Genomic DNA, 230,686 nt, shown 5'->3' with positions numbered 1-230,686 from the left:
GGGCTGCCCCTGCTCGGCGAGGCGGGGATCTTCCTGACCGGCCTCTCCCGGGTGCGGGATCACTACCTGATCCGCCGCAATCGCCCCGAGTTTCACATTCTGATGGTGAGTCACGATGAGGGGGGCGCGCTGCTCACCGACGAGGGGGAGCAAGCCATTCCGGCCGGGTCACTGATTTTCCTGCCGGCCGCCGTGCCCGGTGGTCTCAAGCTGATTGGCGAAAGCTGGCAGATCAGCTGGATTTTGCTCGATGACGTGCCGCGCTGGCAGCATCTGCACCGCCTTGGCCACCGTATCTGGCAAGGGGATGGCGGCGATCAGCTCTATCATCTGCTCAGCCTGATGCAGGGGGAAGGGGTTCGCTCTTCGCTGCAACCTCAACTGCTCAGCCTGTTGCTGGCGCTGCTGGAGCGGACCCTGCAAGGGGAGGTGCGCGGCACCCCTGAACTTAGATTGCAGGCACTGTTTCGCCGGGTGGAGGCGCGCCTGGACGAACCCTGGAGTGTCGCCCTGCTGGCCCGACAGATGGCCTGCTCGGTGCCCCATCTGCACCGGCTCTGTCAGCAAGCGTTCGGTATGGGGCCGATGGCGAGAGTGACCGAGCTCAGAATGAACAAGGCGCGCCAGCTGCTGCTCTATACCAACTGGCCACTTGGCGAGCTGGCGGCCCGGGTCGGTTACAGCGATGGGGCCAACTTTGCCAACCGCTTTCGTCGTCTGACTGGTCAGACCCCCGGCGCCTTTCGTCGACTGGGTCGCAAACCTTTTGCAACGGATGTGCAAACTCTTTGAAATTAATGAGACAAGCCCCTAGGATCGGCGGGTCCCTGCGTCTAGCTAACCGTTTAGGTACCAAGATCCATGTTTGAAGATAATAACCAGAAACGTCCTCTCTACATTCCCTACGCCGGTCCCGCCCTGCTGGAGACCCCTTTGCTCAACAAGGGCAGCGCCTTCACCAGCGAAGAGCGCAGCAACTTCAACCTCGAAGGTCTGTTGCCCCAGAATATCGAGACCATCGAAGAGCAGGCCGAGCGCGCCTATCGCCAGTTCATGGCGTTTGGCAACGACATGGACAAGCACATCTATCTGCGCAACATCCAGGATACCAACGAGACGCTCTTCTACCGTCTGCTGCACAACCATCTGACCGAGATGCTGCCTATCATCTACACCCCGACGGTCGGCAAGGCGTGCGAAGAGTTCTCTAACATCTATCGCCGCGCCCGTGGCCTGTTTATCTCCTATCCGGACAAGGACAGGATCGATGACATGCTGCAAAACGCCACCAAGCAGAACGTTAAGGTGATCGTGGTGACCGATGGCGAGCGGATCCTGGGTCTGGGTGACCAGGGGATCGGCGGCATGGGCATTCCCATCGGCAAGCTCTCCCTCTACACCGCCTGTGGTGGCATCTCGCCCGCCTACTGCCTGCCGGTGGTGCTGGATGTCGGCACCAACAACCAGCAACTGCTCAATGACCCCTTCTATATGGGGTGGCGCAATCCGCGTATCTCGGGGGATGAGTATGCCGAGTTCGTCGATGCCTTCATTCAGGCGGTCAAGCGCCGTTGGCCCGACATCCTGCTGCAGTTCGAGGACTTCGCCCAGAACAACGCCATGCCGCTGCTCAACCGCTACAAGAACGAGCTCTGCTGCTTCAACGACGATATTCAGGGTACTGCTGCCGTGACCCTGGGCAGCCTCATCGCCGCCTGCAAGGCCTCCGGCGCCAAGCTCTCCGAGAAGCGGGTTGCCTTCCTCGGTGCGGGCAGCGCCGGTTGCGGTATCGCCGAGCAGATCGTGGCACAGATGAAGGCCGAAGGGCTGACCGATGCCCAGGCCCGCAGCCGGGTCTTTATGGTGGACCGCTTTGGTCTTATCACCGACAAGATCCCCAACCAGCTCGACTTCCAGCGCCGTCTCTCCCAACCGGTGGAGCGCATCGCCGACTGGCCGGTGGGTGACAACATCTCCCTGCTGGAGGTGATGGAGCACGGTCGCCCGGACATCCTGATCGGGGTATCCGGTCAGCCGGGGCTGTTCACCGAAGAGGTGGTCAAGACCATGCACAAGCACTGTGCCCGTCCCATCATCTTCCCGCTCTCCAACCCTACCTCACGGGTCGAGGCGACGCCTGCAGACCTTATCCGCTGGACCGACGGTCAGGCGCTGGTGGCCACCGGCAGTCCGTTTGCACCGGTGGAGCACAAGGGTAAGCGCTACGTCATCGCCCAGTGCAACAACTCCTTCATCTTCCCGGGGATCGGCCTTGGCGTCATCGCCTCCGGCGCCACCCGGGTGACCGACGCCATGCTGATGTCGGCCAGCCGCGCGCTGGCGGAGTGTTCGCCGCTGGTGAAAGGGGAGGAGGGCTCCCTGCTGCCGGATCTGGCGGATATCCATCAGGTCTCCCGCTACATCGCCAAGATGGTGGCCAAGACCGCCATGCTGCAGGGCAAAGCGGTGCAGACCCCGGACGAGGTGATCGATCAGGCCATCGACGCCAACTTCTGGCATCCGGAATATCGCCGCTACCGTCGCACCTCGTTCTGATTTCTGCGAGAAGTGGCAAAGCAAAAGGGATGCCTCGGCATCCCTTTTTACTGCACGTCTGACATGGTTATTGCCTCAAGATCAACTACTCGCTGCCGCCCTGTACGCCGGTGACGCGCACCTCGACCCGGCGATCCGGCCCAAGGCAGTCGATGAGCGCCGCCTTCGCCTTGATGGCATCACACTGGTTGCCGGTGACCGGATTACTCGCGCCATTGCCCTGGATGCTCACCTTGTCGGCAGGCAATCCCTTGCTGATCAGAAAGTCGGCAACGGTTTGGGCCCGAGCTTCTGACAACCTCTGATTGTTGGCATCCGAGCCGATGCGGTCGGTATACCCCATCACCACCGCACTGCCATCCTTGGGCTGCACGTCGACGATCTGCTGGTAGAGATTGTCCAGCGCACTCATCCCCTCCTGTTTGAGGTCCGCTTTGCCAAAGGCGAACAACACATCGGAACTGAGGTTAAAGGTCTGATCCACCACCTCCGGTTCGGCCGGTGGCGGGGGAACCACGACCGGGGCGGGCGTGGGGGCTGCTTCTTTGGGTTGGCTGCGGTTCGGGTGGATCACCAGCTCCAGCGTGGCGGTGCTGATGTCGCTGACCCAGCGCTGGGTACCGCTGTTGGCTTTGCCGTTATCCGGATCATCGCCAACGCGCACTATGTAGCGGTAGCGTGCCTGCAGATCGACCCAGTCATGGAGCCGGGCTGTCACTCCCAGACCCGCCAGCGGCGCCAGGTTGTCGTCCCCGCCATTGACCGACTCGACGTGATAGATATAGCCACCGCCCTCGGCAAAGAGCGAGAACATCTCGCTGAGCGGCAGGCGGCCAATGACTGACAGCGTGGCTCCCTTGCTGTTGAAGTCATGGCCGCTGATATCCCAGTCACCGGTGGAGAGATAGCCAATCTCGGCCCCCAGATTTTCCGTGAAGTTGTAGCCGCCAAACAGGGAGAGCGCAGTCGCATCCTTGCCGACATCCTGACTGAAATCATTCAGATTGTGGGCAATGGCCCAGCCACCGCCAACCCCGGCATACCAGTCGTGAACCGGTTCCGCTTGTGCGCCTGTGCTCGCCAATGCCAGTGCAATCCACACAGGTTTTACTCTTATGTTCATCGCGTATCCTCGTCGATGTTTGGTGTAGTGAGGTTGCCTGCTGGTCAAACCCCACACTTATGTATAGGTGACGGGTTGTTTTTAACCACCAAAGAGGTATGGGGGACGACACGCCGTGAACTAGGGCGCGAGACGGGAAGAGGAAGGGGGCAAAAGAGGGTTACAAGGTGGGTGAAATAAGCGGCAAGAAAAAGGAGGCCAGGTGGCCTCCTTGTTATGTCGGACTGCAGGGTTACTGTTGTACTTGCTGCACGCCGGTGACGCGTACTTCTACACGGCGATCCGGCGCCAGGCAGGAGATCAGCTGAGCCTTGCCCTTGACGCTGTTGCACTGGGTACCGGTGACCGGATTGGCTTCACCGCGACCTTCGATGGCAACTTTGCCAGCCGGCAGACCTTTGCCAACCAGGAAGTCGGCTACGGTACGGGCACGCGCTTCGGAGAGTTTCAGGTTGTAGGCGTCAGAGCCGATACGGTCGGTGTAACCGACGACCACGGCGCTGCCATCTTTCGGCTGAACATCAACGATCTGCTGATACAGCGTATTCAGCGCTGCGACACCTTCTGGCTTGAGGGTGGATTTGCCAAAGGCAAACAGCACGTCAGAGCTCAGGGCGAAGTTCTTGTCGACCAGTACCGGCTCGGGAACCGGCTCAGGCGCAGGGGCGGCCACCGGGGCAACATAAGAGGTGCGGTTCGGGTGCATCACCAGCTCCAGGGTCGCGACGCTCATGTCGCTCTCCCAGGTTTTCTGCTCGTCACCCAGATTCCACAGATAGCGGTAGCGTGCTTGCACATCGATAAGGTCGGAGAGCTTGGCAGTCAGACCCAGGCCCGCCAGCGGTGCAGTGCCGTTGTCACTGTTGCCATTGCCGTTGACGTGATTGAAGTAGGCTCCGCCTTCAGCAAACACCGAGAAGATGTCGCCCAGCGGCAGGCGGGCGATACCGGAGAGGGTTGCACCCTGGGTTTTGAAATCGGCACCGTCAACGCCCGCTTTACCGGCGTAGAGGTAGCCCAGTTCAGCTGCGTAGTAGTCGTTGAAGTTGTAACCGCCGAACAGGCTCAGTGCAGTGGCGTCTTTGTCAGTGTCTTTGCCAAAATCATCCAGACCGTGGGCATATGCCCAACCTGCACCAACACCGGTGTACCAGTCATCGGCAGCCTGAGCTGTGGTGCCTGCGGCGGCGAGCGCCAGTGCAATCAGGGTAGGAGCCATTTTGAGTTTCATCGGTTTATCCTCGTTGTGTTAGCCCATGTCGGGCAATGCACTTGTTTTTATTGCTGCGAAAAATCGCCAGCAAAGTGGATAGCGAAGGCTTTGGACTCTCATGATGCATTGGCGTCATGGACAACAGACCGGACAAGAAGCGCTTTTTAGTGCTTATCCAATACCTTACAGGCGCAACTACTTTATGCTTTCGAGACGAGGCAGGCAAGGGCAGGGAGGCGGGAGTGAGGGATGCAAGCGAGAACGAGACAAACAAAAAGGGATGCCGCAGCATCCCTTTTTTTCGCACTATCTGAACGAGGTCAGATTATTGCTGAACTTCTTGTACGCCAGATACGCGAACTTCTACGCGACGATCCGGAGCCAGGCAGGAGATCAGTTGAGCTTTAGCAGTTACGCCGTTGCACTTGGTGCCGGTAACCGGGTTGGCTTCGCCACGACCTTCAATGGCAACTTTGCTGGCAGCCATACCTTTGCTTACCAGGAAGTTGGCAACGGTGCGGGCACGGGCTTCAGACAGCTTCTGGTTGTAAGCGTCGGAACCGATACGGTCGGTGTAACCAACAACAACAGCGTTGCCATCTTTCGGCTGGAACTCAACGATTTGCTGATACAGACCGTTCAGGGCTGCAACGCCTTCCGGCTTCAGGGTGTCTTTGCCGAAGGCAAACAGCACGTCTGAGTTCAGGGCGAAGTTCTTCTCTACAACTTGCGGAGCAGGAGCCGGAGCTTCTTCAACTACCGGAGCAGCTACCGGAGCTACGTAGGAAGTACGGAACGGGTGGTATACCGCTTCCAGAGTAGCGATGCTCTGGTTGGCTTTGTAACGCTCACCGTTGGCGTGCAGGTCAGCCACGTCCCACATGTAGCGGTAGCGAGCTTGCAGATCCAGCGCGTCATTTACCTTGTAAGTCACACCAGCACCGGCCAGCGGGGAAACTTTAGTGTCGCTGGTGCCCAGACCATCGGTGTGACCCCAGTAGGCGCCGCCTTCAGCGAACAGGGAGAAGTCGTTGCCAACCGGCATACGGGCGATACCGGACAGGGTGGCACCCTGGCTCTCGTAACGGTTGCCGTCGGTGTTGCCACGACCGGTGTACTGGTAGCCCAGTTCGGTACCGAAGTTCTCGGTGAAGTTGTAACCCATGAAAGCGTTGGCAGCAGCCGCGTCTTCCTGGCCTACATTGGTGCTTTCCAGCTTGTTCAGGCCGTTGAAGTGAGTAGCACCGACACCGGCACCGAAGTAGATGTCGTCAGCGGCGTGAGCAGCGGTAGCACCCAGAGCAGCCATGGCGATGGCGATCATGGAAGGAGCCATTTTCATCATAAAAAAATCCTCGTTGAGATCGCACGTTATTCACGTGCTTCACACTTTGTAATTTATGTAAGCTGCAGGCTCCGCCGTACGGCTGGCGTCGAGTCTGGCAGATGACCCGGTATAACCGGGTTGCACACTCTCCTGGTGTGTCGAGTGCGCTGGCATGGCACGCAATGCGTGAGAAACCACTGCCAGGCAACTGATGTCATTCCGATGACGAGGCGCACTCTATGCCGATTTTAAAACATGATCAAGCTCACAAATGAGCCTTGTGGCAAATTGTGTCGTGCCCTTAACTGGCTGTTTATTTTGATTAATTAGTGATCCAGATAGGCCCTGTGCAGTTTCTTCTCCAGCTTCATATAAGCCTGAACCCAGTCGCTATGCGGGCTGGCAGGATTCGCTCTGGCGGCAAAGACCGCAAGGTAATCTGCTTGGGTTGCGCTCTGCAGCAGGGGGGTAAATGTCATCAAAAAATGTCGGGCCAGATAGGGGTCAAGGGGCCAGATGTTGAGGATGGCGCGAGCCACAGGCTGAACCGCAGCTGAACAGATGAAGTGGCGGTGTCCCGCCTCCAGCCAGTCGGCCATCTCGCACATGCCCGATTCGGGCACCAGACCACCATCACCCGGGGTGGTTGCCAGCGCAATAGACTGGCCATTTACCGTGATGAGCTGCTCATTGTTATGCAGGGTGCCGTCGTGGCTGCGCAAGGTCAGGTCCGGGCATGCCTGTTCAAGAAACAGGCTGCAGCTCTCCGGCAGGGCGGCCAGCAGTTCGCTGGCATGGCTGGACATCAAGGCCGGAAGCCAGAATGCTTCGGCGCGATATTGTTCACCTTGCAGGCGCTGTTGTGCCAGTTCTTCTGTGCTGGATACGGGGTGCAGGCGAGAGATAATGCCGGGAAACGCCATACTTATTCCTCTTAATGGGTATCCGGCGGATTATACGAGTTATTGGGGGGGCCACAATAAAGGTTTCTTTTCGAGACTGTTTACCTGAGGCGGCTGAGCGATTACCATCCCCCCTTGAAGGCAAGGGTTGTCGCCGAAAGGCGCTCATAAGATAGAGGCTCGACCATAACGAGTCCGAACAAAACTGATACACTTGACTACGAGTCGTCGCGAAAAATAAAAGGCGGAGTAAATCCGCCAAACGGAGTATGGAACATTATGAATTCAAATATCGTCACTGTTGGCAAGAAGATCCGTCAGATCCGTGAAGCGGTCGGTTTGAGCCGTCCGAAGTTTGCAGATTTGCTGGGTGTTCCTCCCACCACGCTGAAAAACTACGAGCTGGGTTACCGTGAAGTTGGGGGCGCCTTCCTGGTTGCCCTGGCGCACCACCCGGATCTGCACAAGTTCACCCTCTGGCTGCTGGCAGACAAGAAAGTCGCCGAAATCGGCCAGATTGGCCCGGATGACCTCGCCAAGGCGTGATCATCGATGTGAATAGAAATGCCGCCTTCGGGCGGTATTTTTTTTGGGTTGCCGATCGATATTTTGATCTAACACGCTTTGAATTATCCATGCAGGCCAACGAGAATAAGCGGCCCCGAAAAGTGGGCCCTGGTGGTATCTGGCCACCTGAACACTATTACATTCAGGATGATATGAGCAATCGTATGGAGTATGGGTATGAGCAGTAATGAGTTGGATAAACGTTATGGCCTGATGACTGCCATTGCGATGGTGGTCGGCGTGGTGATCGGCTCCGGTGTCTTCTTCAAGGCCGATGATGTACTGCGTCTGACTGGCGGTAATCTGGCCATTGCACTGCTGGCATGGGCGCTGGGGGCATTTTCGATGATCTTCGGCGCGCTGGTGTTTGCCGAGTTTGCCCAGCGGATCGAAAAGTCCAACGGTATCGTCGATTATGCCGAAGCGGCATACGGCAAAATGTTTGGTTATCTGGTGGGGTGGTTCAAAGGCGTACTCTATTACGCCCCTCTTTCCGCCATCCTTGCCTGGGTCGCCGCCCTGTACACCATGATCTTGCTCGGTAGTGATAATCCGACCAACTCTGGTGCGACCTGGATACTGGCGGCTGTCTATATGACGGTCACCTATCTGATCAACTTCTATACCCCGGTCCTGGCGGGCAAGCTGCAAGTGGGTTCTACCCTGATCAAGTTGATCCCGCTGATCCTGGTTGCGATTGTGGGCACCATTTCAGGTTTGCTCAATGGTGTCACCGTGACCAACTTTGTGCAGGCAATGGATGGGATAGGAAGCACCGGAGGCACTCTGGCCACGGCCGTGGTTGCCACCGCCTTCGCTTATGAGGGGTGGATCGCCGCCGTGACCATCAACAGCGAAATTCGCGATTCCAAGAAGAATCTGCCCAGAGCGCTGGTGATTGGCACCCTGATAGTCTTTGTGGTCTATGTCACCTATTTTCTGGGGATCGCCAGCGTCTTGCCGACGGACGAGATAGTGGCGCAAGGGGATAACGCGGTAAATCTCGCGACAACCAGCCTGTTTGGCGGGACTGCCTCGACCATTTTGACCGTGTTTGTGATTATCTCCTGCCTCGGAACCCTCAATGGTCTGGTGTTGGCGACCATGCGCATTCCCTACTCGCTGGCGATCCGCAATCAGGGGCCAGCCCCCAAGTGGATGAGCCGTATCGAATCGCATCACCACATGCCAATTAACTCGGCCCTCGCGGCAGCACTGTTGTCGGTGATCTACTCAGTGCTGTGGTACTGCAGCATCAACGAGACATTCGGTCGTTACATCGCCCTGGACGAGATGCCGATCGTGCTGATTTATGGCCTCTATCTGTTCCTCTATGTCTGGTACATGCGCACCTTTACCGAGTTGGGCTGGATAAAGCGGTTTGTGATCCCGACCTGCGCCACTCTGGGCGCGCTCATCATTCTGTATGGCGGTATCACCAATCCCAGTCTGGGGCTCTATCTGCTGGTCTCTGTGGGGGTGATTCTGCTCGGGTTGCTCTTCTACCGTAAGGAGTAACCGGGTAAGTAAGTTGAAAAAAAAAGCGCCGAATGGCGCTTTTTTCATGTGTAAACCGCAGCATGTCGACAACTAACTGCCCAGTAACCCGAGGCGGCCCAGTTCATCCTTGAGCTGATCGAGGTTACGCTCGACACAGGCTTCCCCCTCGTTGATGGCATCGCTGGCGCGATGAAAGTCCATGATGGAGAAGCTGCCAAGGCGCGGGCAGAGCTGGATCTCCGGCGGGTCACCGGCCATCCGGGCGCGGGTAATACGCTCCTGCATGATGTTGATGGAGCCACTCATCACGCTCCACAGACCCGGAGTGGCTGGCGCGGTTTCACCGCGATTGAGCCACTGGCTGAGCAGGCCGCCGCTGCCGGGTTGATCCGGCTCGTCGGTCCAGGGTTGGTGCATATCGGTGTTGAGGTTGACCGCAATCACCACCTCGGCCCCCATGGCTCGGGCCAGCGAGATGGGCACCGGATTGACCACGGCGCCATCGACCAGCCAGCGGTCGTTTATCCGGGTCGGGGTGAGGATCCCCGGCATGCCGCAGGAGGCGCGCACCGACTGGCGTAGCGGGCCCTGTTGCAGCCAGATCTCGCGGCCGGTATCGAGTTCGGTGGCGATGCAGGCGAAGGGGATGGGCAGATTCTCGAGATCGGGATCCCCCAGATGGCTTGCGGCAAGACCAAACACCTTTTCGCCGCGAAACAGACCGCCGGAGAGGGCCGGGTCGAGCAGGCTGACCACCTGCAGGCGGGTAAAGCCGCGCACCCAGGTTTCCAGCCGATCCAGTTCTCCGGCGGCATAGGCGGCACCGACAAAGCTGCCGATGGAGCAGCCAGCGATCAAATCCGGTTTGATGCCGAGACGTTCAAGGGCGCGGATGACGCCGATATGGGCCCATCCTCTGGCGGCGCCGCTTCCGAGAGCGAGCCCTACGCGGGGTTTACGTGGCACGACAGTCCTCCAAAAAAGGGGTTGAGGGGTCAGCTTACTCCGAGAGTCAGGAGGCGTCACCCTGCCATCTTTCGCTGCGGTTGCGACCGTTGGCCTTGGCCTGATAGAGCGCCACATCGGCGCGGCGCACCGCTTCGTGCAGGGGAAGGTTCTCCTGGTGGGGCAGATAGCCGAGGCTGATGGTGACCTCCAGCCCGGGTTCGATGGCGGCCCAGTCGTGATCCGCCACCGCCTTTCTCAGCAGCTCCGCCAGCTGGCCGAGCTGCGTTGCATCAGCGCGGCCAATCAGCAGCAGAAACTCTTCGCCCCCCCAGCGGATCAGGCGATCAGTGGGCCTAAGCTGCTGCTGGCAGATCTGCACCAGCCGGATCAGCACGATATCGCCGACGGCATGGCCGAAGTTGTCATTGACCCGTTTGAAGTGATCCGCATCGAACATCAGGATCCCCGCTTGCAGCCGGGCCAGATCGCCCGCCTGCTCCAGCAGCACCAGATAGTGGCGGTTGAAGGCGCCGGTGAGGGCATCGTGGCAGGAGAGGTAATTGAGCCGCTGGTTGAGGCGATGGGATCTCAGGTTGGAGAGGGCGGCCAGCAGCATAAAGAGAATGGCGAGCAGGGTCGGCGTGGACTGGCAGAGCATGGCCCACACCAGCGGCAGCAGGGTGACGTTGTGCACCAGTCGCAACGGGGTATCTGGGATTGCCATGGTCAGCTGCAATGCCCCTTGTTGCCACTGGTATTCGTCGGTCGGCTCGGGGTCTTGCGGCACCACGGGCTGGAGTGCGCTGCTGGCCAGCACCTGATGGTACTGATTGAGCAGCAGATACTCACCCAGCGCCGGTGCCAGTTGATTGAGCTGCGATTGCAAGCGTGAGAGCAGGATGTCCATGCTGATCATCCCTACCAGCGAGCCGTCCTTGTAGAGAGGCTGGGACATGGTGACCATGGTGCCCAGTCCGGCAAAATCTTCGTAGGGACGGGAGAGAATGGTGTCCCGGCTGGGGTTGGGTGACATCAGCGCATCCTGCCAGTAGTGCTTGTCATAGATGCTGCGGGCAAAACGAAACTGGCTGGAGGGGATCCAGGGATAGAGGTAGATAAAGTTGTCCACGCCGGTGAAGTAGGCCCAGGCGATCTCGCTGCCAAGGCGCTGGCTGGCAGTGGCCAGCAAGGGCGAGAGGCTCAGGGCCAAATGAAGTTGCGCCTCCCGCGCACTGCCGGAGGGCGGCAGCGGGCCGTCACCGGTGAGGTTGCCCGCCAGTCCGGCTGGTAAATCACCGGGGAGCTTGTCGAGGGCCAGCCCCTCTGGCAGCGCCTCGATATGGCGATAGAGCTGGCGGGTGAGCACCGACTGGGGGTCGCTGCGCAGTCGCTCTTCGGCCTGACCGCGCATCGCCTCCAGAAATACTTCGGTCTGTTTGAAACGATCTCGCAGGTAGATGGCGCTGTTGAGGGTATCGCTCTGGTAGAGGCGTTCTATCTGTTTCAGGCTTTGCCGCAAGGTCAGACCAATCAGCAGGATGACCACGGCGAACAGGAGCCAGGTCAGGCGTGTGAGAAAGCGGTGGTCAGACATTTTGGGCATAGGCAGTCAGTCGGGTTGCGAAGGAAATTGTCGTTAGTGTATGCGATGTGGCGTGAAAACAAACGGCGCGACCTGAAACAGAGTGAGCTTATCCCGCTCTTGTTACGTTTTGTCACATTTATACATAGTCACGGCATAGTCTGGGGCTAAAATGGCCCCAATCTGGATTTACCCTCTCACTCTTCATGGACTGTTCGATGAAAATGCGTATCTGGCTCGGCTTGGGCCTTCTTCTAATCGCGGTTGCCGGCGTCTGGGCGCTGCGTCACAGCGAACCCGCCGCCAAAGCACCGACCAGACAGGTCAATATCCGCACTCAAACCGTCAAGCAGAGTCTGGCCGAGCCGACCCTCAAGCTGGTGGGCAAGCTGGCAGCCAATCGCTCCGTCATCATCAGCCCCGAAGTGACCGGTCGCATCGTCAAAATTGCGGTGCAATCTGGTCAGAGCGTGGCGAAGGGGGAGACCCTGATCGCGCTCGATGCGGGCAAGCAGCAGGCGGAGCTGGCCGAGCAGAGCGCCAGTCTGCGCGACGAGAACCGCAAGCTGGGGGATATGCGCAAGCTGGTGGCCCGTGGCGCCGTGACCCAATCCGAGCTGGAGGGGCAGGAGGCCACCGTGGCTCAGGTGCAGGCTCGCCTCGATGCCGCCCGCTACGAGCTCTCCCTGCGTACCTTGCAGGCGCCCTTTGCCGGTACCGTGAGCCTGATTGACTTGAGCGAAGGGGCGCTGGTCAACAGCGGCGACACCCTGCTGCATCTCGATGAACTCGACAAACTGCGCCTCGATCTGGCGGTGCCGGAGCGTTACCTCTCCCTGCTGCGACCGGGCATGGCGGTCACCGCCACCAGTACCGCCTGGCCGGATCAGCAATTCAACGGCACCCTGACCACTCTCGATAGCCGCATTTCCAACGATACCCAGAACATCAAGGCGCGGGTGATGATCCCCAATGGCAACGGCCAGTTGCGCCCGGGCATGCTGCTCAATGTGGAGCTGGCGCTGCCTGCCCAGCAGCTCACCCTGATCCCCGCCCAGTCGGTGGAGTACGCCGGTGAGCAGCGCTTTGTTTACCGTCTCGAGGCCGATGGCCGGGTCAAGCGGGTGCCTGTGGTACTTGGCGAAACCGAAGGGGAGACCGTCTGGGTCACCGAGGGGCTCAAGGTCGGCGATCGCATCGTGGTCGAGGGGCTGGTCAATCTGCGTGATGGGGTGCAGGTGCGTGATCTGGCCGAGGTGAACGGCTGATGTGGCTCTCCGATATCTCAGTACGCCGCCCGCTGGTGGCGGTGGTGCTCAGCGCCCTGCTCACCGTGTTTGGTCTGGTCGCCTTCAGCAAATTGACGGTGCGGGAGATGCCGGACGTGCAGATCCCCTCGGTCTCCATCACCACCACCTATGAAGGGGCTGCCCCCTCGGTGATGGAGAGTCAGGTCACCAAGCCCATCGAGGATCAACTTTCCGGCATCAGCGGCATCAAGAACATCAACTCCATGACCCGCAAGGGGCGCTCGATGATCACGGTCGAGTTCAAGCTCGGCTGGAACATGGTGGAGGGGATCTCCGATGTGCGCGATGCTCTCTCCCGCGCGCGGCCACGGCTGCCCGATGATGTGGACGAGCCGCTGGTGACCAAGGACAGCGGCAACGGCGATGTGGCGATCTGGCTCAACTTCAGCAGCAGCCAGATGGATCGCACCGCCATGACCGACTACGCCAACCGGGTGCTGGTCGACCCCCTGAGTCTGGTGGACGGGGTGAGCGAAGTGGCGCTCTCCGGCGATCTCACCCAGGTGATGTATGTGCGGCTGCGCCCGGCCGACATGGCCGCCCGTGGTATCACGGTGAGCGATGTGGAAGATGCCCTCAAGCGGGAGAATATCGAGCTGCCGGGGGGGGAGATCCGCAACAACTCCATGACCATGGCGGTGCAGATCGCCCGTCTCTATCACACAGCGGAAGATTTTCAGCAACTGCAAGTCACCACAGCTGCCAACGGCCAGAGCGTCTATCTGGCCGATATCGCCGATGTGGAGGTGGGGGCCAAGAACGAAGACAGCGCCTATCAGCGCAACGGTAAAGAGAGTCTGGGTATCGGCATCGTCGCCCAGTCCACCGCCAACCCGCTGGCGGTGGCGCAGGGGATCGAGAAGAAGCTTGGCGAGATGCAGCGCTTCCTGCCGGAGGGGGCCAAGCTCGAGGTGGATTACGACTCCACCATCTTTATCAAGCAGGCCATCGACGAGGTGTACGAGACCCTGGCCATCTGCGCCGTGCTGGTGGTGGCGGTGCTCTATCTGTTCCTCGGGCAGGGGCGCACCACGCTTATTCCTGCCATTACGGTGCCGGTATCGCTGATATCAGCCTTTATCGGCGCCTGGTATTTCGGCTTTTCCATCAACCTCATCACCCTGCTGGCGCTGATCCTCGCCATCGGTCTGGTGGTGGATGACGCCATCGTGGTGGTGGAGAACATCCACCACCATCTGCAGCGGGGGGAACCGCCGCTGCTGGCCGCCTGGCACGGCACCCGCGAGGTGGGCTTTGCGGTCATCGCCACCACCGCCGTGCTGGTGATGGTGTTCGTCCCCATCGCCTTTATGGATGGCATGGTGGGGCGGCTCTTTACCGAGTTTGCGATATTGCTCTCATTGGCGGTGCTCTGCTCCTCGCTGGTGGCGCTGACCCTGACTCCGGCCATGGGCTCCTGGCTGATGCGCCCGCTGGATAAACCGAACCGGCTCACCGCCGGGCTCGATCGCGGGCTGGGCTGGCTGGAGGGGCACTATCGCCACCTGCTGGCATGGGTGCTGCGTCGCTCCCGCTGGACGCCGCTGGTGTTGCTGCTCTGTCTGGGCGGTATCGGTGCCCTCTTTACCCAGCTGCCGACCAGCCTTACCCCGACCGAAGATCGCGGCGTCATCTATGTCTTCGTCAAGGGGGCAGAGGGGACCAGTATCGAGCGGATGAAGCGCAACATGCAGCAGGTGGAGTCCGCCATCATGCCGATGCTGGGCAAAGGGGTGGTGCAGGCGCTGAGCTTCAGCACCCCCGCCTTTGGCCGTGGCGGCGATCAGACCGGTATGGTGATCATCCAGCTCACCGACTGGGCCGAGCGCGACGTCACCGCCACCGAGTTCTCCCGCTCGCTGGGTGCCAAGCTCTCCGGCATTCCCGATGTGATGATCCGCACCTTCCAGCCCGGTTTCCGCGGAGGCTCAACCGCACCGGTGCAGTTCGTGCTGCAGGGCAACGACTATGCCGAGCTCTACCAGCAAGGGTTGGCGCTGCAACAGGCAGCGCAGGGCAGCGGCCTGATGCTGAGCCCGGATCTCGACTATGCCGAGAAGACTCCTGAGCTGCAGGTGACCATCAATCGCGACAGCGCCAGCCAGCTCGGCATTCCGGTCTCCACCGTGGCCAACAGCTTGCAGACCCTACTGGGCGGGGCGAGCAAGACCACCTATGTGGACAGGGGCGAGGAGTATGACGTCTACCTGCGCGGCAACCAGACCGAGTTCAACGGCATCTCGGATCTCGGTCGCATCTATCTAAAAGCCGCCAACGGCGAGATGGTCAGTCTCTCGACTCTGGCGACCGTCAAGCAGGTGGCGACCGCCAACCGCCTCAACCACTACCAGCGGCAAAAGGCGATCACCCTGACCGCCGATGTGCACCCTGACCACACCCTGGGTGAGGCCCTCGATTTCCTCGATGGCTGGGCCAACGCCAACCTGCCCACCGGTATGACGGTGGATTACGCCGGTGATTCCAAGGATTACCGCGACAATCAGGGGGAGATGGTGCTGGTCTTTGGCCTCGCCCTGCTGGTGGTCTATCTGGTGCTGGTGGCCCAGTTCGAGAGCACCCTGACCCCGGCGGTGGTGATGGTGACGGTGCCGCTCGGCATCTTCGGCGGCCTGCTCGGCCTCTGGCTGACGGGGCAGGAGATGAGCATCTACAGCCAGATCGGCATGATCATGCTGATTGGCATGGTGACCAAGAACGGCATCCTCATCGTCGAGTTCATCAACCAGCTGCGCCAGCGCGGCGAAGGGTTCGAGGAGGCGATAATCAAAGGCTCGGTGCGCCGTCTGCGCCCCATCCTGATGACTTCGCTCACCGCCATTATCGGCGCGGTGCCGCTGATGCTCTCCATGGGGGCAGGCTACGAGAGCCGGATGGCGGTGGGGACTGTGGTCTTCTTCGGACTGTCGCTGGCCACCCTGGTCACTCTGCTGGTGGTGCCCGCCATCTACCATCTGATCGCCCGCCACGCCGGTATGACAGGGGCGCGGGATCAGCAGGTAGACGAAGCGCTGGCCGCCAAAGGGGCAGGGGAGTCGCACCCTCCGGCGCCCTGATCAGCGCCTTGACCGACATCCTGGCCTGAACCCTGACCTGCGCGCTCAAGCGGGGCCAGTAAATCAGCCTCCATCATCACAAGGGCGCCTGCGGGCGCCCTTGCTATTGCGGACGGCGGCCTATTCCGCGGGATCTATAGGGACAAAAAGCCATCGCTCCCCTTGGCCGCAACCGGTATAATGCGCGACCCGAATTTTTCCAGGTGTTCAAAATGCAGCCGGTACCCAACCTTTTCTCCTATCCCCGCTATTGGGCCGAGTGCTACGGCACGGCGCCCTTCCTGCCCATGTCCCGCAAAGAGATGGACAAGCTCGGTTGGGACAGCTGCGACGTCATTCTGGTGACGGGGGATGCCTACGTGGATCACCCGAGCTTCGGCATGGCGGTCATCGGCCGCATGCTGGAGGCGCAGGGCTTTCGGGTCGGCATCATCGCCCAGCCGGACTGGTCATCGAAGGATGACTTTATGCGTCTGGGCAAACCGAATCTCTTCTTCGGGGTGACCGCGGGCAATATGGACTCCATGATCAACCGCTACACCTCCGACAAAAAGCTGCGCCACGACGACGCCTACACCCCAGGGGATGTGGGCGGCAAGCGGCCGGATCGCGCCACCCTGGTCTATACCCAGCGCTGCAAGGAGGCCTTCAAGGAGGTGCCGGTGGTTATCGGCGGCATCGAGGCATCCCTGCGCCGCATCGCCCACTATGACTACTGGTCCGAGACCATCCGCCGCTCCATCCTGCTCGATGCCAAGGCCGATATCCTGATTTACGGCAACGCCGAGCGGCCGCTGGTGGAAGTGGCCCACCGCATCGCAGCGGGGGAGAGCATCGACACCATGCAGGATATTCGCGGCACCGCCGTCATCCGCAAGGAGCCGCTGCCGGGCTGGAAAGGGGTGGATTCGAGCAAGCTCGACCAGATTGGCCGCATCGATCCCATCATGAACCCCTATATGGAAGGGGCTCCCTGCTCGGATGATGCCACCGACGCGGCACCCGCCGCGCAGGAGGCCAAACCCGTGCTGGTGCAGCCGGCCAAGCCCAAGCCGTGGGAAAAAACCTATGTGAAGCTGCCAGCGTTCGAGCGGGTGAAAGAGGACAAGGTGCTCTACGCCCACGCCTCGCGCATTCTGCACCACGAGACCAACCCCGGCTGTGCGCGCGCCCTGTCGCAAGCTCACGGCGATCGCATCGTCTGGGTCAACCCGCCCGCCTTCCCGCTCGAAACCGAGGAGATGGACGGCGTATTCGGCCTGCCCTACCAGCGGGTGCCGCACCCGGCCTATGGCAACGAGAAGATCCCCGCCTTCGAGATGATCAAGACCTCGGTCAACATCATGCGCGGCTGCTTTGGCGGCTGCTCCTTCTGCTCCATCACCGAGCACGAAGGGCGCATCATCCAGAGCCGCTCGGAAGAGTCGATCTTGAAAGAAATTGAAGATATCCGCGACAAGGTGCCGGGCTTTACCGGCGTCATCTCGGATCTCGGCGGCCCTACCGCCAACATGTACAAGCTGCGCTGCAAGAGCCCCAAGGCCGAGCAGACCTGCCGTCGCGCCTCCTGTGTCTGGCCCACCATCTGCCCGCACATGGACACCGACCACAGCCCGACCATCAACCTCTATCGCAAGGCGCGCGACCTCAAGGGGATCAAGAAGATCCTCATCGCCTCGGGCGTGCGTTACGACATCGCGGTCGAAGATCCCCGCTATATCAAGGAGCTGGCCAAGTACCACGTCGGCGGCTACCTGAAGATCGCGCCGGAACACACCGAGGAGGGGCCGCTCTCCAAGATGATGAAGCCGGGCATGGGCAGCTACTACCAGTTCAAGGAACTGTTCGACAAATACTCCAAAGAGGCGGGCAAGCAGCAATACCTGATCCCCTACTTTATCTCCGCCCACCCGGGCACCACGGATGAAGACATGATCAATCTGGCGCTCTGGGTCAAAGAGAACCGCTTCAAGCTCGATCAGGTGCAGAACTTCTACCCGTCGCCGCTCGCCAACGCCACCACCATGTATTACACGGAGAAAAACCCGTTAAACAAGGTGAGCCGCACCGGTGGCGATGTGTTTGTTGCCAAGGGTGAGCGCCGTCGCCGCCTGCACAAGGCGCTGCTGCGCTACCATGACCCGGCTGGCTGGCCGATGATCCGCGAAGCCCTGCTCGCCATGGGCAAAGGCCACCTGATTGGCAACGGCCCCGGCTGTCTGGTGCCTGCAGAAAGTAGGAATGAGCGGCGCAACGAGCGTGCCGCCACTGGCAAGGGGATGAAACCGGCCCTGACTCGCCACAGTAACATTGCCCATCAGCGCGGCAATGGCACAGGCAACAAGCCGACGGGCGGCAAGCCGGTGGGTTCCCAGCTGCACAAAGGCGCGGCTAACGGCAAACCGGCCGCACAGGGCGAAGGCAAGAATGCTGGCCAGAATGCGGGTAAGAGCAAACCTGCCGGAAAACCTGCCCATAAGGGCAAAGCCCCGACCCGCGCTGGCTCTGCCAAGCCGGGAGCCAAACCCGCCGCTCAAGGCGGCAAGCCTGCGGCTAAAGGCAATGGTGCCAAGCGACCGGCAAGGTGATATTCGCTGATTAGCAAAGCGATAGAAATAAAAAAGGCGACCGGTTGGTCGCCTTTTTATACCCACTAACTTTGAATTTTAAATACCTAGTTAATTACCATCTTTAATAAAAACAATTCTGTATAGACACATTGACTTTTGATACTGAAATTTTTCAATAGTTTAATTTATGCAATGGCATCATAAATTATGAATTTGCAATTTTCTTCATCAAATGTTTGAATTGCATTTAGTTTTTTTTGATACACTTCCCATTTCATAGAACAGAGTTCAAAGCATTGTTCCAAAGTTTTTATTCGGTAGTTTTCACAACTTAATTCTATATAACTGTAAAGCACTTGATCTAGATAGTCATGAGCATTTTCAATCAGTGAGTGTATAAATTTTGGGGGTTTTCCAGAATGTACGATAATATTTCTTGTTCTATATATTCTTCTTATTTGCCAAGCCACTTTTTGTTTGTGTATATCTAAGCGTTTTTTCCAGTTTTTAGGAGTTTTAAAATCTCGATGCAGACTAAATATTCTATATCTTAAAAGAGGGAACGAAGATAGCTCTGTATAAAGTTCAGTTAATAAAGGCTCTGAGCTTTCATTTGTTAGCAATATGAGAACTTTATCGCTAAGTTTAGTGCCTTTACTTAAGTTTAATTTTGCTAAAATCCCTCTAACTTTTCTTCTATCCCACCTAATTAAGTCAAAGGCAAGTCTGTTGATTATTCTTTTGGAGTAGCCAAGCATGAAGATTGGTATGAGTAGATCTATCATTTCATTAATCTTTGTATTCCCAACATGAGTAGGTGTAATTGTTTCTAGACTAATCCAAGTATTAAGAAGCTGATTTTCAGGAATGTTATTTATAATTGACATGCCATGTAAATCGACTACACGGTCGAATCTTTCAAAGCTATCTCGCTGTACCGAAAATCGTTTAATCATTCTATTGAGGCGCTCTGAAGCTACATCAGGTCTAAGGTCAATACCTTTCTCCATAGTATTCTGAGGCCTGCCAACCAGCTTTATTCCTTCAGTACAGCATTGTTTTACTAAAATAGAGTCTTGCCAAGAAATACGAGCTTTATGTGCAAAAATCATGAATAAATCACTGAGGCTATCTAGTTTTCTTTCGGCAATTTCTCTAGCTGAATAAACATCTTGGGCTCTAAATTTATCGGTAATGACATAAACTTGCCCTTGATTCTTTTTATAATCTATTTCATTTGCGTATGCTAAAAAATCCTCTGGAATTTCTTCAGATATTTTAATGCCAAATTTTCTCACAGATTCTCCAACTTTCAAGATGATAGAGTCGACTGCGAATAGCATTTCAAAATTATGGCTGTACGGGTAAACGAACTCAAAAAACTCTCTTATTTTTTCTAATTTGTCTATATTTCCAGCTATTCCTTTAAAGAAAAAGTCTTCAACTTTCTCAAATATTAATTTTTTACTTAAACCACCATTTATTAAACGAGAAACATAAAGTCGGATAAGTGTTTCTATGTCATTTTTACGGTTTTCGATTACTGCTGTTTCCAGCAGCTCTTGGCATTTATGCAAGTATCTTTCTGAATTTAATGTTTGAGCCAATACTTCAAGTCGTAACTGTCTTGAACTGAGAGATTTATTGTCCTCTATCGAAAAATATTGATTGCAATCAGTATCCATCAATGATTTCGCTACAAGGTCGTTTTTTAAGCACCACTCAAGTTCTTCTAAAACATGTTTTAAATTGGCACTGTCAATCTTCTTGTTCTCAATGTCTGATATTAATGATATTGCTTCAATGCAAATATATGGGGAACATAATACAGGTGGTTTGTATGTGTCCAGAGTATAGTCAAATAGCATTTCATCGAGACGTTGAGCAAAAAACAACAATCCGTCTAGATTCTCTATATTAACCCAATGCTCTAATGTTCTAAATTTCATACAAATCTCTAGTTGTTTAAATGTAATTTAAAAATGTTAGTTAGAAGTGGGTCTGGAAATTTTATCGTTATGAACAAGGAATTCTGGGACACCCACCTTTCTGAGCAAGGCATAACGCCTCTGACTTCCACGCTACCGCCCGTGGATTACAGCTTCCAATATGCTCCCCTGACCCACGCTGGCAGCAACCCATCGCAGCTCAACAGGTTCTGGATGGCTATGGTAAGCCAAACGAAACTGCCTGGGCGAGCCTTAAAGTGACTTAACTATCAGAAATTAATCGTTTTTTGAACTGGATCGGCAAATGGAACCGGAAGGCGGCTTTATAGCCATATCCCGTTTTGGCAAGCAGGGAAGGGAAGGGGAGTGGATTGGGGCGACCTGCAGGTCGCCCCTTGTGATTGCCATATCCGGCTCGCGAAGGGTTAGCCGTTATAGCCGTAGCAGCGCTTGAGCTCCTCGAAGTCGTAGTAGTGGCTGCCACTTTGGTAGGGCTGGCAGCCGGTTTTAAAGGCGATCTCCTTTTCGTTGTAGAGCATCTTGACCAGCACCTGCCGCTGCCCGTTCTGGTAGATATCCCACTGAATATTGGCGGTATAGGGGGAGACCCAGCCGCCGCGCCACTCGTTGTTCTGCTGGCTGAACAGCTGATCCGGGCTGGCCCCCTGACGGCTCCCTTCCAGCTTCATCAGGGCGGCGAGGGGGATAATGGCTTCGGCGTGGGCAAAACGCAGGGTGGCCCGTCGGCTCTGCTCGCCTTCCACCACCTGACGCTGCACCTCGCTAAACAGGCCGTCGAGCAGCGGCTGGGCAATGGCGTAGGGGGCGCTCTGGTTGGCAAAGCTCGGCCCCTTCTCGTAGAAATCTTCCGCATCGGAGAGGTAGGAGAACCAGGCAGACTCCTCCGGAGTGAGGAACTGCTCCAGCGCCCAGGGCTCGCTGCCCTGTGCCTGCGCTTCGCGGATCATGCCGGGGCCGATGATAAAGAGGTTGTAGAGCATCAGGGCGGCATCCACTTCGTCGCGCACATAGGTCATGCCGCCATCTTCCGGATTGACGGCGACAAACTCGACGCCGCCCGCCAGATAGTCGACAAAGCCCTTGCTGTAGATACGCTCCAGCATGCTGCGGGCCATCTCTTTGGTCTTGCTCAGGTTTTTAAGCTGATCCAGCGCCCTGGCCAGCTCGGGGGCCGGGGCGATTCCGGCATCTTCGTCGCCGATAAAGCGCTGGTAGCTCTCATAGGCGGGCAGGTAGCGGGCGTAATCCCCCTCGGGCGTGGTCTTGTGGAAGTAGAGCTCGAACTTGTTGACCAGCTTTTTGTCGATCTTCGAGGGGTCATCCTGCGTGAGGTAGCACTGCGCCGAGTCGCTGACATAGCTCACGTTGTGTTTGAGGCTCTTCATAAAGTAGAAGGCGCTTTCGTTGGCCCTGTCCTTGCCCGAGGTGACCACCTTGATGCAGTGGGGCTCGCTGCTGTTGAGCAGGGTCGGCAGCCGTGCCGCCAGCCGGGTGGCGAGATTGGCGTGCTCCTCCTTGCCCAGCGCCGAGAGCAGGCCATAGCCCAGTTTCTGGTTAGCGGCCGTCACCAGATCGACCTTGCCTCCCAGCCCCTGCCCGAGAGTGGTGAGCGCCCCCTGACGCTGCGCCTCTTCCCAGACCAGCTTGGTCAGCACGTCATATTTCGGGCTGGAGAGGGAGCGCGAGCCGTGGCGCGCCACCATCTCGGTAAAGACCGGGCTGAACCCCTGAGGCGCTGGCTCGTAGCTCTCCGCCTGCTGCTGCGGGCTGTAGACCGCTTTGGTGCTGTATTGATAGGCCGTTTTGCCCTGGCTGTCGGCAGACGATTCGTTCTCTGACTGGCAGCCGCCAAGCAAGACCAGCGAGACGGCCACAGCCACATAAGAAGAGCGCGGGAAAGTCATGATGTTCCTTATCTATCCATATGAAAAATAAGTGAAAAACTCTATGACTTGAAAATGACCGCGGGATGTCAGCCAGATGACAGGCTGATGACTTCTGATAAAGCAGTAAGCAAGGGGAGGGGCAGAGGATGGCTACAGGGAGGGCAATAGAGGCTCAACCAACCACTGCGCCGGTCAGGGCTGAGTGGTCAGTGAGCGCGTTTGGGATGGGGGCTTATTGTCTTACCTCCTGCCCCGTCATCTTGATCCAAAGGGGGGCAATTAAAGGTTGCCAATTAAGGGTTGCTCAATACCACGCCAATAAGGCATCGAACATGCGGGTATGGGTCACTTGCAGGTTTGCCGCCTTGGTAGAAATGGCTGCGCTATAGAGCTGGACGCCGGTTTCGTTATGGCTCTGCACCAGATAGTTTTTATGGCGACAGGTTCCATAGAGAGAGAGGCTTTTTCTCGCGCAGTGGCCGAGAAACAGCACCCCACCAAGGCCGATCATCAGGCCACATATATCCAGCTGATTGATATCCATCAGATTGACGGCGTACAGGGCAAATTGTGCCTCGGCTTGCTGCGCGAATTCATACAGTGACACGGCAAACATGGCGCCACAGAGCAGCAGTTTGAGGCGGGCGAGGCTGGTGAGTTTGGTCTGCATTATTTCCGGCGAGATAAAATAGAGATTCTCCAGATGTCGCCTCTGCTCTTTGATAAGGATCCCGCGCACATTGACATCAACCTCGACCTGGGTTGATTCGCGATAGACCAGCCCCTGTTTTTCCCACTCGTCCGCCAGCATGGCAACCAGCACCGGATAGACGACAATGGCCAGGCCGCAATAGATCGGCAGCGCATGATATCCGCTGGATATCAGCCCAACTGACAATATTGCGAATATATAGGGCGACAAGGCTTTGAGTGCAATTGATGATTTCATCGTTATACATCCATAAATAACGCGTTTTATAAGTGCCGATAGCGCACAGGCACTAGTGGCCGCGCCAATAAGCTGCGGCCAAACAGGGCGTTGGTCAGCTGTAATCCATTCCGGCAAATAGCCTGAAATAGTTCCTTTGCTCGGTAACAGGGAGAAGAGCGCCATAGTAAGCCAAACGAGGCCACTCTGACAGTGACCCGGATGACATAAATCTGTGTGCCGCCGTCGAAATGAAATCATATTTTGTCGCTACTCCGGTTCCTCTATGCAAAAAGCCCCGAGAGCTGGCGCTTTCGGGGAAGAGGAAAAACATCGACAAGGAATTACAAAGGCATTGGGGTCACACCTGAACCGGATCAGGCATCGACATAGAGCACCTGGCCGCTAATAAAGCCATCGACGGAGCGCTCAAACGCCTTGCCGACCAAAGCGCCCGGCACCGGCTGGAAGCCCGGCATCATCTCGCCATATACGTCCCACGCCTCTTCCAGTACGGTCGGGTTGACCACATTGATGCGAATGCCACGGGGCAGCTCGTGGGCCACGCACTGGACAAAGGTATCGATGGCGCCGCTGGTGGTGGCATCGGCAATGGCCAGGGGGATCGGCTTGATATTGAGGATGCCGGAGATCAGGGTGAAGGAGCCCCCCTGATTGATGTAGTTGAGGCCGATATTGACCAGATTGATCTGCCCCATCAGCTTGCTCTGGATGGTGGTTTGCCACTGCTCGTCGCTCATCTCGCCAAAGGGGGCGTATTCGCAATAGCCGGCGGTATTGACCACCGCATCGAAGGAACCCACGTTTTGGTAGAGCCGCTCGATGGATTCTCTGCTGGTGATATCCACCTGAAAATCACACCCCTCGCCGGAGCGGCTGGCGGTAATGACCTTGTGCTTGCCCAGACCACTGAGGGCGGCTTGCCCCATTTTCCCCTGAGCACCAATCAGAATGACTGTTTTCATCGTTAACCTCGCTTTGCTGGAAGAGCTGCAAGGTTAGAGAACCACTGATACAATGTAAATCATGGGTAATTTGTATGTGATACAACTGAAATTGGTGAGGTAAGGGTGGAGAGGATCGATATCAGGCAGATGCGGGTGCTGGTGCTGCTGGTGAGATACAAGAGTGTGTCGCGGGTGGCTGAGTTGCTGGAGATCTCCCAACAGGGGGTGAGCAGCCATCTGAAAAAGCTGCGCGATATCTTTCCCGCCGAGCTCTTTATCCGCCAGAGCGCCGGATTGCAGCCGACCGACTACGCCTGCGAGCTGGCCGCCAGGTTTGAGCAGATCCTGGCCGATATCGACGGTGTCTTTGTGGCTGCGCCCTTCGACCCCGCCAGCAGCCAGCGCACTTTCAGGGTGATGGCCAACGAATATGCCCAGCTCGCCATTATCCCAAGGTTGGCGAGCGCCCTGCGCACTCAGGCGCCCTCGATCCGGCTCGATGTGGTGGACTTTCAGGCCGAAGCGCATCTGGAGGCGCTGGCCAGCGGCGAGGTCGATCTGGTGATTGGTTTTGATGCCTATCTCGACCCGGGGTTGCTGCGCGCCACCCTGCGCCGGGATCACTACTGCTGCGTGCTGCGCCGCGACTCCCGATATCTTCCGGACAAGGCCCCGCAGGATCTGGCGGCCATCCCCTTTGTGCAGTTCGCCAACAGCGTCGGCAATTTCGAAGGGCAGATGAGCCCGCAGCAGGTTGCCAGCGCGGCGGTGGCGATGCTCCCCTGTTATACCTCGCTGCAAGCCTTTATGTCGGTCAATGACGTGGCGGCCTGCATTCCGTCGGCCATCGCCGCCCTCGGGGATTTTCGTGTGCTGGAGCTGGCCGGGGCGCCCCAGCCGTTCGAGGTGGTGGTCGGCAGACACCGCAAAAGCCAGGGCAATCTCGCCATCGAGTGGCTGGCCGAGGTGATCAAGTCGGTTTGCGATCTTGCCATGCCTGGATAACATCGCCGTTTGCACAGGGCTGCGTACGCCAGCCAGTGCGCTAACGGCAGGCTGGATCTGCGGGACAAATCCTGCGATGGTGCGGGCAGTTATCCGCTTGTCCCGTTATCGAGTGAAAAGGAGTTGAGATGCGCATTGCCATGATTGGTCTGGGGGATATCGCCCAAAAAGCCTATCTGCCGCTGCTGGCGAGCGATGAGCGGGTTACCCCGCTGCTCTGCACCCGCAATCCGGCGGTGCTGGAAAAGCTGGCCCGCCAGTATCGGATCGCCGAGTGTTTTACCGATGTGGCGGCCATGCTGGCCAGCCGCCCTGACGCCGTGATGATCCACGCCGCCACCGCCGTTCACCGCGAGCTGGCCGAGCAGTGCCTGCGCGCAGGGATCCCCACCTTTGTCGACAAGCCCCTGTGCGACAATCTGGCCGAGGCAGAAGCGCTGGCCAACCTCGCCATCGCGCAGGATTGCGCCCTCTTTACCGGCTTTAACCGCCGCTATCTGCCCGCCATGGCCGAGGCGCGGGCCCAGCCGCTCACCGAGCTTAACTGGCAGAAACACCGCTTCGCCCTGCCGGGCAAGGCGCGGGATTTTATGTTCGACGACTTTATCCATGTGCTCGACAGCCTCTGCTTCTATGGCGGCGTGCCGGACGGCGACTTTCATGCGGTATTGCGACCGGATATGAAGGACAACAGCCTGTTGGCCGGGGTAAGCGTCAGCTGGCAGAGCGGCGATCGCGCCATCAGCGGCAGCATGAACCGCAGCGCGGGGATCACCGAGGAGCGCATCGATGCCTACGGCGACAATCTCTCCCTGCACCTTGAGAACTGTACCCGCGGCAGCATCGCCCGCGACAAACAGGCGCAGATGCTTAGCCCCAACGACTGGCAGCCGATGCTGGCCCAGCGCGGCTTTGCCGCCATGCTGGCGCACTGGTATCAGCAGATTGAATCGGGCAAGGCCGATAGCGAGCTGATCGCCTCCTACCTGCACGGCCACCGGTTGGCGGAGCAGCTGGTGGCGCTGGCTGACAAGCGGAGTTAAGGCTGGCTGCAAGCCTGAGAGATATGAAGACGAGGTGCATGAAGATAGCGCACCAAAAACAAAGGGGGCCGCAGTTGCGGCCCCCTTTGTTATGGGATGAGATGCATGGGATCAGATGCACTTCACCGGCTTGGGCAGGCCGCCAATCTTGGTCGCCTGTTTGGCGGGCCCTTCCGGGAACAGCTTGTAGAGGTAGCGGCTGTTGCCCTTCTCGGGGCCGTACTGTTTTTCCATCGCCTTGACCAGCGCGCGGATGGCGGGGGAGGTGTTGAACTCCAGATAGAAGGCGCGCACAAAGCGCACCACTTCCCAGTGCGGCTCCTCAAGCGTGATCCCCTCCTGCGCGGCCAGCACCAGCGCCAGCTCCTCGCTCCAGTCGTTGCTGTTGAGCAGGTAGCCCTTGGCATCGGTCTCGATGAGTTGGCCGTTGAATTCCAGCTGATGTTTTTCGGACGCAGACATGAGGGCTCCTCGCTAATGGGGCTATCAGGATTGGGCGGGCATGGTAGCGCCTTGATCCCCGGTGAGCAACCGGCTCTCGTTGGCCAGATGCAGCAGCTGATCCGCCAGCTCGCTGATCAGGTTGAGCTGCTGGGTCAGCATCAGCTGCTCCTCGCTGCTGTCCGGGCTGCTGTCCGTGCAAAGAATGGGGCACTGACCACCGATGGAGCTGGAGGGGTTGCCCGCCAGATGACCGGCGGCCTGCTCCAGGGTGTGGCAGATGTGGTGGCGCACCTCATCCAGCCCGCTGATGGCCTCCAGCTTGTCGCGATGGGCCCCCAGCGCCGAGATGTAGGAGAGCAGGGCGTGGTTGCGCCAGGTGAGGGTAAAGCAGAGATCGAGGAAGCGGCGGCGCTTTTGCGGTTCCACCAGCATGCTCTGCCAGGCGGTGGCCAGCTCGCTGTCCGCCAGATGGGCGCTCTTGCGCGCCACCCGATAGTCGATGGACTCGTCCCGCTGCTGCTTGAGGCTCGCCAGCACTGCCGAGAGGTAGCGGGCGTTGGCCGAGAGCGAGTTGGCGATAAGCGTCGGCAGCCGCTTGTACTGCCAGTCCGGCCAGAGCCAGGCCACCAGTCCGTAGGAGATCAGGCAGCCGAGCAGGGTATCGAGCAGCCGCGGCCCCAGAATGGCAAAGCCGATGCCATCGAGCAGGTTGAACGCCATCAGCACGTAGAGGGTGATAAAGCAGACCGCGGCGCTGTAGTTGTTGCGCACCTGGGTGAAAAACAGGAAGGCGGCCAGCCCCATCACTACCAGCTGAACGTGCAGCTCGGGGAAGAGCCAGAGCACCGGAATGCCCACCAGAATACCCGCGAAGGTGCCGAGCATCCGCTGCACCAGTCGGCGGCGGGTGGCGCTGTAGCTGGGCTGGCAGACAAACAGCACGGTCAGCAAAATCCAGTAGCCCTTTTCCAGATCAAAGGCTTGCAGTATGCCGTAGCCAATCACCAGCCCCAAGGATAGGCGCAGCGCGTGGCGAAACACCATGGAGTGCAAGGTGAGGTGCTGCTTGAGCTGGGTCAGCAGCGGCAGGCGGGGCGGGCGCGCCAATGCGGGCAGCTCCTGCTCCGGTTGCTCGGGGTTTTGCAGCACTTCGGCGCTGCCGAGCAGCTGGTTGATGCTGGCCAGATTGCGGCGCAGGAACTTCATCGGCGTCAGCAGGGTTTTCGGGTAGTGCTGCTTGAGATTGGTGAACTCCAGCTGATCGCCAAGGGCCTCCAGCGTCCAGTGGATGCGCTTGTTATGGGCATAGGGCTTGTGGACCAGAATGGCGTAACCGAGCCGCTGGCACGCCTCGGAGAGTTGCAGGAATACCTCCTGAAATCCTTCCAGCACTATGCCCTGCTTGAGCTCCGCTTCCAGCCGGCTGTAGGGATAGTGGCTGGAGGTGGCGCGCTCGTGTATTTCCAGCGCCAGCAGGTAGAGGCGCAGCAGGCTGGCAAGCTCGGGGCTGGCCGGATGACGGCGGCTCAGGCGGGCGTTGAGGGCCGACTTGGTGAGGGTCAGCGCGCTCACCAGATTGATGTTGAGCTGGGCCAGATTGTGGCGAATGGCCTGGGCGCCGTGCTCGTCCGCCGGGAAGAAGCGGGACTTTTCCAGCAGGTAGCGACCAAGGGCGAAGTAGCTCTGGGCCAGCTGCTCGTGCAGGGTCTTGTAGGGCAGCAGCCAGAGCCAGATAAACGAGACCAGCCCGTACCAGAGGGCGCCAGCGCCGAGGGCCAGCGGCTGGTAGAAGAGATCCGGTGCCTTGGCGGCCCCCAGCATGGTGTAGATGGCGATCAGCAGCGAGCCGAAGCTGATGGTGGCATAGCGGGCACCGAGCGCCCCCACCATCACGAAGATAAAGGTGGAGCTGGCCAGCCCGATGGCAAACAGCCAGGGGGTGGGGTAGAGATACTGCACACACAGGGACGCGAACATGAAGCAAATCAGCGTCATGGCGAGGTTTTTGAGCCGTCCCCACAGGCTGTCGTCGGTTTCGGCGATGGCGCCCGCCACAACCCCGAGGGAGAGCAGCACGGTGAGCTGGATATTGCCGGTGGCCAGGGTGAAGGCGAGCAGACCGAGAATGGCCAGCAGCACCTTGAGAGCGAAGTAGATGTGACTATCGGTCAGCAGTCGGCGCAGCAGGCCAGAGAGATCCATCGGCATGAGACAGGTGCAACCCTTGATCGAAACGAGAGCGAGATAGTAACCCGCCAAGCGCGAAGTGGCCCTGATCCAAATCAGGGCCACTTCGCTTCATATCCTTGATTTACAACTTATCCTGACAAAAATCGGCGCCAATAAAAACCCCGCCGAAGCGGGGTTTTTGATTAGTTGCGGTTGCCGCCAAGCAGGCTCAGCAAGCTCAGGAAGATGTTGTAGATGGAGACATACAGGGTGACGGTGGCGGAGATGTAGTTGGTCTCGCCGCCGCGCACGATCTGCTGGGTAGTCAGCAGGATGGCACCGGAGGAGAAGAGCATGAACATGGCGGACAGGGCCAGGCTCAGGGCGCTCATCTGCAGGAAGATGTTGGCAATCATGGCCACCAGCAGTACCCAGAAACCGACGAACAGCATGCCGCCGATGAAAGAGAGGTCACGCTTGGTGGTAAGGGCGTAGGCCGACAGACCAAAGAAGGTGAGCGCGGTGCCACCGAGGGCCGTCATCACGATCTCGCCACCACCATTGTTCATGTACATGTTGATGATGGGGCCCAGGCTATAGCCCAGCAGACCGGTCAGGGCGAAGGTGAAGACCAGACCCATGCCGTTGTTGCGATTCTTCTCGGTCAGGAACATCAGACCGTAGACGCCGATCAGGAACACGGCCCAGTGCAGCGGCGGCATGTTCATCACGGTAGCGACCCCCGCCACCACGGCAGAGAAGCCCAGAGTGAGGGAGAGCAGCATATAGGTGTTACGCAGCACCTTGTTGGTATCGCGTACGGCACTTTGGGTGCCAGTGTAGATAGAACGGGTATCCATCTTGGGTGTCCTCTTGATGTCCGGGTGAGACGGCGAGCAGCCGCCTCGTGATCGCTGTTTGTTACTGCATGTTTACGCATTGTATGTAGAACAAATAGGGATGACGAGGAACAATTTCAAGCCACCTGCCATTTTGCTCCCGCACACTATCCCACAGGAAATATGTATTGCATATGAACAAGGGCTTAGCGTAGTATGCACGCCGTTCGGAGGGGTGGCAGAGCGGCTGAATGCACCGGTCTTGAAAACCGGCGATGGGCGACCATCCGTGGGTTCAAATCCCACCTCCTCCGCCATATATATAGCCCAACTGATTGATTCAGTTGGGCTTTTTTGTATATGCGATTTTCGGTATGCCAGTGAGTATGCCATTCAGAGTTGGCTGCCCTTCTCCTCTATCGCATTTCTTTGGACCATCTTTGGTCAGTCGATAATGTATTATGGCGGGCTGTATACTCCTTATCGTCTATGCGACCATGCTACCTTACCAACCCGGGAGGATCAGTGATTGGAGTTAGATCCGTCTTGTCGGGATTTAATATGGCACACCACTACTGTGTCGTGTCTAGGAAGGTTTGAAGCAGAATAAGAACAGAGATCACTCATGCTTACCCTGTCAAAATTATCCAATCTCAGGAGCCAGCTATCTCCCAGCGAGCTCAAAATTGCCGACTATATCCTCTCCTACCCAGAGCAGGTAACGGGTTTTTCTTCCCAAGAGCTGGCCATGCAAGCCGAGGTTAGCCAGTCGAGTATCGTTAAGTTCACCCAGAAGATCGGGTTCAAGGGCTTCACCGCCTTCAAGCTGGCGGTCAGCGAGGATCTGGGGCGCAAGCATGCCATCAAGACCGACACTGTCGGTGATCTCTACAATGGCATCGGGCGAGACGATGATCTGGAGACCATGGCCAAGAAGCTGGCGCAAGAGAAGATAAATTCTATTATCGAGACCACTCAGGCTCTCGACAGTGATCTGCTGAAGCAGGTACTCGACACCATAGATGGCGCCGGGCGAGTACAGCTGGTGGGGATTGGCGGTTCGGCACTGACCGCCAAGGATCTCTGGTACAAGTTGCTCAAGATCGGCGTAACTACCCTGTTTGCCCAGGATAGCCATGTGCAGATCTCCATCGCCCAGACCCTGGGGCCGGGTGATGTGCAGCTGGTCATCTCCTATTCTGGCGCCAGCCGTGATGTGCTGGCGGCGGCCGAGCTGGCCAAGCGCAATGGTGCCACCCTGATTGCCGTGACTTCGTTCCGGCAAACCCAGTTGCGCCAGATGGCCGACATGGTGCTGGATACGGTGGCGGAGGAGAACGAACTGCGTATCTCTTCCATCTCCTCCCGTACCGCCCAGAACACCATTACCGACATCCTGTTCCTCGGCCTGGTGCAGCGCAGAGACGAGCGAGCCTGGGCCCTGATTGACGGTACCCGGGATGCCATCGACCGACTCAACAAGGAGTGATGCCTGCTCTCCCGCAGCATCATCCGTACAACAAAAAACCACCTGAACAGGTGGTTTTTTGTTGTCTGCTAGAGGTCAAGGGCCAGCGGATAAAGGCTTTACGCCGCTTGGCATCGGCCGCCAGATAGAGTTCCCGCAGGGTGGCATCCGCCTGCTCCAGCGTAAGTGCCGAAGCTGTATGAGCGGTAGTTGCGGCTTGTGTTGCGAAAATGGGGGCCGGACTCACTGTTGGCGTATGGCTTGCCAGCAGGGCCTGGTAATCGGTGCCCAGACTATCCTGGTTGCGTGGCAGGGCTTGTAGTGCCAGCGGTTGTGAGGTGCCCTTGTCGTCACTCAGCAGCAGGGCCGGGCTGGCGGCAAACTGGCGGATAGCCGAGGAGCTGGTCAGCACCGGGGTGGTCAGTTGCAGCGTCCCTTGTGATGGTGCTGTAAGGGTGAGCAGCAGAGGAGCCGAGGTCACGCGTCCCTGGCTCTCGTTGGTGGAGCGAGGGTCACTTGGGCTGTCAAAGCGGACCAGCAGTCGGGACTCTCCCGCCGGGAGCTCAATGATCCGGGTGAAGGCCGAGGGTTTGCCCTGTGGCGAGGCGAGTAGGGTGAGGGTATCGGCCAGCTCCAGTCGGGCGGCCGTGGCCGGTACGCTGAGCAGCAGGGCAAACAGGGGGGATAATAGTAGGGGAGAGAGCAGGGAGGATCGTGCCATCATAAGACTCCATGAAGGAGCCGGCCCGCAGGCCGGCAACCAGATCAGAATTCGTAGCGCAGGCCGAGGTGGTAGAAGCTCTCGCTGTTGCTGCTGCCACCAAAACTGGTGATGGTGCTACCAGCCAGACCATCTTCACCATTGCGGATCACATAGGCGCTGTAGAGGGAAGATCGCGGGGTGAGCTTGTATTGCAGTTCCAGCGTAGTATCGCGCAGTGCCATCTGGTCGCCCCCCTCGTTGACGAGGTGACGATAGCCTGCGCGGGCCGCCCACTTCTGGTTGATGTCATACACCGCGGTCAGTTCCCACACCTTGTCTTCACTGTCGGCACGGCCATCGCGATAGGTCACCTGATCCTTGCTATAGAGGGCGCCCAACATCAGAGGGCCGAGATAGTAGCGGGTACCGATCCCGGCGAAGCGATACTCATCGGCATTGGGATCGACCTTGCTGCCACTGCTCTGGGCGGCTTTGGTCTGCTGATACGCCACGACTGGAGCCAGTTTGCCTGCATTGCCCAGATCGAAGGTGTAGCGCAGGGCGCCGTTGTAGCCGTAATCAAGATCCGAGGTACCGTTACCAAGGATGTAGGCGAGCGAGAGATCCAGATTGCCGAGGGTGTTCTGGTACTGCAGGGTGCCATCCTGACGGAACACCTGCACGGCGGTGGAGTCCACCTTGCTGGCCTGACGAGCCATGGAGACATCAGAGGCGGCAAACACATCGCCAATATCGGTGAACATGATGAGGCCGGAAGAGACGCGCCCGCCGGTCACCTTGCCCCACTGGCCACCGTCGATCCCGGCCCAGACGTAACGGGCAGTGAGGTCGCTGCTGTTCTTCTGCACGTTGTTGGCGTATTCGGCTGCATTGACCTGATATTGCGCCATGCCGATCACTGCGACATCGTCATTGACGGTCTGGCGGGCGGTAAAGCCGATACGGCCATCGAAGTCACCCTGATCATTGCCGCTCTTCTTGTCGGAAATATTGAAGCCAAGACGGCCGTAGAGGTCGACGTTGGAGCCATCGTCAGCCTGATAGATGACGGCCGCATGAGCGGAACCTGTGCCGAGTAGCGCGGGAAGAATCAGAGCAAGCATGGATTTTTTCATTTTTTATCGTTCCTGTACGGGCTCTGTGCCAGAGCCGGGATGAGTTTGGCCATGACCCCGATTGCTCGGGGCCAGACCTTGGCTAGAAATCCGGAGGAGGGATTAACTCAGATCGACGTTCTTGCAGCCGAACATCAGGGTGAAGAGGTAGCCGCCGAGGTAGGCGACGGCGAGGCCGACGGCATAGACCATCATGCCGGGGAAGATCCCCTGGGCGGAGGTCATCAGCGGCAGGGCGACGATGCCGGAGGGGCCAAAGACGGTGTTAAGACCAACCGGCAGACCCATCCAGGAGATGAGGCCCACCACGAAGCCGCCCAGCGAACCACCGCAGCAGGCGGTGATGAAGGGTTTGACTCGTGGCAGGGTGACGCCGTAGATGAGCGGCTCACCGACCCCCAGAATGCCCGGGATGATGGTGCCCTTCACCTGAGTGCGCAGCAGTGAATCCTTGCCTGCCCGGCTGTAGAGCGCCAGTGCTGCACCTACCTGTCCAGCACCGGCCAGCGCCAGGATGGGGAACAGGGAGTTGAAGCCCTGGGCATCCATCAGCGCAAAGTAGACGGGAACGAACCCCTGATGGATACCGAACATCACCGAGATGAGGAACAGGCCGGCCAGAATAGCGGTACCAAACGGGTTGCCATTGAGGTTGATGAAGAGCCAGGACATTCCGTTATAGAGCTGCACGCCGAGGGGCATGATCAGGATAAAGGTGACGGCCCCCATGATCAGCAGGGTGATGCAGGAAGTGAGGATCATATCCAGACTGTCCGGCATGAAACGGCGAACCTGGCGCTCAACCGAGGCGCCTATGATGCATGCGATCAGCACGCCGATGATGTTGCCGCGGGGATCGATCTGATGGCCGAAGAAGTCGGTGATACCGGAGTAGATGCCGCTGCTGGCCTGGGGGTCATAACCCATGACAAACAGAGAGGCGATGATGGCGCCGTTGACTCCGGACCCGCCAAAGGCCTTCTGGGCGTTGTAGCCAATCAGTATGCTGAGGAAGCTGAACAATCCCTTGCTGAAGAGCTTCATGTAGCCGACAAATTCGGCCAGCATGCCCCCTGTCTGCTGTCCTTCCAGCAGCAGGGTTTGCTCGATCAGTGTGGCGCAGCCGAGCAGCAGACCCGCAGCGATAAAACCGGGGATCAGCGGTGTGAAAATGGTGGCAAACTTGGCCAGGAAGCGGTGTGTCGCACTGCTCTGTTTCTGCTTCAGCGCCTGTTTGTTGGCGGCGGCGATGTCGCCAAGATCCGATGATTGCGGGCGGGGGGTGGTGAGGATGCCCGCGTCCGCACTCAGCATGCCGTTCATCATTTCGCAGGCGGTCTGGGCTTTGCCCGGACCAAGCACTATCTGGAACTGGTTGTCGCTTTCAATCACCCCCATCACCCCGGCGATCCGTTTGATAGTATCGCGGTCGGCATGCAGGCTGTCCGCCAGGCTCAGCCGCAAGCGGGTCATGCAGTGGCCACAGTTGGTGATGTTATCCCGGCCGCCGATGGCCTGGATGATCTGGCCAATCATGGTGTCAGTTATTTTTGCCATAAAGAACCCAGTCAGTCTGATGTGAGGGGGCGGATGCCCCGCTTATGTTGTTATCGAGTTGTTATTGCTGGCTCGGCCAATGTGCGGTAGGCCGATCAATCTGTACATTTGCTGATAAAACCTCCACTGCTCTGCAGTCGCTCGCGTGCTTCGATGGCGGAGATATTGGCCAGGATCATCACAATGGCGGTCTTGCAATGGTTATCTGTGGCGGCAAGAGCCTGCTCGGCCGTGTCACGATCACATTCGGTTGCTTCCATGACGATGCGCTTCTGGCGCTCCACCAGCTTGGCGTTGGTCGCCTCCACATCCACCATCAGATTGCCGTAGACCTTGCCGGTGCGGATCATGGCACCGGTCGAGAGCATATTGAGGATCAGTTTTTGGGCTGTGCCTGCTTTCATGCGGGAGGAGCCGGTCACTATCTCGGGTCCGACCACGGCGACCATGCTGATGTCGGCCGCTTTCGCGAGCGGGCTGCCCGGATTGCAGCTGATACTGCACACGGTCGCACCCTGGCTCTTGGCGTACTGCATTGCACCCAGCACATAGGGGGTTCGCCCGCTGGCTGCGATACCCACCAGCACGTCGTTGGCACTGAAGTGGATGTTTTTAAGATCGTTGGCACCGAGCTCTGCATCGTCTTCGGCATTCTCTACTGCCTGCAAGATGGCCTTGTGGCCCCCGGCAATCAGACCGATGACCAGTTCTGCAGAGACACCGTAGGTGGGTGGACATTCGCTGGCGTCCAGAATGCCGAGACGTCCGGAGGTGCCTGCCCCGATGTAAATCAGGCGGCCGCCTTTGCCAAACGCAGCAGCGATCGCATCTACCGCCTTGGCGATCTCGGGAAGCTGTTGGCTTACAGCGACTGCAACGTGTTGATCTTCTTGATTGATGATCCGCAGCATATCCAGTGTCGGTAGCTGATCGATCTCGATGCTGGCTGGATTGCGGGTTTCAGTAATCATGCTTGATAGGTCAATGGTCATCGTTTCCTCTACTTCAGGTCGTCGCCATTCCCGGCGTAAATCATCCTTCTCGATGCGGGCCATCATGCTCGATTTTTGATTTTTATTATGAGATCAGTATCGCATAATTAATTATTCCATTAAATTTCCTTTTTAGAGCTTTAAAATTCCCTTCTGTTTCAGCATTTAAGAGTCACGTGGACCCAAAGGGAATGTGACAGCTAGTCGGAGTGCAGGGTGGTCGGTCAGGCTTGCCAACTATTCCCGATAGCGCAGGGAGAGATTGATGCAGTCGGGGTGGCTCACGGTGATGGTCACCTGATGCCCTGGTTACCAGCGGCCAAACAGGCGTACTTTGGCTTCCCTGATGGTGGTGATGCCGGGAGCGGGTAACGTCTGGCGGTTGCGCAGATGCAGTTTGTTTAGCTCGGGAGCATAGCGATGCTCCTCGAGCCCAGTGATAAGACGGGTCATGTTCGGTGACTCCAATGATGCCAAGGGCCAGCCTGTTAGGGCTGGCCCTTTATGCTGTGTGTGGATGAGCGGGGCTGGCTTGCTGTGGTTGTTGACCGCTACCAGGTCGCGGTGGCTAGCCATTGTAAAACAGGATGTAGTTCACTCCGGCCTGTTCAGCGGCAGTGAGCAAGGGTTGCAGCGATGGCGGGATCGCATCGAGATCTATGGCCAGGTTCAGGGTGTACTCGTAGGCGGAGTCATCCTTCACGCCGACATGTTCATGGGAGGCCATTCGCTTGACCCATTGCCATTCAGGTACCAGGTCTGCGTCATCGTAATCGCCGATGAAGGAACTCATGGCGACATCCAGCATCTGCATCACCGAATGGCCTGCCAGTGGGTTAGGTGTTGCATCGGTACTAACAGTAGGGGGTTGGTCATTGCATCGTTCCTTGTTGTCTGGGTCGTGTTGTGCGTTACATCTGATTGATAACCGGCTTGCAATTGAGACGGTCCAGCAGGTGTAGCGAGCCGTATTGGGCTACCAGTCGGTCTATGGCCATCTGGGCGCAGGCCGCTCTGCTGGGCTTATTCTCAGGAATTGCGTAACGCGCAGTGAGCCAGCCGCCGAGCAGTGCAATCCGGTAGCCACTCGGGATGTGGGTGAGCGAGGTGCCGATGCCCCTCCCGTGAATGAGGAAGGACACGGCTTGGCCGCCGATGTCGATATCCATGCGTTGGCCCTTGAGCTCGAAGGTGGTGAGCTCGCCGGTTTGCGGATGTTTGCCGGGTACCTTGATAGTGATGTTTTTCGCCATGTCACACCTCCGGTTTGGCTTCAACATGGTGGGTCACAACGCCAGCCTCTGGGTCGATGCTGATAAACGCCGGGGCTTGCGGGTGGTACTGGTAGAGCCGCGCCAATTCAGCGCGAAACGCCTCAACGTTCGGTGCAATTACATGGCTGGTATCCCCCTCGGCGTAGGTAAAGGTCTCGAGCGTCCGTGTGTTAATCCAGATGCCAAAGTACCAGGCATCCTCCTCGGTGTCGTACTGCTGCCAACCTTCAGCCAGCAGCGTCCGGTCGTAGTAGTAACGGTCAGCCTGATGGCTGCCACGGTCGATGCGGCAACCGGTCACAGTGAGCTCAAGCGGGATTCGCCCTACCTTCAGAGCCTTCTTGACCCGGCGCAATGTGTGCCGTGCCTTAGCCTTCTCTTTGCGCGGGTCGTAGGGGTTCAGCTTGCTGCCCACGTAGTTGAGGATCCCCTCGGCATTGGCGGCTGTATTGTGCGTCAGCGTGTGCAGCAGGGCGGTGATTTCACGGCGGGCCAGTGTGCCCACGTGATAGAACTTGTTCATGATATTTCTCCTTGAAACAAACACCCCGCTAACTAGCGGGGTGGTAGATGTCGAGGTAGAGGTAGCCGTAGCTGCGCCTCGGACTGGCTTCACACACCCAGCCCTTGTGTTCAAGGCGAAACACCTCGTCCATGTCGGTGCATATCTGGTATGCCTTGGCCATCTTGGTTAACTCACGCAGGAAGTGCGGCAGCACCGTGTCGCACTCGGCCCGCCACGCCTCGTCTGGCTCGCCGTACATACCGGCACGGTCGCCCAGGAAATCAATATAACCACGTTGCAAAATGGCTCGAGCACCCAGCTTGGGCAGGTTCGGGGTGCCCAGTCCCCATGTCATGTGCTCGAAGATGCTCATGTGTGGCTGCTCCAGTTTGGGTTGTCGTTGGTGCCGTGGTTGACGTAGGCACCCACAATGGTGCGTCGCCACTCCCCAATGGGATAGCCGAGGTCGTTGCACTCACGCTCCCACCACGCAAAGTTAATCTCGCGGGGCTGGTTGTTCACCATGTCCAGTGGACTTACGAACAGCGAGGTCTTGTGCATCGTGGGCACGGGCTTGATCTTGTCGGGGCCAGTGCGCTTGCCGGTCTCGTCATAGTCGTGTGTCCACTTCGGGAAGGTGAGCTGATAGGTAATGAGCCTATGCAAATCGCCATGTGCGCTCATTGCCTGAGCGACTGCGACCTGAGTGAAGCTATCGTTGAATTCGATCATGGGTGTTTCTCTCTTTCTGCAGGTGAACGGTAAGCCGCTGCCAGCAGCGCAAACTGTTCGACCAGGTAACTGATGCTGATGCCCAGTTCATCGCTGACCCCATCCCCGAGACGGTGATGCAGGTGTGCCATGTCATCGGCGATACGCTGGGCTATCTGGGCGGTTGAGCTCGGTGACGAGCTTGTCACAGTCAGAGTGATGGAAAGGTTCATCACATTTCTCCCCAGGGGGCTTGCTCCCACAGTGACAGCCGGGTCAGCACGTCTTGTGCGAGAGCCTGTTGCAACTGCTGTAGTACCTGCACAAGCCGGGGAGCCTGCTCAGGGCTCCCGCTCCATTCGCTCGATTGGTACAGGGCGCAGCAGGTGAATTTGTAGAGGGCTACCAGTTCGGCATCGGTAAGTGGTGCCTGGTGGTAACGGTGGGCCGGTTTAAACGGGCTCAGCTTGATCGAGCCACGCTGGTGTGGTTCCTTGTGCTCTTGCTGACGCCCCAGCTGATAGCGATGCCAGACTGCCCGCCGGTTGGCGAGCATCATCAACCTAACCAGCCGGTCTACCCGCCACGTCCAGGTACTGGTGACATCCATAGGTGAGTTCCACCAGAGGGATAGCAGCAGCTCAAGGGTGTAGTGCGGTGGCATCGGAGCATTGCAAAAGCGGTGTAACTGAACGGCAAAGGCTAGGTAATCCTTGCGATCGATCATGAAGGCAGACATGGGGTGACTCCTTGAAATGAACAAGGCCACCTTCGGTGAGGTGGCCTTATGGGTTGTGTCGGAATATCCGGATCATGATGTTGGCAGTGATGATCCGGGTTTGGGATGCTGGCGTTATTCGTGCGCCTGCTCGGCTTCTGGGTGAGCTAGAGCGAACAGGATGGCGTAGAGCCCACAATCAATGCTGTTGACGGCATCGTGGTGTGGGTAATAGGGCGGCACGTCTCTGGATCGCTCAAAGTAGTCGCCAAAGCAACTGAGGCACTCGCGGATCTCGATGGTGGATCCTTGCAGCAAGGTCTCTTCAAACAGCTTGGCATAGGCCTTGTCATCATGGGCCTTGGTGACGGCCTTCTCCAGCAACGTCAGCGCATCTTCGTTGCTGACGGCTGTCAGGCTATGGCGCAGCTTCTCGAGGGTTTCCTCCAGGGAATAAGGATTAGGTAATCGCATGGCGTTTGCTCCTTCTTGGCGCGACTAATGGCGTAGCTGGTGGAGCAGTGCATCAATGGCCTCGATGCAATCGCTCTGGGTGAGTTGATAGCCGTTAGGCAGGTGAGCCACGATAGCGGGCTCTGCCTGCATTTCGACGTTGTCTGCAAGCCAGCAGCGCAGCTCGAGGAGGATATCGAGGGCGGTGAGGTGTGACTTACCTGGGGGCTGGTTCATAGCAGACCTCTTTCGGCCAGCGAGACGACGCCCTCAGCACCGACCACCAGATGGTCGAGCAACCGGATATCGACCAGGGCCAAGGCCTCTTTGAGGGCTTGGGTAAAGACCCGGTCAGATTGGCTGGGCTCCGGGTCACCGCTGGGGTGATTGTGCACCACGATGATGGCCCCGGAATTGAGTAACAAGGCCCTTTTGACCACCTCCCGTGGGTAGATGCTGGCGCTGTCGAGGGTGCCGCGAAACAGCTCCTCAAAAGCCAGCACGCGATGCTGGGAGTCAAGGAACAGTGCGCCAAACACTTCATGCTCCCGCTCTTGCAGCAGGGTTTGCAGCCGCTCGGCAGCCTCGGTGGTGCTGGTAATGGCGGTGCCTTTAGCCAAGCGCTTGCGGGCAATTTGGTTGGCAATACGCAGCAGGTCTTGTTCGGTCACAGGTTCGGTGACGACATAAGTGCCGGGGCATTCCCCGGCTTTCAGCTTGTGGTAACGCATAGTGGAATTCTCCAAATAAACAAAACCCCGGCACGCAGGAAGCATGTCGGGGTCAAAGGTAGAGAGGTTGTTGGCTCTCTTTCAGGGTAGTTCAGCTGCCCGTTGTGATGGAGCCTGCCGTGGCGACGGGTTCACGCTTCACCGACATCAGGTTTTCCGGTACCAACACGTTCAGCGGGATAGCAAGCGCAACGCTCAGCCGTTCAGCCGTTCAGCCAGTTCATAGGCTGGGCCGATGGTGTCGTAGTCCGCTACCCAGGTAGCAAGCGCCAGTCCACTGGTTTCTATCGCTCGCAGGTAAACGCTGTAGCTGTGTACGGTCAAGCCACTGTCATGAACCACCTGCGTCTCTCCCTCTCGATTGATGGCCTCCAGCTCAACGGCTATCGGTTGTTTGGGCATCTGGTGCCTCCTCTTGGGGTAAGGGGTCACTCTCCACACGATAGCCGTGATGGATGCAGGTGCGCTGCAGGTCGCTCAGAAAGCTCCCCAGTACACGGGGCTGGTCAGAGAGTGGGACGGGGCCAGCCTGACAGCGCCAGAAACAGCGACGCTTGGGGTCCACGCGGATTTCATCCACGGGTTGGCTCATGGTGTGCCAGTCCTCGGCATTGGTGAGGGAGAGCAGTTGCCACTGCACCTCAGACCGGCGTAGATGCAGCGTGACGGTGCGGGCATGTGGGCTACCCGGAGTCAGGTGCAGCAACCAGCGCTCGCCTTGGCGAGTCGGCTGCAGTTTGGCCTTGGCCGCAACCATCCCCAGCCACTGACGTGAGGTGTGGGAGAGTGGCAGTTCGTTAGTCATCACACACCTCCTACTCCCCACTGACCTCAACGGCGAAGTACGCCATCCGGCAGTAGGCAACAAAGTTCGTCTGCCACAGGGTGAATAACTCGTGGGCCTCGGCGCGTTGCATCGGACCCCATCCTTGCAAATAGTGCTCGTCATCCAAGAAATTGAAATCGAGCTCCTTACAGAGCTCGGCATCCTGACCCACTCCCTGATAGCTGAAGTCGGTGACGTAATCGAACAGCCAGCCATCAAGGCCGCGTATCAGACGGATCTCGACGGGGTGAGCCCCTCCTTGTTCGGGGCTATAGGTGGGGCTGCGAAAGTTGAAAGTGAGTTGGGTCAGGCGCTCGAGGTTGAGGCCGATGGTGGCGACTTCCTGATTGAGTAATGCGATCAGCGCTGGGGCCACGGGCAGGGCAAAGCCGTTCCGGTGAAAAGGAATTGTCATGATGTGTCCTCGGTGAGTGGAGAAGAGGGGCCTTCATGTGGGGTCAGTCTTTGAGCCAATCCCACAGTTTGCTGACGCCATAGGCCGCAACGGCGCCTACTGCAAGAGGAGCTAACAGCGGGGCTGAAGCAATGCCGGTGATCGACACTACCGTCGCTGCGGCCCCACTACCGCCAGCAGTCGTGGCCAGAGTACTGGCAGCAAGCCCTGCGGTTGCACTGGTGGCCGCCTTGCCCAGCGTATGACGAGCCACCTCAGCTGCCACCACCGTTGCTACAGCGGTTTGCAGCAGCTTTGGGGGATGCTGAACCCCTTCAATGCACCAGATAACAAATTGCTCGCTAGTGGCAAATGGCTGACCTTGTTCACCTTCGCTGAGTCGTGCGTAGGCTCGCGTCAGGCTTTCCTCTCGACTGAACAGGCGTTGGGCATGGGGCTGGATCCCAATGGCGCAGTGCTGACTAAATTCAGCCAGCGAGGTCAGCGCCAGTTGGCCTGAGTGCTCTCCAGAAGGGGATGGTCGACAGTGAATGACTTGGTCATGGCCAACAAAGAGTCCGTGATGATGGCCTTCAGGCTGTGATGTAACCAAGTGATCGCCGATAATGAAGTGTCGTGACATGGGGTGATGATCCTCATCAAGGGTTGGAAATGAAAAAGGGCGTCACCGTGATGGTGACGCCCTTTGGCTTTGTTTTTCCTGAGCGGACTACTTGCCGCCCACGGTGATCTTCAGTGGTTGATGAAACTCGGGTGTGAAAGTGGAGATGGGGAGCCGGGTAACTTGGTTATGAGCAAAGACTTCGGTCGCCTGAATAATGGCGATAGACTTGGCTTGCTCAACCTGTCCGCAATCCACTTCAGTAAAACCACCGCCATAGCGTGTGGCTGAGCTCCCGCCGAAAGGTTCCACTTCTAGTGTTGATTCGGCCAATGCTTTGCCCTTCTTGTCATTGAATTGCAGCGTGATATACAAATGACCAAACTCGTCTGCCCCGCCACTATCTAAAGAGAAGTGATACGCACAGACGCCTTGGTTTGCGTAAACGGTGTCAGTGTGCTGGATAGCGAGGTAGCGTTGTTCTTGCGCATTGCAGGCCAGGGCCGAAAATATCAGAGTCGAGGCCAATAAATACCGATGTATGTCTTTCATAAAAATCCTCGTAGCATTTACTCATATCTTAAAAGCATCTGGTTATTTACGCCCCAGATATCTGAATATTTCTTTGCCATTGTAAAAACCAACTAGGTCTTCCTCATTTTTATACTTCTTGTTTGGTTGGAATTTGACAACAGTGCCAGGTCGACACATATCTTTCAGTGAAATATTGAATTTTTCATCGGGTGTAATTGTGTAGCCTATGGCAATTTTCTGTGGGGAGCCTGCTGTGGCGATCCACCCCCACATACCAGCTTCACAGTCACCGAATGGTTGACTGCGCACAATGACCATAGAAAGATTACTTATTTCAGTTGCGATGCATTTTCTGTTTAAATTTAAATGTGCGTTGCACCAAAATGGTTTTCCTGTTTTGTCCTGCACTAGTGCAGGCAGAAAGCCTGTGAATGGCTCCGCCGCCTGTATTGATTGACTTCCAGACATAAGAGTTAGTAGTAAGCAGAATGTCAGCTTTTTCATTTTTTATCTCACTGAATAACTATGATCAAATAGATGTGTATGGCTATCGTCAGAAACGGTAAACCACACTATTTTTCAGTTGCTCTGAGATCTGAGAATGCGTTGCACACTGGAGATACTTATCCCCGTGCGTTTGGCAATTTCAGTTCTGGGTAATCCTTTGGCGACCAGTGCCAGAACTTCATTGCCTTTTGCCATTGCGGTAGGCTTTCGGCCTTTATAAACACCTCGTCGCTTGGCTAACTCAATACCTTCAGCTTGCCGCTCCAACATCAACTCTCGTTCGAATGTTGCGATAGCACCGATCATGGTTAGCATTAACTTGCCAGTAGGCGTTGAGGTGTCGATCCCCAGATTCAATATCCGTAATGCAACTTGCTTATGTTGTAGAAATTCTGATATCTCCAATAGGTGACGAGTATTACGAGCCAGACGATCCAGCCTGGTAACCATCACCACGTCTCCTTCCTTCACATAATCCAAGAGGAGAGTAAGCTGTGGCCTATCATCACTGGCACCGCTAACCTTCTCCTGGAAAACTTTATTGCATTCAGCCAGTGCTCGAAGCTGGACTTCAAGGCTCTGACCTCCCGTACTAACACGTGCGTAACCTACCAGTGCCATGGTCTCCTCCCGGTCAATAGGGCAAGGTACACTGACCCCCATGGTCAAAAGTCTCTTAGAGACCTTAATGACCAGAAAATGGAGGGAAATTGATGAAATGAGTGCCGATTTCGTGAGTGTCACTAGGGCTTGATCTATTGAATCAAACCAGTGGTTTAAAGACGTAATGTGTCTTCTTGTGTCAGTGGTAGCGATGGATTATGACAATCATGAACACCTGACGTAGTGAGAACGATAAGCTATATGGATTCGTATTATTTAACAGAAGGGTCCTTATTTTGTATAGGTTTGGCTCCGATAAGATATCTAGCTGGTCTTTGCAATATATACATCGTATCGCTCATTATATTTAACATGATGATATCTCCATGAAATATTTTTGGGAGGTTCATGGAGATGATATATACCAGTATTTTTTTTCAATGTGTTTGATAAGAATTGGTACTGATCTTAGATCAAGAAAGAACCACTTGGGGTGTTAAATAACTGCAAGTTTAATAGAAGCATGTTGTTGTCAATGGGTAATTATGATTTTTACAAAAAAACAATCTGCTACTCTTGCTACTAATAGCAAGAGTAGCAGGAAAAGCATCACCATGTGATTACATAACTTCCATTCTTCAAGGGTTTTACAGAGGCCTGGCGACCATTCTTTAAATGAGTTTCAAGCTCATCCTTCGCTTTCACCTTATCGTCAGGGTGTAATTTATCTAAGCTAATTTCCAACTCAGCACGCAGTTTATCTCTTTGTGAACTGTTAAGTTTTTTCCCAAATTGAACTCTTCCTTGTTGAAAAAAATCTAAATGTTTTTTTATCAGTTTATTCAGTTCTTTATAACCTCTTTCAATCATCCCTGCACTGAAGCCTGAAAAATCAGATGTATAATTGCTATCAGTTTTGTTGCTGTTAAATGTTTTATCTCCATACTTATCTCGTAAGGCAGTAGCCAATAAATCCATACTGTTTTTTAAATTGGAGTTTTTTTCATCTTTCTTCCAAAGTATTTTTACTTTATCATTCTTGTTTGTATATTTTACAAAGTGCTCAGCTATTAAAATTAGGGCGCATAGATAGTTCTTTGCATGACTTTCATTTATACTTTTTAGTGTATCTGCCCTGTGTAGATAATTCACTGTTGGGTAATCATCCGTATGCAATCTTGGGATATTGTATTTCTCAACAAGTTCATCTTCAGTTTTAGCTAAACACATGTGAGAAATTTTATTCTTTGTCTGTATCACGCTAATATCAGAACGTAAATAGGACATAATTCTATCAAGTTCATTATTTGATAGCATGTTTGAGATATCAATCTGCACAGTCAGTTTAGTTGCTATATCAACATATTCTTGGTTGCGATACTCATGCAGCATCATATAGCTGTCACATAAATTTTCTATGTCATCATTAATTATTATATCTCCATCTATTCTTGATAGTGCGCTTGTTGGTACTTCCACTTGTTGATATGCACATTCAATACTGTACAAAGGTCGTTCTCCAATGGGGTTAAATAGTTTATAACGACGAACAGATAAAGTGGGCGCGAAATTTTTTCTAATAGGGAGGTATTCTTTTTTATAAATGTATCGCAACGTGTCGTGATAATAATTTAGTAAGTATGTGCTATCAAACTCAGTTGCAAACATTGCAACTGAGTATCTGTGAGCAATATTGCATTTGAAATTTTGGTTACTCTTACATAACTCTATAACAGTTTTCTTTAAATTGTCCAGTAACTCGTTTTTGTCGTTATTTATGATGTCATCATTGTCGTCCTCCGATTCAATCCCCCACCACCTATTAATTAGGTATCTAATTTCATTTTTAAACTCATCAAAGGGTGGTTTTGTTACAATGTAACATACAACACATAAAATAATGCTCTCAATAGCATAGTCTATGTTTGTGTTCTTTTTAAATAGCTTTAGGATTTCATATCTGACAGATTTACTTAAATTATAAATGCGAGAAACATCTTCGGGATACTGTTTTATAACAGCTAGCCTGTAGGCCTCTTGCGAAATAAAGTGTGCGATATCCATCATTTCATTTTGTTGTAACTTATTAATTAGGGACATAAAACCCTCGAGCTCCTATAAATTAAAAATCGCTTAGTTTATATCATGCTCAACTCAAATAACAGGTCATTCAAGAGGTGGCATAGGTGACCCATTATTGGCAAAAAACTAGGGTAATCTCAATCTCGCTCTCTAGTGAAGTCAGAAGATGCATCACGATTTTGCAACATCGACGGCACCTAGATTAGTGCAATCCATACTCAGACATTTTGTAACCACGATAGATGAGGAGTGCTTATGACTACATCAGTGATAAAACCGGACCGCATACTGCGCATGCATGAAATGAAGCTGCGAGTGGGGATGAGTCGGTCTTGGATCTACGATCGCATAAACCCAAAAAGTCCTAGGTTTGACCCTGGTTTCCCGAGGCCAGTCAGGGTGGGAACTTCGGCGATTGGATGGCGTGAGTCATCGGTAGATATCTGGATCCAGTCCCTGAAAAACTAAACTGAGATCCGTCATGATGAACAATCAAAATCAAGTGGGTGAGTTTCCAGTACAAGTGTTGCCTGAACTATTGCGAAGGCTAATACAGCACATTTATGACGATACACAGGCGCCTATTGGGGTTATTGTCTCAGCTGTTCTAGCAGTCATGTCATTAGCATGTCAAGACTCATTTGATGTGCAACCCAAGGAAAACCTGAGATTTGCTGCATCGTTGTATTTAATCGTGTTGGCTGAATCAGGTGAGCGCAAGTCAGCCGTGGTTCAATTGGTAATGAAAGCTATCTATAAACTTCAGAATGAACTGGATCTGGAATTTATCAAGTCACAAGAGGTCTATCTCAGAGAGTTGGCTTTGTGGCAGATCAAGGAGAAGGCGTTAGGAAAGGCAATTTCTAAAGACGCGGAGAAAGGGCTAGGAACTAAAGAGTTGGAGGAGGCATGGTATCAATGCCAAGAACAAAAACCGATTGCCCCAACTCAAAAGAGGTTAGTGTTATCTGATGTAACCAGTGCCGCCATCAAGCAAGTTCTAGGCAAGGATAGCCCATCGTTAATGCTAGCCTCCGATGAGGCGGGAAGCTTGTTGTCGGGGGAGCTGTTTAGAGACACCGCTATTAACTCAATGTGGAGTGGACATTCTATCTCAATCGAGCGGGTGGCCAGTACCAGACCTAAATTAGTTGATTACCGTTTGGGTTTGATGCTTATGGTTCAGCCTGGGTTATTTAACAGCAGTCTGGAACGCCAAGGGGAGCGTGCTCGTGCTTCCGGTTTTTTGGCTCGGTGTTTGATCTGTGAGCCTCAGTCTACTCAAGGTCAACGATTCCACCTCGACAAATTGCGGTTTCGAGCCCCGGATGCAGTAGATCATTTTCATCAACGTGTTGAGGGTCTTCTGAAGGGAGGATTTAGACGTAGGGAGCGTGGGATCGAGCGTAAATGCTTAAAGCTGACGCCAGAAGCCGCTAGCAGGTGGAATCAACAATATGTGGCTATTGAGCTCAGTATTGGTCCTTTAGGGAAATTGAATCAGTACCGCGACTATGCTTCAAAATTTATGGAGCATGTATCCAGGATTGCTGCGGTTCTGGAGGGGTTTTGCACACCTAACGCCGAGTTTATCTCAGATCAGACAATGTATGCTGCGATTACTATTGCACATTGGTTTTTTGAGCATTTTATTCAACAAATGAAGAAGCTCGATAAAACTGATGAACCATCTAATGCAGATATTCTGCGTTCTTGGTTAGCTAGAAATGTGGGGGCAAATGGAGGAGCCATTTTCAAAAAGAATGATATTCGTAAGTTTTGTCCGAATAAATTAAGAAGTAAGCAGGCTCTTGATGCTGCATTGAGTGATTTAATCCTGAGAGGATGTGTCAGCATTTATAAACAAAATAGAACGACGCTGGTGCGTTACCATATGGGAATATTAACTTCACCGATAAACACTACATTAGATGATTTTACTTTTTAATAACTTAAGAGTGATTTTTAAAGATAATTCAATCCTTTTTTTAATATATGTCGTGGCCTGTAAGGCCTTAGAGTATTTGTTGTGCAACAAAACAATTCGGTATATGTAATATAGCACACAAAAGATACCTAATATAACCACTATGAAGTACTCGTAATACAGCCTATAACAGGATCTATATCATCGCCTAGATATCCCCTCTCTCTTGAGAGGGGAGGATTAAATTTTATTTAAAACACTGACTCACGTTATTGTGTTAGGCACAACATTTTATCAAACACTTAGCATTTAGGAGTGCTCATTATGTATGGCAGAATATTATTAACCAATATGGAATTTGAAGCGCTGTTGCAAGAATGCACATCTGGATATGGGCCAATGAACCAGGTTTATCTGGGGCGCAGTGTAGAGTTTACAGCTCAAGTATTAGTAGAGACTCCTCGAGTCTTTGCTATTCGATGCGATTTAAGGTTCGCAGTGGATACCACTGAATGCGACCTGGATCAACTTATCTTCATGCAGCGCACTGACCCAGCGGTTATCACACGCTTCATGGAATCCCTTAAAAGCCAGATCAAAGCAAACCATAAACGTAACAACCGACGAGGGGAGCCGCGTCTACCTGCTTACATCTGGTGCAGGGAAAAGGACTCATCAGCACACCACCATTACCACGTCATGCTATTCTTCCACAGAGACGATTACGCCTATCTGGGTAACTATTTAGAAAGTGATGGTGATAACATGGGGGTGAGGATACAGAAAGCGTGGTGTAGTGCACTAAGCTTACCGTATCCAGAGCATGCTCACTTGGTTCATTTTCCTCCCAAAGGGACTTATTGGCTATTTCGTAATGCGGCAATTAATCGAGATAAAATCTATCACGACTTTCTGTTTCGTCTGGCTTACCTAAGTAAACAGAGTACGAAGGTTATGGATGGGCAACGCAACTTCGGTTGCAGTCAAATACGATAAGGCGCTTGAGCACGTCAGTGCTCATTAGTATGCTATAGAACAATCCCTGCGTATTTAATTAAAGGATATCTATGAGTGAATTTCTGAAAGTGCTGTTGAACATCCGTAGTCTGCGGGCAGCACTGCGTGAGTTGTCTCTGGATCAGCTCAAAGAAGCCCACGAGAAAATCGAAATGATTTATCTGGAGCGGTTGGAGGTCGCGGAGAAAGAACAAGCAGCCAATGCTGAGCGTTTGCAAAAGCTGGCTGAGTTCCAAGCGATGTTGGCTCAAGCTGGTATCGACCCCACTGAGTTGGTAGGCAGTGCCCCAGCAGCGACTGCGGCTAAAGCTAAAAGAGCACCGCGTCCCCCAAAATACAGCTACGTTGAAAATGGCGTAGAGAAAACCTGGACCGGCCAGGGGCGTACACCCAAGTTCCTGGCTGAGCAGCTCGAGCAAGGTCGTCAGCTGGATGACTTCCTCATCTAAATAAACAAGGCCATGCCCTCACGGTGTGGCCTTTCTGTTTACACGCTCCGTGGCTAATTAGTGCCAGCTCTCGTCGTTACGAACCAGGAATCTTCGGTAATGATCTGTCGCAGGACAGAGGTCAGCCCTAATGACATTACTCAAAGCATCCTTTAGCATACGCATGATGCTGGCTTAGCTCAGTAGGTAGAGCAACTGACTTGTAATCAGTAGGTCACCAGTTCGATTCCGGTAGCCAGCACCACAATTATCACCGAATTCCTCATAGCCGCTCCCGATGCCAACCATAAAGACATAGACGCAGTGCGTGCCGATCTGGATGCGCGATTACGTGAAGCCATTGATAGCTGGGACCCTCGTCGCCCCAGGCGCTGGTTAACAAAATATGGCGGTTGGCGAGTTGAAAAGCGCTCCCTCCTCACGCAGCGATATTGTGTGATATGCGACGAAGCGCAAGCTTTGCTAACAAATACATCAAAATAATGCGCACTATGATGCGTCCACTTTTGGCACAGTTGCATTGTCATTTACCACCCCTCTATCCCAATAATCCCCTTAAGCTAACTCATGTCACGAAATGACATTACGCAACCCTAATATCATGTCTATCAATTACCAATGCGCCTCCATTGCGCTAATAACTTATTTATTGATAATCATCTCTTATATTGACAGCTCTGTCAGATTCATCTGAATTTTCCACGTTTGTGAACCTCGCTAGTTTTTTAGGTTGTTTTTTGAGTTCAAGGTGTATTTAATCGCCAAATAATAAACGTTCAGGTTAGCTGGGTTGCTGCTTCATGACTATGGGATACGGCGTGTCGCGTGTAGCTAACCAGTAAAACATCAAAAATAATAATATCGGTGGGTTGTTAATATAAATGCGTCCTCTATCCTCTTTGCGCCCGGCGTTGGTTTGGCGCACCGTTTTGCTATTTGCACTGCTCACACTGCAAAGTTCGTTCGCCTTTGCGGCGTCCCCTGCCGAGCAGCAGGAGATTGAACAGCGCCAGCGCGCCTTGTTGGAAGAGGCGGCTCGCCAACGCGAGGAGGTCGCCCGACCGCTGTCACTGCCAGGTGAACTTTCCGAACAAGTGCCACAAGCCCAAGGCCCCTGCTTCCAAGTGAGCAACATTCACTTTGAGGGAGCGTCGCAGCTGTCTGCCAGCCAACAAACCCGACTGGCGTCACCTTACCTCAATAGCTGCATGGGGCTCATCCACATCAATGCCCTTATTCGCGATGTCAGTCAGTGGTATCTGGCGGCCGGCTTCGTCACCAGCCGAGCCTTTCTGCCAGAGCAGGATTTAGCTAAAGGAACGCTTACCATTGCAGTGCTTGAAGGGCGCATCGAAGCCATTGTGCTTAATGGCGAGCCGGACCCTATCACTCGTACCCTCTTCCCGGGCCTGGTCGGGCAGGTGCTCAATCTGCGTGATCTGGAGCAGGGTGTAGACCACCTATCTCGCCTGCGTTCGCTCTCTTATCAGCTTGATATCCAGCCAGGTCGAGCGCCTGGTCAATCCATCGTCAATTTGAAGGGCACCAAGGGTGTACCGCTACAAGGTGCGTTGGAGTTCGACAACAGTGGTCAGCAGAGTACAGGGGAGGAGCAGGGGAGAATTTCGTTGACTGCCGACAACCTGTTATCACTGGCCGAGCAATGGACTTTGGTGGCTGGCAGTAGCACTGATGGGCGAGCGAGCCACAACGCCACCAACTGGCAGGCCGGTTTCAGTTTGCCCTATGGCTACTTGTTGTTTGATGTCGGTTATCAATTTAGCGATTACCGCAACGATATCGACTCTCGCGGCTATGTCTATGAAAGTCGTGGTGATACCCGTACCACGACAGGCACTGCCACAGGAACCCTCTATCGCGATGGGCAGAGCAAGATATCCGGTGTGCTGGGCGTGACTCATCGTCAGAGCCGCAACTTCATCATGGACCAGTTGCTGGAAACCAGCAGCTACCAGCTCTCCTCTTTGCGGCTTGGCCTTAATCTGGCGACGCGAGTAGACCGTCATTTTTTCACCTTAAACCCCGCCTTGACGCTCGGCACCGACTGGTTCGGAGCAGACAGCGACCGTGGCCGCTCGGCTTTGTGGCCGCAGGCCCAGTTTGAGAAATGGGGGCTGTTTGGCAGCTACAGCACGGCGGGTGGTCAGTGGGGATGGCTCTCGACCTTCAATGTCCAATGGACGCCTGACCGGCTCTATAGCGTGGAGCGTTTGTCGCTGGGCGGCGAGGCATCGGTGCGCGGGTTCAAAGAGCAGAGTATCAGCGGGGATGTGGGTGGATACCTTCGAAACGAGCTCAGTTGGCAAGGAACTACCCCGACCTGGCTCGGTCAATGGCGTACCTGGCTGGCGCTGGATATGGGGCAAGTGGACATGGGTAATCAGGGGGAAGAGTGGCGTGGCATGGTGGGCACCGCCATGGGTTGGGAGCAACGCTATCGCCACTTTACCGGCAACGTCAGCGTGGGCTTTCCGTTAAGCGCCCCCGCTTGGCTCAATGCAGACCCCTGGGTGCTCTACTACCGGGCGAGTGTGGCGTTCTAGCAATAGAATGGCGATGCGTCGAGCGTCGCGAGATGGCAATCAAGACGTGAATGGACGATTGAAGATGGTTGAGATGGATGCAAGCGCAATGAAGAAGCAAGGTGAACCGCGGTTTTCTCTGGTATGTCGGGCCGTGGTGTATCAGCTATGTGCATTGTTAGCACTGCAACCGGCCCACCCGGCATTTGCTGAAGGCATTGCGGTGGCGACCGGTAATACCACCCTCAATCAGGCCGGTAACGGAGTGCCCATCGTCGACATTGCCACCCCCAACGGCACCGGGTTATCGCACAACCTCTATCAGGATTTCAACGTTGGCCAGGCGGGCGTCATCCTCAATAACGCCACCGGACAGCTGACCCAAACCCAGCTGGGTGGGCTTATTCAAAACAACCCCCACCTCAATGGTCAAGCGGCCAATCTCATCATCAACGAAGTGGTGGGTGCCAACCCGTCGCAGTTGCAAGGCTATCTGGAAGTGGCTGGTCAGCAGGCTGGTGTGGTGGTGGCCAACCCCAATGGCCTCACCTGTGATGGCTGCGGTTTCATCAATACCCCCAATGTGACGCTCTCGACCGGCAAGCCGGTGCTGGATGCACAAGGCCAGTTGCAGGCACTCGATGTGAAACAGGGCACCCTGACCGTCGGTGGCAAGGGACTGGATGCGACCAGACAGGCATCGGTCGACTTGGTGGCGCGCGCCGTCCAACTTAATGGCGCACTGCATGGCCAGACCGTCAATGTGGTGGCGGGTGCCAACAAGGTTGACCGCCAGACTGGGGAAATCGTTGCTCAGGCAGGCAATGGCCCCGCGCCGGAAGTGGCCATCGACACCGCCGCGCTGGGCGGCATGTACGCGGGCAAAATCCGGCTGGTCTCGACCGAACAAGGTGTGGGGGTCAATCTGGCCAACGTGGTGGCCAAACAAGGGGATTTGACCCTTGATGCCAATGGCCGCGTGCGGCTGCGTGACAGTGCTGCGCAGGGGCAATTAACGGTTAATGCGCAGGGAAATGCCGAGTTGGGTGGCAAGTTGGCAGCCCAAGGGGCGCTGATAGCCAATGCTACGGGTGATGTTACCCTCTCGCAAAGTCAGCTGGCTGCTGACACTGTCCAGCTTGCGGGCAAGCAGGTCACCCTCTCGGACAGTCGGGTGGATGCGCGCACTGTGACGCTGGCAGCCAAAGAGACTCTGAACCAGCAAGGTGAGGTGAGCGCCGCCGAGCAGCTGACACTCTCAGGCAATACAGTCGCCCTTGCCGGTCGCCAACAAAGCGGTGGTGGGGTAACCCTCACTGCCAGTGACGGTGCAAGCCTGCAAGGCACGCTGGCGGCTGCTGGCCCGGTCACCATCAAGAGTGGCAGTCGCTGGGTGCAAGGCAAGACATCCGCCCTTGAAAGTCAGGGGCGGGTCGAGGTCGAGGCTGATGAGGTCACTCTGTCTGGCAGGATGCAGGGCCAGCAGATTGCGATTAACACCAAGACCCTTACCAGCGATGCCAGTGTCACGGCGGGACAAGCGTTAGCCGTGACTGCGCAGCGTGCGACACAACAAGGCGTCATGCACAGTCAGGGGCAACTGGACTGGCGCGGCGAGCAACTTGATAACCAGGGTACCCTCTCGGCCGACGGTACTGGTGAGTTGGCACTTGCCAAGCTTTCCAATGGGCAAGCAGGCCAGGTACTGACCAAGGGCCCGTTGACTATCACCAGCGATACCCTGACCAATCAGGGCAAGGTGGTTAGCGAAGGCGCCTTGGCGCTCACCAATAAAGGGGCGTTGCTCAATACCGGCACCCTGGGGGGAGCCCGACTGACCCTGGGTACTGACCGGCTGGACAGCCGTGGCATGTTGCTTGGGCGTGATGGCATTGCACTCACCGGGCGAGAACTCTCTTCATCAGGACAGCTGGTGAGCGATGGCGCCCTCACCATTGGCAGCCAGTTGCTGTTATTGAGCGGCATCACCAAAGGGCAAGAGGTTGCTATCAAGGCCAACCAATTGGCGCTTGATGGCTCCTTGCAAGGGGATGGCGTCGTCCTTGAGGCGGACCAGATAGCCAGTGGCAAGCTCGGTCAATTGCTTTCCCAAACCACCCTCAAGGCCACTGCGCGTGAGGCGGTGCAAGAGGGAACCTGGGCTGCTAAAGGGGAGATGGGGCTTGATATCGGCACTCTGCTCAACCGTGGCACCCTGGCCAGCGATGCAACCTTGCACTATCAGGGCAACACTCTGGTCAATAGCGGCACTGTCTCAACCCAATCGATGGATGTTCAGGCGCAGCGACTACGTAGCAGCGGGTTGCTGCTGGCCGCCCAAACAGGGCAGATAACCAGTCACACGCTGGACAACCAGGGGCGCCTGCAGGCAGGCGGTAACCTCACCCTCAACACCACAGAACTGCTCAATAGCAATCAGCTTATCAGCGGCTTGGCGCTGGCTATCACCACCGGCACCTTCACCAACAGTGGCACGACAGCGGCAGGCTCTACCCTTGCCCTGCAGGGCACTGCGCTGACCAACCATGGCAAGTGGGTGGCCGCGGATGCCTTGCGTGTCAAAGCTGACACCATCACGCAGGGGCAAACCGGCATCACCGCCAGTAACAGCGCCCTCACCATTGATGCCACCTCCCTGACCGGGCAAGGCACGTATTCAGCAAATGGCCCGCTGACGCTCAAGGCTGCCACCCTCAATATCGATGGGCAACTGCACAGCGATGATGCTCTGACCCTCGACGCCAACCAACTGACCTTGGCTGGCTCTGGCTACAGCAAGGGCGACCTCACACTTCGCGCCACCGATGCCACCCTCAGTGGCACCCTCACCAGTGGACAAGATGCCACTCTGCAGTTGAGTGGCGCTTTGCACCACAATGGCCGTCTTGACGCAAACCAGATTGCGGTCAGTGCCAAGAGAATCGATGGCAACGGCGACCTCTACGCCGAGAAAGCGCTCAATGTGAGCGCGAACCAGATTGTGCAAGGCGGCACCTGGCTCGCTAAAGAGAGTGCAAACCTCACCGGTGGCAGCCTGCAACTGGGCGGCACCTTGGCCGCGCTGGCCGGGTTGACCTTGAGCGCCACCTCCTCCGTGAGTAGCAGCGACAGCACCAAGGTCATCGCTGGCACTCAGCTTGCGGTAACCGCGCCAACCCTGCAGTTAGCGGGGCGCTGGCAAGCAGGCTCTGATGCCACTGTCACCACCGGCCAATTCACCCAACCCGGTGACCTGGTGGCAGGCGGCAAGCTGCAGCTCAACGCAGATAACTGGCAGGCGCAGGGCGTTACCCAAGCAGCGGGCACCATCGATACAACGCTCAAGGGTCATGGCGAGTTGGGTGGGCGAGTCACCAGTCATGGCGACATTCGCATCACTGCCAACACCCTGACTAATCGTGGTGAGCTGCTGGGACAAGGCAATGTGGCGCTTACCGTACAAGGCATGTTGCAGCAACTGGGCAAGCTGATGGGGCAACAGAGTCTCACCATCAGTGCCGACCAACTGGACCAGCAAGGCGAAGTCATTGCAGGTAACAGCCAGGTCACGGCTCGCACTCTCAACCAACAAGGCAAGTGGCTCAGCGGCGGGCAATTTAGCTATCAGGGTCAGCAGCTGGATAACAGCGGTCAACTGCAAGCCACTGATATCAACTTGCAGGCCAACCAAACCAGCAACCGTGGCAGCGTGTTGGCGCAAAACCAGCTGACCCTCACCGGGGCACGACTGGACAACCTGGGGCAGTGGCAGGCCGGGGCGCAAACCCTGACCCTCAATAACCTCACCAATGGCCAAGGGGCGCAACTGCGCAGCCAGACCAATGGCATTATCAATGCGCAGCAACTTGATAACGCAGGTCAACTGGTGGCCCAAGGCGCCCTGCAAATCAGCGGCAATACCCTGAGTAACCAGGCAGGTGGCCTTATCAGCGCCGACACCTTGAGCCTGCAAGCCAATACCAGTCTCAGCAGTGCGGGTATCCTGTTTGGCTTGCGCCAACTGCTGGTCACCAGTGCCACCCTCGATGGCAGCGGCCAACTGCTGGCAGGCAACAAGTTAGGCATCGACACTGGACGCGTGACCCAGATAGGCCAATGGCTCTCCGGTGGCGATCTGGCGCTGAAGGTCGGTAGCAGTCTTGTCAGCCAAGGGAGCATCAGCGCCAAGAACCAGCTAGAGCTGGACGTGCAGGGTGACTGGCTACATCAGGGTCAGTGGGTGGCAGGCAGCGGTCTGCGTGCCACCGCCACAGGTACGTTCGATAACCGTGGCAAGCTTATCAGCAATGGCGCTATGCAGGTGGTCGCGAGCAGTCTTGATAACAGTGGCAGCCTGCAAGCAGGCAGTGCCCTGCGCCTTGATACCAGCGGGGCGCTGCGCAACACCGGCATGATCGCCAGCCTGGGTGACCAAGGATGGGCGGGCAGCACGCTTTATAACGAAGGCACCTTCTACAGCGGCGGCAATTTGTCGCTGACAGCCAATAGCAACCTGACCAACCAGTACGGCACCTTGCTTGCCGAACAGGGCGCATCACTCAAGGTCAATCAGGGCCTACTTATTAACGCATCAGGCACTATTGATGCGGGCAGTGGCGATCTGTGGTTATCCGCTCAGGATATTGTAAATAAGCGCGCTGTTTTTGATGTGGTGACCACCCAAGAATCATCAAATCAGCAATTGCCGCTTAACCTGTACTTGTCCTCTGATGATCCGCTGCTTCCGGAGCATCAGGTCATATGGTCATTCAGCCATTTTCAGCCCAGTGCTAACTTTTTTTGGCGTCGATCGGTGACATTTTCGGGCGAGCAAGACGTTAAGCTCCTGCTTTCCAAAAAAATGCAGGAAGTTCGAAGTAGTAGCCCCGCGAGCCTCATGTTGTCTAGTGGCGACCTTAGTATTAATACAGGCGCATTAACTAACGATGCAAGTGTGATTAGTGCAGGAAAAAACCTGACAATTAATGCTAATAGCATCACGAATAAGTCATATGTGCTAGGCGGCAGTACTGAGTACGCTGATTATGAATTTCAGGGATTAAAAGACGCAGGCATGTCATACCTAGGGGAGTCCGCACGCCCCCCGTCATATGGTTTTCCTGATGCTGAACTTTATTACAAGTTAACTGGCACACATCAAGAGCAGACTGAGAGTGGTAGCATCAACGCCCTTATTTCCGCAGGCGGCAATCTGACTGGCACCGTGGCGGGCATGATTGACAACGTCACCATCAAAGCCAATGCGGGGCCGGTTTCCAGTACCACCACTCGCCCCGAGCTTGCCAATGTCGCGGTTGATGGCCCCAGTGGCCCGACCTGGCAGTCTGGCTCCAATGCTCAGCAGGTCATCTTCACCCCGGTGGGTGAGCCCAACGGCGTGCCGCTGCCGGATTATCCGCTGCCTGGCGGCGGCAATGGCTTGTTTGTGGTCACCGACAAGCCCGATAGCCAATACCTGATAGAGGTCAATCCGCTCATCAGCGAGTTGGGCTCGGCGGGCAATGCAGCCCTCTCCAATATCGACCAGGCGTTGGCAGCAGCGGCCCAGGCCAGTGGTCAATGGGATAGCTGGCAGACCATTAACACAGCGCAGCCCGGCGCTTTGCCTAATGGCGCCGCATTGACGCTCGCACCCTCTGTCGAGCAAAACCCGACCTGGACAGACCTTGGCAAGTTCTTAGGGTCCAACTACTTCTTTGCGCAGCTTAACTATAACCCGGAGCGCGATATCAAGCTGCTCGGTGATGCTGCGTTTGATACCCGCGTTATCCGCGATGCAGTACTGGCGCAAACGGGTCGCCGCTTTATTAATGGCGAGATGGGCTCGGATTTAGCCCAGATGCGCTGGCTGATTGACAACGCCGCGCAAAACCAGCGCGAGTTGGGATTGACGCCAGGCGTCGCCTTGACGGCCGCCCAAGTGGCGCAGCTTGGCCGCAGCATGGTGTGGTGGGAGCCGGTCTGGTTCAACGGTCAGATTGTGCTAGCCCCCAAGCTCTATTTGACACAGGCCGACCAGCGCCACCTCTCCGGTAGCGTCATCACGGCAGGCAATATCGACCTCAAAGCCGGTGGTATCACAAACAGCGGTACCCTCCTGGCCGATGGCACCCTGTCCCTTAAAAGCGGCAGTACCCTGACCAACCTGGGAGCCCTGCAAGCCGGTGGCGACCTCACCTTGCTGGCGATGGATGACATCCTCAATCAGGGGCAGATATCCGGCCAGAACGTGACCCTTGCCAGTGCCAACGGCAGCATCATCAACCAGACCCAGACTGCCCAGCGTCATGTGGATGTCAACGGCATCCTCTCCGATGTCTTGAGCGACCAGACCCGCTTTAGCCGCACCGATGTCGGTGACACCGCCAGTATTACGTCTGCGGGCAATCTCTTGTTGCAAGCAGGCAAGGATATCAACCTCTCCGCCGCCGAGCTGTTGGCGGGGGGCAATATGTCCTTTCAGGCGGGTAACGATATCACCATCGGTAGCCTTGAGAGTCGCCATACCTGGGAAGAGGGACAAAACCGCTTCTCCCGTGTCGACCAGCTGATGAGCGAACTCAATGCCGGTGGCAATCTCTCCCTCTCTGCAGGCAATGACTTAAGCCTGGTGGCCTCAACGGCCGAGGCCAAAGGCGATGTGAGCCTGAGCGCAGGCAATAACCTGGTACTGGCCAGTGAAGCGAACCAGACCAGCGACGATGTGCGCCAAGGCAGCAAACACACCATCGACCGCACTACCACCCAAATCGGCGCCACTGTCTCTGGTGATAACGTGAGCCTGAGCGCCGGTAACAACTTGCTGGTCCAGGCCAGCACCATCGAGGCGCAAGGCAATGCCAGCCTGCAAGCCGGTGGTGAGCTGCAACTGACCACAGCCGATAACGAGGAGTACCACTACGAGAAGAGCAAGAGCAGTGGCACATTCAAGTCCAAAACCACCGAGATAGAGCAGCGAGATGTCACGGCGCAGGGCACAACCATCACTGCCGGTGGCAATGTAAGCCTGTCCAGCCAGGGGGACATGACCCTCAAGGGCAGCGATATCAAGGCCGCAGAGAGCCTTGCCATTGACACCGACGGTCAGCTCAAGCTCCTGACTGCGACCGACGAACACTTCTACCGCAAGGATGAGCAGAAGAAGGGCTTCACCGTCACCGCCCAGGGCAATGGCACCAGCTCCACCACCGAGCGGCAAAACCAGCTCGAAGGCGGCGACATCACCATCAACGCAGGTCAGGGCGTGTTGCTGCAAGTGGGCCAGCGTGAAGGGGAAACCTTGCAAGCGAATCTGACTGCGCTTGCCAACGAACCGGGCATGGCCTGGGTCAATCAGGTCAGCCAGATGCCGGGCGTGAAGATGGAGGCGGTGCAAGAGGCCTATGAGCAGTGGGATTACAAACAGCAGAGCCTCAACCCCATCGTTGCGTCGGTGATTGCGATTGCGGTAGCGGCTGCCTCGGGTGGTACTGGTGCTGCCTTACTGGGTACACAGACAGCCGCGACCACCGCCATGGCCAACACCGCCTTTGCCACGCTGGCAACTCAGGCAGCCCAATCCATGGTGTTGCACGGTGGTGACCTCTCTGCGGTGCTCAAAGACCTTGGCAGCAGTGCCAACATCAAACAACTCGCAACGTCGGTCGCCACGGCGGGCGCCCTAAGTGGCTTTGACCAATGGGCAGGGCTCGATAGCGCGGCCAAGCAAGCCAACAACCCGTTTGCTCAACCGGGTGCGGCAGACTTGATGAGCTGGGACACCTTCAACCGGGTGACCGGCCACGCCACCATCAGCGCAGGTATCAACAGCACCATCAATGGCGGCAGCTTTGGTGATGCATTTAAGGACAGCCTGCTGGCCAATATTCAGGGGCAGGTAGGTAAATCGGTTGCTGGCGTTATCGGCGATAAAGCTGATGCATTGGGCGTGGCTGGCAAGACCATTGCTCACGGTGTCACCAGCGGCGCCATTGCTGAAATCACCGGCGGCAAGTTTGCCGCAGGCGCAGCAGGTGGCGCCATGTCTGAGATTGCCAGCAACTGGAGTCTGGGGGCCTTTGGTGGCAACGAAGAGTACCAAGTGGCGCTGAACAAGGTGTTAGGTGGCCTTGCTGCCGCAGCGGTGACTGGTGATGAGAACGACTTTGATACCGGCGCAGATCGGGCCGAGACCGTGCATCGATACAACTATTTGGAACATGCTCAGATAGATGCATGGGCCAATGAGATGCAAGCCTGTCAAGCTGGCGGCGGTAGCTGTGGCCATATCAATGAAAAGTTTGAGAAACTGAGCATTGCTCAACAAGAGAAGCTTATCAGCGTGTGTGCTGCAGATGCCACGGCTTGCCAGCAGCAATTTGGCTCGGTGGTGGCTGATAGCTTGTTGGTTAAGCAGAGTATCGATAAGGCATTGGGTCAAGATATACCGCTGAAGATGGTGTATGACTTGTCAGCTTTGCGGCTCCACCAGTCGGATGCAGAAGGCGCGGTATTAAGCGCACAATTTGCAAAAGATCTCAGTGAAAAGTATGGTCTTGATGCTGATACGGTAGCTCTGGCTGCTGGACTGTTAGCCAGTGCTGCTACAGGGGTACCCATAAAAGGGCTTAAGATACCAGCAAGCAGGTTGGAAAGCACTCAGCCAATAGCCGTGAGCGGTAGCCGGGCTATTGATAAAGCTCAAAGCTATGAAAGTGGTGTGCGGGATATATATGGTGGTGTCTCATATGCTGACCGTCAGTATACAACAATTGTAAACGGAAACCGCGTAAATGGCGTTGCTGACAATGTAACAATTGTTGATGGGAAACGGACTGCGGTTGAGGCGAAGTTTGTTGAAAATTGGGCTGATTCTATTAGGAATCCATCGAGTAACTCAGGCTCAAAGCCATGGTCTGTTGCAGAGCAGGCCAATATGGTAGAACAGGCTAAAAAGTACTCGTCAGGTTTTGAAGGTGGGGTAATCTATCATACAAATAGTCCTGAGTTGGCTAGCCAGTACTCTAGGGTGTTTACTGAGGCTGGTGTTACAAACTTTAAGTTTGTGATTACTCCAATAAAAGATTGAGGTGTGTATCGTGAATGATCGAATTAAAGAATTAGAACAGATATTAGGCGGTGAATTAGAAAAAGAACATGGCAGGGTTATTCCTGGCGTGGAGAAGGCATCAACGCGTGAGGTAATTTATTTTTCCGACGATGGTAAAAATAAGTTTAAGAAGCAATTTAAAAAAATAACGTGTTTCACTGAGCGGCCTAACGCAACATGTGGAGGTGTTAATGAGGCTGGGTGTAACATTACCCCTCCTGATGGCCCGTTGTTTCATGCTGTGGTTTATCATGGTGACCTTGTTGGCTGGAAGAAAGATATCGAAGAGGGAGCAAATGGATTGAATTTACTTCTTGCAAAAGTTGAGGGTAAACAGTTTATTGTTTCGGATGGTCGTGCATTCCTATTGTCAGAGTGTAAAGTTGAGTTCACCTAAATTAACTTTTACACACCACCCAATATGAGGTTTAAATGGCTAGGGAAGGCACATCATCAGTTTTGTGCCCATCAGGTGGCTGAGTAGCCCATCGGTAATTTTGACAAACAGCGCATTAGGCAAAAAAAGAACATAGAAGGAAGCGGCCTATCCAAGCCGCTTCTCTTATTTGTGCAACAAACCGATGGTCAGCAGTCAGTAAATAAAAGTATATTAATAATACGATACGAAACTCAATGGCGGGAGCTTTGGTGATGCGTTTAAAGACAGCCTGCTGGCCAATATTCAGGGGCAGGTAGGCAAATAGATGGAGGCGGAACAAGAGGTCTATGAGCAGTGGGATTACAAACACAGTTCACTCAATCCCATCGCTATGGCCGTCATCGCGATAGCTGCATCCGCGTTAACGTATGGTGCAGCCAGCAGTATGGTAGGAGGCATGGCTGGCGCAACAGCGGGCTCTGGTTCCGCAATGGCGGCTGGCGCTGCCACCACAACCACCGTTGCAGGTGTGACGACAACAACCAGTATTGCTGCTGGTTGGGCTAATGCCATGATGGCAACAGGGCTCTCTTCGCTAGCAGGGGTGGGAGCTACCAGCATTGTCAATAATGGCGGTGATTTGCGTATGGTACTGAAGGATGTCACCAGCGAAGAGAGCCTGAAAGCTGCTTTGATAGGAGCGGCGACCGCTGGGTTGGGTGTATACACTGACGGTTGGGGAAGAGAGTTGACCGCAGAAGGTAATTTTAAGCTGGTTGATATTAATGAGCGTTTGGGCGCGTATGCGCTGAATACGGGGGTAAAGGGTGCATTAACGGCGGAAAATAGTAAAGATTGGCTGGTTACCTCAACAACAGGTGCCATGTCGGAAATCTATGAGTTTTCAACAGGCCGAGGACCTGATGTGAGACCTGGTGTTGATCGGCCAGAGGGTCCTGTTGTTAACAAGCTCACGGGAGGTTTAGTGCCTGGTGTGCTGGTAGATGGTGGTTTGAGAGAGGGTAAAAACATTGGGCTTAATCTTGACGATCTAGCCACATGTGGAAAGTTATACTCGGTGTGTCATGGCACTGCAGTTAGTAATATTTTGAATGATGTACCGGGGTTTAATTCCTTTGCTACATTACATGATTCCTGGATGAATCAGCTGGAAAGTTACAAAGGTAGTGGGATGAATGCCTTTGAAAATATTGGTAGCATGCCTCCAGCCATGCTGATCAACTACGGGGCTCTTTATGATAAATATAGCCATCTTGTTAATAGTGAGGTTGGGGAATGAAAGTCTCTTGTTTTTTATTGCTAAGTATTCTTCTTATAGGATGTGCACCATCCTATAATGGCTGGGAAGGAGGGCGAGATTTCATTATAGGTAAAAAGATGAACGAGCTTAGCAATAAGCCTGGAGCTCTTTGGTCTCCGGCTAGCGACATTCACTCTTTCGATTATGTGGTTATAGAGGGGAGTGACTACCGTTATTATTTAACGTGGATAAGGACATGCAAATATTCTATTTTGGTTAGTTTGGATGGGGTTGTTAAATCATGGCGCTATGAGACTTCAGATAAACATGATTGCTATGTTTTTTGAGTGTGTTTAACTATCTCGATAGCAAGGGATGTGCAGGATGTCTGAAGTAAATAAGGCTATTGTTATAATGCTTGCGACTACCGCTGGATTGGCTGGCTGCGCTCCATCATAAGTTAGTTGGGAGAGAAGCCTTAACATGATGGTGGGGCAGGAATTTCAAAGGTATGTTGAGGCAAAGAATTTTTTGGTCACAGGTCAATAGAAATAGGGGTATAGATAAAACTGATGATAATTCGTGGGAAAGATACTGTTTTACTTGGGTGAGAGACTGTAAATACTCTGTATTGGTTGATGATAAAGGTATTGTTCGTTCTTGGCGTTATAAGCCAGCTAATAGAGAAGATTGCTACGATTCTTAACGTAAAAACATCTACCAGCTCATGATGCTTGGATGAATCAATTGATTGCGTTTAATGGAAGGGGGGCATTGGTTCAATGCCACCAGCCCTTTTCATTAACTACGGTGCGCTTTATGATAAATACAGCACTACAATAAAAGGAGCTGAAAATGTTGATAAAGAGTAATTTTTTCGTAGCGCTGGTTTTTATTTCGGGTGGATTGGCTGGCTGTGCACCGTCATATTCAGTTTGGGAAGGCGCAATGGATCAACGAGTAGGGAGGAATTTTAATAATTACTATAACAATCCCACTGGAACATTTTGGGCTCCACTTTACTCTAATAGAGAAAAAAGATTTGCAGACAAAATTGTCGATGAACAAACTTGGGAAAGATATTATCTTACTTGGATGAAGCAGTGCAAATACTCCGTACTGGTTGATGACAAAGGCATCATTCGCTCTTGGCGTTATGAGACAGACGACAGAGGTAGTTGCTACGTCTGGTAACCACTCTTCTGAGCAAGTAGCGATACAGGGTTGCTGCACGGTGGCGACCTCTCTGCGGTGCTCAAAGACCTTGGCAGCAGCGCCAATATCAAGCAATTGGCGACGGCGGTCGCGACAGCGGGAGCGCTAAGCGGCTTTGACCAGTGGGCAGGGCTCGACAGTGCGGCCAAGCAAGCCAACAACCCCTTTGCCCAACCGGGTGCAGCGGACTTGATGAGCTGGGACACCTTCAATCGGGTAACCGGCCACGCCACCCTGAGTGCAGGTATAAATCGCACCATCAACGGTGGCAGCTTTGGCGATGCGTTTAAAGACAGCCTGCTGGCCAATATTCAGGGGCAAGTGGGCAAGTCAGTGGCTGGGGTTATCGGCGATAACGGCAATGCATTGGGCGAAGCTGGCAAGACCATCGCCCACGGTGTCACCAGCGGCGCGATCTCTGAAATCACCGGCGGCAAGTTTGCCGCAGGCGCTGCAGGCGGCGCCATGTCTGAGCTGGCCAGCAATTGGAGCCTGGGCGCCTTTGGTGGCAACGAGGAGTATCAGGTTGCGCTGAACAAGGTGTTAGGTGGGTTAGCAGCAGCGGCCGTCACTGGTGATGAAAACCAGTTTGATACCGGCGCTGACCGAGCAGAGACGGTATATAGGTATAATGCGATGGCTCATACCCTAGCCGCACTGAAAGCGCGCGATCCTGAGCGATTTGCCAAGTTGATGGAGGCCAAACAAGAGCAGTTCAAAGCTTGTGGTGAATCTGCGGAGTGTAAAAATGCCGCGATAGCCAGTTTCAGTGTGTTGGGTCTCCCAGTGCTATCACCAGAACTGCTGCTGGCAGCAGGGATTGGCGGCAGTGCCAGCAGTTTCCAATTGTGGGCAAACGGTGGCGATCTCAGTAAGGTAGATGCCGGTGATGCAGTATTTGCGGCATATTTGAGCGCTGCTACAGCGGGCTGGGGATTTTGGTCAACCGTAGGTGCTAACGGTGCTGGTGGTGCCTATATGAGCTATTTAAAGGGAGAAGATCCTCTCGTTGGCGGGGTGGCTAGTGGTGTGGGTGCCAGTATTGGCTACGGCGTGGGCAAGGTAATCGAAACTCCACTGAACGGGATATTCAACCCAAATTGGAAAAACTACGAGTGGATAGATTTAGGTTTGGGCATTAGTAAGCCATTAGAAGCTAGCTCAATTCCGAGTATTGCTGGTAACGCTTCTAACTCTTGGTTCTCTGAAGTATCTTCCGAATTAACTAAAAAAGAGACAGGGAAGGTGATGGATAACGATGAATAATCTTATGCGTGTCATTTATTTTTTATTCGTGATAGCCATAGGGACATGCTTGACTGCTATAGGCTTTGGTGTGGGAGGTGTGGCTGTAAAGATACTCACATATATACTTCATGGAGCGGCCTTTGATGCGTGGATAGTATTTTTATTTTTTTTAAAAAAAGGTTTTGTGGCAGGATTGGTTATTAGTCTATGTGTGGCATTACTTTCTTTTTATAAAAGCAGGAATTTGCCAAGCAGGTTTAAGTAGGTTGGCTGATCCGATTCCATTACGAGAGAGGAGCAAGGCCGAAATTCACTCAGAGCACCGTCGGTAACCTTGCAAACTCGATTGTTTCTGAGTTCAGCTCCGACATGTCTAAAAACCAGTCTAATGCTGGAGTATCTGATGAAAAGTAAGTTATTTTTTTGTAGTCTATTTTTTATATCATGGGCGTTTCAATGTTCTCAGCGCCATTAATGTTATTTGCCGTTGGAATAGTTATCAAGAGCATTAAATCTCTACGAGATGGTGCTCCATTTATAATTGACGATGCATTTATAAGCCTGGTCATTGGTCATGGTATAAAAGGTGGTGTGATTATTGGTCTTTCAGTAACCATACTTCTTATCTTTAAGCATAAAAAACAATAATGTTTAATTTGTGTTACGCCAGAAAGGTGAGCCTCAAATTAGTTGGAATGGTACCTTTCGATTCTAAAATTGGATCTGGTTATGGGGTGAACACTGTAGAGGGAAAAGATGAAAAGTAATATTTCAATATTTTTTTTTGTTCTTTTCTATGGTGATCTTGCCAGTATTGATGGGGGCTTTAGGTTTTTTAGTGCTCGGGGTAATACTTAACGGATATCTATATTTTAGATATGAGATTCCATTCTCAATCGACTATGAGCTGTGGGGGTTTGCAATCAAAGGTAGTATTGTTGGTTTGGTTGGTAGTGTTTTAACAATTATCATGTTTTTTTTAAGGCGATGGAGACAAATGTAGAAATGTTTTGCGACAACAATAAGCGCTTGGATAAGCCCGACTATTGGTGATTTCTCCAATTAGTTGAAATAGTGCCTTTCGATAAAGGCACCTATAACTTTCGGGTGCGGCAGACTTGATGAGCTGGGACACCTTCAACCGGGTGACCGGCCACGCCACCATCAGCGCAGGCATCAACAGCACCATCAATGGCGGCAGCTTTGGTGATGCATTTAAGGGCAGCCTGCTGGCCAATATTCAGGGAGACATGGGTCACGTCTGCTTGTGGATTGGTTTAACCAAAACGGGAAATGGTGATTTACCTATCGAGCAAGTAACAAGGACCTAAGTTAATTATTTTAACGCACTTAAGAAAAAATATAATGAAGGCTGTGTCAGTTTTGTTTTTGTCAATTTTTATACTTGGTTGCGCCACCAAGCGAGAAGTGCCAAAATATACGCCTAAAGCAATAAAGGCTTTTGTTGATATATGTTATAAAAACACACCAGATTTCAATGTGGACAACATTGAAAAAACATCTAGAAATTGGGGTGTGAGATTTATACCCATCAACTTTGGTGAGGATGACAAGATTTTGTTATTTGCAACTAAAGATGGGGAAATGATTGTAGAGCTTAAAAGAATTGACCTGTTGGGATATCTAAAGTCGACACGCTGTCGTCTAGACACCCCTTTTAACAAAAAATACGATATGAGAGCGGCATTTTTTAATGAAATAACAAAAAACTTAGAAAAGGATGGTTTGAAATATGAAGTCGGATATGATTTTCTTACTGGATTAACTACAAATGTATCAACGAAAATCAATGGGAAAAGTGTTGATATATTCTATGATGCAAGAGCTAGCGAAATGTTCTTCATCCAGTCAATGCTATAAAGAAATTGTTTGTGTGATTCATAGAGAGCATTTCACTATGATATGATGCTATGAGCAGGGAAATTCAGCAAAGATTACTGTGTGAGTACGCCTCTAAGAGGAAACCGGTAACGCAAAAGAACATAGAAGGAAGCGGCCATCTGGCCGCTTCCTTCTTATTTTTTCGGTAATTCATCAGTCACAAACTCAGCCCACGCATCCATCATGGGCCGACGTTGGTCCAGCAGGTCAGTACGGTGGTAAGCAGCTTCAACCTTGTTCTGCACTGTATGAGCTAACGCTCGTTCAGCGAGATCTCGTGCGTAGCCCTGCTCACTGCACCAGTCTCGAAAGCTGGAACGAAAGCCATGAGCCGTTGCCATTCGGCCAGGAGTACAGCTCTCCGCTTTGGCCCTTCTCAGAAACATCGTCAGCACTGTGTCTGAGAGTGGTACTTGGTCTCTGGGAGAAGGGAATACCAATTCGTCATGTAGTCCCCTTAACCCCTTCAGGATCTCAACGGCACGCAGAGATAACGGAACACGATGTTGTTGCTTGGCTTTCATACGCTCGGCTGGTAGGGTCCAGATCTTTGCTTCCAAGTCTACTTCTGACCACTTCATGGCTCTGACTTCACCTGAGCGGCAAGCCGTCAGGATCAAGTACTCCAGCATGGAGCGGGTTACATCGTACTGTTGCGCTGTTCGCAGATGCTTTTGCACAAAGGCGGGGATATCACGCCAAGGCATTGCAGGCTGGTGTTCTACCCGCACGGATTTGCTGGGTTGGGCCGGTAGTAAGTGACCTACCACATCCACCGGGTTTGCAGAGGTATAGCCGTGAGCCCATGCCCAAGCCATCACTGCGTGTAGGCGCTGTTTAACACGGCTTGCCGTTTCCGGGATCGTCAGCCATATCGGTTGCAGGACTGAAGCGATATGAGCTGGGGTAATCGCATCAATCGAGATTGCGCCAATGGTAGGAAAGGCATATTGCTCCAATGTGGTGATCCATTGCTTACCGTGTTTGGGGTTCTTCCAACCTGGTAGCAAGCTTTTGTAGACCAATCTGGCAGATGCTTCCAAGGTCGGGATCTTCGGTTTGTTCTGCTCCTGCAGCCGGACCTCTAGCGGATCTAGATTATTCGCCAGCTGTTCCCGCATTGCCTGTGCGCCTCGAGTTGCGTCAGCGATGGAGATCTCGGGATAAGTCCCGAGGCCAGCATTACGTCGTTTCTTCGTTAGTGGGCTGACATAGCGGAATACCCACTTGCCTCTGCCCTTGGCTGTAGAAGGGTGTAGCGTCAAGCCTGTAACGCCACCGTGAGCAAGGGGTTTATCTTCAGGCTTGATGTTACGAGCTTTGGTATCGGTGAGGATTGCCATCAGGGAACCTCCTTGAGAATTGAATATGCCACGCAGTATGCCACCAAGCATGCGCAGTGGTAATATATGATTGGGATGGATTGGACAATGCTTGGTTCTAACTTACTGATAGCAAATGGTGTGTTGGATTTTTGTGGAGTTGATTGGACTTGATTGCGGCGGGCACCTCCTCCGCCATATTCAAAGAGAAAGCCCAAGCTGTCACCCGCTTGGGCTTTTTCGTATCTACGGTTTCTGGCCGAAAATGGTCTTGAAAGAAGGCGCCGACAAAGCGCCCCGGCACTTTATGTCCTAGACCAGAATGACCTGCACATCTCTGGCTTTGATCTGCTCGATAACCTCTTTATCCGCATCCTTGCCGGTGATCAGAATGTCGATCTTGCTGGCGGCGCAAAACAGCATGCCTGCCCGCTGTCCCACTTTGCTGCTGTCAGCCAGTACCACCAGCCGGCCGACGTGGTTGAGCATCTTCTGCTCCGCCATGGCTGTCAGCATATCCATCTTGTAGAGACCATCTGCGGTGACACCCTTGCCGCTGGTAAACATCCAGTGCCCGGCATAGAGGGAGGAGATCTCGTCCTGCGGTGCCAGGGTGATGGATTGCGACTTGTTGTATTGACCGCCGATGATCACCACACCGTCATGGTCATTCTCGATCAGGTAGTTTGCGAGCGGGAAGTAGTTGGTGATGACCTGAACATCCTGCCCGCAGATCTCCTGACCCAGCACGAAGGCGGTGGAGCCACAGTTGATGACCGCGCTTTCCCCCGGTTTGATCAGGGCTGCTGCCGCCTGGGCGATGCGCACCTTTTCGCTGTGATTGAGGCTTTCATTGCTGTCGAGCGGAGACCAGTGGGCCTTTCTGGCCTGCATCAGGGCTTCGGCCCCGTTGCGCACCTTGCGCAGCTTGCCGGAGTCATTGAGCTTGTTGATATCGCGGCGCGCGGTGGCCGGAGAGATATCAAAGGCTTGCATTATGCTGTTGACCGACAGATGACGTTTCTGATTGAGCAGTTCCAAAATGGCGTTATGGCGATGTGCTTCTGTCATATCATGCCTAATGATGATTGAATCTGATTGGGTGGTGATTATATCGCGCATAGGTGTGGATGACAGCAACCTTGTTAACTCTTCTGATAATGAGCCTTCAGGCGATTGCCAGACCGGCTTGCCGAGCGTGTTCGACCAGTCGCCCCTTGGCCGTTTTCAGCTTGCTGGCCCACTCTTCATCCTTGGCCCACATCTCCAGCACCAGGGGGCCGTTGTAACCGATTTTTGCCAGCGTGTGGAAAATGGCTGCAAAGTCGACCTCTCCCTCGCCAATGACCAGATCACGGAACTGCCCGCTGCAATCTGCCGTTACCTTGCGGGTGTCTTTGAGGTGGATCTGCACGATATGGTTCGCACTCAGTTGCAGCTCGGTGCAGATGTCATAGTTCCAGCCGGTGATATTGCCGACATCCGGATAGGCCATAAAGTAGGGGGAGGGGATCTGCTTTTTCAGCACCTCGAATTTGCTGAGGGAGTTGAGATAGGGGGTATCCATGATCTCCACACCCAGCATGATGCCTGCCCGTTCCGCCATTTTGGCTGCCGCCTTCATCCCGTCGATGAAGTGGCGGTGGGTCTCGTTGCTTTGCGGTTCGTAATAGACGTCGTAGCCCGCCAGCTGGATGCAGCGAATGCCGAGCTTGTACGCCAGATTGATCGCTTTTTCCATGATGATGGCCGCCTGCTTGCGGATGGCCGGATCCTGCGAACCAAACGGAAAGCGGCGATGGGCGCTCAGGCACATGGAGTGCAGCGGTAAGCTGTGCTGCTCGCACAGGCGTCTGAGCCGATAGATTTCGCTATCTGACCAGTCGAGCCGTTGCAGTTTTTCATCTGATTCATCAATGGATATCTCGATGAAATCAAAGCCAAGCTCCTTGGCCGACAAAATTTTCTCTTGCCACTCCAGTGCAGAGGGCATGGCTTTTTCATAAAGGCCGAGGCGTAAGGCATGGTCAAAGTGGTGCATACAAGCTCCTGCATTCAGATAGGGAAATAGCGGTTCAATACCTCGAGGATACCGCCCTCGTCATTGCTCTCGCGGGTGACCCGGTTGGCCATCTGTTTGACCTCCTGCTCGGCATTGGCCATGGCGATGCCCATCCCCGCGAGGCAGAGCATGGAGGTGTCGTTGTGGTTGTCGCCGATGGCGACCAGTCGTGCCGGGCTGATCCCTTGCTGGTCCAGATACTCCTGCAGTCGCGATCCCTTGCTGTTGCCACGGCGGGCAAAATCAACCCGATTGGCCCAGGACTGTTCACCACTGAAGTGTTCGCGTACCCAAGGGTGATGTGAGAAGGCCTGAATGGCGGTGATCTCTCCCTCGGCCACGAACTTCCAGACATGGCTGCTGTTGGCCAACTCCTCTTCAAACGAGTCAACACTGGCTACCTGCGGCTGGATAGGCGGCGCAAAGCTGCTGGCCCACTGCTGCAGGGCCGCCACGTAGCGTACCGGCTGATGAACGGAGTAGACCATGCGGTCAGTGACATACATGACGAGGTTGAGCCGGTGCTCCTTTGCCAGCGCGATAAAGCGTTGTGCCAGCTGATGGGGAATGGCGTTCTCCGCCAGTACGGCACGTTGGTCGTAGTCGTAAACGTAGGTGCCGTTGCAGCAGATGATGGGAGTAGTCAGTCCCAATTCGTGGTGATAGGGGTGGGCGGCCGTGTGGTGTCTGCCGGTGACCAGTATGACGGTGGTCTGCTCCTTGATCCTCATAATGGCCTCTTTGATGGCCGGCATGATGGTGTGAGCACTGGTCAGGGTGGTGCCATCGAGATCGAGGGCCAGGGCGTGATAGCGCATCGTCTGATCTTCTTGTTATCCGGTGAGGTGGGGGCAATAGAGGGGGTGATTGAGATGACGCCTTGCTGGCCCATCTCCATCACCCTCCCTCGTATTACCCGACGTCTGACAGGTCGTGCTTACAGGAAAGATTTGTAAGGCAGCTCCGGCTCGTCGATGAAGATGTCATCGAACCCGCGCGGGTGCTGGTAGTGCAGCTTGCTCTGGTCGGTCGGGAAGGTGTATTTGCCACCGACTTGCCAGAAGAAGGGGCTGAAGCGATAGCCGAGGCGATCTTTTTTCATGTTCCAGAGCACTTCGATCTCGCGGGGATCGCTTTGGAAGTTGGCCCAGATATCGTGGTGGAACGGGATCACCACCTTGGTGTTGAGGGACTCCCCGGCCCGCAAGATGTCTGATGAGGTCATCTTGTCGGTCACGCCGCGGGGGTTCTCGCCATAAGAGAGCAGCGCCACATCGATCTGGTAGTCATTGCCATGCTTGGCGTAGTAGTTGGAGTAGTGAGAATCACCCGAGTGGTAGAGGTTGCCCCCGGATGTCTTGACCAGATAGTTCACTGCCCGATCATCCATGCCATCCAGAATGCTCTTGTCGGTGGAGGAGACCCCCGCCGGCAGGGTGACCAGCGCGGTACGGTCAAAGGCATCGAGTACCTGGATCACGATATCGCCCACCGGGATCTCGTCACCTACGCGGGCCACCACGCAACGCTCGGCAGGCACCCCCCAGCGCAACCAGAGGTCGACACAGGCTTTCGGGCCGATGAACTTCACATGCTCACCACAGTTTTGCAGCACGGCAGCCGCCACATTGACGTCGATATGGTCGGCATGATCGTGGGTAGCGAGCACTGCATCGATATCTTTAATCCCGAAAGGATCGAGCACGAAAGGTGAGGTTCTCAGGTTGGGTTGCAGCTTGCGCACGCCCCCCATCCGCATCATCTGGTGCTGCTTGTTCATGTAGGGATTACCATGGGTTCGCTTGCCCGTGCCGCACCAGAAGTCGATGGAGATGTTGGTATTGCCGGCAGACTTCAGCCAGATACCGGTGCAACCCAGCCACCACATGGCGAAGGTATTCGGTTTGACCTCTTCCTGCTCAATCTCTTCATTCAGCCAGGTGCCCCACTCGGGGAAGGTGTTGAGGATCCACGATTCACGGGTGATTTCTTCAATCTTGCTCATCTCACATACCTTTCTGATTTGGATGGTTCACACAGTGGTGATTCATCGGGTGATGACATGACTTGCATGGTTGCGAGTCAGTGATTTGCTTTGATTGCTTATGACTATATTACTTGCATTTGTGATTATCAATGATTGTGGTGATTGTTTTGTGAGATTAATTGCGGCATATCACAATCAAGAGATGAGTACATTTTTAAGTGATTGTATTTATTGGATTTACTTGTTTTTTGTCTATTTATAGGGATTCTTTGAATCCTTTTATGCAGCTTTTAGTGCCCTTTTAACCGAAATTTTACATCCAGATGGTGGAAAAAAGAGATTCTCCCGACCTCGATCTTCATCACAATAAATCACGCTGTGATTATGTATGATTATTTTGAATTTGATAGTGAGTGGTGGCAGTTGAATCTGCTCGCGGGGCGTCAGGTAAAGCAATGCCCATATGAATGGTGAGATGTCCGCACCAATCCAATAGCCATGAGTTGTCCTCATCTGGACGGAGCATAAATATGGAAACCCTCTACAACGCTTTTTACATCTTTTACAGTCAGGTGATGACCAAGGCACCCCTGCTGTTGGGGCTGGTGACCTGTATTGGCTACCTGTTGCTCAAGCAGGATGGCACGACGGTCGTCAAGGGGACGGTGAAGACCATCGTCGGTTTCATGCTGGTGCAGGTGGGCGCCAGTACGCTGGTGGCCGGCTTCAAGCCGGTGGTGGACAAGATTGCGGAATATCATCACCTCACCGGTTCAGTGATTGACCCCTACACCACCATGATGGCGACCATGGAAACCATGGGAGAGAACTACTCCTGGGTCGGATATGCGGTATTGCTGGCCCTTGCCCTCAATATTCTGCTGGTGTTGCTGCGGCGCTATACCGGGATCCGCACCATCATGCTGACCGGCCACATCATGTTTCAGCAGGTAGGTCTGATCGCGGTCTTCTATATGGTGATGGGGGCCTCGATGTGGGAAACCATCCTCTATTCCGCCGTCATCATGGCGCTCTATTGGGGGATCTCCTCCAACATCATGTTCAAGCCGACTCAGGAAGTGACAGGCGGGGCGGGGTTCTCCATCGGCCACCAGCAACAGGTCGCTTCCTGGATTGCCACCAAGGTGGCTCCGAAACTGGGCAATAAAGAAGAGAGCGTCGATCACCTGAAGCTGCCAAAGTGGCTGCACATCTTCCACGACAGCATCACGGCGACCGCCATCGTGATGACCATCTTCTTCGGTATCATCCTGCTCTCGTTTGGCCTCGATAATCTGCAACAGATGGCGGGCCAGACTCACTGGTCCATCTACATTCTCGAAACCGGTCTCAAGTTTGCGGTCGCCATTCAGGTCATCGTGGTGGGGGTGCGGATGTTCGTTGCCGAACTCTCCGAGGCCTTCAAGGGGATCTCCGAACGGGTCATTCCCAACGCCGTCCTGGCAATCGATTGCGCCGCTATCTACGCCTACTCGCCGAATGCCATGGTCTTTGGCTTCATGTGGGGGGCTATCGGTCAGTTCCTTGCTGTGCTTGCCCTGCTGGCATTCCAGGCGCCCATCATGATTATCCCGGGCTTCATTCCCATGTTCTTCTCCAACGCCACCATAGGGGTGTTCGCCAACCACTTTGGCGGCTGGCGAGCGGTGATGAAGATCTGCTTCGTCATGGGGATCATCGAGGTGCTTGGCTCTGCCTGGGCTATCCACCTGTTCGCGGTCAATGGCACCAGCTTCAATGGCTGGATGGGGATGGCTGACTGGGCGCTGGTATTCCCGGTGATCATGCAGGGCCTCTCGCTGTCATCCCTGTTCTTCGTGGTGTTACTGGCTGGCGCCGGGCTTTATATGTACTTCGCTTCCCGCACCCTGCGCATGGAAGAGGATATGGCTGTCCCGAGTGCTGCCGTGGCAGAAGACGCGGCCGATCTGCCAGCCTCGCCAGTCGAGAGTGCCAAAGGGGGGCATGCAGTGCGGATCCTGGCGGTATGCGGCAACGGTCAGGGCTCATCCATGATGATGAAGATGAAGATCGGCAAGTTTCTCGAACAGCGTGGCGTGCCCCATGTCATGGATTCCTGCGCCGTTGCTGATTACAAAACCAAGCTGCAGACCACCGACATCATCGTCTCTTCCAAGCATCTGGCCGGCGAGATGAGCCCCGGTGAGGGCAAATTCGTGCTGGGTGTGCAGAACATGCTCAACCCCAATTCGTTTGGTGATGAACTGCTGGGCATCATCAAGAACAACTTTGCAAATTAAGCCGATGAGCCTCGCTGCACTCGGCAGCGGGCAAGGAGAACAAGATGAAATTCAAACAATCGCTGATGGAAAACAACTCTGTATTGCTCAACGCTGCCGCCAGCGACTGGCGCGGCGCCATCAAACTGGGCACTGACATGCTGATCCGCTCCGGTGCCGTGGAGTCTCGCTACCACGATGCGATCATCGGCAGCATTGAAAAAATGGGGCCCTATATCGTGATTGCTCCCCAGTTTGCGATGCCCCATGCGAGGCCGGAGGATGGAGTCAATCGCACGGCGTTTGCACTGGTCACCCTGACTACGCCGGTGAAATTTGAAGGGGAAGAGGAGCCGGTGGACGTACTGGTAACGCTGGCGGGCAGTACCTCGGATGAACACATGGAGGGGCTGATGGAGGTGACTCAGGTGCTGGAGGATGAAAACAGCGAGAGCGGGATCAACCTCGACAAGCTGCGAGCGTGCCAAAGCACGGCAGATGTATTCAACGTCATTGATCAGGCGCTGGCGCAAGTGGTCTGAGGCACTCAACGCGGCCCGCAAGGGGCCCAGGAGAACGAAATGTACAACTCATTGAAAGAGGCGGTACTGGAGGCCAACCTGCTGTTGCCCCGGTACGGTCTGGTTACCCTGACCTGGGGCAATGTATCCCAGATTGATCGCAGCCTGGGCGTGGTGGCCATCAAGCCATCGGGGGTCTCTTACGACAATATGACCGTTGACGATATCGTGGTCGTTAATTTGGAAGGCCAGATCGTCGATGGGCATTTATCCCCGTCCAGTGATACCGCAACCCATCTGGTTTTATATAAAGCGTTTAAAGGTATTTCCGGTATTGTGCACACCCATTCCCGTCATGGCACTATTTGGGCGCAGGCGGGAATGGATATTCCAGCCTTGGGTACCACACATGCCGATTATTTCTATGGCGATATTCCCTGCACCCGTCCGCTGACCGAAGATGAAATCCGCGTTGACTATGAAAAAAATACCGGCAAGGTCATTGTCGAAGAATTTCAGCGTCGGGATCTGGATCCGCAGGCCTTGCCAGGCGTGGTCATCACCGGTCATGCCCCCTTCTGCTGGGGCAAGAGTGCGCTGGATGCGGTGCACAATGCGCTGGTGCTGGAGGAGGTCGCCACCATGGCGCTGGCAACCAGAGCGTTGAATCCGGCTATCCATATTGCGCAGGAGTTGTCTGACAAACACTATTTCAGAAAACATGGTGAGAATGCCTATTACGGCCAGCGTTAATTAGTCGACCCGTTATTTAAATTGCCCATCTATTTATATTAGTGACGTCAGGTTGTGGCCCTTTATCGACTTTAAATCAATGGGCCAATAAATCCTGCCAAGGTTTTAAATTGAGGAAATATAGTATGACCAAACCCATGTTACAGATTGCTCTGGATTCTACCGATCTTGCTACCGCCGTGGATATTGCCGATCGCGTTGCCGGTTATGTCGAGGTGATCGAGGTCGGCACTATTCTGGCCTTTGCGGAAGGCATGTCTGCGGTAAGCACCATGCGCGAGCGTCATCCTGATCACATTATCGTGTGTGATATGAAGACCACAGATGGTGGTGCCATTCTGGCTCGCATGGCCTTCTCGGCCGGAGCTGACTGGATCACGGTATCGGCCGCCGCACATGTCGCTACCATTGCTGCCTGCAAGAAAGTCGCGGACGAGTTTGGTGGGGAGATCCAGATCGAGATCTATGGCAACTGGACGCTGGATGATGCCAAACAGTGGGCCGATATGGGGATCACCCAGGCTATCTATCACCGCTCGCGGGATGCCGAGTTGGCCGGGGTCAGCTGGACGCAGGCCGATTTGAGCAAGATGCGGGCACTCTCCGAGCTGGGGCTAGAGCTGTCGATCACCGGCGGTATCGTGCCGGAAGATATCCATCTGTTTGAAGGGATTAGGGCCAAGACCTTTATCGCCGGACGGGCACTGGCATCGGAAAGCGGTCAGGCAACCGCAGAAGCGTTGCGCCGAGAGATAAGCAAATATTGGTAACAGGAACAGGTTATTAGCGGATAAAGGCCCCGGAAATACTCCGGGGCCTTGTCGCTGCAGGGGTTAGATCCGCCCCTGATAGCGCAGGGGGAAGCGGCCCTGACTGTCGGGCTGGCCGAGGAAGGGGAGCCCTTGCTGCATCTGCGGTGGCAGTGCCGGGCCCGGTTTCAGGGTGCCCTGGAACAGGTATTGGCCGTTGGGTTGCAGCTCGAGGCGACCTATGGTCTGCACCGCATCGGAGCCCTGCTTGAGTTCAGCCACCAGTTTGGAGTCGAGGCAGGTGAGTTTCAGCTCGGGGTCAGCCAGATCCAGCTTGCCCGCCGGGGTATCGGCACTGGCGTTGTACCAGTCGAGGTTGCCGTAGAGGTTGTCACACCAGGGGTTGCCCTGGGCAAATTGCTCCACTTTAAGCTGCAGCTGGCCGCTGACGGTGATCGGGATCGGCAGGCGCATCGGCACCCGGCTCATCAACCAGGGGGCGGGGGCGTTGAGGGTTAGATCCCGGCCGAAGGCGGCGCCATTCCAGCCGACAACGCCCTGACCATTGAGGCCGTTGCGATCGCCAAAGCGAATGGCCACTTCGGGGGCGAAGCGCAGCAGCGACCAGCCGTTGAGATCCCAGCGCAGCTGGTTCACCGATTCGCTGGCATATTGCAGTCGGGCAATCTGGCCACTCCAGAGGGTGCCGCTCACCCCTTCCAGTTTCAGCAGGTTGGCAACGTTGGCAGGCAGCGGCAGATGGCGAGCCACCAGTGCCGCGGGCAGGGTGGCCAGCAGGAAGATCAGATAGGCGGCCAGAAACAGGCTGGCAATCAGGATGCGTTTTTTCATTGTGGACGACTCAATTGCAAACGTCTGACCTTGACCAGACCCGGGGCCAGATCCTCGCGGGCGATCTCGATGATTTGAACCTGAATGCCGTGCTGCTCCACCAGAGTGGAGAGCCAGAGCAGCAAGTCATCGAACTGGACAGTGTCGATCCACACTTGCAACTCCTGCGCCTGGGGTTGCAGCCGGGCAATCTTGATCTTGTGGTTGAAGGCGGTGCGGTTGACCACCCCTTCCAGGGTGCCGCTGGTGTCGATCTGGCGACCCGAGCCCCCCTGCATGGCCAGCACCTCTTCACCCTTCTCCTTGAGCCAGGCGAGGGTCTGCTGCTGGTTCTGCACCTGCCGCTCCCGCTCCGCGATGCGGTTGGCGATGGGCTGCCAGACGCTCCAGTAGAAGAGACCGACCAGCAGCAGAACGCCGCCTGCGACCACCAACCGCTGTTCCCGTGCTGTGATGCCGTGCCACCAGCTCTGCAATTTTTCCATCATGATGATTTACCCTTGAGCACCAGTGCGCCCTCTACCTTGCCCTCGGTGCTGCGCACCTCGCCTTGCTGTACCTCGAATTGCTTGCCAGCCAGCTCACGGAACCGCTCGATCTCGGCAAAGCCTGGGGCGGTCACCTGCAGCCTCAGCTCGCGGCGACTGGCATCAAAGCGCATCACCTGTGGTTTCAGACCGGGTACTTCGGCAAAGGTGGGGGCCAGCTCGGTGAGCATCAGCAGCACGCCGTTTTGCGGGGCTTGTCCCATCTGTTGCAGATGCTGGTTCATCTGGCTGCGCACGTTCACGATGCGGCTCTCACCCGGGAAGATGCGGGTATAGACGGCACGGATCTCAGCTTTCAGCGCCTTGTCCTGCTCGGTGAGCTGATAAAGCTGCACCCCGCGCTGGCCGAGGGCCACCAGCAGCAACAGACCGGCGGTGATGGCTACCTTGCGCCACTGCAACCAGTAGCGGGCATATTCGGTCTGCGGCCGGTAGGGGCCGGTCAGCAGGTTGGCGCGGCAGGTGAGGGCCCCCTTGGCCAGCAGCAGCATGGGGAGTTCGGGCTCCGCCGTCTGCCAGTTGGCGGCGGCAATGGCGGGCACCGGGGTGTGGCTGTGGATGGTGACCGGCTCCGCTTCAGTCGCCAGCAAGATGGCCAGCAGCGGCTCGTCGGCGACGATCCCCTGACAGGGGCCCTGGCGTACCAGCCACTCGCTGCCGAGTTGCAGGGCAGACCAGCCATCAGCGGCCTGTGGCAGCGCCAACACATCGGGCAGCAGTTGCAGGCTCTTGAGGCCAGCGGCATCGAGCCAGCCGAGCCACTCAGCCATCTTCTGCCGATCCACCGCCATCAGGTCGACCTGTTGCCCTTCGTGGGCCAGCACCACCAGATGGAGCTCGTCCACATCGGAGGCGATCTGCTCCTCCAGCAGGTAGGGGAGGGCCGCCGCCGACTGGCGGTTGTAGCGACCCGGCAGGGTGACGCGCCGGAAGATCAGATCGCTGCCCGGCACTAGCGTGACCACGGGGCGGCCACCGGCCCGCTCCTGCAGCTCGCCCAGAGCATCGGCCGAGGGCAGGGTGCCGGAGGCGATGATCTCCTGCTCCTGACCGGACCAGACCAGCCAGTCCACGGGTTGTTGTTTATTGGTCCCCAGTCGGATGACCAGACTTTCGCTCACGCATCTCTCTCCTGCGATACCGGTTTGCAAAGGGCGTTGTGCGCCCTGGCAACCGGTGCGCAGCCCGCAGGCTGCATCCAACATCTCTCGTACCCGCAGGCGATGGCCTGCAGGTGCGCTGTTTATTCGGCGCCGCTACTGAGACGGCGCAGCATCACCAGTTTATTGTCCTTGCCCCGCTGGAACAGGGTTTCGAGCCAGGCCCGGTTGTCGCCGACCTCGGCCACGACTCGGGCTTCGAAGAAGTCGCTCTTGACCACCAGCGCCTCTTTCAGCCCTTTCACCGAATCGACCGGAGCGAGCATGTCTGTCATCAGCTTGCTCTCTTTCCACCCCTTCTGTGGCCGCTCGTTCAGTACTCGCTTGGCATCATCCAGCCCGATAGTGCCCAGATAGAGGGCGACCAGCAGTTCGGGGCGCTGGGGGGCAAGGGTATTGATATTGATCTTCAACTTGTCGCTTGGCAGGGTGCAGACATAGGGGGCTAGTTTGGCATAGACCCTGGCCGTCACCCCGCGCACCGCCCTCAGCTCGTCCTTGCCCAGCATCCACTGGTTGGCGGTCAGATAGGGTGGCTTGAGACCCTCGTAATAGGCGTCCTCTGCGCCAAGGCTGGAGACCAGCACAGTATCCTTGTCAGTCCAGTCACGGATGGCATCGGTGAGCTGGGCCGCCTCATAATCATCCATCGCCAGCTGCTTGAGCAGTTCGCGAAACACCTGCACCGGATAGGGCTGCTGAGCCAGCTCCTCGCCGCTCCCCGCCTTGGAGGCCACGCTCAGGCTGTTGAGGTTGAAGCAGGATTGCAGGTCGGTCACCTCGCCCTTGAGCTGGCCATCGTCCACCGGAAAGACAGTGTTCTTGCGGGCCCAGTTCTGGCTGAGGTTGACCACCTCGGGGTTGTCCTTGAAATCCTGCGTCAGCACCTTGCTCACCAGCGCTTCCGCCGAGAGGGCATACCACCATGCCTGTTTGCCGGTGGTGATGTTGGCGGTGCGGCGCAGCTCAAGCTGCAGGCGGCCGCTCATATTGCTGGCGATGATCACCATCACCGAGAGGATCAGCAGCACCACCAGCAGTGCCATGCCGCGCTGGTGACCGGGGGCGGCGAGATTAGCCCGCATTGGCGCCCCCTCCGTTCTGGCTGTCACCATTACCGCCATTGGTATTGCCGTTGCCGCCGTTGTTCCCGTTATTGCTGTTGTTGCCGCCCCCCTGGTCGGGGTTGCTGCTCTGGCTGTTCTCTTCGGCGCGCTGGCCACCGGCACCAATCAGGAACTGGCGGCGAATGGTGCCGTAATCTTCCAGATCCAGCTCCACTGCCAGCCCGTGGGGCAGCACGCTGCGCTGGCTCCACTCCTCTTTCCAGTTGCCCTTGTCGAAGAAGTAGAGGCGAAACGCCGTGACTCCCGCCAGCACCGGCTGGATGCGTGGCTCGGTGCCGATCACCGGATCTGGATAGAGGTAGCTCAGGCGCTCCAGTTTCTGATCCTTGAGGCGCCAGCCGACCCGCTGCAGATGGGAGCGGGGCAGCATGCCGTCCGGGTTGAGCCAGCCGCTGCGCATAAAGGCCATGCCCCAGTCATCGCTCTGCTGGCCGAACCGGGAAGCCGCCAGCAGCACCTTGTTGTTCTCCCCCTCGATGCGACCGCTGCGCGGCACCATCTGGGTGATATCTCGCTCCAGCAGGGTGAAGGCGAGCTGCAGTTCGTTGAGGCGAGCCTCCTTGCGCTTGGCTACCTCGTCGCTGGTGAGTACCCCCTGCAGCACCTGATAGGCGCCCATGCTGAGAGTGGCGAAGATGGCGATCGCCACCAGCATCTCCAGCAGGGTGAAACCGGCGTGACGGACGGGGCGAGGCGTGCGGGCGGAGAGCTGGGTCATCGGCTGATATAGGTCCGCATCATGGCGACCGGGTTCTCGGCCTTGGCCTCGGTGCGCACTTCCATATCGAGCGCCCGGAAGTTGTTGTCGGCGGTGGCAACGCCGCGATAGCGCCAGTACCAGGTACTGCCCGCCATCTGCTCATCCCCTTCCACCCAGCTGTCGCCGGGCCACTTGTTCTCGAGCTTCTGTTGCACCAGCTGGTTCTCTACCACCCAGGTGGCGAGTGTCTTCTGCTCCAGATAGTTGAGGGCCGAGAGGTGTTCGCTGGCGGTTTTCATTACCGCGAGACCCGCTATGGCAAAGACTGCCAGCGCCACCATCACTTCGAGTAAGGTCATGCCGCGGGCGTTCATTCGCTCACCTCTTCATCTTCATCGCCGGTGAGCAGGGTGAGGCGGCCGAACTCGTCCCCCTTGACGATGCGGGTGTAGCGGGCATCCTCATCCTGCTGGGTGAAGGTGAGCACGAACGGGCTCAGCTCGCCGCCTGGGAAGATGAGCAACTGCGGCGTGCGCTCCTTCTCGTCGCGCTTCTGTTCGGTTTTCTCGTCGGAGTCCGGCTGCCAGCCAAAGCCTTCCAGCTCCAGTGTCAGCGTCATGTCCTCGGCCAGTTGTACCGGCCCCAGCTGCTTGTCGCCAGTCAGGGCCAGCCACTTGCGATCCTTGGCCTGACGCTGCATAAACTGCCAGCCGTTATCCTCGATACGAATGCCCACCAGCCGACCATCCATCACCGCATACTCCTGCGCCAGCTGCAGCGTCGCCATCAGGCGACGCGCCTGCTTGTCCAGCTCTCTATCCCCTCTGGCGCCTCCCATGCTGAGAGTGACGGCGGTGGCCACTAGTCCCATCAGCATGGCGACCAGCAACACTTCCAGCAGAGTAAAGCCAGCTTGGCGAGTATGTTTCATCGCACAGCCCTTGAGCGAGTTGCTGCGACATCGTGCAACTCCATCAGCATGGCGGCACCACGCAACAGCACCTCCAGCAGGGTAAAGCCGGATTGGCGACGAGCAGATGGCGTAGCCTTCATTCAGGCTGCTCCAGCAAGGCGGAGTGAATGCGCTGGCGGCACATCACTTATTGGAAATCCTTCAGGTTCCAGTTGCCGATGTCGTCATCGGTACCGGCTTCGCCATCCAGACCCATGGAGAAGATGTCGATCTTGCCGAACTGGCCCGGGCTCAGCAGCTGGTAGGGGTTGCCCCAGGGATCTTGCGGCAGGCGCTTGATGTAGCCGCCATCGCGGTAGCTGCGCGGCGCCGGATCGATGGAGGGCTTGGTCACCAGCGCGTCCAGACCCTGTTCGGTGGTCGGGTAGCGGTTGTTGTCCAGCTTGTACATGTCGAGGGCGTTTTCCAGCGCCACGATATCTGAGACCGCTTTCTGCTGGTCAGCCTTCTCCTTGTTGCCCATCAGGTTGGGCACCACCAGACTGGCCAGAATGCCGAGGATCACGATGACCACCATGACTTCCAGCAGGGTAAAACCGGATTGACGACGTTTGTTCATGAGTTGCTCCGTAACGAATGAGATGGGATGGCCCATCAGAGAGTGATCACTGGGTGGGTTCGACGGGCCGCCAGCGGCGCCACCGAACACCGGAAACTTACATATTCACCATATTGTTGAGCTCGAGGATCGGCTGCAGGATCGACATCACGATAAACAGCACCACCCCGGCCATGGAGACCACCAGCATGGGTTCGAACACCCCGAGGGCGATATTGACCTGGGATTCAAACTCCCGATCCTGGTTGTCCGCCGCCCGCTCCAGCATGCTGTCGAGCTCGCCGCTCTGCTCGCCGGAGGCGATCATGTGCAGCATCATGGGCGGGAAAATCTTTGTCTCGGTCAGCGATTTGCGCAGACTGGTCCCTTCGCGCACCCGTTCGGCGGCCTCGAGAATGCGCATTCTGGCAAAGTCGTTGGAGAGCACTTCGCCGGAGATCTTCATCCCCTCCAGCAGCGGCACCGCACTGGCGTTGAGGATGCTTAAAGTGCGGGCGAAGCGGGCGGTGTTGAGACCGCGACTGACCCGGCCAATCACTGGCAGGCCGAGCAGCACCTGATGCCAGCGTCGGCGACGCTTTTCATCGGTGAGCCACCAGCGCCAGACAAAGCTGCCGAGGAAGATCAGCAGCAGGAACCAGAGGCCGTAGGCCTGCATCAGTTCGCTGGTACCGATGAGAAAGCGGGTGGTGCCCGGCAGCTGCTGGCCCATGTGTTCAAACTGGGCCACCACCTTGGGCACCACGGCGGTGAGCAGGATCGAGATAACCCCGATGGCGACACAGGTGAGCACGATGGGGTAGATCATCGCCTGCAGCAGCTTGGTGCGCATATGCTGGCGCTGCTCGGTGTAGTCGGCGAGGCGGTTGAGCACCTTCTCCAGATGGCCCGATTTTTCACCGGCCGCCACCATGGAGCGAAACAGCTGGTCGAACACATGGGGAAAGGCCCCCAGCGAGTCGGCCAGCGAATAACCTTCCACCACCTTGCTGCGCACGGTTGCCACCAGAGAGCGCAAGTGGGCTTTTTCGCACTGCTCGGCCACCGCCTTGAGCGCCTCTTCGATGGTGAGACCGGCCCCCACCAGGGTGGCCAGCTGGCGAGTGATCAGGGCCAGCTCGGCGGTGCTGGCACCGCGCCGAAACAGGGCGAAGCGGGTCGCCTCCCGTTTCGCCTTCTCGGTGGTCTCGTTCACCTCGAGGGGGGTGAGCCCCTGTTCGCGCAGCAGCTGGCGTACCTGACGGGCCGAGTCGCCCTCCATCACGCCGCTCTTGCTGCGCCCCTTGTTGTCGAGGGCCTTGTATTCGAATGCCGCCATCTCAATCTTCCCGGGTCACGCGCAGCACCTCTTCGAGGCTGGTCTGCCCCTTGAGGACCTTGTCGATGCCGTCACGGCGGATGCTGGGGGTGTGGCCGCGGATCAGCCGCTCGATGGCGAGCTCGCCGCTGGCGCTGTGAATGGCTTCACGCACCGCTTCGTCGATCACCACCAGCTCGTGGATGCCGGTCCGGCCACGATAGCCGGTGTGGTTGCACAGCTCGCAGCCGACCGGGCGCCACACCTGCTGATCGGGAGCCAGCTCGATGCCCATGGCAAGCCGCTCCTGCTCTGTGATGGGGCGCGGGGCACGGCAATCGGGGCAGAGGGTGCGCACCAGCCGCTGGGCCAGCACCGCCAGCAGGGACGATGAGAGCAGGAAGGGTTCGATCCCCATGTCACGCATCCGGGTGATGGCGCCGATGGCAGTGTTGGTGTGCAGGGTCGACATCACCAGGTGACCGGTCAGCGACGCCTGCACCGCAATCTGGGCGGTTTCCAGATCTCGAATTTCCCCCACCATCACCACATCCGGATCCTGGCGCAGGATGGCGCGCAGGCCGCGGGCGAAGGTCATGTCCACCTTGGTGTTGACCTGGGTCTGGCCCACCCCTTCGAGGTCATATTCGATGGGGTCTTCCACCGTCAGGATGTTGCGATCCCGTGAGTTGATTTCAGACAGCGCCGCATAGAGGGTGGTGGATTTACCGGAACCGGTCGGGCCGGTGACCAGAATAATGCCGTGGGGCTTGCGAATGAGTTCGCTGATGATGGTGCGGTTGGCCGCGGTCATCCCCAGCTGCTTGAGCTCGAGGCGCACGTTGTTCTTGTCGAGCAGACGCAGTACTACCCGCTCGCCGTAGCTGGACGGCATGGTGGAGACCCGCACGTCGACGGCGCGGCCGCCGATCCGCAACGAGATCCGGCCATCCTGCGGTACCCGCTTCTCGGCGATATCCATTCGCGACATGACCTTGATCCGCGAGACCAGCAGTGAGGCCAGCTTGCGATGGGGGCGCAGGATCTCCCGCAGTACCCCATCGATACGAAAACGGATCACCAGTGCCCGCTCGAAGGTCTCGATATGGATATCGGAAGCCTCCTCCTTGATCGCCTCGCTCAGCATGGCGTTGATGAGGCGAATGATGGGGGCGTCGTCATCGGCATCCAGCAGGTCTTCGCTTTGCGGCAGCTCTTCGGCCAGGGCGAAGAAGTCCATCTCGTTGCCGAGATCTTCCATCAGCTGGCGCGCTTCGGAGGAGTCGCGCTGGTAGTGGGCCATCAGCAGCTCTTCGAAGGCCTCGTTGTCGAGCTGCTCCACCGCGAAGCTGCACCCCGCGACCCGCCGCACCTCCAGCAGGGCCTGCGGGGTGACGCCGGGGCGGCACTGCAGCACGGGGGCGCCGTCCCGCTCAATCAGGATCACCCCGAAGTTGCGGGCAAAGACAAAGGGGAGCTCGGGCAGTGGCGCAGGCCCGGCGCTTCCATCCAGATGGTAGGCACTCATCAGGGCTTACTCTGCACAAACGGGGTGGTGGTCTCGACAGTGCTTTGCTGTCTGCTCCGCATCTCGTTGATCTGCTTCTGGATCTCTTTTTGCAGCTCGGGCGACACCATCACATCCTGGCCATAGGCAGGCAATACCTGACGGGCGGGGGAGGTGAGATACCCCTCCTGCGAAGCGGCATTGAGCTGCTCGGCGCGGAACAGGGAGTACTTGTTGCTGGAGATACCGGAGTAGACATCGGCATCGCGCAAGATGGTGGGCCGGATAAAGACCATCAGGTTGCGCTTGGAGGTGGTGTTGGAGGTAGAGCGGAACAGATAGCCCAGCACCGGGATATCGCCCAGCAAGGGCACCTTGGAGACCTGCTCCTTGGTCTCCTCATTCATCAAACCGCCCAGCACCACGGTTTCGCCACTTTTGACCAGCACCGCGTTCTTGACGGTACGGGTATCGAAAGTGGGGCCAAGGTTGGCAGTACCGGTCGCCTGGGTCTGGGCGACGCTGGAGACCTCCTGCTCGATATTGAGCAGCACCGAATCCCCTTCGTTGATTTGCGGTGTCACGGTGAGCTTGGTGCCCACCGTCTTGCGCTCGATGGTGTTGAACACCTGATCGCTGGTGGTGGAGCTTTGCGAACCGCTCTGGACCGGGACCTCCTGACCGACGTTGAAGGAGGCCTCCTTGTTGTCCATGGTGACGATACTCGGGGTGGAGAGAATATCGTTCTTGGTATTGGAGGCCAGCGCCGTGGCCAGCATGGCCCAGTCGCCGTGATAGAAACCGGCGGCCATGCCGTTGAACTCTTTCAGCAGACCGGCAGCGGTGTCAGTCTTGCCATTCTGGTAATCCTTGCCCGCCGCAATGGCGCTGCCGAGGGGCAGACCTGAGTTGGTGAACTGGGTGCCGCCGCCGTTGGCATTGCCCCACTGGACGCCAAGGGTGAGGCCATCGCCATCCTGCATCTCAACGATGATCGCTTCCACCAGCACCTGGGCGCGGCGGATATCGAGCTTGGCCACCACCTGCTCCAGTTCGGACATCACGTCCGGCTGGGCGGTGATGACCAGCGCATTGGTGGTCTCGTCAGCGGAGATGGCCAGCTTGCCACCGCCGATGCTGGCGCCACCTGTGGTTGCGCCGCCGCCCTTCTTGTCGGCCTCGATGCTGGAGCTGACCCCCTTGAGCACCTCGACCATGTCTTTGGCCTTGCCATATTTGAGGTAGAAGACCCGGGTGTTGCCCTGGCTTTGCAGGTCGCGGTCGAGTTGGCGCACCATCTGGATGATGCGGGCGCGCGCTTTCGGCTCACCACTCACCACCACAGAGTTGGTGCGCTCGTCGGCCACCACCTTGGGGGAGAGCTGCAGGGAGGCGGTGCCCCCCTGGGGGTTGCCATCCTTGTTGAGGTTGGTCACCAGCCGCACCATTTCCCCCGCCGAGGCAAACTTGAGCTTGATGATGTCCACATCCTGATCGCCTGCGCGGTCGACCCGGTTCACCACTTCCACCAGGCGGTTGACCACGGCGGCGCGGCCGGTGATCAGCAGCACGTTGGAGGGCTCGTAGTGCACCACGTTGCCACCACCGGCGTTGTCGTTGAGCTGGCGCAGCAGTGGCGCCAGTTCACGGACCGAGACGTTGCGCACCGGCACTACTCTAGTCACCATCTCGTCGCCCATGCCCGGGTTGCTGCCATCCACCACCGGAATGGCGGAGGTCTTGGCATCCCGCGAGCGCAGCACCTTGAGCACCCCGTTGTCCATCGGCACCACGGCAAAGCCGTAGACGTCGAGCACGCTCAGGAAGAACTGGTAGTACTGCTCCTCATTGAGCAGGTCGTAGCTGCGCACGTTGATCTTGCCGCGTACCGATGGCTCTATGATGATGGTTTTATTGAGGTTCTTGCCCACCGTATTGATGAACTCTTCAATGTCGGCGTTCTTGAAACTGGCAGAGTATTCGGTGGCCCAGGCTGAGCCCGCCATCATCAGTGCCGCTGCGATAGTGGCCAGACGCCAGCTTTTCCCTTTAGTGGTCATTATTGGTACGACTCCAAATCATTATTCTGACAAGCGCACATAGATGTCGAACTGTTCGCCCTGTCGCTCGACGGTCACTGTCATTTCCGTTGCGCCAGCCATCTGCTGCATCGCCTGCATGGCTTGCATGTTGTCCCGTAAATCCAGCCCGTTGATGCTGATGGCCAGGTCATTGGCCTGCAGCCCGCTCTGGTTGAAAAACTCAGGATTGCTGCCCGGATTGAGGCGATAACCGGTCATGCGGCCATCCACCTGAACCGGTGAAATATTGAGGTAATCAGTGATCTTGCCCGGATCGGCCATCAGCTCGCTGCGCAGGGAGCCAAGTGGGGCGGAGTTGGTCTGCGGCAGCGGCTTGCCATACTCCTCGCCATCCAGCATCAGGGTCTCGTCGCGGCCATCCCGCTCGATGATCACCCGATCCGGATAGACCTGCCGGATCCGCGCCTGGGTGCCGTCAATCATGTCACCGACCCCATAGGAGTTCTGGATGCCGGACATGGCGATGATGGCGATGGATTTAGCGGGATCCGAGCTGGCCAACACCCCGTTGAGCTGGGCATTGAGCTGGGTACGCGGCGCATTGGCAGCCACGGCGGCTTTGGCTTGCGCCTTGGGGATCGCCTTGCCAAACAGCGCCAGTCGGCTCACCTCGCCCAGTTCAAGGCGCGGGTTGCTCTGGCCGTTGACCGCCACTGCGGACGGTTGCCACGGTTGGCTGGTTTGCGGGCTTGCCAGGGTGAGCAGACGCCAGGTGAGGGCGGCGCTCTGCTGGGCCAGCATGATCAGCAGCGCCAGAAAGGCCACCTGGGTGACTCTGGTCATGGGAAGCCGCCGGCACTGGGTCAGCAGCATGGTCAAGATGTCATCCCTGAATCGTAGCGTCATATTAATCAACAAATTCCAGGCTCTGGGGCGGCTGCGTATTGTGTACGGCCAGTGGCTGTGACACAACGGGTCGGGGCGCGCCAAACCGTAAAAATGGATATTTCATCACACCGTAAACCTTTGAATGCTCACAAAAGTGGCACTCAGGTGAGGTGCATCCTGCTTGCCAGCGAACATCAGGGGACGTTGCGTACTCATCCTCGCCAATCCTGCAGTGCCTTGAGGGTCACGCTCTGTCCGGCGACCTGCAGCACTATGTATTGCTGGTCGATGGTGGCGAGCACGACTCCCGGGGCGATTTCGTTCCCCTCCCGGTATTCCCGGCCATTGAGCACCACGGCTCGCTTGGCGGGGTTGGAGGAGAACACATGAGAGCCATAGCTCAATTGCGGTACCTGCTGGCGCACCGACTGGGGTGCCGAGCCCAGCGCCATCAACTGGGCTGGTTGCACGTTCTGGCTGGCGGCGTGTGGCGTCTCCTGCAATGGGGTTTCATTGAGGGCTTTCATCAGCTGCTCGGCCAGACTCAGCGCGGGGGTATTCCCCTGACTGGTTCCTTCGTTTTTGGCCACTGCTCTGGGTTGGACCACCGGCTCCGGCAGGGGCGGGGGCAGCGGACGGGTCACCATTGCCTTGGGTTCAACCCGCACGAAGGGCGGGGTGATCACCTCTTTCACCTCCACCTTCTCCTCGATGGGGCGCAGGTGGAGCAGATGCCAGCCATAGTTGGCGCCCGCCCCCAGCAACAGGGCCAGGGGAGCCAGCAGCCAGCCGATGCGGCGTGGGCTGCGCTCCTCTTCCCGAGGCATGGGCAAGCCCATGGCCGGAATATGGGCGGAGAGTTGCGGTTGCTGCGCACGGTGCAGCGCCTTGAGCAGGGTAGACATCAGGAGGCCTCCTCCAGTCTGGGCATGGGTTCACCGGAGAGGGCGTTGAGACGCAGCAGGGTGTTGCTGCCCGCGATGCCATCAGGGGTCAGCCCCTGATCCCGCTGGAACTGCTGCAGTTTGTTCTTGAGCTCGCCATCGAAGCGGCGCACCTTGCGCTCGGGTTGCTGCAGCGCACGGCTCAGGGCGTTGTCGAGCCATTGGATCTGGGTCTGACCGGCATTGCTGGCAATCAGGCTCACCCCCCCTTTCGGCATGCGCCAAAGCAGGGTGTAGCTGCCGCCCCAGTTGTCGCTGAGCCACTGGCGATCCACCTGCCAGCTCTGGTCACCTATCATCAGGCTGGCTTTGTTCGGCCCCAGATTGACCAGGGTCGCATAGTAGAGGCCGCCAGTCTGGTCAGTGAGCGTGATCATGGCGGGATACTGCAGGGCGCGCAGCTCGTCGAGGCTTGCCTCTCCCTCCTGACAGCGCAGACCGGCACGGGGCGCGTTATCGCAGGTTGCCTCGAACGGTTCCGGTTCATAGCCCCAGACCCGATAGAGATTCTGCATGGCGCTGTCGGGGTCGATGGCCTGATTGATTGCCTCGGTCAGCTGCTCCTGCTGCTCGGCGGTCTCGTCGATGGTGACCGGCACCTCGACCTTGACTACCGGACGGGTAGGGAACACGCCGAAAAATTGCCAACCCCACCAGCCTGCGGCCACCAGCAGGGCGCCCGCCAGCGTCACCATCAGACCGGAGGCCCAGCTTCCTTCGTCCCGCACGCCATTGACCTCGAAGGCGGCCTGGCTGATATCGCTGTGGACAATCTTGTAGCTGCCACGGGCGAAAGCGGCGATCAGGGCGCGGTCGCAGATGAGGTTGATGAAACGGGGGATGCCGCCACTCAGGCGATGGAGCGTCTTGATGGCGCGCGGGGTAAAGATGGGTTGTACGCAGCCTGCAACTTGCAGCCGGAAGCGGACGTAGGCATCCACATCGCTGTGAGAGAGCGGCAGCAGGTGATAGCGGGCGGTAATGCGCTGGGCCAGCTGGCGCAGCAGGGGTTGGCGCAGCATCTGTTGCAGCTCGGGCTGACCGATCAGCACCACTTGCAGCAGTTTTCGTTCGTCGGTTTCGAGGTTGGTGAGCAGACGCAGCTGCTCCAGTACGCCGGGCAGCAGGTGCTGCGCCTCATCCACCAGTACCACGCTGCGCTTGCCTGCCGCCAGGTTGGCCAGCAGGTGATCGCGAATAAGGTCGAACAGCCGCTTGATCCCGGCATCCTCGGGATAGGGGAGTTGAAACTCGTCGCAGATGGCGGCCAGCAGATCCCGTTCGGTCAGGGAGGGGTTGAGGATATAGGCGATCTCGGTCTCGGCGGGCAGCTGTTGCAGCAGGCAGCGGGAGACGGTGGTTTTGCCGGTGCCCACTTCGCCGGTCAGCAGCACAAAGCCGCCGCCATCCTGCAATCCATAGTTGAGATGAGCAAGGGCTTCGCCGTGGCGCTCGCTCATATAGAGGTACTTGGGATTGGGCGAGATGGAAAACGGGTGTTCCGAGAGGCCGAAGAACTGTGTGTACATGAGGGTATTCTTTTGTAGCCGGCGACAGATGAAAAATGTCTCCGGATGATAGCAAACCTCGCTTTCATTGGAAGCCATCATTGGCGCCGGAGGGCAAATTGCGGCCTTTTCCTGCCATCTTGTGATCCCGGTTGCGTCATTGGCACGAACCCGGATCACAAAATGACAAAAAACAGCTGTAAATAAAGGGAAATATCAATATGGGCGCGGCTTGGCAAATGCCGTCAGCATGGCGCTGAATCGGCCATGGTAAGACCTGTTTGTGTACAATTTATGACGCCGGTTGCCCTGTCAGCCATCAGGGCAAGCTGGTCGGAATGTACTTGCTCAGTGGTGATCCTGAAACTGCGCGGCAATCTCCCTGAACTGCGCTTCGCAGGCGAGAAACGCCGCGACAATGCCGGGATCAAAATGGCTGCCGCTCCCCTTCACGATGATCTCCTTCGCTTCCTCATGGCTGAAGGCTGGTTTGTAGACCCGTTTCGAGATGAGGGCATCGTAGACATCCGCCACCGCCATCAGCCGCCCAGAGAGGGGAATAGCCTCACCCGCCATCCCTGCCGGATAGCCGCTGCCATCCCACTTTTCGTGGTGGGTGAGGGAGATCTCCCGGGCCAGCCGCAAGAAGGAGTTGGAGCCCAGCTGCGCCTCCGCACTCGCCAGTGCATCGGCGCCGATCTGCGGGTGGCGCTTCATGATGGCGAACTCCTCGTCGGTCAGCTTGCCCGGTTTGAGCAGGATGGCATCGGGAATGCCCACCTTGCCCACATCGTGCAGCGGGGCCGACTTGAACAGCAGGTCGATGGTGGCGTCATCGAGCGGATAGCGATCCCAATCGCTGCGACTGAGGTATTGCGCCAGCGCCTTGACGTAGTGCTGGGTGCGGATGATATGGGCGCCGGTCTCGTTGTCACGGGTCTCTGCCAGCGAGGCGAGGCCGAGGATGGCCACGTCGCGGGTCAGGTTGAGCTGGTCACTGCGGGATTTCAGCTCGCCGATCATCTGATTGGTGCTGGCGGCGATAAGACCGAACTCGTCATCCCGGGTGACCGGCACCCGGGCGTCGAAGTCACCGCACTGTACTCTGGCCATTGTGCGGGTCTGCTGGCGCAGGGATAGGCCGAGATTGCGACCATACCCGTGAATAATGAGGGCGAGATAACAGAAGGTCACCGTCATCACGAAGGCGATCTCCCACAGGATGTAGTGCTGGGCATCGACCCTCGGCAGGCTGCGCTCCACCGTCACCAGCCACTCCAGATCCTTGTTGAACAGCAAGAAGAAGACGCCTCCCAGCAGGGTGAGGGTCGCCAGGGTAAAGAGGGTGAACTTGCGTGGCAGCGGCATGGCCAGCGGGTGGCTCAGCGCCAGGCTCTGCTCGGCTTGCCGTGCTCTGGCCCGATGCAAGTCCCGCTCCAGAGTCAGATCGGCCGCCACCAGAAAGCCGAGGGTAGTCATCCCCAGCAGCACCTTGAGGTGACTCTCCAGCGGAAAGTCGTGAGCCAGTGCGTTGTAGCCAGAGAGCAGCAGTGCTCCCAGCAGGTAGAAACCGACCTCCAGTCCAAACCCGTCCAGCCCGTTGCGCGGCAGGGGCCGCCTTGAGAGCAGCCAATTGCGCACGGCGAACATGATGGCGAAGGTCACCAGGGTTGGCCCCAGCAACTGGGGCAGGGTGAGACTCTCGAGAAACGGGCAAACCTGCCAGCCATAGAGACAAAATAGTGACAGGGTTACCCCGTAGTGCAGGGCGCAGCGCCCCGTGATCCTCTGCATATTCCCACCCATGTTGCTGGTTATTGTTATGTCGGCGGGAGGCCCGCCATTACAGGCGCCGCAGCAGCAGGCTACCGATGGAGTAGCCAGCGCCAAAGGAGCACAGTACGCCGCGAGCCCCCGCAGGAAGGTCGCGATTGTACAGATGAAACGCGATGATGGAACCCGCCGAGCTGGTATTACCATAGCTATCAAGAATGACCGGCGCCTCCTGCTGGCTGGCATCGTGGCCGAGCAGCTTGCGGCCGATGAACTGGTTCATGGTGAGGTTGGCCTGATGGAGCCAGAGCCGGTTCAGGCTCTCGGCGGGCCAGCCCTGCTCATCGAGCTGGTTGGCAATCTGGTCGCACACCAGCGGCAACACCTCCTTGAACACCTTGCGCCCCTGCTGGCGAAACAGCTTGTCGTCGCCGTAGCGGGTGCGCGGGCTTAGCCGGTTCAGAAAGCCGAAGTTGTTGCGGATGTTGTTGGAGTACTCGGTCACCAGCTTGCTGGCTACCAGTTGCCACGGATTGGCCGCCTTGCAATCGGTCTCCCGCTCCAGCAGCACCGCGGTGCAGGCATCGCCGAAGATAAAGTGACTGTCTCTGTCCCGGAAATTGAGATGCCCCGAGCAGATCTCCGGATTGACCACCAGCGCCACGTTGGCGGTGCCTGCCGCCAGCATGTCTGCGGCTGTCTTGATGCCGAAGGTGGCAGACGAGCAGGCCACGTTCATATCAAAGGCCATGCCGCTCGCCCCCAGATAGTGCTGCAGCTCGATGGCCAGCGCCGGGTAGGGGCGCGGCATGTTGGAGGCGGCGACGATCACCAGATCGATCTCGCCCGGCTCGCGACCGGCGGCGATCAGTGCCTGCTCGGCGGCAGCCACCGCCATCTCCACCATGATGGAGGGCATCTCGTCGGGCCGCTCCGCCAGCAGCGGCTGCATGATGTCGGGGTTGAGCACCCCTTCGCGACTCACCAGATAACGGCTCTTGATGCCGGATGCCTTCTCGATGAATTCGCAGCTGGAGTGCTGCTTGGCGGGGAGCTGGCCGGCATCGATGGCGGAGGCGTTCTCCTCGTTGTAGAGATCCACATACTGGTTGAAGGCGGCCACCAGCTCTTCATTGCTGACGGCAAAGGGTGGGGTATAGAGGCCTGAGCCACTGATCACGATAGAGGTCATCTTTGCTCCTCGCCGGGTGCGTTCCCGGCTTGTCGGTTTATAGGGTAGAGAGGGTTACAGCTGGTCGATCGCCGCAGCGAGACCCGCCAGGGTCAGCGGATGCATCCGTCCGCCAACCACGTCATTCATCAGCTTGATGGAGGGGGGCCAGAGCCACTCCCGTCGCGGGGTGGGGTTGATCCACACCAGTTTGGGGAAGTGCTGCTGCAAGCGGGTGAGCCACACCTGACCCGACTCCTCATTCCACTGCTCGACACTGCCGCCCGGCCAGGTGATCTCGTAGGGGCCCATGGTGGCATCCCCCACCAGGATCACCCTGTAGTCGCTGCCGTAGGTGCGCAGCAGCCGCAGGGTATCAAACCGCTCCTCAAAGCGGCGGGCGTTATCCTTCCAGACGAAGTCGTAGAGGCAGTTGTGAAAATAGAAGTACTCCAGATGCTTGAACTCGTGGCGCAGGGCGGAAAAGAGGCGCTGCACCTCGGCCACGTGGGCATCCATGGAGCCTCCCACATCGAAGAAAACCAACAGCTTCACCCCGTTGTGGCGCTCGGGTCGCAGCTTCACATCGAGCCAGCCCTGGCGGGCAGAACTTTTTATGGTGTCGTCGAGATCCAGCTCGTCGGGATTGCCTCTGCGCACCCAACGCCTGAGTTTGCGCAGCGCCAGCTGGATGGCGCGCTGGCCAAGCGGTGAGTCATCGCTGAAGTTGCGATAGTGACGGGCCTCCCACACCTTGGCCGCCTTGCCGTGCTGCCCCTCTCCACCCATGCGCACCCCCTCGGGGTGAAAACCGCCGTGGCCAAACGGGCTGCTGCCACCAGTCCCCACCCACTTGTTGCCGCCGGCGTGGCGCTCTTTCTGCTCGCGTAATCGCTGGTTAAGGGTTTCAATCAGCTTGTCGAGTCCGCCAAGGGATTTGAGCAGCGCCTTCTCCTCTGGGCTCAACAGCCGTTCGAACTCCTTGCGCAGCCACTCCTCGGGCAGGCTCTCCGGCAGCAGGGGGATGGCGTCCAGCCCCTCATAGTATTCGGCGAAGGCGCGATCGAAGCGATCGTAGTGGGCCTCGTCTTTTACCAGCAGGCAGCGGGAGAGCTGGTAGAACTCGTCCATATCGACAGCGACCAGCCGGGCAGCAAGTGCGGCGTGCAAGTCCAGCAGCTCGCGCAGGCTGCAGGGGAGCTTGTGGCGGCGCAGGTGGGTAAAAAAGTCGATCAGCATGGGTCAGCTGCCGCGTCGGGCCAGAAAGGCGAGCTTCTCGAAGAGATGCAAATCCTGCTCGGTCTTGAGCAGGGCGCCATATAGCGCGGGCACCAGCTTGCCGGGCTCGCGGGCGCGCATCGCCTCGGGGGCGATATCGTCGGCCAAGAGCAGGCGGATCCAGTCCAGCAGCTCCGAGGTGGAGGGTTTCTTGCGCAGCCCCTCTACCTCGCGCAGCTCGAAGAAGAGATCCATTGCCTCGCCAAGCAGGCTCTCCTTGAGGTCGGGGTAGTGGAGTTTGACGATGGCCTGCATCTCGACCTTGTCGGGGAAGCGGATGTAGTGGAAGAAACAGCGGCGCAGGAAGGCGTCCGGCAGCTCTTTCTCATTGTTGGAGGTGATGATGACCACAGGCCGCTGGCGTGCCTTGACTCGCTCGCCTGTCTCGTAGACGTCGAACTCCATCCGATCCAGCTCCAGCAGCAGATCGTTGGGGAATTCGATGTCGGCCTTGTCGATCTCGTCGATCAGCAGCACAGGTCGCTGCTCGGCGCTGAAGGCCTGCCACAGTTTGCCTTTACGAATGTAGTGGCTGATATCGGCCACTCTGGGGTCGCCGAGCTGGGAGTCGCGCAGCCGGGCCACCGCATCATATTCGTAGAGTCCCTGCTGGGCCTTGGTGGTGGACTTGATATGCCAGGCAATGAGATCGGTGCCGAGATGGTCGGCGACCGCTTCCGCCAGCACCGTCTTGCCGGTGCCCGGCTCCCCTTTGATCAGCAGCGGTTTTTCGAGGGTGATGGCGGCATTGACCGCCATCTTCAATGCATCGGAGGCGAGATACTGGCTGCTTCCTGAAAATCCCATAACGTCGGTTCCTTTGACGATTGGCGCCCGGAGTCAGGGGCCAGAGAGAATAAGCTCTATATGTTGTAATACCATATGGTTATAACGAATAGTCACTTCTCATTCAGAAACCACAGGGTAATCTTGTTTCATCGTCGTAACAAACACAGGGATAGCGCCATGAGCAAAATTTTTGAGGACAACAGCCAGACTATCGGTCACACCCCGCTGGTTCGTCTCAACCGTGTTACCAAAGGCCGCGTGCTGGCCAAGATCGAGAGCCGCAACCCCAGCTTCAGCGTCAAATGCCGGATCGGTGCCAACCTGATCTGGGATGCCGAGAAGCGCGGCATCCTGACCAAGGGTAAGGAGATCATCGAGCCCACCAGCGGCAACACGGGTATTGCTCTGGCCTTTGTCGCGGCCGCTCGCGGCTATCCCATCACCCTGACCATGCCGGCCACCATGAGCCTGGAGCGCCGCAAGTTGCTCAAGGCGCTCGGTGCCAATCTGGTGCTGACCGAAGGGCCCCTCGGCATGAAGGGGGCCATTGCCAAGGCCAACGAGATCCTCGAGTCCGAGCCGGGCAAGTATGTGTTGCTGCAACAGTTTGAAAACCCGGCCAACCCGGAGATCCACGAAAAGACCACAGGCCCCGAGATTTGGGATGCCACTGACGGTGAGGTGGATGTGTTCGTGGCCGGGGTCGGTACCGGTGGCACCATTACCGGTGTCTCCCGCTATCTGAAACAGACTAAAGGCAAGGCGGTGGTCTCTGTCGCCGTTGAGCCTGCCGAGTCGCCGGTCATCAGCCAGAAGCTGGCCGGTGAAGAGATCAAACCGGGCCCCCACAAGATCCAGGGGATCGGCGCCGGCTTTATCCCGGGCAACCTGGACCTCTCCCTCATCGATCGGGTGGAGAAGGTGACCAGCGATGAAGCCATCGAGATGGCTCGCCGCCTGATGGAGGAGGAGGGGATCCTGGCCGGTATCAGCTCCGGTGCTGCGGTGGTGGCTGCCAGCCGTCTGGCCGAGCTGCCGGAATTTGCGGGCAAAACCATTGTGGTCATCCTGCCGAGTGCGGCGGAGCGTTACCTCTCCAGCGCCCTGTTTGCCGGGGTGTTCAGCGAGCAGGAGTTGCAGCAGTAACTGATCGGAATCTTTCAAAACAGCGGCGCTCCCAGGAGCGCCGCTTCTTTATGGGCTAGACTCAACCCCTGTTAGTGTCACTTGATCCTTATTTTTTGGGGTAAAATAACAAGTTCCGGAGTGAGAAAAAAAGCAGACATTCCGCTCTAAATCTCATATCCTGTGCGGCGTCACGCGGTGTTTGCTGGCTGGGTATCACAAAGTAACAAAGTGTTATTTTTCGTTATAAAATAATTTCAGGCCAGTCCTGATGCGGCTTGTAGCCCAATAACTGAAAATTGCCAACCAGCGCGCCGATTACTGCACAGAAACTTGACCTGGATTAAACCATTGCGGGTCTGCTTTCGTTACTTTACAACATATCCATACTGACACGGTGGGTCAGGTTGCTTCAAAAACGACCAATCCACCAAAAAATATCAATAATATGGGGTGAAACCATGTACGAGAAGTCTGTTGTTATTACTGCTGAAAACGGCCTGCACACCCGTCCGGCAGCTCAGTTCGTGAAAGAAGCCAAAGAATTCCAAAGCGAGATCACTGTGGTCTCCGGTGGCAAGTCCGCCAGCGCCAAGAGCCTGTTCAAGCTGCAGACCCTGGGCCTGACCAAGGGTACCAACGTAACTATCCAGGCTGACGGCCCGGATGCTCAGCAAGCTGTTGAGAAGCTGGTTGCCCTGATGGACGAGCTGGAGTAATCCAGCTTTAGATTCCTCCCCCACAGTCGTTTTAATAGGAAGGATTATGATATCTGGCATTCTTGCGTCCCCCGGTATCGCATTCGGTAAGGCGCTTCTTCTTAAAGAAGATGAAATCGTTATCAATCAGGGCAAAATCTCTGCTGACCAGATTGATGTCGAGATCAACCGTTTCCTCGAAGCTCGTACCAAGTCAGCTGCCCAGCTGGAAGCCATCAAAGAGATGGCCGGTCGCACCTTCGGTGAGGAAAAAGAGGCCATCTTCGAAGGCCACATCATGCTGCTCGAAGATGAGGAGCTGGAAGGGGATATCAAATCCTTCATCAAAGACAACAAGGCTTCCGCTGACAAAGCCATCTATGAGGTGATCGAACAGTACGCCAAGATGATGGCCGAGCTGGATGACCCTTATCTGCGCGAACGCGCTACCGACTTCCGTGACATCGGTACCCGTCTGGTCAAGAACGTACTGGGCATCGCCGTTGTCAACCTGAGCACCATCGACGAAGAGGTGATCCTGGTCGCCAAAGACCTGACCCCGTCTGAAACCGCTCAGATCAACCTGAAATATGTGCTGGGTTTCGTTACCGACATCGGTGGCCGTACCTCTCACACCTCTATCATGGCCCGCTCCCTGGAGCTGCCGGCCGTGGTAGGCACCAACGACATCACCGAGCGAGTCAAGAACGGTGACATGCTGGTGCTGGATGCGATCAACAACCAGATCATCATCAATCCGACCGCTGAACAGCTGACCGAAGCCAAGAAGTTCCAGGCTCAGTTCCAGGCCGAGAAAGATGAGCTGGCCAAGCTGAAAGATCTGCCTGCCATCACGCTGGATGGTCACCAGGTCGAAGTGTGCGCCAACATCGGTACCGTCAAGGATACCGAAGGTGCCATCCGCAATGGCGCCGAAGGCGTAGGTCTGTACCGTACCGAGTTCCTGTTCATGGACCGTGACGCGCTGCCGACCGAAGAAGAGCAGTTCAAAGCCTACAAAGAAGTGGCCGAAGCGATGCCGGATCAGCCGATCATCGTGCGTACCATGGACATTGGCGGCGACAAAGAGCTGCCGTACATGAATTTCCCGAAAGAGATGAACCCCTTCCTGGGCTGGCGTGCCGTGCGTATTTTCTTCGACCGCGAAGACATCATGCATGCTCAGCTGCGGGCCATTCTGCGCGCCTCTGCCTTCGGCAAACTGCGCATCATGTTCCCGATGATCATCTCTGTCGAAGAGTTCCGTAGCCTGAAAGCCACCGTAGAGACGCTGAAAGCCGAACTGCGTGCCGAAGGCAAAGCCTTTGATGAATCCATCGAAGTGGGTATCATGATCGAGACCCCGGCCGCTGCCGTGATGGCTCATCATCTGGCCAAGGAAGTGGATTTCTTCAGTATCGGTACCAACGACCTGACCCAGTACACCCTGGCTGTCGATCGTGGTAACGAGATGATCTCCGCCATGTACAACCCGCTGTCACCCTCCGTCCTGACCCTGATCAAGATGGTTATCGATGCGTCCCACGCCGAAGGCAAGTGGACCGGTATGTGTGGTGAACTGGCTGGTGACGAGCGCGCTACCCTGCTGCTGCTGGGTATGGGTCTGGATGAGTTCTCCATGAGCGCCATCTCTGTACCGCGTATCAAGAAGCTTATCCGCAACACCAACTTCGAAGATGTGAAGGCAATGGCTGATCAAGCACTGAGCTTTGCCACCGCCGCTGAAATCGAAGCATGCGTAGATAACTTTATTAAGCAGAAGGCAGTCTGCTAAGATCGGCTGCAAACAGCGACAAATCATCTCTAGGAGCTTTATATGGGTCTGTTTGATAAACTGAAGAAACTGGTTTCCGACGATAGCTCTGACACCGGCGGCATCGAAATCTTTGCTCCGCTGTCTGGCGAAATCGTGCCGATCGAAGATGTGCCTGACGTTGTCTTCGCCGAGAAGATCGTTGGTGACGGTATCGCCATCAAGCCGGCTGGCAACAAGATGGTTGCGCCGTGCGATGGCACCATCGGCAAGATTTTCGAGACCAACCACGCGTTCTCTCTGGAATCCGACTCCGGTATCGAGCTGTTCGTTCACTTCGGTATCGACACCGTTGAACTGAAAGGCGAAGGCTTCAAGCGTATCGCTCAGGAAGGCCAGCAGGTCAAGCGCGGCGACACCATCATCGAGTTCGATCTGGCCGTTCTGGAAGCGAAAGCCAAGTCTACCCTGACTCCGGTTGTCATCTCCAACATGGACGAGATCAAAGAGCTGATCAAAATGACTGGTGCCGTGACTGTGGGCGAGACCCCGGTTATCCGTATCAAGAAGTAATGCCCGGCTGGCTCACGCCAGTTGCGCAGTAAAAAACCGAAGCCTTGTGCTTCGGTTTTTTTATGGCCGCGAGTCGGCTTTCCTTTCTGGTTATTACTCTATTCTGTCGAAATGACAACCCGGTTACGGCCCTGATCCTTGGCCTGATAAAGGGCCCGGTCGGCCATCATCAGCAGATAGTCGATGCCCTCCTGCCCCTTCATGTTGGCACACCCCAGACTGATGGTGAGGGATAGCTGCGTCCCTTGCCATGGCAAGCGGGTGGTACTGACATGCTGGCGCAGCTGTTCGGCGCGCCGTGCCGCCTGTTCAATATCGCAACCAGGCAGGATCAGCAGGAACTCCTCTCCGCCCCAACGGGCCAGACTCTCCCCCGGCAACAGTTGGCTCGCCATGGCGTGGGCGACGGCGCAGAGCGCGGCATCACCCGCAGGGTGGCCGTAGCGGTCATTGACCTGCTTGAAATGGTCGATATCTCCCAGTACCACCGAGAGGGGCTCCCCCTGCAACCAAAGGGCCTGCAATTGTTGCTGGGCGCCCCGTCGGTTGGTCAGTTCGGTGAGCGGATCGGTGCAGGAGAGGCGGCTCACCTCTTCCACCATGCACTGCAGGTCGTGGATATCGCGAAAGGTGACGATATGGCCATCCGGGATGGCATCGGCCCCCAGCTGGGCAGTGACGATAAACCAGCGCGACTGACCGCTCTTGCAGCGGATCAGTGCAGGCATTTCGGCGACCTCCAGCCCTTGCGACAAGCTCTGTTCTACCTGGGAGTGCCAGGAGTCGATGATGGTGCGGCGATACCCTTCATCCGGGTAGGCGACCTGAAACCAGGAGGCCATGTCCGGCAGATCGTCAAGGTTGTAGCCCAGCTGCTCAATGAAGGCTTTATTCAGGAAGCGGTGGCGCCGCTGCGGGATCATGTCGGGTGAGCTGCCATCGTGACGGGCAATGGATTCTGACACCAGAATAGGCAGCGGGATCACATCGAAGGAGCGAAACAGGATCTGTTGCAGTTCTCGGTCATTCATAGGAAAAGCAGCTCCACGATGCATCTTTTATATGCTTTACCATAGGTCAGACCAGTGTGGTGGTAAACCGATTTATGGCGGTTACGCCGCCGGTTTTTCAGCCAATGGCAAAGGCGAGAAAACGACGGAGTTGTTTGCCGTGGCCGTATCGGGTGAAAGCTGGGCAGGCTGAGGAGAAGCGGCGGGGCAAAAGGGTCAAAAAAACCCACATGGTCAGGCACATGTGGGTCGGGAAAAACCAGGCAGGGTAAAACAGACACTCCCTGTGTCGGTCATCTTCAGCTCAGGTGGAGGTGGTCCATCTGCTGGAGCTTTTCGGGCCAGGGCCCCTGCTGGTGGTCACCAAATCTTCACGCGCTCGGAAGGTGGCAGATAGAGCTTGTCTCCCGGCTTGATGGCAAAGGCGCGATAGAAGGCCGGCATATTGACGACGACGCCGTTGACCCGGTACTCCAGCGGCGAGTGGGGATCTGTCTTGAGCAGAACGGCAGCGAGCTCGGGCCGGTACTTCCCTTTCCACACCTGTGCCCAGCCGATAAAGAATCGCTGCTCGCCGGTAAAGCTATCGAGCACCGCTGGTTGGTGGTTGCCCAGGGCGAGCTGGTACGCCTTGTGGGCGATGGTCAAGCCGCCGAGATCGCCGATGTTCTCGCCAAGGGTCAGTTGGCCATTGACATGCTCCCCCTTGATGGGCTCGAAACGGTCGTACTGTTTCGCCAGTTTTTGCGCTCTGGCGGTGAACTCCTTGAGATCGGTCGCCGCCCACCAGTTGTGCAAGGCACCGTTGCCATCGAATTTGGCCCCCTGATCATCGAAACCATGGCTCAGCTCGTGACCGATGACCGCGCCGATGGCGCCATAGTTGACCGCATCATCCGCCTTCAGATCGAAGTAGGGCGGTTGCAGTATGGCTGCCGGGAAGACAATCTCGTTGTTGTTCGGGTTGTAGTAGGCATTCACCGTCTGCGGATTGTCGAACCACTCCTCCCGATCCACCGGTTGATGGAGGCGGGCAAGGTGCTCGTTGTAACGCACCGTGGCCGCGCGCTGGGCATTGCCGACCAGATCATCGGGACGGATCTCGATTGCGCTGTAATCCTGCCACTGGTCGGGATAGCCGATCTTGACCCGTACCTTGGCCAGTTTTGCCAGCGCCTGCTGTTTGGTCGGGGCAGACATCCAGTCGAGCCCACCGATCTCCTGGCGATAGGCGGCGATCAGATTGCGCACCATGGTCGCCATCTGTGCCTTGGCTTCGGCCGGGAAGTAGCGCTCCACGTAGAGTTTGCCCACCGCCTGACCCAGATAGTCGTCCAGCACCTCCATGGCCTGCTTCCAGGGCTCCCGCTGCCGTGGGATGCCGCTCAGGGTCGTACCGTAGAAAGCGAAGTGCAGGGCATTGCTCTGGCTGTCGAGATAGGGCGCATAAGTGCGTAGCAGATGGAACAGGCAGTAGGATTGCCACTGCGCGATGCTGGTCTCCTGCATCACGGCGGTCAGCTTCTCCAGATAGTCCGGCTCACTAACGATGATCTCCCTTTCCCCGGCGATACCGGCCTCTGCCAGGTAGCGTTGCCAATCCAGGGTGGGCAGCAACTGACTGAGGCGGGCGATGGGCAGTTTGTTGTAGGTGAGGTTGTCATCCCGCCGCTTGACTCTGTCCCACTGCAGGCTGGCGAGGCGGGTCTCCAGCGCCAGAATGCGATGAGCCTGTTCGCTCGCCCCCTCGACGCCGGCATGGTTGAGCAGGGCGGTAATGAACTGCTCGTAGCTGGCCCGGAGTGTCTTGCTGGCAGCATCTGCTTTCAGGTAGTAGTCCCGATCCGGCAGACCGAGACCGGATTGCTGCAGGTAGATCCCGTAGCTGTCAGGCTGCTTCTTGTCGGCCATGATCCCGATACCAAAGGGAGCGCCGCCGCCCAGCTTGCTGACCCGGGCAAAGTAGGTGGCTATCGAGGCGCCATCATGGATGGCCATGATCTCGTCGCGCAGTGGTTGAATGGGGGTCAGCCCTTTGGCATCCCGCCCGGCCTGATCCAGATAGCTGGCGTAGAGGTCGGCTATCTGCTGGCGAGGAGTTCCGGCTTGTTGCGGGCGCTTGAGCAGCTCCTCCAGCAACACCTTGCGATCCTCCAGCGACTTGTCCGCCAACAGATTGCCGATGGTCTGCCCCGGCATGTCATCCGGTATCCGGGTCTGTGCCAGCCAGTTGCCGTTGACGTGGCGAAACAGATCGTCCGCCGCGCGCACGCTGTTATCCATGCTGGCCAGATCCACCCCGGAGTGGCCGCTGGTGGCACAGGCGCATGGGGCGAGGCCAAGCAGGGCCAGCGCAATGAGGCTGGCGATCATGCTGCGTTGCTGTTTCATCGTGTGTGTCCTGTATGGGGTGTCAGTAGTGAATTGGCTATACCCGATGGTCAATCAGCTGCGAACGACCGAGAGGAAACGACCGTCGTGATTGAAGGTGCAGGTAAAGTCGACCGCATCATCGTCGGTCTCGTACTGGCCATAGACCTTGTATCTGTGGCCACTCTCTTCTGCCGACTCGGTGGTGATATCGCGCGGGGAGACATGGAATTTGCTGGCCGCTTCCCCCGAGCAGTAACGGGGCATCTTGCTGGTGGCCATATGCTGGTCATCGCTATCGTCATGCTGGCCATCATGCTCGTGTTTGTTATCGCTGTGTTTTTTTCCGGCGTAATAGCCAGCAGCGCCGATGGCACCCAGCGCAGCTGCACCTATCAGGACTTTCTTGGTGTCCATATTCTGGCAGCCGCTCAATGCCAGACAGGCGGCTATTCCCATTACCATCAAGGGGTGTTTCATCTCTCGGATCCTTTCAATTATCAAATGAGCAAGTCGGTGTCAGCCGGGCGCTGGTCACTGGGCCCGGCGCTGGAATGGCGCCACTTTGCAATGGTCAGGATGAAGAGGACACTCAAATAAAATTAAAAAAAGTTATAAAAACCCGGGAGCCGGAGCGAGCGCGGTATGGGGTAAGTGGTGAGGGGAGAAGAGCATGGGTTTGATCCAAGTAGTCAGTTGCTTGGTGACTTAAGCTATTGTTTTTATGGTTTTATTTCTCTTTATATTTTATCAAGGGTGATGGCTGCCTGTTGTGCGGCGGCCAGCCATGCTGGCAATGGGGAACTGTCTCTATCGCCATAAACTGGCATAAAAAAGCCGCTCACCTGGGTGAGCGGCTGTTGCTATCAGATTAATGCAGTTCGCTATCAGGCTGGCTGCTTGCCATCTTCCGCGGGCGGCGGCAGAGCGGCGGAGTTGGACTCCACCTTCTGCTCTTCGCCCTGCATGTTCTTGATGTAGACATCCATCTGGTTGAAGGCGATCTCGATGCCGTTCTCGCGGAACAGCTGGTCGATCTTGCGGTTCAACTCGTCCACCGCCGGGTTGCGATCCCCCAGTTCGCTCACGAAGAAGCGCAGCTCGTGATCCAGAGTGCTGGCGCCAAAGGTGAGGAAGTAGACGATGGGGGCCGGGTCTTTCAGCACCCGGCTGTTTTCGTCGGCCGCCTGTTTGAGCAGGGTGCGGGTCAGTTCCAGATCCGAACCATACGCCACGCCCACCCGTACGATCACCCGGGTGACGGTGTCACTCAGCGACCAGTTGATGAGCCGTTCTGTCATCAGCTGCTGGTTGGGGATGATCACCTCTTTGCGGTCGAAGTCGGTCAGAGTGGTGGCGCGAATGCGGATCCGCGAGACGGTACCGGAGAAGGAGCCGATGGTGACGGTGTCACCGATCCGCACCGGACGCTCGAACAGGATGATGATGCCGGAGACGAAGTTGGAGAGGATCTCCTTCATGCCGAAACCGATACCGACTGACAGACCACCCGCTACCCACTGCAGCTTGTCCCACTGCACGCCCATCATGGAGAGAGCGGTGAGGGAGCCAAAGCCGATCAGCACGTAGTTGAGCATGGTGGTGATGGCGTAGGCGGTCCCCTGAGCCAGGTTGAGCTTGGAGAGCACCAGCACCTCCAGCAAGCCCGGCAGGTTGCGCGCCAGTGACCAAGCACCGCCGAGCAGCAGGAAGCCGATCAGCACGTCACTCAGGCTGATGGGGAACAGCACGGCGTTGGCACCGGTGCCTTCACTGCGGTGCCACAGCACCATGCTGTCGAGGTAGGAGAAGACCGCGACCAGATCGGACCAGAGCCAGTAGAAGGCGACGCCGAAGATCAGCATCAGCACGGTACGGGTCAGACGCAGGGACTGCTGGCTGACATCCTCCAGATCCATGGGCTGTTCTTCGATGGATTCGCCACCTTCCGCATCTTCCGAAGATTTGTGCTCACGCTTGGCCACCGCACGACGGTAGGCCAGACGACGGGCAGCCAGCTCCAGACCACGCAGGGCGGTGCGGTAGACCAGGCTCCAGATGATGATGAGGTAGAAGGATTCGATCAGGCGACCGGTCAGCTTCAGCGCGGTGTAGTAGTAACCGAGCACCGCCAGCACGATCAGCGCCACCGGTGCCAGCGCCAGGGCGATGGCGATCAGCGACTTCTGCATGCTCGCCTCGCCCTTGATGCGGGCGCGGGAGATGGGGAACACCAGATAGGCGGCCAGCCCCAGCAGGGTCAGGGTCATGGCCTGACCGATCACGTCGTTGCCCAGGGTGGAGGGTTCAACCACCGCCTTGGTTGCGAGCATGATGAGCGGCAGCAGTGGCAACCAGATGTAGCGCATGCTGTTGCGCTTGGCCTGCAGCTCCGCTTTCGGGATCCGGAAGTGGGTTTCGGCGATGCCGCCCGGGCGCATCACCGCCAGATAGACGCTGAATACCAGATAGCCGAGGGCAAGGTTCAGGGTGATCTGGAACATCAGCTTGGGACTGAGCAGACCGCAGTAGGTGAGCAGCAGACCGCCAGCCAGAATGAACATGCTGCCCGGCAGGCGTTGCAGCACGGTATAGAGCAGGGCGCGCGGGGTGTGCCACTGGCTGTCCTGACGGAAACGGCCAAGGTCCTTGGTGATCTTCTTCTCGCGCTCAACCAGCGCCGGACGTTTCCAGACCAGCAGGCCGCCGATCAGCAGCAGCGGGAAGGCGAGCAGGGAGATCCCCAGCAGCTCTTCGCGCCAGCGTTTCCAGTCCGGTTTCAATACCCAGTCGGAGGCCTGTTTGTAGGCCTGGGCGGGCCAGCTGATAAACCACTTGCTGTCGATGGGCTTGTTGCTGCTTACCCAGAAGATGTGTTGCTGCAGGGTAAATTCGATAGAGGCATAGACCCGCGCCAGCTGCTGCTGGGTCAGCTGCAGGCTGATGGCGTTGGTGAGCTGGCTGTCGAGTTGGCGGTTGAGCTGATCGAGCAGATTGATGCGGGTATCGAGCAGCTTGGCAAGGCTCTGCTTGTCCTCCTCGCTGACCGGATCCTTGCTGCCGGCGATCAGATTGTCCAGATAGAGGTTCTTCTGGAACAGCTGGTCACGCTGCTGGCTCAGTTCAAACTGGGCCAGATGCAGATCGGCAATCTGCTCTTCCAGGTTTTTGACGGCGATGGTGGGCGCCGCTTCCAGCTGCTGATAGAGCTGATAGAGGATGCGCGACAGCAGCAGATTGCCCTTGAGCATCTGCACCTGTTCATTGAGGTTGCGCTCGGTCTGGATGCCGCGCTCCAGCCAGCTCTTGGCTTGCAGGTTTTTCTGTACCAGCGAGTTGAGGCTGGTAGTGGCACCGATCAGCTGCTGGCTGAGCTGGTGGTTGAGCTCCTGCTCTTTTTGCACCAGCGGGCTGTCTTCGGTCGCCACCAGTTCACCGGTCTGCTCGGCGGTTTTTTCGGTGTCGCCGAGGCGCTTGGCGCTGCTCTGATCCTGCAACAGCTGCAGTTTCTGCTCTTCGCTGGCGAGACGGGCACTCTGGTAGTCGCGCTGCTTGATCGCCAGATCCTGCATGCTGGTACGGTTATCCAGCTCCTTTTGCAGGTGGGCCAGTTGCAGGTCGAGCAGGGCCAGTTCGGCACCGAGCTTCATCTTCTCGGCGCTGGAGACGCTTTCACCTGCGTTGAGGCGGGTACGGATCTCCTGACTGCGCTGGTAGGCACGGCTCATGCTGGCCTGGGCACGCTCCGGCAGGGTCTGCAAGCTGGTGAGCTGGCTGCCGATGGCGCCGAGGGCCTCCTGGGCCGCCTGCATGTTGGCCAGCACTTCCGGCTGACGGCTGTCGAGCTCTGCCAGACTCATGCTGGCGTATTCGCTCTTGATCTGCTCGGCACTCTTGCCCTTGGTCAGGGCATCGAGCTTGGCGCTGATCTCTCTGAGCTCGGTGGGCAGGTTGCGGATCCGCTGGGCCTGGGTCTTGGCCTTCGCCTCTTCCTTGTCGATGCTGTCGAGCAGGCCGAGGGTTTCGGTCAGCAACTTCTGATCCGCTTGCTGACTGACGGTCAGGGTTTCTGATTTACCCAGACCATCCAGCGCTCGCTGAACGGCGTTGCGAGAGGGGACATCTTGCGCCATGGCTTGCGGGACGCAGAGGCTGGCGAGGAGACAGAGCAGCGGCAACAAGGTCGCCGAGACTCTTTTAAAACGTATTGAGGGCATATAACTTCCGGGTTATTACGCGATATTCGGGAGATTTCCCGCATAGATTAAATTCGCGTGGATTCTAACACCGGGCTTGTCAGGTAAGCAGGGGGGAGGGACAAAAAAAACGGCGCCCGCAGGCGCCGTTTTCAACTCGTTCAGCTCTGATTAAAGAACGTGAACAGAAGCGGTGTTGGTGGTGCCGCTCGGCACCAGAGCACCGGAGACCATCACAACCACGTCACCTTTCAGACCCATGCCGATTTCCAGCGCGGCTTCTTTACCGATGCGATAAAAATCGTCGGTAGAGGCGATGCTGTCAACCACGTGAGCAACCACACCCTTGGTCAGAACCAGCTGGGCAGCAGTTTTCTTGTTGGTGGTGATAGCCAGGATCCAGGCTTTCGGGAAGTACTTGCGAATGGCCTTGGCAGACTTGCCGCCTTCGGTAGCGACCACGATCAGCGGGGCGTCCAGCTTCTCGGAGGTCTCTACGGCGCCTTTACATACGGCTTCGGTGATGCGCAGCTTGTTGCTGTCGTTGGCAGCAGACAGGTTGGACGGCATCACGGCATCGGTACGCTCGCAGATGGTGGCCATGATGGTCACGGCTTCCAGCGGGTACTTACCCTTGGCGGATTCACCGGACAGCATCACTGCGTCGGTACCGTCCAGGATGGCGTTGGCCACGTCACCAGCTTCGGCGCGGGTCGGACGCGGGTTCTTGATCATGGAGTCCAGCATCTGGGTGGCAGTGATAACCACTTTGCGGGCTTTGTTGCACTTGGCGATGATCATCTTCTGGGCGAAGATAACTTCTTCAACCGGGATCTCTACACCCATGTCGCCACGAGCAACCATGATGCCGTCGGAAACAGCCAGGATCTCGTCGAAGTTGTCCAGACCTTCCTGGTTTTCGATCTTGGAGATGATCTGGATGTTCTCGCCGCCGTGGGCTTTCAGGTGCTCACGGATTTCCAGAACGTCTTCTTTCTTGCGGATGAAAGAAGCAGCAACGAAATCAACGCCTTGCTCGCAACCGAAGATCAGGTCGCGCTTGTCTTTCTCGGCCAGGGCCGGCAGCTTGATGGAGACGCCCGGCAGGTTAACGCCTTTGTTCTCGCCCAGGTCACCGTTGTTCAGCACTTTACAGATAACTTCGCGCTCGGTGATTTCGATAACGTCCAGACCGATCAGGCCGTCATCAACCAGGATGCGGTTGCCGACGCGCAGATCGTTGGCGAAACCGGCATAGGTCACGGCCACTTTGTCTTTGTTGCCAACCACGGTCTGGTCGGTGGTGAAGGTGAAAGTCTGGCCAGCGACCAGCGCGACGTCGTTGCCGCCTTCCAGCTTCATGGTACGGATTTCCGGACCCTTGGTGTCCAGCAGGATAGCTGCGTGCTTGCCGGTCTCGGCCATTACAGCGCGCAGGTTGCTGATGCGGCTGCCGTGCTCGGCGTAGTCACCGTGGGAGAAGTTCAGGCGCATGACGTTCATGCCGGCGTCCAGCATTTTGGCCAGCATTTCTTTGGATTCGGTCTTCGGACCGATGGTGCAGACAATTTTGGTCTTTTTCATGTCAATCTTCATGGTTAAGGAATTTCCGCCGAGCAATATACACCAGTTTTTGGAATCTTTTTATGATCCAGAAACAACGTTTTGACCAGATAACGTTTTCTTTTCAGGGATAACGTTTTCCTGTGAGTCACATTTTAGAGCATACGGCCACAGGTTCGGGCTAAAGGGATACAAATGTTGCCATCTGTGGTTGTTTGGCCGGGTTGAGGTTCAGATGTTGTAAAATGACCACCCGTCCGCTGTCACCGTCTTGTCACCGGCTTGCGCAAAAATGTTAGTTCATTGGCGTACGGGTGAAGGAGGTCGGGATGAAAAACAGCCATGAAACCGGATGGGCTCTGCTCTTGCTGGGCGCCGCCCTGCTGCTGGTTCAGACGCTGCCAGCCCGCTACTGGCCTGACAATGCGCGACTGCTGGCGATCTTCTCCCATCCAGTGAAAGAGGAGGCGGCCGAGGGATTAGCGTGGCGAGAGTGGCAGGATCACAGTGCAGCGACCCGGATGGCGCTTCGCGCAGCCCGACTGCAGCCGGAAGCGTCGCAGCCTTGATATCTATTGCTGCTTACCGGTCGTGAAAGCGTGAAATTATCAACCATTAGTTGATAGTTCTTATCTATCTTGCCGGATTGTCCACCTTTCATGGCGGGAGGATAATCGATTCCAACAGCGATATCCCCTCCGGTATCGCCCCCTGATACTTTGTTGGAGTCCGCTTTATGTCCCTCGCCCCCGTCTGGTTTATCTCTCACGGCGCACCGGATCTGGTGCTGCGTGAGCAACCCGCCACCCGCTTTCTGCGAACCCTGCGTCTGGGTGAGCTCAAGGGGCTGGTGGTCATCTCCGCCCACTGGTTCAGCCGCGAGCTGCAGATCAACGTCGAGCCCAAACCGGAGCTGATGTACGACTTTTACGGCTTCCCCGAGCCCCTCTACCGGATGCGCTGGCCTGCCAGCAGCCCCGAGTGGTTGCTGCAGGGGGTGAGCGACCAGCTGGCACTGGCCGGACTGACCGCTACCCCGGTGCGGCGCGAGCTGGATCACGGGGTCTGGTCGCCGCTCTCCCTGATCGACCCAAACAGCGAGATCCCGCTGGTGCAGGTCTCCATTCCCGCGAGCTTCACCCCGGCCCAGTTGTGGCAGTTGGGAGAGGTGTTGGGGGCACTGCGCAGTCAGGGGATTGGCATCCTCGCCTCCGGAGCCATCACCCACAACCTGCGGGCGCTGGCACCGGAAGGCTCGCCGGTGCCGGAGTGGGCCAGCCAGTTTGTCGACTGGCTGGAGCAGAAGATGGCCGACGAGGATCGTCTGGCGCTGCTCGACTATCGCCAGCAGGCTCCAGGCGCGGTGGAGTCCCATCCCCACGATGACCACCTGCGCCCGCTCTTTGTGGCGTTGGGGGCGGCCGATGGTGTGGCTCCGACCCGGCTGCACGACAGTTGGGATGGCGGCAGCCTCTACATGGGCGCCTACCGCTTCGGCTGATAGCCTCTCAACAAGACCCCGCCAATTGGCGGGGTCTTGTTGTTTACGGCGTGGGGGGTGAGCCGAGGGCTCTCAGGGAACCACTACCCGGCTCTCGCCGCCGCCGAGGGCTTCGACCCTGACCTGCACGCCAATCCGCTCCACCAGCGTCTGGACGTGGGAGATGACCCCGATCTGGCGACCGGCGGCTTGGAGGGAGTCGAGGCTGGCGAGCGCCAGATCCAGACTGTCCGGATCCAGGGTGCCAAACCCCTCGTCGATAAAGAGCGACTCGACCTGGGTCTGCCGTGACGAGAGGCTGGAGAGGGCCAGCGCCAGCGCCAGCGACACCAGAAAACTCTCGCCACCGGAGAGGGAGTCCACCGAGCGCACCTCGTCCCCCATGTCGAGATCCACCACTTGCAGCGCCAGATCGGTGCCGGGTACCCGCTCCAGCCGGTAGCGCGGTGATAGTTCGGCGAGCTGGGCGTTGGCCTCCAGCAGCAGACGCTCGAGGGTGAGGCTCTGGGCGAAGGTGCGGAACTTGGCGCCGTTGGCTTGCCCGATCAGATCGCACAGCTGCTGCCAGTGATCGGCGACAGCCTGCTGGCTGGCGAGCTCCTGCTGCAGGCTGCCCGCCTTGAGGGCGGCCGCTTCTGCTTGCGCCAGCGTGCTCTTGCACTCGAACAGGTGCTCGTCGAGCTTACGGCAGTGGGCTTCCAGCGCCGTGAGCCGCAGCAGCAGCGCCTCCTGCGGCAGGGCAGCCAGCTCGGGGTGGTGCTCGCGATAGCGATCCCGCTTGCTCTCCTCCAGTACCAGCGCCCGTTGCCGCTCGGCAAGGCGGGTGCGCGCCTCGCCAAGGGCATCTTCCAACCCTTGCAGGGCAGTGCGGCGAGCCTTGAGTTCATCGGGGCTGATGGCGAGCAGACGGCGCAGGTCGTACTCGGCAATGCCAAGGGAACTGGCGTGGGCAGCCCAGCGACCCAGCACCTCCCGCTTGCGGCGACTGCTGGTCTGCTTTTCCTGCTCCACATGAGTGAGGCGGGTCTTGAGTTCGGTCTGCCGCTCCCGCAGAGCGCGGGCGCCGCTTTGCATCAGCTCCAGTTCGCTGGCGAGTTGTTGCAGCCGCTGTTGCCAGCGGCTCTCGACCAGCGGGATCTCCTCGCCATTCAGACAGGCGGCGCGGCTGGTGAGCAGCCCCTGCCGCTGCTGCTCATGCTCCTTGTAGTCCCGCTCGAGTTTGTGCAGCAGCTCGCGCTGGGTCTGCAGGCGCGCCTCCTGCGCACTTAGTGCCGGGGTGAGGCTGGCGATCTCGCTGGCCAGCCGCTCCCACTCGCTCTGGCCGTGCAGCCAGGCTTCGCAGGCTCGCTGCCACTCGTGCCACTGCTGGCTGCCGAGCCATTGGCGCCACGGTTGGCCGCCCATCTGCTCGTCGAGGCGGTGGGCGCCCTGTTCCAGACGCTGGCGCAGGGTCGCCTCCTGCTCGCCCATCCCCTTCACTTCCCCTTCCAGCGCGATGCGCTGGCGATCGGCCTCCTGCCACTGCTGGTCAAACTGCTGGTGCTGGGCAGCCAGTTGGCTCAGTTGCTGACGCACCCCTTGCAGCTGTTGTTGGCCAAGCTGGGCCTGACGCAGCTGCTGCTGGCTCTGGGCCAACCCCTGCTCCAGCGCCTGGCCACGGCCAAGCAGGGTGCTCATCAGCTCGTTCCACTCAATGGGGCTCTGGCGCAGCGGCAGCGGATGGCCGAGCAGGGTATCGCCACCCAGCTGTTGCCAGCGCTGGGTCAGCTGCTCGGCGCGCGCTTCCAGCTCCGGCAGATGTTGCTGGCGCACCGCCAGCTGGCGGGCCAGCTCCTGACGCTCGCTCTCGCACTGGATGTATTGATGATTGAGCCGATCCCACTCCAGTTCGAGGCTGCGGGCCCGTTCCGCCAGTTGACCGAGAATGCCGGCCACCTGTGGCTGGCTCTGGCTGTAGGGGTGCTCCCCGGAACCACACAGCGGGCAAGGTTCGCCATCACTCAGAATATGGCGATACTGCTCGAAGCTGGCGATGGCGCGGGACTGCTCCAGCGCGTGACGCGCCTCATCCCGCTGCAGTGCGAGCCGCTCGCGGGCGGGGGCCAGCTCGTCGCCTAGAGTGGCGAGCTTGCCCAGCGCCTGCTCCAGCTGGGCAATCTCCTGCTGCAAGCGGCCATGCTGTTCGCCGTGGTTGCGGCCATAATCGGCCAGCTCCAGCAGCTGGCGCAGCTGACCCAGTTGTTCAGTCTGCTGCTGCCACTGCTCCTGCGCCTTGGCGAGGCGGCTCTCCCACTGTTGCTCCTGCAGCTCGTTCTGTTGCTGTTGCAGCCGGTCTTGTTCATGTTGCCAGTAGTCGCGCTCTTGCTGGCCCTGCTCCAGCTGGCGCTGCAACTGTTGCAGGGCGCGCAGCTTGTGATCCCGCAGGGTGAGCAGCTGTTGCAGCTTGTCGGCATCCTCGGCCCAATCCTGCATGGCGGTGAGCAGGGGTTGCCACTGGCGGGCCACCGGTGCCAGCTCCTTGTGCTCTTCGAGCCAGAGCCCCCACTGCTGGTGCTGCTGCTTGAGCAGTTCCACCTGTCGGCTCTGCTCGCGCCAGCCCTGCTCCAGCGTGAGTTGCACTTCTCGCTCCTGTGCCCCCTCCTGCTGGATCTTCTGCAACTGCTGCACTTTTTCCCGGATGCGGGTATCGAGCTCCTGCGCCCGCTTGAGTTCGGGTTGCAGGGCACCCCATTCCCGCTCGGCGGCGATCTTCTCCGCCAGCAGCTGCTGCTCGGTCAGCGCGCTCTGCTGGGTCTGTTCCTCGAGCTTGGCAAGCTCCGGCCCAAGCTCGGCGATCAGCTTCTCCTGCTGCTGCACTTCCAGAGTGAGGCGGGCCAGCTCGTCGTGATCGGCGCGGGCCACCTGGGCCTGCTCGGCACGGGCAAACTCCTCGCGCTCGGGGGCCGCGGCGCCGTGGGCCTGCAGGGCGGCATCGAGCGCCGCCTGTCCCTCGGCGCAGCCCTGCAACTGGGCTGCAATGCGGCTATTGAGGTCGCGCAAGTCCTGCATCAGCTGCTGCTGTTGCTGTTCATGTTTGAGGGTGGTGGAGAGGCTTACCTGCTGACTTACCCAATGCTCGCGGGTGGCCTCGTCCATCAGCGCCACGTCGCCGAGGCGCTGGGCGATTATGGCCAGCTTCTGCTGCTCTTCCCGCGCCCGTTCATAGGTCTGGATGGAGATGGCGGAGTAGAGTTCGGTGCCGGTCATCCGTTCGAGCAGAGCGGAGCGCTCGTTGGCGTCCGATTTGAGGAAGGCGGCAAACTCCCCTTGCGGCAGGATCACCGCGCGGCGGAACTGCTCCCAGGAGAGACCCACCAGCTCGTCGATGCGATCCTGCAGCTCCCGCTTGCTGCCGGAGAAAACCTGACCCGACTCGACATCGGTCAGGGTGCGCTCCTGCGCCTGAAAGCGCCCCTCCGAGCGGTTTCGCGCCCGGCGCACCGCCCAGCGGGCCAGCCAGATGCGGCCATCGCAGCCACGAAATTGTACCTCGGCAAAGCCGCTGGCGTGGCCGCGACTGAGGATGCCGCGCACGTCGTTGGCCTTGAGTTTCTCCTCGTCATCCATGCGGCCCACTTCGGCCACGTTCTTGCGATTGGCGATAAAGCGCGGCATCTCGTCGTATAAGGCCAGACAAATGGCGTCGAGCAATGTGCTCTTGCCGGCGCCGGTATTGCCGGTGATGGCAAACAGGCCCGCGGCGCCGAGTGCCCCGCGGGTAAAGTCGATGGTGAAGGCGCCGGTCAGACTGGCCAGATTCTCACCTGACAGAGACAAGATTTTCATTGGTTTGACTCCTTCACCTGCTCCAGGATCTCTTCGAACGAGGCGACCAGCTGTGCCTCGGGCTCCCCCTCGAACTGGCGCTGATAGCAGAGGCGAAACACCTCGGTGGGGGAGAGCTCATCGAGCCTGCGCCGCTCGCGACCATCGGCCAGCCCTTCGCCCGAGCCCTGATATTGGGTGCTGATACGGGCCAGCCGCACCGGTTTGTCGGCGATAGCGGCGAGAATGCGCTCGCGAATGCGGGCTTCGGGCTTGGGCAGCAGCAACCGCACTTCGAGGAAGGGCTGTGCCTCTTGTGGACAAGGGGGGAGCGTCAGTGCCTCGATGGCTTTCAATGCGTCGTCGAGAGGGCTCTGGGGCAGACGGATCATCTCCACTGCGCGGGGCACCGGGATCCGCTCCAGCCCGGCCAGTTTCCCGCCCGCAAAGGTCACTTCCAGCACCTGATGGTTGTAGTTGGCTTCGGCGAGCGAGAGCGGCAGCGGCGAGCCGCTGTAGTGCACCCCCTCGGCCGGGCTCTGGGCCAGATGGAGGTGACCGAGCGCCGTGTAGTCGGCACCGGCAAAGAGTTCGGCAGGCAGGGCGTGCTGGTTGCCGCCGAGCACCCGCCGCTCCGACAACTCAGAGAGTTGGCCCGCCGCCAGATAGGCATGGCCCATGGCGATGAGCGGCAGCGCCTCCCCGCAGCGAGCCCCTCCTTCGGCCAGCACCTCGGCATAGATCTGGCGTACCCCTTCGATCAGCCTGTCCTGCCCCTCTGCCAACTGTTCCACCCGCAGATCGCTGCTGCGCAGGAACGGCACGGCGGCGCACCAGGCGGCAATCTTGCCCTCCTTGTCTTGCAGCGGTACCAGCAGGCGGTCGGTTTCGAGCTTGCCCTCACTGTCGCGGCTGATGCTGCCCACCAGATGCAGATCAAAGGCGCGCAGCAGCTCGTGGGGGGCATCGAGCTTGGAGGGAGAGTCGTGGTTGCCGCCGATCAGCACCATGTTGAGGCGGGGCATCTCGGCGCGCAGCCGCGCCAGAAAACGGTAGAGCTGTTGCCAGGCGCTGGCGGGGGGATTGGCGGTATCAAACAGATCGCCCGCCACCAGCAGGGCGTCGATCTCGCGCGCCTTGAGGGTGTCGCTCAGCCAGTCGAGAAAGGCATCGTGTTCAAAACGGCGGTCATGGCCATGAAGTTGATGGCCAAGGTGCCAGTCGGCGGTATGGAGGATTTTCATTGGAAAGCAGCCCGGTTGCAGGGACGGTGCCTGTGGCACCCGATGGAGACAAGATGAGGATGCCCTTTGCTTTTTTCAAGTAAAACAGGGGGCTGGCATCGATTCAGGCCGGTTCGCAGCACATCCGGTATTGAGGGTGGCCGGTGAGGGGATCGGACTCCTCGGCCTCGATGACAAAACCGTGGCGGCGATAGAAACGCACCGCCTGATCATTCTCGACAAAGACCCGGGCGTGGAGCGACGCCCCCTGACGCTTGGCTTCCTGCAGCAGGGCGTGGCCGACGCCGCGGCCCTGACGGTCGGGGCGTACAAACAGGGCGGCGAGATAGTTGTCCACCATCGCCATGAAACCGAGCAGATCGCCGCGCTCCTCGAACACCCAGATGGCGGCGCGATCGAGATAGCGGGTACGCAGATCCTCCTGGGCCTGCCACCAGCAGGAGGCATCGACGAAATCGTGGGCCTGCAGGGAGGCCAGCAACCAGATTTCGACGATCTCTTCCATGTCTTCCGGGCGACTGGGCCGCAACATACCTTCATCCTTATTAACAATTTACTTTCGCAGTCTAGGAGAACTTGATGAACAAACTGGTGACATAAATGAGACCCTGTGAGGTCGATCGCCCTTTATTTAGCGAGAATGATTGGCTGATCACAAAGCGCCTCTCTAGTACAATGCCCGCCGGACAATCTAGAGACCGAGGACGCCATGTGGTTTAAAAACCTGCAGATTTATCGCTTTACCCGCCCCTTTGACCTGACCGTGGATCAGCTGGAAACCCAGCTGGAAGCCTGTGCCTTCACCCCTTGCGGCAGTCAGGACATCTCCCGTTTCGGGTGGGTCAAGCCCCTTGGCAAATTCGGCTCAACCCTGACTCACTCTGCCTCCGGTCACATCCTCATCTGCGCCCGCAAAGAGGAGAAGATGCTGCCCGGTACCGTGGTCAAGGAGATGCTGGCCGAGAAGGTAGAGGCGATCGAGTTCGAACAGGGACGCGCCCTCAAGAAGAAAGAGAAGGAAGCGCTTAAAGAGGAGATCCTCCACACCCTGCTGCCCCGTGCCTTCAGTCGTACCAGCCAGACCTTCGCCTGGATCAATCCGGCCGACAATTTGATGGTGGTGGACGCAGGTTCTGCCAAGAAGGCGGACGATCTGCTGGCGCTGCTGCGCAAATCCATCGGTTCCCTGCCGGTGGTGCCGGTGGCTCTCAAGAACCCGCCCGAGATCACCATGACCGAGTGGCTGAACGAGGGCAACCTGCCTGCCTCCTTCACGCTGGAAGATGAAGCCGAGCTGCGCAGCGCAATGGAGCACGGCGGCATCATCCGCTGCAAGCAGCAGGATCTGATGACGGATGAAATCAAGAACCACCTGGCCAACGACAAGCTGGTGACCAAGCTGGCTCTCAACTGGGGCGAGACTGTCAGCTTTGTGCTGGGGGATGATCTCTCCATCAAGCGCCTGAAATTCAGCGAAGAGCTGCGCGAGCAGAACGACGACGTCACCAGCGAAGATCCGACCGCCCGTCTGGATGCGGACTTCGCGCTGGTCACCGCAGAGCTGTCCCAGTTTATCCCGGCGCTGTTTGCCGCCCTGGGTGGCGAAGAGCAGTCCATCTAACCGGACTTGCGCCTGTTTGGCCTCTGCCATCCCATCGTAAAAGCCGCCTTCGGGCGGTTTTTTTATATCTATTGCGGATAGCCATTATTGATAGATGAGTAAGATATTGATCTTGTTCAATAACTTGAGCTGTCAGCGCCAATCGTGACATAGTCCCCCTTCATGGTCATAAAACAGACAAGGAGAGTGTCATGTTGCGCAAACCTCTGGGGCTGGCTGTCGCCCTTGCCCTGCTGGCCGGTTGTGCCAGTGACAACGGCTTTCACTACACCCCGCCAGCCCAGACCCTGATTGCGCCGGAGGCGGCCAGTGGCTGGACCGACAAGCAGGGTTGGCAGGGCCATGACTTCATGGTGGCGGCCGCCAACCCGCTGGCGGTGGATGCGGGCTACCAGATCATCAAGGCCGGTGGCAGTGCCGTCGATGCTGCCATTGCGGTGCAGTTGGTGTTGACGCTGGTGGAGCCGCAATCCTCCGGGATCGGTGGCGGAACGCTGCTGCTGGTGTGGGATGGCCGCAAGGTGAGTGCGGTGGATGGCCGCGAGACGGCGCCGGCCGCTGCCACCGACCAGCTGTTTATGCAAGATGGCAAGCCGCTGGCGTTTTATGACGGGGTGGTGGGGGGCCGCTCGGTCGGCGTTCCCGGCACCCTGCGCGCTCTGGCACTGGCCCATCAACGTTATGGCAAGCTGCCCTGGGCTGTGCTGTTCGAGCCCGCCATCACGCTGGCAGAACAAGGATTTGTGATAAGTCCACGGCTGGCCACATTGCTGACCAAGGATCCCTATCTGGCACGGGATCCGGAGGCGCGAGCCTACTTCTATCAGGCGGATGGCAGCCCCAAAACGGCAGGCACCCGGCTGACCAACCCGGCGCTGGCCAAGGTGTTGCGCACCCTGGCCACGGAGGGGGTGGATGCCTTCTATCAGGGGCCGCTGGCGGATGCCATGGTGGCCAAGGTACGCCAGCATCCCACCAATCCCGGGGTACTGGCGGCCACCGATCTGGCCAGCTATCAGGCAAAAGTGCGGGATGGCCTCTGCTTTGACTATCGCCAGAGCAAGATCTGCGGTTTTCCCACTCCCTCGTCCGGCACCCTGGCGCTCGGCCAGATCTTCGGCATGCTGGAGAGCCGCGATATGGCGGCCCTCAAGCCGATCACCACGAAGGAGGGGGGACTGGCAGCCTCCAGCGAGGCTATCCACCTCTACAGCGAAGCGGCGCGTCTGGCCTTCGCCGATCGCAACCAGTACGTCGCCGACAGCGATTTTGTCAGCGTGCCGGTGAAGGGGTTGCTGGACAAGGGCTATCTGGCCGAGCGCGGCAAGCTTGTCGGTCAGCACTCCATGGGGATTGCCAAGCCCGGTACGCCGCCACTGGCGCTGGCGCGCGGCAAGGATGCGACCCCGGAACTCCCCTCCACCAGCCATGTCTCGATCGTCGACAAGACGGGGATGGCCATCTCCATGACCAGCTCCATCGAGGATGGTTTCGGATCGCGTCAGATGGTCAACGGCTACCTGCTCAACAACCAGCTCACCGATTTCTCCTTCACCTCGGTGGATGCCGCCGGTCTGCCGGTGGCAAACCGGGTGGAGCCGGGCAAGCGGCCCCGCTCCTCCATGTCACCCCTGCTGGTGTTTGACAAGCCAAGCGGCGAGCTGACCATGACGCTGGGCTCGCCGGGGGGCTCCGCCATTATCAACTACGTGGGCAAGACCCTGCTCGGTACTCAGGATTGGGGCCTGAACCTGCAACAGGCCATCAACCTGCCCAACTTTGGCAGCCGCAACGGCCCCACCGAGCTGGAAGCGGGACGCACCCCCATGTCGGTGGTCGAGGGATTGAAGGCGAGGGGACATGAGGTGGTACTGAATGAGCAGACCTCCGGCCTGCAAGGGGTTGAGCGCAATGGCGGTGGCTGGTTTGGCGCAGCGGATCCGCGCCGGGAAGGGATCGCCAAGGGGGAGTGAGGTTCCCATAACAACAAGGCCAGCATGATGCTGGCCTTGTTGTTGATGGAGCGTGACGGAGCGCTTACTGGATACCCAGCAGCTCCACGTCGAAGATCAGGACTGATCCCGGCGGGATTTTGCCAGCGGCGCGGTCGCCGTAGGCGAGGTTGGCAGGGATGTAGAAACGGGTCTTCTCACCTTCCACCATCAGCTGCACCCCTTCGGTCCAGCCAGCGATCACCTGATTGAGGCCAAATTCGATGGGCTCGCCACGGGCGACCGAGCTGTCAAAGACGGTGCCGTCCAGCAGCTTGCCCTCGTAATGCACCTTCACCTTGCTGGTGGCGGTGGGGTGAACGGTGCCGGTGCCCGGGGTCAGTACTTCGTACTGCAGGCCGGAGGCGGTGGTGGTCACCAGCGGCTTCTCCTTGTTGCTGGCGAGGAACTCGGCGCCAATCCGCACGTTGTCAGCCGCCAGCTTTTTGTTGTTGCTGCTGGAGTAGAAGTAGTAGGCCACACCGGCGATGAGCAGCGCGATCAGTATGAATTTCATCGGTTTTTCCTGTTCCATGAAATGTAAAAAGTGCAATGAGGGCGCCATCTTATCGCGCACCGCCCCTGATGGCGAGCCACAGGGCGGGAGGATGTGAGCGGGCAGGCAAAGCTCGGAGACGCAGACGGAAAAAGGGGCGAGTCGGTGACTCGCCCCTTGTCATGGCGGCGGCGCTTACTTGGCGGCCACCATCATCAGGGCGGGCAGGGCGAAGAAGAGACCCGTCACATAACCCAGAGCCAGCAGCTTGTTCTCGCTGCCTACCCGGGCCAGCCCCTCGGCGGCGCGCACCGGCAGGTCGCGCAGGAAGGGGATGCCATAGATGATGACCACGGCAAAGAGGTTGAACAGCACGTGGACCAGCGCGATGGTCAGGGCCAGCTGGGCACCGGCTCCGCTGATGGCGGTGGCAGCCAGCAGGGCGGTGATGGTGGTACCGATATTGGCCCCCAGGGTGAAGGGGTAGAGCTGACGGGTGCTGAACACGCCGCCGCCGGCCAGCGGGATCATCAGGCTGGTGGTGGTGGAGGAGGACTGCACCATGATGGTCACCAGCGCACCGGAGGTAATGCCGGTCAGCGGGCCACGGCCCAGCGCCTTGTGCAGCACCTCTTTGGCACGGCCAACCAGTACCTGTTGCAGCACTTTGCCGAGATACGTGACGCAGGCGAGGATCAGCAGGATACCGATGACGATAGTGGCGATGGCGGCACCCTTGCCCGGCAGGAAGGCAACGGCGCTGTCAATCAGCTGCTGGGCCGGTGCGGTCAGCGGCTTCATGAAATCCATGCCCTTCATCGACATGTTGGCGGAGCCTACCAGCAGGTTGGCCAGCCACTCGGCGCTATGTTGCAGCAGACCGAACATCAGCTCCAGCGGCAGGAAGATGAACACCGCCAGCAGGTTGAAAAAGTCGTGCACGGTAGCGGCGGCGAAGGCACGGCGGAACTCGGCGCGATCCCGCACATGGCCCATGGAGACGATGGTGTTGGTGATGGTGGTGCCGAGGTTGGCACCCATCACCATGGGGATGGCCATGCTGATGGGCAGGCCGCCAGCCACCAGACCGACGATCACCGAGGTGACGGTGCTGGAGGATTGCACCAGCGCGGTAGCGAGAATACCCAGCAGCAGGGCGACAAAGGGGTTGTTGGCAAAGGCGAAGATCTGGGCTGCGCCCTCGGCGCCGCCGGAGAAATCTTTGAAGCCGTGGGAAATGGCGCCCACGGCAACCAGGATCAGGTAGACCAGTACGATGACACTCATCCAGTTGAACAGGGCGCGGGTCGCGGGCGGCTGTGACAAGGAGTGATGGTGTTGCATAAAGCCTCTTGAGACGGTCGTTCCGTCTTGGGTTGTTGATGACCTGCGCATTTAATCAATGGTTAATGACAGAAATATGACAACGTGACATTTCGATGATGTTTTTATGACGACGAACTGCGGCGACAGGCGCTGACCGAGCCGGTTGGCTCTGGGGTGGCAAAAGGGGGGACGAAAGCACTGCCGCCTTGTCAGCCGGAATGTGATCGCTACACTGCGCCCCTTTATTGGCAAGCAGGAGTAAACAAGATGATGCGTGCATGGATCCTCTCTCTGTCGCTGGGGCTGCTCTCGGCAGGGGCACAGGCCAGCCTGTTGAAAACCGACTGCAACCTCGACAAGGCCCTCAAAAACGAAGCGGTGAATGCCACTTTGGGGGTCAAGGGCAACTGTGATACCAGCAAGCTGGTGAAGCAGGAGAAAGAGAAGGTGAAAGCTGAGGTGCAAAAAGGCCGCAACGACCTGCTGGGCGAGAAGCGTGCCGACCTCAAGGAGAGCGGCAACGGTATGCAGCAGAAGATGGACAAGGCAAACCAGCAGTTGCACAAGGCGGAGCAGGATGCCAAGACCATCGCTCGCGATCCGCTCAAGGCTGCGGCGACCGCCGTACTGGATAAGCAGTAAGCAGACCGGGCCCAAGCCCGTGTGACCGGCCACAGACCGGCAGCAAAAAGGGGAGCCATGGCTCCCCTTCTGTCTATCCGTTATCCGCAAAGGATCAGGCGTCAGCCGCTTCCTCGTACTGACGGAACGGGATACGGAACACCGCCAGACGCAGGAACAGATAGGTTGCGCCGAGGCCCGCCCAGATCAGGCCCAGCTCCAGCGAGCTCTGCTCCAGGTTTATCCACAGCGCACCGATGGTGGCGGCACCGAGCAACGGCATCAGCAGATAGACGATGTGGTCCTTGAGTGTCTTGTTGCGCTTCTCGCGCACCCAGAACTGACCGATTACCGACAGGTTGACGAAGCTGAACGCCACCAGTGCGCCGAAGTTGACCAGCGCCAGTGCGGTATCCAGATCAAACGACACGGCGGAGAGGGCCAGACCGCCCACCATCAGCACGTTGATGGCCGGAGTGCGGTATTTCGGGTGGATGTAGCCAAACACCCGCTCCGGGATCATGCGATCACGCCCCATCACGTAGAGGATGCGCGACACACCGGCGTGAGCCGCCATGCCGGAGGCCAGTACCGCTACCGTGGTGCAGACCAGCACAACGGACTGGAAGAAGGTGCCGCCAACGTAGAGGGCGATCTCCGGCAGTACCGCATCCGGATGCTGGAAGCGGGCTAGGCTCGGGAAGTAGAGCTGCAGGCAGTAAGAGACCACCACGAAGATGATGCCGCCGATAAGGGCAGTCAGCACGATCGCCTTGGGGATCACCTTGCCAGCGTTCGGCGTCTCTTCGGAGAGGGAGCTCAGACCGTCAAAGCCCAGGAACGAGAAGCAGAGAATGGTCGCACCGGTAAAGAGCGGTACCAGCTGTGCTGACTCGAAGTGGAACGGACGGCTGCTCATCAGGGTGCCAGCCCCTTCACCGTGGTAGATGCCCCACGCCATCAGGCCGATGAAGAGGGTGATGATGGCCAGCTGGATCACCACGATCAGACCGTTGAAGTTGGCCACCAGATTGATGCCGCGCAGGTTCAGGAAGGTCATTACGGTCACCAGACCGAAGATGAACACCCAGGGCTCGACGCCCGGGAACATGGCGGTCAGGTAGATCTTGGCCAGCAGGATATTGATCATCGGCATGAACATGTAGTCGAGCAGGGAGGACCAGCCGACCATGAAACCGACGTAGGGGTTGAACACCTTCTGAGCATAGGTATAGGCAGAGCCCGCAGAGGGGAACTTGCGTACCAGATGTCCGTAGCTGAGAGCGGTGAGCAGGATGCCACCCAGAGCCAGCAGATAGGCGGTGGCGACCCGGCCATCGGTGATGTCACCGACGATGGCGAAGGTGTCGAAGACTGCCATGGGGGTCAGATAGGCCAGACCCATCACAATCACTTGTGTCAGGGTAAGGGTCTTGAGCAGCTTGGCGTTTTGCGATGCCATTACGCTTTCTCCTCAATCAGTGCCGCAGCACGTGCTTGCAACGAGCGCAGGGATACGATGGATTCGCAAGCCTGTACATCAAGGGCGCCGGGGAGGCGCATACCGGGCTGTACCGGCAGGAAAGCATTAAAACGCCCCATTGTTATCCTCTCAACATCGGGAGATTGTTTGGCAATCTCGAATATCACTTCCGGAAACGTTCCGGCCTCTTGTGGTGGGTTTGTACTGCACTTCAAAAATACAAAAACCGATGTCGCAGTGAACATCGGTCCTTTATTGGCGGCGTATTGTGCATTCGGTCAGCCCCCTTGACAAGCAAAAAAGGGCGGATTAACGCATTTTTTTGCATACGCACGGAGCAGGTAAGTGGTCACTCGCCCCCTGCAGCCGTCCCCGAGCCGCTCCCCCTTTTTCGGGGGGGAAGAGAACCCTGTCATGGCGTATGAAAAATCGGCAAATCGGGGCTGCAGGGTGCATAGCGCCTCAACATTGATCCTGATCATATTTGCCGGCGTTCCCCCGGGCTCGAGTCCTGCGAGCTTATCGGCTGGTGGGGGATGGGAGGGGGTGAAGTGGAAAAAAAGTAGTTGCATATCCATTCATATTAATGACTGAGGATAAGAGGCGACGCGGCTCGGGCCATGGCACGGTGAGCGGCCCGGCTGGGTAGTTATTTGAAATCAGTCACACTTCCTGCACAAACCGCATTTCTGGCAACCCGTGCTGCTGGCAACCAGCGCACCGCAAAAACAACAAGGAGCCCGCAGGCTCCTTGTTCTCTATCGGTGGGAGGGGGCCAGCGGTTACTGGGCGATCTCCACCTTGTCGGCGGTATGCAGCGGGATGCGGAACACGGTGAGGCGCAGGAACAGGTAGATGGCCCCCAGCGCCGCCCAGATCAGCCCCAGCTCGAAGGAAGAGGGCTCGAGGTTGAGCCACAGTACCCCGATGCAGGCGGCGCCACAGAGCGGCAGCAGCAGGTACATCAGGTGATCCTTGAGACACTTGTTGCGGCCCAGTTTCACATAGAAGTGGGCAATCACCGCCAGGTTGACGAAGGTGAAGGCCACCAGGGCGCCGAAGTTGATCAACGCCAGCGCCATCTCCAGATCCAGCGACACCGCAGAGAGGGCCAGCAGGCCGACCAGCAGCACGTTGAACGCCGGGGTTTGCCACTTCGGATGGATGTAGCCGAAGAAGCGGGCAGGCAGGGCGCGATCACGACCCATCACGTAGAGCAGGCGCGATACACCGGCGTGGGAGGCGAGCCCCGAGGCCAGTACCGCTACTGTGGTGCAGACCAGTACTACCGCCTGGAACAGCTTGCCGCCGACATAGAGGGCGATCTCCGGCAGCACCGCATCCGGATGCTGGAAGCGGGAGATGTCCGGGAAGTAGAGCTGCAGGAAGTAGGAGGTAGTGACGAACAGCACACCGCCGATCAGCGCCGTCAGCACGATGGCGCGGGGGATCACCCGATCCGCGTCCGGGGTCTCTTCCGACAGGGTACTGATGGCGTCAAAGCCGAGGAACGACAGACAGAGGATGGAGGCCCCCATCAGCAGCGGTGACACCTGGATCTGCTCGGAGAAGAAGGGACGGCTGCTGGCCACGGTCCCCAACCCTTCACCGTTGTGAACGCCCCAGGCGATCAGGCCGATGAAGATGGCGATGATGCTGAACTGCATTACTACGATCAGGCTGTTGAAGTTGGCCACCAGCTTGATGCCGCGCAGGTTGAGGGCGGTCATCACCGCCGCCAGACCTAAGATATAGGTCCAGGGCTCTACGTTCGGGAAGAGGGCTTCCAGATAGATCTTGGCCAGCAGCATGTTGATCATCGGCATGAACATGTAGTCGAGCAGGGAGGTCCAGCCCACCATAAAGCCGACATAGGGGTGAAACACCTTCTGGGCATAGGTATAGGCGGAACCGGCTGACGGGAACTTGCGCACCAGATGGCCGTAGCTCAGGGCAGTGAACAGCATGCCGATGAGGGCAAACAGGTAGGCAGTCGGCACATGGCCTTCGGTGATCTCGGTGACGATGCCGAAGGTGTCGAACACCGCCATGGGGGTGAGGTACGCCAGTCCCATAACCACGACCTGCCACAGTTTGAGGGTCTTTTTCAGACCAACCTGCTGGGCCGCCATTATGCATGTTCCTCATGCAGTGCCAGAGTGGCACGGTCCATCAACGAAACCGGGAGAGAGGCCCGGGAATCAAGGGCGCCAGGGCGGCGCACACCGGCCATGGCCGGTTGGAAAGCATTGAGATGCCCCATGTTGTTCCTCACTAGACTTGGTGTCGGGAGACTGCTGCCAATCTCGCTATCTTTTCCGGGGGTGATCCGGCCTCGTTTATGGGTTTGTTCACTGTCTAAAAAAGAACCGATGCCATTGTTTTACATCGGTTCTTTCAGTGGCGGCGCATTGTGCATTTGCAGGGCCCCCTTGACAAGAAAAAAAGGGGGCAAAATTGCATTTATTTGCACAGGTAAGTGGTCACTTTCCTGCTGGTCAGGCCAGCACGGCCTCCAGTGATTTTTCAAGGAGTTGCAACCCCTCGTCAATCACTGCCGCAGGGGCGGTCAGGGGGGCAAGAAAACGGATGACATTTGCGCGCACCCCGCATGAGAGCAGGACCAGACCGCGTTTGCCCGCCTCGGCCACCAGTCGTTTGGTAAGGTCGGGATCGGGCTGGCTGGCATCACGGCGTTTCACCAGCTCCATGGCCACCATGGCACCGGGGCCGCGAATTTGACCTATGCAGTCAAAACGCTCGGCTATGCGTTCCAGCCCCGCCTTGATCTGCTCCCCCTGATCCAGCGCTTTCTGGTTGAGCTGCTCCTCTTCGATCACCTGTAAAACGGCCAGCGCGGCGGCGCAGGCGATGGGCGATCCCGCATAGGTGCCACCGAGTCCCCCCGGCTTGGCCGAGTTCATGATCTCCGCCTTGCCCACCACCGCCGAGAGAGGGAAGCCCCCCGCCAGACTCTTGGCCAGGGTCATGATGTCCGGCTCGATGCCGGCATATTCGGTGGCGAAGGTTTTGCCGGTGCGGCAAAAACCGCTCTGGATCTCGTCGCAGATGAGCAGAATGCCGTGCTGGTCGCAGACGCTGCGCAGCTTCTGCATAAAGCTCGGGGAGGCGGGATAGAAGCCCCCTTCGCCCTGTACCGGCTCGATAATGATGGCGGCAACGCGGGAGGGTTCTATGTCGGCGCTGAAGCAGAGCTCGAGGGCGTGCAGGGCATCCTCTTCACTTACCCCGAGATAATCGGCGGGGAAGGGGATGTGGTAGACCTCCCCCGGGAAGGGGCCAAAGCCGGTCTTGTAGGGCACCACCTTGCCGGTGAGCGCCATTCCCATCATGGTGCGGCCGTGAAAGCCCCCCTTGAAGGCGATGGTGCCGCTGCGGCCGGTGTGGGCGCGGGCAATCTTGATGGCGTTCTCGACCGCCTCGGCGCCGGTGGAGAGAAACAGGGTGCGTTTCGGCGTCGGGCCGGGCACCAGGGCGTTGAGCTTCTCGGCAAGCTCGATATAGCCCGGGTAGGGGGTGACCTGAAAGCAGGTGTGGCTGAATTTTTCCAGTTGATCGCGCACTGCCGCCACCACTTTGGGGTGGTTGTGGCCGGTGTTGAGCACGGCGATGCCGGAGGCAAAGTCGATGTAGCGGTTGCCCTCCACATCCCACAGCTCGGCATTTTGCGCCCGGTCGATAAAGACCGGCAGCAGGGTGCCAACGCCGTTGACCACGGCCGCTTCGCGGCGCGCTTGCCACGCCTTGTTTGATTCTGACTGACTCATCTTTCCTCCCTGAGGGGCCGCAGCCCCCGATATTCCCTGAAAATGTGGCAGGCGTTTTGGCGCCCATCACCGCCGATCAGCCCATCGGGCCAGCTCGGCGGCGCCTTGTCTCTCTGTTGCAGCCTTAGCGAATGGCGCCAAAGCAGAGGTATTTGGTCTCGAGATACTCTTCCAGCCCCTCGGCTGCCCCTTCCCGGCCCAGACCCGACTCCTTGATGCCGCCAAAGGGGGCCAGCTCGGTGGAGATGATCCCCTCGTTGATGCCGACCATGCCGTATTCCAGCTGTTCGGCGACGCGCCACACCCGGGCGATATCGCGGCCATAGAAGTAGGCGGCCAGGCCATAAGGGGTGTCGTTGGCAATGGCGATGGCTTCGGCTTCCGTCTCGAAGCGCACCAGCGGGGCGACCGGGCCGAAGATCTCCTCCTGCAGGATGGGGTTGGTTTTATCCACCTTGCCCAGAATGGTGGGGCGGTAGAAGAGGGGGCCAGCGGGGTGAGCTTCGCCCCCCAGCAGCACTTCGGCACCGGCGGCGACCGATTGCTGGACCAGCTCGGCCACCTTGCTGGCGGCGGCGGGGTTGATGAGCGGGCCGATCTGGGTGCCCTCACTCATGCCATCCCCCACCTTGAAGGCGGCAACGGCGGCAGTCAGCTTCTCGGCGAAGGCGTCATAGACGCTGGCCTGCACCAGAATCCGGTTGGCGCAGACGCAGGTCTGCCCGGCGTTGCGGTATTTGGAGGCGAGCGCCCCTGCCACGGCGGCGTCGAGGTCGGCGTCATCAAAGACGATAAAGGGGGCGTTGCCACCCAGCTCCAGCGACAGCTTTTTCATGGTGTCGGCGCACTGGCGCATCAGTAGCTTGCCGATGCGGGTGGAGCCGGTGAAGGAGAGCTTGCGCACCACCGGATTGCTGCACAGCTCGTTGCCCACCTCGCTCGCCTGATGACTGGTGACGATATTGATGACACCGGCGGGGATGCCCGCCTGCTCGGCAAGCAGCGCCAGTGCCAGCGCGCAGAGCGGCGTTTCTGCGGCAGGCTTGATGACGATGGTGCAACCGGCGGCCAGCGCCGGGCCCGCCTTGCGGGTGATCATGGCAATGGGGAAGTTCCACGGGGTGATGGCTGCGACCACGCCCACCGGCTGCTTGATGGTGGCCAGCCGGCGATCGCCGCTAAAGCCCGGGATGGTGCGGCCATAGGCGCGCTTGCCCTCCTCGGCGAACCACTGGATAAAGCTGGCGCCATAGGTCACCTCGCCCTTGGCCTCGGCCAGCGGCTTGCCCTGCTCGCAGGTCATGATGCGGGCCAGCTCGTCGCTGTGGGCTGTGATGGCGGCAAACCAGGCGTAGAGCTTGTTGCTGCGCTCCTTGGCGGTCAGCGCCGCCCAGGCGGGTTGCGCCGCGTGGGCGGCCGCGATGGCGCGGCGGGTATCCTCGGCATCCATGTCGGGCACCTGGGTAATCACGGCCCCGCTGGCGGGGTTGGTGACCTCGAAGGTGCGGCCGCTGGCGGCCTCGCACCACTGTCCATCTATATAGGCGCGGGATGTGATCAAGCTGGAGTGGGATGTTGTTCCTGACATGAGAAGCCTCGAGTGTGGGTCAGAGCAGCTGGTTGCCGGAGTGAGCCGACTCTTCCTACGCCGCTGCCGTATAAAATAATAAGCACAGGAAGACCATAATTTGAGCTGAAATGTTTTTCAAGTGTTAAATATATTTGAATTGCTGGGGGGCGCCATGCTAGAAAATGGGCTGTGTAGCGCGCTTTCTCCGGTTCGCTTGCAGGCTACATGTGGGCAGACGACCGGGATATGGTAAATCAGGTGTGCAAAATAATGAACGGCTGTGCTGTGTAACATAGTGAACGGCAAGGGAAAGCTGGTCGGCTATTTTAACCAGCAGGGTAAACAGGCTGCGCCTGATCCGATGCGATCACGTGCAAGCAGGAGAGGCTGATGATGCAAGGATGCAGAGATAGCGCAGCAGGGGGCTTGTCATGAGCGGGCCACAGAGCCGGGAGGGCGTGGCTCGATCGTTGAGTGGGGCTGACGCCGGGGCGCGCACCATGGGGGAACGGCTGGCGGCAGTGCGCCACCAGCTGGGGCTCTCCCAGCGGCGGGCGGCCGAGCTGAGCGGTCTGACCCACGGTGCCATCTGCATGATCGAGCAGGACAAGGTGAGCCCCTCGGTCGCCTCCCTGCAAAAGCTGCTCACCATCTACGGCCTGCCGCTGTCGCGCTTTTTCGCCGAGGAGGAGAGCCGCACTCCGGAGGTGGTGATCAAGGCTGATCAGCTGATCGAGCTGGGCAGTCAGGGGGTCTCCCTCAAGCTGGTGCACAACGGCAACAACCGCCGCCAGCTCGGCTTTATGCTGGAGACCTATCCCCCCGGCACCGACACCGGCGGTCAGGTGACCCATCAGGGGGAGGAGGTCGGCACCGTACTGGAGGGGTCGGTGATCCTGACGGTGGCGGGCCAGAGTTATCCGCTGGAGGCGGGCGACAGCTATGTGATCGACACCGGCGAGCCCCACAGCTTCAGCAATCCGTCGGGGGAGACCTGTCGCATCGTCAGCGCCCACACCCCGGCGAGCTTTTAATCCTGACAGTAGTTTGGCAACCGAACCGGTAAGGAAACAGGGATCATGACCGAACATGTAAACAGTTACTACGCAGCCAGTGCCAATAAACACGCGCCCTACCCGACATTGACCGAGCAGCTGGAGTGCGATGTCTGCGTCATCGGGGCGGGTTATACCGGCCTCTCCAGCGCCCTGCATCTGGTAGAGAAGGGCTACAAGGTGGTGGTGCTGGAGGCCGCACGAGTCGGCTTTGGCGCCAGCGGCCGCAACGGCGGCCAGATCGTCAACTCCTACAGCCGCGACATTGACACCATAGAAGCGAACTGCCCGCCGGATCAGGCCAGGCTGCTCGGTTCCATGCTGTTTGAGGGGGGGCAGATCATCCGCGAGCGGATCAAGCGCTACAACATCCAGTGCGATCTGCAGGAGGGGGGCGTCTTTGCCGCCGAGACCGAGAAGCAGCTGCACGAGCTCAAGGCGCAGAAGGCGCGCTGGGAGAAGTGGGGCAATGAGCAGCTGGAGCTGCTCGATGCCAAGGGGGTGCGCGAGGTGGTCGCGAGCGATCGCTACGTCGGCGCCCTGCTCGACAAGAGCGGCGGCCATATTCACCCTCTCAATCTGGCGCTGGGGGAGGCGGAAGCGATCCGCATCCAGGGGGGGCAGATCTTCGAGCAGTCCGCCGTCACCAGCATTACTCCGGGCCAGCCGGCGTTGGTCAAGACCGCCAAAGGGGCGGTGAAGGCGCGCTTTATCGTGGTGGCTGGCAACGCTTACCTCGGCAATCTGGTGCCGGAACTGGCCAGCAAGAGCATGCCCTGCGGTACCCAGGTGATCGCCACCGAAGTGCTGGGAGAGGAGCGGGCCCGTTCACTCTTGCCGCAGAACTACTGTCTGGAGGATTGCAACTACCTGCTCGACTACTACCGCACCTCCGGCGATCACCGGTTGATCTATGGCGGCGGCGTGGTCTATGGGGCGCGGGATCCGGCGGATATCGAGCGGCTGATCATCCCCAAGATGCTCAAGACTTTCCCGCAGTTGGCCGACGTCAAGGTGGAGTACACCTGGACCGGCAACTTCTTGCTCACCCTGTCGCGCCTGCCGCAATTTGGTCGCATCGGCCCCAATATCTACTACATGCAGGGCTACAGCGGCCACGGTGTCACCTGCACCCATCTGGCGGGCAAGTTGCTCTCCGAAGTGCTGAGTGGTCAGGCGGAGCGCTTCGATGCCTTTGCCAAACTGCCGCACTACCCCTTCCCAGGTGGCCGCCTGTTCCGCATCCCCTTCACCGCCGCGGGCGCCGCCTGGTACACCCTGCGCGATCGGCTGGGGGTATAAGAGCCGCTCTGCGAGAAATGTGGGCTGGTGGGTGCCGCTTAGATAACGCTGACGCCAGCACCAATACCGGAAACAACAAGGCCACCGCGAGGGTGGCCTTGTTGTTTATCAAGCAGCAGCGCGCTGATTAGCTGTAGAAGGCTTCAACGGTGCCTTTGAGCTTGATCAGGATGGGCTGACCACGGCGATCCAGCGCCTTGGGGGAGGGGATCTTCACCCAACCTTCGCTGATGCAGTACTCCTCGACATCGGTGCGCTCTTTGCCGTTCAGGCGAATACCGATCGGGTGCTCGAAGCAGGCGGCCACATAGTGAGGGCTGCGGGGATTGCAGGAGAGGTGATCCGGCAGAGCCGGTTTGGTGCTGGTATCGCTCATCGATATAACCCGAAATGAATAAAAAGTGGGTCATTGTAGAGAATGCCGCCATGGCATTCAAGGCGGCCACAAAACAGGCAAAGCGTGCTCGCCATCGCTATGGGAAACCAGCTTAATCCCGTTGCCAATGCATCACCAGCTCGGGGCGACCGCTATGCTCGCACAACTGCTGCTCACCCTCTTTGAAACCGTTGCGGGAATAGAAGCGCCGCGCCTGCTTATTTTCGGCGTAGACCGTCAACTCGAGTCGATCATATTGGGCTTTGAGGTGTTCGAGCAGTTGGCGACCCAGCCCGTGTGATTGGTGATCTGGGGAGATAAACAGGGCGGCGACAGACCCCTGATACCAGGAGATAAAGCCCAGTAGCTGTCCATCCTCCTCATAACCCCAGCTCTTGCTGGCGGGCAGATAGATGTCCCGCATCGCTGCCCGTTGCTCATGCCAAAAGGCGGCGGGAATAAAGTCGTGGGCTTTTACCGATGCCTGATACCAGAGCTCGACGGCGGCATCCAGAGCGGTTGTTAATAATGGACGGGTCATAGTGGCCTTAATAACAAAGAGTGGAAATAATGCAATGACGTTAGCTCGACACATGTACAGAATTGTACCGGGTGAGCATATATATGAGAACTTGTTTTAATAAAATTTAAATTAATGCTCTCTATAACAGATATATACCAGGAAATATTATTTTATCTTGGTCTTTAGGGTGGGATAAAACAAGAACATGGAAATTTATATACTAAAAAATAAAGCCACCAAAATTAATCGTTTTTGTATATTGCTTAATTGTTTGAATGGGGGGAATGCCACATATCATGACTTGATGAATAAATCATTACCTGTAGCTTAATTAATTATTAAATATCTCTTAACAAATGGGTTTGAGTGTTCAGGGGGATTTAAAATTTGTTATATAACAATTGGTTGTGTTATTCCGCTTGCTTGAGGTGTTAGCAGATTTATTGTGTGGCGGCAATGAATAAAGCGCACGTCAATTTAACCGTTTGAATGGAATTATTTTCATGTATAAATTGATAGGGGCTGTTCAGGTCTCTTTTATATTTGACTTGTTACAGCATAAAACCCTTAATTTTTCATTGGCTTGTTTAAAAAGGATTTGTTATGGATAAGAAAAAGCTTCATGAGTCATTAATGTCAGCTATGCCACAAACTCGCAGGGGATTTTTAACTGCATCATCAATGAGTATCTTGGGATTGGCTGTAAGTGCGGTTATTCCTGCCCCTATAAAGGCCGCCATAAATGCTGTGAGTGGTGATGGAAGGGCGTACTCGATTGAGGATCTTGACAGTATAGATTTTTATGTGCTCAAAAGTAGTAATCCCACGTTGTCTTTGAGTGAGGTTAAATTTGAACAGCTGACTGATGAGGCATTGTATCTCTCGCATGTGATGTTTCAAGAGATAAACAAAGTCCAGTTTAAGAATCAACATTCTGGTCTAAGTGCTGATTTTGGTGATTATCTCAGACCAAATATGTCAGTGTATGATGCCGATGATGGCTTTGATTCAGTTCGCAATGTACACAAGGATTTCTCTCTCTACTTTTCAAAAAATAATGCAGAGTATATCAGTGAATTATTGATGTCAGGCTATAAAGATGAGACGAATGTCAGTGTTACTAATCGACAGGCCTTTAATACGTGGGATATGGTAAAAGCCAATGCGGAGATTAGCAGTGCAGAAAAGGGGGAAGAATATCAAAGGATAATGGACCGACTTTATTCAATCGCTACATACTACTGTCAGAGTAATCGCATAGGTCAATACAAGGGCAGCGGGAAGGCATGGCTTGAAAGGTTGATTCAGCATTATCAGCAAAACGAAAATTTGACTGCCTTGATTAACCAGGTAAATATTGATGGCAATGATACTGGCAGCTTTACGAGTGCCATGCAAATTATTAATAGTACAACCCATAAGGTGCGAGCCCTTAATGCTGCTGTAAATTTCTCCACCCCCGAGGAGGATATTCGTGAGTTTGAGCGAATGATGCATGGCGCGTTATATAATGGTTTTGCAATGAGTCAGTTGTGGGGCAACAGTAACGACCCAGACTCTGTACTTGGCAATCGTTATAACTTTATTAGTGTTGCGCAATTCTTGCAAACAGAAACAGGAGCACAGGCTGCATTCTGGCAACGATTCTTTTCAGATAACTCTGTCAACAGTGTATGGTTAACGCTGAATTCACTAAATATTGGTACATATAAATTAAATAGTGAACAGGCATATGTTATTATTGCTAATGCATATCCAGATTACTTTCATCCTCAAAATCGTGGTGCAACTGATGCATATTTGTCAACACTGATATTTATTCTTGGGGCATCACATTTTTCTTGGGCGGTAGCCACTGATCGAACAGAGGCCGATATTGCATCTATGCTTGGTCTCGCGGTTGCCTTTTCTCAAGCAACGATAGATGTTGCATATCATATTGCTGTTCTACAAACCAGCAAATACATTTTTGGAAGCGCCGAGCCCCTGACTAATGCAATCGTCGATACCATGGGTAAATATAGTCGTTTCTTAGCCAAGGTTACCAAAAAAGGAGCAGCAGTAGTTAATCCTGAATACAAGGTGGTACAGAGCCTGTTTGGAAAATTAGGGATTAATAGTGTCGTCAATAAATGCATGACCGCACTAGCAGTTGCTGGTGCTGCATTGGCGGCCTTTAACCTAGTTAAAGCAATCCAGAGTGGTGATAAAGTAGAGATTATTTTTGCATCGATTGACATGTTGCTGGCGGCTGGTTCCTTGTATCTCGTGACTCTTGGTGGAATGGCTGCGGGTCCTATTGGTATTGTCTTTGCCGTCTTTGCCATTATTGTCATTATAGCAAAATGGCTCTATTCACTCTTTCATAAGCCAGCTCCAACCCCGACATTGATCCAGCGTTATACTACAGAGGTAATCAAACCAGAGGGGTTGGAGCACGCTGATGCAGGAAGCATGCTATGTAAAGCTAATACAGCATATGGAGTGAAAATTTGTAAGCTTGACTCAAAGACAATCAATACTGACTGGGTGAATATGCAAAATTTAGGTGTAGCATCCAGTGAGTATACAGAAAAAAATGCACTGGTTACTTCTCGCATTACAGGTCGAATATATAACTTTTCTACATTGAGTGGGGGGCTTCCTTATTGCAAAACAGCAGATTTTTTTGCTAAAGGTACTAATCTTAAAATTAGTGGAGCACGAGATGGCAAGAAAATTGGCGTCGCAGCAGTAGAGTCGGTCGATTCACGTGGGCAATCACAGTCACTTATTTTGGCGAAAAAAGAGATGTTGGATGATTGTTCGCTATATTGGACAAAAGATACTAATGGCGTTCGTGCCATAGAGATTGACTTTAATAGTAGTCATATAGTTAATTTGCCAGAAAATGAGGCAGGCCGAAGAGACTTCTGTTATGATATTATGGCAGTCAATGGCCAACGAGACTGTATCTTTATAATTCTTGCCAAGTTTGGTATATACCAATTTAAGAATGGTGAGATGACTACGATTAGCAAGGATTACGATCTGGTTTCTAACCAACGAGATCTATCATCCGATCTATTTTATGCAACACCAACAGGATTGACAACTGGTGATGTTGTAAATGTTTTCTATAGTATTACGGAACGAAATCAATATTCAAACGACATAGTAAGAACAATCCATTTTCATTACATTTTGCAAAGGGATATATATGGTGACTATAGTGATTTCTCGCTAATAAATACGACAACACATGAAGGAAAAAGCCAATACAATGTAATTGGTTATGCTGGTTTTCATTATAATAAGGACGATGGTCTGGGGTTGAATCCTCGCATCGACTTTATTCGTATCAGGCCTGATGGAACCGCCATTAGATATGAACGTCATGGTTCCATTATCACTCCTGGTGAGGATAATAATGGAGTTACCGGACTTCAAAATGGTGTTGAGTTCATTGTTCCGGATAATGGATTAAGCTCTTTATATAAAAATGCATTAATGTAAGTAATTTGTGTTTATTTAAATTGGAAAGTCCTAGGTTAATTCTCTTGGGACTTTTTTAATTGCTGTAGTTGATAGTATTCTTGCCAATGTTTTCTGTAAAAATCTTTCGAGATATATAGCAGCACACACTGTGCTCAAACCTGAATGTATTTACGCTACGTTAATGGATATCTCCTTTGGTATCAATGTCAGTCTCTTCCTGAACAAGCTGTATGTAGTCTATTTTCTCTATCATCCGCCTCTGATATGGAGTGATGCCTCCGATCGGTTGAGATGGTGTGATGGGTTCTTTTGAGGCTTAGCTCTTCATGGCATCCATCACCGTTCACTGCCCTCGTTGCAACTCTGACCACGTAGATCGCCATGGGAAGACCCCTGCTGGCCATGTTCGCTATCGTTACCCCGTCTGCCCGCACGTGTTTCAGCTCTCCTATACCGATGAAGCCCGCAAGCCTAGCGTCAAAGACAAGATTGTTGATATGGCAGTTCAACTGCTCAGGTGTTCGTGATACTGCTCGCGTCCTAAAAATTGGCATCAACACCGTCATACGCACCCTAAAAAACTCACCCCAAGGCAAGTAACCTCCGAAAAGGTGGTGCTCGATGACGTGGCGCTTATCTGTGAACTTGATGAGCAGTGGGCCTATGTCGGCAATAAACAGCATCGATACTGGCTTTGGTATGCCTTTGATACCAAGAGAAAACGAGTCGTGGCATATACCTTTGGCCCACGCAACGATGAGACATGTCGCCGCTTGCTGAGCCTGCTTTCTCCGTTCCAGATAGGCTTTATCACCAGTGATGACTGGGGAAGCTATGCCAGAGAGGTGCCGAGCGAAATGCATCTGACCGGGAAGATATTCACCCAGCGTATCGAGCGTAACAACCTGACGCTCAGAACGCGCATCAAGCGATTGGCTCGCAAGTCCATTTGCTTCTCTCGTTCCGTTGAGCTCCACGAGAAAGTGATTGCTGCCTTTATAGAAAGGCACCACTTCAACTGATTGGAGGCATTACCTGAAATGGTACCGGAATATGCTTGAAAATCTCCTTGAACGTCAGGATGGTAGAGATGACAGGATGTGGCCCCTATTCCCGTAATGGTCATGGCGGGAGCAAGAGGTCATGGCATCGGCATCAGTCCAGAATACGGGGAATCACGGTTAATCAAAGTCCTATTGTAGCGAGGCCTCTGGTGGAAGGGCAGAAGTGCGGTCATCTACATCGTATCAATAAATTAACGTATTCAAGTTGCAGAAACGACAAGGCCCCGAGGTTGGGGGCCTTGTGGTAGGGCCATCACTGGCGAGGTTGAGCAGGGCTATGCCAATCAGGGAAGGTCCAGGGTAAAGCGGGCGCCGCCGAGGGGGGATTCATCGACCCGGATCTGGCCGCCGTAGCTGTGGACGATTTCGGTCACCACCGCCAGACCTATGCCCTGACCGGGTGAACTGTCTGCCCGCACGCCGCGCTGGAAGATCTGCTCCGATTTGGCCGGATCGATTCCCGGGCCATCATCTTCCACTTCGATACGCAGCCGCTCGAGATGGCGGCGCACAGTCACCTTCACTTCGCTGATGGCAAACTTGCAGGCGTTGTCGAGCAGGTTACCCATCAGCTCCATCAGGTCGCCCTGTTCGCCGTGAAAGAGGGCGTCATCGTCGAACTTGAAGTGGGTTTGCAGTTTCTTGTGGCGATAAACCTTGGTCAGGCTGGCCAGCAGTTTTTCAATCAGCGGCACCGGCTCGGTGCCCTTGCTGGCAAGGCGCTGGCGGCCGGTCACGGCCCGTCTGAGCTGATACTGGATCATCTGATCCATGGTGAGGATCTGCTCATTGATGTTGTCGTGGATCTCCCGCCCCAGCTTCACTTCGCGGGTGGTGATCTGGATCAGCGCCAGCCGGGTTTTCAGGCTGTGCGCGAGATCGTTGAGGGCGTGCTGGTAGCGCTGAGTCTGCTGGCGTTCGTTCTCCAGCAACTGGTTGATTGAGTCGGTCAGCGGGGCCAGCTCCCGCTCAAAATCGCTCGAGAGGTCATCGCGCTTGCCGGCCCGGATATCGTCGATCTGACGGGCGATGGTGCGCAGGGAGCTGAGGCTCCAGAAGGTGGTGAGCAGCAGCAGCCCGGCCAGCAGCATATAGGCGAGCAGCGCCTGTTTGGCGGTCTGGTAGAGGTAGGTGCGGGACTCTTCGTGGTAGCGTTTGGCCGAGTCGATCATCACCACGTAGTAGGCGGTGGTGCCGCTGCCGGGATTGCGGATAAACCGCAGGCTGTAGACGAAGTAGCTCTCGCCGTTCTTGATGGTGTGCTTCTTGAAGAAGTAGTCGAGATCCATCCCCCCCAGATACTTCATCAGATCGCCGCAGATGGTCTGTTTGGCCTTGATCACCTCCGGCATATGGAGGCTTGACCAGACCAGGTCGCCATCGGCGCGGCAGATCAGGGTATCGAGGTTGCGATCCCCCGCACCACGGGATATCCGCCCCAGCTCGACGTTCGACCCCTTGTCATCCGGTTCGGTGGAGGAAAACAGCTTGGCCAGGTTCTCCTGCATCCGGGCGCTGGCCTTCTGGGTCTGCTCCTCGACGTGGCCGAGGTAGAGGGCGTAGACGGCAAACCCCATGATCAGCGCGATGACCAGCAGCGAGCTGAGCAGCAGTTTGATGTGCAGTGAGCTGCGGATCATCTTGATGGGGCGCGGCAGATGAAACTGCATCAGTTACAGGAGAGGTTGAAGATGTAACCCTGACGCCGGATGGTGGAGATGGGTTGAATCGTCCCTTCCGGATCCAGCTTCTTGCGCAGGCGGCTCACCATCACCTCGATGGTGTTGGGGTCCCCTTCGCCGTCGCCGTAGAGCTGGTCGAGCAGTTGCTGCTTGGAGACCACCTGACGGGCGTTGCGCATCAGGTACTCCAGAATGAGGTATTCAAAGCTGGTGAGCACCGCCACTTCACCGGCGATGGTCAGCTCCTTGCGGGAGAGATCCAGCTCGTAATCACCAGCTTTCACCCTGGGCGAGATAAAACCGGCGCTGCGGCGCACCAGCGCATTGAGTCGGGCCAGCAGCTCATCTTTCTGGAACGGTTTGACCAGATAGTCATCAGCACCTGCTTCCAGTCCTTCGACCTTGTCCTGCCAGTTGCCACGGGCGGTCAGCACAATGATGGGGAAGGGGATCTGCCGTTCGCGCAGTTGCCGGATCAGTTGCAGGCCGTCCATATCGGGCAGACCGAGGTCGATGATGGCCACATCAATCGGATAGTCGGCGGCGTAGTGCAGTGCAATCCCGGCCTGGTCGGTGCTGTAGACCTGATTGTCGGCTTCGGTCAGCAGAGAGGAGAGGTGGTGATTGAGCAGCTTGTCGTCTTCGACCAACAGAATTTTCATGATGTGAGCGGTCATAGGGATCCAGGCTGTCAATTAGAAAGTGTATGTCGCTTCGAGTCAATTCGAATCCTAATGCATCCCGGCTGTATCGGGACTGAATCAGCGGGACTTCAGAGTTCGCGCCAACTGGTCGTTTAACCATGGTCCGGGTTGTCGATGGCCTGCTGGTCGGCAGCCATGCTGCGAAAGGTTTGATGTGATGAGAGAGATGGCCGGAAGGCTGCTGGCGCGACTGCAACAGCGTGAGCGCAGCGACCTCCTCTATATTGTCTGGCTCTGCTGGGGGGCAGCCTTGCTGCTCTACGTGCTGGGGTCGCCCTGTTTTCTATGGCCAGTGGCGCCGATGCCGCTGGTTCTGCTTGTGTGGTTGGTGGAGAGAGTACGGATGTTTGGAAGAAACAAAGGTGGTGCGGCTACTGCGTCGGCCGGGGCCACTGTGATTGCAGCCGGTGCCCGCTTCAAGGGCGAGTTGCAGGTGGAGGGGAATCTGGAGGTGCGCGGTCAGGTCAATGGCACCATCCAGCTCATCGGTGGTGTGCTGCGCATCATGCAGGGGGGGAGCGTTGAGGGGGAGGTGAGTGCGCCCCACGTGATCATCAATGGTCTGCTGGAAGGCACCTGTACCTCCGCCGAGGTGGAGATCCTGGAGAGCGGCAAGATGCAGGGGATCTTCAAGGGGGGCAGTCTCTCCATCTGCAAAGGCGGCAACTTTGTTGGCCAGTCCCAGCCCTCCGTGGCCGGCAAGGCCGATCCCGTGTTGCAAGCCTTGTCTGAAAACAGTGCGTCCGGGAGCAAGCAGCCGGAGAACAAGAGCAATGTGAAAAAGCTGCCGCACGAGCCGAAAGGCAAGCCGACCGAGGAGCTGGCCAAGCAGGCGTAATGCTCTTTGCCAGCGTGCTGTTCAGGAAAGCAGAGAGGGGGCCACGATGGCCCCCTCTGCATTTCCCCGTTACCCGTTAGCTGCGGCGCGGCGGCAGCATATTGGTGAGGGTGTTGTCTTTGAGAATATGGTGGTGATAGAGGGCCGCCACCGTGTGCAGGCCGATCAGGGCGTAACCGATATTACCCAGCGTCTCGTGTACCTCCTTGATCAGCCCCTTGAGGTCCGGACTTGGGGAAAGCAGGGCAGGCAGCTCAAGCCCGAAGAAGGGGATGGGCTTGCCCGCGGCGCTTAGCAGCAGCCAGCCAAACAGCGGGGTGAGAATAAGAAAACCGTAGAGGGCGAGGTGGGCCAGTTTTGCCAGCTTGTGCATGACTGGGGAGAGCTCGGGCACGATACGGGGCGTCGGGCTCATCCAGCGCAGGGCCAGTCTGACAAACACCAGGGCGAAGATAAGCAGCCCCAGCATAAAGTGCCACTCCTTCATCAGGTCCCGGCCTGGGTCCCCTTTGGGGAAGATATCGCGAAATTCGATCAGGGCGTAGACGGCGATCATGGCCCACAGGGTCAGCCAGTGCAGCCCGATATTCAGGGTGCCATAACGTTGTTCACTGTTCATCAGCATAGGTTTGTTCCTTCGAAGTGCTGTCACATCCGTGTGGCATCCCCGCACTCAAACGTGTCGGGGCGAGGCCAGATCCTTTGGCGGCAACAGGCTGGCTGCCATGCTTGCCATACATCGATAGCCTGCTGCTGGCCTCAGTCAGAGAGGAGATGCCCTCTGCTGTGTGCATGGTATCACTGGCAACCGGGTGGATAGTCTGATCAATGCCACACAATTTACAGGCTCATTAAGCCCCTTGTAACGTGAAAAAGGCGTGAAATAGCATCAGCGATGTCGGCCCGCCCAGGTTCAGGCGGGCTCGATGGCCAGCACCACGCAATCCGGCTCGCTGATGCGAAAACGGACGTTGCAGTCAAACAGCCGCACCCCGTACTCCTTCTCATCGGGCTTGCCTTTCTTGTAGGCCGGGCGCGGATCTTGCGCCAGCACTTCGCTCACCAGCTGGCGCAGCTCGGGGTGAGCCTTGAGCCAGGGTTGCAACTGCTGCTCGGCCTCGGCACTGAAGCTCACCGCCAGCGGCGGGGTGGGGGCGTCGGGGGCAAAACCACCACGGGCATCCAGCAGGCTGTCGGCATAGGGAATGTAGGGCTTGATATCAACGATGGGGGTGCCATCGAGCAGATCCACCGCCCCCAGCTCCAGCCACAGCTTGCCCCGCTCGCGACCGACCCCGTGCAGCTCGACCACCGAGAGGCCAAGCGGATTCGGGCGGAAGGTGGATCGAGTGGCAAAGACGCCGACCCGCTCGTTGCCGCCAAGGCGCGGCGGGCGCACCGTCGGGTGCCAGCCCTGCGCCATGGTCTGGTGAAACACGAAGCTGAGCCACAGATGGGAGAACTGCTCGATGCCGCGCAGCACATCCGGCTGATCGTAAGGGGGGAGCAGCTCGAGGCGGGCGCGGGCCGATTTAACCAGACCGGGCTGGCGGGGGATGGCGAACTTCTCCTTGTAGGGAGAGCGGATGATCCCGAGGGTGTCGATTTCGAACTTCATGGCGGATCCTGACTGAAAACCCCGGCAATTTAGCACAGGCGGCCCCAAAACGCAGGCTTGGCCTCATTACGCCAATTTCTACGGCGCTGCCGTGATCCCTGTCCCATCCCGGCTAGTCGGGGGCTGTGCCCGCGCGCCAAGTTGCGTAGGGTGGAGGCAACTGGCGTGTCAGGATGAAATGTGCGCACTCGCGCCGAAGGGGGAGGGAGAGGGATGAAACTGCTGATTATCGGTGGCACCGGCTTTTTGGGGCGCCACCTCACCGCGCTGGCACTGGATTGGGGCCATGAAGTGACGCTGTTCAACCGCGGCCTGCACCAGCATCCGGACTGGCGCGATCTGGTGCAGCTCATCGGCGACAGGGACAAGAGCCTGAGCGCCCTGCAAGGGGCCGGGTTGCACTGGGATCTCGTCATCGATACCTGCTGCTATCGCCCCGAGCAGGCGGCGAGCCTCTCGGCTGCTTTGCTCGGGTGCTGCGCGCGGCTCATCTTTATCTCCACCATCAGCGTCTATCGCGATTTCTCAATCCCCGGGATGGATGAGTCTGCGCCGTTGCACCCTATCCCCGAAGGTGAAATGCCCACTGACTATGGCCCCCTCAAGGTGTTGTGCGAGCAGGAGTATCGCGCCCGCTGGGGTGAGCGGCTTTGCATCCTGCGCCCGGGCGTGCTGTGCGGCCCCCATGATCCTACCGGTCGCATGGCCTGGTGGATTAAGCGGGTGCAGCAGGGCGGGCCCTGGTTGCTGCCGGGCAGTGGTGAAGATCGCTTGCAGTATCTCGATGTGCGCAACTGCGCCGAGTTTGTGCTGCGCGCGGCGGAGCAGCAGTTGGGGGGCACATTCAACTTGCTCAAGCCCGGCATTACCCTCTGCGACTGGCTGGAGCGGCTGAGCGCCCGGTTGCAGCCCGCCCGCCCCATCCAGCCCGAGTGGTTGCCCTGGTCGACCCTGATGGCAGCCGGAATCGAGCCCTGGCAGAGCTATCCCACCCTCTTGCCCTGCGCGCAGGCGGAGTTTGCCGGTTACGGCTCTATAAGCGCCGAGGCGGCCATCGTTAAGGGATTGAACTTTCGGCCGCTGGAGGAGACCGCCGCCGACCTTGCCCACTGGCTGGCTATCGAGCCTGCCGCCGGGGTGGCGGAACATGCCATGACTCAGGCAGAGGAGACTTCGCTACGGCAGCAGTTGCTGGAACCCAGTCTGCAATAGGAGAGGTGCATCGAGCCGCTGCTGCCGAAAATTGCTGCGCTAGCGCGAACACAACGATAGAGGGCATCCCGTGGATGCCCTCTCTGTCTATCCAATGTCTGATGGTTGCCGAATACAGGCTGACACGATTTCCCATCCCATCGCTGTCGCTCGCTGAGTTAGCGGATGGCGGCCCCCGCGGCTACCGGCAGCTCTTTCAAGATGGCGCGATGGCAGCGGGACTCCTGCTCGCAGTAGCAGCCCACCGAGAGGTTGGTGGTATGAGAGAGGGCGGCCAGCAGCGCCAGATCATGCCTGGCGGCAGGTTGCGCCATCTCGGCCTTGTACTGTTTGCCAAACGCTGCCCACTGGGCGGGTGTCTCGGCTGCCTGCCCCAGCTTCATGGTTTCGCTGCTGGGGGCCAGGTTGGGAAACCAGACATCGTACCAATGTTGGCTGGCAAATTCGCTCTTGGGTACGCCGCGGGGCGGGCGGCGCACCGTGCCGATCCGCAGCCCCTCATCGGGCAGGCGCGGGCTGCCAAGGCGAACGATAGCGAGGGCCATGGTCGCGGGTTACTTCTCTTCGGCCACTTTCAGCGCCTGCCCGTAGCAGATCACCTGTTTCAGGCAGCCCGGGGTGTCGCTGAACTCGGCGCATTTGTCGATGGTGACGCCGTTTCCGCCCATGTCGGCTGCGCGGCGGCGGGCCAGGGTGCGCGCTTCACCGGCGTTGGGCACCGGCTGGTTGGCATCGACCTGGCAGGATTCACCCTCGATGGTGCCTAGGTAGAGGTAGTTGAGGTCAGCCAGCTCATCCTGTTCATAGATGCGCACGCTACCGGGTTTGAAGTATTCGTCGAAGTTCTCTTTATCCAGATTGCTGTTGAAGGCGTAGTTGGCACAGCCGGAGGCAATCAGGGGCATCATCAGGATCAGGCGTTTCATCGTCTCGTATCTTGTGTCGGTGATGAGGACAGTAGAAATGCGCAGGCGCTCCATGTCGGCATCTTGTTGAATAATGAGGGGGACATTATAGGGGCCAGCCGCCTGCGGCGACCAGCCCCGTTTTGCGCCCGTTTGTCAGGGTGTGACCCCCATCAGGCTGATATCAGCCTGATATCAAACAGGAGCCAGCCGCTGATAGAGGCTGCGGTAGTAATCATCCGCCAGCAGCTCGTCGTGCGGGGCGCAGAGGCGGATCTGTCCCTCTTCCATCAGGGCAATCCGGTCCATCTGTTCCATCCCCAGCAGGCGGTGGGAGATGAGCAGCAAGGTGCGATCTGCCCCGAGCTTGAACAGCAGATCCATGATCTCCCGCTCGGTCTGACTGTCTAGCCCTTCGGTCGGCTCGTCCAGTAGCCAGAGCGGCGCATCGTGCAGCAGGGCGCGGGCGATACCGATACGGCGGCGCTCGCCACCGGAGAGGGGGCGGCCGCCGTCACCGAGCCAGGCGTCGAGGCCCGCCTCATCTTCCAGCAGATTGGCCAGTCCGACCTGGGTCAGCACCGCAATCAGCTGCTCGTCAGAGGCGGTCGGGGCGGCCAGTTTGAGGTTGACCCTCAGGGTATCGGCAAACAGGTGCACCCGCTGGCTCACCACCGAGATGGAGGCGCGCAGCGCCCCTTCGCTGTAGTCGGTGAGCGGCTTGCCACCCAGCAGGATCTTGCCAGCCTGCGGGCTCCACTCCCGGGTCAGCAGCCCCATCAGGGTCGATTTGCCGCAGCCGGTCTGGCCCAGCAGCGCCAGCTTCTCACCGGCGTGCAGTTGCAGGGTGCAGCCACGCAGCACTGGCTGGGGGTTGCCGGGGTAGCCAAAATAGAGGTCATTGATCTGCAGGGCGCCAGCGGTGGCGTGGGTCTGTTCGTCGCCCCACACGGGGGCTTTTGCCTCTTGCAGGATCTCGTTCAAACGACGGGCCGAGGTGAGGCTGGTGGAGAGGTGCAGGAAAGCCCCCGCCAGCGGCATCAGAGCCTCGAAGCTTGCCAGGGTGGCAAAGACCATCAGTGCGGTGATGGGGTCGGGCGCAGCGCCCGCCACCCCATGACCGGCCAGCCAGAGCATCAGGGTCAGGGTCCAGCCGCTCAGCAGTTGCACCGAGAAGTTGGCCAGCCCGCTCACCTTGGCCATCCGGGCCTGCGCGACGAGCAGCGCCTGTTCGGCTTGTTGCAGCTCAACCAGCGCCTTGGGGGCGGCGGCAAACATCTGCAGCTCGGCCTGACCATCCAGATAGTCCACCATCCGGGTGCGCAGGGTCGATTTTTCGGCAATCAGCGCCTGACCGGGGCGACGGCCGAGGAAGTAGAACACCAGCGGCAGAGCGATCATGCCAAACAGCAGAATGGCACCCAGGGTGAGGGCGAGACGGCTGTCGAAAAACGACAGGAAGAAGACCAGTCCGGCGGTGCTGAGCAGGGCCGCGCCTATGGGGGTGATCAGCCGCAGATAGACGTGGTCCATCGCATCGATGTCGGCTACCAGTCGGTTGAGCAGATCCGCCTGACGGAAACCTGCCAGGGTACCTGTGGAGAGCGGCGAGAGTTTCTGCCAGAACCAGACCCGCAGTCGGGTTAGTACCCGGAAGGTGGCGTCGTGGCTCACGACCCGCTCACCCCAGCGACCGGCTGTGCGGACGATGGAGAAGAAGCGCACTCCGCCTGCAGGGGTCATGTAGTTAAAGGCATGGGTCGTCGCAACTGTCATCCCCGCCACGGCGGCGGCGGAGAGGAACCAGCCGGAGAGGGAGAGCAGCCCCATGCCGGCGGCCAGGGTCACCAGCGCCAGCAGCAAACCAATGGTGAGGCTGAGCCAGTGTTGGCGATAGAGGCGCAGAAACGGCAACAGATCACTCATCGAGAGAACCTCCGGAACGTTGGGAGAGCAGGCGGGCAAAAGGCCCATCCGCCTGACTCAATTGTTGGAAGCTGCCTTGCTCCACCAGCTGGCCACGGGCCAGCACCATTATCTTGTCCATCTTGGTAAGCTGGTCGAGGCGGTGGGTGATCATCAGCAGGGTCTGGCCAGCCATCGCCTGCTCAATGGTGGTCATGATGGCGCGTTCGGAGTGGCGATCCAGACTGGCGGTTGGTTCGTCTAGCACCATCAGCTGGGTTGATTTGAGCAGGGTTCGCGCCAGTGCTAGACGCTGGGCCTGACCGACCGAGAGGCCACCGGCCTGATCGCCGACCGGATAGTCGAGCCCCTTCTCCATGGCAAATTCCCACGCCTTTGCCCGTTTCAGGGCATCTTCCAGCTCGGCATCGCTGGCCGTTGGCTTGGCCAGCAGCAGGTTGTCGCGCAAGGAGGCGTGGAACAGCTGCGGGTTTTGCGAGAGCCAGCCTAACTGCAGGCGCCACTGGCTCATGTCGAGGGTGGCTAGCTCCTGCCCGTTGACCTTGAGCTCACCGCGATAGGGGGCAAAGCCGAGCAGGGCGTTGACCAGCGAGCTCTTGCCTGCGCCGCTGACGCCAATGAGGGCGGTGCGCGAACCGGCTTCCAGGGTGAAGTCGATGGGGCCGACCAGCACCTTGCCTTCGGCGCTCAGCACTTCAAGGCCTTTTGCTTCTACCTTGACCGGGCTGTCGGCATGGAATGGCGCCGTGCCTGCGGCCGGTTCGCTCACCTCGGCTTCGAGGAATTCAAGCAGCTGTTCGGCAGCGCCGATAGCCTGCGCCTTGGCGTGGTAGTGGGCACCCAGTTCCCGCAGCGGGGCGTAGAACTCGGGGGCGAGAAACAGCACGAACAGGCCGGTAAAGAGGGTGACCTTGACCCCATAGCTACCGAAGTTCAGATGGTCGATATAAGAGAAGCCGAAGTAGACGGCAACCAGCGCCACTGAAATGGCTGCGAAGAACTCCAGCACGGCGGTGCTCAAAAACGCCAGGCGCAGCACCTCCATGGTGCGCTCACGAAAATCTTCCGAGGCATCGCGAATGGCGTCACCTTCCGCTTGGGTACGCATAAAGAGTTGCAGCGTGCGTAGCCCCTTCAGCCGATCGAGGAAGTGGCCGGAAAGACGGGCCAGCGCCTGAAAATTGCGGCGGTTGGCATCGGCGGCGCCCACACCCACCAGGATCATAAAGATAGGGATGAGGGGCGCAGTGCCGAGCAGGATCAGACCTGCCGCCCAGTTGACCGGGAATACAGCCACCAGAATGACCACCGGAATAAAGACGGCGATGGCCATCTGTGGCAGATAGCGGGAGAAGAAATCCTGCATGTTTTCAATCTGTTCCAGCAACAGGCTGGCCCAGCTACCGGCCGGACGGCGCTGGATATAGGCAGGGCCGAGGCGACTCAAGCGAGTGAGCACCAGCTGGCGGATGGTCTGGCGCACCGCGCTGCCCGCCTTGAAACTGGCCACTTCCCGGCCGTAGGCCAGTGCCGCCTTGCCAAGCGTCACCAGCAGCAAGGTAATAAAGAGCGTGATGGATTGCTCAGGCGTGGAGCCTTCGATGATAAAGCCGTGCAACAGGGTCGCCAGCAGCCAGGCTTGCGCCACCATCAGAATGCCCTGGCCAAGGCCAAAAGCGATGGATATCGTGATCCAGCGGCGACCGTGACTCGATTGCTTGCGCAACCAGCCATAGAGACGTTTTTGCGTTTTTTTATCCATTACCACCATCCTCGCGTCGAGTGGCGCAAGACTATCCTTGCCGTTTGGCCTTGGCAACCTTGTAAATTATCTGTGTTGAAAATGTTTGATTGAAAAAGCAACCGTCTGTTCAATCCTTGTCCGAACAGATTGATTTATTGAAAAAAGTGGCAAAGGCGCCATTGCGCTCGGCGGCAAAATGCATATAGTAGGAGCCCTGACGCGGGTGTAGTTCAATGGTAGAACGGTAGCTTCCCAAGCTGCATACGTGGGTTCGATTCCCATCACCCGCTCCAAATTTCAGATGCCAGGCGGGCATCGTATAATGGCTATTACCTCAGCCTTCCAAGCTGATGATGCGGGTTCGATTCCCGCTGCCCGCTCCAGCTTCAAAACAAAAAGCCCACTCCTGCGAGTGGGCTTTTTGTTTTTCATCTTTCTTGTGCGCCGTTCGACGTCACGCTCACGGTTTCTCAGCTTTTAAGGTAAACCGCAGAGACAGAAAAGGCGCCCGAGGCGCCTTTTCAGATCAACAGCGTCGCGGGAGCTTATTCCTGCTCCAGCTCACCACAGAAACGGTAGCCTTCGCCGTGGATGGTGGCGATGATCTCCGGAGTATCGTTGACGCTTTCGAAGTGCTTGCGAATGCGACGGATGGTCACGTCAACGGTACGGTCGTGGGGCTTGAGCTCACGGCCGGTCATCTTCTTCAGCAGCTCGGCACGGGTCTGGATCTGGCCCGGGTTTTCGCAGAAGTGCAGCATGGCGCGGAACTCGGAGCGCGGCAGCTTGAACATGTCGCCAGTCGGGCTGACCAGTGCGCGGCTGTTGATATCCAGCGCCCAGCCGTTGAACAGGTAGCGTTCAACCAGCTTCTTCTCTTCGCCACCGGCAGCCACGTTCATGGTGCGGCTCAGCAGGTTGCGGGCACGGATGGTCAGTTCGCGCGGGTTGAACGGCTTGGTGATGTAATCATCGGCGCCGATCTCCAGACCCAGGATCTTGTCCACTTCGTTGTCACGACCGGTCAGGAACATCAGGGCGATGTTGTCGTTCTCACGCAGCTCACGGGCCAGCAGCAGGCCATTTTTGCCCGGCAGGTTGATGTCCATGATCACCAGATTGATGGTGTGGGAAGTGAGGGCCTGGTGCATCTCGTCGCCGTTGTTGGCTTCGAGCACGATGTAGCCTTCGGCTTCAAAAATGCTTTTCAGGGTATTGCGTGTGACCAGCTCGTCTTCGACGATCAGAATGTGTGGTGTTTGCATGAGTATTCCCAGATTCTTATCAGTTAATTATCTTAAATTTAACACTCTTTGGCGTTTCAAACCGATTTCCTGACTGATCCTGAAAATTTATTACGTCATCCTGGGTATGAGAGTCAGGTCGGAATATCGCGAATTAGGCATCAGTACCGGCAAGTATCCCTGTGCCACTTATAGGTTCCCGACAAGTCTGGTCGAGCAGAGCCTGGAAAGGTCGTCCATTACGAAAGTGGCCGCATTTTATCAGTTAACAGGAGCATAACAACACTCTTTGCCGTCAGATAGCAACTTTTTAACTCTGATTTGATATAGGTCAAACCCTGGTACAGCTGCATCATACTTGGCCTGAACCGGGTTTTCGCCCCTACAAAATGTAATGGAATGTAACATGTGATTGACATGAATTTGTGGGAAAACTACAAGAAAATCTGCTTTATCGCGCCATTTGAGCCACCAGACTGGTCTGCTTTTGCCATCATCACAGCCTGGAATCCGGCCAGCCAGTGGGTCACAGAACGACGCAATATGCGGCGGGAACGGGCGATGTGGCGCCATCTGACCGTGGATTTGCAGGTGCCCGTGGTGGGGCCATTTTGGGGATCTGACCCGGACGAACGCTGGCAGGAGTCATCGCTGGCGGTGGCGCTATCCCTGCCACAAGCCCGTCAGCTGGCTGCCCGTTTCGGCCAGAACGCCATCTACTGGGTGGAGGATGGCCAGCTCTGGCTGACACCAGTATTGATGGATAAATCAGCAGTTTGTCTGGGCAATATTGAATCCTTCTGGATTGCCAGAAACCTTGCCTGATGAAAGAATGAACACCTTCATGCATCTGAAAGGAATCAAATCATGCTGGATCTCCTGCCCGACCTCTGCGATCAACATGGCGACTTGCTGCAAGTGGCCGACCCGGTGTTTCAGGATTTTGGCGGCAAGGCCCTCTTTTATGGTCGCGCCGTAACGCTCTCCTGTTATGAAGACAACAGTCTGGTGCGGGATCTGGTGACCCGCCCCGGTCACGGCAAGGTGATGGTGATCGACGGTGGCGGCTCGCTGCGCCGTGCGCTGCTTGGCGATCAACTGGCGGTCAAGGCGGTGGAGCAGGGGTGGGAGGGTATCCTGATCCACGGCGCGGCGCGGGATGTGGGCACTCTGGCGACATTGGCGCTCGGGGTCAAGGCGCTGGCGGCCTGTCCGGTCAAGACCGAGAAGCGGGGATTGGGAGAGTTGGGGGCTGTGGTCAGCTTTGCCGGGGTGACCATCCACGAAGGGGATTACGTCTATGCGGATCGCAACGGCGTGGTGGTGAGCGCCACGCCGCTGTTGTGATCATCAGAAGTTGAAGCCGACCCCCAGACTCAGCGCCTGATCGGCAGTGATGGCGCTGACGCCGTAGTTAGCGGTGAGGGAGAGTCTGGGGGTCAGCAGCAGGCTGGAGTTGAGCTCCAGCAGGGTGCTGGCCTTGTTGAGATCGAGATGCCTGATCTGGCTGCCGATATTGAATGCCGGAGAGAGCTGGTAGCGTACCCCCGAACTCATATTGAAACCGGATGTGCGATTCTGATCCGCCACCGCCGGGCCCGCTTCCATAAAGAGGGTCACATCATCCACCACCGGATATTGATAGCCGCTATTGACCAGCCAGAGATCAAAATTGTCGCTGTGATGGCTATGGCCATTGAGCAGCACACCCGAGTAACTTTTGACATAGAGAGACGGGTTGGATTGCGGCTGAACCACTGCCCAGTCGGCGGCCTGTGCGGCCATGCTGGCGCAGGTTGCAAGCAGTGTGATGATGAGTGATTTGACCATTCGTTTCCCCTCCCTGGGTCCGGAACTGAGCCTAAGCATGGCACATGCCAGCTGGTAGTAAAGTGAAGGGAGATCACAATAAAATCCTTTGGCATGGGCGCCAGCCATGATAAACAGGCTGCCGTATTGATGGCTCTAATCATTAAGAGGTGAATCCATGAACAAGAAACTGACTCTGCTGGCCGCGCTGGCACTGGGAGGCTGCGCAATGGCAACAGGTTCCAGCATGGCTCAACTGCAAGCATCCAGCTGGCAGCTGCAAGGCGCCACCGGCGATACCTTCACCCTGCAAGTGGTCGACGGCAAGGTGGCGGGCAAGGGCGGCTGCAACCGCTATTTTGGCGGTATCACCAAGCAGGGTGACGGTGTCTTGACGCTGGGCGCCATGGGCTCCACTCGCATGATGTGCATCGGCGACGATATGAACAAAGAGACCGAGTTCCTGCAAAAGCTGGAGAAGGTGGCAACCTACTCCATCAACGGCAACCAGCTGACTCTGAGCGATGCCAACAAGGCGGCCCTGCTCACCTTTAACGCTGTGCCAGCAGCCAAATAAGGCACGCGTTCGTCTGATTGCCCCGACAGTGCTGACTGTGCTGCCGGTCAAACGCTCTGATACGCCCTCCCTCTGGAGGGCGTCTGTTTATCTGCGATGAACCCTGCGTGGTCGTCCGCTACTGTTGTTCACTCGTCGATTCTCCAGTCAGCCCGGTTTGATACCAGAATCTCGTATCTTCGCTTCGGTACATATCTTGATCATTTCAATAATTCTTGTATAGTTGAAGTGAAAGGTCGCACCAAGGGGAGTGAAGATGAACAAAGAGATGGCCACCAAAGTCTTTGAATCGCTGGCATCCGGCATCCGGCTCGATGTATGGCGGCTGCTGGTGAAGGCCGGGCTGGAGGGGCGGGTCGCCGGTGAACTGGCCAGCGAGCTCGATATTGCCCCCAATACCCTCTCGTTTCACCTCAAGGCGATGCTCAACACTGGTCTGCTGTCGGTGGAGCAGGAGGGGCGCTTTCTGCGCTACCGCGCCAATATTCCCCTGATGCTGGATGTGATCGCCTACCTCACCGAGGAGTGCTGCGCCGGTCATCCCGAGGCGTGCGGCGTGATGCGTGCCGAGTCAGCCTGCTCCCCCCATGTTCTGCCTGCGCAGCCCTGCTGCAACAAGGAGTAATGCCATGTCCTCCATTCAGATTTTTGATCCCGCCCTCTGCTGCTCCAGCGGTGTCTGCGGTACCGAGGTTGATCAGGCACTGGTCACCTTCGCATCCGACCTTGCCTGGGCCAAGGAGCAGGGCGTTGCCATCGAGCGTTTCAATCTGGCCCAGCAGCCGATGCAATTTGCCGAGACACCTGCCGTCAGCGCTTTTCTGACCCACGCCGGGGAGGAGGGGTTGCCACTGGTGCTGGTAGAGGGGCAGGTGGTGTTGACCGGCCGTTACCCGAACCGCAGCGAGCTGGCCCGTTATGCCGGGCTGCCTGCGCCGCAAGCGGCCATCAAGGGGATCGTCAAGGGCGGCTGCTGCTCTGGCAGCGGTTGCTGCTGAGTCGTGACGCACCATTCGGGAGAGGCTATGTACCATTTTCTGACCAATCCACCGCCGTTTCTCTTTTTCACAGGCAAGGGCGGGGTGGGCAAGACCTCGCTGGCCTGCGCCAGTGCGGTGGCTCTTTGTGATATTGGCAAGCGCGTACTGCTGGTCAGCACCGACCCTGCCTCCAACGTGGGGCAGGTGTTTGCCACCGAGATCGGCAATCGCGTCACCGCCATCGCCGCTGTGCCCGGTTTGTCGGCGCTGGAGATAGATCCCCCCGCGGCGGCCAAAGCTTATCGGGAGCGGATCGTCGGGCCGGTGCGCGGCAAGTTGCCCGAGAGCGTGGTGCGCAGCATCGAGGAGCAGCTCTCCGGCGCCTGCACCACCGAGATCGCCGCCTTTGACGAATTCACTGCGCTGCTGACCGACCAAACGCTGCTGGCCGAGTATGACCATATCGTCTTTGATACGGCCCCAACCGGCCACACCATCCGGCTGCTGCAATTGCCGGGCGCCTGGAGCGAATTTTTGGAGCAGGGCAAGGGGGATGCCTCCTGCCTGGGCCCGCTGGCGGGGCTGGAGAAGCAGCGCAGCCAGTATGCAGAGGCGGTCGCTGCGCTGGCTGATGCTGCTCGCACCAGGCTGGTGCTGGTGGCGCGGGCCCAGCAATCCACTCTGCGGGAAGTGGCTCGCACCCACGAGGAGCTGGCCGCCATCGGCTTGTTGAACCAGCAACTGGTGATCAATGGCCTCTTCCCCGAAGGCGCCATTGCCGGAGATCCGCTGGCAATGGCGCTCTGGCATCGTGAGCAACAGGCTCTCGCCCAGATGCCGCAGGGGATCAAGGGGCTGGCGCAGGATCATATCCCGCTGCTGGCCACCAATCTGGTGGGGCTCGACAGTTTGCGCCTGTTGCTGCAATCAGAGGGAAGCGCCGCCCAATCTCCGACAGTACAGTCCACTGTCAAGCCAGCCCAGCCCGAGTTGAGTTCGTTGGTGGACGAGCTGGCCGCCGATGGTCACGGCCTCATCATGCTGATGGGCAAGGGCGGGGTGGGCAAAACCACTCTGGCTGCCGCCGTGGCGGTGGAGCTGGCGAGCCGCGGCTTGCCGGTGCACCTCACCACCTCGGATCCCGCCGCGCACCTGAGCGAGACGCTGGTAGGTAGCTTGCCCCATCTGGAGGTGAGCCGCATCGACCCCCACGCCGAGACCGAGCGTTACCGCGCCCAGGTGCTGGCCACCAAGGGGGCTGCCCTGGACGAGCAGGGGCGGGCGCTGCTGGAGGAGGACTTGCGCTCCCCCTGTACCGAGGAGATCGCTGTGTTTCAGGCCTTCTCGCGCATCATTCGCGAGGCGGGCAAGCACTTCGTGGTGATGGATACCGCCCCCACCGGCCACACCCTGCTGCTGCTCGACGCCACCGGCGCCTACCACAGGGAGATCGCTCGCCAGATGGGAAACAAGGGGCTGCACTTCACCACCCCCATGATGCAGTTGCAGGATCCCAAGCAGACCAAGGTGTTGATTGTGACGCTGCCCGAGCCGACGCCGGTACAGGAGGCGGCCAATCTGCAAGCCGACCTGCGCCGGGCCGGCATCGAGCCCTGGGGCTGGCTCATCAACCACAGCTTGCAGCAAGCCGCGGTCAGCTCGCCGCTGCTGCAACTGCGGGCCGAGCGCCAGTTGCCCCATATCGAGGCGGTCGAGCAGCAACACGCCAGCCGCTACGCCGTGGTGCCGCTGCTCGCCGAGGAGCCGGTGGGGCCCGATGCCCTGCGCCGCCTCTGCCAGCACCATTGAGTCGCCGTCCCGGCCTGCTGCCGGGGCGGCTTGAATATGCCGTTACTTGTTATAAACCCGTGTGTTGAACCAATAGAAGATGCGAAATTGCGCCGCATCGGGAGCTGTGATGTCTGCAACATGTGATGCCAAGGCCGTGCCTGCCATCGGCTTTTTTGAACGTTATCTGACCGCCTGGGTCGCCCTCTGTATTCTGGTGGGGATTGGGCTCGGGCAGGGTTTGCCGGATCTCTTCAAAGCGATCGGTGCCATGGAGGTGGCCAAGGTCAACCTGCCGGTGGGGCTGCTGATCTGGGTGATGATCATCCCCATGCTGCTCAAGATCGATTTTGGCGCCCTGCATCAGGTGAAGGGCCACATGAAGGGTATTGGGGTCACCCTCTTTATCAACTGGCTGGTCAAACCCTTCTCCATGGCCTTCCTTGGCTGGCTGTTTATCCGCGTGCTGTTTGCCGACTGGCTGCCGGCGGATCAACTCGACAGTTACGTAGCGGGTCTGATCCTGCTGGCGGCGGCTCCCTGCACCGCCATGGTGTTTGTCTGGAGTCGCCTCACCAACGGCGATCCCTACTTCACCCTGTCGCAGGTGGCGGTGAACGACCTCATCATGGTGTTTGCTTTCGCCCCGCTGGTGGCGCTGCTGCTCGGGGTCTCCAGCATCATAGTGCCGTGGGATACTCTGCTCACCTCTGTGGTGCTCTATATCGTCATCCCGGTCATCATCGCCCAGCTGCTGCGCAAGGCTTTGCTGAAAAAGGGAGAGGCCCATTTTGACGGCGTCATGACCCGCATCCAGCCCTGGTCGGTGGCGGCCCTGCTGCTCACTCTGGTGCTGCTGTTTGCCTTTCAGGGCAACGCCATCATCGAGCAGCCGCTGGTTATCGCCCTGTTGGCGGTGCCGATCCTGATCCAGGTGCTGTTCAACTCAGGGCTTGCTTACTGGCTCAACCGCAAGGTGGGGGAGAAGCACTCGGTCGCCTGTCCTTCCGCCCTGATCGGCGCCTCCAACTTCTTCGAGCTGGCGGTGGCCGCCGCCATCAGCCTGTTCGGCTTTCACTCCGGCGCGGCGCTCGCCACCGTGGTTGGCGTGTTGATCGAGGTGCCTGTCATGCTGCTGGTGGTGCGGGTGGTTAACGCCAGCAAACCTTGGTACGAAGCGGGGCTGGGCCGTTAACTGATGGCCGCTAACAGCTGGCCGCGAACTAGATGCTATCCATTTTCTATTCACTTGATTAATGAGAGACACGCAAATGAGTGCAATCACCATCTATCACAACCCGGAATGTGGTACCTCCCGTAACACCTTGGAGCTGATCCGCAACAGCGGCGTCGAGCCCACTGTCATCCACTATCTGGAGACGCCCCCCTCCCGTGACCAGCTGGTGGCGCTGATCGCCGCCATGGACATGCCGGTGCGTGATCTGCTGCGCAAGAACGTGCCGCCTTACGAGGCGCTCGGGCTGGCGGAAGATCGTTTCAGCGATGATGAACTGATCGATGCCATGCTGGCTCACCCCATCCTCATCAACCGGCCCATCGTCGTCACGCCGCTTGGCACCAAACTGTGCCGTCCGTCGGAAGTGGTGCTCGATATATTGCCTGATCAGCAAAAAGGGGCCTTCGCCAAGGAGGATGGCGAGCAGGTGGTTGATGCGAGCGGCAAGCGCCTCAAGTAATCATCTGAGTACTCAAGTACGGATTGAAACAGGGCCAGCGTCACGCTGGCCCTGTTTCGTTGTGTGAACAAGTTGAAAAAGTTACTCCGGCCAATCGTTTTACCGCTTTTTCTGTGACGATGATCACTGTACCATCGCCGCCCGACCTGCCACCCGGCCGCATCTCCCCCTGCGACGGCGTTGGCGTCACCCGATACATGCTGTCACCCGGAACGTGAATGACCCCAGGATGGGACCCGCCACTAACCTGTAGGTTTGTGGTCTGCGTGTCGCGTGGGTCGGCACCTCTCCCGCCGGATCGCCCGCGACGCCTGTCTGCAGACTTGCCATATGAAACTCCTCTCTTCATAGGTGCAAGATGACACTGTTATTGAGTCTGGTCGGTATGCTGGCCCTGATGTTTATCGCCTGGCTGGCGAGTGAAAACCGCCGAGCCATCCGCTGGCGAACCGTGCTGGGTGCGCTCGCCCTGCAAACCGGTTTTGCTGCGCTGGTGCTCTATTTCCCCCCCGGACAAATCATGCTCGGTGCCATGAGCAATGGCGTCTCCGCCCTGCTCGGCTTCGCCGACAGCGGCATCCGTTTCGTGTTTGGCGATCTCGCCAGCAACGGCTTTATCTTCGCCGTGCGGGTGCTGCCGCTGGTGATCTTTATCAGCGCGCTGATCGCCGTGCTCTACCACTTCGGCATCATGCAGTGGGTGATCCGGGTGCTGGGCGGTGCCATTCACCGCCTGCTCGGCACCAGCCGCGCCGAATCCCTGGTGGCCACCGGCAATATCTTCCTCTCGCAAGGGGAGTCGCCGCTGCTTATTCGTCCCTTCCTCGCCGGTATGACCCGCTCCGAGCTCTTTGCGGTGATGACCTGTGGCATGGCCTCGGTGGCGGGCTCGGTGCTGGGCGGTTACGCCGGTCTGGGGGTGGATCTGAAATACCTCATTGCCGCCTCCTTTATGGCGGCGCCGGGTGGCCTCTTGATGGCCAAACTGCTGGTGCCGGAGCAGCAGCAGGTGAGCGATCAGACCGAGATCAGCCTCGACAAGAGCGATTACAGCAACGCCATCGACGCGCTGGCAGGCGGTGCCATGGGCGGTATGAAGATCGCCGTGGCCATCGGCACCATCCTGCTCGCCTTTGTCAGCGTCATCACCATGATCAACGCCGGTCTCACCACCGTCGGCGAGTGGTTCGGCTGGGCTGATCTCTCCCTGCAGCAGTTGCTGGGTTATCTGTTTGCACCGGTGGCCTGGCTGATTGGCGTGCCCGCCAGCGAGATGATGGCGGCAGGCTCGCTCATTGGTCAGAAGGTGATCATGAACGAGTTCGTCGCCTATCTGGATTTTGCCAATATCAAGGCAGATTTGAGCGCTCACACCCAGATCATCATCACCTTCGCGCTGTGCGGTTTTGCCAATCTGGGCTCCATTGCGGTGCAGCTTGGCTCCATCGGCACCATGGCACCGGAGCGCCGTCACGATGTGGCCAATATGGGCTTCAAGGCGGTGCTGGCGGCGACCCTGGCCAACCTGATGAGCGCCACCCTGGCCGGGATCTTTGTCTCCCTCTGATGAGATAAAACGAGGCTGCGCCAGTAAAAAAGCGCCCGCCCCATGTGGGGCGGGCGCTTTGCTTTATGGGCTGGGTGCTAGCGAGCGTTCGCTTCCCCCAGCCGTGGGTTGAGGGAGAGGATCCGGGTCTTGCTGACCCGGTGGCGATAGATCTCCCGCAGATAGAGCAGCGCCTTTTTCACCGATTCACGGCTGAGGCGAATATCGTTGATGGAGACGAACTTCTCTTTCTCGCGGATAAGCTCCCGATATTTCTTCTCATACATGGGCTTGATGGCGTACCAGTTGGTATCGAGGATCTTGGCCGGGTTCTCGAACTCGTTGAGCATGCTGTCGAGCAGCGCATCGTTCCACTCCTCATTGCAGATCATCTCGATCACCGCCTTGTCCAGATGCTCATCGAAGCGATAGTGGTCCTTGGCAAAGCAGCGCTTGATAAAGGCCACGATCAGGGTCAGGAAGTCATCGCTCAGGCAGGGGCTCTTGACGATCAGGGTGGTGAGGGAGATGTTGGCCGACGCCCCGATGACCAGCGCATAGCGCTTGAGGGTGGTATTGGGGAAGAGCCCGTTGAGGTGAGACTTGAGCCGGTTGAGATCCATATAGGAGAGCTTGTACTCCTTGGGCAGGGAGATGATGGACACCACAGAGGAGCAGTTCTTGAAGAAGTGCAGCTCGTTGAGGTGGGCCGGGTCATGGCCACTTTTCACATAGTCGTCCAGATACTCCCGATAGTTGCCCGCCTCGATGGGCAGCAGGCTGATCCCCTCGATGGCCTGGGTCATCTTGTTGAAGTGGGGCAGCTCGATGGAACGGGTGAAGAGATCGTCCACATTGAGCCCGTCCTCCTTGTCAAACAGGCCGCCGGGGGGCGAGATGGACTCGGCATACGCCACCGCCACCGGCCCCGCCAGACTCATAAAGAGGTCGTTGGCATCGAGCCGAATGGTCTCGCTGATATCGATGCCCGCCCGGCGAAAGTAGTTCTCGTCGTAGTCGGTGGTGACGGCCTGGGCGGTAAGAATGTTGAAGATCTGCTGGGAGATGTACTGGTTGGCGTACTTCTCCATGGTGTTGACATCAACATGCTGGATCTCGCCATCGTCGCTCTCTTCGGCGTAGCGCATGATGTCGTTGGAGATCAGCATCATGGCATTCCAGGGCCTGATCCGCTTGAGCATGCTGGCATCGCACGCCTGTTCGTTGTCGAAGTGATAGGAGAAATCCCACTCCTCGGCCAGGTACTTGCACAGCAAACGCCCCGCGTTGATGTGCAGCGCTTCCGAGATCTCGATACCCCGATCACAGATATTGGGCAGGATGCAGATACCGCTGGTGAAGATGGGATCGAACATGAAGTGCTCCCCGAGGGAGAGGTGTTCCTCCTCTTCTGACGGGGGGAAAAGGTCTTGCTCATGTAGGAGTACTGCTGGGCCAGCCCGAACTCGGAGGCCATGCCGGAGCCGGTGCCGCCCCCGGCACTGAAGATGTAGAAATAGAGGCGGGACTGGTTGGCCTTGATGCCGCAGGAGTCCACCAGATAGGTATGAATGGCCTGCCACTCGGAGTTGGCGAAGTAGTGGGGGCTCTTGTTGAGGATGATCTTGGCCAGATACTGGCCAAGGATGGGGGCGTTACCCGCGCCTCCCGCGTGGATCTCCGACAAGTCCATCACCCGCATCTTGGCATAGTCACGCAAGGAGCCACCTTCGCCGCTGCGATTGGAGTGGCGGATGCGGCCATCGATGTCTTTGTCCAGATCCCCCAGCATCACCATGGGCTCGATCAGAAAGACTGGTCGGGCCCCGTTGTTTGGTAGCCTCAGATTGCGCCGGATCCAGCTTACCGGACCAAACTCCTTCTCCCGCTTGCGCTGCTCTTCACTGTTGAACTCATTGAGATAAAAACTGCGGGCGTTGTAGACCAGCGAGGCCACATCCTGCGCGATGTTGGAGCCGCAGCGCCCCAGCCCCACCAGACAGACGGAGGGAAAGTTGTGGGGCACGGCGGCACCCGTTTCACTCTCTCCGATGGCGGCAGGAAACACCGCATGGCGCAGCTGTTCCAGATTGGCGAGAATGCGGGCCAGATCCCCTTCGGTGTAGTAGAGGTAGCGGTTGCCTGCGTCCTGCTCATCATCCGTGCTGATAGGTAGCAGATCGATATGCTCGGTCATGAAAAAAGATCCCTCTTGGCGGCGAATGTATATAAATCAGCAGCTTTTGGACTGCCCGGTAACTCTAGATGATAAAAAGCGGGGGCGCGGTGAGAGGAGGGCGAGAGTTGTGACTGTGTGATCATGGGCACAGCAACACCCCGGAAATCTGCCGGTACCCCGCACTGGACGGATGGGGCAACGGCGCCCCATTCCCCTGAAAAGGGGGCGACCACGCTCAACAACGTGTTGGCCGCGCGCCGGATCATCCCGCTCTGAGCGGCCTGTTTCCCTTGCACTGGCGTGGTGGAATAAACACGAAAAAGAATTTTTAGATTGGTTTTCGCACTTCCAATCGATTATTTGATTGGGTAGTAACGGCATTAGCGGTGTCAGATTAGGGGAGCAGGTTGGCCAACGCGCCGTCAGCCAGTCTTTACGCGGTCACACAAGGAGACACTCTGATGGAAACACTTGACCAGAAAATCGACACCATGCGAGAAGCATTTATGCAGCAGGAGCGCAAACAGGCCCACGACAAGTGGCAAGCCAGGGTCGAGGAGCTGCTACAGATACGGGGTGAGGAGAGACAGCCGGAGGAGCAGGAGGAGTAGTGCTCGCTCCCGGGCGAAAGTTGAGGTAGCGAACCCTTTGTATCGGCTACCCGTTATCTACCACCGATAAAAAAACCACCGACCTTTTGCAGGTCGGTGGTTTTTTTATGGATAGCAGCTGATTGGGTGGCCTGACTTCTGGGCCGAGCAATGGGATCAAATCCGGGGGCGTAGGGACGCGACTACTTCGAATGGGTGATGGGCTCTTCGGAGAGCAACTCGTTAACGAATCCAACTGCTAAATGAATATTCGACTCCATCCTGTCACCGTCCACCGCGTTCGCTTTCCACGATTCGGGGGCTTCGGGGTGTGGCCCAGAAACGGCCACCTTACCTTTGCCATATGAGCTGATCAGCGCAGCAATCTGATGGTTTTGAAAATGGGCGATGACCTTGACCTGCTCGGGGCTTGGCACCGGAGTAAATTGCGGGCCGGCCTGGTAATACATCTGGCGCTCTTCACCAAGCCAGGTGATCGGGAAGATCCTGGCGCTAAAGTCGCCGTCATAATCATCGGATGTGGCAGGGACAAGGCCCAGCGCCGGCACAAAGCCCTCATCTTCAGACCAGCCGGTGGATGCCACAAAGGCCCCCCCACAGATCCCGAGGTAGCGGCCACCGCTTAGCAAATAGGTTTTTAATGCCGAACGAGCGTCCGCGGTGAAGGCGTTGAGGAGCGGCTCAACATCATCCTCAGTGCCACCAACGATAAACAGCCTGGCATTATCGAGCTCTGCGGGCAGCGCCTCGAGATTGGAGAGATACCTGACTGGCAACCCCAGCTGCTTGACCACATCCGCAATCGCTTTGGTGCTATCCCCATCAGAAACCGGCCCGTTATAGATCAGCGCGTACGGCTCTTGCTGCGGCTGCGCAGAGGCGGTCTCTGCCATGCATCCTGTCATTAACCAAAGGCTGATAATGCTCGCAATCAGCCTGATGCTTTTTGATACATTCATCGCTGCCACTATCCCTGTGATGTGAACCGAAGAGACTACTTATCACGATCCCGTTCTGCATGTCAGCCGCTGTTAAATGAACATTTCAAGTTAACGCGCCAACGCTGATTGGGCCTGCGTTTAGCAAACAGCGAGCCAATACAGTGGGCGCACTTCACCTTCACTTCACCGAGCGGGGGTAGGGTAGGCTCACGTTTTCAGTTGGAGCTTCACCGTATGCCCACCATAGTCACTCACGCTGCCGTCCCTCTCTGCCTTGGACTGGGGCTTGGCAGCCGGATTATCCCGCACCGCCTGCTGCTGGCCGGGGTTGCCATCGCCATGCTGCCCGATGCCGATGTGCTCGCCTTCAAACTGGGGGTCGCCTATGGCCATGTCTTTGGCCACCGTGGCTTTACCCACTCCCTGTTGTTCGCCTTTGCCCTGCCTACCTTGGTCATGCTGTTTCACCGCCAATTTCGGGCCAGCGCCGCCACCGTCTGGTCGTTTCTGCTGGTCTCGCTACTCTCCCACAGCCTGCTCGATTCCCTCACCACCGGCGGCAAGGGGGTTGGCTGGCTCTGGCCGTGGCGTGACGAGCGCTTCTTTGCCCCCTGGCAGGTGATCCGGGTCGCCCCCTTCAAGCTGGAAGCCTATCTCACCGCCCGAGGTGAAGCGGTGATCCTCTCCGAGCTCTACTGGGTCTGGCTGCCGGGGGTTGTATTGATGCTGGTATTGATGGGGTGGCGGGGCTGGAGGTGGTAGTTGTGGGATTGGAAAGGGTTGTTGGATATATCGTGGTTGAGCAAAAAAGAAAAAAAATTGGGCACCCATCTTTTGTGTTCTGGCTATGTAACGGCTTGCTCAGAGAGGTGGGTGTCCCAGCTTTGTGTTCTGACAAAGAGTCAGAATAAAAATAAGGACGAAGTATCAGTAATGGTTCAGCAACTGACCTTAAATCTGCGCTATCTAAGGTCCTTTTAAAAAGGGCGTGTAATATCGAAATTTATTTCCATAGTTCCAGATTTCTGTCTGCCTAACGTTTGGTTAAGGGGCACTTTTTAGCCCGTCCCAGCGAGCACCGCAAGCGATTTGAACCAGTTGTGAGAGGTTTTTAATGGCGACAGAGTAGAGGCCAGCCATGCTCTAAGCGCCAAATTCGCTCAAAATCAGTGGCATGTTCTATATAGCAAGCATCGACCTCCGGTGCTTGCTTGGAATTGCACATAATGACGTAAGAGATACGCCATTTGCTGAGGTCATTTAGCGATGTTTTTAGGATGGCAAGAGAGCCCGTTCCTTTGCCACCATTGAATTCTTGTAAGACTCGCTCTCTCAAGCCTCCTTTTCCTTTCTTGCCTACACCCCCAACACCATTATAAATAAGGGTAAAATCGTCATGAGTAATTTTGCAAATATTAGATAGCCCTTCATGCAGACTAGCTAACTTTGGAATGTTGAGTGCCTTTTCCTGCGTGGAAGGAATGCAGGTCTTTATATCTTCAATATTGTAGCTTGTATAAATCCAATAAAGACCATTGACCCCAGTTGGCAATGAGTCTGGCAAACACAGTTTTCCATTTTTTGATACTGGGAGTATGCGTTGCGACCTCAGTTTCTCAAACGCCACTAATTTTTTACGCATAAAACCTCTAATGCTCGAAGCAGCTGTGCATTCGCTGCCTTTGCTTGTTATGTGATATCTAGGTCTTTATATCCTACAGGAAATAGCCTTGATCCCTTGAGTCCAGGCAATCCGGGTAGGCCTGGAAGACCCGGCAAACCAGGCAGGCCTTTTAAACCCAGTGGCTTCATTGTTTTTACAGCAATTCTCTCATCGTTGATGATTGAAGCAACATAAGAACTGTTCCAAATCTCGTCACCTTCTAGTTTACCCAAAAACTTACTACTCTTTGTGAAAACGTTGTCGCCGACAACAAAAGCCACTCCCTGACCTCTTGAATTGAAAAGCCATCTAGCCATTCTAATTCTCCTTTTTACTCACATAATGTTTGGTTAAGGGGCGGGCTTTGGCCCATCCCAGTGAGTGCAGCGAACGGTTTGAACCACTTGTTAGGCTTTTCCTCGCCATTTGTTTTTCCAGTCTTGATAGTCAAATGATTCCGAATTCAAAGACAAAGTGCAAACTGTGTCATCTATCATTTCTTCTAAATCATGAATCACATGGCCGCCAGCCATTACGCCAACTATTGTCCCTCCAGTGCCAGGACCGTCTGGCTCTAGGTTTGCACGATGATGACTGAAACGGTCTTGTATATATTTAGTTATGTACTCTCTCGGCTCTAATCCACCAAAGTGAAGAGGAGGATAAAACTCTGCCAGCTTTACCCAGATATCTTCAAGAAAATCGATATAGTCATAACTGCCCTGTCTCATATTAGCTGTTATGCCGCTATCCCAAAGTTCTTGAGCACTTTCATGCGCGACATGGCGCAAAGAAGGAAGTCCCTTGATGAAGTGTAGGTGATGTGGCTGATCCAAGTATCGTCGTACATATATTTTTTCGGGGGTTGATACTTTATTGTTACGGTCCGTCAGGCGTCTAAATAGTTCCAATAAGGCTAAGTTGACCCCTATTACCGCAAGAAATGGCTCGTAGTTTCCATCTGGGTTGCTTATCCAGAAAGCCCCTATTACTAACGCAGAAATTAGAAGAGCTGATTCAATTGTTAAGAGTATTTTGTTTTTCATTTTATCAAGGGTGGATTTGAGCCTAATGCCGAATTCAACGACTTGTCCGCTGCAATGCGTTGTTAGCCAAGACTCTGTCCTTTGCTTATAGTTATTGTTTGTGTAGGAGAAAGAGCCTGATAAAGTTCTGGTAAAGCCAATCTAACATATTCCGTTAGAGATATTGAGCTTACAGAATATGGAGATACGCCAACAACGGCCGCTACCGACTCTGGCCCAACCGACCCCTCTGAACGACCGTCCTTTTTCTTTAATTCAATTAGATCACCAAGGTATGATTTAAAAACTTCGTCACCGACCCCAAGCTCTAAAATAGACAGTGCTGGTTTTACTTCCTTCAATGAAAAGTAATGTCGAGCGTGCAAATTCAGATTGGTAGCACTTTCAGAACCATAAACTAAAAAATGATGGTTGTCACGACCTACCATTTCATTTTTTGCTTGTTCGTAGCAAACGAATTTATCCTTTTCTGTTTTAAGTTCTTTTTGGGACCGCTTAAATTCAACAAGTATTAACTTGGCATCGATTCCAAAAATTCCATCACCGCCGATTTCCTGTATGCCAGATAGCGGTGCAGCAAAGTTGATCTTTTTGTCAGTTGAGGCCCGAATAACAAAGCTGTACTCGACTGTTTTTTCCCACCAAATCATTAAATTGTGCACTCCATTATACCGGCTAATAGTGATTAGATAGAAGGCGGCACTAACCCGATAGCAGAGCTTTCCATGTAACTCCGCTCTGTTCTGATAGTGGCCATGAAAAACATTAAATTGCATTAAATCAAAGTATTACTAGTCTACCTCTGATACTTGAGTATATTCGCTTGACCTTCTTGTTTAACGCTTCCATTACTCCTGTGTAAAGAAACAGTGAAGTAGTTGGTGATGGCAAGCATCGGCAAGGCTACCGCCCCTGAGTTCCAGTCCCCAGTCTGCTGCTTTTCACCTGCGAGTTATCAACAATCGCTTTCATGGCGTTCTTCCGAGAGGTTGATTGTCATTCGGGTATCTTAAGGGGGAGAGTGGTACGTTGAGAAGCGGGTTTTGGCGGGAATCTGTGTTGGATCAATAAATTAGTCATTAGCAGTGTTCAATGTGAGCAAATTGGGTTGCCGTAGACTTCCCTTACCCCAGCCCTCTCCCAGAGGGAGAGGGGGTAAAAAGAAAAGGGAGCCGGTCAGGCTCCCTTGATAACGGATATGTGATTGGCAATTCAGGGCTACAGGCAGCTGACCCCATTATCCGACCTTAGCGGTTGGTCGCAGCCTTCATCCCTTCCACAAACTCCTTCAGACGGGTGAGCATATGTTCCGGGTTATGGTGGTGGGTCTCGATGATCTTCACCACGGCGGAGCCGGAGATGGCACCGGCGGCGCCAGCGGCGATGGCCTCACGCACCTGAGCCGGTTCGCTGATGCCAAAGCCGAGCAGGGCGGGGGGAGCGTTGAACTCGCGCAGGGTATTGATGAGACCTTCCACCGGCATGCCGGCCTTGGTCTCGGCACCGGTGACGCCGGCGCGGCTCACCAGATAGGTGTAGCCATTGCCGAGCTCCGCCACCTGTTTCAGGGTCTCGGCGTCGCCATTGGGCGGGGCGATAAAGATGCTGTCGATACCGAACTTGTCGGCAGCCGCCTTGTAGGGGGCGCACATCTGCACCGGCACGTCGGCGACCAGCACCGAATCCACTCCTGCCTGCTGGCACTTCTCATAGAAGCCGTCGATGTGGCGCACATAGACCAGATTCGCGTAAACCAGCAGGCCAATGGGCAGCTGCGGGTACTTGGCGCGGATGCGGCCAAGCAGCTCGAAGCAGTCATCCGGTGTGGTGTGGCTGGCAAACGCGCGCAGGGCGGCGCCCTGAATGGTGGGGCCATCCGCCACCGGATCGGAGAAGGGAATGCCGAGCTCGAGGGCATCGGCGCCCCCTGCGACCAGCGCATCGACGATGGCCAAGGAGAGTTCAGGGGTGGGGTCACCCAGCATCACGAACGGCACAAAGGCGCCCTGATTGGCTTCATCCAGACGGGAGAAGAGTTGTGCGTAACGGTTCATGACAAGGTTCCTTCTTTCTCGAAAATGTCGGCAACGGTGAAGATATCTTTGTCGCCACGGCCGGAGAGGTTGACGATGAGCACCTGCTCTTTTTCCGGTTCACTGCGGGCCATCTTGAGGGCGTGGGCCAGCGCGTGGGAGGACTCCAGCGCTGGTATGATGCCTTCGGATTTGGCCAGCTCCTGGAAGGCGTCCAGCGCCTCCTTGTCGGTCACCGAGGGGTACTCGGCACGGCCGATGGCGGCCAGGTGGGCGTGCTGCGGGCCGACGGAGGGGAAGTCCAGCCCCGCCGAGACGGAGTAGGACTCCTGAATCTGGCCCTGATTGTCCTGCATCAGGTAGGAGTGCATGCCAAAGAAGACCCCCTTGCTGCCGTGACCGAGCGGCGCACCGTGCTCGCCGCTCTCGATACCGTGACCACCCGGCTCGACGCCGATGAGGCGCACCGACGGCTCATCGATAAAGTCGGCAAACATGCCGATGGCGTTGGAACCGCCGCCGACGCAGGCGATCACCGCATCGGGCAGTCGCTCTTCCTTCTCGAAGCACTGGGCCTTGGCCTCTTCGCCGATCATCTTCTGGAACTCCCGCACGATAGTGGGGAAGGGGTGTGGGCCCGCGGCGGTGCCGAGCAGGTAGTGGGCCGACTCGTAGTTGGCAGCCCAGTCGCGCAGCGCCTCGTTGCAGGCATCTTTCAGGGTACTGGAGCCGGAGTGCACCGGAATAACGGTGGCGCCCATCAGCTTCATGCGAAACACGTTGGGCTTCTGGCGCTCGCAATCCTTGGCACCCATATAGACCCGGCACTTGAGGCCGAGCAGAGCACAGGCCAGCGCAGTGGCGACGCCGTGCTGGCCGGCGCCGGTCTCTGCGATGATCTCGCTCTTGCCCATCCGCTTGGCCAGCAGCGCCTGCCCCAGCACCTGGTTGGTCTTGTGGGCGCCGCCGTGCAGCAGATCTTCACGCTTCAGATAGAGGCGGGTCTTGGTGCCCTTGGTCAGATTGCGGGTCAGGGTGAGCGGGGTCGGGCGACCGGCATACTCGGTCAGCAGGGACTGAAACTCGGCGATAAAGGCCGGATCATCCTTGGCATCGACAAAGGCTTTCTCCAGCTGGAGCAGGGCCGGGATAAGGATTTGGGGCACATACATGCCGCCAAATTCGCCGAAAAACGGGTTGAGCAGGGTCATGGCTTCTTCCTTGTATTAGCTAAATCGAAATATCAAAAAGGGTTGCGTTACAGGTTGCGCAGTGCGCCGAAGGCGGCTGCAATCTTGTGCGCATCCTTCTGGCCCGGGGCACTCTCTACCCCGGAGTTGAAATCAAGGCCGAGGCAGCCCACTTGTGCCGCTTGCAGGGCGTTGTCGGGGTTAAGGCCGCCCGCCAGCATCAGTTTGCTCTTGTCGAGCGTGGCCAGCAGGGCCCAGTCGAACGCCTGACCGGTGCCACCGCTCTGGCTGCCTACTTTGGTATCCAGCAGCAGCCGATCGGCCGGGTAGTCGAGGGCGGGCAGCGGCTCGCCACTTTCCTTACCAAGAGAGACGCCTACCGCTTTCCAGATCTGGCAGCCAGTCGGCAGCAGTGGGCGCAGGGTGTCGATATAGGCGGCATCCTCATCCCCATGCAGCTGGACTGCGGCAAGCCCCAGCGCATCCACCGTCTTGGCGATGGTGGCGGGCTGGGCGTTGCGAAATACCCCGACGTAAGAGAGCAGTGCACCCGCCATCACGGCGCGGGCGGCGGGAATGTCCACATAGCGCGGGCTTTTCGCCACAAAGATAAGCCCCCCGAATACCGCGCCCGCCTGATGGGCTGCGGCGGCATCTTCGGCGCGGGTCAGGCCGCACACCTTGTTCTGACCCAGTACCAGCTTGCGCACAGCCGCTTCCAGATCCGGCTCGGCCATCAGGGATGAGCCCACCAGAAAGCCCTTGGCGTGGTGGCGCAGATCCGCTACCTGAGCGCGGTGGTTGATGCCGGACTCGCTGATCACCACCCGATCGCTTGGAATGTCTTTGGCCAGCTGTTTGGTGCGGTTGAGATCGACGCTCAAGTCGCGCAGATCCCGGTTGTTGATGCCAATCACCGGCGCGCCCAGCGCGATGGCGCGGGTGAGCTCCTCCTCGTTGCTCACCTCGGTGAGCACGCCCAGGCCCAGCTCTTTGGCCACCGCGAACAGGGCGCGATAGCCCTCGTCGGTGAGCACGGAGAGCATCAGCAGGATGGCGTCCGCCTGATAGTGGCGGGCCAGATAGACCTGATAGGGGTCAATCATGAAATCCTTGCAGAGCACCGGCTGGCTGACGCGGCTACGCACCCGCGGCAAAAAGGCGAAATCCCCCTGAAAGAACTTCTCGTCGGTCAGTACCGAGATGGCGGTGGCGTATTTGCCATAGATGTCGGCGATGGCCTCCGGGCTGAAATCGTCGCGGATCAAGCCCTTGGAGGGGGAGGCCTTCTTGCACTCCAGAATAAAGCGGATGGAGCCCGCCTTGAGCGCCCCGACGAAATCCCGATCGCTGGGGGTCAGCGCGCTCTGGAAGCTCTCCAGCGGCTGGGCCAGTTTGCGGGCGGCAACCCACTCCTGTTTGGCCGCCACGATTTTGCCGAGAATGGTCTGGCTGATGGATGCCATGTTCAGAAAAGCATGGGGGGCAATAAGGTCTGACATCTCGTTATCCTTGCGAAGCTGGCTCTTGCCCTGCGGGCGTTCTGAATGACTGCTGTGCGGCATGGTGGCGAACATCATGCCTCCTGATGGCTCAGAGTAGCCAGCCGAGCAGCCAGATCTGCTGCCTTGCCGCTCGCCAGCACCGCCAGCACCTCGGCCGCCGCGCTCTTGAGATCCTTCGCCTTGCCCGCCATCAGCAGCAGCGGTGCCACATTGGCGGCAATGGCGGCGTTGTGGGCCGGGGTGCCACGCCCTTCCAGAATGGCGGCGGTGATGGCGCGGTTCTCTTCAGGCTCACCACCCTGAATGGCGCTGACCGGATAGGTCTCGAGGCCAAAGTCAGCCGGGGTGATCATAAATTCACGGATTTCGCCGTCACGGATCTGGGCTACCTGGGTCGGGCCGTGAATGGCAATCTCGTCGAGCCCGGCGCCGTGCACCACCATACCGGTTTTCAGCCCCAGTGCCAGCAGGGTTTCTGCGATGGGGCGCACCAGCTCGGGGGCATAGACCCCCATCAGCTGATAGGTGGGGCGAGCGGGGTTGATAAGCGGCCCCAGCACGTTGAACAGGGTGCGGGTCTTGAGGGCTTGGCGCACCGGCATGGCGTGGCGCACGCCAGCGTGATACTGGGGGGCGAACAGGAAGCAGATGCCGAGCTCGTCCAGGCAATGGCGCGCCTGCGCCGGACTCATGTCGAGCTTGATGCCCATCTTGTCGAGCAGATCGCTCGAACCCGACTTGCTCGAGACCGAGCGGTTGCCGTGCTTGGCAACTTTCAGGCCGCAGGCAGCGGCGACCAGCGCCGAGGTGGTGGAGACGTTGATGGTGTTGAGGCCATCGCCACCGGTGCCGACGATGTCGCAAAACTCATAATCCGGACGCGGGAAGTCGCGCGCTTCGGCCAAGAGGGCCTCGGCGGCACCGGCGATCTCCTCCGGGGTCTCCCCCTTGATCTTGAGGGCAGTCAGCAGGCTTGCGAGCACGATGGGGTCCACTTCGCCACGTACCACCTGACCGAAGGCGTCGCGGGTACTTTCACGGCTCAGAGACTGACCCTGATAGAGGGTGTTGAGATGTTGATGCATGTTGGTCTCCTTACCGCACGCTGCTTTCTGGACGGGTGATATGGGCGAGCGCCTGGGTCAGCAGACGGGCCCCTTCCGAGGTCATGATGGATTCCGGGTGGAACTGGAAGCCCAGCACCCGCTCATCCTGTTGCTCGATGGCCATGGGCATCCCCTGATAGTGGGCAATCACCGTCAGCTCTTCCGGTACATAGGTGGCGACCAGCGAGTGGTAGCGGGCCACCGGCAAGGGGCTTTGCAGCCCCGCGAAGGCGCCGTGGCCGTTGTGCTCAATCAGGGACCGCTTGCCGTGGACGATCTCGCCCGCCGCGCCGACGGTGCCGCCGTAGGCTTCGCACAGGGCCTGATGGCCGAGACAGATACCGAGGATGGGCACCTGACCGCGGGCCAGTTTGATCAGATCAATCAGGCAGCCCGCCTCGTGGGGGGCGCCCGGCCCCGGCGAGAGCACCAGCACCGCATCCCCTTCGCAGGCAGCGATCTCGCTCATGATGCGGCTCGCCGGCAGGCTGTTGCGGTAGATCCGTACCGGATAGCCGAGGGAGCGGAACTGATCGACGAGGTTGTAGGTAAACGAATCGAAGTTGTCGAGCAGGAAGATGTTAGTCATGGCTCACGTCCTTATGTTGCTCCTGCTGGGCGCTCAGGGCTTGCAGGGAGGTGCCATGGCTGGCGGCGATGGCGGCCAGCACGGCGGCCGCCTTGGCGCGGGTTTCGTCCGCTTCGGCCTGGGGCTTGGAGTCATAGACCACCCCGGCACCGGCCTGTACGTGGGCCACGCCATCTTTCACGAAAGCGGAGCGGATGACGATGCAGGTATCCATCTCGCCGGCGCCGTTGATGTAACCGACCGCACCGCCGTAGCTGCCGCGGCGCTTGCCTTCCACCATGCGAATAAGCTCGCTGGCGCGGATCTTGGGGGCGCCGGTCAGGGTGCCCATGTTCATGCAGGCCTGATAGGCGTGCAGGGCGTCAAGATCGGAGCGCAAGGTGCCGACCACCTTTGAGACCAGGTGCATCACGTGGCTGTAGCGATCCACTTTCAGCAGCTCTTTGACGTAGCGGGTACCCGGCTCCGAGATGCGGGCGATGTCGTTGCGGCCCAAATCTACCAGCATCAGGTGTTCGGCCACCTCTTTCTCGTCCTGACGCAGCTCCAGCTCGATGCGGCCATCGAGATCCCGGTTGATGCTGCCATCCGGGTTGAAACCGCGGCGGCGGGTACCGGCGATGGGGTACATCTCCACATCGCGGCTGGCGGCACAGAATTTCACCGCGCTCTCCGGCGAGGCGCCAAACAGGGTGAAGCCCTCATCCTGCACGTAGAACATGTAGGGGCTGGGATTGGTCTGCTTGAGGCGGCGATAGGCGGCCAGGGGGCTCGGACAGGGCAGGGAGAAGCAGCGGGACGGCACCACCTGGAAGATGTCGCCACGGCGGATAAAGCCCTTGAGCTTCTCTACTTCAGCGCAGAACTGCTTGTCGCTCTTGTCCACGCTCATGCCGCCGGTCAGGGGCTGGGTGGTCAGATCGGCGCAGAGGGGTTGCTGGCAAATCTGTTTGAAGTCGGTGAGTCGCTCGGTCAGGCGGGTGTATCTGTCTTCCACCTGGCTCTCGTCGCTGTCGCCGCCAAAGATGCAGGCAAGCAGTTGAGTGGTGCGTTCGATATGATCGATGGTGATCAGGGTTTCGGCCACATAGAAGCAGTAGTCGGGGCAGCTGTTGCTCCCCTCCGGTACTTCGGGCAGATCTTCAAAAGAGGCGATAAGGTCATAGGCAAAGCTGCCCGCCATAAACAGGGCTTCTTTACCCAACTGGCAATCGAGCTCCCGCTGCAGGGTGCGCAGCACGTCCAGCACGCTGCTCCCCTTGAGGCGGGAATCTTCGTCCAGCTCCCGATCGGAGGCTGGGAAGTCGAGTTGCAATTCGCCATCTACTAGCGAGCGGGCCACCACCACGGGCAGCCGTTCGGCCAGCAGGCTTTGCAACTGGACGCCGTTGTCGTTCAGGCTGCGAACCCGCACGGTGCGGCCACGGCACTCGATGCGCAGGCAGGCGTCGACCAGCAGCAGGCTCTGTTTGCCCGCCTTGGAGTCGATCTCCACCGATTCCAGCAGCAGGTTGTTGGGGCGACCCTGACAGAGGCGGGTATAGAGCGCCAGCGGATCGGCCACATAGGGGGCGTTGAGCTTGAGGGTATCGAATTCACCCAGAGGAAGGCGATGTGTGGCTGTCATAGTGCATTCCCTTGCGTGTGATGCGTTTTACCGATGTTCATGACATTGAATTCCTTGAAAATTTAATTGGTCCGGGGTGGCTGGTTCAGGGGCGCCATCGCCAGGTCAGCTTGCTTGTCTGAATTCTCGGTTTCATCACAGGTCCATTTGCCGGATAATAAAAAAGCCCGCTGGGGTCAGCGGGCTTTTTCTTTGGGTTCTTAATTTGCTGTCAGATTACAGGTACAGCAACGACCACACGCCCGCATGTCAGGGAGTGTGCCACCACCAGATGGTCAGGATGGAAGTCGTTTGCATGATAAAGTCCTGTAAAAAGATGTTTGCAATGAAGTGCCTACAGAAAACGATAAAGCCGCGGCCAAGTCAAGTCGCTTTTTAGCCTTCTTTCACCGATTTGCCATGAATGGTGACCTGACCACGAGAGCGGAATAACCTGATGAGATTCGATCTTCACTGCCATACCACTGCCTCCGACGGGGTGCTGAGTCCAGCCGAACTGGTGCGCCGCGCTGCCGAAAAACAGGTCGATGTGTTAGCGGTTACTGACCACGATACCCTTGCCGGACTTAATGAGGTGCGCCGCACCATCGAAGCCGAGCAACTGCCGCTGCGATTGGTGAGCGGGGTCGAGATCTCCACCGGCTGGGAGCATCACGAAATTCATATCGTGGCGCTGGGGGTGGATGAAAAAAATCCGCAGCTGACCGACTTTCTGGCCGGTCAGCTGGCCCGTCGTGAGGCGCGTGCGCTGGAAATCGGGCGTCGTCTGGAGAAGTGCCTCATCCCCGGCACCTATGAAGAGGCCAAGGCGCTCGCCGGTGACGCCGCCGTGACCCGCGCCCACTTTGCCCGGGTGCTGGTGGCACGCGGGGTGGCCGACAACATGCAAAAGGTATTCAAAAAGTACCTGAGCCGTGGCAATAAGGGTTATGCCCCGGCCGAGTGGCCCGAGATGAGCGAAGCCATCGCTGCCATTCACGCCGCCGGTGGGCTGGCGGTGCTGGCCCACCCCAGCCGTTACGATCTCACCGCCAAGTGGATCAAGCGGCTGCTGGTGGCCTTCAAGGCGGCCGGTGGCGATGCCATGGAGGTGTCATTGCCCCAGCAGAGCCCGCAGGAGCGGGCCAATTTGGGCCAGTGGGCCAAGGATCACGACCTCTATATCTCGGTGGGATCGGATTTTCACTTCCCCTCCAACTGGACCGAGCTGGGCCGCCACCTCTGGCTGCCCAAAGAGGGGATGCCCGTCTGGTTGGCCTATCCCGGTCACTTCGGGCTCACCACCGAACAGCATGCCGAGCTGCTGGCAAGCCGGTAACGGCGCCAGCGAAGCGGCCACAAACAGGTTAAGGTAGTGTCATGGATCTTTGATCCGTGACCATACGAGCGGGCAGGTATTGCTGCCCCCATTGCGAGAACAAGCTATGAGTCAGCATTTTTACGTACATCCTGAAAACCCCCAGGCCCGACTGATCGGTCAGGCGGTACAGATCATCCAGAACGGCGGCGTTATCGTCTATCCGACCGACTCCGGTTATGCGCTGGGTTGCCAGATGGGGGACAAAGGGGCGCTGGAGCGCATCTGTCGCATCCGTCGCCTTGATGCCAACCACGACTTCACTCTGGTGTGCCGCGATCTCTCCGAGATCTCCACCTACGCCAAGGTCGACAACAGCGCGTTTCGCCTGATCAAGAACAACACCCCGGGCGCCTACACCTTCATCTTCAAGGCGACCAAAGAGGTGCCGCGCCGCCTGATGAACGAGAAGAAGAAGAGCATCGGTATCCGGGTGCCGGACAACAAGATTGCCCAGGCACTGCTGGAAGCCCTCGGCGAGCCGCTGCTCTCCACCACATTGATCCTGCCGGACTCCGAGATGGCTGAGTTCGACCCGGAAGAGATCTTCGACAAGCTGGGCAAGCAGATCGATCTGGTGGTCAACGGGGGCTATCTGGGCGAGCAGCCCACCACTGTGGTCGATTTCTCTGACGACGAGCCGGTATTGCGTCGTCGCGGCGCCGGAGACCCGACCCCGTTTGAGTGATGTCGCTGAACCGGTGACAGTCCCTTCCGCCGAGACGGGGACTGGCGCCGCACTACCCATCGCGAAAGTCCTGGGGCAGCCCTATCACGAGCTGCCCCAGGACCTGTTCATCCCGCCCGATGCGCTGGAGGTGTTCCTCGATACCTTCGAGGGGCCGCTGGATCTGCTGCTCTATCTGATCCGACGCCAGCAGCTCGATATCCTCAACCTGCCGATCCTGCAGATCACCGCCCAGTACATGGAGTACGTGGAGCTGATGCAGGGGCTCAACCTTGAGCTGGCGGCCGAATACCTGCTGATGGCAGCCTGGCTGGCGGAGATCAAATCCCGCCTGCTGCTGCCCAAGGCGCCGGAGCTGGAGGATGAAGAGGAGGGAGAAGACCCGCGGGTGACCCTGATCCGCCGCCTGCAGGAGTACGAGCGCTACAAGGTAGGTGCAGAGAAGGTCAATGAGCTGCCACGGGTGGAGCGAGAGATTTATATCGCCGCTGCCTTGCCCCCCGATTTTGGCGTCCTCAAGCCACTGGCGCCCGATGTTTCGCTGGTTGAGCTCGCCCTTTACATGCAAAGTGTGGTAAAACGCGCGACTCATTTCGAACATCACCAGATCCGCCGCGAACAGATCCCGACCCGGGTGCGCATGGCGGAGATCCTCGCCATGCTCACGCTGGGCCAGACCCTGCGCCTTGAGCAGGTGCTGCGCGCCGAAGAGGGGCGTATGGGGGTACTGGTGACGTTTCTGGCCCTGCTGGAGCTGTGCAAGGAGCAACTGATCTGGATCCTGCAGGCAGAACCCCTTGGACCAATCCATTTCGCATTGGCCGAGCAGAGCGAGGAGGGCAACCGTGGCGCTGCCCACTGAACGACTCAAGACCCTGATCGAAGCGGCGCTGTTTGTGGCCGGTCGTCCGCTCAATGTCAGCGAGCTGAAAAGCAGCGTGCTGGCGGATTATCCGGTGACCAGTCGCTATGTTCAGCTGCTGTTGGCCGAGATCAGGCAAGATTACAGCGAACGGGGCGTCGAGCTCAAAGAGGTCGCCTCCGGCTGGCGCTTTCAGGCGCGTCAGGAGTATGCCGAGGAGCTATCAAGGCTCTGGAGCGAGCGGGCGCCGCGTTATTCGCGCGCCGTGATGGAGACGCTGACCCTGATCGCCTATCGCCAACCCATCACCCGGGCCGAGATCGAAGCGATCCGCGGGGTGGCGGTGTCGAGCCAGATAGTGAATACCCTGAAAGAGCGTGGCTGGGTGCGCAGCATCGGCCACAAAGAGGTGGCAGGTCGCCCCGAGCTGCTCGCCACCACCAGAGAGTTTCTGGATTACTTTAATTTGCAGAGTCTGGAGCAGCTCCCCGAGCTGGATCCTGAGCTGCAACCCCTGTTGCCCTCTGCGGTGGACGGGGAGAGCGATGCCCGGTGAATGGCGCCCAAGCGTGCCAATGTCACCGAGATATACATTTTTCAACTGTGGCGAGTGCTCCAACCAGCGTTTGTTACAGTTAACCCCGTTGCCCCTTTTACCAGTGGGCAGCGATCAACAATCAGGTAACCCCGATGAGTGAAAAACTGCAAAAAGTGTTGGCCCGCGCGGGTCACGGCTCCCGTCGTGAGATGGAGGCCCTGATCACCGCAGGTCGGGTCAGTGTGGATGGCAAGGTCGCCACACTGGGGGATCGCGTCGAAGTGAACGCCGTGATCCGGGTGGATGGTCACCAGGTCAAGACCCGTGCCGCAGAGGAAGTGATCTGCCGCGTACTGGCTTACCACAAGCCGGAAGGGGAGATGTGTACCCGTCACGATCCGGAAGGTCGTCCCACCGTGTTTGATCGTCTGCCCAAGATGGAAGGTGCCCGCTGGATCGCGGTCGGCCGCCTCGACGTCAACACCTCCGGTCTGTTGCTGTTCACCACCGACGGTGAGCTGGCCAACCGTTTGATGCACCCGAGCCACGAAGTTGAGCGCGAATACGCGGTACGTGTCTTTGGCGAAATCACCGAAGCCATGCTGCAGCGTCTGCGCAAGGGCGTGCAGCTGGAAGATGGCACCGCCAAGTTCAACAAGATCAAACCGGCTGGCGGTGAGGGTCTGAACCAGTGGTTCAACGTCACCCTGACCGAAGGTCGCAACCGTGAAGTGCGCCGCCTGTGGGAATCCCAGGAAGTGCAGGTGAGCCGCCTGATGCGTATCCGCTACGGCGACGTCAAGCTGGACCGCGGCATCCCGCGCGGAGGCTGGCAAGAGCTGAAACTGCCGGAAGTGAACTACCTGCGCGGTCTGGTCAACCTGCCGCCGGAGACCGAATCCAAGGTCGATCTGCAGCAAGATGGCAAAACCAGCCGTCACAAGCAGGCAGCCCAGATCCGTCGCGCCGTGCAGCGTCACAAAGAGATGCAGGGCAAAGAGCCGCGCGCTCGCGCCACCACCGCCCGTCGCAAGCCGCAAGCTTCTACCCGCAACTCCGGTACCGGCAGCAAGTAAGCCGATAGCCCGTTGCGAACTGCGTGCCGCTCAAGTGCGCAGTCGGCCAAGCAAAGGCCCGCACCAACAGGTGCGGGCCTTTTTGTATCAACCCCCCTGGCTGGCAAAAGGGTGGCTGGTGAGACGTTGAGGGGCGTTTCTGTCGTCTGCTTGCCCGCAGATTCGCTGCTGCGGTTGCTCTGCTCCGGTGAGCTTGTTAGCCTGTGCGGCTCTGATAGAGGAGTGAACGATGAGCAAGGTACTTGATGAGCTGCTGGCGTTGCTGGCGCTGGAAAAAATCGAGGAGGGCCTGTTTCGGGGCCAGAGCCAGGATCTCGGTCTGCGGGCCGTGTTTGGCGGACAGGTAATGGGGCAGGCCTTGTCAGCCGCCAAGCAGACGGTCGAGACCGGCCGTCAGGTTCACAGTTTTCACTCCTACTTCCTGCGTCCGGGGGATGTGACCCGTCCCATCGTCTATGACGTGGAGAATATCCGTGACGGCCAGACCGTCTCCACCCGCCGGGTCAAGGCGATTCAGGGCGGCAAGCCCATCTTCTATCTCAACGCCTCGTTTCAGGTGCCGGCCGACGGTTTCGAGCATCAGGCGCAGATGCCCACCGGCATCACCCCGCCGGAGGAGCTCAAGAGCGAGCTGGAGCTGGTGCGCCCCTACGAGAACCTGATCCCGGCCTCGCTGCGGGACAAGATCCTCTGCGAGCAGCCCATCGAGATGCGCCCGGTGACCCTGGTCGACCCTATTCGGCCGACGGTGCAGGATCCGGTGCGTCACGTCTGGTTCAAGGCCAATGGCCAGATGCCGGACGATCTGCGGGTGCACAAATACCTGCTGGCCTACGCCTCCGACTTCAACTTCCTGCTCACTTCGCTGCAGCCGCACGGGGTGTCCTACTGGGAGCCGGACATGCAGGTGGCCACCATCGACCACTCCATGTGGTTCCACCGGGATTTCCGCTTCGACGACTGGCTGCTCTACGTGGTAGACAGCCCGAGCGCCAGCAGCGGTCGCGGTCTGGTTCGCGGCCAGTTCTTCACCCGCGATGGTGTGCTGGTGGCGAGCACCATGCAGGAGGGGGTGATCCGCCGTCGCGGCAGTTAAGGCGCAAAGCGGATAGCAAAACGGGGTGGCTTGGGCCACCCCGTTTTCGTTGCTGCGATGTGCGCGGGCGCTGTGGGATCAGCCGCCGCGCTGGTATTTGAAGCGCTTCTTGCGCCGGTAGGGGTAGACATCCTCGAATACCCCTACCTTGATGTTGCTCTGCAGCATCTTCCAGTAGTTGGCATCGAACATCTCCTTGTGCAGCTGCAGCATGATCTCCCGCACCTGCGGCTTTTGCAGCAGGAAGGTGGCGAACTCCTCCGGGAAGATGTCGTTGGGGGCTACCGAATACCAAGGCTCGGCGCTCCACTCATCCTCGGGGTAGCGCGGCGGCGGGATCTGGCGGAAGTTGCACTCCGTCATGTAGCAGATCTCGTCGTAGTCGTAGAAGACCACCCGGCCGTGACGGGTGACGCCAAAGTTCTTGAACAGCATGTCTCCCGGGAAGATGTTGGCCGCCGCCAGCTGCTTGATGGCGTTGCCGTACTCCTCCAGCGCGAGCCGGGTCTGCTGCTCGTCCGCCTTGTCCAGATAGAGGTTGAGGGGGATCATCTTGCGCTCGGTATAGAGGTGCTTGATCACCAGCTTGTCGTCGCTGATGGTGAGTGCAGACGGCGCCACCGTCTTGAGTTCGGCAAGGAGCTCCGGCGAGATGCGATCGAGTGGAAACTCGAAGTTGGTGAACTCCTGGGTATCGGCCATCCGGCCCACCCGATCGTGCTGTTTTACCAGCCGGTATTTTGCCTTTACCTGCTCGTGGCTCACATCCTTCGGGGGAGTGAACTCGTCTTTTATCACCTTGAACACCACATCGTAGGAGGGGAGGGTGAACACGCTCATCACCATCCCCTTGATGCCGGGGGCGATGATGAACTGATCCCGACTCTGGGCCAGATGATGGCGGTAGTGGCGATAGAGCTCGGTCTTGCCGTGCTTCTGGCAGCCGATGGCGTTGTAGATCTCGTAATCGGGCTTGTGGGGCATGATCTGGCGCAGGAAGGCGACAAACAGCGCCGGTTCGCGGGCATAGACCATAAAGTAGGCGCGGGCGAAGCCAAACACGATGGAGGCGAGATCCGGCTCGAAGATCACCGTGTCCACATAGATGCTGTGGCCGGTGCTGAGCAGGGGCAGGATAAAGGGGAAGACCTGATCTTTTACCCGGATCAGCCCTACCAGATAGGCCCCCTTGTTGCGGTAGAACACCTCTTTCAATAGCTCGATGGCAAAGGGCTCATCATGGAGGATTTGCGGGCCGTTCTCCGCAAGATGGCGGTGGATGTCGACAATATCTCGCTGCTTGTCCTCGTAGGGGAGGGTGAAGCTGTAATCCCCCAAAAGCTGGCTCAAGGTCTGCGGCAGGTGGGCGAGATCGGTGCGATAGATGCGCAGCAGGGAGCTTAAATCTGGTTTTTCGCCACGGCTGACAAAGGGGTGGATATAGAGGTTCTCGTCGCGGATATTGCGATGGCGAAAGATCCGGCGATAGACGGAGTTGAAGAAGGACTCCGCCACCTCGAAGTTGTCACAACGGGGTAGCAGGTCGCTGAAGGCGCTTTTGACCCGCTTGAGCAGCTCCTGAGTGGCGTGGTGCTCCCCCATCATCTGGCGGATGGAGCTGGCGGTAGCACCCACATGGTGGTCATAGAGGCGAATTCGCTCGCGCCCGGCGAGCTGCACCCCCAGCCAGTCACTGTTCTCGAAGCGGCTCTTGCTGCCCTGGGTTATCTCGAGAAAACGGCTGTAAAACGACTCGAAGCGTTGCAAGATAGTCTCGGCGACGGCCTGTTCCAATGGCTGCTGCATCTCTCTCTTCCTTGTGATCTGTCGGGCCGATAGCGCGAAGGATTGGGTGTAATTTGTTCACACGTCAGGCCACTATCGCAACATTCAAACGTCTGTTCAAGTGGCAATTTTCGGGGATAAACGGTAGATTGCGCCCCTGTTTTGGTGATGGTTTAGCGACTGTTTGCTGTCTGTTTGAGAGGCCGTCCGGCCTGTGAGGAAACCCGATGAAGCTCTATTTTGTCCTGGTGGCACCTGCCCGACCTGCGAACGTGGGGGCAGCTGCCCGCGCCATGAAAACCATGGGATTCGATGCCATGCGACTGGTGGCGAGCCGGGTACACGAAGAGGAGGAGGCGAGCTGGGTGGCTCACGGTGCCCAGGAGATCCTGACTCAGGCCGAAGCGTTCGAGACTTTGCCCGAGGCGCTGGCCGACATGGATCTGGTGATCGCCACCACCGCCCGTGAACGCGGTCGCTACCAGCACTACCTCACGCCGGGGGAGATCCGCGAGCAGATCCGCAGCAAGCCATCGCTCGGCAAGGTCGCCATCGTCTTTGGCTGCGAGGAGTCGGGGCTCTCCAACGAGCAACTGGCCGAGGTCGATCTCATCAGTTACCTGCCGCTCAAGGTGAGCTATCCGTCCCTCAATCTGGGGCAGGCGATCATGCTCTATGCCTACGAGATGAGTCAGCTGATGGATGAGCTCAATGCTGACGGCGCCGCTGCGGTAGCAGAAAATTTTGATAATGCCGGGCAGGTTCGGGTGCTGAAAAGCAAAACAGCAGAATTGCTGGGTGAACTCGGAGTTTCGCAGGATGAAAAACTGCATCAATGGGTAATGGACCGGGTGCCCATGCTGCCGCAGCGGGATTTGAACATGCTCCACCTGCTCTGCAAAGACCTTGCCCGCAAGCTTGGTAAAGAGGTTTAAGTTGACAGCCCATCGCCCGCCGCGGTATTGCTAAAAGCCAGCTTCGTCAACGAGTGTTCGTCATGCAGTTATTCACCAACGTCATCACCACCACCATTATTACCGGTACCACCACAGGTGGCACTGGGGCCGGTTGATGCGCTGACGAACAAGCACAGAAATCAAAAAAGGCCCGTACCCACCCAGTACGGGCCTTTTTGTTGGATTGGTTTTTAGATTGATTTTCATAGATTTACAGGGAGAGAAAGCGATGAGAGTGTTGAAATTTGGCGGGTCTTCACTGGCCGATGCAGAACGTTTTTTACGGGTGGCCGATATCGCGGTCAACACCCACGGCCAATCTCAGGTAGCCCTGGTGCTCTCTGCACCTGCCAAGGTGACCAATCATCTGGTGGCGCTGGTGGAACAGACCAGCCGCGGCATGGATGCCAGTTCCACCCTGTTTGAAGTCAACGGCATCTTCTCCCGCCTGCTGGCCGGGTTGAAGGCGGCCTATCCGGCGCTCGATGACAAGGCGCTGCTGGCCCGTCTCACCGCCGAGCTGGATCAGGTGGAGCGCCTGATGCAGGGCATCCGTCTGCTGGGCCTCTGCCCGGACAACGTGCAGGCGCGCATTCTGAGCCGTGGCGAGAACCTCTCCATCGCCTTTATGCACGAGCTGCTGCGGGTGCGCGGTCTGGATCTGGAGCTGATCGTACCGGAAGAGCTGCTGGTCACCGACGGCGGCTATCTGGAAGCCCATGTCGATATCGAAGCGTCCCGCCTGCGTTTTGCCGCCAAGGGGCTGCGTAGCGACTGTCTTTACCTGATGCCGGGCTTTACCGGTGGCAGCGACAAGGGGGAAACCGTGCTGCTGGGTCGCAACGGCTCCGACTACTCCGCAGCCGTGCTGGCCGCCTGTGTCGATGCCGAGTGCTGCGAGATTTGGACTGACGTTGAGGGCTGCTACAGCTGCGACCCCCGTCTGGTGCCGGATGCCTACCTGCTGAAGACCCTCTCCTACAAGGAGGCGATGGAGCTCTCCTACTTCGGCGCCAAGGTGCTGCACCCTAAAACTATCGCGCCGGTGGCCCAGTTCCACATTCCCTGCCTCATCAAGAACAGCTTCAACCCGCAAGGGCCGGGCACCCTGATCGGCCCCGAGAGCGGCGACGATGACCTGAAAGTGAAGGCCATCTCCGACTTGTCCGGCATGTGCATGTTCAACGTCTCTGGCCCCGGCATGAAGGGGATGGTCGGCATGGCCGGTCGCATCTTCTCCGCCGTCTCCCGCGCCGGGGTCAGTATCGTGCTGATCACCCAGTCCTCTTCCGAGTACAGCGTCAGCTTCTGTATCCACAGCTACGACAGCGACAAGACCCGCAAGGTGCTGGAGCGCGAGTTCGAGCTCGAATTCAAAAACCAGCTGCTGGAGCCGCTGGATATCATCAGCGATCTGGCGATCATCTCCCTGATCGGTGACGGCATGCGCACCAGCAAGGGGATGGCGGCCCGCTTCTTCACCTCGCTGGCGCAAGCCTCCATCAATATCGTCGCCATTGCGCAGGGGTCGAGCGAGCGCTCCATCTCGGCGGTGGTGCGGGATCGCAAGGTGGCGGAAGCCATCAAGGCGTGCCACCAGAACTTCTTTGGCAGCCAGCAGTTTATCGATCTGTTTGTAGTCGGGGTCGGTGGCGTCGGTGCCGCGCTGGTGGATCAGATTGCCCGCCAGCAACCGGTACTGGCCGAGCAGGGCACTGGCCTTCGCGTGGTCGGCATCGCCAACAGCCGCCAGATGGCGGTCAACAAGGATGGCCTGAACCTCGCCAACTGGCGCGAACAGTTGGCGGAAGCCCGTGACAGCTTCTCGCTGGAAGGGGTGAAAAAGCTGGTGGAAGATAGCCACATCATCAACCCGGTGATCGTTGACTGCACCTCCTCCGAGGCGGTGGCCGTCCAGTATGCCGACTTCCTCGCCGCCGGTTTCCACGTGGTCACCCCGAACAAGAAGGCCAACACCGGTTCGCTTGATTACTACAAGGCGCTGCGCCGCACTGCCCGCCAGACTCGCCGCAAGTTCCTGTACGAGACCAACGTCGGCGCCGGTCTGCCGGTTATCGAGAACCTGCAGAACCTTATCAAGGCCGGTGACAAGCTGCGTGCCTTCGACGGCATTCTGTCCGGCTCCCTCTCCTTTATCTTCGGCAAGCTGGACGAGGGGATGGCCTTCTCCGAGGCGACCCAAATCGCTCGCAGCAACGGCTTTACCGAGCCGGATCCCCGCGACGATCTCAACGGCATGGATGTGGCGCGCAAGCTGCTCATTCTGGCTCGCGAAGCCGGTATGGCGCTGGAACTCTCCGATGTCGAAGTGGAGCAGGCGCTGCCGCCGGGCTTCGATGTGAGTGGCGATGTGGAAGCCTTTATGGCCCGCCTGCCGGAGGCCGACGGCTGGTTCCGCGACCAGTTCGCCGCCGCGCAAGCTCAGGGCAAGGTGCTGCGCTATGTGGGTTCCATCGAGGGTGGCAAGTGCAAGGTGGCCATCAAGGCGGTCGGTGGCGATGAGCCGCTGTTCAAGGTCAAAGACGGGGAGAACGCGCTCGCCTTCTTCTCCACCTACTACCAGCCGATCCCGCTGGTGCTGCGCGGCTATGGCGCCGGTACCGAAGTGACTGCGGCGGGCGTCTTTGCCGACGTGCTGCGCACCCAGAACTGGAAGCAGGAGTTGTAAGCATGAGTTCAGACATGTACCCCTCTTATATGACTGAAGGCGGCAGCGTAGTCGCCTACGCCCCCGCCTCCAGCGCCAACCTGAGCGTGGGATTCGATGTACTGGGGGCGGCGCTCGCCCCCGTGGATGGCTCTCTGCTCGGCGATCGGGTGCAGGTAAAAGCGGCTGACGTGTCGTTCGCCCTCTCCGCCGTGGGCCGCTACGCCCACAAGCTGCCGGACGATCCGAAAAAGAATATCCTCCATGACTGCTGGGTGGCCTATGGCGAGGCGCTGGAGAAGCGCGGCCTTAAACTCAAGCCGCTTGAAATGGTGCTGGAAAAGAACCTGCCGGTCGGCTCGGGGCTGGGTTCCAGCGCCTGCAGCGTGGTGGCGGCCCTTGAGGGGCTCAACGCCTTCCACGGTGCGCCGCTCAATGAGCACGACATGCTGCTGCTGATGGGGGAGATGGAAGGCAAGATCTCCGGCTCCGTTCACTACGACAACGTCGCCCCCTGTTATCTGGGCGGCATGCAGCTGGTGCTGGAAGAGCACGGCGTTATCAGTCAGGGCATTCCGGTGTTCGATCAGTGGTACTGGGTGGTCTGCTATCCGGGTACCGTGGTTTCGACCGCTGCCGCCCGCGCCATTTTGCCGGCCCAATATCGCCGTCAGGATTGCCTCACCTATGGCCGTCGTCTGGCTGCCTTTGTTCACGCCAGCTACACCGGACAAGAGGGGCTGGCGGCGAGCGTATTGAAAGACGTGATTGCCGAACCCTACCGCGCGGCGCTGATCGAAGGCTTCGCCGAAGTGCGGGTGCAGGCGGCCCAGAACGGGGCGCTGGCTACCGGCATCTCCGGCTCCGGTCCCACCGTATTTGTGGTGATGAAGGATCTGGCGCAGGCCGAGCGGATGAAAGATTGGATGGAAGCACATTTCGTGCAGAACGAAGATGGATTTGCCCGGGTCTGCAAACTGGACATGGCCGGGGCACGGGTAACAGGAAGCGAGCTATGAATCTCTACAACATCAAGGACAACAGCGAACAGGTGAGCTTCGCGCAGGCGGTGCGTCAGGGCTTGGGTCGCGAACAGGGGCTCTTCTTCCCCGAACAACTCGAACCGCTCGCCGATGTGGATGCCCTGCTCGATCTGCCGCTGGCCGAACGCTCTGCCCGCATCCTGAGCCACCTGCTGGGGGACGAAGTGCCCGCAGCGAAAGTGAGCGAGCTGATCAACGCCGCCTTCACCTTCCCGGCGCCGCTGGTGAAACTCAAGGATGGCACCTATGCCCTTGAGCTGTTCCACGGCCCGACCCTGGCATTCAAGGACTTCGGCGGCCGCTTTATGGCCCAGTGCCTTGCGGCCTTTAGAACCAACGACAAGATTACTATCCTCACCGCCACCTCTGGCGACACCGGCGCCGCAGTGGCCCACGCCTTCTACGGGCTGGAGGGGATTGAGGTGGTGATCCTCTATCCCAAGGGCAAGATAAGCCCGCTGCAGGAGAAGCTCTTCTGCACCCTCGGCGGCAATATCCGCACCATCGCCATCGATGGCGACTTCGATGCCTGTCAGGCGCTGGTAAAACAGGCCTTTGACGACGAGGCGCTGAAAAAGGCCATTGGCCTCAACTCTGCCAACTCCATCAATATCAGCCGCCTGCTGGCGCAGGTTTGCTACTACTTCGAAGCGGTGGCCCAGCTGCCCAAAGCTGACCGCGCCAAAGCGGTGATCAGCGTGCCGTCCGGCAACTTTGGCAACCTCACCGCAGGCTTGATTGCCAAGGCGCTGGGGCTGCCGGTGAAGCGCTTTATCGCCGCCACCAATGCCAACGATACCGTGCCGCGCTATCTGAAAACCGGTCAGTGGGAACCACACCAGACAGTGGCCACCCTGTCGAACGCCATGGATGTCAGCCGCCCCAACAACTGGCCGCGGGTAGAAGAGCTGTGCCGCCGCAAGGGCTGGGCGCTGGAGACTTTGGGCTCCGGCATGCGTGACGATGCTCAGACCCGCGCTGCGCTGAAACGCCTTCATCAGCTGGATTACCTCTGCGAACCCCACGGCGCCATTGCCTGGGATCTGCTGGGCGAACAGCTGGCCGAGGACGAAGTGGGGGTGTTCCTCTGCACCGCCCATCCTGCCAAGTTCAAGGAGTCGGTGGACGAGATCCTGCATCTCGATGTACCGCTGCCCGGCCCGCTCGCCAAGCACGCCGAGCTGCCGCTGCTCTCCGTTAACTTGCCAGCGGAGTTTGCCCGGTTAAGGGCGTTTTTGGTGGGTTAACTGTTGTGTCGAGATAATCGATAGAAATAAAAATCCCCCGGTAATGGGGGATTTTGGTTTTCTGGATTGTGAAAGGTGACTCAAGCTTGAGCTCCAACTCGATAAGTCAGATAACCATCTGGCTTACGTCTGGCGTTCGCGTGCTGGCAACTATCTGGGAACCTTGCGAACGCCCACACTCCCGAGTTGTGTTGTTTGTAGAAAATCCGATATCACTACTAACTTTTATTGTTGAATATATTTTTGAGTGACAGATGTAATGCCAGCATCAACAATACCACTTAGCAGAGTATCTTTTGATACAATCATCTTTATGTTATTCATTTCATCAATAACCTTGTCTGGGTATGCGCCAGAGAGAGGCATGACCATACAAATCAACGTACTCATATCAACATATGTGTTATTTGTTCTATTATGTTTTTGGATAATATCCAATGCTACTTCTGAATATGTTTTATTCGGGGACAACAGAATTTCATTTGATAATTTTCTATGTGAGCCAAGAGCTTGGACTAGAGTATCTCTAGTCTTGTCTATATAGAAATATGTATGCCTTATACCATCATCATCTAAGTGTGCAATTGGGTATGTTTTTGCACTATGATATATTTTTGATATTTCAATTTGGGACTTTGCAATATGTGAATATAGGTCATAACGAAAATCCCTTTGTATCGCTACACCCGCATTCATGCAACGATAAAGCAAAATCAATGTATCTATTCTTTTGCTCATGGTGGGATAGTTTTTAACACCTTCTAGACAGGATTTTTCTTTTAGAAAAGATAACACAGGTTCTGGGTCATCCATTAGTGCAATCATGAATACAATAATGGACATTGCTCGCACATTAGAAATGTTGGCTTTTACAAATGACATTTCTGCTCTTTTTGCGACTAATGATCTTGCCACAAAATACTCTTGAAAAGATATGTGACTAAAAGCATATGACTCTGCACTGTATCGCTCAAGTATTCCATGATGAGATTCTATTTCTTTGATTATATCTGTCGCATTAGATGTATCTTGACTGATAGAAAATAACTCAAGGAAAGACGATACCAATGGTATTAGTTCCTTGTCTGGGAAGATATAAAGGCCACCTTTATTGCAAAAAAACTCATATGCAACTTCTGCAAAAAGACGATGTTTTCTCTCATCTGTTAACGAGGAAAATGCGGTATCCCTTCTAAAACCTCGGCTTGTATCCCAAAGTCTTAATAAAGCATCCATACATCTGTTATATAACTCAATTTTTCTATTTGGTATATTTAGATCATTTGCATATTGGATGCAAAGTAAACTTAAAATCAAAGGGCTCTCAGTTAAAGAGTCAACATCCTTATCAATTGATAGATGTCTAATCAACTCTTTTGCCTTACTTGGCATTTTTTTAAACCAAGCCTTTATTATTTTGTGTGCAGCAGTAGTCGTTAGCCTACTTATTTCAACTTCATTGAATCCAGGAATTGTTCTTTCATAATCGGCCACTCTACAAGTAATTATTATTTTTGCCTTAGGATAATGCCTAGAAAAGTCTTCTATTAGTTTGTATGCTTGATCTCGGCCTGATAATGGCACTTCATCTAATGAGTCAAGTAGTACGGCTGCGCGTCCTTTATCAAGAGACCTTCTTACATATTCAATCGCGTATTCGCTGGTTTTTACTTTTATTTTTTCCGATATGTACTTAACAATATCTAATTTACTTTCAACTAGATCCGGAAGGGCAATAAAAAAAGGTATTTTTTTTGTTTCTAGCTTTGAGGTCTCAAATACCTCATCATCAATATATGATAAAGCGGTGTACTTTAGAAGAGTTGTTTTACCCGCCCCTGGGCCTGCTAAAACCACAATTCGATTGTTTTTTTCTATGTAATCATCTGCTCTCAAGTTTGTTTTGAGTTTTCTGCTCGGTACTAAACTTTGAGTTTTAGTGACACTATTTATATTTTCCCAGTCAACGTTATATAGTCTCCTGTTTATTGTTGTGGAGACTTGAGTTATAGAATAAATATCAATTAGTTTTACTGGCTCAGACATGCCTAATATTTGAACGTTTTCTACTAATGCTCTCACATAACTTCTGTTTGCATTTCTATATTTTTTAAGTAGATCTAAGCCTTCTGCTTTAGAGTTAATAGTGTTGAAAACTGACTCAATGGATTGTTTAATCGGTCCTTCAAGAACATTCTCTGGTTCAAACATTATTTTGTCTCGAAATAGTGATTGTTTTTCTATTATTTTTTTTGATGAGCATAAGATATTGTACTTAGTCAACGAATAAAAAATAACGTTACCGCCCCTAGATTACTGCTTTCGATGCGCTCCATGTACCTATGGTGGGCCTGGATGGTGCTATTGGCGCCGAATGGTTAGCATATCTTCAAGCCTCATACGCATACCAGTCAAAAGTTGGCGTAACTATCAGTAATGTCTTGTTTTTTGCGCTGGCTCAAAAAATCGCCCTGACTGGGAACTGGATTCCCATGGCCCTTGATTTTATTGGGATTGGAGGATGTGGTGAGAAAGTGGGGGGCAGGCTTACTGTTGGAGAAGGCTTTACGGGGACAATCCCGCTCTGCCAATCGGCGCTATAGTGCGGGCGATGGTTGCCCTGTGCCCGTCTCCCAAGCTGGCGAGGCGGGGGATCTGCGGCAACAATCAGCTGTTGCAATCACAGCCATTTGCAACACATCGTCATGCAAAAATGACCATGCAAACACATCACCAGAGAGAGAGGAGATCACCCATGAAGCGTACCATCCTGTTCGGCCTGCTCTGCGGCAGCGTGCTGCTGGCCAATCCGGTCTTTGCCAACGACGCAGCCCAGTTGCAGTGCGAGGCGCAGGCCGCAGCCAAAAAGCTTAACGGCGCCGCCAAGACCAGCTTTGTCGGCAAGTGCGTGAAAGATGCCGCTGGCACCGCGACCGGTGAGTGCGAGAAGGCGGCCGCCGACAAGAAGCTGGCCGGTGCGGCCAAGAACAGCTTTATCCAGAAGTGCGTGAAGACGGGCGCGGCGATGGATCCGGCGGCCAAGTGCGAGAAGGCGGCGGCCGACAAGAAGCTGGCTGGCGCGGCCAAGAACAGCTTTGTCCAGAAGTGCGTGAAGGATAGCGCCGCCAAGTAAGGCATTTTCTCATCCGGTGTGTTTGCGGGGGGCCATCAGGCCCCCCGCGCTTTTTGGGGCGCACTGATGGCGCAACGCACAAGCCTTGTATCGGGACGGCAATAGCGACACTATTGACTCCTTTTATAGGTTCCGCAGCGGCGCAGCCATGACCTGCCGTGATCGGGCGAGGCGCTGGCGAGCCCCATTTTTGCGGGATTACGCGCGATAAGGGAGCAAAGCAGGATGATGGAAGGGACGCAATGGCGCTGGCTCAATGAACCGGCCCAGTGGCACCAGACAGACGACGGTTTGCAGGTGGTAACGGACCAGCAGACCGATTTTTGGCGCAGCACCTGGTATGGCTTCGAGCGCCACAGTGGGCATCTCTATAGCTGCGAGGTGGCGGGGGAGTTTACCTTTCAGGTCTGCGTCGAAGGGGAGTTCACCACCCTCTACGATCAGGCGGGGCTGATGCTGCTGCAAGACGAGGCGCACTGGCTGAAAGCGGGGATCGAGTACAACGATGCCCAGCCGATGATCGGCAGCGTGCTGACCAATCCGCGCTCTGACTGGGCCACTGGCATTTTCCCCGGTAATCCGCGTCGCTTCTGGCTGCGGCTGACCCGGCTGGCCGATTGCCTGCGTTTGCAATACTCCACCGATGGCAAGGTGTGGCCGCTGCTGCGCCTCGCCCCGTTTCCGCCAAGCGAGCGCTGTTTTATCGGGGTGATGTGCTGCACGCCGGAGCGGCAGGGGCTGGCGGTGCGCTTCTCTGACTTGCGCCTCACGCCGCCCCTTGGCAAGGCGCTCCATGATTTGAGCTAGGCCAGCGGTTTTGCCTGCGACATTCAAGCAATAAAAAAGCGCCCGCAGGCGCTTTTTTCATTTGGCCGGTAGAGCCTCAATTAGCTGATCAGGCTGGCCCACAGGTCATATTCGTCGGATTCGTCGATCCGTACCTTGACCATGTCCCCCGGCTTGAGGCCGGTTTCGCCGTTGAGGTAGACCAGACCGTCGATCTCCGGTGCATCGGCAAAGGAGCGGCCAGTGGCGCCCTCTTCGTCCACTTCGTCGATGATAACGGTCATCTCCTGACCCACTTTGCGGGCCAGTTTGCGGATGGAGACCTGCTGTTGCAGCTCCATAAAGCGCTGGAAGCGCTCTTCCTGAATCTCTTCCGGTACCGGATCCGGCAGCTCGTTGGCCAGCGCCCCTTCGACCGGGCTGTATTTGAAGCAGCCGACCCGATCCAGCTCCGCCTTGTCGATAAAGTCCAGCAGCATCTGGAAATCTTCCTCGGTCTCGCCCGGGAAGCCGACGATAAAGGTGGAGCGCAGGGTGATCTGCGGGCAGATCTCGCGCCACTTCTGGATCCGCTCCAGGGTGCGCTCGACCGTACCCGGGCGCTTCATCAGTTTCAGGATGCGCGGGCTGGCGTGCTGCAACGGAATATCGAGGTAGGGCAGTACCTTGCCATCGCGCATCAGCGGGATGACGTCATCTACGTGCGGGTAGGGGTAGACGTAGTGCAGTCGCACCCAGATATCGAGCTTGGCCAGCTCTTCGCACAGGGCGACCATGCTGGTCTTGACCGGCATACCGTCGTAGAAACCGGTGCGGTGCTTCACATCGACGCCGTAGGCGGAGGTGTCCTGGGAGATCACCAGCAGCTCCTTCACGCCGGCCTCTTTCAGACGCTTGGCTTCGGCCAGCACGTCGCCGATGGGGCGGCTCACCAGATCCCCGCGCATGGAGGGGATGATGCAGAAGGTGCAGCGGTGGTTGCACCCTTCGGAAATCTTCAGATAGGCGTAGTGTCGCGGGGTCAGCTTGACGCCGTGGGCCGGAACCAGACTGGTGAAGGGGTTGTGCTGCGGCTTCTCCACATATTTGTGGACGTGACCCAGCACCTCTTCGTAGGCGTGGGGACCGGTGATCTCGAGCACCTTGGGGTGGATCTCGCGGATCTGATTCTCTTTGGCGCCAAGGCAACCGGTGACGATCACCTTGCCGTTCTCGGCCAGCGCTTCGCCGATCGCTTCCAGCGACTCTTGCACGGCGCTGTCGATAAAGCCGCAGGTGTTGACGACGACCAGCTCGGCATCGTCATAGCTGGGCACCACATCGTACCCTTCGGTACGCAGCTGGGTCAGGATGCGTTCTGAATCGACCAGGTTTTTGGGGCAACCCAGGGAGACGAATCCTACTTTGGGGGCCTGTTTTGTGTTGGACATCGCTCAATCACTCTTAGGTGGCTCTTCTTTAAGGGCGCGGATTTTACCGGAATGGTTAACCAAAAACTATACAGCCAGCATGGCAGAACCGAACAATATCTCCGACCAGGCAAGATTGGGCCGCACCAACAGTCGCTGATAGCGCGCCCTTTGTAGGGCTATTGCCTCTGCCATGCAGGCTTGTTGTGGGGATGCTGCTTTGTTGATTTTTCTGTCAATTTTGACGCTGTGGCGGGGAGAGCGTCAAAGGGAGTCACTATACTTCCATCACGGGGTCCCGTTGGAGAAGGCGATGGAAAGTTCATTTGGCGAAAAAATGCAGAGCGTACATGCCACGCTCAGGCAGCGTTTTGACAAGCTGAGTCGGGTGGCCATCGCGATTTACGATCCCCATACCGATCAGCTCAAGACCTTTGCTCATAGCACCGAGGGCCCCTCGCCGCTGGTGCAATATGAGGTGAAGCTGAGCGATGTTCCCTCCCTGAGTTATCTGGCGGAGCACAAGCAGCCCCGGGTGCTCAGCAATCTCGATGCCCTGCGTGGCTCGGCATCGGAGCACAGCCGCAAGGTGCTGGAGGCGGGCTATGCCTCCAGCTATACCGAGCCGCTGCTGTTCAACAGCAAGCTGTTTGGCTTTCTGTTTTGCGATGCCATGGAGCCGGGATACTTCGAGGAGCCGATCCGCAGCGAGCTGTCGGCCTATGCCCAGGCGCTCTCGGCCATCATTGCGGTGGAGTTTTTCTCCATCCAGACCCTTGGCGGCGCGCTGACCACGGCGCGGGAGTTCAGCCGTTATCGGGATGAGGAGACCGCCAACCATTTGCACCGGATGTCTGCCTACTCCCGGCTGATCGCCAAGACGCTGGCCCCGACTTGCGGGCTGAGCGATGAGGAGGTGGAGTTTATCTACCTCTTCTCCGAGCTGCACGACATCGGCAAGATCGCGGTGCCGGATGCCATTTTGCTCAAGCCGGGCAAGCTGACGCCGGAAGAGTTCGAGATCATGAAGATCCACCCCGGCAAGGGGCGGGAGATGATCAGCCTGATGATCAACGAGTTTGGTCTCGATGGCATTCATCACACCGACATGCTGACCAATATCATCGCCAGCCATCACGAGCGTTTCGACGGTACCGGCTATCCGCTGGGGCTGGCGGGTGAGGCGATCCCTTTGGCGGCGCGCATCGTGACGGTGGCCGATGTGTTTGATGCCCTGACCAGCGAGCGCCCCTATAAGAAGGCATGGCCGTTCGAGACGGCGTTTGCCTATCTGGAGGAGCATGCCGGCAGCCAGTTTGATCCCGCCTGTGTCGCCGCGGCCCTGCACAACAAGGCCGAGTTTTATGCCATCTATCAGCAGTATCAGGATCCGGCCTGCTCTGCGAGCGTGGCGGCCAGCGGCGCCGAGCCGGGTTGAGCGCGTGTGATGAGCGTAAGGGGGGGAAAGAGGCGGTTCAAGCATGGCGAGGAGTAAATAGAGAGGGGGCACCAGCAGGTGCCCCCTCTCTTTTATGTGCCCCTCGATTCCACGCGCCCTTTTTTTGCCGACCTTCTATCTGCGGTTATGGCGTGTGCGGTCAGGTTATTTTTTGGGCGTCGGCTCGCTGATCTGGTAGAGGTGATCCGCGCAGGCGCTGGAGCAGCCACAGGGACGCACCTCTTTATCTTCCCGCTTCTGGGCAAGCTGGTATTGGCGCCACCAGATGATGGTGCCCATGGCCAGGATCAACACGAACGAGGCGAGCAGGCTCAACAACCAGATGGACATGATCTCTTCTCCTTGATGGTGATGACATGCACAGCGATGGCATCAGTGATGATGGCAGCAACCGCCCTGCTGGTTGGCACCTTCACTGCCGTGGCAACAAGTATGGCCTTGCAGTGGGCTCTCTGCCTGATTGCCACTACTGGCGCAACAGTGATCGGAGCCACTGTTGCAACCACCATGACAATGGCTATGACTCTGGCCTGCGCCGAGGGGCTGGATGGCACGGATAGTCGCCTTGCTCTGATGACGACGAGACGGACGCCCCTGACTGGCCTCGGTAAGAGGTTGCAAATTGGTGGGGGCCAGCAGTGCGGGCAGCGGCAGGCGGGCAGAGCGACACTGCAGCACCCGGATATTGGCTGCCAGCAGGCGCCCCAGCATTCGCTCGCCGATATTGCGCACCACCACCTGACCCACCTTATGATGGGCTAGTGCGTCGAGCAGCGCTTGCTTGCCGTGGCAGCCTTCGGCTGCGGCCGGATTGGCCAGGGTGGCGATAACGTTCCCTTCGGGGTTAAGAATTTGCAGCTGCTCGGCACGGGTAAAGTGGCCAGCCAGCAACCCCTGACTCAGCATCAGGGCGCTGTTGCCGGGGTTGGTGGTCATGGTTGTGACAGCATTCATGTCGGCTCTTCTCCACTGGTTTGGTGGTCGGGCTCGGCGGGTTGCATCATCAATGCCTTGCCCAGACTCAGACACTCCACCACCTTGTAACGCCCTTTTTTCAGGATATTGGCCAGGGTCTGGCGGGAGACCCCCATCACCAGGGCGGCCTCCTGCTGCTGCATTCCTTGAAGGTCGACGAGGCGCAGTGCCTCGAACTCATCAGGGGCCAGCGTGACCTGTTCCAGCTGATGCATGGGGCGGCCGTTGGGTTTGAAGCAGCTGTTGGCGGGGCGGCCACAGATCTGGCGGGCAATCTTGGGTCTTGGCATGGTGGCTCCTAATTGGCATAAGCCATTTATACGCTCATATGTGGCATATGCCAATAATTTTGTCGGGTGTAGAGAGCTGCGCGAATGCTGTTTACGGCAGAGGGGGGTAAAGAGAGGGAGGAGGAATACGTACAAAAGCAGTGAAGGTGGCAGAAACGACGCAGGCCCGAGCAGAGGTTCGGGCCTGCGGTTTTTGCAGAGGATGGTCGGGCCTTCTCGGCGAGCTTATGCCTGTTCGGCCTCGGCCACGGGGGCTGCGCTCTCGCTACCGTTGGCGAAGCGATCCGCCCACAGGGCAATCACACCGTCACCGGTGACGTTGCAGGCGGTGCCGAAGCTGTCCTGCGCCAGATAGAGGGCGATCATCAGGGCGATGGAGGCTTCACCGAAACCGAGCATGGAGGTGAGCAGACCCAGCGCCGACATCACGCCACCACCCGGGGCGCCCGGGGCGGCGATCATGATCACCCCCAGCATCATGATGAAGGGGAGCATGGTCTCGATGCCCGGAATGGCCAGATGCTCGGAGAGGAACATCACCGCGGTGGCACAGGTGACCAGGGTAATGGTGGAGCCACAGAGGTGAATGGTGGCGCACAGGGGCACGGTGAAGTTGGCGATACCGTCGCTCACCCCGTTGTTCTTGCTCGATTGCAGAGCGACCGGAATGGTGGCGGCGCTCGACATGGTCCCCAGCGCGGTAAAGTAGGCGGGTAGCATGTTCTTGATGAGCTGGGCCGGTGAGCGGCCAAGGGCCAGACCGGTACCCACGAACAGTACGGAGAGCCAGATCCAGTGCATCAGGATCGCCATCACCAGCACCACGCCGAAGGTTTTCAGGGTAGCGAATACGGTGCCTTCTACCGTCATCTCGACAAAGACGCCCGCGATATAGAACGGCAGCAGCGGGATGATCACCTTGGCCAGAAGGCGGTCGATGATGTCACGACCCTGATCGGCGACCCGGCGCAGATCGGTGGCCTGGGTGGCGCTGATGCCAATGCCGAACACGAAGGCGGCGGCCAGTGCCGACATCACGCCAAACAGCGGCGGGATCTCCAGATTGACGTAGGAGGCGAGCTTGATAGCCGTGGCCGTGGTGGGCTCGGCGGCGGTGGTGAACTGCGGGATCAGGTGGCTCGCCACGGTAAAGGCGAACAGCCCCGCCAGAATGGTGGAGCAATAGGAGAGGGCCACGGTTTTGCCCAGCAGCTTGCCGGAGTTTTTCGGCAGGCTGGCGATGCCGCTCATGATAAAGAACAGAATGATGAGCGGAATGGTGAAGGTGATCAGCTGACCTATCACTGTCTTGGCCGTAAACAGCACGCGCGCCACCCACTCAGGGGCGTAGAGACCGAGCAAGAGACCGGCAAGGATGCCAGCAATGAGTTTCAGGACAAGTTTCATAAGGAAATCCGGAGTTGGTTGTATTGTCTGTTTTGTTATTAAAATTTGATATTAATCACACTTTTTAACACGTAAGCCGTGTTATGTCTGCCTTTTCTGCGTTAACGCCGAGTTAAATATTGTCGAAAGCCAAGATCGCCGACTAGCTGTCGGCTTGGTGTTGAACGGGAAAATCCGTGATGAATTAGCCCGTTAGGTGGCCTGATGATCGCCACGCAGCAACATAACGTACTGGCTGGCGTGTTGATTTGAGGAATCTGACGTACTGGCTGATACGGTTTCCATTGGAGCCAATTGCAGCGCTATCCCGGATGTGGTGACCAGTTGTTGTAGCTGAGCGTGACTTATCTTGCCGCTTGGCGGCAGGGGGAAGCAGAGCGGAGCGCCCGCTTTGAGCAGGGTCGCCAGCTGTTGCAACAGGGGGACAAGGGTGGCCACGTCGTCATCAAGCGGGCGGCTTAGCCAGGTCCCATCGTAAGGGAGCACCGAGTGCATCTTCGCCAGCGGGCAGACCCGCACAGCTTGTCCGGATTGCTGCGAAGCAACTCTGGCGTCAGCCAGCACCGCTTCGCAGGCGGTGACCACATACCCTTCTGCACGCAGCCAGCAGAGATCCTCCCCCGTACCGCATTGACCATTGAGCAGGTGAGCACCGGGTGTGAGACGTGCCACAAAGGCAGCCCGAGCGCGGGCATGCTGGTCGTTCAATGGCCGGGAAGCGGGGATGGCGTCAGAGTGTGGCACAGGGGTTACCTCAAGCAGGGGGCGCACAGGGTAACAAATCGGGGCCTGACTGCCAAAGCGCGCGGTCAGGCCCCGATCTGGATGTGAGGAAGTTGCCGGAGCCGGTTAGCGGCCGCAGGCAGGCCCGTGGGGCTGGGCCAGCATGGTGAACATGCTCTCTATCATAAAGGCGGATTCGCCCTGCAGGTCGATCCGCCCCGGAAAGTGGAGCCAGTTGATGATGTAGCCATCCAGAGTGCAGTGGAGCAGGGTGGCGGCGCGCTGCAGGTTGAGGTTGGCTGGCAACTGGCCCCGCCGTACCGCATTGGCCAGGGTGGTCTCCAGGTCTCGAAAGAAGTTGGCGGACTGGCTGCGGATATGCTCGCGCAGTGAGATGGCTTCCCCCTCCAGCGATTCGAGATTGAACAGTATGGTGAACATCTGCCGCTGGGCCGGATTGTGAATGAAGCTGTGGAGTACCCCTTCGAAGAAGAGGCGCAGTTGCCCCAGCGGATCCGGCTCATCTGGATTGAGGCAGGCATCGAGCTGGTGGGCGAGGGGGCTGCAGAGCTCCTGCCAGAGCGAAATGAAGAGTTCATCCTTGTTCTTGAAGTGCCAATAGATGGCCCCGCGGGTCAGGTCTGCCGCCCTGGCGATGTCGGTCAGGCTGGTCTTGGCCAGGCCCTGAGAGCAGAACAGATCCAGCGCCGTGCTCATGATGTGGCAGCGGGTTTGCTGCGCCTCTTCTTTGGTTCGTCTGGCCATCGAAATTTGTGCCTCATGCAAGTAAAAAGTCACTTACATACATTTATGAATGTATGTATATTGCCTCATCTTTCGACTATTTACCAACAGGGCCCATGCGGCCCTGATTGTTCATTGACTGGCAAAGGCTCAGGTGTTTCATGCATAAACATATTCTTGCTCGTTCAGTTGGTCTTGCCTTGCTGGCTACAGGCTTGCTGGCAGGTTGTGGTGACAAGGGGGGGGCACCCCAGGGACAGGGCGGTATGCCGCCTGCGGCGGTCAACGTGGTGACCCTGCAGAGCGGTCCGCTGATGTTGACCACCGAGTTGACCGGCCGCAGCGCCCCGTTGCGAGTGGCCGAAGTGCGTCCGCAGGTGAGCGGCATCATCCTCAAGCGCCTCTTTACCGAGGGAAGCGATGTGAAGGCGGGCGATCTGCTCTATCAGATCGATCCGGCTGTCTATCAGGCGGCGGTTGCCAGCGCCAAGGCCAATCTGGCCAAGGCCGAGGCCAACGAGCAGAGTGCCCGCCTCAAGGCGCAGCGCTATCAGGAGCTGCTCAAGGTCAAATCCATCAGCCGTCAGGACTATGACGACGCCGACGCCAGCTGGAAGCAGGCCAAGGCCGAGATCATGGCGAGCAAGGCGGCCCTGCGCACTGCCGAGATCAATCTCGGTTACACCCGCATCACCGCCCCCATCAGTGGCCGCATCGGTAAATCCGCGGTGACCGAGGGGGCACTGGTGACCGCCCAGCAGGCTGACAGCCTGACCGCCATTCAGCAGCTGGATCCCATGTATGTGGATGTGCGTCAGTCCACCGCTGATCTGCTGCGCCTCAAGCGACTGGTCGCCGAGGGCAAGTTGACCCAGGACGAGCAGAAGGGGGCCAAGGTAACCTTCCAGTTGGAAGATGGCTCCACTTATGGCGAAGAGGGCTCGCTGCAGTTCTCCGATGTGACCGTAGACGAGACCTCCGGCATGGTGACCCTGCGGGTGATTGTGCCCAACCCTCATCAGCTGCTGCTGCCCGGCATGTTCATGCGCGCGACCCTGCAAGAGGGTGAGCGGGCGCAAGGGCTGCTGGTGCCGCAAACGGCCGTGACTCGCACCCCCAATGGCGGCGCCACCGTGATGGTGGTGACTGCTGATAACAAGGTGGAGCTACGCAACGTGCAGTTGAGCCGGGTCGTCGGCAGCAACTGGGTGGTGGAGTCAGGGCTCACCTCCGGCGAGCGGGTGATCGTGGCTGGCTTGCAGAAAGTACGACCGGGCGCCGTGGTCAATCCCGCCGAGCAGGGTGCTGATGCACCGTCTACTCAAGCTGCGTCCAACCCCCCGGCCAACAAGTAGGATGGAGTAGTCGCCTCATGGCTCGATTTTTTATAGACAGACCCATTTTTGCCTGGGTTATCGCACTGGTGATCATGCTGGCGGGCAGCCTGGCCATCATCAAACTGCCGGTCGCCCAGTATCCGAGCATTGCGCCGCCCGCTGTCGGTATTTCTGCCAGCTATCCGGGCGCATCCGCCAAAACGGTGGAAGACTCGGTGACCCAGATCATCGAACAGAACATGACCGGGCTGGATCACCTGCTCTACATGTCCTCCCAGTCTGACTCCGCGGGGCGGGTGTCGGTGACCCTCACCTTCCAGCCGGGGACCGATCCCGATATTGCCCAGGTGCAGGTGCAGAACAAGCTGCAGCAAGCGATGTCGCTGCTGCCGCAAGAGGTGCAGCAGCAGGGGATCCGGGTGCAGAAGACCTCCAGCAGCTTCCTGATGGTCGCGGCCTTCATCTCCAGTGATGGCTCGATGAACAACGACGATCTGGCGGACTATGTGGTCTCCAACATCAAGGAGCCTCTGAGTCGTCTGGACGGGGTAGGGGATATCACCTTGTTCGGCAGCCAGTACTCCATGCGGGTCTGGCTCGATCCCAACAAACTCAACCGGGTGCAGATGACCCCGGGTGATGTGCAGGCGGCCATCAAGGCGCAGAACGCCCAGGTGGCGTTCGGCAAGCTGGGTGGTACTCCGTCGGTGGAAGATCAGCAGTTCACTGCGACTATCATGGGGCAAACCCGGCTCTCTACCGTGGAGCAGTTCAACGACATCCTGCTGCGGGTGAATCAGGATGGCTCCAAGGTACGGCTGAAAGATGTGGCCCGGGTCGAGCTGGCGGGCGAAAGCTATGACGCCGATGCGCTCTACAACGGCCAGTCTACCGCAGCGGTTGCCATCAAGCTGGCGACCGGTGCCAATGCGCTGGATACCGCCGAGAAGGTGCGTGCCAAGCTCAATGAGCTGTCGGATTACTTCCCGGCCAACATGGAGATCGTCTACCCCTACGACACCACGCCGTTTGTGAAGATCTCCATCGAGGAGGTGGTGCAGACCCTGATCGAGGCGATCTTCCTGGTGTTCTGCGTCATGTATCTGTTCCTGCAGAACTTCCGCGCCACCCTGATCCCGACCATTGCGGTGCCTGTGGTGCTGCTCGGTACCTTCGGGGTGATGGCGGCGTTTGGTTTCTCCATCAACACCCTCACCATGTTCGGTATGGTGCTGGCCATCGGCCTGCTGGTGGATGACGCCATCGTGGTGGTAGAGAACGTGGAGCGGCTGATGAGCGAGGAGGATCTCTCCCCGCTGGAAGCGACCCGCAAGTCGATGACCCAGATCACCGGCGCGCTGGTGGGGATCGCGTTGGTGCTCTCCGCCGTGTTCGTGCCGATGGCCTTCTTCGGCGGCTCGACCGGCGCCATCTATCGCCAGTTCTCATTGACCATCGTCTCAGCCATGGTGCTGTCGGTGTTGGTGGCGTTGATCCTGACCCCGGCGCTCTGTGCCACCCTGCTCAAGCCGATGAAACATGGCGAGTTTGGTGCCAAGCGCGGCTTCTTTGGCTGGTTCAACCGCGCCTTTGATGCGGGGACCAACCGCTATCAGAGCGGTGTGCGCAAGGTGATCAAGCAGGGCGTGCGCTACAGCCTGATCTACGGTGCCATGCTGGCGGTACTGGCAGTGCTCTTTATGCGGATGCCCACCTCCTTCCTGCCGGAAGAGGATCAGGGGGTCATCATGTCCATGGTGCAACTGCCGGTGGGGGCGACCAAGCAGCGCACCGAGGTGGTGCTGGCGGACATGCGCGACTACTTCCTGAAAAACGAGAAGGATAACGTTGACTCCGTACTGACCGTATCCGGCTTCAGCTTCGCCGGTAGTGGCCAGAATGCGGGGATGGCCTTTATCAAGCTCAAGGACTGGAGCGAGCGCAAGAGCCTGGATCGCAGCGCCAATGCCATCATCGGCCGCGCCATGGGCTATCTGTTCAGCATCAAGGAGGCGCAAGTGTTCGCATTTAACCTGCCTCCGATCCCGGAGCTGGGTACGGCGACCGGTTTTGACTTCTTCCTGCAGGATCGCGGCGGTATCGGTCACGACAAGCTGATGGCGGCGCGCAACCAGCTGCTCGGCATGGCGGCGCAGGATCCCACCCTGGTGCGAGTGCGTCCGAACGGGATGGAAGATACGCCGCAGCTCGATATCAAGATCGACTACGAGAAGGCACTGGCGCAGGGGCTATCTATCGCGGATATCAACAACACCCTGGCTACCGCTTGGGGATCGTCCTACGTCAATGATTTCGTTGACCGTGGCCGGATCAAGAAGGTCTATATGCAGGCGGACGCCCCCTTCCGGATGAACCCGGAAGACCTGAAACTCTGGTATGTGCGCAACAGTGCCGGTCAGATGGTGCCCTTCTCTGCCTTTGCCAGCACCGAGTGGAGCTTCGGCTCGCCGCGTCTGGAGCGTTACAACGGCGTGCCGGCGATGGAGATCGTCGGAGAGGCGGCGCCTGGCAAGAGTACCGGTGATGCGATGGCCGCCATCGAGCAGATGGTGAAACAGCTACCGGAAGGGGTGGGTATCGAGTGGACCGGGCTCTCCTTCCAGGAGCGGCAGGCCGGTTCACAGGCTCCTGCGCTCTACGCCATCTCCTTGTTGGTGGTGTTCCTCTGTCTGGCAGCCCTCTACGAGAGCTGGAGCATTCCGTTCTCGGTGATGCTGGTGGTGCCGCTCGGGGTATTGGGGGCTATTGTGGCCGCAACCTTGCGTGGGTTGGAGAACGACGTCTACTTCCAGGTGGGCCTGCTCACCACCATAGGCTTGTCGGCGAAAAACGCGATTTTGATCGTGGAATTTGCCAAAGAGCTCTATGACAAAGGGATGGGCTTGGGTGAGGCGGTGGTGGAGGCGGCACGTCTGCGTCTGCGTCCGATCCTGATGACCTCGCTCGCCTTTATCCTCGGGGTGCTGCCGCTGGTGATCAGCTCCGGCGCCGGTGCCAGCAGCCGTAACGCCATCGGTACCGGCGTGATGGGGGGGATGATCAGTGCCACCGTTCTGGCCATCTTCTTCGTACCGCTATTCTTCGTGTTGGTGATGCGTTACTTCACTAGCCACAAGAGTAAAGAGTCGCGCATGGCTGCAGCAGTTGAGTCAAAAGGTGACTGATGGCATGCAGGTTGAGCTAATTTGAATAGAGTCCAATAAATCGCCAGTCAGCTTTGGTCTGGCTGACAATCAAACAGGGCAACCCAATGGGTTGCCCTGTTTTTTGGTTAAAAATGTAAGCAAAAATTGCTTGGTTGTAAGAGGTAAAGCGTGACCCGAGCAGGCATTTCGTGACCTTGAGGTTGTGATGAGTCTCAAGTTGCCCCCATCACAAAATACTTTCGACTGTTCATCTTTGGGAAAAACGGGATAGAATTCCCTATCAAATCGGGCTGGTGCAGTGTGCCAACTCGCGGCATGTCCGTGAGAGAGGGTTGCGATCAACGCTGCCAAGACATAACGATGCTGGAGGCATGATGACCAAAGGCGTGAACAATATGGTAAAAAGCAGCAAGCTGGGGGCTGTAACCCAGGGGCGGTAGCCATGATGTTTGCCTGTCATCAATGTAACTTTTGCTTTGTCTAAAATGTCAGCTCTCGGATATTGAGTGAATTTTAGAGATTGCTTCAGCTCTTCAGCGTTTACTCCATTTCAGTCCGCACCTATCACATATCAACTCTTCGCAAGAGATAACATATCTATGAAAATTCTCGTTACCGGTGGCGCTGGTTTTATCGGCTCTGCCGTGGTGCGCCATATCATCCATGATACTCAGGATGCAGTCATCAATCTCGATAAACTCACCTATGCCGGCAATCTGGAATCCTTGGCCGATGTCTCGTCCAGCGATCGTTATACCTTCGAACAAGTAGATATCTGCAACCGTTCCGAGCTGGATCGGGTTTTTGCCCAGCATCAGCCGGATGCGGTGATGCATCTGGCTGCCGAGAGCCATGTTGACCGCTCCATCACAGGGCCGGCTGACTTTATCGAGACCAATATCGTCGGCACCTATCTGTTGCTGGAAGCGGCTCGCGCTTACTGGAACGGCCTGGACGAGGTACGCAAGGCGGCCTTCCGCTTCCACCATATCTCCACCGATGAGGTGTATGGTGATCTGCCCCATCCGGATGAAGTCGCCGTCGGTGAACCATTGCCGCTCTTCACTGAAACCACCCCCTATGCCCCCAGCAGCCCCTATTCTGCATCCAAGGCCTCCAGCGACCATCTGGTGCGCGCCTGGCGCCGCACCTACGGTCTGCCTACCATCGTCACCAACTGCTCCAACAACTACGGCCCGTATCACTTCCCCGAGAAGCTGATCCCGTTGGTTATTCTTAACGCGCTGGATGGCAAGCCGTTACCTGTCTATGGCAAGGGCGACCAGATCCGTGACTGGCTCTATGTGGAAGACCACGCGCGCGCGCTCTACAAGGTGGTGACCACTGGCTTGGTCGGAGAGACCTACAACATTGGCGGTCACAACGAGAAGCAGAATCTGGAGGTGGTACACACCATCTGCGATCTGCTGGACGAGATGGTGCCGAAGGCGGGCTCTTATCGTGAGCAAATCACCTATGTGGCGGATCGCCCCGGCCACGATCGCCGCTATGCCATCGATGCGACCAAGATGAGCAGTGAGCTTGCTTGGCAACCGCAAGAGACCTTTGAATCCGGTATTCGCAAAACTGTGCAGTGGTATCTGGATAACCAGCAGTGGGTCAACAACGTCAAGAGCGGTGCCTACCAATCCTGGATTGAGCAGAATTACGGGGAGCGTACCTGATGCATATTTTGCTGTTTGGCAAAAACGGCCAGGTCGGTTGGGAGCTGCAACGTGCACTGGCCCCGCTGGGCCGCATCACTGCCGTTGATTTTGACTCCACCGATTATTGTGGCGATTTCAGCAACCCGGCAGGGGTGGCCGATACGGTACGTCTGGTCAAGCCGGACGTGATTGTCAACGCCGCGGCCCATACCGCAGTCGACAAGGCGGAGAGCGAGCGGGAGTTTGCCGAGCTGCTCAACGCGACCAGTGTAGCGGCGATCGCCAAAGAAGCGGAAGCATTGGGTGCCTGGTTGGTGCATTACTCCACCGACTATGTGTTCGATGGCAGCGGTGAGCGCCCCTGGGTAGAAACCGATGCAACCGCCCCGCTCAACGTCTACGGTGAAACCAAGCTGGCGGGTGAGCAAGGTGCATCCCTCTGCTCCCGTCATCTGATCTTCCGTACCAGCTGGGTCTATGCCGCCCGCGGCGCCAACTTTGCCAAGACCATGCTGCGCTTTGGCAAAGAGCGTAGCGAGATGTCAGTCATCAATGACCAGTTCGGCGCTCCGACCGGTGCCGAGTTGCTGGCCGATTGCACTGCCCATGCTCTCCGCGTGGCGCAGCGCAAACCCGAGGTCGCCGGGCTGTACCATCTGATTGCCTCTGGTACAACAACCTGGTTTGACTACGCCCAGCTGGTGTTTGCCAAAGCCAGAGAAGCCGGCGTTGAACTGGCTGTGACACAGCTCAATGCGGTGCCGACCAGTGCCTTCCCGACCCCGGCCAAACGCCCCCATAACTCCCGCCTTGATACTGGTAAATTCCAGCGCACCTTCGATCTGGTGCTGCCGGACTGGACAGTCGGTGTGGAGCGGATGTTGACCGAGATCCTCGGCAAGTAAATCACTGGCCAGAGATGTAGTGACTGCCTCCCTGGCTGGCAGGGATAAAACAGGAAGGTGTGGCCGCAAGCCACCTTTTTCTTTTGCAATTTAAAAATAAGAAACAAGCATCATGACCAAACGTAAAGGCATTATTCTGGCCGGTGGTTCTGGCACCCGTCTCTATCCAGTCACCATGGCGGTGAGCAAGCAGCTGCTGCCCATCTATGATAAGCCGATGATCTACTACCCGCTCAGCACCCTGATGCTGGCGGGGATTCGCGATATTTTGATCATCAGCACGCCGCAAGATACTCCCCGCTTTGAGCAATTGCTGGGTGATGGCAGTCAGTGGGGCCTGAACTTGCAATACATGGTACAGCCAAGCCCGGACGGATTGGCTCAGGCCTTTATTTTGGGTGAAGAGTTTATCGGGTCAGACCCCTGTGCGCTGGTGCTGGGGGACAACATCTTCTACGGCCACGACCTGCAGAAGCAGTTGGCGGCGGCAGCGGCCAAAGAGAGTGGCGCTACCGTCTTTGCCTACCATGTGCATGACCCCGAGCGTTATGGGGTGGTGGAATTTGATAAAGAGGGTACCGCTATCTCTCTGGAAGAGAAGCCACTGGAGCCCAAGAGCAACTATGCGGTGACCGGCCTCTATTTCTACGACAACGGCGTGGTGGAAATCGCCAAGAGCCTGAAGCCATCGCCCCGTGGTGAGCTGGAAATTACCGATGTGAACCGTATCTACCTGGAGCAAGGCAATCTGTCGGTGGCCATGATGGGCCGTGGTTATGCCTGGCTGGATACCGGTACCCATGAAAGCCTGATTGAAGCGAGCAACTTTATTCAGACCATCGAGACCCGTCAGGGGTTGAAAGTGGCTTGTCCGGAAGAGATCGCCTATCGCCAGAAGTTTATCAGTGCCGACCAGATACGTGAGCTTGCTGCGCCATTGGCGAAGAATGCCTATGGACAATATTTGCTAAAAATGGTTGCCAAAGCCTGATGTGATATAGGGGGGAGGGAAGATGCTCCCCCCATAAAAATTGAATCAAATGTGGGTAGACAGATGAATGTAATCAAGACAGCGATTCCTGACGTGCTTATTTTTGAACCAAAAGTATTTGGTGATGAGCGTGGTTTTTTCTTTGAGAGTTTCAACCACAAGTTGTTTGAAGAGGCGGTAGGATATCCGGTTAACTTTGTGCAGGATAATCATTCCAAATCCTCGAAAGGGGTGTTGCGTGGTTTGCACTATCAACTGCCTCCCCATGCCCAGGGCAAGCTGGTGCGTTGTGTTGCTGGTGAAGTGTTTGATGTGGCGGTAGATATTCGCAAAAGCTCACCGACCTTCGGCCAGTGGGTTGGCGTTCACTTGTCAGGTGAAAACAAGCGACAGTTGTGGATCCCGGAAGGGTTTGCACATGGTTTTTTCACTATAAGTGAGACTGCTGAGTTTTTATATAAAACGACAAACTATTATCATCCGCAAAGTGACAGGAGCATATTGTGGAATGACGAGAACTTAAGTGTTAATTGGCCATCAGATAAGACGTTCTTATCAAAAAAGGATGAGATGGCTGTTATGTTTTCTGATGCGGAATATTTCCTTTAGTTTTCCATTGTCATTTTATAAAACGGATGAGTTATAATATTTTGATGTGTATTCGCAAGATATTGCTTCATTATTTTTCCAAGGTTGTTTATGAATCGAGATAGCAGTACATCACCAATTCGCATGTTGTCTTTTTATAATGATCGTCATTTAATTATCACTCTAGTTCGTCGAGAAGTTGCTGCTAGATATCGAGGCTCACTGTTTGGGAATTTGTGGGCTCTATTTACACCACTTTTTATGTTGGCTGTTTACACTTTTATTTTTAGTGTGGTATTTAAGGCTCGCTGGAGTGGTGGTAGTGATTCGCGTAGCGAATTCGCTCTGGTATTGTTTGCAGGCTTAATGGTATTTAATCTATTTTCAGAGTGCTTTAATCGAGCGCCACGTTTGATTCTGGAGAATGTCAACTACGTCAAAAAAGTTGTATTTCCACTTGATATCCTGCCTTGGGTTGCATTGGGTAGTGCCATGATAAATCTACTGATCAGTTTTTTGGTGTGGATCGCTTTTTATACTATTGCCTTTGGTATTCCGCCTGTTACCGCGTTGCTTTTCCCTGTTGTGATTTTACCGCTTGCCTTGTTAGTCATGGGCGTCTCATGGGCACTTGCTGCGATGGGGGTCTACTTGCGTGATCTTTCACAACTGGTGGGCGTAATCAGTACAATATTAATGTTCCTCTCACCGATATTCTACCCTGTTGAAGCGTTGCCAGAAGAGTATCGCCATTGGTTGAACATCAATCCACTAACCCCGGTGATAGCACAGGTACGGGATGTGCTCTATTGGGGAAAATTGCCTTCTTGGGAGTTATACGGCATTACATTGATTGCCGGTATGGCGGTAATGTACGCCGGATTTGCCTTGTTCCAGAAAACGCGTAAGGGGTTTGCCGATGTGCTCTGACAAAGTCGCGATTGAAGTGCGTGGTTTGAGCAAGTGTTATCAGGTTTATGAGCAACCGGTCGATCGACTCAAACAGTTTGTCATTCCTCGCTTATCCCGCTTGTTTCGTTGTGCTGCCAGACAATATTATCGCGAGTTTTGGGCGCTCCGGGACATTGATTTCACGATTAAAAAGGGCGAGACCGTTGGAATTATCGGCCATAACGGGGCCGGGAAATCCACGCTGCTCCAGCTGATTTGCGGCACCCTTAATCCATCTCATGGTGAAGTTAACGTCAATGGCCGTATTGCAGCCTTGCTTGAGCTGGGGGCTGGATTTAATCCGGAGTTCAGTGGGCGTGATAATGTCTATCTCAATGCCAGTGTCCTGGGATTGAGTAAAGAGGATATTGATGCAAGGTTTGATGAAATTGCTCGTTTTGCCGACATTGGCGATTTTATGGAGCAACCCGTCAAGACCTATTCCAGTGGCATGTACGTGCGTTTGGCGTTTGCGGTACAGGCGTGCATAGACCCTGAAATTTTGATCGTCGATGAAGCGCTGGCAGTTGGCGATATCGGTTTCCAATACAAGTGTTTCAAGCGTATGGAGGCCCTGAAAGCGAAGGGGGTAACCATTTTGATGGTGACCCACTCAACAGGCAGTATTCTGGAGTATGCCGATCGTTGTCTGGTAATGGAAGGGGGACGCTTGATTGGTGATACCACTGATGTGCTAGCTGCGGTGATGGCTTATGAAAAAGGGATGATCCTGTCGCAGGAGCAAGCCGATACCTTGGCATTGCCAGACATTGAAAGTGATGGCGATTGTCCATCGCATTCAGTCTTACTTGAAAAGCAAAAGAGTGAGGCCAATCTGGCGCTGGGTGAGAAGCGATTTGGTTCTGCCCGTGCGATTATCGCCAGTCTGACCATTGTCAAGGCGGATGGTACGCCTTTTCATGAAGAACCCCTTGTGAAATCAGGTGAAACACTGACGCTACGTTTTGAACTCTGGTCGAGCCAGAGCATTGAAGATGTTGCATTGGGACTCTCATTAAGCCGGGCCCAAGGTGGTGACATTTGGGGTGATAGCAATATTGCTGCTGGTCACCCCATAACCTTGAAACCCGGTCGCCAACTGGTGACTTATCAAGTGACCTTGCCAATTAATAGTGGCGATTATTTGTTGCACTGTGGTCTGGCATCCCTCAAGGGAGGGGAGCGTGAGGAACTTGATCAACGTCGGCCGATGCAGGCAATAAAGTTCTGGTCTTCCAGAGAGCTGGGCGGCGTCGTACACGCACCTATTACCGTTCTGGCCTGAATTATTCGGAGTTATCCATGCTGGCTGCTTTTCTACCTCCTTATCCTTTTCGTGCCCAAGCTGCACCTTATCTTTGGTGCTATTACCGTTTACTTTGTGAGTGGGCTGATGAATCTGCTTTCTTTATTACCGGGCGTGATTATGTCCGGGCTCCTAGTGATTGGGAAGGTCGCTGGGAATGTGATCATGCAGTACAATCTCGGTTGGGATATTCCTTGCCAGTTAATGCCATGCCTGAGCAACATCATTATGCATGGCTGAATGAGAATAGATTTGATGATTGGCTGAATAAGCTCAATGGTAATCCGATAGAGGCGTTTCGGCGTTTCTTGTGTGAGCGCGATGCGGCTTTTGAGCGTGAGCTTGATGGGTTACTGGATACAGCTCCGGCTAAACTTGAAGCCATCGTCACTATATGTAATGTCGCTTCACTGGAGGCGGTGTGTGCTGCCCGTGGTATTCCTGTCATCCATATTGAATTGGGTCCACTGCGTGGCCCCCTGTATCGTGAGACCGGGTATGTCGATTTTCGCGGTGTCAATGGCAACTCTGAGTCAGCACAACGTTATTCCCTCTGTGATGATTGGCAATTGTCACTCACAACACGAGAGCTATTGCATTTTTTCTTGACTCATCCCGAAACTTGCCAGAGTTTGCCTGCTCAAACCACTTATGAATGTGGGGCGGTGTTGCAAGTTGAAGACGACTCTAATCTGGTTGCTTATGGCAATGGAATGAGCAATCTCGCACTGCTTGCTGCCGCACGTCAGAAAGTGGCAGCACATGATCTGCTTGTTCGCGCCCATCCGGGAAGTCCATTTGCGCTTAAAGCTGCGCAGATCAATCTCGATGACTCACCTAATAGTCTATATTTTGTTGCTTTGTGTCGAAAGATATTAACTGTCAACTCCAGCGTAGGACTGGAGGCGCTTTTACTTGACAAGTCACTAACGGTATGGGGTGATAATTCTTACAATTTTATATTGGAAGCGCATGATGATGCTGAACGTATAAAACGGCTCAGTTTCTATCTATTTGGATATTTGGTGCCCTATTCATTACAGTTAAAACCTGCATATTTACGCTTTCGATTGGGCGAACCTGAACAGCACGATATAATTCTTTGCCATGTGAGTGAATACATGCGACAAGATCACCTTGATCCTAAAATATTTGATAGTCTCCCTTCTTCGGCTCAAGCAGCTGTTTCTATACAGTTTGCCAATCTTGTTCGTGAGCATCAGGCTGATGCGCGAGCTTGGCAAGAGCGTAATGCTGAATTGGCAACCACGTTGTCTGAACAAGCAGAGTTACATGCCAAGCATCTATCTGATTATGAAGCTGAAATTGCGCGTCAACATCAGGAGGCTCTTTCTATCATCGAGAGACAACAGAAAAATATTGAGGAAGCGCATCAGCAGGCTGCAATTATTTCTGAACAGTTAGTTATTGCTTCTGAACAGGCATCAGCGGCATCTGAGCAGGCTGCAATTATTTCTGAACAGCTAGTTATTGCTTCTGAACAGTCATCAGCAGCATCTGAGCAGGCTGAAATTCTCTCTGAGCGATTGGCAGTTATCTCTGAACAAGCCGAGTTTTCATCTCGCCAAGTTAATGCTCTTGAAAATCAACTTCAGCATCAGGATGATCTCTTTCAAGCTTGGCAACAACAAGTGACAACCAGTTTGTCCTGGCGGATAACAATGCCTTTAAGAGTGATGGGCCGGTTGATGCGTGGTGATGTTGTTGCATTACAACATGGCTGGCGACAAGTATGCAGCGAAGGAGGCCGGCGTGGTAAACTGGCGCGCATGATCCGCCCGTTAGTGCGTCCTATGGTTATTCTTGCCAGAGACCCATCATTATTAATGAAAGGATGGCGCAGTTTGCGACATCATGGAATCAGAGAGACGTTACATCGCATTAGCCATATATTGGGTCATCAGTCTCACTATGCCATGCCAGAGGTTATTTCTCTGGGAGATAAAGATACTGCTGAGTTAGTTATTCTAACAACTACGCATTGTGGTTATCTTGCCGAATTGATGTGTGCAAGTTTGAAGAAAGTGAATATTCAGGCTGTAGTTCAATATCAAATGCCTGAAGAAGGTTACTTGGATGTCTTGCATATCGTTATCTGTCCACAGATGTTCCCTGTTTTACCTGGGCAATATATCGCTTATCAACTTGAGCAGTCAGTCAGTTCTCGTTGGTTCACTGACGATTACCTTGCTCGTCTGGAAAATTCCCTGGCCATTTTCGACTACTCTTTAAAGAATATTGCCTTTTTGCAAGATAAAGGATTGAGCTATCGCCAGCTCTATCATCTGCCTGTGGGTTTTCTTCCGCGCGAGCTTGCCGACTCGGTTCCTGAGACGGTTGATGTGTTATTTTATGGTGACATTAATAATGATAGACGTAGAGCCTATGTTGCGGAGCTAAAAAAGCATTTTTCAGTGAAAATCATCAATGATCTTTTTGGTGATGCGTTGTATGCTGAAATGGCAAAAGCAAAGGTGATTGTTAATATTCATTATTATGAAGGCGCGCTACTGGAAACGACCAGAATATACGAGTGTTTGTCGCAAAATAAAATTATTGTATCTGAAGAAAGTGCAGATATGGATGAGCATTCAGCATTGTTGCCCCTAGTCGATTTTGTGCCAATCAATAATATTGATGAAATGGTAGAGCGAGTTCGCTACTGGGTTAGTGATGATGTTAGACGGAATAAGCGAAGCGTTCAATTAAGAAAGGCATGTGTAGAGACTCCTGATGTTTTTTCATATTATTTTCTGAGAGCATTTTTAGCTCACGATCTTATCACGTATGAACAATTTTATACTGCAGTGGGAGATTCAATTAGTTTTGATTCGGATATGGTATGTTTAGGACTCCCTGAAACAGTCTCCCGACGTGCGGATTTTGATAATGACAATCATTATGGGATTCAGTATTTCCCTGGTCTAAGGCATCGTCTTGGATGGGTTGGCTGTGGTTTGAGTTATAAATTTCTCTTGCATCGCGCAAAAGACCTAGGGCTTGAGCGTATAATGATTTGCGAAGATGATATTGAATTTCCTGAGCATTTTTTATCTCGTCTGAAAAGTGTAAATGAGTATCTCAATGAACGAAAAGATTGGGATCTTTTCTCGGGACTGATAGCTAACTTGCATCAAGATACTAATATCTTGGCGTGTACGGACTATAATGGCCAAAAATATGTCACGATTGACAAAATGACTAGTACGGTAATGAATATCTATTCCAGAGATTTCTATGAAAAGCTCTTGGGTTGGGATGATCGAAATCATGATGCAAAAACTAATACAATAGATCGTTATATTGAAAGTCGCAGTGATCTACATGTAATTACTACACCAAAATTTTTAGTAGGACATAAAGAAGAGTTGGATTCCACATTGTGGGGCTTTAATAACAGCACATACCGTGAAATGATTGCGGAAAGTGAAAGGCTTTTGGGGCTAAAGTTAGATGAATTCAGCTCTAAACAATCGTGATAGTATGAAAAGCAATCACTGGCTCGACATTTGTCGAGCCAGTGCTATCCTGCTGGTTCTATTATCACATGGCAGACGCTTGTTTCTTCCCATTTTTTCCAGATGCTCAACTTTTTAAGTATGGTGGTTTTCTCGGGGTTGAGATATTCTTTGTGTTATCTGGTTTTTTAATAGGCTCAATTATTATAGAAAAGAGTTCTAAAAGTGATAGCCGTTAGCGCTGGATTCCTAAATTTTGGGGGCGTCGTTTTTTACGGACCTATCCCAACTATTTATTGTTCTTACTCTTAAATTGGCTGATTATTGACACATGGCCGACCTGAATCGGCACCAGAATTATGACGTTATATGACATTTACGCAAAGCTTGTTATCGCCCCATCCTAGTTTTTTTGGTGAGGCTTGGAGCTTGGTAATTGAAGAGATTTTTTATACCAATACTAATGTTTTTTACTTGGCAAGCTTCTGCTATGTGGACATTGTTGGTTACTCTTTTTATATTGCTAGTGTTTTCTTTGATGATGTGCATAATATTTGTGTGTTTAGAGCCTAGTTTAACATTTAATCAAGTCAGAACGACAGCATTATTACGTCTTGATTTAATTATGATTGGCGTATTAACCTCTTATTTTTATTACCATGGTAAACTATGGCGAGATATAACAATTAAGGCAGCACCTTTCTTAGCTTTGTTGCTAATACCCGTTATTATTATCTCGATGCAGCCAAATGAAGTTATCGATGACAGCTTGTTATTAAAGGTTTTATTATTTCCAATAGCGAATCTCGCTGCCTCTGGTCTGCTTGCTTTTGGTATTAGCTTAAGGGTTAATAATTTATTCTATAGATTTGTAAAGCCAATTGCCAGATGGCCATATTCTGCGTATCTCGTAAGTTTATTAGTGTTAAGTGCTATGGGTTGCTATTTGCCAAATGTGACTGAGGATACTACTATTTTATATTTTCTTGGTTTTATATTTGCTACGCTAATTGTCTCGGTTGTTATTTATAACGTTTTTGAACGCAATATTTTACTGTGGCGTGATCACTGGATTAAATAGCATGTGCCAATATCATTTATCTATTTCCATGGTTACTTATTGCACTGAAAAGTCAATGATAACAACAACTTTCAAAAAATTACAGAGAGCAGTAACTGATGCTGGGGTTGTGAGTTCCTTGATAGTTGTAGACCACTCTCCATCGAGTGATTTTGCTATTAAAAATGAAGATGTAAGCAAGAGTTTTATAGGTGATCATGACTTGATTTTTGCACAGTCAAATCCTGGGTTTGGGGCTGGTCATAACCGTGCATTACAGACTGATACTAAATATCATCTTATTCTGAACCCAGATCTTGAAGTTGCTCCAGATGCACTGAAAAATGCGCTCGAGTTTATGGAGCAACATCCGGATTGTGGATTATTGACGCCTTTCGCTACATGGGAAAATGGTGAGGTACAACGGCTTTGTAAACGCTATCCAACCGTATTTGATTTATTGCTGCGTGGTTTTGCGCCCGCGTTTGTGAAGAAGTTATTTCAGACGCGCTTGGCGAAATATGAGATGGCAGACCAGCTCAACGATCGTGACGTGCTGTGGGACCCACCCATTGTCAGTGGTTGTTTTATGCTGTTTCGCTCAGATGTTCTGCAGCAGCTCGGAGGGTTTGACCCTCGCTTCTTCCTCTATTTTGAAGATTTTGACATCAGTTTGCGGGCTGGAAAGATCAGCCGGATTGCTTATGTCCCTCAGGTGAAGGTCGTTCATCACGGTGGGCATGCATCCCGCAAAGGCTGGCGCCATATCTGGATGTTTGGGCGCTCCATGGTGACTTTCTTCAATATTCACGGTTGGCGTTGGTGGTAATGGTAGATATCAAAAGTACAGTCTTGGTCACAGGTGCCAACGGATTTGTAGGCAAGGCGGTCTGTGAACACTTGCTGGCGCTGGGGGCGAATGTTAAAGGAGCGGTGCGAAGTCACTCGCTGGCTTCTTACCATGTTCAGGCTCCCTCTCTGACTGCGGATGCCAACTGGACTGCTCAATTGCAACAGGTGGATGTGGTTGTTCACTGTGCTGCCAGGGTGCATGTAATGTCGGATACCGCGACAGATCCCCTGGCTGCGTTTCGAGCGGTGAATACAGAGGGCTCCCTCGCTCTTGCCCGGCAGGCTGCTGAGGCAGGAGTAAAGCGCTTCATCTTTATCAGTTCGATCAAAGTGAATGGCGAGCAGACCGAGCCTGGCAAGCCATTTGATGAGAATGTGCAAAGTCCGCCAGAAGATCCCTATGGACGCTCGAAGTATGACGCGGAACAGGGGCTGATGGCACTCGCGAAAGAGTGTGGTATGGCTGTAACCATCATTCGTCCTCCTCTTATTTACGGGGAAGGGGTGAAGGCTAACTTTGCCAGCATGATGACCTGGGTGCGCAAAGGGATCCCGCTCCCTTTTGCCCGTTTGACCAATGCGCGTAGCCTGTTGGCGTTACCTAATCTGTGTGACTTCATTGCCCATGCGATGGCGCACCCTGCTGCAGTGAATCAGGTCTTTTTAGTCGCAGATCCTGTCGCAGTGTCGACGTCGCAGTTATTAGCGGCGATTGCAGAAGCAGAAGGAGTTAGCTGTCGGCTCTTTTATCTCCCACCAGGAGTAATAAGAGTGCTTGGACGCTGTTTGGGGATTGATGCCAAGCTACAACGGATTTATGGCTCTCTGGAAATGGATACCCGCAAGGCTCAGAGCCGATTACAATGGTCGGCACCCTATTCGCTCTCTCAGACCCTATCTCTGATGGCGTCAATCCATAGTGAGTCGTCTTGATGCTGGCATTTGTTTTGTTGTCGATATTTTGTCTTTTTCTTTCAATCACCATGACCGGCCTGCTCAGGCGCTACGCACAGACCCGCTTGCTTGACCAACCCAATCATCGCAGTTCGCATCAGGTGCCGACCCCGAGAGGCGGTGGCATGGCTATCGTGGCGACCTTTCTGCTGGCAGCCCCGTTGTTTGCCACCCTGATCCCACTTCCCTCCGGCATATCCCAGAGCAGCTTCGCATTGATATGGGCTGCGGCGCTGGGGATTGCCTTGGTTGGTTTTATCGATGACCACATCTCTCTCAAGCCCCGAACTCGCCTGATTGTGCAGAGCATGGCGGCAGCCTTGGTGGTATCTGCGGTTAATGGTTTGCCAGCGCTGACCTTCTTTGGCTGGCAGCTGGATCTTGCCTGGTTTGGTTACCTGCTGGCCTGGCTGGGGGTGATCTGGTTTATCAACCTGTACAACTTTATGGATGGCATCGATGGCTTGGCAGCTGGCGAGGCCGTTGTCGTCTGCCTGTTCATGGCGTTATTTCACTATCTGGTTGGGGGGGAGTGGTCGTCTGCCAGTTTGATCCTGCTACTGGGGATATCGGCGGCGGGCTTCTTGTGCTGGAATTTTCCGCCCGCCAGGATCTTTATGGGGGATGGTGGCAGCGGATTTCTTGGCTTGATGCTGGCTTCCCTGATGCTGCTGGATGCTGCATCTGCACCTCAATTCCTGTGGGCATGGCTCGTCATGCTCGGAGTCTTTGTGGTTGATGCGACCTGGACGTTGCTGAATCGCTTTCGCCTGAAATGCCGTTTGAGCCAGGCTCATCGGACCCATGCATTTCAGTATGCGGCGAGGCGTTGGCAGAGCCATCGAAACGTGACCTTGGCTGTGCTTCTTATAAATAGCCTCTGGCTTGCACCGATCGCTGTCATGATTGTATTGGGCCAGCTCGATGGTGTGAGCGGTCTGGTCATTGCCTACTTGCCGTTAGCTTTTCTTGCGTATCACCTGAATGCAGGAGTACCAGAATGAGAAATGAGCTTTTACCCGGTGGGAGCTGGCTACTGACTTGTCTGGGCTCCCTGTCACGAGCCAGCAAGCGTGCCATCTCTGTCACCGTTGATATGATCCTGATCACCATGACCTATTGGGGGGCATACTGGATCCGGCTTGAACATAATTGGCCAATCGATAGCCCGCATCACTGGGCACTGCTTGGCGCAATTATCATTGTCAGCATCGGTATGTTTGTAAGGCTGGGGCTTTATCGTGCAGTGCTCCGATATGTCAGCTTTCGGGTGCTATGGACAATCTCGCTAGGGGCATTTCTTTCAACCTGTTTCTTTGTTCTCTCTGCGTTTTACTTCGATATCTTCCTGCCGAGAACGGTTTCGGTTATCTATCTCTCCTTTTTAGTGCTGCTGGTTGGCGGTGTGCGGCTGTTTTTCCGGGCGCTCCTTAATACCACCCGTTTAGCTCGCACCCAGGTGTTGATTTACGGCGCGGGCTCTTCGGGCCGACAGCTGCAAATGGCCTTGTTGCAAGGCAATGAGTTTTATCCCGTTGCCTTTGTTGATGATGATCCAGCCAAGCAGGGGTGTGTAATCCAGGGGTGTACTGTCTATAACAGCGCCCAGCTGCCAACCTTGATTGACCACCATGGGGTGCAGAAGATCTTGCTGGCTATGCCGAGCAGCACCAGGGCTCGCCGTCAGGAGGTGATTAATGCACTTGAGCACCTATCTTGCGAAGTGCTCTCTATCCCTGGGATGGCCGATCTTGTCAATGGCTCGGCTCGCATAGATCAGCTCAATGAGGTCTCCATCGACGATCTGTTGGGCAGAGATCCGGTAGAGCCGGTGACCACCTTGATGGAGGCCAATATCACAGGCAAAGCGGTCATGGTGACAGGTGCCGGTGGCTCTATTGGTTCTGAGCTCTGTCGCCAAATCTTGCGGTGCCGGCCATCCACTCTGGTACTGTTCGAACTATCCGAATACGCCCTCTATGTCCTGCACAAGAACCTGCGGGAGCAGTGTCAGCGTGAAGAAATCGAAACGGATCTGGTGCCGTTACTGGGGTCAGTGCAGCGCCAGCATCGTCTCAAGACGGTGATGCAGAGCTTCAGGATCCAGACCGTCTACCATACGGCTGCTTACAAACATGTCCCGCTGGTTGAGTTCAACATCATTGAAGGGGTACGTAACAACGTATTCGGCACTCTTTATGCGGCACAGGCGGCCATTGAGGCAGGGGTAGAAACATTCGTGCTGATCTCTACCGATAAAGCCGTGCGGCCAACCAATACCATGGGGGCCAGCAAGCGTCTAGCCGAGTTGATCTTGCAAGCCTTGACCCGCGAGAAGCACAGCACCCGTTTTTGTATGGTGCGTTTTGGCAATGTTCTTGGATCTTCCGGTTCAGTGGTGCCGTTATTCAGGCAGCAGATCGATAAAGGGGGGCCCATCACCCTGACTCACCCCGATATCATCCGTTACTTCATGACGATACCTGAGGCTGCCCAGCTGGTGATCCAGGCTGGTGCCATGGGGGAGGGGGGCGATGTCTTTGTGCTCGATATGGGTCAACCGGTACGGATCATGGAACTGGCCAAACGCATGATACGCCTCAGCGGTCTGACACTGCGTGATGAGCAGCGGCCCGATGGTGATATCGCCATCGAGGTGACGGGGTTGCGGCCGGGTGAAAAGCTCTACGAAGAGTTACTGATTGGTGATGATGCCAGAGGAACCGAGCATCCCCGGATCATGGTGGCACAAGAAAGCTGGCTGCCCTGGTCGCGACTGCGCCCCTTGCTGGCCTCGTTGGATGATGCTTGTCACCGTTTTGATCAACAGCAAGTGCGCGACATACTGATGCATGCTCCGGCAGCCTTCGAACCGACGGATGGTATTTGTGATCTGGTGTGGCTGGCCAAGCAGCAGCTACCACCAAGTGATAATGTTGTTAAATTGCCCTCACATAACATAGATTTTTTGCTTGCCAATCACTGAGTTTTTATATTAGCGCCCATTATTGGGCGCTTTTTTTTTGCTTCCTCATCAATTTGTTTGTTTTTTAATCGATCGAGCCAGTCATGGACTAGATTGGCTACTCATTTCGATGAACCATAGGTACAATCCCCCCCCGTTATTTCGGAATTATCCTACATTTTGGCGTGAAATATTGGTGCACAGTGTAGGGGTTATGGCGAATAGCTGGCGTGGCGACTGGTTTTGTCGCCCCTCTTGCCAGAGGTTGCTGATTGTAAATCACAACGCTATTTACTAACTCTTTTAACAATATAAAAAGACTGCATGCACACTGGGAGCTGTAACTCAGGGGCGGTAGCTATTCAATTTTTCAATAATCTGGTTGTTTATTGAGCGAGCATTGGCTGTTTTGCCATCAATTGGATGGCAGGCAGTTATCAAGCAAATAAAAAGCAGGTCGCCATCAGAAGCGAACCTGAAATTTCTAGGGATAAAACAATAATGGAAACGTCTGGTCTGGTTGCATTCGTTGGAACCGCGCTGGCTATCGCCTGTTTGCGTCCACTGTCTGCCAAGCTACAACTCGTTGACTTACCGAATCAACGTAAACAACATGTCGGTGCGATCCCCCTGATTGGTGGGATTGCGGTTTGTCTGGGGGTATACCTCAGCGTCTTCTTCACCCTTCCACTGCAGAGCGCGATCATCACCATGCTGGCCTGTGCCGGTTGCATGATGGTGATTGGTGCTATCGATGATGCCAAGGATATCTCCCCCTGGCTCAGACTGACCCTGCAAGCATTGCTCATCCTTATCCTCTGCCTGTCGACCGATATCAGCCTCCATCAGTTTGGTGATGTGCTGGGCATCGGGAACATCACAATTCCATTTATTGACCTGCTGATTGCCGTTGTTGCTGTCTGTGCGGCGATCAATGCCTATAACATGATGGACGGTATTGATGGTCTGGCTGGCAGCATGGCGGGTATTTCACTCGTGGGGCTATCTATTCTGTTTGCCAGCACCATGCCTGATATGACTCATATCTGTTTGGTGATCACCATTGCTCTGGTCCCCTATCTGATCGTCAATCTCAATATTCCTCCTTTTAAACGCAAGATCTTCCTGGGTGATGCCGGCTCCATGTTCCTCGGCTTTATCATCGGCTATCTGGTGCTGTTTGGTTCACAACATAATGAGCTGGAACCAGCATTTCGCCCTGTGACCGCACTCTGGTTGATCGGCCTGCCGCTGATGGATATGGTGGGCATCATGATCCGCCGTATTCGCAAAGGGCAATCCCCTCTGCGCCCGGATCGCAATCATCTGCATCATATTCTGCTGCACGCCGGCTTTACCCCTCGCGAATCCCTATTGCTGATTGTCGTTGCCAACCTCGGTGTTGTGTTCTTCGGTATTCTGGCCGAACAGGCCAAATTACCGGAGTGGCTGATGATGGGGCTCTATCTGTTGCTGTTTGTGGCTTATTCTCTCTGTCTGACATATGCGTGGAAGTTTGGGCGGTGGGTAAAAGGGATAAAAGCACCAGCTTCTGATTCGGTAAGAATCAAAAAGATTAATTAATACTAAAGCAACACTTGTCTATACGGTTGTAAACAGGCTTTCTATTGTCACTTATGATGTGAAAGTTTATCAAACGCAATAGTTGTGTTGATTTTATAGTCGTATAATCCAGATGAGTTGTAGTAACTACAATATGGTTGGAAAAATTAATTAATTCATGTATGAATTTATAATCAAAAACAGATCTGCGTTATATTCTATCTGCTCGCTATTTCTAAAGTTGATGAGCGGTCCATTAGCTGTTCTTCTGGTTGCAACTAAACTAACCCCCGAAATTCAGGGGGTTTATTATACCTTTATTTCAATATCTACTATTCAATGGATATTTGAAATTGGTTTTTCAACTGCTATTGTGCAGCACTTGTCTGCCACAAAGATAAAAAGTCACTTTAATAGTTATGTTAAAGTTGCGGTGTGTTTTTTTACTGTGATGTCATTATTAGTTTTTTTTAGTTCACAGTTATATGCTCAATGGGTTTTTGCTGATACTCACAAATCAATATGGCTATCACCATGGTTATTATATTCCCTACTTTTTTGTTTCAATATACTAAATAACATTATCCCACTTGTTGAAGAAGGTAGAATTAATGCTGAAAAAGTCTACTTATCAAAACTAATTAGTGGTGTAGCATACTCAGTCGGCTTAATCATATCATTATGGCTAGGTGCTGGTTTATACTCATTGTTTATTTCACAGTTGTCTATGTTATTTGCAAATGTGCTCTTGTTCAAAGGCAACTATTCCATCATATATTCTGAGTATAAAAGCAGTTCAGTAAAAAGAGCCCTTGCAGTAGCCAAGAGCATGCTGTCATTTCAGTATAAATTATCCTTGGTGTGGATTGTTGGGTACTTCTATTGGAATATATATTCTGTTTATTTTTATAAATATGTGGGTGCTGTATTTGCTGGTCAGTATGGAGCAACAAATTCAATCATTAATGCTCTTGCTATCGCGATGACTGCATGGGTTCAGACAAAGAGAGCTCATTTAGGAAACTTGGTTGCGGGAAATAAAGTTTCAGAGACTGTGCCAATATTAAAGCAAGCATTGTATTTTGGTTTGTTTGGGTACGTTATTATTACATCCATATTTATTTTATTTCTTAAATTAGATGTTCTTAATTTACAGCACAGATTTCTTGTGACTGGGTTGGTATTGCAGATTGCAATAATGAGGCTTGCTATTTTGGCACATGAAATAGTTTTCATGTATTTTAGAACATTCAAAGATGAACCATTTTATCGTCTATCCATTTTAAACTATATAGTCACTCCTTTGGTCGTTATCTTTGCTCACCAATATGGCGCTATTGAATATTGCTTTATAGCTGCGATAGCAATACAGTATCTATTAATTGTACCTATCTATATCAAGTCGAAAGAAATAATTATGGAGCGAATTTAAATGATCAGCGTTATCATGCCAATTTATAACGGTGAACTATATTTAAGAGAAGCCGTTGAGAGCATATTGTCTCAAACTTATACTGGTTTTGAAATTATTTGCATTGATGATGGCTCCACTGATGGTACGCTTGATATTTTAAATGAGTATGCCGCCATTGATTCACGATTAATAGTAATTAGCCGAGAAAACAAGGGGTTAATTGCGACCTTAAATGAAGGTATTGCACGCGCTAAATATAACTACATTGCAAGAATGGATGCAGATGATATATCTCATGTAGATAGGTTTAAGCTACAAGTTGAATATTTAAACTCTCATTCGGATGTCGCTGTGGTTGGCTGTGCATACGAATATATTAATGAAGGTGGTAGTTATATAAGTGCTAGAAAAACCTATAATTCTGATTTTATATTGAAGTCAATTTGTCTACTTGGTTCGCCATTTGCACATCCTAGTGTAATGATTAATCGAGGGATTTTGAATGATGACTTATATTATGATCAGGAATATAAGCATTCTGAGGATTATGAGCTATGGGTACGCCTTTCTCAAAAATATAAATTCGGAGGGATAAATAAAGCTCTATTGAAATATAGAGTTTTAAATAGTAGCGTGTCTAGAAAAAATTTCATCGAGCAGAAGATGAATATGGCTAAAGCTGCTAGCAATCATCTTTTCCAAAACAAACTTTCCGATATTGAAGTTAAAGCGTTAAGTGACTTATATATTGATAATCGCTTTGGGTATAGAACCGCATTAACCATATTAAAACAAAGTAATAAAATAGCCGCAATAATTCAGTTGGGATATTTGTTTATAAAAAACAAAACAGTTATTTAATGCTAATAAATTCAAAGTAAAACAACAGGCAGGAGCAATGAAAACATTATATTGCACATTGATTTTATTTCTATTTTTATTCTCTTTCCCCGTTCCATTTTTTTATAACTCCCTATTTGTTTCGCTGTTGCTATCTATCCCGTTGTGCAATAGCAAAGTGATTCATATCCTGTTGTCTTTTCTAAAAACACGATATGTAATATATGGAGTTCTGCTTTTGCTTACATCGCTTTTATATTATTCATTATCAACAATATTATCTGGTGTTTATGATTTTTCACTCATAAAAATATATGTTGGAATGTTCGTATATGGTGGGGTGGGGGCATTCGTTGCGGCAGTTATTTATGAAAACTCTGAAAATAATTCATTATCAACAATAATTTTGCTTTGCTTAGTGGTTCAAGCTTCTATTGTTTTGGCATCATTTGCTAGTCCCACATTTAAAAGTGCACTTGATCTATTTAGAACCGCAAATAGTGTTGATGTCGCCGAGCGATATTATGGGGGGGGGATTCGAGGTTTAGCATTATCTGGTAGCCAATTCTTTGGGTTAGCAGTTCTTCTTGCGTCTATGATATATATATGCTACGTGATGGAGCATCAGTTCAGTAACAGGGCATGGATTTATATAATATTGCTAATATGTTCAATTATTTTTCTATCTGTCGGACGAACTGTAATCTTCGGTGTTGTTTTTGGTCTTTTATTTTTGTTGATAAACATAAGTTCAACAGTAGGGGTGATTTTTAAAAAGATATTTTTAATTTTCATAATATCAGCAATACTGATCAGTTTTCTGCCATATCTTGCGCCATCACTAAAAGAGAAATTAGATTCATTCATGTATTTTGCTTTTGAGGCAATTTATAACTATATTCAGTATGGTGAGGTTAGAACAAGTTCTACAGATGTGTTGGCTCAGATGTATTACCCTTTATCGGCAAGTACATTGTTTCATGGTGATGGACAGTATTTAAATTTGGATGGTACATACTATGGGCATACCGATGCAGGCTATATGAGAGACGTTCTTGCGCTTGGTGTGCCATTTACGATTATTCTAATTATTTCTTTCATTCTAGTTATGATTCCTTCCAGAGAAATTTTCAATTATCAAATTAGAAAATCCGCATCTATTATTTTCATAGGCATGATGTTACTGCTACATTACAAAGGGGAGGTATTTTGGACGCTGTTATGTGAAGTGGGGCTTGTATTCTTTATTTCAGCATATGGTCATGCATGTAAAAAATATAACTCTAGTTGTCAGGTTAATTGTTAATAAAAATATTGTGTGGGTGATGCCCCTATTGTATATAAAATAACGCGATGATAGAGTTTCATAAAATGTTGACAATTGCTATATCTACCTTTGGTGATAGAATTGATTTTATAAACCAATACGCCTTTGATAAAAGGGTGCGGTATATAATACTTTGGCAGTCCTCTCGTGATGCTAACATGGTTCTCCCATCTAATGTTAGGCTGGAAAAGTTAAGCAGCATAGGTGTTACACATAGCCGTAATAAAGCTATTAATTCATGTGACACAGAATGGATTTGGTTTATGGACGATGATGTTCATATAACTGAAGATGTTATAACCTATTTACTCAACTCTTTAGAACGCAGAGAAAAAAATAGAGTTATTATATCTTCAGTTATTGATGAAGATGGTCATCCGATGAAAACCTATCAGAAAAAAAAATCTAATTCAATATTGGATGTACTAAACGTTGGGACTATACAAATAATATTGAACAATAACGCTGTTAAAAATAGCAGGGTTCGTTTTCCTATATTTATGGGTGCTGGAAACAAATATCCAGCTTGCGACGAGCCTATTTTTTTGTCTAGGTTACTGAAATCTAAGATAATATCTGGTTTTGTATTTGATGATAAGCTGACTATTTCACACCCAAAATATAGCTCAGGAATGAACTTATCTGGAAAAGGACAGCTAATATCCAGAGCTATATTGTTTAGAGAGGTTTTTGGTTTTCCTCTTTGCGTAATGGCTAGCGTTTTATTTTTTACAAAAAACTATGCTCTTATAGGTTCTAAAGCTAGATTTCTATTTTATTTTTGGAAGAAAGGTGGGTGATTTCATGTTTGTATTGAGGATTTTATGATGCTGAAAAAATATACTCCCCCCTTAATTTCTATTATAATGCCTTCGTATAATTCCAGTTTGACTATATCTGATTCTATTGATAGTGTTATAAACCAAACATATCAAAACTGGGAACTGATTATCACGGATGATTGCTCTACTGATGAAACTATTTCAATACTAAGGCGCTATGCTGATTCAGAACCAAGAATAATATTCTCCTGTAATGAGGTGAACTCCGGAGCTGCCGTTTCTAGAAATCGAGCTATAAACTTGGCTAAAGGTAAATATATAGCATTTTTGGATGCGGACGATTTGTGGTCAAGTAATAAATTAAGCGTTCAAGTCGATTATATGGAGCAAAGCGGAGCTTTATTTAGTTATACAGGATACCAAAAATTTTCAGAAAATGGATTGGGAGGGGTCATTATACCGCCTAAGCGGGTGACTTATAAACGATTATTGAAAGGGTGTGTTATTGGTTGTCTTACTGCAATGTTTAACGCCGAAGTTCTGGGGCGCCAGACGATGCCATTAATTCGTAAGAGACAAGATCTTGGTTTATGGCTTCAGTTATTAAAACTTTGTGATGAAGCACATGGTATTCAAGAAGTATTAGCCCAGTATCGCACTGATACCGGAATGTCTCAGAATAAATTTAATGCTGCTAGTTATCAATGGAGACTATATCGAGATGTTGTAGGGCTGAATTTATGTCAATGTCTCTGGTATTTTGGGTGGTATGCAGTTAACGGTTTTATTAAATACAGGAAATAATAATGAAAATTGCTATCGCTGGCACGGGATATGTCGGTTTATCAAATGCTGTTTTACTTGCGCAACACCATGAAGTGGTGGCCGTCGATGTGATCGCCAGCAAGGTTGAGATGATCAACCATGGGCGCTCCCCTATTGTAGATAAAGAGATTGAGAGCTATCTGGCCAACCATGATCTCAATTTACGCGCCACTCTTAATAAAGAAGAGGCTTATCAAGGGGCTGATTTCGTTATTATTGCGACGCCTACCGATTACGATCCTGAAACCAACTACTTCAATACCAGCACGGTGGAGTCTGTGGTGAAGGATGTGATGGCGATTAATCCCGATGCGGTGATGGTGATCAAATCCACCATTCCGGTTGGCTTTACCGCTCGGCTGCGTAAAGAGTTGGGATGTGAGAATCTTATTTTCTCGCCGGAGTTTTTGCGTGAAGGGCGCGCCCTTTACGACAACCTGCACCCGTCTCGCATTGTGGTAGGCGAACGGTCCGAGCGGGCTCACGTGTTTGCCAATTTGTTATTGGAAGGGGCGATCAAGAAAGATGTTCCCATGCTGTTTACCGACAGCACAGAGGCCGAGGCGATCAAGCTGTTTGCCAATACCTATCTGGCGATGCGAGTTGCTTTTTTTAATGAGCTCGATACCTATGCCCAGCATCATGGCCTCGATAGCCGTCAGGTTATCGATGGTATTTGCCTGGACTCGCGTATTGGCAGCCATTATAACAATCCCTCATTTGGTTATGGCGGTTACTGCTTGCCGAAAGATACCAAGCAGCTGCTGGCCAACTACAACCAGGTACCGAATAACCTGATCCGGGCGATTGTTGATTCCAATACCACGCGTAAGGATTTTGTCGCCGACTCGGTGATCCGCAAGAATCCAAAACGAGTGGGTGTCTATCGACTGGTGATGAAGGCGGGGTCTGATAACTTCCGTGCTTCTGCCATTCAAGGGGTCATGAAGCGGATCAAGGCGAAAGGGATTGAAGTGGTTATTTATGAGCCCACCTTGCGCGAGCCCGAGTTTTTCCGCTCCAAAGTCATGACTGATCTGGCGCAATTCAAAGAGAGTTGTGATGTGATATTGGCCAACCGTATGGTTGAAGAGTTGAGCGATGTGACAGACAAGGTATATACCCGCGATCTGTTTGGTAGTGACTAATAAGTCGATAGCGGTTCCCTCAAGCAGGGGGGACCGCATTACATTGTAAATAAGCCGTTAAATATCACGTTGGTACGATTCAAGCACATATTTGGTTCAACCTGTTGGCAAATCAAGGCTGATTTTAATATCAGCACCAAAGATGGTGTGCTTGAAAATGGGTATATATCCATTGAGTTGTCAGTGTTCTGCTTATATTGAGCGGTTCCATTGTTGCTGTGATTTTATCCGTAAATTTATCTCAGAATTCTCCGTGTTTTCCGCTATCATACGGCGATTTTTCCGTTCAGTTCTTGATGGCAAGCTTAATAAGGTGTGGTAGTGAAAAGGATTCAGCTCATTCCTCTGTTGTCGGCCGTGGCCCTGCTCAGTGCGTGCACTGTGGTGCCCGGTACCAATCTTTCCACCAGTGGCAAAACCGAGGTGGCTACAGGTTCCGTTGATGTAGATCAGCTGGCAGATGTCTATCCGGTTACACCGGCGTTGATCAGCCAGCTGCGCAAGGCGCCGGTGGTGGGCAAGGCCAACCCCGAGCTCAATAGCGAGATCAGCCGTTACGAGTACCGGATTGGTGTGGGCGACATCCTCAATGTCACCGTGTGGGATCACCCCGAGTTGACCATCCCGGCCGGCTCTTACCGCAGTGCCAGCGAAGCGGGCAACTGGGTCCATGCCGATGGCACCATCTTCTACCCCTATATCGGCAAGGTGGACGTGGTGGGTAAAACTGTCGCACAGATCCGTACCGATATCGCCAAGCGTCTGGCCCAGTATATCGAGAGCCCGCAGGTAGATGTGAGCATTGCGGCGTTCCGCTCCCAGAAGGTTTACATCTCCGGTGAGGTAACCAAGCCGGGCGCCCAGCCTATCACCAATGTGCCGATGACCCTGCTTGATGCCTTCAATCTGGCTGGCGGGTTGACCCCGACCGCGGATTGGCACCATGTGGTGTTGACCCGCCAGGGCAAGGAGTTCCCGCTCTCCATGCAGGATTTGCTGCAGTATGGGGATCTCTCTCACAATCAGTTGATGCGTGACGGCGACATGCTCTACGTGCCGCGCAACGATGCCCAGAAAGTTTTTGTGATGGGTGAGGTTAACAAGGCATCGACCCTGACCATTGGTCGTGAGGGGATGAGCCTGACCGAAGCACTGAGCAGTGCCGAGGGCCTTAACCAAAATGCCGCCAATGCGACCGGCATCTTCGTATTGCGCCCCGCCGCGAAAGCCCAAGAGAAAGCCGCCATTTACCAACTCGACCTGAGTGATGCCACCGCGCTGGTGATGGGTACCGAGTTTGCGTTGCAACCTTACGACGTGGTCTATGTCACCACGGCGCCGGTGACACGCTGGAATCGCGTGTTGAGTCAGCTGGTGCCCTCCATCAACGGCTTTAATGAGCTGACCGAAGGCATGCTGCGGGTTCGCAACTGGTAAGACCGTGATGTTGCTTAACCTCTCCCGCTGGATTGACGTGTAGCTGTACTCCCTCAGGGCGACGGCATTGGGGGGGGGCTGATGCCTCCCTTATCTCCGGTTGTTTGTTGCCTTGATACAGCGACAAACGGGGAGGATAGGGCAGAGGGCTATACCCTCTACCCGCCTACCTTCAGGAAGATGCACGTAGTGAGGGGCGGTGGCTGCAGATTTTATTTTTTAAGAGCGACAGCGATATGTTTGAAAAAATTCTTGTGGTGTGTGTGGGCAATATTTGCCGCTCCCCAACCGGTGAACGACTGCTTCGCGAGCGTTTGCCCGGCCGTCAGGTCAGTTCTGCCGGGGTCAGTGCCCTGGTTGACAAACCGGCCGACAAGGTCGCGAGCGAGGTGGCACAGCAGCATGGTCTCTCCCTTGAGGGACACTCGGCGCGCCAACTGACCCGCGAGCTCTGTCAGGATGCCGATCTGATCCTGGTGATGGAGAAAGGGCATATCTCTGCCGTCACGGCTATCGACCCGGGGGCTCGTGGCAAAACCATGCTGTTTGGCCACTGGCAGGGGGAGAGTGAAGTGCCCGATCCCTATCGTCTGAGCCGGGAAGCTTACGAACATGTTTACCAGCTGTTGGTGCGTAGCGCCGATGGGTGGGCGAAAAAACTGTAACGACATCCGCAGCGTCTGGTGGTGTTTGGGTTGTATCTGACTATAAAAATGGATTGTGTTTAATGACGACTTCTTCTGTTTCGTCCCGGCAGAGCAGTGCCGCGGTGGAGAATGACGAGATCGATCTGGGACGCCTGCTGGGTTACCTGATCGATGGCCGTTGGTGGATTGTGACGATCACCGCTCTGTTTATGGTTCTTGGCGTTGCATACGCTCTGTTGGCGACCCCGGTCTTCAAGGCAAACGCCTTGCTGCAGGTGGAGAAAAAAGCCAGTGGTGCTGCGCTGCTCGGGGATATGGCTGATGTATTGGGCGGTGAACAGCCCGATGCCGCCGCCGAGATTGAGCTGCTGACTTCTCGTATGGTGCTTGGCCGTACGGTACAAGAGCTTCACCTCGATACCGTAGTGACTCCTAATTTCTTCCCGCTGGTTGGCCGTGGTCTGTCACGGCTGATGGGGCATCCCTATCCCAAGATGGCGGTAAGCCGCTTTGATGTGGCGCCTGAATTGCTGGGGACGCCGCTGACGCTGACGGTCGACGCAGACAAACACTTTACCCTTGAGGTTGAGGGGCGGGTGCTGGAAGGTCAGGTAGGCAAGTTGCTTGAGAAAGAGGATGTCACCCTTCTGTTGTCTGATGTGGCAGCCGATGAGGGGCAAGTCTTCACGCTGGTCAAACAACCGGCTCTGGATGTGATTGCCGAGTTGCAGCGCGATCTTCAGGTCAGTGAAAAGGGCAAAAATACCGGGATCATCTCGCTGGCGCTGGAAGGGGATGACAAGGGCCGCATTCGTGCGGTGCTCGACAACATCAGCCAGAACTATCTGCAGCAGAATGTGGTACGCAAGACCGAAGAGGCCCAGAAGAGCCTGGATTTCTTGCAGACGCATCTGCCTCAGGTTAAAGAGGAGCTGAATCGTTCTGAAGAGCAGTTGAATGTTTATCGCCAGCAGAATGAGTCGGTCGATCTGTCGCTGGAAGCGAAAGCCGCACTGGATACCATGGTGGGCCTCGAGAAGCAGCTCAATGAGTTGACCTTCCGGGAAGCGGAGTTGCAGCAACTCTATACCCGCCAGCACCCCGCTTACATCGCCTTGATGGAAAAGCGCCAGACCTTGATGAATACCAAAAATGCGATCAACAAGTCGATCAAGCGTCTGCCAAAAACCCAGCAGGAGATTTTGCGTCTGACCCGTGATGTGCAGGTTGGTCAGGAGATCTTCGTCCAGCTGCTCAACAAGCAGCAGGAGCTCAATATCATGAAGGCGGGCACCATCGGCAATGTGCGGATCATCGATGATGCCGCCGTTGAAACCCGTGCCGTCAAGCCTAAGAAACCTTTGATCGTGGTACTGGCGACACTGCTGGGTGGCATGCTGTCAGTGGGGTTGATCCTGGTGCGCGCTGCCTTCCACCGTGGTGTGGAAAGCCCGGAACAGTTGGAAGAGATGGGGCTGTCTGTCTATGCCACCATCCCCTATTCCGCTGAGCAGGCCACCATCGAGCAGCAGCAGAAAAAGCGGCGGCAGGTCATGCCTCTCAACGAAGCCTTGCTGGCTGCGCGAAATCCGGCCGATTTGGCGATGGAGTCACTGCGTAGTCTGCGAACCAGCCTCCATTTCGCCATGATGGAAGCCAAAAACAACATAGTGATGATCTCGGGCCCCGGCCCGGGTCTTGGCAAAACCTTCGTGTCGACCAACTTCGCTGCCACGTTGGCTCTGGGCGGCAAGAAGGTGCTGGTTATCGATGCCGACTTGCGCAAAGGCTATATGCAGAAGGTCATGGGGCAGGAGATGGGCGCCGGTCTGAGTGCCTATCTGGCGGGTCAGACAGAGCTGGCACACGTTGTGAGCCAGACCGGGTTTGATGGCCTTGATTTTGTCTGCCGTGGGGCTGTGCCACCCAACCCTTCCGAGCTGTTGATGCACCCTCGTTTCAAAGCGCTGTTGGATTGGGCGAGCGAGCACTACGATTTTGTCATCGTTGACTCCCCTCCCATCCTGGCGGTCACCGATGCGGCCATCGTTGGTCAGCATGTGGGGGCATCCTTGCTGGTTGCCCGCTTCGCCAAGACTGCGGTCAAAGAGGTGGAGGTGGCCATTCGCCGCTTCGAGCAAAACGGGGTCGCTATCAAGGGGATCTTGCTCAACGCGGTAGAGAAGAAGGCGAGCAGTTATTACGGTAACTACGGATATTATCAATACAGTTATGGCAGCAAGGAAAAAGCCTGACATTCTGTTTGGATAACCGCAATAGGTGAATGCAGGGTGCGTCTTCATGGCGCACCTTTTTTATGACCACCAAAAATAGTTTTCGAATGCAACCTGTATTTCAGTGCAATAATAGCGTCCCGATGGTATGCTATATTTGCAATTATCTATGTTTACAATGAGTTACTTAACTTTTTGTGAACATGGCAATGCGCTGGTAAAGGGATATATGGTAATAGCATTGTTGTCATGCCATATTTTCTCCGAGCCACAAGTAGACAATAAACAAGGAAAGATGAAATGAAAAAAACCGCCCTGATTCTGGCTGCTGCCATGGCATTCTCTCATGGTGTGATGGCTGCTGAAGAAGCTGCTGCTGCTACCGCATCCACCGGTTCTGCCGGTGCCGCAGGTGCTGGTGCTGCCAGTGCTGCTGCCATCGGGACTGGCACCATTGTTGCCGTTGGTGTAGGTGCTGCGGTTGTTGCTGGTGTTGCCATTGCAAATGCCAACTCCAACGATGATGCCGGCCGTGGTACCGGAACCACAACCAGTACTCGTTAATATGATATAGGGCTGCTTTGGCAGCCTTATTTTTTTATTTGTCACTGTGGTCACTCTATGTCTTTATCGCGCAATCTTGTTTTTCTTGGTTTGTTATCTCTCACCGGTTGTTCAAATACTGCTTCTGTGACGAGCGAAACTATCAAATATGCCGTGTTGGGGGCTGATGATGTGACCGTCAGTGCCGAGCATGTCAATAAACTGCCTTATGCAAGCGCTTATCTGAAAATCGGTGATAACCCGCGGATCTTCGTGGTATTGGCTTATGTCAATGGAGATGAACTCTCCTGGCTGACAGCCGATCGGGTCATGATTATTACCCGCCACGGTCGGGTCATTAAAACTGTCGGTATGGAAAATGACCTGGTCATGAGCGAGAGTGCTTCTGCCGACCCACTGTCGATGGCTGCTACCTCATCTGCCAACTGGAGTGCCTTGTCAGAGTGGGAACAGCGCTATCTCAGCGGCTATCGTCTTGAAGGGAAGATGGTCCGTGCCGGACAGGATGAGCTGGACCTGGTCACGCGCCGAGTTTCAGCTACGCGTTTTGAAGAGACGGTTTCAATGTTCCCGGGGGGGAAATCCTGGACCAATGTTTTCTGGCGAGATCCGGTTAATGGACAGGTAGTAAAAACCCAGCAACATCTCGGCCCTGATCTGCCGGTCATTGAACTCACCATTTTGAAGCCATTCTCGTCATGAAAAAACTGACCCTATCTCTTTTATTGCTGTCCGGTGCTTGCTTCGCGGATACCAGTGTCAGCATTTACTATCAGGGGCGTCTTCAAGATCCCATCACCTTGAGTGAAGGGGCACGCCTTGACGCCTTGCTGAGAAACAAGCTGCTGCCATCACCCATCTATTGGCGCTCTGCCCAGATTACGACGCCAGCCCGTCAACATGAGTTTGAGCTCAAGCAAACGGCGGTGATCCGTGAGTTGGAGAGTCTGGCGAGCATATGGCGTAGTGAAGGTGAGGCTCAACGTGCCTCTTCTGCGGCTCGTCTTGCACATCAACTTGAAGGCATCACCGTTACCGGCCGTTTGCCTGTGATAGTTGATCCTGACAATGCCCAGCGCTCCCCGCAGGATAACCCTCGCCTGGAAGGCAACTACCGACTGTTTGTTGCTGCTCGCCAGCCTCAGGTTGCCATGTTTGGCCTGATGGAAGCACTCCCCACGCTGCCTCTGATACCCGGTGCCGGTGTCGATGAATATTGGAAGCGTGATGCGCTGCTGGAGGGGGCCGACTCGGCTCATCTGCTGTTGATCCAGCCAACCGGTGATATCGAGATGGTCCCCGTTGCCGTCTGGAACAAGCTTCATCGTGAACCCATGGCGGGGGCTGCACTGCTGGTCGGGTTTGATCCTGACCTGTTGCCCTCTTCATTTACCGGAATAAATCAGCGGATCGCCGAGATAATTGCAAACAGGGTGCCTCATTAATGATTCCAAAACTTTCATATATTGCCCTGGCCGTCTCGACCGTTTGTGTTGCTGCACCCGGGGCGAATGATCCCTATGGCCCATCGCAAAGTGATTTCGGTGGGGCAGGTCTGCTGCAGATGCCCAGTGCAAGAATGGCCGCAGAAGGCGAGTTCAGTTTCAACTACATGGATAACGAAGAGTATCGACGCTGGTCGATCTCCATGCAGCCCTTTGACTGGTTTGAGGCCACGCTGCGTTATACCGATGTCAGAACTCGCCTGTATAGCCCTTACGAGCAGTTCAGTGGGGATCAGACTTATAAAGACAAGTCGATGGATTTTAAATTCCGACTTTGGCAAGAGTCTGATTACTTACCCCAAGTATCCTTGGGCTTCAGAGACTTGATGGGGACTGGCCTGTTCGATAGCGAGTACGTTGTTGCCAGTAAACGTTATGGCCCGTTTGATTTCACCCTTGGAATGGGCTGGGGGAATATGGCCGAGAGCGGCAATATCAAGAACCCCTTCTGTGAATACAAAGAGAGTTGGTGCCAGCGTAATGATGGTTATGCGGGCAATGGCGGCAAATTTGAGGTCGATAGTCTGTTCCACGGCCCGGCGGCCTTGTTTGGCGGTATCGAGTATCAGACGCCATGGCGCCCTTTGCGTCTGAAACTGGAATATGACGGTAATGATTACAGCCGCGAGTATGCGGCCCTTAACAGCAAAGGCGGCTACGGAGCCTTGCCGCATAGCTCACCAGTCAACATAGGTGCCGTGTATCGTATTTTCGATAATATGGATACTCATCTCAGCTATCAGCGTGGCAATACCCTGATGTGGGGCATTACTATGCGGACCAACTTTAATGAGTTGCAGCAGGCCCATCTGGATGAGCCCCGGCCTGAGTATCAACCGGAAAAGAGTCCGGCCCAACTGGATGATGTCGATTGGGCTGCACTCAGTGCGCAGACGAAAAGCAATGCCGGATATCGTGATCTGGTCTGGTATGGCAAGGACGATCGTGTTTTTGTCAGCGGTGAGCAGCTGAAGTATCGCAAGCCAGATGAAGCCGAAGATCGAATGTCATTATTGGCCGCGAATGCGTTGCCCGCTTCCGTTCACTCTCTGCATATCGTTGAG

The 230,686-nt window shown here is 56.2% G+C and carries 199 protein-coding genes, 4 tRNA genes and 2 pseudogenes (2 of these 205 running past the window's edge); 97 read left to right on the top strand and 108 right to left on the bottom strand.

Features of this window, described 5'->3' with window-relative positions:
• Together I6L49_RS10170 and I6L49_RS10165 are read left to right on the top strand one after the other, a co-directional pair.
• Positions 1 to 792, top strand: partial view of an AraC family transcriptional regulator gene (locus I6L49_RS10170; RefSeq protein ID WP_005338380.1) — the 3' portion only. It extends 66 nt beyond the left edge of the window; the window shows 792 of its 858 coding nt (coding positions 67-858); its start codon lies off the left edge, out of view; it ends in the stop codon at positions 790 to 792.
• 69 nt (positions 793 to 861) lie between these two features.
• A complete protein-coding gene (locus I6L49_RS10165; RefSeq protein WP_005338379.1) occupies positions 862 to 2,556 on the top strand; it encodes an NAD-dependent malic enzyme in 1,695 nt (564 codons plus the stop codon).
• An 85-nt stretch (positions 2,557 to 2,641) separates the two neighbouring features.
• On the opposite strand, the gene I6L49_RS10160 is transcribed toward I6L49_RS10165, so the two are convergent.
• The 4 genes from I6L49_RS10160 to I6L49_RS10145 all read right to left on the bottom strand — a co-directional run bounded on the left by I6L49_RS10160 (position 2,642) and on the right by I6L49_RS10145 (position 7,142).
• Positions 2,642 to 3,679 (bottom strand): OmpA family protein, encoded by a 1,038-nt coding sequence (locus I6L49_RS10160; RefSeq protein WP_216951557.1) that lies wholly within the window; start codon positions 3,677 to 3,679, stop codon positions 2,642 to 2,644.
• Positions 3,680 to 3,911: 232 nt separating this feature from the next.
• Positions 3,912 to 4,910 carry a porin OmpA gene (ompA, locus tag I6L49_RS10155; protein ID WP_005358919.1) on the bottom strand — a complete coding sequence of 333 codons (999 nt, stop codon included), beginning with the start codon at positions 4,908 to 4,910 and terminating at the stop codon, positions 3,912 to 3,914.
• Positions 4,911 to 5,217: 307 nt separating this feature from the next.
• Positions 5,218 to 6,237 (bottom strand): porin OmpA, encoded by a 1,020-nt coding sequence (ompA, locus tag I6L49_RS10150; RefSeq protein ID WP_013723997.1) that lies wholly within the window; start codon positions 6,235 to 6,237, stop codon positions 5,218 to 5,220.
• A 308-nt stretch (positions 6,238 to 6,545) separates the two neighbouring features.
• Entirely contained in the window at positions 6,546 to 7,142 is a 597-nt protein-coding gene (locus I6L49_RS10145; protein ID WP_213386785.1) for a hypothetical protein, read from the bottom strand.
• Positions 7,143 to 7,400: 258 nt separating this feature from the next.
• Between I6L49_RS10145 and I6L49_RS10140 the strand changes: the two genes are divergently transcribed.
• Entirely contained in the window at positions 7,401 to 7,667 is a 267-nt protein-coding gene (locus I6L49_RS10140) for a DNA-binding transcriptional regulator (RefSeq protein ID WP_005338367.1), read from the top strand.
• Positions 7,668 to 7,865: 198 nt separating this feature from the next.
• A complete protein-coding gene (locus I6L49_RS10135) occupies positions 7,866 to 9,206 on the top strand; it encodes an APC family permease (protein WP_216951556.1) in 1,341 nt (446 codons plus the stop codon).
• Positions 9,207 to 9,278: 72 nt separating this feature from the next.
• Here the strand turns inward: I6L49_RS10135 and I6L49_RS10130 are convergent, their stop codons facing one another.
• Both I6L49_RS10130 and I6L49_RS10125 read right to left on the bottom strand, forming a co-directional pair.
• Entirely contained in the window at positions 9,279 to 10,154 is an 876-nt protein-coding gene (locus I6L49_RS10130) for a patatin-like phospholipase family protein (protein WP_058057806.1), read from the bottom strand.
• Between the two features lie 46 nt (positions 10,155 to 10,200).
• Positions 10,201 to 11,739 (bottom strand): sensor domain-containing diguanylate cyclase, encoded by a 1,539-nt coding sequence (locus tag I6L49_RS10125; protein ID WP_216951555.1) that lies wholly within the window; start codon positions 11,737 to 11,739, stop codon positions 10,201 to 10,203.
• Between the two features lie 197 nt (positions 11,740 to 11,936).
• On the opposite strand from I6L49_RS10125, the gene I6L49_RS10120 reads away from it, so the two are divergent.
• From I6L49_RS10120 to I6L49_RS10110, 3 genes are all read left to right on the top strand, one after another.
• Positions 11,937 to 12,986, top strand: coding sequence for an efflux RND transporter periplasmic adaptor subunit (locus tag I6L49_RS10120; RefSeq protein ID WP_216951554.1), 1,050 nt, complete (start codon positions 11,937 to 11,939; stop codon positions 12,984 to 12,986).
• Positions 12,986 to 16,102, top strand: a complete 3,117-nt coding sequence (locus I6L49_RS10115) for an efflux RND transporter permease subunit (RefSeq protein ID WP_216951553.1) — start codon at positions 12,986 to 12,988, stop codon at positions 16,100 to 16,102. The genes I6L49_RS10120 and I6L49_RS10115 overlap by 1 nt, the downstream gene beginning before the upstream one ends.
• A 212-nt stretch (positions 16,103 to 16,314) precedes the next feature.
• Positions 16,315 to 18,690: a YgiQ family radical SAM protein gene (locus tag I6L49_RS10110; RefSeq protein WP_216951552.1), complete on the top strand. Its 2,376-nt coding sequence runs from the start codon at positions 16,315 to 16,317 to the stop codon at positions 18,688 to 18,690.
• A gap of 167 nt (positions 18,691 to 18,857) precedes the next feature.
• Here I6L49_RS10110 and I6L49_RS10105 read toward each other — a convergent pair whose 3' ends face one another.
• From I6L49_RS10105 to I6L49_RS10090, 4 genes are all read right to left on the bottom strand, one after another.
• Complete coding sequence (locus I6L49_RS10105; RefSeq protein ID WP_216951551.1) at positions 18,858 to 20,621, bottom strand: hypothetical protein; 1,764 nt, start codon at positions 20,619 to 20,621, stop codon at positions 18,858 to 18,860.
• Between the two features lie 425 nt (positions 20,622 to 21,046).
• Positions 21,047 to 22,546 carry a histidine-type phosphatase gene (locus I6L49_RS10100; RefSeq protein WP_216951549.1) on the bottom strand — a complete coding sequence of 500 codons (1,500 nt, stop codon included), beginning with the start codon at positions 22,544 to 22,546 and terminating at the stop codon, positions 21,047 to 21,049.
• Between the two features lie 286 nt (positions 22,547 to 22,832).
• Positions 22,833 to 23,642 carry a hypothetical protein gene (locus I6L49_RS10095; RefSeq protein WP_254127585.1) on the bottom strand — a complete coding sequence of 270 codons (810 nt, stop codon included), beginning with the start codon at positions 23,640 to 23,642 and terminating at the stop codon, positions 22,833 to 22,835.
• A gap of 191 nt (positions 23,643 to 23,833) precedes the next feature.
• Complete coding sequence (locus I6L49_RS10090; protein ID WP_033113045.1) at positions 23,834 to 24,442, bottom strand: short chain dehydrogenase; 609 nt, start codon at positions 24,440 to 24,442, stop codon at positions 23,834 to 23,836.
• Positions 24,443 to 24,547: 105 nt separating this feature from the next.
• Between I6L49_RS10090 and I6L49_RS10085 the strand changes: the two genes are divergently transcribed.
• Positions 24,548 to 25,429, top strand: coding sequence for a LysR family transcriptional regulator (locus I6L49_RS10085; RefSeq protein WP_216951547.1), 882 nt, complete (start codon positions 24,548 to 24,550; stop codon positions 25,427 to 25,429).
• 128 nt (positions 25,430 to 25,557) lie between these two features.
• On the top strand, positions 25,558 to 26,472 hold the full coding sequence (locus I6L49_RS10080) for a Gfo/Idh/MocA family protein (protein WP_216951544.1): 915 nt from the start codon (positions 25,558 to 25,560) through the stop codon (positions 26,470 to 26,472).
• Positions 26,473 to 26,583: 111 nt separating this feature from the next.
• On the opposite strand, the gene I6L49_RS10075 is transcribed toward I6L49_RS10080, so the two are convergent.
• From I6L49_RS10075 to I6L49_RS10065, 3 genes are all read right to left on the bottom strand, one after another.
• Positions 26,584 to 26,934, bottom strand: a complete 351-nt coding sequence (locus I6L49_RS10075; RefSeq protein ID WP_019446869.1) for a TusE/DsrC/DsvC family sulfur relay protein — start codon at positions 26,932 to 26,934, stop codon at positions 26,584 to 26,586.
• A 24-nt stretch (positions 26,935 to 26,958) separates the two neighbouring features.
• A complete protein-coding gene (yccS, locus tag I6L49_RS10070; protein ID WP_139478746.1) occupies positions 26,959 to 29,124 on the bottom strand; it encodes a YccS family putative transporter in 2,166 nt (721 codons plus the stop codon).
• Positions 29,125 to 29,288: 164 nt separating this feature from the next.
• Positions 29,289 to 29,945: a Bax inhibitor-1/YccA family protein gene (locus I6L49_RS10065; RefSeq protein WP_005338308.1), complete on the bottom strand. Its 657-nt coding sequence runs from the start codon at positions 29,943 to 29,945 to the stop codon at positions 29,289 to 29,291.
• Between the two features lie 208 nt (positions 29,946 to 30,153).
• On the opposite strand from I6L49_RS10065, the gene I6L49_RS10060 reads away from it, so the two are divergent.
• A tRNA-Ser gene (locus tag I6L49_RS10060) sits at positions 30,154 to 30,241 on the top strand.
• Between the two features lie 308 nt (positions 30,242 to 30,549).
• Positions 30,550 to 31,413: an SIS domain-containing protein gene (locus I6L49_RS10055; RefSeq protein ID WP_216951542.1), complete on the top strand. Its 864-nt coding sequence runs from the start codon at positions 30,550 to 30,552 to the stop codon at positions 31,411 to 31,413.
• A 19-nt stretch (positions 31,414 to 31,432) separates the two neighbouring features.
• Here the strand turns inward: I6L49_RS10055 and I6L49_RS10050 are convergent, their stop codons facing one another.
• The 23 genes from I6L49_RS10050 to I6L49_RS09940 all read right to left on the bottom strand — a co-directional run bounded on the left by I6L49_RS10050 (position 31,433) and on the right by I6L49_RS09940 (position 45,758).
• A complete protein-coding gene (locus tag I6L49_RS10050; RefSeq protein WP_254127583.1) occupies positions 31,433 to 32,116 on the bottom strand; it encodes a DUF2057 family protein in 684 nt (227 codons plus the stop codon).
• Between the two features lie 41 nt (positions 32,117 to 32,157).
• Positions 32,158 to 33,231 carry a porin gene (locus I6L49_RS10045; protein WP_216951539.1) on the bottom strand — a complete coding sequence of 358 codons (1,074 nt, stop codon included), beginning with the start codon at positions 33,229 to 33,231 and terminating at the stop codon, positions 32,158 to 32,160.
• 102 nt (positions 33,232 to 33,333) lie between these two features.
• Entirely contained in the window at positions 33,334 to 34,788 is a 1,455-nt protein-coding gene (murP, locus tag I6L49_RS10040; RefSeq protein ID WP_216951537.1) for a PTS N-acetylmuramic acid transporter subunit IIBC, read from the bottom strand.
• Between the two features lie 95 nt (positions 34,789 to 34,883).
• The gene (gene murQ / locus I6L49_RS10035) at positions 34,884 to 35,780 is read right to left on the bottom strand and encodes an N-acetylmuramic acid 6-phosphate etherase (protein WP_216951535.1); all 897 of its coding nucleotides are present in this window, start codon (positions 35,778 to 35,780) and stop codon (positions 34,884 to 34,886) included.
• Between the two features lie 309 nt (positions 35,781 to 36,089).
• The gene (locus I6L49_RS10030; protein ID WP_254127579.1) at positions 36,090 to 36,233 is read right to left on the bottom strand and encodes a hypothetical protein; all 144 of its coding nucleotides are present in this window, start codon (positions 36,231 to 36,233) and stop codon (positions 36,090 to 36,092) included.
• A 115-nt stretch (positions 36,234 to 36,348) separates the two neighbouring features.
• A complete protein-coding gene (locus I6L49_RS10025) occupies positions 36,349 to 36,594 on the bottom strand; it encodes a hypothetical protein (protein WP_216951533.1) in 246 nt (81 codons plus the stop codon).
• A 97-nt stretch (positions 36,595 to 36,691) separates the two neighbouring features.
• Positions 36,692 to 37,033 (bottom strand): hypothetical protein, encoded by a 342-nt coding sequence (locus tag I6L49_RS10020; RefSeq protein ID WP_216951531.1) that lies wholly within the window; start codon positions 37,031 to 37,033, stop codon positions 36,692 to 36,694.
• 1 nt (position 37,034) lies between these two features.
• Positions 37,035 to 37,577: a hypothetical protein gene (locus I6L49_RS10015; protein WP_216951529.1), complete on the bottom strand. Its 543-nt coding sequence runs from the start codon at positions 37,575 to 37,577 to the stop codon at positions 37,035 to 37,037.
• Positions 37,578 to 37,605: 28 nt separating this feature from the next.
• Positions 37,606 to 37,914 (bottom strand): type IV toxin-antitoxin system YeeU family antitoxin, encoded by a 309-nt coding sequence (locus tag I6L49_RS10010; RefSeq protein WP_254127577.1) that lies wholly within the window; start codon positions 37,912 to 37,914, stop codon positions 37,606 to 37,608.
• Positions 37,915 to 37,928: 14 nt separating this feature from the next.
• Positions 37,929 to 38,291 carry a hypothetical protein gene (locus I6L49_RS10005; RefSeq protein WP_216951527.1) on the bottom strand — a complete coding sequence of 121 codons (363 nt, stop codon included), beginning with the start codon at positions 38,289 to 38,291 and terminating at the stop codon, positions 37,929 to 37,931.
• Positions 38,288 to 38,503, bottom strand: a complete 216-nt coding sequence (locus I6L49_RS10000) for a hypothetical protein (protein WP_216951525.1) — start codon at positions 38,501 to 38,503, stop codon at positions 38,288 to 38,290. The genes I6L49_RS10005 and I6L49_RS10000 overlap by 4 nt, the downstream gene beginning before the upstream one ends.
• Positions 38,503 to 39,009 carry a hypothetical protein gene (locus I6L49_RS09995; protein WP_216951523.1) on the bottom strand — a complete coding sequence of 169 codons (507 nt, stop codon included), beginning with the start codon at positions 39,007 to 39,009 and terminating at the stop codon, positions 38,503 to 38,505. The genes I6L49_RS10000 and I6L49_RS09995 overlap by 1 nt, the downstream gene beginning before the upstream one ends.
• Before the next feature lie 114 nt (positions 39,010 to 39,123).
• On the bottom strand, positions 39,124 to 39,462 hold the full coding sequence (locus I6L49_RS09990; protein ID WP_216951521.1) for a hypothetical protein: 339 nt from the start codon (positions 39,460 to 39,462) through the stop codon (positions 39,124 to 39,126).
• Positions 39,463 to 39,486: 24 nt separating this feature from the next.
• Positions 39,487 to 39,678, bottom strand: a complete 192-nt coding sequence (locus I6L49_RS09985; protein ID WP_216951519.1) for a hypothetical protein — start codon at positions 39,676 to 39,678, stop codon at positions 39,487 to 39,489.
• A complete protein-coding gene (radC, locus tag I6L49_RS09980) occupies positions 39,675 to 40,172 on the bottom strand; it encodes a DNA repair protein RadC (RefSeq protein ID WP_216951518.1) in 498 nt (165 codons plus the stop codon). The genes I6L49_RS09985 and radC overlap by 4 nt, the downstream gene beginning before the upstream one ends.
• 195 nt (positions 40,173 to 40,367) lie before the next feature.
• On the bottom strand, positions 40,368 to 40,574 hold the full coding sequence (locus I6L49_RS09975) for a hypothetical protein (protein ID WP_254127575.1): 207 nt from the start codon (positions 40,572 to 40,574) through the stop codon (positions 40,368 to 40,370).
• Complete coding sequence (locus tag I6L49_RS09970) at positions 40,549 to 40,977, bottom strand: hypothetical protein (protein ID WP_216951517.1); 429 nt, start codon at positions 40,975 to 40,977, stop codon at positions 40,549 to 40,551. Before I6L49_RS09970 ends, I6L49_RS09975 begins: the two co-directional genes overlap by 26 nt.
• 10 nt (positions 40,978 to 40,987) lie before the next feature.
• Positions 40,988 to 41,413: a DUF2787 domain-containing protein gene (locus I6L49_RS09965; protein ID WP_099358598.1), complete on the bottom strand. Its 426-nt coding sequence runs from the start codon at positions 41,411 to 41,413 to the stop codon at positions 40,988 to 40,990.
• A 43-nt stretch (positions 41,414 to 41,456) separates the two neighbouring features.
• Positions 41,457 to 42,035, bottom strand: coding sequence for a lecithin retinol acyltransferase family protein (locus I6L49_RS09960; protein ID WP_216951516.1), 579 nt, complete (start codon positions 42,033 to 42,035; stop codon positions 41,457 to 41,459).
• A gap of 87 nt (positions 42,036 to 42,122) precedes the next feature.
• Complete coding sequence (locus I6L49_RS09955; RefSeq protein ID WP_043123616.1) at positions 42,123 to 42,566, bottom strand: IrmA family protein; 444 nt, start codon at positions 42,564 to 42,566, stop codon at positions 42,123 to 42,125.
• A gap of 42 nt (positions 42,567 to 42,608) precedes the next feature.
• Positions 42,609 to 43,052 (bottom strand): hypothetical protein, encoded by a 444-nt coding sequence (locus I6L49_RS09950; protein ID WP_102989238.1) that lies wholly within the window; start codon positions 43,050 to 43,052, stop codon positions 42,609 to 42,611.
• 75 nt (positions 43,053 to 43,127) lie between these two features.
• Positions 43,128 to 43,676 (bottom strand): recombinase family protein, encoded by a 549-nt coding sequence (locus tag I6L49_RS09945; protein ID WP_216951515.1) that lies wholly within the window; start codon positions 43,674 to 43,676, stop codon positions 43,128 to 43,130.
• A gap of 591 nt (positions 43,677 to 44,267) precedes the next feature.
• Positions 44,268 to 45,758, bottom strand: a complete 1,491-nt coding sequence (locus I6L49_RS09940; RefSeq protein ID WP_216951514.1) for a hypothetical protein — start codon at positions 45,756 to 45,758, stop codon at positions 44,268 to 44,270.
• 237 nt (positions 45,759 to 45,995) lie between these two features.
• On the opposite strand from I6L49_RS09940, the gene I6L49_RS09935 reads away from it, so the two are divergent.
• The 13 genes from I6L49_RS09935 to I6L49_RS09875 all read left to right on the top strand — a co-directional run bounded on the left by I6L49_RS09935 (position 45,996) and on the right by I6L49_RS09875 (position 66,769).
• Positions 45,996 to 46,208 carry an AlpA family transcriptional regulator gene (locus I6L49_RS09935; RefSeq protein ID WP_021140808.1) on the top strand — a complete coding sequence of 71 codons (213 nt, stop codon included), beginning with the start codon at positions 45,996 to 45,998 and terminating at the stop codon, positions 46,206 to 46,208.
• 13 nt (positions 46,209 to 46,221) lie between these two features.
• Complete coding sequence (locus tag I6L49_RS09930; RefSeq protein WP_216951513.1) at positions 46,222 to 47,688, top strand: YfjI family protein; 1,467 nt, start codon at positions 46,222 to 46,224, stop codon at positions 47,686 to 47,688.
• A 303-nt stretch (positions 47,689 to 47,991) separates the two neighbouring features.
• Positions 47,992 to 48,663, top strand: coding sequence for an inovirus Gp2 family protein (locus tag I6L49_RS09925; protein ID WP_216951511.1), 672 nt, complete (start codon positions 47,992 to 47,994; stop codon positions 48,661 to 48,663).
• Between the two features lie 71 nt (positions 48,664 to 48,734).
• The gene (locus I6L49_RS09920; protein ID WP_216951509.1) at positions 48,735 to 49,133 is read left to right on the top strand and encodes an H-NS family nucleoid-associated regulatory protein; all 399 of its coding nucleotides are present in this window, start codon (positions 48,735 to 48,737) and stop codon (positions 49,131 to 49,133) included.
• A gap of 168 nt (positions 49,134 to 49,301) precedes the next feature.
• Positions 49,302 to 49,377: transfer RNA gene (locus I6L49_RS09915), tRNA-Thr, on the top strand.
• Between the two features lie 685 nt (positions 49,378 to 50,062).
• Entirely contained in the window at positions 50,063 to 51,697 is a 1,635-nt protein-coding gene (locus I6L49_RS09910) for a ShlB/FhaC/HecB family hemolysin secretion/activation protein (protein WP_216951507.1), read from the top strand.
• Positions 51,698 to 51,785: 88 nt separating this feature from the next.
• A complete protein-coding gene (locus I6L49_RS09905; protein ID WP_216951505.1) occupies positions 51,786 to 60,764 on the top strand; it encodes a DUF637 domain-containing protein in 8,979 nt (2,992 codons plus the stop codon).
• 10 nt (positions 60,765 to 60,774) lie between these two features.
• Positions 60,775 to 61,182, top strand: coding sequence for a hypothetical protein (locus I6L49_RS09900; RefSeq protein WP_216951503.1), 408 nt, complete (start codon positions 60,775 to 60,777; stop codon positions 61,180 to 61,182).
• 307 nt (positions 61,183 to 61,489) lie between these two features.
• A complete protein-coding gene (locus I6L49_RS09895; protein WP_216951501.1) occupies positions 61,490 to 62,464 on the top strand; it encodes a DUF637 domain-containing protein in 975 nt (324 codons plus the stop codon).
• Positions 62,465 to 63,280: 816 nt separating this feature from the next.
• Positions 63,281 to 63,619, top strand: coding sequence for a hypothetical protein (locus tag I6L49_RS09890; RefSeq protein WP_216951499.1), 339 nt, complete (start codon positions 63,281 to 63,283; stop codon positions 63,617 to 63,619).
• A 57-nt stretch (positions 63,620 to 63,676) separates the two neighbouring features.
• On the top strand, positions 63,677 to 64,906 hold the full coding sequence (locus I6L49_RS09885) for a DUF637 domain-containing protein (protein WP_216951498.1): 1,230 nt from the start codon (positions 63,677 to 63,679) through the stop codon (positions 64,904 to 64,906).
• A 1,103-nt stretch (positions 64,907 to 66,009) separates the two neighbouring features.
• On the top strand, positions 66,010 to 66,219 hold the full coding sequence (locus I6L49_RS09880) for a DUF637 domain-containing protein (protein ID WP_216951495.1): 210 nt from the start codon (positions 66,010 to 66,012) through the stop codon (positions 66,217 to 66,219).
• Between the two features lie 34 nt (positions 66,220 to 66,253).
• A complete protein-coding gene (locus I6L49_RS09875) occupies positions 66,254 to 66,769 on the top strand; it encodes a hypothetical protein (protein WP_216951493.1) in 516 nt (171 codons plus the stop codon).
• Positions 66,770 to 66,924: 155 nt separating this feature from the next.
• Here the strand turns inward: I6L49_RS09875 and I6L49_RS09870 are convergent, their stop codons facing one another.
• The 5 genes from I6L49_RS09870 to ulaG form a co-directional block, all read right to left on the bottom strand.
• Positions 66,925 to 68,133 (bottom strand): tyrosine-type recombinase/integrase, encoded by a 1,209-nt coding sequence (locus I6L49_RS09870; RefSeq protein WP_216951491.1) that lies wholly within the window; start codon positions 68,131 to 68,133, stop codon positions 66,925 to 66,927.
• Positions 68,134 to 68,424: 291 nt separating this feature from the next.
• The gene (ulaR, locus tag I6L49_RS09865; RefSeq protein ID WP_069526315.1) at positions 68,425 to 69,183 is read right to left on the bottom strand and encodes an HTH-type transcriptional regulator UlaR; all 759 of its coding nucleotides are present in this window, start codon (positions 69,181 to 69,183) and stop codon (positions 68,425 to 68,427) included.
• A gap of 97 nt (positions 69,184 to 69,280) precedes the next feature.
• Positions 69,281 to 70,153 (bottom strand): L-ribulose-5-phosphate 3-epimerase, encoded by an 873-nt coding sequence (locus I6L49_RS09860; protein ID WP_069526316.1) that lies wholly within the window; start codon positions 70,151 to 70,153, stop codon positions 69,281 to 69,283.
• A 14-nt stretch (positions 70,154 to 70,167) separates the two neighbouring features.
• The gene (locus tag I6L49_RS09855; protein WP_216951489.1) at positions 70,168 to 70,992 is read right to left on the bottom strand and encodes a Cof-type HAD-IIB family hydrolase; all 825 of its coding nucleotides are present in this window, start codon (positions 70,990 to 70,992) and stop codon (positions 70,168 to 70,170) included.
• A 119-nt stretch (positions 70,993 to 71,111) separates the two neighbouring features.
• A complete protein-coding gene (gene ulaG / locus I6L49_RS09850) occupies positions 71,112 to 72,179 on the bottom strand; it encodes an L-ascorbate 6-phosphate lactonase (protein ID WP_216951487.1) in 1,068 nt (355 codons plus the stop codon).
• Between the two features lie 512 nt (positions 72,180 to 72,691).
• Between ulaG and I6L49_RS09845 the strand changes: the two genes are divergently transcribed.
• From I6L49_RS09845 to I6L49_RS09830, 4 genes are all read left to right on the top strand, one after another.
• On the top strand, positions 72,692 to 74,443 hold the full coding sequence (locus tag I6L49_RS09845) for a PTS ascorbate-specific subunit IIBC (protein WP_216951485.1): 1,752 nt from the start codon (positions 72,692 to 72,694) through the stop codon (positions 74,441 to 74,443).
• A gap of 44 nt (positions 74,444 to 74,487) precedes the next feature.
• Positions 74,488 to 74,964, top strand: a complete 477-nt coding sequence (locus I6L49_RS09840) for a PTS sugar transporter subunit IIA (RefSeq protein WP_179903413.1) — start codon at positions 74,488 to 74,490, stop codon at positions 74,962 to 74,964.
• A 39-nt stretch (positions 74,965 to 75,003) separates the two neighbouring features.
• The gene (locus tag I6L49_RS09835; protein ID WP_216951484.1) at positions 75,004 to 75,696 is read left to right on the top strand and encodes an L-ribulose-5-phosphate 4-epimerase; all 693 of its coding nucleotides are present in this window, start codon (positions 75,004 to 75,006) and stop codon (positions 75,694 to 75,696) included.
• 125 nt (positions 75,697 to 75,821) lie between these two features.
• Positions 75,822 to 76,466 (top strand): 3-keto-L-gulonate-6-phosphate decarboxylase UlaD, encoded by a 645-nt coding sequence (locus tag I6L49_RS09830; RefSeq protein WP_216951482.1) that lies wholly within the window; start codon positions 75,822 to 75,824, stop codon positions 76,464 to 76,466.
• A 63-nt stretch (positions 76,467 to 76,529) separates the two neighbouring features.
• On the opposite strand, the gene exeN is transcribed toward I6L49_RS09830, so the two are convergent.
• The 19 genes and pseudogenes from exeN to I6L49_RS09735 form a co-directional block, all read right to left on the bottom strand.
• Positions 76,530 to 77,297, bottom strand: coding sequence for a GspN family type II secretion system protein ExeN (gene exeN, locus I6L49_RS09825; protein ID WP_216951480.1), 768 nt, complete (start codon positions 77,295 to 77,297; stop codon positions 76,530 to 76,532).
• Positions 77,294 to 77,785 carry a GspM family type II secretion system protein ExeM gene (exeM, locus tag I6L49_RS09820; RefSeq protein ID WP_005338305.1) on the bottom strand — a complete coding sequence of 164 codons (492 nt, stop codon included), beginning with the start codon at positions 77,783 to 77,785 and terminating at the stop codon, positions 77,294 to 77,296. The genes exeN and exeM overlap by 4 nt, the downstream gene beginning before the upstream one ends.
• Positions 77,782 to 78,966 carry a GspL family type II secretion system protein ExeL gene (gene exeL, locus I6L49_RS09815; RefSeq protein WP_216951478.1) on the bottom strand — a complete coding sequence of 395 codons (1,185 nt, stop codon included), beginning with the start codon at positions 78,964 to 78,966 and terminating at the stop codon, positions 77,782 to 77,784. The genes exeM and exeL overlap by 4 nt, the downstream gene beginning before the upstream one ends.
• A 122-nt stretch (positions 78,967 to 79,088) precedes the next feature.
• Positions 79,089 to 80,090 (bottom strand): GspK family T2SS minor pseudopilin variant ExeK, encoded by a 1,002-nt coding sequence (exeK, locus tag I6L49_RS09810; protein ID WP_216951476.1) that lies wholly within the window; start codon positions 80,088 to 80,090, stop codon positions 79,089 to 79,091.
• A gap of 112 nt (positions 80,091 to 80,202) precedes the next feature.
• Positions 80,203 to 80,850, bottom strand: a pseudogene (gene gspJ / locus I6L49_RS09805) (type II secretion system minor pseudopilin GspJ); the annotation flags it as partial.
• Positions 80,847 to 81,206 carry a GspI family T2SS minor pseudopilin variant ExeI gene (gene exeI / locus I6L49_RS09800; protein ID WP_005338301.1) on the bottom strand — a complete coding sequence of 120 codons (360 nt, stop codon included), beginning with the start codon at positions 81,204 to 81,206 and terminating at the stop codon, positions 80,847 to 80,849. The pseudogene gspJ and the gene exeI, both read right to left, overlap by 4 nt.
• Complete coding sequence (exeH, locus tag I6L49_RS09795; protein WP_216951472.1) at positions 81,203 to 81,763, bottom strand: GspH family T2SS minor pseudopilin variant ExeH; 561 nt, start codon at positions 81,761 to 81,763, stop codon at positions 81,203 to 81,205. Before exeH ends, exeI begins: the two co-directional genes overlap by 4 nt.
• Positions 81,760 to 81,885, bottom strand: coding sequence for a type II secretion system protein (locus I6L49_RS21105; RefSeq protein ID WP_302054415.1), 126 nt, complete (start codon positions 81,883 to 81,885; stop codon positions 81,760 to 81,762). Before I6L49_RS21105 ends, exeH begins: the two co-directional genes overlap by 4 nt.
• Before the next feature lie 47 nt (positions 81,886 to 81,932).
• Positions 81,933 to 82,364, bottom strand: coding sequence for a GspG family T2SS major pseudopilin variant ExeG (gene exeG, locus I6L49_RS09785; RefSeq protein WP_005338297.1), 432 nt, complete (start codon positions 82,362 to 82,364; stop codon positions 81,933 to 81,935).
• 97 nt (positions 82,365 to 82,461) lie between these two features.
• Entirely contained in the window at positions 82,462 to 83,682 is a 1,221-nt protein-coding gene (gene exeF / locus I6L49_RS09780) for a GspF family T2SS innner membrane protein variant ExeF (RefSeq protein ID WP_005338296.1), read from the bottom strand.
• A gap of 1 nt (position 83,683) precedes the next feature.
• Positions 83,684 to 85,189: a GspE family T2SS ATPase variant ExeE gene (exeE, locus tag I6L49_RS09775; protein ID WP_040065841.1), complete on the bottom strand. Its 1,506-nt coding sequence runs from the start codon at positions 85,187 to 85,189 to the stop codon at positions 83,684 to 83,686.
• Positions 85,189 to 87,228, bottom strand: coding sequence for a GspD family T2SS secretin variant ExeD (gene exeD, locus I6L49_RS09770; protein ID WP_216951470.1), 2,040 nt, complete (start codon positions 87,226 to 87,228; stop codon positions 85,189 to 85,191). Before exeD ends, exeE begins: the two co-directional genes overlap by 1 nt.
• Before the next feature lie 21 nt (positions 87,229 to 87,249).
• Positions 87,250 to 88,083, bottom strand: coding sequence for a GspC family type II secretion system variant ExeC (gene exeC / locus I6L49_RS09765; RefSeq protein WP_302054419.1), 834 nt, complete (start codon positions 88,081 to 88,083; stop codon positions 87,250 to 87,252).
• 227 nt (positions 88,084 to 88,310) lie between these two features.
• A complete protein-coding gene (gene exeB / locus I6L49_RS09760; protein WP_216951466.1) occupies positions 88,311 to 89,003 on the bottom strand; it encodes a GspB family T2SS assembly factor variant ExeB in 693 nt (230 codons plus the stop codon).
• Entirely contained in the window at positions 89,003 to 90,571 is a 1,569-nt protein-coding gene (locus tag I6L49_RS09755) for an ExeA family protein (RefSeq protein ID WP_040065846.1), read from the bottom strand. Before I6L49_RS09755 ends, exeB begins: the two co-directional genes overlap by 1 nt.
• A 327-nt stretch (positions 90,572 to 90,898) precedes the next feature.
• A complete protein-coding gene (locus tag I6L49_RS09750; RefSeq protein WP_216951465.1) occupies positions 90,899 to 92,344 on the bottom strand; it encodes an HD domain-containing phosphohydrolase in 1,446 nt (481 codons plus the stop codon).
• 49 nt (positions 92,345 to 92,393) lie between these two features.
• On the bottom strand, positions 92,394 to 93,515 hold the full coding sequence (locus tag I6L49_RS09745) for a beta-ketoacyl-ACP synthase III (protein ID WP_216951464.1): 1,122 nt from the start codon (positions 93,513 to 93,515) through the stop codon (positions 92,394 to 92,396).
• Between the two features lie 54 nt (positions 93,516 to 93,569).
• Positions 93,570 to 94,733: a VWA domain-containing protein gene (locus tag I6L49_RS09740; protein WP_216951463.1), complete on the bottom strand. Its 1,164-nt coding sequence runs from the start codon at positions 94,731 to 94,733 to the stop codon at positions 93,570 to 93,572.
• Positions 94,734 to 94,736: 3 nt separating this feature from the next.
• The gene (locus I6L49_RS09735; protein ID WP_058058332.1) at positions 94,737 to 95,579 is read right to left on the bottom strand and encodes a MoxR family ATPase; all 843 of its coding nucleotides are present in this window, start codon (positions 95,577 to 95,579) and stop codon (positions 94,737 to 94,739) included.
• Between the two features lie 159 nt (positions 95,580 to 95,738).
• On the opposite strand from I6L49_RS09735, the gene cysK reads away from it, so the two are divergent.
• From cysK to crr, 4 genes are all read left to right on the top strand, one after another.
• A complete protein-coding gene (gene cysK / locus I6L49_RS09730) occupies positions 95,739 to 96,707 on the top strand; it encodes a cysteine synthase A (RefSeq protein WP_005338267.1) in 969 nt (322 codons plus the stop codon).
• A 440-nt stretch (positions 96,708 to 97,147) separates the two neighbouring features.
• Entirely contained in the window at positions 97,148 to 97,405 is a 258-nt protein-coding gene (locus I6L49_RS09725; RefSeq protein ID WP_005338266.1) for an HPr family phosphocarrier protein, read from the top strand.
• Between the two features lie 46 nt (positions 97,406 to 97,451).
• Positions 97,452 to 99,179 (top strand): phosphoenolpyruvate-protein phosphotransferase PtsI, encoded by a 1,728-nt coding sequence (ptsI, locus tag I6L49_RS09720; protein ID WP_204383759.1) that lies wholly within the window; start codon positions 97,452 to 97,454, stop codon positions 99,177 to 99,179.
• 42 nt (positions 99,180 to 99,221) lie between these two features.
• Entirely contained in the window at positions 99,222 to 99,731 is a 510-nt protein-coding gene (crr, locus tag I6L49_RS09715) for a PTS glucose transporter subunit IIA (protein WP_005338264.1), read from the top strand.
• A gap of 98 nt (positions 99,732 to 99,829) precedes the next feature.
• Here the strand turns inward: crr and I6L49_RS09710 are convergent, their stop codons facing one another.
• The 5 genes from I6L49_RS09710 to pykF form a co-directional block, all read right to left on the bottom strand.
• A complete protein-coding gene (locus I6L49_RS09710) occupies positions 99,830 to 100,762 on the bottom strand; it encodes a sensor domain-containing diguanylate cyclase (RefSeq protein ID WP_216951462.1) in 933 nt (310 codons plus the stop codon).
• A gap of 339 nt (positions 100,763 to 101,101) precedes the next feature.
• A complete protein-coding gene (locus I6L49_RS09705) occupies positions 101,102 to 103,132 on the bottom strand; it encodes a M13 family metallopeptidase (RefSeq protein ID WP_216951461.1) in 2,031 nt (676 codons plus the stop codon).
• A gap of 54 nt (positions 103,133 to 103,186) precedes the next feature.
• Entirely contained in the window at positions 103,187 to 103,591 is a 405-nt protein-coding gene (locus tag I6L49_RS09700) for a hypothetical protein (RefSeq protein ID WP_106842474.1), read from the bottom strand.
• Between the two features lie 407 nt (positions 103,592 to 103,998).
• Positions 103,999 to 107,328: a mechanosensitive channel MscK gene (gene mscK, locus I6L49_RS09695; RefSeq protein ID WP_136501503.1), complete on the bottom strand. Its 3,330-nt coding sequence runs from the start codon at positions 107,326 to 107,328 to the stop codon at positions 103,999 to 104,001.
• Positions 107,329 to 107,478: 150 nt separating this feature from the next.
• Positions 107,479 to 108,891: a pyruvate kinase PykF gene (gene pykF, locus I6L49_RS09690; protein WP_031227651.1), complete on the bottom strand. Its 1,413-nt coding sequence runs from the start codon at positions 108,889 to 108,891 to the stop codon at positions 107,479 to 107,481.
• 308 nt (positions 108,892 to 109,199) lie between these two features.
• On the opposite strand from pykF, the gene I6L49_RS09685 reads away from it, so the two are divergent.
• Entirely contained in the window at positions 109,200 to 109,439 is a 240-nt protein-coding gene (locus tag I6L49_RS09685; RefSeq protein ID WP_216951459.1) for a hypothetical protein, read from the top strand.
• Positions 109,440 to 109,606: 167 nt separating this feature from the next.
• Entirely contained in the window at positions 109,607 to 110,371 is a 765-nt protein-coding gene (locus I6L49_RS09680; RefSeq protein ID WP_216951457.1) for a class III extradiol ring-cleavage dioxygenase, read from the top strand.
• A gap of 72 nt (positions 110,372 to 110,443) precedes the next feature.
• Here the strand turns inward: I6L49_RS09680 and I6L49_RS09675 are convergent, their stop codons facing one another.
• The 3 genes from I6L49_RS09675 to I6L49_RS09665 all read right to left on the bottom strand — a co-directional run bounded on the left by I6L49_RS09675 (position 110,444) and on the right by I6L49_RS09665 (position 115,951).
• Positions 110,444 to 114,196 (bottom strand): AAA family ATPase, encoded by a 3,753-nt coding sequence (locus I6L49_RS09675; protein WP_216951456.1) that lies wholly within the window; start codon positions 114,194 to 114,196, stop codon positions 110,444 to 110,446.
• The gene (locus I6L49_RS09670; RefSeq protein ID WP_216951454.1) at positions 114,193 to 115,419 is read right to left on the bottom strand and encodes an exonuclease SbcCD subunit D C-terminal domain-containing protein; all 1,227 of its coding nucleotides are present in this window, start codon (positions 115,417 to 115,419) and stop codon (positions 114,193 to 114,195) included. Before I6L49_RS09670 ends, I6L49_RS09675 begins: the two co-directional genes overlap by 4 nt.
• A 103-nt stretch (positions 115,420 to 115,522) precedes the next feature.
• Positions 115,523 to 115,951, bottom strand: coding sequence for a GNAT family N-acetyltransferase (locus I6L49_RS09665; protein ID WP_040065867.1), 429 nt, complete (start codon positions 115,949 to 115,951; stop codon positions 115,523 to 115,525).
• Between the two features lie 177 nt (positions 115,952 to 116,128).
• Here I6L49_RS09665 and rdgC point away from each other — a divergent pair, with 177 nt between their 5' ends.
• Together rdgC and ggt are read left to right on the top strand one after the other, a co-directional pair.
• On the top strand, positions 116,129 to 117,040 hold the full coding sequence (gene rdgC / locus I6L49_RS09660; RefSeq protein WP_216951452.1) for a recombination-associated protein RdgC: 912 nt from the start codon (positions 116,129 to 116,131) through the stop codon (positions 117,038 to 117,040).
• Between the two features lie 191 nt (positions 117,041 to 117,231).
• Positions 117,232 to 119,013: a gamma-glutamyltransferase gene (gene ggt / locus I6L49_RS09655; RefSeq protein ID WP_216951451.1), complete on the top strand. Its 1,782-nt coding sequence runs from the start codon at positions 117,232 to 117,234 to the stop codon at positions 119,011 to 119,013.
• 64 nt (positions 119,014 to 119,077) lie between these two features.
• Here the strand turns inward: ggt and I6L49_RS09650 are convergent, their stop codons facing one another.
• Together I6L49_RS09650 and I6L49_RS09645 are read right to left on the bottom strand one after the other, a co-directional pair.
• Entirely contained in the window at positions 119,078 to 119,548 is a 471-nt protein-coding gene (locus I6L49_RS09650; RefSeq protein WP_005347462.1) for an FKBP-type peptidyl-prolyl cis-trans isomerase, read from the bottom strand.
• A 174-nt stretch (positions 119,549 to 119,722) separates the two neighbouring features.
• Complete coding sequence (locus I6L49_RS09645; protein ID WP_005359054.1) at positions 119,723 to 120,871, bottom strand: sodium:phosphate symporter; 1,149 nt, start codon at positions 120,869 to 120,871, stop codon at positions 119,723 to 119,725.
• 249 nt (positions 120,872 to 121,120) lie between these two features.
• On the opposite strand from I6L49_RS09645, the gene I6L49_RS09640 reads away from it, so the two are divergent.
• A complete protein-coding gene (locus tag I6L49_RS09640) occupies positions 121,121 to 121,495 on the top strand; it encodes a hypothetical protein (RefSeq protein ID WP_005359057.1) in 375 nt (124 codons plus the stop codon).
• Positions 121,496 to 121,589: 94 nt separating this feature from the next.
• On the opposite strand, the gene I6L49_RS09635 is transcribed toward I6L49_RS09640, so the two are convergent.
• The 5 genes from I6L49_RS09635 to I6L49_RS09615 form a co-directional block, all read right to left on the bottom strand.
• Positions 121,590 to 122,936: an APC family permease gene (locus I6L49_RS09635; protein WP_216951449.1), complete on the bottom strand. Its 1,347-nt coding sequence runs from the start codon at positions 122,934 to 122,936 to the stop codon at positions 121,590 to 121,592.
• Complete coding sequence (locus tag I6L49_RS09630) at positions 122,936 to 123,202, bottom strand: hypothetical protein (RefSeq protein WP_021230505.1); 267 nt, start codon at positions 123,200 to 123,202, stop codon at positions 122,936 to 122,938. The genes I6L49_RS09635 and I6L49_RS09630 overlap by 1 nt, the downstream gene beginning before the upstream one ends.
• Before the next feature lie 537 nt (positions 123,203 to 123,739).
• Entirely contained in the window at positions 123,740 to 125,089 is a 1,350-nt protein-coding gene (locus tag I6L49_RS09625) for an APC family permease (RefSeq protein ID WP_216951447.1), read from the bottom strand.
• Positions 125,090 to 125,455: 366 nt separating this feature from the next.
• Positions 125,456 to 126,745, bottom strand: a complete 1,290-nt coding sequence (gene gabT, locus I6L49_RS09620; RefSeq protein WP_118854129.1) for a 4-aminobutyrate--2-oxoglutarate transaminase — start codon at positions 126,743 to 126,745, stop codon at positions 125,456 to 125,458.
• A 124-nt stretch (positions 126,746 to 126,869) separates the two neighbouring features.
• Entirely contained in the window at positions 126,870 to 128,333 is a 1,464-nt protein-coding gene (locus I6L49_RS09615) for an NAD-dependent succinate-semialdehyde dehydrogenase (RefSeq protein ID WP_202000731.1), read from the bottom strand.
• Positions 128,334 to 128,746: 413 nt separating this feature from the next.
• Here I6L49_RS09615 and puuR point away from each other — a divergent pair, with 413 nt between their 5' ends.
• Positions 128,747 to 129,349, top strand: a complete 603-nt coding sequence (gene puuR, locus I6L49_RS09610) for an HTH-type transcriptional regulator PuuR (protein ID WP_216951446.1) — start codon at positions 128,747 to 128,749, stop codon at positions 129,347 to 129,349.
• Between the two features lie 45 nt (positions 129,350 to 129,394).
• Positions 129,395 to 130,672 carry an FAD-binding oxidoreductase gene (locus I6L49_RS09605; protein ID WP_033113332.1) on the top strand — a complete coding sequence of 426 codons (1,278 nt, stop codon included), beginning with the start codon at positions 129,395 to 129,397 and terminating at the stop codon, positions 130,670 to 130,672.
• Between the two features lie 127 nt (positions 130,673 to 130,799).
• Here I6L49_RS09605 and I6L49_RS09600 read toward each other — a convergent pair whose 3' ends face one another.
• Together I6L49_RS09600 and I6L49_RS09595 are read right to left on the bottom strand one after the other, a co-directional pair.
• Entirely contained in the window at positions 130,800 to 131,048 is a 249-nt protein-coding gene (locus I6L49_RS09600) for a DUF3297 family protein (RefSeq protein ID WP_005338226.1), read from the bottom strand.
• Between the two features lie 112 nt (positions 131,049 to 131,160).
• Positions 131,161 to 131,589 (bottom strand): N-acetyltransferase, encoded by a 429-nt coding sequence (locus I6L49_RS09595; RefSeq protein ID WP_216951445.1) that lies wholly within the window; start codon positions 131,587 to 131,589, stop codon positions 131,161 to 131,163.
• A 585-nt stretch (positions 131,590 to 132,174) separates the two neighbouring features.
• On the opposite strand from I6L49_RS09595, the gene I6L49_RS09590 reads away from it, so the two are divergent.
• Both I6L49_RS09590 and I6L49_RS09585 read left to right on the top strand, forming a co-directional pair.
• Positions 132,175 to 135,066 carry a hypothetical protein gene (locus tag I6L49_RS09590; protein WP_216951444.1) on the top strand — a complete coding sequence of 964 codons (2,892 nt, stop codon included), beginning with the start codon at positions 132,175 to 132,177 and terminating at the stop codon, positions 135,064 to 135,066.
• Positions 135,067 to 135,374: 308 nt separating this feature from the next.
• A pseudogene (locus I6L49_RS09585) lies at positions 135,375 to 136,070 on the top strand (IS1 family transposase).
• Between the two features lie 326 nt (positions 136,071 to 136,396).
• Here I6L49_RS09585 and I6L49_RS09580 read toward each other — a convergent pair.
• Both I6L49_RS09580 and I6L49_RS09575 read right to left on the bottom strand, forming a co-directional pair.
• Positions 136,397 to 137,782 carry an ATP-binding protein gene (locus I6L49_RS09580; RefSeq protein WP_005338217.1) on the bottom strand — a complete coding sequence of 462 codons (1,386 nt, stop codon included), beginning with the start codon at positions 137,780 to 137,782 and terminating at the stop codon, positions 136,397 to 136,399.
• Positions 137,782 to 138,456, bottom strand: a complete 675-nt coding sequence (locus tag I6L49_RS09575; protein WP_041201856.1) for a response regulator transcription factor — start codon at positions 138,454 to 138,456, stop codon at positions 137,782 to 137,784. Before I6L49_RS09575 ends, I6L49_RS09580 begins: the two co-directional genes overlap by 1 nt.
• Positions 138,457 to 138,655: 199 nt before the next feature.
• On the opposite strand from I6L49_RS09575, the gene I6L49_RS09570 reads away from it, so the two are divergent.
• Complete coding sequence (locus I6L49_RS09570) at positions 138,656 to 139,336, top strand: polymer-forming cytoskeletal protein (protein WP_216951443.1); 681 nt, start codon at positions 138,656 to 138,658, stop codon at positions 139,334 to 139,336.
• A 76-nt stretch (positions 139,337 to 139,412) separates the two neighbouring features.
• On the opposite strand, the gene I6L49_RS09565 is transcribed toward I6L49_RS09570, so the two are convergent.
• Positions 139,413 to 139,961 carry a cytochrome b gene (locus tag I6L49_RS09565; RefSeq protein ID WP_064341216.1) on the bottom strand — a complete coding sequence of 183 codons (549 nt, stop codon included), beginning with the start codon at positions 139,959 to 139,961 and terminating at the stop codon, positions 139,413 to 139,415.
• A gap of 288 nt (positions 139,962 to 140,249) precedes the next feature.
• Positions 140,250 to 140,954, bottom strand: a complete 705-nt coding sequence (gene tsaA / locus I6L49_RS09560) for a tRNA (N6-threonylcarbamoyladenosine(37)-N6)-methyltransferase TrmO (protein ID WP_216951442.1) — start codon at positions 140,952 to 140,954, stop codon at positions 140,250 to 140,252.
• Positions 140,955 to 141,167: 213 nt separating this feature from the next.
• On the opposite strand from tsaA, the gene I6L49_RS09555 reads away from it, so the two are divergent.
• Complete coding sequence (locus I6L49_RS09555) at positions 141,168 to 142,166, top strand: NAD-dependent epimerase/dehydratase family protein (protein WP_216951440.1); 999 nt, start codon at positions 141,168 to 141,170, stop codon at positions 142,164 to 142,166.
• Between the two features lie 158 nt (positions 142,167 to 142,324).
• Here I6L49_RS09555 and I6L49_RS09550 read toward each other — a convergent pair whose 3' ends face one another.
• From I6L49_RS09550 to cydD, 4 genes are all read right to left on the bottom strand, one after another.
• Entirely contained in the window at positions 142,325 to 142,711 is a 387-nt protein-coding gene (locus I6L49_RS09550; protein WP_216951439.1) for a DUF488 domain-containing protein, read from the bottom strand.
• Between the two features lie 9 nt (positions 142,712 to 142,720).
• Positions 142,721 to 143,092, bottom strand: a complete 372-nt coding sequence (gene rcsF, locus I6L49_RS09545; RefSeq protein WP_047440575.1) for an Rcs stress response system protein RcsF — start codon at positions 143,090 to 143,092, stop codon at positions 142,721 to 142,723.
• Between the two features lie 174 nt (positions 143,093 to 143,266).
• Complete coding sequence (cydC, locus tag I6L49_RS09540; protein WP_216951437.1) at positions 143,267 to 144,997, bottom strand: cysteine/glutathione ABC transporter ATP-binding protein/permease CydC; 1,731 nt, start codon at positions 144,995 to 144,997, stop codon at positions 143,267 to 143,269.
• Positions 144,990 to 146,759 (bottom strand): cysteine/glutathione ABC transporter permease/ATP-binding protein CydD, encoded by a 1,770-nt coding sequence (cydD, locus tag I6L49_RS09535; RefSeq protein WP_216951435.1) that lies wholly within the window; start codon positions 146,757 to 146,759, stop codon positions 144,990 to 144,992. Before cydD ends, cydC begins: the two co-directional genes overlap by 8 nt.
• A gap of 201 nt (positions 146,760 to 146,960) precedes the next feature.
• On the opposite strand from cydD, the gene I6L49_RS09530 reads away from it, so the two are divergent.
• Both I6L49_RS09530 and I6L49_RS09525 read left to right on the top strand, forming a co-directional pair.
• Positions 146,961 to 147,034: transfer RNA gene (locus I6L49_RS09530), tRNA-Gly, on the top strand.
• A 15-nt stretch (positions 147,035 to 147,049) separates the two neighbouring features.
• Positions 147,050 to 147,124, top strand: a tRNA-Gly gene (locus tag I6L49_RS09525).
• Positions 147,125 to 147,286: 162 nt separating this feature from the next.
• Here I6L49_RS09525 and arcA read toward each other — a convergent pair.
• On the bottom strand, positions 147,287 to 148,006 hold the full coding sequence (gene arcA, locus I6L49_RS09520; RefSeq protein WP_005338193.1) for a two-component system response regulator ArcA: 720 nt from the start codon (positions 148,004 to 148,006) through the stop codon (positions 147,287 to 147,289).
• A 396-nt stretch (positions 148,007 to 148,402) separates the two neighbouring features.
• Here arcA and I6L49_RS09515 point away from each other — a divergent pair, with 396 nt between their 5' ends.
• Positions 148,403 to 148,810, top strand: a complete 408-nt coding sequence (locus I6L49_RS09515) for a DUF3293 domain-containing protein (protein WP_216951433.1) — start codon at positions 148,403 to 148,405, stop codon at positions 148,808 to 148,810.
• A gap of 42 nt (positions 148,811 to 148,852) precedes the next feature.
• Entirely contained in the window at positions 148,853 to 149,332 is a 480-nt protein-coding gene (locus I6L49_RS09510; RefSeq protein WP_118854119.1) for a putative 4-hydroxy-4-methyl-2-oxoglutarate aldolase, read from the top strand.
• Between the two features lie 3 nt (positions 149,333 to 149,335).
• Here the strand turns inward: I6L49_RS09510 and I6L49_RS09505 are convergent, their stop codons facing one another.
• Entirely contained in the window at positions 149,336 to 149,815 is a 480-nt protein-coding gene (locus tag I6L49_RS09505; protein WP_058057750.1) for a hypothetical protein, read from the bottom strand.
• Between the two features lie 157 nt (positions 149,816 to 149,972).
• On the opposite strand from I6L49_RS09505, the gene I6L49_RS09500 reads away from it, so the two are divergent.
• The 7 genes from I6L49_RS09500 (at position 149,973) to I6L49_RS09470 (ending at position 156,403) form a co-directional block, all read left to right on the top strand.
• Positions 149,973 to 150,371: an META domain-containing protein gene (locus I6L49_RS09500; RefSeq protein ID WP_058057749.1), complete on the top strand. Its 399-nt coding sequence runs from the start codon at positions 149,973 to 149,975 to the stop codon at positions 150,369 to 150,371.
• Positions 150,372 to 150,627: 256 nt separating this feature from the next.
• Complete coding sequence (locus tag I6L49_RS09495; RefSeq protein WP_005338181.1) at positions 150,628 to 150,996, top strand: helix-turn-helix transcriptional regulator; 369 nt, start codon at positions 150,628 to 150,630, stop codon at positions 150,994 to 150,996.
• A 4-nt stretch (positions 150,997 to 151,000) separates the two neighbouring features.
• A complete protein-coding gene (gene arsD, locus I6L49_RS09490) occupies positions 151,001 to 151,369 on the top strand; it encodes an arsenite efflux transporter metallochaperone ArsD (protein WP_216951431.1) in 369 nt (122 codons plus the stop codon).
• A gap of 27 nt (positions 151,370 to 151,396) precedes the next feature.
• Complete coding sequence (arsA, locus tag I6L49_RS09485) at positions 151,397 to 153,160, top strand: arsenical pump-driving ATPase (protein ID WP_216951429.1); 1,764 nt, start codon at positions 151,397 to 151,399, stop codon at positions 153,158 to 153,160.
• 109 nt (positions 153,161 to 153,269) lie between these two features.
• A complete protein-coding gene (gene arsB, locus I6L49_RS09480) occupies positions 153,270 to 154,334 on the top strand; it encodes an ACR3 family arsenite efflux transporter (RefSeq protein ID WP_019445633.1) in 1,065 nt (354 codons plus the stop codon).
• Positions 154,335 to 154,410: 76 nt separating this feature from the next.
• Entirely contained in the window at positions 154,411 to 154,836 is a 426-nt protein-coding gene (gene arsC, locus I6L49_RS09475) for a glutaredoxin-dependent arsenate reductase (protein ID WP_080741219.1), read from the top strand.
• Between the two features lie 358 nt (positions 154,837 to 155,194).
• Positions 155,195 to 156,403: a NupC/NupG family nucleoside CNT transporter gene (locus I6L49_RS09470; RefSeq protein ID WP_216951427.1), complete on the top strand. Its 1,209-nt coding sequence runs from the start codon at positions 155,195 to 155,197 to the stop codon at positions 156,401 to 156,403.
• Between the two features lie 77 nt (positions 156,404 to 156,480).
• On the opposite strand, the gene I6L49_RS21060 is transcribed toward I6L49_RS09470, so the two are convergent.
• Entirely contained in the window at positions 156,481 to 157,758 is a 1,278-nt protein-coding gene (locus tag I6L49_RS21060) for a hypothetical protein (protein ID WP_254127573.1), read from the bottom strand.
• 1,264 nt (positions 157,759 to 159,022) lie between these two features.
• Here I6L49_RS21060 and I6L49_RS09460 point away from each other — a divergent pair.
• Positions 159,023 to 159,172 (top strand): hypothetical protein, encoded by a 150-nt coding sequence (locus I6L49_RS09460; protein WP_005338159.1) that lies wholly within the window; start codon positions 159,023 to 159,025, stop codon positions 159,170 to 159,172.
• Between the two features lie 182 nt (positions 159,173 to 159,354).
• On the opposite strand, the gene I6L49_RS09455 is transcribed toward I6L49_RS09460, so the two are convergent.
• Entirely contained in the window at positions 159,355 to 160,131 is a 777-nt protein-coding gene (locus I6L49_RS09455; RefSeq protein WP_216951425.1) for a BPL-N domain-containing protein, read from the bottom strand.
• A 216-nt stretch (positions 160,132 to 160,347) separates the two neighbouring features.
• On the opposite strand from I6L49_RS09455, the gene I6L49_RS09450 reads away from it, so the two are divergent.
• Positions 160,348 to 160,875, top strand: coding sequence for a metal-dependent hydrolase (locus I6L49_RS09450; protein ID WP_216951423.1), 528 nt, complete (start codon positions 160,348 to 160,350; stop codon positions 160,873 to 160,875).
• Between the two features lie 349 nt (positions 160,876 to 161,224).
• Here I6L49_RS09450 and I6L49_RS09445 read toward each other — a convergent pair whose 3' ends face one another.
• From I6L49_RS09445 to I6L49_RS09400, 10 genes are all read right to left on the bottom strand, one after another.
• The gene (locus I6L49_RS09445) at positions 161,225 to 161,755 is read right to left on the bottom strand and encodes a hypothetical protein (protein WP_216951422.1); all 531 of its coding nucleotides are present in this window, start codon (positions 161,753 to 161,755) and stop codon (positions 161,225 to 161,227) included.
• A 47-nt stretch (positions 161,756 to 161,802) separates the two neighbouring features.
• A complete protein-coding gene (locus tag I6L49_RS09440) occupies positions 161,803 to 162,093 on the bottom strand; it encodes a hypothetical protein (RefSeq protein ID WP_216951421.1) in 291 nt (96 codons plus the stop codon).
• 90 nt (positions 162,094 to 162,183) lie between these two features.
• On the bottom strand, positions 162,184 to 162,822 hold the full coding sequence (locus I6L49_RS09435) for a hypothetical protein (protein WP_216951420.1): 639 nt from the start codon (positions 162,820 to 162,822) through the stop codon (positions 162,184 to 162,186).
• A gap of 62 nt (positions 162,823 to 162,884) precedes the next feature.
• Positions 162,885 to 163,472: a hypothetical protein gene (locus tag I6L49_RS09430; protein WP_216951419.1), complete on the bottom strand. Its 588-nt coding sequence runs from the start codon at positions 163,470 to 163,472 to the stop codon at positions 162,885 to 162,887.
• Positions 163,473 to 164,069: 597 nt separating this feature from the next.
• Positions 164,070 to 164,876 (bottom strand): tryptophan synthase subunit alpha, encoded by an 807-nt coding sequence (gene trpA / locus I6L49_RS09425; protein WP_216951418.1) that lies wholly within the window; start codon positions 164,874 to 164,876, stop codon positions 164,070 to 164,072.
• The gene (gene trpB, locus I6L49_RS09420; RefSeq protein WP_005347359.1) at positions 164,873 to 166,066 is read right to left on the bottom strand and encodes a tryptophan synthase subunit beta; all 1,194 of its coding nucleotides are present in this window, start codon (positions 166,064 to 166,066) and stop codon (positions 164,873 to 164,875) included. The genes trpA and trpB overlap by 4 nt, the downstream gene beginning before the upstream one ends.
• Positions 166,067 to 166,113: 47 nt before the next feature.
• Complete coding sequence (gene trpCF / locus I6L49_RS09415; protein WP_216951639.1) at positions 166,114 to 167,622, bottom strand: bifunctional indole-3-glycerol-phosphate synthase TrpC/phosphoribosylanthranilate isomerase TrpF; 1,509 nt, start codon at positions 167,620 to 167,622, stop codon at positions 166,114 to 166,116.
• Positions 167,622 to 168,635, bottom strand: coding sequence for an anthranilate phosphoribosyltransferase (gene trpD / locus I6L49_RS09410; RefSeq protein WP_216951417.1), 1,014 nt, complete (start codon positions 168,633 to 168,635; stop codon positions 167,622 to 167,624). The genes trpCF and trpD overlap by 1 nt, the downstream gene beginning before the upstream one ends.
• Positions 168,636 to 168,645: 10 nt before the next feature.
• A complete protein-coding gene (locus tag I6L49_RS09405; protein WP_016351382.1) occupies positions 168,646 to 169,245 on the bottom strand; it encodes an aminodeoxychorismate/anthranilate synthase component II in 600 nt (199 codons plus the stop codon).
• Positions 169,238 to 170,872 (bottom strand): anthranilate synthase component 1, encoded by a 1,635-nt coding sequence (locus tag I6L49_RS09400; protein WP_216951415.1) that lies wholly within the window; start codon positions 170,870 to 170,872, stop codon positions 169,238 to 169,240. The genes I6L49_RS09405 and I6L49_RS09400 overlap by 8 nt, the downstream gene beginning before the upstream one ends.
• A gap of 436 nt (positions 170,873 to 171,308) precedes the next feature.
• Between I6L49_RS09400 and I6L49_RS09395 the strand changes: the two genes are divergently transcribed.
• The 6 genes from I6L49_RS09395 to tesB all read left to right on the top strand — a co-directional run bounded on the left by I6L49_RS09395 (position 171,309) and on the right by tesB (position 176,489).
• Positions 171,309 to 172,190, top strand: coding sequence for a PHP domain-containing protein (locus I6L49_RS09395; protein WP_216951413.1), 882 nt, complete (start codon positions 171,309 to 171,311; stop codon positions 172,188 to 172,190).
• 106 nt (positions 172,191 to 172,296) lie between these two features.
• A complete protein-coding gene (locus I6L49_RS09390) occupies positions 172,297 to 172,917 on the top strand; it encodes an L-threonylcarbamoyladenylate synthase (protein WP_005338129.1) in 621 nt (206 codons plus the stop codon).
• On the top strand, positions 172,910 to 173,779 hold the full coding sequence (locus I6L49_RS09385) for a ScpA family protein (protein WP_216951411.1): 870 nt from the start codon (positions 172,910 to 172,912) through the stop codon (positions 173,777 to 173,779). Before I6L49_RS09390 ends, I6L49_RS09385 begins: the two co-directional genes overlap by 8 nt.
• Positions 173,763 to 174,335: an SMC-Scp complex subunit ScpB gene (gene scpB / locus I6L49_RS09380; RefSeq protein WP_042060246.1), complete on the top strand. Its 573-nt coding sequence runs from the start codon at positions 173,763 to 173,765 to the stop codon at positions 174,333 to 174,335. Before I6L49_RS09385 ends, scpB begins: the two co-directional genes overlap by 17 nt.
• Positions 174,336 to 174,469: 134 nt before the next feature.
• Positions 174,470 to 175,393, top strand: a complete 924-nt coding sequence (gene rluB / locus I6L49_RS09375; protein WP_005347347.1) for a 23S rRNA pseudouridine(2605) synthase RluB — start codon at positions 174,470 to 174,472, stop codon at positions 175,391 to 175,393.
• 229 nt (positions 175,394 to 175,622) lie between these two features.
• A complete protein-coding gene (gene tesB / locus I6L49_RS09370; RefSeq protein WP_005338122.1) occupies positions 175,623 to 176,489 on the top strand; it encodes an acyl-CoA thioesterase II in 867 nt (288 codons plus the stop codon).
• Positions 176,490 to 176,567: 78 nt separating this feature from the next.
• On the opposite strand, the gene aceK is transcribed toward tesB, so the two are convergent.
• Positions 176,568 to 178,295, bottom strand: coding sequence for a bifunctional isocitrate dehydrogenase kinase/phosphatase (gene aceK, locus I6L49_RS09365; RefSeq protein WP_064341569.1), 1,728 nt, complete (start codon positions 178,293 to 178,295; stop codon positions 176,568 to 176,570).
• Between the two features lie 206 nt (positions 178,296 to 178,501).
• Between aceK and I6L49_RS09360 the strand changes: the two genes are divergently transcribed.
• From I6L49_RS09360 to thrC, 4 genes are all read left to right on the top strand, one after another.
• The gene (locus tag I6L49_RS09360; RefSeq protein WP_216951409.1) at positions 178,502 to 179,209 is read left to right on the top strand and encodes a tRNA/rRNA methyltransferase; all 708 of its coding nucleotides are present in this window, start codon (positions 178,502 to 178,504) and stop codon (positions 179,207 to 179,209) included.
• 250 nt (positions 179,210 to 179,459) lie between these two features.
• Complete coding sequence (gene thrA / locus I6L49_RS09355) at positions 179,460 to 181,919, top strand: bifunctional aspartate kinase/homoserine dehydrogenase I (protein ID WP_216951407.1); 2,460 nt, start codon at positions 179,460 to 179,462, stop codon at positions 181,917 to 181,919.
• A 2-nt stretch (positions 181,920 to 181,921) separates the two neighbouring features.
• Entirely contained in the window at positions 181,922 to 182,917 is a 996-nt protein-coding gene (gene thrB, locus I6L49_RS09350) for a homoserine kinase (RefSeq protein ID WP_216951405.1), read from the top strand.
• Positions 182,914 to 184,188, top strand: a complete 1,275-nt coding sequence (thrC, locus tag I6L49_RS09345) for a threonine synthase (RefSeq protein WP_216951403.1) — start codon at positions 182,914 to 182,916, stop codon at positions 184,186 to 184,188. The genes thrB and thrC overlap by 4 nt, the downstream gene beginning before the upstream one ends.
• A gap of 225 nt (positions 184,189 to 184,413) precedes the next feature.
• On the opposite strand, the gene I6L49_RS09340 is transcribed toward thrC, so the two are convergent.
• Positions 184,414 to 186,399 carry an NACHT domain-containing NTPase gene (locus I6L49_RS09340; RefSeq protein ID WP_216951401.1) on the bottom strand — a complete coding sequence of 662 codons (1,986 nt, stop codon included), beginning with the start codon at positions 186,397 to 186,399 and terminating at the stop codon, positions 184,414 to 184,416.
• A 544-nt stretch (positions 186,400 to 186,943) separates the two neighbouring features.
• Between I6L49_RS09340 and I6L49_RS09335 the strand changes: the two genes are divergently transcribed.
• Positions 186,944 to 187,321, top strand: coding sequence for a hypothetical protein (locus tag I6L49_RS09335; RefSeq protein WP_216951399.1), 378 nt, complete (start codon positions 186,944 to 186,946; stop codon positions 187,319 to 187,321).
• Positions 187,322 to 187,546: 225 nt separating this feature from the next.
• Positions 187,547 to 188,128, top strand: a complete 582-nt coding sequence (locus tag I6L49_RS09330) for a DUF1349 domain-containing protein (RefSeq protein ID WP_216951397.1) — start codon at positions 187,547 to 187,549, stop codon at positions 188,126 to 188,128.
• A gap of 80 nt (positions 188,129 to 188,208) precedes the next feature.
• Here I6L49_RS09330 and rimO read toward each other — a convergent pair whose 3' ends face one another.
• Positions 188,209 to 189,537, bottom strand: coding sequence for a 30S ribosomal protein S12 methylthiotransferase RimO (rimO, locus tag I6L49_RS09325; RefSeq protein ID WP_021231199.1), 1,329 nt, complete (start codon positions 189,535 to 189,537; stop codon positions 188,209 to 188,211).
• A 292-nt stretch (positions 189,538 to 189,829) separates the two neighbouring features.
• Between rimO and I6L49_RS09320 the strand changes: the two genes are divergently transcribed.
• Positions 189,830 to 190,954 (top strand): HD-GYP domain-containing protein, encoded by a 1,125-nt coding sequence (locus I6L49_RS09320; RefSeq protein ID WP_042052982.1) that lies wholly within the window; start codon positions 189,830 to 189,832, stop codon positions 190,952 to 190,954.
• 165 nt (positions 190,955 to 191,119) lie between these two features.
• On the opposite strand, the gene I6L49_RS09315 is transcribed toward I6L49_RS09320, so the two are convergent.
• The 6 genes from I6L49_RS09315 to I6L49_RS09290 form a co-directional block, all read right to left on the bottom strand.
• A complete protein-coding gene (locus I6L49_RS09315) occupies positions 191,120 to 191,305 on the bottom strand; it encodes a hypothetical protein (protein WP_005338109.1) in 186 nt (61 codons plus the stop codon).
• Positions 191,306 to 191,347: 42 nt separating this feature from the next.
• On the bottom strand, positions 191,348 to 191,929 hold the full coding sequence (locus I6L49_RS09310) for a NifB/NifX family molybdenum-iron cluster-binding protein (RefSeq protein WP_216951394.1): 582 nt from the start codon (positions 191,927 to 191,929) through the stop codon (positions 191,348 to 191,350).
• Positions 191,926 to 192,240 (bottom strand): DUF134 domain-containing protein, encoded by a 315-nt coding sequence (locus I6L49_RS09305; RefSeq protein ID WP_005344221.1) that lies wholly within the window; start codon positions 192,238 to 192,240, stop codon positions 191,926 to 191,928. Before I6L49_RS09305 ends, I6L49_RS09310 begins: the two co-directional genes overlap by 4 nt.
• A 225-nt stretch (positions 192,241 to 192,465) precedes the next feature.
• Positions 192,466 to 193,647 carry a dicarboxylate/amino acid:cation symporter gene (locus tag I6L49_RS09300; RefSeq protein WP_005359180.1) on the bottom strand — a complete coding sequence of 394 codons (1,182 nt, stop codon included), beginning with the start codon at positions 193,645 to 193,647 and terminating at the stop codon, positions 192,466 to 192,468.
• Between the two features lie 192 nt (positions 193,648 to 193,839).
• Entirely contained in the window at positions 193,840 to 194,391 is a 552-nt protein-coding gene (locus tag I6L49_RS09295; protein ID WP_216951393.1) for a hypothetical protein, read from the bottom strand.
• 105 nt (positions 194,392 to 194,496) lie between these two features.
• Positions 194,497 to 195,135, bottom strand: a complete 639-nt coding sequence (locus I6L49_RS09290) for a TetR family transcriptional regulator (protein WP_005359187.1) — start codon at positions 195,133 to 195,135, stop codon at positions 194,497 to 194,499.
• Positions 195,136 to 195,275: 140 nt separating this feature from the next.
• Between I6L49_RS09290 and I6L49_RS09285 the strand changes: the two genes are divergently transcribed.
• The 28 genes from I6L49_RS09285 to I6L49_RS09150 all read left to right on the top strand — a co-directional run.
• Positions 195,276 to 196,469 (top strand): efflux RND transporter periplasmic adaptor subunit, encoded by a 1,194-nt coding sequence (locus I6L49_RS09285; RefSeq protein ID WP_139742794.1) that lies wholly within the window; start codon positions 195,276 to 195,278, stop codon positions 196,467 to 196,469.
• 17 nt (positions 196,470 to 196,486) lie between these two features.
• A complete protein-coding gene (locus I6L49_RS09280; protein ID WP_216951391.1) occupies positions 196,487 to 199,636 on the top strand; it encodes an efflux RND transporter permease subunit in 3,150 nt (1,049 codons plus the stop codon).
• 581 nt (positions 199,637 to 200,217) lie between these two features.
• Positions 200,218 to 201,303, top strand: a complete 1,086-nt coding sequence (rfbB, locus tag I6L49_RS09275; protein WP_216951389.1) for a dTDP-glucose 4,6-dehydratase — start codon at positions 200,218 to 200,220, stop codon at positions 201,301 to 201,303.
• Positions 201,303 to 202,190, top strand: a complete 888-nt coding sequence (gene rfbD, locus I6L49_RS09270) for a dTDP-4-dehydrorhamnose reductase (protein ID WP_113069998.1) — start codon at positions 201,303 to 201,305, stop codon at positions 202,188 to 202,190. Before rfbB ends, rfbD begins: the two co-directional genes overlap by 1 nt.
• Positions 202,191 to 202,302: 112 nt before the next feature.
• Entirely contained in the window at positions 202,303 to 203,181 is an 879-nt protein-coding gene (gene rfbA / locus I6L49_RS09265; protein WP_216951387.1) for a glucose-1-phosphate thymidylyltransferase RfbA, read from the top strand.
• Positions 203,182 to 203,244: 63 nt separating this feature from the next.
• Positions 203,245 to 203,790, top strand: a complete 546-nt coding sequence (gene rfbC / locus I6L49_RS09260) for a dTDP-4-dehydrorhamnose 3,5-epimerase (protein WP_216951385.1) — start codon at positions 203,245 to 203,247, stop codon at positions 203,788 to 203,790.
• Between the two features lie 90 nt (positions 203,791 to 203,880).
• Positions 203,881 to 204,699: an ABC transporter permease gene (locus I6L49_RS09255; protein WP_216951384.1), complete on the top strand. Its 819-nt coding sequence runs from the start codon at positions 203,881 to 203,883 to the stop codon at positions 204,697 to 204,699.
• A complete protein-coding gene (locus tag I6L49_RS09250) occupies positions 204,689 to 206,005 on the top strand; it encodes an ABC transporter ATP-binding protein (protein ID WP_216951382.1) in 1,317 nt (438 codons plus the stop codon). Before I6L49_RS09255 ends, I6L49_RS09250 begins: the two co-directional genes overlap by 11 nt.
• Positions 206,006 to 206,022: 17 nt before the next feature.
• A complete protein-coding gene (locus I6L49_RS09245) occupies positions 206,023 to 209,526 on the top strand; it encodes a glycosyltransferase family 25 protein (RefSeq protein ID WP_216951380.1) in 3,504 nt (1,167 codons plus the stop codon).
• 415 nt (positions 209,527 to 209,941) lie between these two features.
• Positions 209,942 to 210,586, top strand: a complete 645-nt coding sequence (locus I6L49_RS21050; RefSeq protein ID WP_254127571.1) for a hypothetical protein — start codon at positions 209,942 to 209,944, stop codon at positions 210,584 to 210,586.
• 1 nt (position 210,587) lies between these two features.
• Positions 210,588 to 211,394, top strand: coding sequence for a glycosyltransferase (locus I6L49_RS09235; RefSeq protein WP_216951378.1), 807 nt, complete (start codon positions 210,588 to 210,590; stop codon positions 211,392 to 211,394).
• Positions 211,394 to 212,350, top strand: a complete 957-nt coding sequence (locus I6L49_RS09230; RefSeq protein WP_216951376.1) for an SDR family oxidoreductase — start codon at positions 211,394 to 211,396, stop codon at positions 212,348 to 212,350. The genes I6L49_RS09235 and I6L49_RS09230 overlap by 1 nt, the downstream gene beginning before the upstream one ends.
• Positions 212,350 to 213,375, top strand: a complete 1,026-nt coding sequence (locus I6L49_RS09225; protein ID WP_216951373.1) for a glycosyltransferase family 4 protein — start codon at positions 212,350 to 212,352, stop codon at positions 213,373 to 213,375. The genes I6L49_RS09230 and I6L49_RS09225 overlap by 1 nt, the downstream gene beginning before the upstream one ends.
• Positions 213,372 to 215,357, top strand: a complete 1,986-nt coding sequence (locus I6L49_RS09220; RefSeq protein WP_216951371.1) for a nucleoside-diphosphate sugar epimerase/dehydratase — start codon at positions 213,372 to 213,374, stop codon at positions 215,355 to 215,357. The genes I6L49_RS09225 and I6L49_RS09220 overlap by 4 nt, the downstream gene beginning before the upstream one ends.
• Before the next feature lie 402 nt (positions 215,358 to 215,759).
• Positions 215,760 to 216,920, top strand: coding sequence for a UDP-N-acetylglucosamine--undecaprenyl-phosphate N-acetylglucosaminephosphotransferase (wecA, locus tag I6L49_RS09215; protein WP_254127569.1), 1,161 nt, complete (start codon positions 215,760 to 215,762; stop codon positions 216,918 to 216,920).
• Positions 216,921 to 217,143: 223 nt separating this feature from the next.
• Complete coding sequence (locus I6L49_RS09210; RefSeq protein ID WP_216951369.1) at positions 217,144 to 218,331, top strand: oligosaccharide flippase family protein; 1,188 nt, start codon at positions 217,144 to 217,146, stop codon at positions 218,329 to 218,331.
• On the top strand, positions 218,332 to 219,174 hold the full coding sequence (locus I6L49_RS09205; RefSeq protein WP_216951367.1) for a glycosyltransferase: 843 nt from the start codon (positions 218,332 to 218,334) through the stop codon (positions 219,172 to 219,174).
• A 217-nt stretch (positions 219,175 to 219,391) separates the two neighbouring features.
• Complete coding sequence (locus tag I6L49_RS09200) at positions 219,392 to 220,459, top strand: hypothetical protein (protein ID WP_216951365.1); 1,068 nt, start codon at positions 219,392 to 219,394, stop codon at positions 220,457 to 220,459.
• 65 nt (positions 220,460 to 220,524) lie between these two features.
• Positions 220,525 to 221,280 (top strand): glycosyltransferase family 2 protein, encoded by a 756-nt coding sequence (locus I6L49_RS09195; RefSeq protein ID WP_216951363.1) that lies wholly within the window; start codon positions 220,525 to 220,527, stop codon positions 221,278 to 221,280.
• 24 nt (positions 221,281 to 221,304) lie between these two features.
• Positions 221,305 to 222,066 (top strand): glycosyltransferase family 2 protein, encoded by a 762-nt coding sequence (locus I6L49_RS09190; RefSeq protein ID WP_254127567.1) that lies wholly within the window; start codon positions 221,305 to 221,307, stop codon positions 222,064 to 222,066.
• A 2-nt stretch (positions 222,067 to 222,068) separates the two neighbouring features.
• Positions 222,069 to 223,235, top strand: coding sequence for a nucleotide sugar dehydrogenase (locus I6L49_RS09185; RefSeq protein WP_216951360.1), 1,167 nt, complete (start codon positions 222,069 to 222,071; stop codon positions 223,233 to 223,235).
• Positions 223,236 to 223,556: 321 nt separating this feature from the next.
• Positions 223,557 to 224,672 carry a polysaccharide export protein gene (locus I6L49_RS09180; RefSeq protein ID WP_270804085.1) on the top strand — a complete coding sequence of 372 codons (1,116 nt, stop codon included), beginning with the start codon at positions 223,557 to 223,559 and terminating at the stop codon, positions 224,670 to 224,672.
• A gap of 236 nt (positions 224,673 to 224,908) precedes the next feature.
• On the top strand, positions 224,909 to 225,337 hold the full coding sequence (locus I6L49_RS09175; protein WP_042018640.1) for a protein-tyrosine-phosphatase: 429 nt from the start codon (positions 224,909 to 224,911) through the stop codon (positions 225,335 to 225,337).
• A 62-nt stretch (positions 225,338 to 225,399) separates the two neighbouring features.
• Positions 225,400 to 227,574, top strand: a complete 2,175-nt coding sequence (locus I6L49_RS09170) for a polysaccharide biosynthesis tyrosine autokinase (protein ID WP_216951358.1) — start codon at positions 225,400 to 225,402, stop codon at positions 227,572 to 227,574.
• Positions 227,575 to 227,853: 279 nt separating this feature from the next.
• On the top strand, positions 227,854 to 228,117 hold the full coding sequence (locus I6L49_RS09165; protein WP_042080343.1) for a hypothetical protein: 264 nt from the start codon (positions 227,854 to 227,856) through the stop codon (positions 228,115 to 228,117).
• Positions 228,118 to 228,174: 57 nt separating this feature from the next.
• Entirely contained in the window at positions 228,175 to 228,819 is a 645-nt protein-coding gene (locus I6L49_RS09160) for a YjbF family lipoprotein (protein WP_216951356.1), read from the top strand.
• Complete coding sequence (locus tag I6L49_RS09155; protein WP_216951354.1) at positions 228,816 to 229,562, top strand: capsule biosynthesis GfcC family protein; 747 nt, start codon at positions 228,816 to 228,818, stop codon at positions 229,560 to 229,562. Before I6L49_RS09160 ends, I6L49_RS09155 begins: the two co-directional genes overlap by 4 nt.
• On the top strand, positions 229,562 to 230,686 hold the 5' portion of the coding sequence (locus I6L49_RS09150) for a YjbH domain-containing protein (RefSeq protein WP_216951352.1). It continues 987 nt past the right edge of the window; only the first 1,125 of its 2,112 coding nucleotides appear in the window; its start codon is at positions 229,562 to 229,564; its stop codon lies beyond the right edge, outside the window. The genes I6L49_RS09155 and I6L49_RS09150 overlap by 1 nt, the downstream gene beginning before the upstream one ends.

It is taken from the genome of Aeromonas sp. FDAARGOS 1419 (assembly GCF_019047045.1).
Taxonomy (GTDB): domain Bacteria; phylum Pseudomonadota; class Gammaproteobacteria; order Enterobacterales; family Aeromonadaceae; genus Aeromonas; species Aeromonas veronii.
Note: the sequence above shows the minus strand (reverse complement) of the source record. Positions and strands in the feature narration are given on the sequence as shown.

Coding starts and splice junctions, on each gene's coding strand:
- I6L49_RS10165 (WP_005338379.1), top strand. CDS start 862: ATGTTTGAAGATAATAACCAGAAACGTCCTCTCTACATTCCCTACGCC.
- I6L49_RS10160 (WP_216951557.1), bottom strand. CDS start 3,679: ATGAACATAAGAGTAAAACCTGTGTGGATTGCACTGGCATTGGCGAGC.
- ompA (WP_005358919.1), bottom strand. CDS start 4,910: ATGAAACTCAAAATGGCTCCTACCCTGATTGCACTGGCGCTCGCCGCC.
- ompA (WP_013723997.1), bottom strand. CDS start 6,237: ATGATGAAAATGGCTCCTTCCATGATCGCCATCGCCATGGCTGCTCTG.
- I6L49_RS10145 (WP_213386785.1), bottom strand. CDS start 7,142: ATGGCGTTTCCCGGCATTATCTCTCGCCTGCACCCCGTATCCAGCACA.
- I6L49_RS10140 (WP_005338367.1), top strand. CDS start 7,401: ATGAATTCAAATATCGTCACTGTTGGCAAGAAGATCCGTCAGATCCGT.
- I6L49_RS10135 (WP_216951556.1), top strand. CDS start 7,866: ATGAGCAGTAATGAGTTGGATAAACGTTATGGCCTGATGACTGCCATT.
- I6L49_RS10125 (WP_216951555.1), bottom strand. CDS start 11,739: ATGCCCAAAATGTCTGACCACCGCTTTCTCACACGCCTGACCTGGCTC.
- I6L49_RS10120 (WP_216951554.1), top strand. CDS start 11,937: ATGAAAATGCGTATCTGGCTCGGCTTGGGCCTTCTTCTAATCGCGGTT.
- I6L49_RS10115 (WP_216951553.1), top strand. CDS start 12,986: ATGTGGCTCTCCGATATCTCAGTACGCCGCCCGCTGGTGGCGGTGGTG.
- I6L49_RS10110 (WP_216951552.1), top strand. CDS start 16,315: ATGCAGCCGGTACCCAACCTTTTCTCCTATCCCCGCTATTGGGCCGAG.
- I6L49_RS10105 (WP_216951551.1), bottom strand. CDS start 20,621: ATGAAATTTAGAACATTAGAGCATTGGGTTAATATAGAGAATCTAGAC.
- I6L49_RS10100 (WP_216951549.1), bottom strand. CDS start 22,546: ATGACTTTCCCGCGCTCTTCTTATGTGGCTGTGGCCGTCTCGCTGGTC.
- I6L49_RS10095 (WP_254127585.1), bottom strand. CDS start 23,642: ATGGCGCTCTTCTCCCTGTTACCGAGCAAAGGAACTATTTCAGGCTAT.
- I6L49_RS10090 (WP_033113045.1), bottom strand. CDS start 24,442: ATGAAAACAGTCATTCTGATTGGTGCTCAGGGGAAAATGGGGCAAGCC.
- I6L49_RS10080 (WP_216951544.1), top strand. CDS start 25,558: ATGCGCATTGCCATGATTGGTCTGGGGGATATCGCCCAAAAAGCCTAT.
- I6L49_RS10075 (WP_019446869.1), bottom strand. CDS start 26,934: ATGTCTGCGTCCGAAAAACATCAGCTGGAATTCAACGGCCAACTCATC.
- yccS (WP_139478746.1), bottom strand. CDS start 29,124: ATGCCGATGGATCTCTCTGGCCTGCTGCGCCGACTGCTGACCGATAGT.
- I6L49_RS10065 (WP_005338308.1), bottom strand. CDS start 29,945: ATGGATACCCGTTCTATCTACACTGGCACCCAAAGTGCCGTACGCGAT.
- I6L49_RS10055 (WP_216951542.1), top strand. CDS start 30,550: ATGCTTACCCTGTCAAAATTATCCAATCTCAGGAGCCAGCTATCTCCC.
- I6L49_RS10050 (WP_254127583.1), bottom strand. CDS start 32,116: ATGATGGCACGATCCTCCCTGCTCTCTCCCCTACTATTATCCCCCCTG.
- I6L49_RS10045 (WP_216951539.1), bottom strand. CDS start 33,231: ATGAAAAAATCCATGCTTGCTCTGATTCTTCCCGCGCTACTCGGCACA.
- murP (WP_216951537.1), bottom strand. CDS start 34,788: ATGGCAAAAATAACTGACACCATGATTGGCCAGATCATCCAGGCCATC.
- murQ (WP_216951535.1), bottom strand. CDS start 35,780: ATGACCATTGACCTATCAAGCATGATTACTGAAACCCGCAATCCAGCC.
- I6L49_RS10030 (WP_254127579.1), bottom strand. CDS start 36,233: ATGACCCGTCTTATCACTGGGCTCGAGGAGCATCGCTATGCTCCCGAG.
- I6L49_RS10025 (WP_216951533.1), bottom strand. CDS start 36,594: ATGCAGATGCTGGATGTCGCCATGAGTTCCTTCATCGGCGATTACGAT.
- I6L49_RS10020 (WP_216951531.1), bottom strand. CDS start 37,033: ATGGCGAAAAACATCACTATCAAGGTACCCGGCAAACATCCGCAAACC.
- I6L49_RS10015 (WP_216951529.1), bottom strand. CDS start 37,577: ATGAACAAGTTCTATCACGTGGGCACACTGGCCCGCCGTGAAATCACC.
- I6L49_RS10010 (WP_254127577.1), bottom strand. CDS start 37,914: ATGACATGGGGACTGGGCACCCCGAACCTGCCCAAGCTGGGTGCTCGA.
- I6L49_RS10005 (WP_216951527.1), bottom strand. CDS start 38,291: ATGATCGAATTCAACGATAGCTTCACTCAGGTCGCAGTCGCTCAGGCA.
- I6L49_RS10000 (WP_216951525.1), bottom strand. CDS start 38,503: ATGAACCTTTCCATCACTCTGACTGTGACAAGCTCGTCACCGAGCTCA.
- I6L49_RS09995 (WP_216951523.1), bottom strand. CDS start 39,009: ATGTCTGCCTTCATGATCGATCGCAAGGATTACCTAGCCTTTGCCGTT.
- I6L49_RS09990 (WP_216951521.1), bottom strand. CDS start 39,462: ATGCGATTACCTAATCCTTATTCCCTGGAGGAAACCCTCGAGAAGCTG.
- I6L49_RS09985 (WP_216951519.1), bottom strand. CDS start 39,678: ATGAACCAGCCCCCAGGTAAGTCACACCTCACCGCCCTCGATATCCTC.
- radC (WP_216951518.1), bottom strand. CDS start 40,172: ATGCGTTACCACAAGCTGAAAGCCGGGGAATGCCCCGGCACTTATGTC.
- I6L49_RS09975 (WP_254127575.1), bottom strand. CDS start 40,574: ATGCCCAAACAACCGATAGCCGTTGAGCTGGAGGCCATCAATCGAGAG.
- I6L49_RS09970 (WP_216951517.1), bottom strand. CDS start 40,977: ATGACTAACGAACTGCCACTCTCCCACACCTCACGTCAGTGGCTGGGG.
- I6L49_RS09965 (WP_099358598.1), bottom strand. CDS start 41,413: ATGACAATTCCTTTTCACCGGAACGGCTTTGCCCTGCCCGTGGCCCCA.
- I6L49_RS09960 (WP_216951516.1), bottom strand. CDS start 42,035: ATGTCACGACACTTCATTATCGGCGATCACTTGGTTACATCACAGCCT.
- I6L49_RS09955 (WP_043123616.1), bottom strand. CDS start 42,566: ATGAAAGACATACATCGGTATTTATTGGCCTCGACTCTGATATTTTCG.
- I6L49_RS09950 (WP_102989238.1), bottom strand. CDS start 43,052: ATGAAAAAGCTGACATTCTGCTTACTACTAACTCTTATGTCTGGAAGT.
- I6L49_RS09945 (WP_216951515.1), bottom strand. CDS start 43,676: ATGGCACTGGTAGGTTACGCACGTGTTAGTACGGGAGGTCAGAGCCTT.
- I6L49_RS09940 (WP_216951514.1), bottom strand. CDS start 45,758: ATGTCCCTAATTAATAAGTTACAACAAAATGAAATGATGGATATCGCA.
- I6L49_RS09935 (WP_021140808.1), top strand. CDS start 45,996: ATGACTACATCAGTGATAAAACCGGACCGCATACTGCGCATGCATGAA.
- I6L49_RS09930 (WP_216951513.1), top strand. CDS start 46,222: ATGATGAACAATCAAAATCAAGTGGGTGAGTTTCCAGTACAAGTGTTG.
- I6L49_RS09925 (WP_216951511.1), top strand. CDS start 47,992: ATGTATGGCAGAATATTATTAACCAATATGGAATTTGAAGCGCTGTTG.
- I6L49_RS09920 (WP_216951509.1), top strand. CDS start 48,735: ATGAGTGAATTTCTGAAAGTGCTGTTGAACATCCGTAGTCTGCGGGCA.
- I6L49_RS09905 (WP_216951505.1), top strand. CDS start 51,786: ATGAAGAAGCAAGGTGAACCGCGGTTTTCTCTGGTATGTCGGGCCGTG.
- I6L49_RS09895 (WP_216951501.1), top strand. CDS start 61,490: ATGGAGGCGGAACAAGAGGTCTATGAGCAGTGGGATTACAAACACAGT.
- I6L49_RS09890 (WP_216951499.1), top strand. CDS start 63,281: ATGTTGATAAAGAGTAATTTTTTCGTAGCGCTGGTTTTTATTTCGGGT.
- I6L49_RS09880 (WP_216951495.1), top strand. CDS start 66,010: ATGAGCTGGGACACCTTCAACCGGGTGACCGGCCACGCCACCATCAGC.
- I6L49_RS09875 (WP_216951493.1), top strand. CDS start 66,254: ATGAAGGCTGTGTCAGTTTTGTTTTTGTCAATTTTTATACTTGGTTGC.
- I6L49_RS09870 (WP_216951491.1), bottom strand. CDS start 68,133: ATGGCAATCCTCACCGATACCAAAGCTCGTAACATCAAGCCTGAAGAT.
- ulaR (WP_069526315.1), bottom strand. CDS start 69,183: ATGACAGAAGCACATCGCCATAACGCCATTTTGGAACTGCTCAATCAG.
- I6L49_RS09860 (WP_069526316.1), bottom strand. CDS start 70,153: ATGCACCACTTTGACCATGCCTTACGCCTCGGCCTTTATGAAAAAGCC.
- I6L49_RS09855 (WP_216951489.1), bottom strand. CDS start 70,992: ATGCGCTATCACGCCCTGGCCCTCGATCTCGATGGCACCACCCTGACC.
- ulaG (WP_216951487.1), bottom strand. CDS start 72,179: ATGAGCAAGATTGAAGAAATCACCCGTGAATCGTGGATCCTCAACACC.
- I6L49_RS09845 (WP_216951485.1), top strand. CDS start 72,692: ATGGAAACCCTCTACAACGCTTTTTACATCTTTTACAGTCAGGTGATG.
- I6L49_RS09840 (WP_179903413.1), top strand. CDS start 74,488: ATGAAATTCAAACAATCGCTGATGGAAAACAACTCTGTATTGCTCAAC.
- I6L49_RS09835 (WP_216951484.1), top strand. CDS start 75,004: ATGTACAACTCATTGAAAGAGGCGGTACTGGAGGCCAACCTGCTGTTG.
- I6L49_RS09830 (WP_216951482.1), top strand. CDS start 75,822: ATGACCAAACCCATGTTACAGATTGCTCTGGATTCTACCGATCTTGCT.
- exeN (WP_216951480.1), bottom strand. CDS start 77,297: ATGAAAAAACGCATCCTGATTGCCAGCCTGTTTCTGGCCGCCTATCTG.
- exeM (WP_005338305.1), bottom strand. CDS start 77,785: ATGATGGAAAAATTGCAGAGCTGGTGGCACGGCATCACAGCACGGGAA.
- exeK (WP_216951476.1), bottom strand. CDS start 80,090: ATGCGGGCTAATCTCGCCGCCCCCGGTCACCAGCGCGGCATGGCACTG.
- exeI (WP_005338301.1), bottom strand. CDS start 81,206: ATGAACGCCCGCGGCATGACCTTACTCGAAGTGATGGTGGCGCTGGCA.
- exeH (WP_216951472.1), bottom strand. CDS start 81,763: ATGAAACATACTCGCCAAGCTGGCTTTACTCTGCTGGAAGTGTTGCTG.
- I6L49_RS21105 (WP_302054415.1), bottom strand. CDS start 81,885: ATGAAGGCTACGCCATCTGCTCGTCGCCAATCCGGCTTTACCCTGCTG.
- exeG (WP_005338297.1), bottom strand. CDS start 82,364: ATGAACAAACGTCGTCAATCCGGTTTTACCCTGCTGGAAGTCATGGTG.
- exeF (WP_005338296.1), bottom strand. CDS start 83,682: ATGGCGGCATTCGAATACAAGGCCCTCGACAACAAGGGGCGCAGCAAG.
- exeE (WP_040065841.1), bottom strand. CDS start 85,189: ATGAGTGCCTACCATCTGGATGGAAGCGCCGGGCCTGCGCCACTGCCC.
- exeD (WP_216951470.1), bottom strand. CDS start 87,228: ATGACCACTAAAGGGAAAAGCTGGCGTCTGGCCACTATCGCAGCGGCA.
- exeC (WP_302054419.1), bottom strand. CDS start 88,083: ATGCTGCTGACCCAGTGCCGGCGGCTTCCCATGACCAGAGTCACCCAG.
- exeB (WP_216951466.1), bottom strand. CDS start 89,003: ATGTCTACCCTGCTCAAGGCGCTGCACCGTGCGCAGCAACCGCAACTC.
- I6L49_RS09755 (WP_040065846.1), bottom strand. CDS start 90,571: ATGTACACACAGTTCTTCGGCCTCTCGGAACACCCGTTTTCCATCTCG.
- I6L49_RS09750 (WP_216951465.1), bottom strand. CDS start 92,344: ATGCAGAGGATCACGGGGCGCTGCGCCCTGCACTACGGGGTAACCCTG.
- I6L49_RS09745 (WP_216951464.1), bottom strand. CDS start 93,515: ATGACCTCTATCGTGATCAGTGGCTCAGGCCTCTATACCCCACCCTTT.
- I6L49_RS09740 (WP_216951463.1), bottom strand. CDS start 94,733: ATGCTGATCGACTTTTTTACCCACCTGCGCCGCCACAAGCTCCCCTGC.
- I6L49_RS09735 (WP_058058332.1), bottom strand. CDS start 95,579: ATGGGATTTTCAGGAAGCAGCCAGTATCTCGCCTCCGATGCATTGAAG.
- cysK (WP_005338267.1), top strand. CDS start 95,739: ATGAGCAAAATTTTTGAGGACAACAGCCAGACTATCGGTCACACCCCG.
- I6L49_RS09725 (WP_005338266.1), top strand. CDS start 97,148: ATGTACGAGAAGTCTGTTGTTATTACTGCTGAAAACGGCCTGCACACC.
- ptsI (WP_204383759.1), top strand. CDS start 97,452: ATGATATCTGGCATTCTTGCGTCCCCCGGTATCGCATTCGGTAAGGCG.
- crr (WP_005338264.1), top strand. CDS start 99,222: ATGGGTCTGTTTGATAAACTGAAGAAACTGGTTTCCGACGATAGCTCT.
- I6L49_RS09710 (WP_216951462.1), bottom strand. CDS start 100,762: ATGAATGACCGAGAACTGCAACAGATCCTGTTTCGCTCCTTCGATGTG.
- I6L49_RS09705 (WP_216951461.1), bottom strand. CDS start 103,132: ATGAAACAGCAACGCAGCATGATCGCCAGCCTCATTGCGCTGGCCCTG.
- I6L49_RS09700 (WP_106842474.1), bottom strand. CDS start 103,591: ATGAAACACCCCTTGATGGTAATGGGAATAGCCGCCTGTCTGGCATTG.
- mscK (WP_136501503.1), bottom strand. CDS start 107,328: ATGCCCTCAATACGTTTTAAAAGAGTCTCGGCGACCTTGTTGCCGCTG.
- pykF (WP_031227651.1), bottom strand. CDS start 108,891: ATGAAAAAGACCAAAATTGTCTGCACCATCGGTCCGAAGACCGAATCC.
- I6L49_RS09685 (WP_216951459.1), top strand. CDS start 109,200: ATGAAAAACAGCCATGAAACCGGATGGGCTCTGCTCTTGCTGGGCGCC.
- I6L49_RS09680 (WP_216951457.1), top strand. CDS start 109,607: ATGTCCCTCGCCCCCGTCTGGTTTATCTCTCACGGCGCACCGGATCTG.
- I6L49_RS09675 (WP_216951456.1), bottom strand. CDS start 114,196: ATGAAAATCTTGTCTCTGTCAGGTGAGAATCTGGCCAGTCTGACCGGC.
- I6L49_RS09670 (WP_216951454.1), bottom strand. CDS start 115,419: ATGAAAATCCTCCATACCGCCGACTGGCACCTTGGCCATCAACTTCAT.
- I6L49_RS09665 (WP_040065867.1), bottom strand. CDS start 115,951: ATGTTGCGGCCCAGTCGCCCGGAAGACATGGAAGAGATCGTCGAAATC.
- rdgC (WP_216951452.1), top strand. CDS start 116,129: ATGTGGTTTAAAAACCTGCAGATTTATCGCTTTACCCGCCCCTTTGAC.
- ggt (WP_216951451.1), top strand. CDS start 117,232: ATGTTGCGCAAACCTCTGGGGCTGGCTGTCGCCCTTGCCCTGCTGGCC.
- I6L49_RS09650 (WP_005347462.1), bottom strand. CDS start 119,548: ATGAAATTCATACTGATCGCGCTGCTCATCGCCGGTGTGGCCTACTAC.
- I6L49_RS09645 (WP_005359054.1), bottom strand. CDS start 120,871: ATGCAACACCATCACTCCTTGTCACAGCCGCCCGCGACCCGCGCCCTG.
- I6L49_RS09640 (WP_005359057.1), top strand. CDS start 121,121: ATGATGCGTGCATGGATCCTCTCTCTGTCGCTGGGGCTGCTCTCGGCA.
- I6L49_RS09635 (WP_216951449.1), bottom strand. CDS start 122,936: ATGGCATCGCAAAACGCCAAGCTGCTCAAGACCCTTACCCTGACACAA.
- I6L49_RS09630 (WP_021230505.1), bottom strand. CDS start 123,202: ATGTTCACTGCGACATCGGTTTTTGTATTTTTGAAGTGCAGTACAAAC.
- I6L49_RS09625 (WP_216951447.1), bottom strand. CDS start 125,089: ATGGCGGCCCAGCAGGTTGGTCTGAAAAAGACCCTCAAACTGTGGCAG.
- gabT (WP_118854129.1), bottom strand. CDS start 126,745: ATGAGTCAGTCAGAATCAAACAAGGCGTGGCAAGCGCGCCGCGAAGCG.
- I6L49_RS09615 (WP_202000731.1), bottom strand. CDS start 128,333: ATGTCAGGAACAACATCCCACTCCAGCTTGATCACATCCCGCGCCTAT.
- puuR (WP_216951446.1), top strand. CDS start 128,747: ATGAGCGGGCCACAGAGCCGGGAGGGCGTGGCTCGATCGTTGAGTGGG.
- I6L49_RS09605 (WP_033113332.1), top strand. CDS start 129,395: ATGACCGAACATGTAAACAGTTACTACGCAGCCAGTGCCAATAAACAC.
- I6L49_RS09600 (WP_005338226.1), bottom strand. CDS start 131,048: ATGAGCGATACCAGCACCAAACCGGCTCTGCCGGATCACCTCTCCTGC.
- I6L49_RS09595 (WP_216951445.1), bottom strand. CDS start 131,589: ATGACCCGTCCATTATTAACAACCGCTCTGGATGCCGCCGTCGAGCTC.
- I6L49_RS09590 (WP_216951444.1), top strand. CDS start 132,175: ATGGATAAGAAAAAGCTTCATGAGTCATTAATGTCAGCTATGCCACAA.
- I6L49_RS09580 (WP_005338217.1), bottom strand. CDS start 137,782: ATGCAGTTTCATCTGCCGCGCCCCATCAAGATGATCCGCAGCTCACTG.
- I6L49_RS09575 (WP_041201856.1), bottom strand. CDS start 138,456: ATGAAAATTCTGTTGGTCGAAGACGACAAGCTGCTCAATCACCACCTC.
- I6L49_RS09570 (WP_216951443.1), top strand. CDS start 138,656: ATGAGAGAGATGGCCGGAAGGCTGCTGGCGCGACTGCAACAGCGTGAG.
- I6L49_RS09565 (WP_064341216.1), bottom strand. CDS start 139,961: ATGCTGATGAACAGTGAACAACGTTATGGCACCCTGAATATCGGGCTG.
- tsaA (WP_216951442.1), bottom strand. CDS start 140,954: ATGAAGTTCGAAATCGACACCCTCGGGATCATCCGCTCTCCCTACAAG.
- I6L49_RS09555 (WP_216951440.1), top strand. CDS start 141,168: ATGAAACTGCTGATTATCGGTGGCACCGGCTTTTTGGGGCGCCACCTC.
- I6L49_RS09550 (WP_216951439.1), bottom strand. CDS start 142,711: ATGGCCCTCGCTATCGTTCGCCTTGGCAGCCCGCGCCTGCCCGATGAG.
- rcsF (WP_047440575.1), bottom strand. CDS start 143,092: ATGAAACGCCTGATCCTGATGATGCCCCTGATTGCCTCCGGCTGTGCC.
- cydC (WP_216951437.1), bottom strand. CDS start 144,997: ATGAGTGATCTGTTGCCGTTTCTGCGCCTCTATCGCCAACACTGGCTC.
- cydD (WP_216951435.1), bottom strand. CDS start 146,759: ATGGATAAAAAAACGCAAAAACGTCTCTATGGCTGGTTGCGCAAGCAA.
- arcA (WP_005338193.1), bottom strand. CDS start 148,006: ATGCAAACACCACACATTCTGATCGTCGAAGACGAGCTGGTCACACGC.
- I6L49_RS09515 (WP_216951433.1), top strand. CDS start 148,403: ATGAATTTGTGGGAAAACTACAAGAAAATCTGCTTTATCGCGCCATTT.
- I6L49_RS09510 (WP_118854119.1), top strand. CDS start 148,853: ATGCTGGATCTCCTGCCCGACCTCTGCGATCAACATGGCGACTTGCTG.
- I6L49_RS09505 (WP_058057750.1), bottom strand. CDS start 149,815: ATGGTCAAATCACTCATCATCACACTGCTTGCAACCTGCGCCAGCATG.
- I6L49_RS09500 (WP_058057749.1), top strand. CDS start 149,973: ATGAACAAGAAACTGACTCTGCTGGCCGCGCTGGCACTGGGAGGCTGC.
- I6L49_RS09495 (WP_005338181.1), top strand. CDS start 150,628: ATGAACAAAGAGATGGCCACCAAAGTCTTTGAATCGCTGGCATCCGGC.
- arsD (WP_216951431.1), top strand. CDS start 151,001: ATGTCCTCCATTCAGATTTTTGATCCCGCCCTCTGCTGCTCCAGCGGT.
- arsA (WP_216951429.1), top strand. CDS start 151,397: ATGTACCATTTTCTGACCAATCCACCGCCGTTTCTCTTTTTCACAGGC.
- arsB (WP_019445633.1), top strand. CDS start 153,270: ATGTCTGCAACATGTGATGCCAAGGCCGTGCCTGCCATCGGCTTTTTT.
- arsC (WP_080741219.1), top strand. CDS start 154,411: ATGAGTGCAATCACCATCTATCACAACCCGGAATGTGGTACCTCCCGT.
- I6L49_RS09470 (WP_216951427.1), top strand. CDS start 155,195: ATGACACTGTTATTGAGTCTGGTCGGTATGCTGGCCCTGATGTTTATC.
- I6L49_RS21060 (WP_254127573.1), bottom strand. CDS start 157,758: ATGTTCGATCCCATCTTCACCAGCGGTATCTGCATCCTGCCCAATATC.
- I6L49_RS09460 (WP_005338159.1), top strand. CDS start 159,023: ATGGAAACACTTGACCAGAAAATCGACACCATGCGAGAAGCATTTATG.
- I6L49_RS09455 (WP_216951425.1), bottom strand. CDS start 160,131: ATGAATGTATCAAAAAGCATCAGGCTGATTGCGAGCATTATCAGCCTT.
- I6L49_RS09450 (WP_216951423.1), top strand. CDS start 160,348: ATGCCCACCATAGTCACTCACGCTGCCGTCCCTCTCTGCCTTGGACTG.
- I6L49_RS09445 (WP_216951422.1), bottom strand. CDS start 161,755: ATGCGTAAAAAATTAGTGGCGTTTGAGAAACTGAGGTCGCAACGCATA.
- I6L49_RS09440 (WP_216951421.1), bottom strand. CDS start 162,093: ATGGCTAGATGGCTTTTCAATTCAAGAGGTCAGGGAGTGGCTTTTGTT.
- I6L49_RS09435 (WP_216951420.1), bottom strand. CDS start 162,822: ATGAAAAACAAAATACTCTTAACAATTGAATCAGCTCTTCTAATTTCT.
- I6L49_RS09430 (WP_216951419.1), bottom strand. CDS start 163,472: ATGATTTGGTGGGAAAAAACAGTCGAGTACAGCTTTGTTATTCGGGCC.
- trpA (WP_216951418.1), bottom strand. CDS start 164,876: ATGAACCGTTACGCACAACTCTTCTCCCGTCTGGATGAAGCCAATCAG.
- trpB (WP_005347359.1), bottom strand. CDS start 166,066: ATGACCCTGCTCAACCCGTTTTTCGGCGAATTTGGCGGCATGTATGTG.
- trpCF (WP_216951639.1), bottom strand. CDS start 167,622: ATGTTCGCCACCATGCCGCACAGCAGTCATTCAGAACGCCCGCAGGGC.
- trpD (WP_216951417.1), bottom strand. CDS start 168,635: ATGCATCAACATCTCAACACCCTCTATCAGGGTCAGTCTCTGAGCCGT.
- I6L49_RS09405 (WP_016351382.1), bottom strand. CDS start 169,245: ATGACTAACATCTTCCTGCTCGACAACTTCGATTCGTTTACCTACAAC.
- I6L49_RS09400 (WP_216951415.1), bottom strand. CDS start 170,872: ATGACAGCCACACATCGCCTTCCTCTGGGTGAATTCGATACCCTCAAG.
- I6L49_RS09395 (WP_216951413.1), top strand. CDS start 171,309: ATGAGATTCGATCTTCACTGCCATACCACTGCCTCCGACGGGGTGCTG.
- I6L49_RS09390 (WP_005338129.1), top strand. CDS start 172,297: ATGAGTCAGCATTTTTACGTACATCCTGAAAACCCCCAGGCCCGACTG.
- rluB (WP_005347347.1), top strand. CDS start 174,470: ATGAGTGAAAAACTGCAAAAAGTGTTGGCCCGCGCGGGTCACGGCTCC.
- tesB (WP_005338122.1), top strand. CDS start 175,623: ATGAGCAAGGTACTTGATGAGCTGCTGGCGTTGCTGGCGCTGGAAAAA.
- aceK (WP_064341569.1), bottom strand. CDS start 178,295: ATGCAGCAGCCATTGGAACAGGCCGTCGCCGAGACTATCTTGCAACGC.
- I6L49_RS09360 (WP_216951409.1), top strand. CDS start 178,502: ATGAAGCTCTATTTTGTCCTGGTGGCACCTGCCCGACCTGCGAACGTG.
- thrA (WP_216951407.1), top strand. CDS start 179,460: ATGAGAGTGTTGAAATTTGGCGGGTCTTCACTGGCCGATGCAGAACGT.
- thrB (WP_216951405.1), top strand. CDS start 181,922: ATGAGTTCAGACATGTACCCCTCTTATATGACTGAAGGCGGCAGCGTA.
- thrC (WP_216951403.1), top strand. CDS start 182,914: ATGAATCTCTACAACATCAAGGACAACAGCGAACAGGTGAGCTTCGCG.
- I6L49_RS09340 (WP_216951401.1), bottom strand. CDS start 186,399: ATGTTTGAACCAGAGAATGTTCTTGAAGGACCGATTAAACAATCCATT.
- I6L49_RS09335 (WP_216951399.1), top strand. CDS start 186,944: ATGAAGCGTACCATCCTGTTCGGCCTGCTCTGCGGCAGCGTGCTGCTG.
- I6L49_RS09330 (WP_216951397.1), top strand. CDS start 187,547: ATGATGGAAGGGACGCAATGGCGCTGGCTCAATGAACCGGCCCAGTGG.
- rimO (WP_021231199.1), bottom strand. CDS start 189,537: ATGTCCAACACAAAACAGGCCCCCAAAGTAGGATTCGTCTCCCTGGGT.
- I6L49_RS09320 (WP_042052982.1), top strand. CDS start 189,830: ATGGAAAGTTCATTTGGCGAAAAAATGCAGAGCGTACATGCCACGCTC.
- I6L49_RS09315 (WP_005338109.1), bottom strand. CDS start 191,305: ATGTCCATCTGGTTGTTGAGCCTGCTCGCCTCGTTCGTGTTGATCCTG.
- I6L49_RS09310 (WP_216951394.1), bottom strand. CDS start 191,929: ATGAATGCTGTCACAACCATGACCACCAACCCCGGCAACAGCGCCCTG.
- I6L49_RS09305 (WP_005344221.1), bottom strand. CDS start 192,240: ATGCCAAGACCCAAGATTGCCCGCCAGATCTGTGGCCGCCCCGCCAAC.
- I6L49_RS09300 (WP_005359180.1), bottom strand. CDS start 193,647: ATGAAACTTGTCCTGAAACTCATTGCTGGCATCCTTGCCGGTCTCTTG.
- I6L49_RS09290 (WP_005359187.1), bottom strand. CDS start 195,135: ATGGCCAGACGAACCAAAGAAGAGGCGCAGCAAACCCGCTGCCACATC.
- I6L49_RS09285 (WP_139742794.1), top strand. CDS start 195,276: ATGCATAAACATATTCTTGCTCGTTCAGTTGGTCTTGCCTTGCTGGCT.
- I6L49_RS09280 (WP_216951391.1), top strand. CDS start 196,487: ATGGCTCGATTTTTTATAGACAGACCCATTTTTGCCTGGGTTATCGCA.
- rfbB (WP_216951389.1), top strand. CDS start 200,218: ATGAAAATTCTCGTTACCGGTGGCGCTGGTTTTATCGGCTCTGCCGTG.
- rfbD (WP_113069998.1), top strand. CDS start 201,303: ATGCATATTTTGCTGTTTGGCAAAAACGGCCAGGTCGGTTGGGAGCTG.
- rfbA (WP_216951387.1), top strand. CDS start 202,303: ATGACCAAACGTAAAGGCATTATTCTGGCCGGTGGTTCTGGCACCCGT.
- rfbC (WP_216951385.1), top strand. CDS start 203,245: ATGAATGTAATCAAGACAGCGATTCCTGACGTGCTTATTTTTGAACCA.
- I6L49_RS09255 (WP_216951384.1), top strand. CDS start 203,881: ATGAATCGAGATAGCAGTACATCACCAATTCGCATGTTGTCTTTTTAT.
- I6L49_RS09250 (WP_216951382.1), top strand. CDS start 204,689: ATGTGCTCTGACAAAGTCGCGATTGAAGTGCGTGGTTTGAGCAAGTGT.
- I6L49_RS09245 (WP_216951380.1), top strand. CDS start 206,023: ATGCTGGCTGCTTTTCTACCTCCTTATCCTTTTCGTGCCCAAGCTGCA.
- I6L49_RS09235 (WP_216951378.1), top strand. CDS start 210,588: ATGTGCCAATATCATTTATCTATTTCCATGGTTACTTATTGCACTGAA.
- I6L49_RS09230 (WP_216951376.1), top strand. CDS start 211,394: ATGGTAGATATCAAAAGTACAGTCTTGGTCACAGGTGCCAACGGATTT.
- I6L49_RS09225 (WP_216951373.1), top strand. CDS start 212,350: ATGCTGGCATTTGTTTTGTTGTCGATATTTTGTCTTTTTCTTTCAATC.
- I6L49_RS09220 (WP_216951371.1), top strand. CDS start 213,372: ATGAGAAATGAGCTTTTACCCGGTGGGAGCTGGCTACTGACTTGTCTG.
- wecA (WP_254127569.1), top strand. CDS start 215,760: ATGGCAGGCAGTTATCAAGCAAATAAAAAGCAGGTCGCCATCAGAAGC.
- I6L49_RS09210 (WP_216951369.1), top strand. CDS start 217,144: ATGAGCGGTCCATTAGCTGTTCTTCTGGTTGCAACTAAACTAACCCCC.
- I6L49_RS09205 (WP_216951367.1), top strand. CDS start 218,332: ATGATCAGCGTTATCATGCCAATTTATAACGGTGAACTATATTTAAGA.
- I6L49_RS09195 (WP_216951363.1), top strand. CDS start 220,525: ATGTTGACAATTGCTATATCTACCTTTGGTGATAGAATTGATTTTATA.
- I6L49_RS09190 (WP_254127567.1), top strand. CDS start 221,305: ATGATGCTGAAAAAATATACTCCCCCCTTAATTTCTATTATAATGCCT.
- I6L49_RS09185 (WP_216951360.1), top strand. CDS start 222,069: ATGAAAATTGCTATCGCTGGCACGGGATATGTCGGTTTATCAAATGCT.
- I6L49_RS09175 (WP_042018640.1), top strand. CDS start 224,909: ATGTTTGAAAAAATTCTTGTGGTGTGTGTGGGCAATATTTGCCGCTCC.
- I6L49_RS09170 (WP_216951358.1), top strand. CDS start 225,400: ATGACGACTTCTTCTGTTTCGTCCCGGCAGAGCAGTGCCGCGGTGGAG.
- I6L49_RS09165 (WP_042080343.1), top strand. CDS start 227,854: ATGAAAAAAACCGCCCTGATTCTGGCTGCTGCCATGGCATTCTCTCAT.
- I6L49_RS09160 (WP_216951356.1), top strand. CDS start 228,175: ATGTCTTTATCGCGCAATCTTGTTTTTCTTGGTTTGTTATCTCTCACC.
- I6L49_RS09155 (WP_216951354.1), top strand. CDS start 228,816: ATGAAAAAACTGACCCTATCTCTTTTATTGCTGTCCGGTGCTTGCTTC.